This window comes from Streptomyces sp. NPDC093149, assembly GCF_044754145.1.
GTDB lineage: Bacteria > Actinomycetota > Actinomycetes > Streptomycetales > Streptomycetaceae > Streptomyces.
Map to the genome: position 1 here is coordinate 152705 of NZ_JBIVON010000006.1, position 224236 is coordinate 376940.

Annotated in this window: 203 protein-coding genes, 3 tRNA genes and 5 pseudogenes; 96 read left to right on the plus strand and 115 right to left on the minus strand. The window is 70.4% G+C overall.

Annotation, left to right across the window (positions count from 1 at the left end; all coding sequences use genetic code 11):
• Both ACIQCZ_RS19870 and ACIQCZ_RS19875 read right to left on the minus strand, forming a co-directional pair.
• Positions 1-1305, minus strand: a pseudogene (locus tag ACIQCZ_RS19870) (hypothetical protein); the annotation flags it as partial.
• A 5-nt stretch (positions 1306-1310) separates the two neighbouring features.
• Complete coding sequence (locus ACIQCZ_RS19875; protein WP_402283745.1) at positions 1311-2288, minus strand: SMI1/KNR4 family protein; 978 nt, start codon at positions 2286-2288, stop codon at positions 1311-1313.
• A 290-nt stretch (positions 2289-2578) separates the two neighbouring features.
• Between ACIQCZ_RS19875 and ACIQCZ_RS19880 the strand changes: the two genes are divergently transcribed.
• A complete protein-coding gene (locus ACIQCZ_RS19880; protein WP_402283747.1) occupies positions 2579-3103 on the plus strand; it encodes a YwqJ-related putative deaminase in 525 nt (174 codons plus the stop codon).
• 10 nt (positions 3104-3113) lie between these two features.
• Entirely contained in the window at positions 3114-3647 is a 534-nt protein-coding gene (locus tag ACIQCZ_RS19885; RefSeq protein WP_402283749.1) for an SUKH-3 domain-containing protein, read from the plus strand.
• A 38-nt stretch (positions 3648-3685) separates the two neighbouring features.
• On the opposite strand, the gene ACIQCZ_RS19890 is transcribed toward ACIQCZ_RS19885, so the two are convergent.
• Positions 3686-4999, minus strand: a complete 1314-nt coding sequence (locus ACIQCZ_RS19890) for a histidine kinase (protein WP_402283751.1) — start codon at positions 4997-4999, stop codon at positions 3686-3688.
• Positions 5000-5154: 155 nt separating this feature from the next.
• Between ACIQCZ_RS19890 and ACIQCZ_RS19895 the strand changes: the two genes are divergently transcribed.
• The 7 genes from ACIQCZ_RS19895 to ACIQCZ_RS19925 all read left to right on the plus strand — a co-directional run bounded on the left by ACIQCZ_RS19895 (position 5155) and on the right by ACIQCZ_RS19925 (position 11040).
• Entirely contained in the window at positions 5155-6030 is an 876-nt protein-coding gene (locus ACIQCZ_RS19895) for a hypothetical protein (RefSeq protein ID WP_402283753.1), read from the plus strand.
• Positions 6031-6036: 6 nt separating this feature from the next.
• Positions 6037-6107: transfer RNA gene (locus tag ACIQCZ_RS19900), tRNA-Gln, on the plus strand.
• 109 nt (positions 6108-6216) lie between these two features.
• A complete protein-coding gene (gene glmU / locus ACIQCZ_RS19905; RefSeq protein WP_401842291.1) occupies positions 6217-7665 on the plus strand; it encodes a bifunctional UDP-N-acetylglucosamine diphosphorylase/glucosamine-1-phosphate N-acetyltransferase GlmU in 1449 nt (482 codons plus the stop codon).
• Positions 7666-7785: 120 nt separating this feature from the next.
• Positions 7786-8760, plus strand: a complete 975-nt coding sequence (locus ACIQCZ_RS19910) for a ribose-phosphate diphosphokinase (RefSeq protein ID WP_030926792.1) — start codon at positions 7786-7788, stop codon at positions 8758-8760.
• A gap of 182 nt (positions 8761-8942) precedes the next feature.
• Positions 8943-9530, plus strand: a complete 588-nt coding sequence (locus ACIQCZ_RS19915) for a 50S ribosomal protein L25/general stress protein Ctc (protein WP_402283755.1) — start codon at positions 8943-8945, stop codon at positions 9528-9530.
• Between the two features lie 322 nt (positions 9531-9852).
• A complete protein-coding gene (pth, locus tag ACIQCZ_RS19920) occupies positions 9853-10446 on the plus strand; it encodes an aminoacyl-tRNA hydrolase (RefSeq protein WP_351076588.1) in 594 nt (197 codons plus the stop codon).
• A 123-nt stretch (positions 10447-10569) separates the two neighbouring features.
• Positions 10570-11040: a hypothetical protein gene (locus tag ACIQCZ_RS19925; protein ID WP_402283757.1), complete on the plus strand. Its 471-nt coding sequence runs from the start codon at positions 10570-10572 to the stop codon at positions 11038-11040.
• 27 nt (positions 11041-11067) lie between these two features.
• Here ACIQCZ_RS19925 and ppc read toward each other — a convergent pair whose 3' ends face one another.
• Positions 11068-13797, minus strand: coding sequence for a phosphoenolpyruvate carboxylase (gene ppc, locus ACIQCZ_RS19930; RefSeq protein WP_402283758.1), 2730 nt, complete (start codon positions 13795-13797; stop codon positions 11068-11070).
• A gap of 341 nt (positions 13798-14138) precedes the next feature.
• Between ppc and ACIQCZ_RS19935 the strand changes: the two genes are divergently transcribed.
• From ACIQCZ_RS19935 to ACIQCZ_RS19945, 3 genes are all read left to right on the plus strand, one after another.
• Positions 14139-15140 carry an acyl-CoA desaturase gene (locus tag ACIQCZ_RS19935; protein WP_402283759.1) on the plus strand — a complete coding sequence of 334 codons (1002 nt, stop codon included), beginning with the start codon at positions 14139-14141 and terminating at the stop codon, positions 15138-15140.
• Entirely contained in the window at positions 15137-15823 is a 687-nt protein-coding gene (locus tag ACIQCZ_RS19940) for a TetR/AcrR family transcriptional regulator (RefSeq protein WP_402283760.1), read from the plus strand. The genes ACIQCZ_RS19935 and ACIQCZ_RS19940 overlap by 4 nt, the downstream gene beginning before the upstream one ends.
• Before the next feature lie 94 nt (positions 15824-15917).
• Complete coding sequence (locus ACIQCZ_RS19945) at positions 15918-16520, plus strand: Uma2 family endonuclease (RefSeq protein WP_402284171.1); 603 nt, start codon at positions 15918-15920, stop codon at positions 16518-16520.
• 9 nt (positions 16521-16529) lie between these two features.
• Here ACIQCZ_RS19945 and ACIQCZ_RS19950 read toward each other — a convergent pair whose 3' ends face one another.
• On the minus strand, positions 16530-16892 hold the full coding sequence (locus ACIQCZ_RS19950; RefSeq protein ID WP_402283762.1) for a VOC family protein: 363 nt from the start codon (positions 16890-16892) through the stop codon (positions 16530-16532).
• Positions 16892-17689 carry a trans-aconitate 2-methyltransferase gene (locus tag ACIQCZ_RS19955; RefSeq protein WP_402283764.1) on the minus strand — a complete coding sequence of 266 codons (798 nt, stop codon included), beginning with the start codon at positions 17687-17689 and terminating at the stop codon, positions 16892-16894. Before ACIQCZ_RS19955 ends, ACIQCZ_RS19950 begins: the two co-directional genes overlap by 1 nt.
• 87 nt (positions 17690-17776) lie before the next feature.
• Between ACIQCZ_RS19955 and ACIQCZ_RS19960 the strand changes: the two genes are divergently transcribed.
• Positions 17777-18274, plus strand: coding sequence for a MarR family winged helix-turn-helix transcriptional regulator (locus ACIQCZ_RS19960; protein WP_402283765.1), 498 nt, complete (start codon positions 17777-17779; stop codon positions 18272-18274).
• Between the two features lie 92 nt (positions 18275-18366).
• On the opposite strand, the gene ACIQCZ_RS19965 is transcribed toward ACIQCZ_RS19960, so the two are convergent.
• The 9 genes from ACIQCZ_RS19965 to ACIQCZ_RS20005 all read right to left on the minus strand — a co-directional run bounded on the left by ACIQCZ_RS19965 (position 18367) and on the right by ACIQCZ_RS20005 (position 32197).
• A complete protein-coding gene (locus ACIQCZ_RS19965; protein WP_402284172.1) occupies positions 18367-19134 on the minus strand; it encodes a LuxR C-terminal-related transcriptional regulator in 768 nt (255 codons plus the stop codon).
• A 520-nt stretch (positions 19135-19654) separates the two neighbouring features.
• Positions 19655-20821, minus strand: a complete 1167-nt coding sequence (gene galK, locus ACIQCZ_RS19970) for a galactokinase (protein WP_402283767.1) — start codon at positions 20819-20821, stop codon at positions 19655-19657.
• On the minus strand, positions 20818-21798 hold the full coding sequence (gene galE / locus ACIQCZ_RS19975; protein ID WP_402283769.1) for a UDP-glucose 4-epimerase GalE: 981 nt from the start codon (positions 21796-21798) through the stop codon (positions 20818-20820). Before galE ends, galK begins: the two co-directional genes overlap by 4 nt.
• On the minus strand, positions 21795-22838 hold the full coding sequence (gene galT, locus ACIQCZ_RS19980) for a galactose-1-phosphate uridylyltransferase (protein WP_402283771.1): 1044 nt from the start codon (positions 22836-22838) through the stop codon (positions 21795-21797). Before galT ends, galE begins: the two co-directional genes overlap by 4 nt.
• 493 nt (positions 22839-23331) lie before the next feature.
• On the minus strand, positions 23332-24027 hold the full coding sequence (locus tag ACIQCZ_RS19985) for a LuxR C-terminal-related transcriptional regulator (RefSeq protein ID WP_351084749.1): 696 nt from the start codon (positions 24025-24027) through the stop codon (positions 23332-23334).
• A 216-nt stretch (positions 24028-24243) separates the two neighbouring features.
• Positions 24244-26253 carry a PQQ-binding-like beta-propeller repeat protein gene (locus ACIQCZ_RS19990; RefSeq protein ID WP_402283772.1) on the minus strand — a complete coding sequence of 670 codons (2010 nt, stop codon included), beginning with the start codon at positions 26251-26253 and terminating at the stop codon, positions 24244-24246.
• A gap of 130 nt (positions 26254-26383) precedes the next feature.
• On the minus strand, positions 26384-28240 hold the full coding sequence (locus ACIQCZ_RS19995) for a PQQ-binding-like beta-propeller repeat protein (RefSeq protein ID WP_402283774.1): 1857 nt from the start codon (positions 28238-28240) through the stop codon (positions 26384-26386).
• Positions 28241-28489: 249 nt separating this feature from the next.
• Positions 28490-30256: a PQQ-binding-like beta-propeller repeat protein gene (locus ACIQCZ_RS20000; protein WP_402283776.1), complete on the minus strand. Its 1767-nt coding sequence runs from the start codon at positions 30254-30256 to the stop codon at positions 28490-28492.
• Positions 30257-30379: 123 nt separating this feature from the next.
• Positions 30380-32197, minus strand: a complete 1818-nt coding sequence (locus ACIQCZ_RS20005) for an ABC-F family ATP-binding cassette domain-containing protein (RefSeq protein ID WP_402283778.1) — start codon at positions 32195-32197, stop codon at positions 30380-30382.
• A gap of 90 nt (positions 32198-32287) precedes the next feature.
• On the opposite strand from ACIQCZ_RS20005, the gene ACIQCZ_RS20010 reads away from it, so the two are divergent.
• Positions 32288-32425 (plus strand): type II toxin-antitoxin system YoeB family toxin, encoded by a 138-nt coding sequence (locus tag ACIQCZ_RS20010; protein ID WP_402283780.1) that lies wholly within the window; start codon positions 32288-32290, stop codon positions 32423-32425.
• A gap of 17 nt (positions 32426-32442) precedes the next feature.
• On the opposite strand, the gene ACIQCZ_RS20015 is transcribed toward ACIQCZ_RS20010, so the two are convergent.
• From ACIQCZ_RS20015 to rsmI, 6 genes are all read right to left on the minus strand, one after another.
• The gene (locus ACIQCZ_RS20015; RefSeq protein ID WP_402283781.1) at positions 32443-33336 is read right to left on the minus strand and encodes a 4-(cytidine 5'-diphospho)-2-C-methyl-D-erythritol kinase; all 894 of its coding nucleotides are present in this window, start codon (positions 33334-33336) and stop codon (positions 32443-32445) included.
• Entirely contained in the window at positions 33333-34241 is a 909-nt protein-coding gene (gene rsmA, locus ACIQCZ_RS20020) for a 16S rRNA (adenine(1518)-N(6)/adenine(1519)-N(6))-dimethyltransferase RsmA (protein ID WP_402283783.1), read from the minus strand. Before rsmA ends, ACIQCZ_RS20015 begins: the two co-directional genes overlap by 4 nt.
• Positions 34242-34418: 177 nt before the next feature.
• A complete protein-coding gene (locus tag ACIQCZ_RS20025; protein ID WP_402283784.1) occupies positions 34419-34928 on the minus strand; it encodes a ubiquitin-like domain-containing protein in 510 nt (169 codons plus the stop codon).
• A gap of 112 nt (positions 34929-35040) precedes the next feature.
• Entirely contained in the window at positions 35041-35907 is an 867-nt protein-coding gene (locus tag ACIQCZ_RS20030; RefSeq protein WP_391743125.1) for a TatD family hydrolase, read from the minus strand.
• A gap of 105 nt (positions 35908-36012) precedes the next feature.
• The gene (locus tag ACIQCZ_RS20035) at positions 36013-36387 is read right to left on the minus strand and encodes a hypothetical protein (protein WP_376282097.1); all 375 of its coding nucleotides are present in this window, start codon (positions 36385-36387) and stop codon (positions 36013-36015) included.
• 159 nt (positions 36388-36546) lie between these two features.
• Entirely contained in the window at positions 36547-37443 is an 897-nt protein-coding gene (gene rsmI, locus ACIQCZ_RS20040) for a 16S rRNA (cytidine(1402)-2'-O)-methyltransferase (RefSeq protein ID WP_351084728.1), read from the minus strand.
• A 53-nt stretch (positions 37444-37496) separates the two neighbouring features.
• Between rsmI and ACIQCZ_RS20045 the strand changes: the two genes are divergently transcribed.
• Complete coding sequence (locus tag ACIQCZ_RS20045) at positions 37497-39263, plus strand: dolichyl-phosphate-mannose--protein mannosyltransferase (protein WP_402283787.1); 1767 nt, start codon at positions 37497-37499, stop codon at positions 39261-39263.
• Positions 39264-39464: 201 nt separating this feature from the next.
• Entirely contained in the window at positions 39465-39950 is a 486-nt protein-coding gene (locus ACIQCZ_RS20050) for a hypothetical protein (protein ID WP_402283788.1), read from the plus strand.
• Here the strand turns inward: ACIQCZ_RS20050 and ACIQCZ_RS20055 are convergent.
• Positions 39947-41497, minus strand: a complete 1551-nt coding sequence (locus ACIQCZ_RS20055) for an alpha/beta hydrolase (protein WP_402283789.1) — start codon at positions 41495-41497, stop codon at positions 39947-39949. The genes ACIQCZ_RS20050 and ACIQCZ_RS20055 overlap by 4 nt on opposite strands.
• 194 nt (positions 41498-41691) lie before the next feature.
• Positions 41692-42132 (minus strand): hypothetical protein, encoded by a 441-nt coding sequence (locus ACIQCZ_RS20060; protein ID WP_402283790.1) that lies wholly within the window; start codon positions 42130-42132, stop codon positions 41692-41694.
• 403 nt (positions 42133-42535) lie between these two features.
• Between ACIQCZ_RS20060 and ACIQCZ_RS20065 the strand changes: the two genes are divergently transcribed.
• From ACIQCZ_RS20065 to ACIQCZ_RS20085, 5 genes and pseudogenes are all read left to right on the plus strand, one after another.
• Positions 42536-44170: a penicillin-binding transpeptidase domain-containing protein gene (locus ACIQCZ_RS20065; protein ID WP_402283792.1), complete on the plus strand. Its 1635-nt coding sequence runs from the start codon at positions 42536-42538 to the stop codon at positions 44168-44170.
• 1 nt (position 44171) lies between these two features.
• Positions 44172-44366, plus strand: a complete 195-nt coding sequence (locus ACIQCZ_RS20070) for a hypothetical protein (protein ID WP_402283793.1) — start codon at positions 44172-44174, stop codon at positions 44364-44366.
• Positions 44367-44430: 64 nt separating this feature from the next.
• Positions 44431-44928, plus strand: coding sequence for a YbaK/EbsC family protein (locus ACIQCZ_RS20075; protein ID WP_402283794.1), 498 nt, complete (start codon positions 44431-44433; stop codon positions 44926-44928).
• A complete protein-coding gene (locus tag ACIQCZ_RS20080) occupies positions 44925-45776 on the plus strand; it encodes an EamA family transporter (RefSeq protein WP_402283795.1) in 852 nt (283 codons plus the stop codon). Before ACIQCZ_RS20075 ends, ACIQCZ_RS20080 begins: the two co-directional genes overlap by 4 nt.
• Positions 45777-45923: 147 nt before the next feature.
• Positions 45924-45989 (plus strand): annotated as a pseudogene (locus ACIQCZ_RS20085) (DUF397 domain-containing protein); the annotation flags it as partial.
• A gap of 147 nt (positions 45990-46136) precedes the next feature.
• Here ACIQCZ_RS20085 and ACIQCZ_RS20090 read toward each other — a convergent pair.
• Positions 46137-47681 carry an MFS transporter gene (locus tag ACIQCZ_RS20090; protein ID WP_402284174.1) on the minus strand — a complete coding sequence of 515 codons (1545 nt, stop codon included), beginning with the start codon at positions 47679-47681 and terminating at the stop codon, positions 46137-46139.
• Positions 47682-47973: 292 nt separating this feature from the next.
• On the opposite strand from ACIQCZ_RS20090, the gene ACIQCZ_RS20095 reads away from it, so the two are divergent.
• Positions 47974-48966 (plus strand): Lrp/AsnC family transcriptional regulator, encoded by a 993-nt coding sequence (locus ACIQCZ_RS20095; protein WP_402283797.1) that lies wholly within the window; start codon positions 47974-47976, stop codon positions 48964-48966.
• 32 nt (positions 48967-48998) lie between these two features.
• On the opposite strand, the gene ACIQCZ_RS20100 is transcribed toward ACIQCZ_RS20095, so the two are convergent.
• The 5 genes from ACIQCZ_RS20100 to ACIQCZ_RS20120 form a co-directional block, all read right to left on the minus strand.
• A complete protein-coding gene (locus tag ACIQCZ_RS20100) occupies positions 48999-49799 on the minus strand; it encodes an SDR family NAD(P)-dependent oxidoreductase (protein WP_402283799.1) in 801 nt (266 codons plus the stop codon).
• Positions 49796-50959, minus strand: coding sequence for a serine hydrolase domain-containing protein (locus ACIQCZ_RS20105; protein ID WP_402284175.1), 1164 nt, complete (start codon positions 50957-50959; stop codon positions 49796-49798). Before ACIQCZ_RS20105 ends, ACIQCZ_RS20100 begins: the two co-directional genes overlap by 4 nt.
• A gap of 66 nt (positions 50960-51025) precedes the next feature.
• Positions 51026-51796, minus strand: coding sequence for an energy-coupling factor ABC transporter ATP-binding protein (locus ACIQCZ_RS20110; protein ID WP_402283800.1), 771 nt, complete (start codon positions 51794-51796; stop codon positions 51026-51028).
• Positions 51793-52554, minus strand: a complete 762-nt coding sequence (cbiQ, locus tag ACIQCZ_RS20115) for a cobalt ECF transporter T component CbiQ (protein WP_402283801.1) — start codon at positions 52552-52554, stop codon at positions 51793-51795. Before cbiQ ends, ACIQCZ_RS20110 begins: the two co-directional genes overlap by 4 nt.
• Before the next feature lies 1 nt (position 52555).
• A complete protein-coding gene (locus tag ACIQCZ_RS20120) occupies positions 52556-53614 on the minus strand; it encodes an energy-coupling factor ABC transporter permease (protein WP_402283802.1) in 1059 nt (352 codons plus the stop codon).
• A 180-nt stretch (positions 53615-53794) separates the two neighbouring features.
• On the opposite strand from ACIQCZ_RS20120, the gene ACIQCZ_RS20125 reads away from it, so the two are divergent.
• A complete protein-coding gene (locus tag ACIQCZ_RS20125; protein WP_402283803.1) occupies positions 53795-54160 on the plus strand; it encodes an SsgA family sporulation/cell division regulator in 366 nt (121 codons plus the stop codon).
• Between the two features lie 299 nt (positions 54161-54459).
• Here the strand turns inward: ACIQCZ_RS20125 and ACIQCZ_RS20130 are convergent, their stop codons facing one another.
• Both ACIQCZ_RS20130 and ACIQCZ_RS20135 read right to left on the minus strand, forming a co-directional pair.
• A complete protein-coding gene (locus tag ACIQCZ_RS20130; RefSeq protein WP_402283804.1) occupies positions 54460-56670 on the minus strand; it encodes an MMPL family transporter in 2211 nt (736 codons plus the stop codon).
• Positions 56671-56808: 138 nt separating this feature from the next.
• Entirely contained in the window at positions 56809-57381 is a 573-nt protein-coding gene (locus ACIQCZ_RS20135) for a TetR/AcrR family transcriptional regulator (protein WP_402283806.1), read from the minus strand.
• A gap of 165 nt (positions 57382-57546) precedes the next feature.
• Here ACIQCZ_RS20135 and ACIQCZ_RS20140 point away from each other — a divergent pair, with 165 nt between their 5' ends.
• The 4 genes from ACIQCZ_RS20140 to ACIQCZ_RS20155 all read left to right on the plus strand — a co-directional run bounded on the left by ACIQCZ_RS20140 (position 57547) and on the right by ACIQCZ_RS20155 (position 65707).
• Positions 57547-60837 (plus strand): S41 family peptidase, encoded by a 3291-nt coding sequence (locus ACIQCZ_RS20140; protein WP_402283808.1) that lies wholly within the window; start codon positions 57547-57549, stop codon positions 60835-60837.
• Positions 60838-61070: 233 nt separating this feature from the next.
• Positions 61071-62228, plus strand: coding sequence for an NAD(P)/FAD-dependent oxidoreductase (locus tag ACIQCZ_RS20145; protein WP_402284177.1), 1158 nt, complete (start codon positions 61071-61073; stop codon positions 62226-62228).
• Between the two features lie 34 nt (positions 62229-62262).
• Positions 62263-63180 carry an RNA polymerase sigma-70 factor gene (locus tag ACIQCZ_RS20150; protein ID WP_402283810.1) on the plus strand — a complete coding sequence of 306 codons (918 nt, stop codon included), beginning with the start codon at positions 62263-62265 and terminating at the stop codon, positions 63178-63180.
• A 277-nt stretch (positions 63181-63457) separates the two neighbouring features.
• On the plus strand, positions 63458-65707 hold the full coding sequence (locus ACIQCZ_RS20155; protein WP_402283811.1) for a WD40 repeat domain-containing protein: 2250 nt from the start codon (positions 63458-63460) through the stop codon (positions 65705-65707).
• Between the two features lie 36 nt (positions 65708-65743).
• Here the strand turns inward: ACIQCZ_RS20155 and ACIQCZ_RS20160 are convergent, their stop codons facing one another.
• Entirely contained in the window at positions 65744-66187 is a 444-nt protein-coding gene (locus tag ACIQCZ_RS20160; protein ID WP_402283813.1) for an ATP-binding protein, read from the minus strand.
• Positions 66184-66405: a hypothetical protein gene (locus ACIQCZ_RS20165; RefSeq protein WP_402283815.1), complete on the minus strand. Its 222-nt coding sequence runs from the start codon at positions 66403-66405 to the stop codon at positions 66184-66186. Before ACIQCZ_RS20165 ends, ACIQCZ_RS20160 begins: the two co-directional genes overlap by 4 nt.
• Before the next feature lie 117 nt (positions 66406-66522).
• Here ACIQCZ_RS20165 and ACIQCZ_RS20170 point away from each other — a divergent pair, with 117 nt between their 5' ends.
• The 4 genes from ACIQCZ_RS20170 to ACIQCZ_RS20185 all read left to right on the plus strand — a co-directional run bounded on the left by ACIQCZ_RS20170 (position 66523) and on the right by ACIQCZ_RS20185 (position 69559).
• A complete protein-coding gene (locus ACIQCZ_RS20170; protein WP_402283816.1) occupies positions 66523-67401 on the plus strand; it encodes a helix-turn-helix domain-containing protein in 879 nt (292 codons plus the stop codon).
• On the plus strand, positions 67358-67630 hold the full coding sequence (locus ACIQCZ_RS20175; protein WP_402283818.1) for a DUF397 domain-containing protein: 273 nt from the start codon (positions 67358-67360) through the stop codon (positions 67628-67630). The genes ACIQCZ_RS20170 and ACIQCZ_RS20175 overlap by 44 nt, the downstream gene beginning before the upstream one ends.
• Positions 67631-67719: 89 nt before the next feature.
• A complete protein-coding gene (locus ACIQCZ_RS20180) occupies positions 67720-68745 on the plus strand; it encodes a threonine/serine dehydratase (RefSeq protein ID WP_402283819.1) in 1026 nt (341 codons plus the stop codon).
• 166 nt (positions 68746-68911) lie between these two features.
• On the plus strand, positions 68912-69559 hold the full coding sequence (locus ACIQCZ_RS20185) for a hypothetical protein (protein ID WP_402283821.1): 648 nt from the start codon (positions 68912-68914) through the stop codon (positions 69557-69559).
• 272 nt (positions 69560-69831) lie between these two features.
• Here ACIQCZ_RS20185 and ACIQCZ_RS20190 read toward each other — a convergent pair whose 3' ends face one another.
• Positions 69832-70632, minus strand: coding sequence for a hypothetical protein (locus ACIQCZ_RS20190; RefSeq protein WP_402283823.1), 801 nt, complete (start codon positions 70630-70632; stop codon positions 69832-69834).
• Positions 70633-70965: 333 nt separating this feature from the next.
• Between ACIQCZ_RS20190 and ACIQCZ_RS20195 the strand changes: the two genes are divergently transcribed.
• Positions 70966-71640 (plus strand): DUF4232 domain-containing protein, encoded by a 675-nt coding sequence (locus ACIQCZ_RS20195; protein WP_402283825.1) that lies wholly within the window; start codon positions 70966-70968, stop codon positions 71638-71640.
• 98 nt (positions 71641-71738) lie between these two features.
• On the opposite strand, the gene ACIQCZ_RS20200 is transcribed toward ACIQCZ_RS20195, so the two are convergent.
• Positions 71739-72593, minus strand: a complete 855-nt coding sequence (locus ACIQCZ_RS20200; protein ID WP_402283827.1) for a class I SAM-dependent methyltransferase — start codon at positions 72591-72593, stop codon at positions 71739-71741.
• Between the two features lie 62 nt (positions 72594-72655).
• Here ACIQCZ_RS20200 and ACIQCZ_RS20205 point away from each other — a divergent pair, with 62 nt between their 5' ends.
• The 3 genes from ACIQCZ_RS20205 (at position 72656) to ACIQCZ_RS20215 (ending at position 75302) form a co-directional block, all read left to right on the plus strand.
• Positions 72656-73291, plus strand: a complete 636-nt coding sequence (locus ACIQCZ_RS20205; RefSeq protein ID WP_402283829.1) for a TetR/AcrR family transcriptional regulator — start codon at positions 72656-72658, stop codon at positions 73289-73291.
• A gap of 311 nt (positions 73292-73602) precedes the next feature.
• Positions 73603-74496 (plus strand): helix-turn-helix domain-containing protein, encoded by an 894-nt coding sequence (locus tag ACIQCZ_RS20210; protein ID WP_402283831.1) that lies wholly within the window; start codon positions 73603-73605, stop codon positions 74494-74496.
• Positions 74493-75302 carry a helix-turn-helix domain-containing protein gene (locus ACIQCZ_RS20215; RefSeq protein ID WP_402283833.1) on the plus strand — a complete coding sequence of 270 codons (810 nt, stop codon included), beginning with the start codon at positions 74493-74495 and terminating at the stop codon, positions 75300-75302. The genes ACIQCZ_RS20210 and ACIQCZ_RS20215 overlap by 4 nt, the downstream gene beginning before the upstream one ends.
• A gap of 213 nt (positions 75303-75515) precedes the next feature.
• On the opposite strand, the gene ACIQCZ_RS20220 is transcribed toward ACIQCZ_RS20215, so the two are convergent.
• The 5 genes from ACIQCZ_RS20220 to ACIQCZ_RS20240 all read right to left on the minus strand — a co-directional run bounded on the left by ACIQCZ_RS20220 (position 75516) and on the right by ACIQCZ_RS20240 (position 80230).
• Entirely contained in the window at positions 75516-75962 is a 447-nt protein-coding gene (locus tag ACIQCZ_RS20220) for a peptidoglycan-binding domain-containing protein (protein ID WP_402283834.1), read from the minus strand.
• 553 nt (positions 75963-76515) lie between these two features.
• Positions 76516-76764: a hypothetical protein gene (locus ACIQCZ_RS20225; protein WP_402283835.1), complete on the minus strand. Its 249-nt coding sequence runs from the start codon at positions 76762-76764 to the stop codon at positions 76516-76518.
• A gap of 84 nt (positions 76765-76848) precedes the next feature.
• Positions 76849-77742, minus strand: coding sequence for an SDR family oxidoreductase (locus ACIQCZ_RS20230; RefSeq protein WP_376287002.1), 894 nt, complete (start codon positions 77740-77742; stop codon positions 76849-76851).
• Positions 77739-78695 (minus strand): alpha/beta fold hydrolase, encoded by a 957-nt coding sequence (locus ACIQCZ_RS20235; protein WP_402283836.1) that lies wholly within the window; start codon positions 78693-78695, stop codon positions 77739-77741. Before ACIQCZ_RS20235 ends, ACIQCZ_RS20230 begins: the two co-directional genes overlap by 4 nt.
• Entirely contained in the window at positions 78692-80230 is a 1539-nt protein-coding gene (locus ACIQCZ_RS20240) for a flavin-containing monooxygenase (RefSeq protein ID WP_402283838.1), read from the minus strand. Before ACIQCZ_RS20240 ends, ACIQCZ_RS20235 begins: the two co-directional genes overlap by 4 nt.
• A gap of 166 nt (positions 80231-80396) precedes the next feature.
• Between ACIQCZ_RS20240 and ACIQCZ_RS20245 the strand changes: the two genes are divergently transcribed.
• Positions 80397-81047: a MerR family transcriptional regulator gene (locus ACIQCZ_RS20245; protein ID WP_402284178.1), complete on the plus strand. Its 651-nt coding sequence runs from the start codon at positions 80397-80399 to the stop codon at positions 81045-81047.
• Positions 81048-81111: 64 nt separating this feature from the next.
• Here ACIQCZ_RS20245 and ACIQCZ_RS20250 read toward each other — a convergent pair whose 3' ends face one another.
• Positions 81112-81927 carry an exodeoxyribonuclease III gene (locus tag ACIQCZ_RS20250; protein WP_351076067.1) on the minus strand — a complete coding sequence of 272 codons (816 nt, stop codon included), beginning with the start codon at positions 81925-81927 and terminating at the stop codon, positions 81112-81114.
• 50 nt (positions 81928-81977) lie between these two features.
• On the opposite strand from ACIQCZ_RS20250, the gene ACIQCZ_RS20255 reads away from it, so the two are divergent.
• Positions 81978-82457 carry a GNAT family N-acetyltransferase gene (locus ACIQCZ_RS20255; RefSeq protein WP_402283840.1) on the plus strand — a complete coding sequence of 160 codons (480 nt, stop codon included), beginning with the start codon at positions 81978-81980 and terminating at the stop codon, positions 82455-82457.
• Between the two features lie 214 nt (positions 82458-82671).
• Here ACIQCZ_RS20255 and ACIQCZ_RS20260 read toward each other — a convergent pair whose 3' ends face one another.
• Positions 82672-83469: an SAM-dependent methyltransferase gene (locus tag ACIQCZ_RS20260; RefSeq protein WP_402283841.1), complete on the minus strand. Its 798-nt coding sequence runs from the start codon at positions 83467-83469 to the stop codon at positions 82672-82674.
• 186 nt (positions 83470-83655) lie between these two features.
• Positions 83656-84252, minus strand: coding sequence for a helix-turn-helix domain-containing protein (locus tag ACIQCZ_RS20265; RefSeq protein WP_402283843.1), 597 nt, complete (start codon positions 84250-84252; stop codon positions 83656-83658).
• A 120-nt stretch (positions 84253-84372) separates the two neighbouring features.
• On the opposite strand from ACIQCZ_RS20265, the gene ACIQCZ_RS20270 reads away from it, so the two are divergent.
• A complete protein-coding gene (locus tag ACIQCZ_RS20270; RefSeq protein WP_402283845.1) occupies positions 84373-84741 on the plus strand; it encodes a hypothetical protein in 369 nt (122 codons plus the stop codon).
• Between the two features lie 103 nt (positions 84742-84844).
• Here the strand turns inward: ACIQCZ_RS20270 and ACIQCZ_RS20275 are convergent.
• From ACIQCZ_RS20275 to galU, 7 genes are all read right to left on the minus strand, one after another.
• Positions 84845-84918: transfer RNA gene (locus tag ACIQCZ_RS20275), tRNA-Ala, on the minus strand.
• A 97-nt stretch (positions 84919-85015) separates the two neighbouring features.
• On the minus strand, positions 85016-86140 hold the full coding sequence (gene glpR / locus ACIQCZ_RS20280) for a gephyrin-like molybdotransferase receptor GlpR (RefSeq protein WP_402283847.1): 1125 nt from the start codon (positions 86138-86140) through the stop codon (positions 85016-85018).
• A gap of 158 nt (positions 86141-86298) precedes the next feature.
• A complete protein-coding gene (locus ACIQCZ_RS20285; protein ID WP_402283849.1) occupies positions 86299-86910 on the minus strand; it encodes a GNAT family N-acetyltransferase in 612 nt (203 codons plus the stop codon).
• Positions 86911-86927: 17 nt separating this feature from the next.
• A complete protein-coding gene (locus ACIQCZ_RS20290) occupies positions 86928-87428 on the minus strand; it encodes a MogA/MoaB family molybdenum cofactor biosynthesis protein (RefSeq protein ID WP_351076141.1) in 501 nt (166 codons plus the stop codon).
• A gap of 62 nt (positions 87429-87490) precedes the next feature.
• Positions 87491-87991, minus strand: coding sequence for a cyclic pyranopterin monophosphate synthase MoaC (moaC, locus tag ACIQCZ_RS20295; RefSeq protein WP_402283850.1), 501 nt, complete (start codon positions 87989-87991; stop codon positions 87491-87493).
• A 124-nt stretch (positions 87992-88115) separates the two neighbouring features.
• Positions 88116-89453 carry a gephyrin-like molybdotransferase Glp gene (glp, locus tag ACIQCZ_RS20300; RefSeq protein WP_402283852.1) on the minus strand — a complete coding sequence of 446 codons (1338 nt, stop codon included), beginning with the start codon at positions 89451-89453 and terminating at the stop codon, positions 88116-88118.
• Entirely contained in the window at positions 89434-90336 is a 903-nt protein-coding gene (gene galU / locus ACIQCZ_RS20305) for a UTP--glucose-1-phosphate uridylyltransferase GalU (protein WP_402283854.1), read from the minus strand. Before galU ends, glp begins: the two co-directional genes overlap by 20 nt.
• A gap of 106 nt (positions 90337-90442) precedes the next feature.
• Between galU and ACIQCZ_RS20310 the strand changes: the two genes are divergently transcribed.
• Positions 90443-91030: a 5-formyltetrahydrofolate cyclo-ligase gene (locus ACIQCZ_RS20310; protein ID WP_402283855.1), complete on the plus strand. Its 588-nt coding sequence runs from the start codon at positions 90443-90445 to the stop codon at positions 91028-91030.
• On the opposite strand, the gene ACIQCZ_RS20315 is transcribed toward ACIQCZ_RS20310, so the two are convergent.
• Positions 91020-93770 carry a penicillin acylase family protein gene (locus ACIQCZ_RS20315; RefSeq protein WP_402283857.1) on the minus strand — a complete coding sequence of 917 codons (2751 nt, stop codon included), beginning with the start codon at positions 93768-93770 and terminating at the stop codon, positions 91020-91022. The two genes, ACIQCZ_RS20310 and ACIQCZ_RS20315, sit on opposite strands and share 11 nt — an antisense overlap.
• 240 nt (positions 93771-94010) lie before the next feature.
• Here ACIQCZ_RS20315 and ACIQCZ_RS20320 point away from each other — a divergent pair, with 240 nt between their 5' ends.
• The 5 genes from ACIQCZ_RS20320 (at position 94011) to ACIQCZ_RS20340 (ending at position 99782) form a co-directional block, all read left to right on the plus strand.
• Positions 94011-95597, plus strand: a complete 1587-nt coding sequence (locus ACIQCZ_RS20320; protein WP_376215026.1) for a potassium/proton antiporter — start codon at positions 94011-94013, stop codon at positions 95595-95597.
• A 536-nt stretch (positions 95598-96133) separates the two neighbouring features.
• Positions 96134-97417, plus strand: a complete 1284-nt coding sequence (locus ACIQCZ_RS20325) for an MFS transporter (RefSeq protein WP_376286560.1) — start codon at positions 96134-96136, stop codon at positions 97415-97417.
• A 66-nt stretch (positions 97418-97483) separates the two neighbouring features.
• Complete coding sequence (locus ACIQCZ_RS20330) at positions 97484-97834, plus strand: FmdB family zinc ribbon protein (RefSeq protein ID WP_402283858.1); 351 nt, start codon at positions 97484-97486, stop codon at positions 97832-97834.
• An 83-nt stretch (positions 97835-97917) separates the two neighbouring features.
• Positions 97918-98751, plus strand: coding sequence for an S-methyl-5'-thioadenosine phosphorylase (locus ACIQCZ_RS20335; RefSeq protein WP_402283859.1), 834 nt, complete (start codon positions 97918-97920; stop codon positions 98749-98751).
• A 533-nt stretch (positions 98752-99284) separates the two neighbouring features.
• Entirely contained in the window at positions 99285-99782 is a 498-nt protein-coding gene (locus ACIQCZ_RS20340) for a hypothetical protein (protein ID WP_402283861.1), read from the plus strand.
• Positions 99783-99858: 76 nt separating this feature from the next.
• On the opposite strand, the gene ACIQCZ_RS20345 is transcribed toward ACIQCZ_RS20340, so the two are convergent.
• On the minus strand, positions 99859-100068 hold the full coding sequence (locus tag ACIQCZ_RS20345; RefSeq protein ID WP_376286548.1) for a hypothetical protein: 210 nt from the start codon (positions 100066-100068) through the stop codon (positions 99859-99861).
• A gap of 275 nt (positions 100069-100343) precedes the next feature.
• Between ACIQCZ_RS20345 and ACIQCZ_RS20350 the strand changes: the two genes are divergently transcribed.
• From ACIQCZ_RS20350 to ACIQCZ_RS20360, 3 genes are all read left to right on the plus strand, one after another.
• Positions 100344-101507, plus strand: a complete 1164-nt coding sequence (locus ACIQCZ_RS20350) for a low temperature requirement protein A (RefSeq protein ID WP_402283863.1) — start codon at positions 100344-100346, stop codon at positions 101505-101507.
• Positions 101508-101706: 199 nt separating this feature from the next.
• The gene (locus ACIQCZ_RS20355) at positions 101707-102855 is read left to right on the plus strand and encodes a P1 family peptidase (RefSeq protein WP_402283864.1); all 1149 of its coding nucleotides are present in this window, start codon (positions 101707-101709) and stop codon (positions 102853-102855) included.
• Between the two features lie 134 nt (positions 102856-102989).
• The gene (locus tag ACIQCZ_RS20360; protein ID WP_402283866.1) at positions 102990-103760 is read left to right on the plus strand and encodes a DUF6227 family protein; all 771 of its coding nucleotides are present in this window, start codon (positions 102990-102992) and stop codon (positions 103758-103760) included.
• Between the two features lie 106 nt (positions 103761-103866).
• Here the strand turns inward: ACIQCZ_RS20360 and ACIQCZ_RS20365 are convergent, their stop codons facing one another.
• Entirely contained in the window at positions 103867-105453 is a 1587-nt protein-coding gene (locus ACIQCZ_RS20365; RefSeq protein WP_402283868.1) for an MFS transporter, read from the minus strand.
• 93 nt (positions 105454-105546) lie between these two features.
• Between ACIQCZ_RS20365 and ACIQCZ_RS20370 the strand changes: the two genes are divergently transcribed.
• Complete coding sequence (locus ACIQCZ_RS20370; RefSeq protein WP_402283869.1) at positions 105547-106647, plus strand: helix-turn-helix transcriptional regulator; 1101 nt, start codon at positions 105547-105549, stop codon at positions 106645-106647.
• A gap of 86 nt (positions 106648-106733) precedes the next feature.
• Here the strand turns inward: ACIQCZ_RS20370 and ACIQCZ_RS20375 are convergent, their stop codons facing one another.
• Complete coding sequence (locus tag ACIQCZ_RS20375) at positions 106734-107732, minus strand: RNA polymerase sigma factor RpoD/SigA (RefSeq protein WP_376286689.1); 999 nt, start codon at positions 107730-107732, stop codon at positions 106734-106736.
• Positions 107733-107880: 148 nt separating this feature from the next.
• On the opposite strand from ACIQCZ_RS20375, the gene ACIQCZ_RS20380 reads away from it, so the two are divergent.
• Both ACIQCZ_RS20380 and ACIQCZ_RS20385 read left to right on the plus strand, forming a co-directional pair.
• Positions 107881-108420: a GNAT family N-acetyltransferase gene (locus tag ACIQCZ_RS20380; RefSeq protein ID WP_402283871.1), complete on the plus strand. Its 540-nt coding sequence runs from the start codon at positions 107881-107883 to the stop codon at positions 108418-108420.
• 71 nt (positions 108421-108491) lie between these two features.
• Positions 108492-109634 carry a questin oxidase family protein gene (locus ACIQCZ_RS20385; protein ID WP_402283873.1) on the plus strand — a complete coding sequence of 381 codons (1143 nt, stop codon included), beginning with the start codon at positions 108492-108494 and terminating at the stop codon, positions 109632-109634.
• 72 nt (positions 109635-109706) lie between these two features.
• Here ACIQCZ_RS20385 and ACIQCZ_RS20390 read toward each other — a convergent pair whose 3' ends face one another.
• A complete protein-coding gene (locus ACIQCZ_RS20390; protein WP_376286681.1) occupies positions 109707-110489 on the minus strand; it encodes a dioxygenase in 783 nt (260 codons plus the stop codon).
• Between the two features lie 136 nt (positions 110490-110625).
• Between ACIQCZ_RS20390 and ACIQCZ_RS20395 the strand changes: the two genes are divergently transcribed.
• Positions 110626-111138 (plus strand): MarR family winged helix-turn-helix transcriptional regulator, encoded by a 513-nt coding sequence (locus ACIQCZ_RS20395; RefSeq protein ID WP_402283875.1) that lies wholly within the window; start codon positions 110626-110628, stop codon positions 111136-111138.
• A 90-nt stretch (positions 111139-111228) separates the two neighbouring features.
• Here ACIQCZ_RS20395 and ACIQCZ_RS20400 read toward each other — a convergent pair whose 3' ends face one another.
• Both ACIQCZ_RS20400 and ACIQCZ_RS20405 read right to left on the minus strand, forming a co-directional pair.
• On the minus strand, positions 111229-112761 hold the full coding sequence (locus ACIQCZ_RS20400; RefSeq protein WP_376215054.1) for an MFS transporter: 1533 nt from the start codon (positions 112759-112761) through the stop codon (positions 111229-111231).
• Positions 112762-113087: 326 nt separating this feature from the next.
• Positions 113088-113750, minus strand: a complete 663-nt coding sequence (locus tag ACIQCZ_RS20405) for a TetR/AcrR family transcriptional regulator (RefSeq protein ID WP_402283877.1) — start codon at positions 113748-113750, stop codon at positions 113088-113090.
• Between the two features lie 395 nt (positions 113751-114145).
• Here ACIQCZ_RS20405 and ACIQCZ_RS20410 point away from each other — a divergent pair, with 395 nt between their 5' ends.
• Entirely contained in the window at positions 114146-115423 is a 1278-nt protein-coding gene (locus ACIQCZ_RS20410) for a M6 family metalloprotease domain-containing protein (RefSeq protein WP_402283878.1), read from the plus strand.
• A gap of 40 nt (positions 115424-115463) precedes the next feature.
• On the opposite strand, the gene ACIQCZ_RS20415 is transcribed toward ACIQCZ_RS20410, so the two are convergent.
• The 3 genes from ACIQCZ_RS20415 to ACIQCZ_RS20425 all read right to left on the minus strand — a co-directional run bounded on the left by ACIQCZ_RS20415 (position 115464) and on the right by ACIQCZ_RS20425 (position 119632).
• The gene (locus ACIQCZ_RS20415; RefSeq protein ID WP_402284181.1) at positions 115464-117278 is read right to left on the minus strand and encodes a class I adenylate-forming enzyme family protein; all 1815 of its coding nucleotides are present in this window, start codon (positions 117276-117278) and stop codon (positions 115464-115466) included.
• Positions 117279-117473: 195 nt separating this feature from the next.
• Complete coding sequence (locus ACIQCZ_RS20420) at positions 117474-118898, minus strand: sensor histidine kinase (protein ID WP_402283879.1); 1425 nt, start codon at positions 118896-118898, stop codon at positions 117474-117476.
• Positions 118895-119632 (minus strand): response regulator transcription factor, encoded by a 738-nt coding sequence (locus ACIQCZ_RS20425; RefSeq protein WP_402283881.1) that lies wholly within the window; start codon positions 119630-119632, stop codon positions 118895-118897. The genes ACIQCZ_RS20420 and ACIQCZ_RS20425 overlap by 4 nt, the downstream gene beginning before the upstream one ends.
• Positions 119633-119803: 171 nt before the next feature.
• Here ACIQCZ_RS20425 and ACIQCZ_RS20430 point away from each other — a divergent pair, with 171 nt between their 5' ends.
• The 3 genes from ACIQCZ_RS20430 to ACIQCZ_RS20440 are packed head-to-tail and all read left to right on the plus strand — an operon-like array spanning position 119804 to position 122413.
• The gene (locus ACIQCZ_RS20430; RefSeq protein ID WP_402283882.1) at positions 119804-121165 is read left to right on the plus strand and encodes a ferric reductase-like transmembrane domain-containing protein; all 1362 of its coding nucleotides are present in this window, start codon (positions 119804-119806) and stop codon (positions 121163-121165) included.
• An 11-nt stretch (positions 121166-121176) separates the two neighbouring features.
• Entirely contained in the window at positions 121177-121620 is a 444-nt protein-coding gene (locus ACIQCZ_RS20435; RefSeq protein ID WP_402283883.1) for an FMN-binding protein, read from the plus strand.
• The gene (locus ACIQCZ_RS20440; protein ID WP_402283885.1) at positions 121613-122413 is read left to right on the plus strand and encodes an FAD:protein FMN transferase; all 801 of its coding nucleotides are present in this window, start codon (positions 121613-121615) and stop codon (positions 122411-122413) included. Before ACIQCZ_RS20435 ends, ACIQCZ_RS20440 begins: the two co-directional genes overlap by 8 nt.
• Positions 122414-122655: 242 nt before the next feature.
• Here the strand turns inward: ACIQCZ_RS20440 and ACIQCZ_RS20445 are convergent, their stop codons facing one another.
• From ACIQCZ_RS20445 to ACIQCZ_RS20460, 4 genes are all read right to left on the minus strand, one after another.
• Positions 122656-124356, minus strand: coding sequence for an amidase (locus ACIQCZ_RS20445; protein ID WP_402283887.1), 1701 nt, complete (start codon positions 124354-124356; stop codon positions 122656-122658).
• A gap of 203 nt (positions 124357-124559) precedes the next feature.
• Entirely contained in the window at positions 124560-124727 is a 168-nt protein-coding gene (locus ACIQCZ_RS20450; RefSeq protein WP_165484671.1) for a hypothetical protein, read from the minus strand.
• Positions 124728-124882: 155 nt separating this feature from the next.
• Complete coding sequence (locus tag ACIQCZ_RS20455) at positions 124883-125518, minus strand: response regulator transcription factor (protein WP_052859465.1); 636 nt, start codon at positions 125516-125518, stop codon at positions 124883-124885.
• The gene (locus ACIQCZ_RS20460) at positions 125506-126738 is read right to left on the minus strand and encodes a sensor histidine kinase (RefSeq protein WP_402283889.1); all 1233 of its coding nucleotides are present in this window, start codon (positions 126736-126738) and stop codon (positions 125506-125508) included. Before ACIQCZ_RS20460 ends, ACIQCZ_RS20455 begins: the two co-directional genes overlap by 13 nt.
• A 178-nt stretch (positions 126739-126916) precedes the next feature.
• Here ACIQCZ_RS20460 and ACIQCZ_RS20465 point away from each other — a divergent pair, with 178 nt between their 5' ends.
• The 6 genes and pseudogenes from ACIQCZ_RS20465 to ACIQCZ_RS20490 all read left to right on the plus strand — a co-directional run.
• Positions 126917-127639 (plus strand): ABC transporter ATP-binding protein, encoded by a 723-nt coding sequence (locus ACIQCZ_RS20465; protein ID WP_402284183.1) that lies wholly within the window; start codon positions 126917-126919, stop codon positions 127637-127639.
• On the plus strand, positions 127636-130053 hold the full coding sequence (locus tag ACIQCZ_RS20470; protein ID WP_402283891.1) for an FtsX-like permease family protein: 2418 nt from the start codon (positions 127636-127638) through the stop codon (positions 130051-130053). The genes ACIQCZ_RS20465 and ACIQCZ_RS20470 overlap by 4 nt, the downstream gene beginning before the upstream one ends.
• 181 nt (positions 130054-130234) lie before the next feature.
• Positions 130235-131398 (plus strand): serine hydrolase domain-containing protein, encoded by a 1164-nt coding sequence (locus ACIQCZ_RS20475; RefSeq protein WP_402283893.1) that lies wholly within the window; start codon positions 130235-130237, stop codon positions 131396-131398.
• Between the two features lie 394 nt (positions 131399-131792).
• Positions 131793-132905, plus strand: coding sequence for a serine hydrolase domain-containing protein (locus ACIQCZ_RS20480; protein ID WP_402283894.1), 1113 nt, complete (start codon positions 131793-131795; stop codon positions 132903-132905).
• A gap of 262 nt (positions 132906-133167) precedes the next feature.
• The gene (locus ACIQCZ_RS20485) at positions 133168-133290 is read left to right on the plus strand and encodes a hypothetical protein (RefSeq protein WP_402283896.1); all 123 of its coding nucleotides are present in this window, start codon (positions 133168-133170) and stop codon (positions 133288-133290) included.
• Positions 133291-133454: 164 nt separating this feature from the next.
• A pseudogene (locus ACIQCZ_RS20490) lies at positions 133455-134291 on the plus strand (NAD(P)/FAD-dependent oxidoreductase); the annotation flags it as partial.
• A 393-nt stretch (positions 134292-134684) separates the two neighbouring features.
• Here ACIQCZ_RS20490 and ACIQCZ_RS20495 read toward each other — a convergent pair.
• Positions 134685-135248 carry a TetR/AcrR family transcriptional regulator gene (locus ACIQCZ_RS20495; RefSeq protein WP_402283897.1) on the minus strand — a complete coding sequence of 188 codons (564 nt, stop codon included), beginning with the start codon at positions 135246-135248 and terminating at the stop codon, positions 134685-134687.
• A gap of 195 nt (positions 135249-135443) precedes the next feature.
• Between ACIQCZ_RS20495 and ACIQCZ_RS20500 the strand changes: the two genes are divergently transcribed.
• The 4 genes from ACIQCZ_RS20500 (at position 135444) to ACIQCZ_RS20515 (ending at position 138826) form a co-directional block, all read left to right on the plus strand.
• Positions 135444-136493 (plus strand): medium chain dehydrogenase/reductase family protein, encoded by a 1050-nt coding sequence (locus tag ACIQCZ_RS20500; RefSeq protein ID WP_402283898.1) that lies wholly within the window; start codon positions 135444-135446, stop codon positions 136491-136493.
• 508 nt (positions 136494-137001) lie between these two features.
• Positions 137002-137406, plus strand: coding sequence for a nuclear transport factor 2 family protein (locus tag ACIQCZ_RS20505; protein WP_402283900.1), 405 nt, complete (start codon positions 137002-137004; stop codon positions 137404-137406).
• A 128-nt stretch (positions 137407-137534) separates the two neighbouring features.
• On the plus strand, positions 137535-138080 hold the full coding sequence (locus tag ACIQCZ_RS20510) for a nuclear transport factor 2 family protein (protein WP_402283902.1): 546 nt from the start codon (positions 137535-137537) through the stop codon (positions 138078-138080).
• 266 nt (positions 138081-138346) lie between these two features.
• Complete coding sequence (locus ACIQCZ_RS20515) at positions 138347-138826, plus strand: acyl-CoA thioesterase (protein WP_402283903.1); 480 nt, start codon at positions 138347-138349, stop codon at positions 138824-138826.
• A gap of 40 nt (positions 138827-138866) precedes the next feature.
• Here the strand turns inward: ACIQCZ_RS20515 and ACIQCZ_RS20520 are convergent.
• Positions 138867-139385: pseudogene (locus ACIQCZ_RS20520) on the minus strand (transposase).
• Positions 139386-139443: 58 nt separating this feature from the next.
• On the minus strand, positions 139444-139926 hold the full coding sequence (locus ACIQCZ_RS20525; protein WP_402283905.1) for a MarR family winged helix-turn-helix transcriptional regulator: 483 nt from the start codon (positions 139924-139926) through the stop codon (positions 139444-139446).
• Positions 139927-140265: 339 nt separating this feature from the next.
• On the opposite strand from ACIQCZ_RS20525, the gene ACIQCZ_RS20530 reads away from it, so the two are divergent.
• The 3 genes from ACIQCZ_RS20530 (at position 140266) to ACIQCZ_RS20540 (ending at position 142894) form a co-directional block, all read left to right on the plus strand.
• Positions 140266-141039: an SDR family NAD(P)-dependent oxidoreductase gene (locus ACIQCZ_RS20530; protein ID WP_402283907.1), complete on the plus strand. Its 774-nt coding sequence runs from the start codon at positions 140266-140268 to the stop codon at positions 141037-141039.
• 370 nt (positions 141040-141409) lie between these two features.
• Positions 141410-142420 carry an aldo/keto reductase gene (locus ACIQCZ_RS20535; protein ID WP_402283909.1) on the plus strand — a complete coding sequence of 337 codons (1011 nt, stop codon included), beginning with the start codon at positions 141410-141412 and terminating at the stop codon, positions 142418-142420.
• Between the two features lie 51 nt (positions 142421-142471).
• Entirely contained in the window at positions 142472-142894 is a 423-nt protein-coding gene (locus ACIQCZ_RS20540; protein ID WP_402283911.1) for an SRPBCC family protein, read from the plus strand.
• 186 nt (positions 142895-143080) lie between these two features.
• Here ACIQCZ_RS20540 and ACIQCZ_RS20545 read toward each other — a convergent pair whose 3' ends face one another.
• Positions 143081-145471, minus strand: a complete 2391-nt coding sequence (locus ACIQCZ_RS20545) for a transposase (RefSeq protein ID WP_402283912.1) — start codon at positions 145469-145471, stop codon at positions 143081-143083.
• A gap of 289 nt (positions 145472-145760) precedes the next feature.
• Positions 145761-146255 carry a DUF4158 domain-containing protein gene (locus ACIQCZ_RS20550; protein ID WP_402284184.1) on the minus strand — a complete coding sequence of 165 codons (495 nt, stop codon included), beginning with the start codon at positions 146253-146255 and terminating at the stop codon, positions 145761-145763.
• 747 nt (positions 146256-147002) lie between these two features.
• Here ACIQCZ_RS20550 and ACIQCZ_RS20555 point away from each other — a divergent pair.
• A tRNA-Arg gene (locus ACIQCZ_RS20555) sits at positions 147003-147078 on the plus strand.
• A gap of 76 nt (positions 147079-147154) precedes the next feature.
• Here the strand turns inward: ACIQCZ_RS20555 and ACIQCZ_RS20560 are convergent.
• The 11 genes from ACIQCZ_RS20560 to ACIQCZ_RS20610 form a co-directional block, all read right to left on the minus strand.
• Positions 147155-148306: a tyrosine-type recombinase/integrase gene (locus ACIQCZ_RS20560; protein ID WP_402283914.1), complete on the minus strand. Its 1152-nt coding sequence runs from the start codon at positions 148304-148306 to the stop codon at positions 147155-147157.
• Positions 148306-148497 (minus strand): helix-turn-helix domain-containing protein, encoded by a 192-nt coding sequence (locus ACIQCZ_RS20565; protein WP_402283915.1) that lies wholly within the window; start codon positions 148495-148497, stop codon positions 148306-148308. The genes ACIQCZ_RS20560 and ACIQCZ_RS20565 overlap by 1 nt, the downstream gene beginning before the upstream one ends.
• Positions 148494-149873 carry a replication initiator protein RepSA gene (repSA, locus tag ACIQCZ_RS20570; RefSeq protein ID WP_402284185.1) on the minus strand — a complete coding sequence of 460 codons (1380 nt, stop codon included), beginning with the start codon at positions 149871-149873 and terminating at the stop codon, positions 148494-148496. The genes ACIQCZ_RS20565 and repSA overlap by 4 nt, the downstream gene beginning before the upstream one ends.
• A gap of 110 nt (positions 149874-149983) precedes the next feature.
• On the minus strand, positions 149984-150301 hold the full coding sequence (locus tag ACIQCZ_RS20575; protein ID WP_402283917.1) for a SpdD-like protein: 318 nt from the start codon (positions 150299-150301) through the stop codon (positions 149984-149986).
• 23 nt (positions 150302-150324) lie between these two features.
• Complete coding sequence (locus tag ACIQCZ_RS20580; protein WP_266690365.1) at positions 150325-150480, minus strand: hypothetical protein; 156 nt, start codon at positions 150478-150480, stop codon at positions 150325-150327.
• A 13-nt stretch (positions 150481-150493) separates the two neighbouring features.
• Positions 150494-150685 carry a mobile element transfer protein gene (locus ACIQCZ_RS20585; RefSeq protein WP_402283919.1) on the minus strand — a complete coding sequence of 64 codons (192 nt, stop codon included), beginning with the start codon at positions 150683-150685 and terminating at the stop codon, positions 150494-150496.
• 1 nt (position 150686) lies between these two features.
• Complete coding sequence (locus tag ACIQCZ_RS20590; protein WP_402283921.1) at positions 150687-150881, minus strand: hypothetical protein; 195 nt, start codon at positions 150879-150881, stop codon at positions 150687-150689.
• 19 nt (positions 150882-150900) lie between these two features.
• The gene (locus tag ACIQCZ_RS20595) at positions 150901-151566 is read right to left on the minus strand and encodes a DUF2637 domain-containing protein (RefSeq protein ID WP_402283923.1); all 666 of its coding nucleotides are present in this window, start codon (positions 151564-151566) and stop codon (positions 150901-150903) included.
• A gap of 86 nt (positions 151567-151652) precedes the next feature.
• Positions 151653-153008, minus strand: a complete 1356-nt coding sequence (locus ACIQCZ_RS20600; protein WP_402283925.1) for an FtsK/SpoIIIE domain-containing protein — start codon at positions 153006-153008, stop codon at positions 151653-151655.
• 3 nt (positions 153009-153011) lie between these two features.
• Positions 153012-153368 carry a hypothetical protein gene (locus tag ACIQCZ_RS20605; protein WP_352278121.1) on the minus strand — a complete coding sequence of 119 codons (357 nt, stop codon included), beginning with the start codon at positions 153366-153368 and terminating at the stop codon, positions 153012-153014.
• A 139-nt stretch (positions 153369-153507) separates the two neighbouring features.
• Positions 153508-154287: a GntR family transcriptional regulator gene (locus ACIQCZ_RS20610; protein ID WP_402283927.1), complete on the minus strand. Its 780-nt coding sequence runs from the start codon at positions 154285-154287 to the stop codon at positions 153508-153510.
• Positions 154288-154305: 18 nt separating this feature from the next.
• Here ACIQCZ_RS20610 and ACIQCZ_RS20615 point away from each other — a divergent pair, with 18 nt between their 5' ends.
• Positions 154306-154770 carry an NUDIX hydrolase gene (locus ACIQCZ_RS20615; protein ID WP_402284186.1) on the plus strand — a complete coding sequence of 155 codons (465 nt, stop codon included), beginning with the start codon at positions 154306-154308 and terminating at the stop codon, positions 154768-154770.
• A gap of 361 nt (positions 154771-155131) precedes the next feature.
• Here ACIQCZ_RS20615 and ACIQCZ_RS20620 read toward each other — a convergent pair whose 3' ends face one another.
• From ACIQCZ_RS20620 to ACIQCZ_RS20645, 6 genes are all read right to left on the minus strand, one after another.
• Entirely contained in the window at positions 155132-156028 is an 897-nt protein-coding gene (locus ACIQCZ_RS20620) for a DNA adenine methylase (RefSeq protein ID WP_402283929.1), read from the minus strand.
• On the minus strand, positions 156025-157377 hold the full coding sequence (locus tag ACIQCZ_RS20625) for a hypothetical protein (RefSeq protein WP_402283931.1): 1353 nt from the start codon (positions 157375-157377) through the stop codon (positions 156025-156027). Before ACIQCZ_RS20625 ends, ACIQCZ_RS20620 begins: the two co-directional genes overlap by 4 nt.
• Positions 157378-157892: 515 nt before the next feature.
• Positions 157893-158219, minus strand: a complete 327-nt coding sequence (locus ACIQCZ_RS20630) for a hypothetical protein (RefSeq protein ID WP_402283933.1) — start codon at positions 158217-158219, stop codon at positions 157893-157895.
• Positions 158216-158947: a GntR family transcriptional regulator gene (locus tag ACIQCZ_RS20635; RefSeq protein WP_402284188.1), complete on the minus strand. Its 732-nt coding sequence runs from the start codon at positions 158945-158947 to the stop codon at positions 158216-158218. The genes ACIQCZ_RS20630 and ACIQCZ_RS20635 overlap by 4 nt, the downstream gene beginning before the upstream one ends.
• 8 nt (positions 158948-158955) lie before the next feature.
• A complete protein-coding gene (locus ACIQCZ_RS20640; protein WP_124722763.1) occupies positions 158956-159180 on the minus strand; it encodes a hypothetical protein in 225 nt (74 codons plus the stop codon).
• Positions 159181-159709: 529 nt separating this feature from the next.
• Positions 159710-159988, minus strand: a complete 279-nt coding sequence (locus ACIQCZ_RS20645; protein ID WP_124722760.1) for a hypothetical protein — start codon at positions 159986-159988, stop codon at positions 159710-159712.
• A gap of 77 nt (positions 159989-160065) precedes the next feature.
• On the opposite strand from ACIQCZ_RS20645, the gene ACIQCZ_RS20650 reads away from it, so the two are divergent.
• The gene (locus tag ACIQCZ_RS20650; protein ID WP_402283935.1) at positions 160066-160821 is read left to right on the plus strand and encodes a GntR family transcriptional regulator; all 756 of its coding nucleotides are present in this window, start codon (positions 160066-160068) and stop codon (positions 160819-160821) included.
• 150 nt (positions 160822-160971) lie between these two features.
• Positions 160972-161415, plus strand: coding sequence for a hypothetical protein (locus ACIQCZ_RS20655; protein ID WP_402283936.1), 444 nt, complete (start codon positions 160972-160974; stop codon positions 161413-161415).
• A gap of 943 nt (positions 161416-162358) precedes the next feature.
• Here the strand turns inward: ACIQCZ_RS20655 and ACIQCZ_RS20660 are convergent.
• Entirely contained in the window at positions 162359-163138 is a 780-nt protein-coding gene (locus tag ACIQCZ_RS20660) for a calcium-binding protein (protein ID WP_402283937.1), read from the minus strand.
• Positions 163139-163438: 300 nt separating this feature from the next.
• Here ACIQCZ_RS20660 and ACIQCZ_RS20665 point away from each other — a divergent pair, with 300 nt between their 5' ends.
• Positions 163439-164935 (plus strand): immunity 49 family protein, encoded by a 1497-nt coding sequence (locus ACIQCZ_RS20665; protein ID WP_402283938.1) that lies wholly within the window; start codon positions 163439-163441, stop codon positions 164933-164935.
• Between the two features lie 371 nt (positions 164936-165306).
• On the opposite strand, the gene ACIQCZ_RS20670 is transcribed toward ACIQCZ_RS20665, so the two are convergent.
• The 4 genes from ACIQCZ_RS20670 to ACIQCZ_RS20685 all read right to left on the minus strand — a co-directional run bounded on the left by ACIQCZ_RS20670 (position 165307) and on the right by ACIQCZ_RS20685 (position 169369).
• On the minus strand, positions 165307-166425 hold the full coding sequence (locus tag ACIQCZ_RS20670; protein ID WP_402283939.1) for an isocitrate lyase/phosphoenolpyruvate mutase family protein: 1119 nt from the start codon (positions 166423-166425) through the stop codon (positions 165307-165309).
• On the minus strand, positions 166422-167105 hold the full coding sequence (locus ACIQCZ_RS20675; RefSeq protein WP_402283941.1) for a hypothetical protein: 684 nt from the start codon (positions 167103-167105) through the stop codon (positions 166422-166424). Before ACIQCZ_RS20675 ends, ACIQCZ_RS20670 begins: the two co-directional genes overlap by 4 nt.
• 62 nt (positions 167106-167167) lie before the next feature.
• Complete coding sequence (locus ACIQCZ_RS20680; protein WP_376285167.1) at positions 167168-167449, minus strand: hypothetical protein; 282 nt, start codon at positions 167447-167449, stop codon at positions 167168-167170.
• A 102-nt stretch (positions 167450-167551) separates the two neighbouring features.
• Complete coding sequence (locus ACIQCZ_RS20685; RefSeq protein WP_402283943.1) at positions 167552-169369, minus strand: MFS transporter; 1818 nt, start codon at positions 169367-169369, stop codon at positions 167552-167554.
• Between the two features lie 219 nt (positions 169370-169588).
• Here ACIQCZ_RS20685 and ACIQCZ_RS20690 point away from each other — a divergent pair, with 219 nt between their 5' ends.
• Positions 169589-170002: an acetyltransferase gene (locus ACIQCZ_RS20690; protein ID WP_402283944.1), complete on the plus strand. Its 414-nt coding sequence runs from the start codon at positions 169589-169591 to the stop codon at positions 170000-170002.
• An 85-nt stretch (positions 170003-170087) separates the two neighbouring features.
• Here the strand turns inward: ACIQCZ_RS20690 and ACIQCZ_RS20695 are convergent, their stop codons facing one another.
• Positions 170088-172577: a serine hydrolase gene (locus ACIQCZ_RS20695; RefSeq protein WP_402284190.1), complete on the minus strand. Its 2490-nt coding sequence runs from the start codon at positions 172575-172577 to the stop codon at positions 170088-170090.
• 194 nt (positions 172578-172771) lie between these two features.
• On the opposite strand from ACIQCZ_RS20695, the gene ACIQCZ_RS20700 reads away from it, so the two are divergent.
• The 3 genes from ACIQCZ_RS20700 (at position 172772) to ACIQCZ_RS20710 (ending at position 175157) form a co-directional block, all read left to right on the plus strand.
• Positions 172772-173494 (plus strand): GPP34 family phosphoprotein, encoded by a 723-nt coding sequence (locus ACIQCZ_RS20700; RefSeq protein ID WP_402283946.1) that lies wholly within the window; start codon positions 172772-172774, stop codon positions 173492-173494.
• A 330-nt stretch (positions 173495-173824) separates the two neighbouring features.
• Positions 173825-174694 carry a helix-turn-helix domain-containing protein gene (locus ACIQCZ_RS20705; RefSeq protein WP_402283948.1) on the plus strand — a complete coding sequence of 290 codons (870 nt, stop codon included), beginning with the start codon at positions 173825-173827 and terminating at the stop codon, positions 174692-174694.
• A 256-nt stretch (positions 174695-174950) separates the two neighbouring features.
• Positions 174951-175157, plus strand: coding sequence for a DUF397 domain-containing protein (locus ACIQCZ_RS20710; RefSeq protein WP_402283950.1), 207 nt, complete (start codon positions 174951-174953; stop codon positions 175155-175157).
• A 347-nt stretch (positions 175158-175504) separates the two neighbouring features.
• Here the strand turns inward: ACIQCZ_RS20710 and ACIQCZ_RS20715 are convergent, their stop codons facing one another.
• Positions 175505-176344: a hypothetical protein gene (locus tag ACIQCZ_RS20715; RefSeq protein WP_402283952.1), complete on the minus strand. Its 840-nt coding sequence runs from the start codon at positions 176342-176344 to the stop codon at positions 175505-175507.
• Positions 176345-176424: 80 nt separating this feature from the next.
• Here ACIQCZ_RS20715 and ACIQCZ_RS20720 point away from each other — a divergent pair, with 80 nt between their 5' ends.
• The gene (locus ACIQCZ_RS20720; RefSeq protein WP_402283953.1) at positions 176425-177207 is read left to right on the plus strand and encodes an SDR family oxidoreductase; all 783 of its coding nucleotides are present in this window, start codon (positions 176425-176427) and stop codon (positions 177205-177207) included.
• A gap of 362 nt (positions 177208-177569) precedes the next feature.
• Positions 177570-179141 carry a sodium:solute symporter family protein gene (locus ACIQCZ_RS20725; protein WP_402283954.1) on the plus strand — a complete coding sequence of 524 codons (1572 nt, stop codon included), beginning with the start codon at positions 177570-177572 and terminating at the stop codon, positions 179139-179141.
• Between the two features lie 87 nt (positions 179142-179228).
• Here the strand turns inward: ACIQCZ_RS20725 and ACIQCZ_RS20730 are convergent, their stop codons facing one another.
• Entirely contained in the window at positions 179229-180344 is a 1116-nt protein-coding gene (locus ACIQCZ_RS20730) for an ADP-ribosylglycohydrolase family protein (RefSeq protein ID WP_402283955.1), read from the minus strand.
• 255 nt (positions 180345-180599) lie between these two features.
• Here ACIQCZ_RS20730 and ACIQCZ_RS20735 point away from each other — a divergent pair, with 255 nt between their 5' ends.
• Complete coding sequence (locus ACIQCZ_RS20735) at positions 180600-180863, plus strand: hypothetical protein (protein ID WP_402283956.1); 264 nt, start codon at positions 180600-180602, stop codon at positions 180861-180863.
• On the plus strand, positions 180860-181258 hold the full coding sequence (locus ACIQCZ_RS20740) for a hypothetical protein (RefSeq protein ID WP_402283957.1): 399 nt from the start codon (positions 180860-180862) through the stop codon (positions 181256-181258). Before ACIQCZ_RS20735 ends, ACIQCZ_RS20740 begins: the two co-directional genes overlap by 4 nt.
• Positions 181259-181298: 40 nt before the next feature.
• On the opposite strand, the gene ACIQCZ_RS20745 is transcribed toward ACIQCZ_RS20740, so the two are convergent.
• Both ACIQCZ_RS20745 and ACIQCZ_RS20750 read right to left on the minus strand, forming a co-directional pair.
• Positions 181299-181460: a hypothetical protein gene (locus ACIQCZ_RS20745; protein ID WP_402283958.1), complete on the minus strand. Its 162-nt coding sequence runs from the start codon at positions 181458-181460 to the stop codon at positions 181299-181301.
• Positions 181461-181476: 16 nt separating this feature from the next.
• Positions 181477-182268, minus strand: coding sequence for a DUF2785 domain-containing protein (locus ACIQCZ_RS20750; protein WP_402283959.1), 792 nt, complete (start codon positions 182266-182268; stop codon positions 181477-181479).
• A gap of 236 nt (positions 182269-182504) precedes the next feature.
• Here ACIQCZ_RS20750 and ACIQCZ_RS20755 point away from each other — a divergent pair, with 236 nt between their 5' ends.
• Both ACIQCZ_RS20755 and ACIQCZ_RS20760 read left to right on the plus strand, forming a co-directional pair.
• A complete protein-coding gene (locus tag ACIQCZ_RS20755) occupies positions 182505-183161 on the plus strand; it encodes a winged helix-turn-helix domain-containing protein (RefSeq protein WP_402283961.1) in 657 nt (218 codons plus the stop codon).
• Complete coding sequence (locus tag ACIQCZ_RS20760) at positions 183158-184435, plus strand: MFS transporter (RefSeq protein ID WP_402283962.1); 1278 nt, start codon at positions 183158-183160, stop codon at positions 184433-184435. Before ACIQCZ_RS20755 ends, ACIQCZ_RS20760 begins: the two co-directional genes overlap by 4 nt.
• Positions 184436-184669: 234 nt before the next feature.
• On the opposite strand, the gene ACIQCZ_RS20765 is transcribed toward ACIQCZ_RS20760, so the two are convergent.
• Positions 184670-185929, minus strand: coding sequence for an MFS transporter (locus tag ACIQCZ_RS20765; RefSeq protein ID WP_402283963.1), 1260 nt, complete (start codon positions 185927-185929; stop codon positions 184670-184672).
• A 106-nt stretch (positions 185930-186035) separates the two neighbouring features.
• Here ACIQCZ_RS20765 and ACIQCZ_RS20770 point away from each other — a divergent pair, with 106 nt between their 5' ends.
• Positions 186036-186590, plus strand: coding sequence for a MerR family transcriptional regulator (locus ACIQCZ_RS20770; protein ID WP_402283965.1), 555 nt, complete (start codon positions 186036-186038; stop codon positions 186588-186590).
• 64 nt (positions 186591-186654) lie between these two features.
• Here the strand turns inward: ACIQCZ_RS20770 and ACIQCZ_RS20775 are convergent, their stop codons facing one another.
• The 7 genes from ACIQCZ_RS20775 to ACIQCZ_RS20805 form a co-directional block, all read right to left on the minus strand.
• The gene (locus ACIQCZ_RS20775) at positions 186655-187851 is read right to left on the minus strand and encodes a serine hydrolase domain-containing protein (protein WP_402283967.1); all 1197 of its coding nucleotides are present in this window, start codon (positions 187849-187851) and stop codon (positions 186655-186657) included.
• Positions 187852-188093: 242 nt separating this feature from the next.
• Positions 188094-188867, minus strand: a complete 774-nt coding sequence (locus ACIQCZ_RS20780; RefSeq protein WP_402283968.1) for an inositol monophosphatase family protein — start codon at positions 188865-188867, stop codon at positions 188094-188096.
• Positions 188864-189490 carry a 2'-5' RNA ligase family protein gene (locus tag ACIQCZ_RS20785; RefSeq protein ID WP_402283970.1) on the minus strand — a complete coding sequence of 209 codons (627 nt, stop codon included), beginning with the start codon at positions 189488-189490 and terminating at the stop codon, positions 188864-188866. The genes ACIQCZ_RS20780 and ACIQCZ_RS20785 overlap by 4 nt, the downstream gene beginning before the upstream one ends.
• Entirely contained in the window at positions 189487-190344 is an 858-nt protein-coding gene (locus tag ACIQCZ_RS20790) for a carbohydrate kinase family protein (RefSeq protein ID WP_402283971.1), read from the minus strand. Before ACIQCZ_RS20790 ends, ACIQCZ_RS20785 begins: the two co-directional genes overlap by 4 nt.
• Positions 190341-191606: a DUF4145 domain-containing protein gene (locus ACIQCZ_RS20795; RefSeq protein WP_402283973.1), complete on the minus strand. Its 1266-nt coding sequence runs from the start codon at positions 191604-191606 to the stop codon at positions 190341-190343. The genes ACIQCZ_RS20790 and ACIQCZ_RS20795 overlap by 4 nt, the downstream gene beginning before the upstream one ends.
• Positions 191607-191676: 70 nt before the next feature.
• A complete protein-coding gene (locus ACIQCZ_RS20800; protein ID WP_402283975.1) occupies positions 191677-192948 on the minus strand; it encodes a hypothetical protein in 1272 nt (423 codons plus the stop codon).
• Between the two features lie 302 nt (positions 192949-193250).
• Positions 193251-194354: an alkene reductase gene (locus tag ACIQCZ_RS20805; protein WP_402283976.1), complete on the minus strand. Its 1104-nt coding sequence runs from the start codon at positions 194352-194354 to the stop codon at positions 193251-193253.
• A 58-nt stretch (positions 194355-194412) separates the two neighbouring features.
• Here ACIQCZ_RS20805 and ACIQCZ_RS20810 point away from each other — a divergent pair, with 58 nt between their 5' ends.
• The gene (locus tag ACIQCZ_RS20810; RefSeq protein ID WP_402283977.1) at positions 194413-194799 is read left to right on the plus strand and encodes a MerR family transcriptional regulator; all 387 of its coding nucleotides are present in this window, start codon (positions 194413-194415) and stop codon (positions 194797-194799) included.
• A gap of 281 nt (positions 194800-195080) precedes the next feature.
• The gene (locus ACIQCZ_RS20815; RefSeq protein ID WP_402283979.1) at positions 195081-195971 is read left to right on the plus strand and encodes an alpha/beta fold hydrolase; all 891 of its coding nucleotides are present in this window, start codon (positions 195081-195083) and stop codon (positions 195969-195971) included.
• 101 nt (positions 195972-196072) lie between these two features.
• On the opposite strand, the gene ACIQCZ_RS20820 is transcribed toward ACIQCZ_RS20815, so the two are convergent.
• Positions 196073-198655, minus strand: coding sequence for a bifunctional FO biosynthesis protein CofGH (locus ACIQCZ_RS20820; RefSeq protein ID WP_402283981.1), 2583 nt, complete (start codon positions 198653-198655; stop codon positions 196073-196075).
• 191 nt (positions 198656-198846) lie between these two features.
• Between ACIQCZ_RS20820 and ACIQCZ_RS20825 the strand changes: the two genes are divergently transcribed.
• Entirely contained in the window at positions 198847-199170 is a 324-nt protein-coding gene (locus ACIQCZ_RS20825; protein WP_402284191.1) for an RNHCP domain-containing protein, read from the plus strand.
• Between the two features lie 387 nt (positions 199171-199557).
• On the opposite strand, the gene ACIQCZ_RS20830 is transcribed toward ACIQCZ_RS20825, so the two are convergent.
• A complete protein-coding gene (locus tag ACIQCZ_RS20830) occupies positions 199558-199977 on the minus strand; it encodes a hypothetical protein (RefSeq protein WP_402283983.1) in 420 nt (139 codons plus the stop codon).
• 278 nt (positions 199978-200255) lie between these two features.
• Positions 200256-200675, minus strand: a complete 420-nt coding sequence (locus ACIQCZ_RS20835) for an ATP-binding protein (RefSeq protein WP_402283984.1) — start codon at positions 200673-200675, stop codon at positions 200256-200258.
• 134 nt (positions 200676-200809) lie between these two features.
• Between ACIQCZ_RS20835 and ACIQCZ_RS20840 the strand changes: the two genes are divergently transcribed.
• Complete coding sequence (locus tag ACIQCZ_RS20840; protein WP_402283986.1) at positions 200810-201676, plus strand: helix-turn-helix domain-containing protein; 867 nt, start codon at positions 200810-200812, stop codon at positions 201674-201676.
• Positions 201673-201918: a DUF397 domain-containing protein gene (locus ACIQCZ_RS20845; RefSeq protein WP_402283988.1), complete on the plus strand. Its 246-nt coding sequence runs from the start codon at positions 201673-201675 to the stop codon at positions 201916-201918. Before ACIQCZ_RS20840 ends, ACIQCZ_RS20845 begins: the two co-directional genes overlap by 4 nt.
• A 223-nt stretch (positions 201919-202141) precedes the next feature.
• Here ACIQCZ_RS20845 and ACIQCZ_RS20850 read toward each other — a convergent pair whose 3' ends face one another.
• Positions 202142-202996 (minus strand): NmrA/HSCARG family protein, encoded by an 855-nt coding sequence (locus ACIQCZ_RS20850; protein WP_402283990.1) that lies wholly within the window; start codon positions 202994-202996, stop codon positions 202142-202144.
• Positions 202997-203176: 180 nt separating this feature from the next.
• On the opposite strand from ACIQCZ_RS20850, the gene ACIQCZ_RS20855 reads away from it, so the two are divergent.
• Both ACIQCZ_RS20855 and ACIQCZ_RS20860 read left to right on the plus strand, forming a co-directional pair.
• Complete coding sequence (locus tag ACIQCZ_RS20855) at positions 203177-203839, plus strand: HAD family hydrolase (RefSeq protein ID WP_402284192.1); 663 nt, start codon at positions 203177-203179, stop codon at positions 203837-203839.
• A gap of 404 nt (positions 203840-204243) precedes the next feature.
• Positions 204244-207015: a hypothetical protein gene (locus ACIQCZ_RS20860; RefSeq protein ID WP_402283991.1), complete on the plus strand. Its 2772-nt coding sequence runs from the start codon at positions 204244-204246 to the stop codon at positions 207013-207015.
• Between the two features lie 883 nt (positions 207016-207898).
• Here ACIQCZ_RS20860 and ACIQCZ_RS20865 read toward each other — a convergent pair.
• Positions 207899-208090, minus strand: a pseudogene (locus ACIQCZ_RS20865) (glycoside hydrolase Chb); the annotation flags it as partial.
• A 209-nt stretch (positions 208091-208299) separates the two neighbouring features.
• On the opposite strand from ACIQCZ_RS20865, the gene ACIQCZ_RS20870 reads away from it, so the two are divergent.
• Positions 208300-209085 carry a hypothetical protein gene (locus ACIQCZ_RS20870; RefSeq protein ID WP_402283992.1) on the plus strand — a complete coding sequence of 262 codons (786 nt, stop codon included), beginning with the start codon at positions 208300-208302 and terminating at the stop codon, positions 209083-209085.
• Positions 209086-209251: 166 nt separating this feature from the next.
• Here the strand turns inward: ACIQCZ_RS20870 and ACIQCZ_RS20875 are convergent, their stop codons facing one another.
• Together ACIQCZ_RS20875 and ACIQCZ_RS20880 are read right to left on the minus strand one after the other, a co-directional pair.
• The gene (locus ACIQCZ_RS20875; protein WP_402283994.1) at positions 209252-210736 is read right to left on the minus strand and encodes a peptidoglycan D,D-transpeptidase FtsI family protein; all 1485 of its coding nucleotides are present in this window, start codon (positions 210734-210736) and stop codon (positions 209252-209254) included.
• 73 nt (positions 210737-210809) lie between these two features.
• Positions 210810-211655 carry an LLM class F420-dependent oxidoreductase gene (locus tag ACIQCZ_RS20880; protein ID WP_402283995.1) on the minus strand — a complete coding sequence of 282 codons (846 nt, stop codon included), beginning with the start codon at positions 211653-211655 and terminating at the stop codon, positions 210810-210812.
• A 214-nt stretch (positions 211656-211869) separates the two neighbouring features.
• On the opposite strand from ACIQCZ_RS20880, the gene ACIQCZ_RS20885 reads away from it, so the two are divergent.
• The 3 genes from ACIQCZ_RS20885 (at position 211870) to ACIQCZ_RS20895 (ending at position 215100) form a co-directional block, all read left to right on the plus strand.
• On the plus strand, positions 211870-213360 hold the full coding sequence (locus tag ACIQCZ_RS20885) for a CehA/McbA family metallohydrolase (RefSeq protein ID WP_402284194.1): 1491 nt from the start codon (positions 211870-211872) through the stop codon (positions 213358-213360).
• Positions 213361-213751: 391 nt separating this feature from the next.
• Positions 213752-214396 carry a DNA polymerase ligase N-terminal domain-containing protein gene (locus ACIQCZ_RS20890; RefSeq protein WP_402283997.1) on the plus strand — a complete coding sequence of 215 codons (645 nt, stop codon included), beginning with the start codon at positions 213752-213754 and terminating at the stop codon, positions 214394-214396.
• Positions 214387-215100, plus strand: coding sequence for an endonuclease (locus ACIQCZ_RS20895; RefSeq protein WP_402284196.1), 714 nt, complete (start codon positions 214387-214389; stop codon positions 215098-215100). Before ACIQCZ_RS20890 ends, ACIQCZ_RS20895 begins: the two co-directional genes overlap by 10 nt.
• 222 nt (positions 215101-215322) lie before the next feature.
• Here the strand turns inward: ACIQCZ_RS20895 and ACIQCZ_RS20900 are convergent, their stop codons facing one another.
• Positions 215323-218196: a GNAT family N-acetyltransferase gene (locus ACIQCZ_RS20900; protein WP_402283998.1), complete on the minus strand. Its 2874-nt coding sequence runs from the start codon at positions 218194-218196 to the stop codon at positions 215323-215325.
• Between the two features lie 97 nt (positions 218197-218293).
• On the opposite strand from ACIQCZ_RS20900, the gene ACIQCZ_RS20905 reads away from it, so the two are divergent.
• Entirely contained in the window at positions 218294-219028 is a 735-nt protein-coding gene (locus ACIQCZ_RS20905; protein ID WP_402284000.1) for a siderophore-interacting protein, read from the plus strand.
• A gap of 61 nt (positions 219029-219089) precedes the next feature.
• On the opposite strand, the gene ACIQCZ_RS20910 is transcribed toward ACIQCZ_RS20905, so the two are convergent.
• From ACIQCZ_RS20910 to ACIQCZ_RS20920, 3 genes are all read right to left on the minus strand, one after another.
• Positions 219090-220652 (minus strand): APC family permease, encoded by a 1563-nt coding sequence (locus ACIQCZ_RS20910; RefSeq protein WP_402284001.1) that lies wholly within the window; start codon positions 220650-220652, stop codon positions 219090-219092.
• Between the two features lie 320 nt (positions 220653-220972).
• Complete coding sequence (locus ACIQCZ_RS20915; RefSeq protein WP_402284003.1) at positions 220973-222454, minus strand: aldehyde dehydrogenase family protein; 1482 nt, start codon at positions 222452-222454, stop codon at positions 220973-220975.
• Positions 222451-224190, minus strand: coding sequence for an amidohydrolase family protein (locus ACIQCZ_RS20920; RefSeq protein ID WP_402284005.1), 1740 nt, complete (start codon positions 224188-224190; stop codon positions 222451-222453). Before ACIQCZ_RS20920 ends, ACIQCZ_RS20915 begins: the two co-directional genes overlap by 4 nt.
• Positions 224191-224236: the final 46 nt, after the last annotated feature.

The window sequence follows — 224236 nt, forward strand, 5'->3', positions numbered from 1 at the left end:
CGACGGCGGAGACGTCGAACCAGGAGGCACCGGCGGACCGGGCGGACCAGGAGGCTGCGGCGCACCAGGAACACCGGGGACACCAGGCGGGCCGGGCGGCTGCGGCCCACCGGGACCGCCCATGCTCGGATCGGCCAGCATCGTCGCAGCATGATGCACACCCCCACCCGACGGCGGAGACGTCGAACCAGGAGGCACCGGCGGACCGGGCGGACCAGGAGGCTGCGGCGCACCAGGAACACCGGGGACACCAGGCGGGCCGGGGGGCTGCGGCGCACCAGGAACCCCCGGAGGACCAGGAGGCACCGGCGCACCGGGCGGACCTTGCTGGGAGACGAGCCCGCCCGGCAGATACCCACCCGCCGGAGCGCCGGGCGCACCCGGTCCCGAAGGCGGCGGCACCGGAGCACCGGGCCGGGCGCCCGGCACACCGGGCACACCGGGCGGTGGCGGGGTCGTCGAACCGCCCCCGCGCGGACCGCGCGGCGGCACGGCCGCCTTGCTGGTGGTCGCGTCCGCGATGTCACCGGCGCCGGGAGCACCCGGGGCGGGTGCTCCGGGAGCGGAGCCGCCGGCACCCTGCGGTTCCAGGCCGGGAACGATCGCCGTCCTGGGCAGCCGGCTGCCGCCGGACATCAGAGCGGTCGGCGCGTCGGCGGGCACGACCGGCGGCGGGGTCCCGTCGTCGTCGGAGCCCGAGAGCGGCGGCGCGAACACCGTGGCGGGCAGCGGCACCGCACCGTCGTCGGAGCCCGCGTTGGTGTCGGTCCCGGCCCAGGGGGTGGCACCGGTGGGCACGCTCGGCGGGGACGCCGGAACCCCGTCGTTGGCGGTGGGCTCGTACGCGGCAGGGGCGACAGGCGGCTGCGTGGCCGAAGGGGACGGAGCGGCCGGAGCGGGCGCACCCCCACCCCGGTCCGCCCGGTGGTCCGGGATGCCCAGCTTGTCGGCCGCCTCCTGGAGCCACTCCGGGGGACTCAACAGGAAGGACGTCTGATTCAGATCGATGCGCTGCGGCGGCTCCGGAGCGGCCGGTGCCACACCCTGCGCGCCGTACTCCTCCTCGTAGCGCCGGATCACCTCGCCCACCGGCAGCCCCGGCCACAAAGTGGCCTCACCGCTGTCCCGGGCGATCACGAGCCGCTGCCGGCCGCCGTCCGAGACCGGGCCCTCGGCGCGGTCCTCGCCCCACGCCACGAAGCCCAGCTCGAACTCCCGCACCCGCACCTCACGCTGCTGGTACGCGGGCACATCGCCGTTGATCCACTCGTCCGCGCGCTCCTGCGCCTGCGCAAAGGTCACCATCGCGCTCACCCCTCCACCGGGACGGCCCGCGCGAAGCCGCCGTCCACCATCAGGTTCGCCACGGTCTCCAGCTCCGGCGGATTGCCCGCCAGACGCTGCAGGAAGGCATCGAAGTCGCCGCCGCACGGCAGCAGCAGCCGGTCCACCCGCTGCTGCACGTTCCAGCCGTCCTGGTCCCGGGCGTCGTCGTACGCGCAGAACCAGACCGAGCCGACACCGTTGCCCTTCACCTTCACCGCGAGGATGCCGCCCTGGACGAAGGCGACGCCCAGGTAGTCCTTGGTGAGGTGGTCCCGCAGACACTTGTTGACGTACACCAGATCGTTCACGGCGGCCTCCTCGCGCACCGTGAAGAACGGCTGGTCGACCAGGAGACCGAGCTCCGCGTCGAGCGCCGCACCGACCGGGGCCGAACCGCCCGCCGCCTTGAGGAAGGAACGGTAGGCGCCGGGCAGCCGGTAGCCGAGGTCCTCCTCGACGCCCAGGATCTGCTGCTCGCTCACCGCGACGGCGCCCTTGGGCAGCCGGAAGTGCGCGGGCCGGGTCTCCTGCAACGGGCGGGTGCCGCGCTTGTTCTGGTCGACCGCGGTGGTGGCCAGGCCGCCATGGTGCCGGAGCAGCGCCTTGACCTCGACCGGGATCAGTTCCATGCGACGACCACCGGGCGCGTGGTGCCAGGTCCAGCCGTGCGGGGTGGCGACCGCGGGGATCGTGTCCCACAGTTCATGGCCGGACGCCGCCAGCGCCGCGTTGGCCGAGACGTAGTCGGTCAGCCGCAGTTCGTCCACACCGAAACCCTGCGGGGGCTCGGCTATCTCGGCGGTGGCGCGCGCGTACGGCGCGAAATCCGGGCTGCCGTTCTCGTCCATGCGCACACCCCCGGGGTGGCGCGACGCCCGGACCGGGTCCGGGAAATGCACGAGCTGCCCGGCGTAGGCCGCGTTCGGTGGCGCGGCTTGCTGCCCGAGCCGACCTGTCGTCATGGCGGTTGCCCCCTGCTGCGTCCGACTGGTGAGGACCGACCTGCCCAAGCGGCGGTCCGGGCACAGCCTATGCGGTGGCGCAAGAGCGGGTCTCGCCCCCGGTCCAGCCGTCACCAACCGTCACAGCGGCGTGACGGACGAGCGACGCCGCTGCCGCCGAAGGACGACACGGACGTGTGTATCCCCGCCCCAGCTTTCCGACCAGCCGGGACATTTGGCAGGCTGTCACCGCAACTCGGGGGCGTGCACATCGCGCAGCTACCGCTGCGGGCACGGGAGGGAAACGCACCATGCACACTTCACAACCAGTCACATCCGGGGACCCGCGCCTCAGCTGGAGCAGCACCGGGACCAGCCGCGCCCCCCGCCTGCACCACCGCCGCGACGGCATCCTGCCCGCGGTGGCGGCAGCGCTGTCCGTACGCGGCGAGACACTCACCTGCACCGCCGGCAAGGGTGACCAGCCACCCGTACTGCACCCGCTGGTCCAGGACTTCCTCGACACCCTCACCAGCGGCCAGCGCGAACGCTTCACCGGCCGCTGCCCCGAGGCGATACTGCTGTCCCGGCAGCTCACCGCGGCCGACGCCGGCCGTTCCAAGCGGGCCCAGCGCAAACCGCTGACCAACGGCGAGGCCCGCCGCGCCCTGAAGCACTCGCGACTCACCGCACGGCGCATCCGTGAGGACGGCGACCCGATGCACGGCACCTACGCACCACCGTGCCGCTCCTGCGCCGCGATGCTCGCCCATTTCGGCGTACGTCCCGTCGACCTCACGACCACCGGGGCGGCGACCACCGCCGAGAAGGGCTGACCGCGCGCCGATGCACGACCGAACCGACCTACCCCCACAGGCGGGCCCCACGGGCCGCGACCGCCATTCCTCGACCCGCTTCCCCGTCGCCGTCGACGCCGCCCTGCGTGCCGCGGGCTGGCAACCCGGCCGCTGGGACATCCGGCAGGCCGAGGAGTGGGCCGACGCGCTGCGCTCGCACACGTCGCCCGCCGGCCATCAGCACGCGATCTTCCCCGCCGCCGTGGAGGCATGGGCGGAATTCGGCGGACTGCACATCACGGCGTCCGCGCCGGGCCGGCAGATCGCACCGGCCCCGGTGCGCATCGACCCGATGCGCGGACTGCATCTCGCCCGCACGCTCGGCGACCTCGGCCGGGCGCTGGGGACCGAGGTCAGCCCGCTCGGCGAGGAAGGGGACGGACAGGCGGTCCTCGCCATCGACAACGAAGGACGCGTGTACAGCATCGACCACACCGGGGACTGGTACCTCGGCCCGGACATCGACCAGGCACTGGCCACCCTGGTCGGCGGCATCCAGCCGGAACGCCTCGTCTCGAACTGACCGGCCCGAACCTCCGGCCCGCCGACACCTTCCGGCCCTCAGGCCGCCCCCCGGTCCGGCAGCACCGCCGACACCCGGAAACCCCCCGCGTCCGTCGGGCCGGAGACGAAGACACCGCCGAGCCCCAGCACCCGCTCCCGCATACCGACGAGCCCATTGCCCCCGCTCGGCAGCCCCGCGTCTGCCGTGGCCGCGTCCGACGGGCCGTTCTCCACCTGCATCGCGAATTCCGAGCCGCGGTGCGCGAGCCGCACCCACGCCTTCGCGCCCGCCGCGTGCTTGTGCACGTTCGTCAGCGCCTCCTGCACCACCCGGTACGCGGTCTGCTCCACCTCGGGTGCGTACGGGCGTGCCTCGCCGTCCACCGAGAGTTCCACGGTCATGCCGGCCGCCCTGGACTCCCCGACCAGGGTCTCCACCTCGTGCAGCCGGGGCCCGTCCTCCGCCGCCGCGGCAGCCGCGGCGGCAGCCGCCTTCCCGACCGAGGCGAGCGGCACCTGGGCCGACCGGGGCGTCACCGGATCCCCCGCCCGCAACACCCCCAGCATCTCGCGCAGCTCGGTCAGCGCCTGGCGGCCCATGTCGCCGACCAGCGCGGCGTTCCGCACCGCCTTCGCCGGGTCCTTCGGCGCGACGGCCTGGAGCGCGGCGGCATGCACGACCATCAGGCTGACCCGGTGGGCGACCACGTCGTGCATCTCACGGGCGATCCTGGTGCGCTCCTCCGTACGCGCCCATTCGGCCCGCTCCTCGGCACGGTCGGCGAGCAGCGACAGCTCCCGCTCCAACGAGTCCGCCCGCTCCCGCAGGCTCTCCATCAGCCGGCGCCGCGCCCCTATGTAGAGGCCGAACAGCACGGGCGGCGCGGTGAGCCCGAGGGACATGAAGAGGGACATCAGCGGCACGTACCAGTCGCCGGGCCCGAAGTCGGCCTGCTCGGACACGCTCTGCCGCAGCCGTACGTACGTGACGATGAACGTCCCCACGAAGGACATCCCCATCAGCACCGCGGTGATTCTCCGTGGCACCTCCGAGGCGGCCAGCGTGTAGAGGCCGACCAGGCCCATCAGGAAGCCCATGTCAGCGGGCGTGGTCGCGACCGACACCAGCACCACGGCGATCGGCCAGCGCCGCCGCACCACCAGCACGGACCCCGCGAGCAGCCCGAACACCACGCCGATCGGCACCGGCAGCCCGGTGTCCTGGGCGAACTCCACCCCTTCGAGTGCGCATTCCATCGCCGACAGGAGCGCGAGCCCCACGTCCAGGGCGACGCCTCGCCGCCGATCCCACCACCAATAGCCGCGGGTCGTCGTACCCGCGACTTCCCGGTATGCCCCCGTTGCGGTCATGGCGTCCAGCCTACGGGCGGACGCACCTCGTTTTCGGGTGGCCCGGACAGCACGCACGTTTGTCGAACAGAGACGGAACAGCCAGGTATCGCTTGAAATGGTGATTCGAGCAGGCTTTCACACCGGACGTCCGCATTCCGGACGACGCTCGGCGCATGACGGAAATCACGAGCAAGTACTCCGACTTCGAAGGGCTGCGCGAACAGGCCGTCGCACTGCGCCGGGAGGGTCTCAGCCGCCGACAGATCCGCGACCGGCTCCACGTCCACAACAACGACATCCTCAACCGCCTCCTGGAGGGCGAGCCCGCCCCGGAGTGGACGAAGCGCCCGAACGCCAAGGACGACCTGCGGGAGAAGGCGCGGGAGCTGAGGCGTCAGGGCATGACGTACGACCGGATCCAGGTGGAGCTGGGCTGCTCGAAGAGCTCGATCTCACTGTGGGTGCGGGATCTCCCGAGACCCGTCCGCACCCGCACTCCGGCCGAGCAGGCACGGCTCGCCGCACGACTTCGCTGGGAACACGAGATGGCCCTGCGGGACGCCGAGCGGCAGCGGACGAAGGATGCCGCAAAGGACGAGGTCGGCACCATGACGGACCGCGAGCTCTTCCTCGCCGGGGTCGCCCTCTACTGGGCGGAGGGAACGAAGGACAAACCTTACGACCGACGCGAGACGGTCACGTTCGTCAACAGCGACGCCGGCGTGATCCAGGTCTACCTCGCCTGGCTCTCCCTTCTCGGAATCGAGCCGGGGCGTCTGCGTTTTCGGCTGTCGATCCACGAGACGGCCGGCGTGCGGGACGCCGAGCGCTTCTGGGCGGAGCTGATCGGTGTTGACGCCTCGACTTTCCAGAGGGCAACACTCAAGAAACACAACCCGAAAACCGTACGAAAGAACACGGGTGACAGCTACAGAGGCTGCCTGATCGTCAGAGTCTCGCAAGGAGCCGAGCTGTACCGTCGCATCGAGGGTTGGTGGTACGGCATAGTAGGGGCTGCGCAACGAGCCGATCAAGAAAATCGGACATAAGGCCCATCCCGGGTCGTCTAAGGGCAAGACGCCAGATTTTGGTTCTGGTCATGGAGGTTCGAATCCTTCCCCGGGAGCTCCGATCACGGGCCCCGACCTCCGAGGTCGGGGCCCGCACTCATGCCCGCCCACCGACCCCCCGGTATCCTTCGGATGTCCCCCCACCCGAAGCCGAAGGACATACCCGTGAGCGCCAACCGCCCGGCAGCCGTCGTCGTCCTCGCAGCGGGTGAGGGCACCCGCATGAAGTCGAAGACCCCCAAGGTCCTGCACGAGATCTCCGGGCGCTCGCTCGTCGGACATGTCGTCGCCGCCTCCCGAGAACTGGACCCCGAGCACCTCGTCGTGGTCGTCGGCCACGAGAGCGAGCGGGTCACCGCGCATCTCACCGCCGTCGACGACCGGCTGCGGACCGCCCACCAGGCCGAGCAGCGGGGCACCGGGAACGCCGTGCGCGTCGGTCTCGACGAGCTCGGCGGGGCCGTCGAGGGCACCGTGATCGTCGTCTGCGGCGACACCCCGCTGCTCTCCGGCGAGACCCTCACCGCACTCGCCGCCACCCACACGGCGGACTCCAACGCCGTCACCGTGCTGACCGCCGAGGTCCCGGACTCCACCGGCTACGGCCGGATCGTCCGCGACCCGGCCACCGGCGCGGTCACCGAGATCGTCGAGCACAAGGACGCCACCGAGGTCCAGCGCGCGATCCGGGAGATCAACTCCGGGGTCTTCGCCTTCGACGGCCGGCTGCTCGCGGACGCCCTCGGCAAGGTCCGCACCGACAACAGCCAGGGCGAGGAGTACCTCACCGATGTGCTGTCGATCCTGCGCGAGGCCGGACACCGGGTCGGCGCCTCGGTCGCCGGCGACCACCGCGAGATCCTCGGCATCAACAACCGGGTCCAGCTGGCCGAGGCACGACGGCTGCTGAACCAGCGGCTGCTGGAGCGCGCCATGCTGGCCGGTGTGACCGTCGTGGACCCCGCGTCCACGCTGATCGACGCCACCGTCACGTACGAGCGGGACGCGATCGTGCACCCGGGCACCCAGCTGCTCGGCACCACGCATCTCGCCGAGGACGCCGAGGTCGGCCCCAACACCCGGCTCACGGACACCGTCGTGGGCGCGGGCGCGCGTGTGGACAACACGGTCGCGGACCGGGCGGAGATCGGCGAGAGCGCGTCGGTGGGCCCGTACGCCTATCTGCGTCCCGGCACGAAGCTCGGGCCGAAGGCCAAGGCCGGTACGTACGTGGAGATGAAGAACGCCACGGTCGGCGAGGGCACCAAGGTCCCGCACCTGAGCTACGTCGGCGACGCGACGATCGGTGATCACACCAACATCGGTGCCGCCAGCGTCTTCGTGAACTACGACGGCGAGGCCAAGCACCACGCCACGATCGGCTCCCACTGCCGTACCGGAGCGGACAATATGTTTGTGGCGCCTGTCACGGTCGGGGACGGCGTGTACACCGCGGCCGGTTCGGTGATCACCAAGGACGTGCCGTCCGGTTCGCTGGCCGTCGCCCGCGGCCAGCAAAGGAATATCGAGGGTTGGGTGGCCCGCAAGCGTCCGGGAAGTGCCGCCGCGCAGGCCGCTCAGGCCGCCGCTTCGGAGCGCGACGGCGAAAGCTGACCGGAAACAGGTGCGTCGAGCACGGCGTACCGTGATAGATGCTCACCCCATTTCGGCTGGCTCGTCGCACATCGGGACACATGCGCGCGGCGCCAGGAACACGTCTGAGGAGACTGTGCTGTGACCGGGATCAAGACGACCGGCGAGAAGAAACTGATGCTCTTCTCCGGCCGCGCCCACCCCGAGCTGGCCGAGGAGGTTGCGCACCAACTGGGTGTCGGCCTCGTGCCGACGAAGGCCTTCGATTTCGCCAACGGTGAGATCTACGTCCGCTTCCAGGAGTCCGCCCGCGGCGCCGACTGCTTCCTGATCCAGAGCCACACCGCTCCGATCAACAAGTGGATCATGGAGCAGCTCATCATGCTGGACGCGCTGAAGCGCGCTTCGGCCCGTTCCATCACGGTGATCGTGCCGTTCTACGGCTATGCCCGCCAGGACAAGAAGCACCGTGGCCGCGAGCCGATCTCGGCCCGTCTGGTCGCCGATCTGATGAAGACGGCGGGTGCCGACCGCATCCTCACCGTGGACCTGCACACCGACCAGATCCAGGGTTTCTTCGACGGCCCGGTCGACCACCTCTTCGCGCTGCCGATCCTCGCCGACTACGTCGGTGCCAAGGTCGACCGCACGAAGCTGACGATCGTCTCCCCGGACGCCGGTCGTGTGCGTGTCGCCGACCGCTGGTGCGACCGTCTGGACGCCCCGCTGGCGATCGTCCACAAGCGTCGTGACAAGGACGTCGCCAACCAGGTGACCGTCCACGAGGTCGTCGGCAACGTCAAGGGCCGGGTCTGTGTCCTGGTCGACGACATGATCGACACCGGTGGCACGATCTGCGCCGCCGCCGACGCCCTGTTCGCGCACGGTGCCGAGGACGTCATAGTGACGGCCACCCATGGTGTGCTGTCCGGTCCTGCCGCGGACCGTCTGAAGAACTCCAAGGTCAGCGAGTTCGTGTTCACGGACACCCTGCCGACCCCGGGCGAGCTGGAGCTCGACAAGATCACGGTGCTCTCGATCGCCCCGACGATCGCCCGTGCGGTGCGCGAGGTCTTCGAGGACGGTTCGGTCACCAGCCTCTTCGAGGAGCAGTAGGAACGGCGCTGCCGTAGATCCACTTTGGGTGCGGCCTCCCTGCCGGGTAGACTCAGCGAGTTGCTCGGCGAGGGAGGCCGTACTCATGTGTACGGCGGTCCGTTATCGACGCGCTCTTCGTAGCAGGCCTGTCGTGGGCCGGGTGACCGTCCAAGTTTCGTCACCCTACGAGGAGTGCAGTCATGGCTGAGGTCAAGCTCGACGCCCAGATCCGTACCGAGTTCGGCAAGGGCGCCGCCCGTCGCACCCGCCGTGCCAACCTGGTTCCCGCGGTCGTCTACGGCCACGGTGCCGAGCCGGTTCACATCAACCTGCCGGGCCACGACCTGATGATGGCGCTCAAGACCGCCAACGTCCTGATCGGTCTGGAGATCGAGGGCAAGGACGCCCTGGTCATCCCCAAGGCCGTGCAGCGCAACGCGCTCAAGGGCAACATCGAGCACGTCGACCTGCTGACGGTCAAGCGCGGCGAGAAGGTCAACGTCGAGATCGCCGTGCACGTCGAGGGCGACCTGGCCCCGGGCGGCAACCTCCTGGAGTACGTGCAGAACACCCTGCTCGTCGAGGCCGAGGCCACCCACATCCCCGAGTCCGTCACGGTCTCCGTCGCGGGCCTGGACGCCGGTGCGTCCGTCCTCGCCAAGGACATCACGCTGCCCAAGGGTGCCGTGCTGGCCGGTGACGAGGAGGCCATCGTCCTGCAGGTCGTCGCCGCGCAGGCCGAGGAGCCGGCCGCCGAGGCCGCCGAGGGCGAGGGCGCCGAGGCCTGAGAGCCTGTCGGGTGACCTTCGATCGGACAGCGGACGCGGTCTGGTGCGTGCGATTCCAAGGCGCCGGAAGGTCCTCGGATGGGGTCTCCCCTGCTCCTTGAGAGCTTGGGGAAGGAGCTACCAGGGCATTTCGGCAACGCGGGAAGCGTGCGTGCCAGGGCGTGGCCGCCCGGTCAGAGGTCACCCGACAGGCTCTGAGCCTCGTCCGCTCTGCTTCACTGACGGGGCGGCGGTTCCCCCTCGCGGGGCCCGCCGCCCCGTTTCCCTGTTTCCCGGTGACCCGGCCATCCGGAAACCCGTACGCGAAGGAGACCGAGCGCAGATGTCCGACGCCACCGAACCCTGGCTCATCGTGGGCCTCGGCAACCCCGGTCCCGAGTACGCGGCGAACCGGCACAATGTCGGTTTCATGGTCGCCGACCTTCTCGCCGAGCGGATCGGCGGGAAGTTCAAGCGGGCCCAGAAGGCCCAGGCACAGGTCGTGGAGGGCCGTATGGGCCCGCCGGGGCCGGAGAACCGCCGGGTGATCCTGGCCAAGCCGATGTCGTACATGAACCTCTCCGGCGGTCCCGTCACGGCGCTGCGCGACTTCTACAAGGTGCCGACCGATCATGTCGTGGCGATCCATGACGAGCTGGACATCGACTACGGGACGCTCCGGCTGAAGCTGGGCGGCGGGGACAACGGGCACAACGGGCTCAAGTCGATGACCAAGGCGATGGGTGCCGACTACCACCGGATCCGGTTCGGGATCGGCCGGCCGCCGGGCCGGATGCAGGTCGCCGACTTCGTGCTGAAGGACTTCTCGTCCACCGAGCGCAAGGAGCTCGGCTACTTCGTGGACCGGGCCGCGGACTCGGTGGAGTGCCTGCTCGCGGAGGGTCTGGAGCGCGCGCAGAGCGCGTACAACTCCTGATACCCGCGGCGCGCGACCCCGGCGGGGCCCGGCTCGTACAACTGCTGACATTCCCGCCGGTACCCCGGCGATTTTCGGCCACGAGTTGACCGGGCGCGCCGCTCTGCCCAAGGATCGCTCCCCATGAAGCGGAGCTCCTCCCACCGCGCCCTGGCCCTCGCCCGCAACGCCGCCCTGGGCTGTGTCGTCCTGCTGCTGCTCGCCGCGGGCGTGTACTCCTCGTGGGGTTCGGCGCACCACATCGTTCTGGCCAAGGGCCGTGAGCACGGCACGATGACCGTCACGGGCTGTGGCGCCGATGTCTGCACCGGGCCGTTCGCCCCGTCCGGACAGGCCGCCGCGCGTTCCCGGGTGACGATCGACAAGTCCGTCGCGGTACGCAGGGGCGATCGTTTCCCGGTCGTCGTGAAGCCGGGTACGGACGATGTCGTACGTACCGGGACCCCCGGTTTCCTGCACGCCTGGGTGCCGCTGGGCGGTGCGCTGGTGCTGGCCGCCCTGGTCATCGGTGGCGGTCTGCGGATGGCCCGGACCGCGTGGGGCACGGGGATCGCGGGCGCGGCCCTGCTGGTGGCGACGTTCTTCGCCCTGTGAGCAGGGCCGCACCCGCGCCCCGGCGGGTCAGCCGGTGTTGCGCAGCCCCGCGGCGACACCGTTCACGGTGAGCAGCAGGGCCCTGGCGAGCAGCGGGTCCGCTTCCTCGCCGCGTGCCGCCGCCTCGCGCTGACGGGCCAGCAGTGAGACCTGGAGGTAGGAGATCGGGTCCAGGTAGGCGTCCCGGATGGCGAAGGTCTGCTGGAGCACCGGGCTGGTGCTGAGCAGTTCGGAGCCGCCGGTGACCCTCAGTACTTCCTGGACCGTGAGCGCGTGCTCGGCCTCGATGTCGGCGAAGACGTGCTTCAGCCCGTCCGGGACGAGCGTGTCGACGTAGTGGCGGGCGATCCGCAGATCGGTCTTGGCGAGCGTCATCTCGACGTTGGAGATGAAGTTCCGGAAGAAGTGCCACTGCTCGTGCATCTCGTCCAGCACGGTGTCCAGTCCGGCCTCGCGCAGTGCCTTGAGTCCGGAGCCGACGCCGTACCAGCCGGGCACGATCTGCCGCGACTGGGTCCAGCCGAAGACCCATGGGATGGCCCGCAGCCCGTCCAGGCCTGCGCCGGAGTCCGGGCGCCGCGACGGGCGGGACCCGAGGTGCAGCTCGGCGAGCTGGTCGACCGGGGTGGAGGCGAAGAAGTAGGCCGGCAGGTCCGGGTCCTCGACCAGTCGGCGGTACGCGGCGTGCGCGGCGTCGGAGACGGTGTCCATGGCCGCGTCCCAGCGGGCGAGGGCCTCGTCGGACTGCCGGGGCGCGGTGTGCAGCGCGGAGGCCTGGAGGGTGGCCGCGACGGTCAGTTCCAGGTTCTCGCGGGCGAGCGCCGGGATGAGGTACTTGTCGGAGATGACCTCGCCCTGTTCGGTCACCTTGATCTCGCCTTCGAGGGTGCCCCAGGGCTGCGCGAGGATCGCGTCGTGCGAGGGGCCGCCGCCGCGGCCGACGGTGCCGCCGCGGCCGTGGAAGAGCCGCAGTCGTACGCCGTAGCGGTGCGCGACGTCGCGCAGTCGGCGCTGGGCGCGGTGGATCTCCCACTGGGAGGTGGTGATGCCGCCGAACTTGGAGGAGTCGGAGTACCCGAGCATGACCTCCTGGACATCGCCGCGCAGTGAGACGAGTCGGCGGTACGACGGGTCGGCGAGCATCTCGTCGAGGATGACGTCGGCGGCGCGCAGCTCGTCGGTGGTCTCCAGCAGCGGCACGATGCCGATCTTGGCCCAGCCGGCGTGCAGGTCGATCAGTCCGGCCTCGCGGGCCAGGACGGCGGCCGCGAAGACGTCGTCGGCGCCCTGGCACATCGAGATGATGTACGACTCGATGACTTCGGGGCCGAATCGCTCGAAGGCTTCCTTGACGGTGTGGAAGACGCCGAGGGTCTTCTCGCCCGCGGGGTCCAGCGGGGCCGGGGTCGGGGCGAGCGGGCGGCGTGAGCGCAGCTCCTTGGCGAGCAGCTTCTGCCGGTAGTCGCGCGGCATGTCGGCGTAGCGCCAGGATTCCTCGCCGAGCCGGTCGAAGAGCTGGCCGAGGGCGTGGTGGTGGGCGTCCGCGTGCTCGCGCACGTCCATGGTGGCGAGCTGCAGGCCGAACGCGGCGAGCGTGCGGATCGTGCGGTCCATCCGCCCGTCGGCGAACAGTCCGCCGCGGTGCTCGCGCAGCGAGGTCTGGATGAGTTCCAGGTCGGCGAGGAGTTCGGCGGTGCCGAGGTAGTCGCAGCCGGGGCGGTGCGGGGTGCCGCCGGCCAGGCGCTCGCGGGTGTTGACGAGCTTCTGCCGGATGCAGGTGGCCTTGAGGCGGTACGGTTCCTCGGCGTTCAGCCGCTTGTAGCGCGGGCTGATCTCGGGGAGGCGTTCGAGGTCTGCCTGGAGCGAGGTCAGCAGCTCGTCGGTGGCGCCGGTGTAGCGGATGGAGTTGGAGAGCTGGCCGCGCAGGTGGTCGACGAGCTCCAACGCGTCGGTGATGCCGTGTTCGTGCTGGAGGATCAGCACTTCCCGGGTGACGGCGGGCGTCACGTTGGGGTTGCCGTCGCGGTCGCCGCCGATCCAGGTGCCGAAGGTGAGGGGCCGGGTGCCCGCGGGCAGCTCGACGCCGACCCGTTCCAGTTCGGCCGCCAGGTCCTCCAGGACGTCCCCGACGGCGTTGGCGTGCAGTTCGTCGAGGTAGTAGATGGCGTTGCGGGCCTCGTCGGCGGGTTCGGGCCGGACCACGCGCAGCTCGTCGGTCTGCCAGATGAGGTCGATGTTCTCGGCGAGCCGCAGATCCTGGCGGCGCCGGTCGGCGTCGATGACGGGCGTCTCCAGCAGCTCGGCGATACGGCGGAGCTTGTTCAGCACGGAGCGGCGCGCGGCCTCGGTCGGGTGCGCGGTGAAGACGGGCCGTACGTTGAGGTTCTTGACGGTCTCGCGAAGGTGCTCCGGGTCCGCGTCCTTCAGCCGGTCGGCGGTGCGCGCGAGGAGACCGCCCTCGGCGGCGCGGCGGTCACGCATCTCGTGGGCCCGGTGGACCTGCTCGGTGACGTTGGCGAGATGGAAGTAGGTGGAGAAGGCGCGCACGAGCCGTGCGGCGGTCTCCAGGTCGGTGTCGCCGAGGAGTTCGGCCGCGGCCTCGCCGTCGGTGCGGGTCAGGGCGCGGACCCGCTCGACGAGGTCGAGGAGTTCCTGCCCTTCCTGACGTACGAGGGTCTCGCCCAGCAGGTCGCCGAGGCGGCGGATGTCGGCGCGCAGCTCGGGGCTGGCGGCGGGGGTCTGGTCGGCACTGCTCACAGTGTGCGGCTCCTTGCAGTGAATGAGGAGGTGTGTCGCTAAGCGAATCCCAACAAGGGTGGTGGTGGGAGACGGGCGGGCACGGGTGTCTCCCAGGCCGCGGTCGGCAGCGGTGCTGACGCCACCCCGGGAAAGCAGAGTGCGGACCGCGCTGTCCGACCCCACCAGGATAGGTGTCCACGCCATCGGTGGCGCTCGCGCCCCGTTCGGGTTTCCCTTCGGCGGGCGGTCCGTCGCGCTCTCGTGCCACGGGCCTCCGCGCTGCCATACTTACGTAGCCGTAGGTTACGGATGCGTAGCCGGAGCTGTCCGTCGTACTCCTCATCCCCAGGGGACTCCCCATGAACACCAGCCCCTCCGTGATCGACGACGCCCAGCCATCGGCGGCCGACGGTCAGCCCCTTCCCTCCGCGACGCTCGGCGGGGACAACAAACGGTCGATCGAGCAGATCGCCCTTCTGCTGTTCATCGTGGTGCCGTTCGTGGCGCTGGTCGCCGCGGTGCCGCTGGCCTGGGGCCGGGGCGTGAGCTGGCTCGACCTGGGTCTGCTCGTGGCGATGTACTTCATCGGCTGCCACGGCATCACGATCGGCTTCCACCGCTACTTCACCCATGGCTCCTTCAAGGCCAAACGTCCGCTGCGGATCGCGCTCGCCGTCGCGGGTTCGCTGGCCGTGGAGGGGCCGGTGGTGCGCTGGGTGGCCGACCACCGCAAGCACCACCGCTTCTCCGACGCGGAGGGCGACCCGCATTCGCCGTGGCGTTTCGGCGAGACGCTCCCCGCCCTGCTGAAGGGTCTGTGGTGGGCCCACATCGGCTGGATGTTCGACGAGGAGCAGACCCCGCAGCAGAAGTACGCGCCCGATCTGATCAAGGACCCGGCGATCCGCGCCGTCTCCCGTCACTTCCTCACTTTCACGATCGTGTCGCTGGCGCTCCCGCCGCTGGTCGGCGGTCTGGTGACGATGTCGTGGTGGGGCGCGGCGACGGCGTTCTTCTGGGGCTCTCTCGTCCGGGTGGCGCTGCTGCACCACGTCACCTGGTCGATCAATTCCATCTGCCACGCGGTCGGCAAGCGCCCCTTCAAGTCCCGTGACCGGTCCGGCAACGTGTGGTGGCTCGCGGTCCTGTCCTGCGGCGAGTCCTGGCACAACCTGCACCACGCGGATCCGACGAGCGCGCGGCACGGGGTGATGAGGGGGCAGATCGATTCGAGCGCCCGGTTGATCCGCTGGTTCGAGAAGCTGGGCTGGGCCTGGGACGCGCGCTGGCCCGACTCCGCCCGGATCGCGTCCCGCCGTATCGATGCCCGGCGCGACCCCGCACGCGCCGACGCGGCATGATTGACGATGTGGCGACCGACTCCAGTACCAGCAGCGAGAAAAACCGTCCCTCCTCCGCCCGGCGCACCCGCCGGGTGCGGATGACCGGCAAGGAACGCCGCGAGCAACTGCTGGACATCGGCCGCACCCTCTTCGCCGACAAGGGCTTCGAGGGCACCTCGGTCGAGGAGATCGCGTCCCGCGCCGGTGTCTCCAAGCCGGTCGTCTACGAGCACTTCGGCGGCAAGGAGGGTCTGTACGCCGTCGTGGTCGACCGCGAGATGCGCCAGCTCCTCGACATGGTCACCGGCGCCCTGACGGCGGGCCATCCCCGCGAGCTGCTGGAGCAGGCCGCGTTCGCCCTGCTCGACTACATCGAGACGTACACGGACGGCTTCCGCATCCTGGTCCGCGACTCCCCCGTCGCCCAGTCGACGGGCACTTTCGCCTCCCTGATCAGCGACATCGCCACCCAGGTGGAGGACATCCTGGGGCTGGAGTTCAAGGCCCGCGGCTTCGACCCGAAGCTGGCCCCGCTCTACGCCCAGGCACTGGTCGGCATGGTCGCCCTGACCGGTCAGTGGTGGGTCAACGCCCGCAAGCCGAAGAAGTCGGAGGTCGCGGCCCATCTGGTGAACCTGGCCTGGCACGGCCTGGAGAACCTGGAGTCGAAGCCGCGGCTGATAGGACACCGCAAGAGCTGAGCGAGTCCGGTGGGTCACTCATTGTGATGACGTCACGGGAAGACGACCTCTACTGTGGTCGGTAGGACCAAGAATCCCCTCCATGGGAGGAACCATGACCGCCGAGCCGATCACCGCGCACAGCTCCCGCTGGCCGGTGCCGCCCCAGGACGGATACACGGTGGACGACCTGTTCACCTTGCCCGATCTCCCGCCGCACACGGAACTGCTTGACGGGAGCCTGGTTTTCTTGAGTCCGCAGCGGCGTTTCCACGCCAAGATGATCGACCTCCTGATGAACGGCCTGCGCGCCACCATCCCGGGAGGACTGAAGGCCGAGCGTGAGATGACGGTGGTGCTGGACCGGCGCAACGGACCGGAGCCGGACATCTCCGTCGTCCGAGCCGACGCCGTCACCGACCTTGAGCAGACCCGCTTCGAGGCCGCCGACGTCCTCCTCGCCGTCGAGGTGGTCTCCCCCGACTCCGAGGCCCGCGACCGCGACGCCAAGCCGCAGAAGTACGCGGCGGCAGGTATCCCGAACTTCTGGCTGGTCGACATGGCCGGCACCGACCAGCACCCGGTGGTGCGGGTCTATGAGCTCGACCCGCTGTCCAAGGCGTACGCGCTGACCGGGATCCACCACGACCGGCTGAAGACCGGTGTTCCGTTCCCGATCGACATCGACATCACGCTGGACGCGCTCGACCGGCTCTGACTCCTCCGGTCACTTCACCGGTTCCAGGAACTCCAGCCGGTTCCCCACCGGGTCGTGGCTGAAGAAGCGCCGGTGCCCCGGCAGGTCGCCGTCCCACAGCACCTGTGCGCCGTGCGCCTCCAGCCGGGCCGCGAACGCCTCGATGTCCGTGACGCGCAGCCCCGGGTGGGCCTTCCTCGCGGGGCGGAAATCGGGCTCGATGCCCAGATGGAGCTGGACCGGACCGGCCCTGAACCAGCAGCCGCCGCGGGACGCGAGCGCCGGGGGCTTGGCGGTCTCCGTCATGCCGAGGGTGTCCACGTAGTACGTGCGCAGCACGTCCTCCGAGCCTTCCGGGGCGGCCAGTTGGACGTGATCGACAGCGGCGATCATCACTTCTCCTTGCGTGCCACGGCGAAGACGCGGCGGAACGGGAAGACCGTGCCGTGCGGGCGTGCGGGGTAGGCGTCGCGCAGGAGGTCGCGGTATTCGGCGAGGAACGCCTCGCGCGCTTCGGGGTCGTCGGCCAGGGCGGTCAGGACGGGGCGCAGACCGGTGCCCTTCACCCAGTCGAGCACCGGGTCCTCGCCGGGCAGCAGATGCAGATACGTGGTCTCCCAGACGTCCGCCGTGATGCCGGGAGCCGTCAGCGCGTCGAGGTAGGCGGCGGGGGCGAGCACCGCGTCGGCGTGGCGCAGCTCGCCGCCCAGACGGTCGCGCCAGCGCGGGGACCCGGCGAGTTCCCGCATCAGGGCGTGGCTGGGCTGGTCGAAGTTGCCGGGGACCTGGAAGGCGAACGTCCCTCCGGGGGTGATGGCGTCCAGCCACGCGGGGAAGCGGGCGGTGTGGTCCGGGACCCACTGGAGCAGGGCGTTGGAGACGATCAGGTCGTACGGCTCGGCGGGGGTCCAGGTCGCGGCGTCGGCCTCGGCGAAGTCCAGGAGGGGGCCGGCGTGCTCGCGGGCCCGCTCCAGCATCTGCGGGGAGTTGTCGTAGCCGGTGACACGGGCCTGCGGCCAGCGGTCGGTGAGGAGGAGGGTGACGTTTCCCGCTCCGCAGCCGAGGTCGGCGATGCGGGGCGCGGGGGCGGACGGAGGCTCGGCGATACGGGCCAGGAGGTCGCGGAAGGGCCGGGTGCGATGGTCGGCGTGACGCAGGTACTGCTGCGGATCCCAGGTGGGTGAGTTCATGGGAGCAGGATCACGGAGAGATATCTTGATGTCAAGACACTTGAATTCAAGAGACTTCATGTCGACAGACCCTCTACACTGATCCACATGGAGGACGAGGTCGACCGACTGGTCGCTGCATGGCGCCGCGAGCGCCCCGACCTCGACGTGGAACCACTCGAGGTGCTCAGCCGCGTCTCCCGCCTGGCCCGCCATCTGGACCGGGCGCGCCGGATCGCCTTCTCGGAGCACGATCTGGAGCCGTGGGAGTTCGACGTACTGACCTCCCTGCGTCGCGCGGGCGCCCCCTACCAGCTCTCCCCGGGCCAGTTGCTGACCCAGACCCTGGTCACCTCGGGCACCATGACCAACCGTATCGACCGGCTGACCAAGAAGAACCTCGTCGAGCGGCTCCCCGACCCCAGTGACCGCCGCGGCGTGCTCGTCCGGCTCACCGCCGAGGGCCGCGACAAGGCCGACCAGTCGCTGGCCGGCCTGCTCGCCCAGGAACGCGCCATCCTGAGCCGGCTCTCCACCCAGCAGCGCACCGAACTGGCCGGACTGCTCCGCCGGTTGACCGCCCCGTTCGACAACATCCCGGGCTGAGGGCTGTCCCGTAACCCCTTGGCCGGCCAGGGTCCTTCGCTCGGATCACCCCGGCCTGACCGAACACGAGGCCCTCGGGCCCTTCGTCCGGATCAGGGGCGGACGGACCCCAGAAGCACCGGTTCCAGGTCGACCGGGCCGACACCCGCGCGCCGGGCCAGCGCGACCGCGGCCAGGGTGGAGTGCACGCCCAGCTTCCCCAGCACGTTCTGCATGTGTGTGCGCACCGTGTGCGGGGAGAGGAAGAGCCGCTCCGCCACCGCCTTGCGGCCCAGACCCGCCACCATGCAGCGCAGCACCTCGCGCTCGCGCGGGGTCAGCGACTCGACCAGCTGCTCGCTCTCGGTGCGGTGCTTGCGCGCCGCCGTCAGCTCCCGCAGCACGCCCGTGAGCAGGGCCGGGGGCAGATGTGTCTCGTCGCGCAGTACCCCCCGGACGACCGTGAGCAGCCGTTGCAGCGAGCAGTCCTTGGCGACCCAGCCCGAGGCCCCGGCCTGCAGCGCCAGCGCGGCGCGGGCCGGATCGTCCCTCTCGGCGAGCACCACCGTACGCACGGAGGGCCGGCCCGCACGGACCGCGGCGACCAGCGAGATGCCGTCCACCGGACCGTCCTCCCCGCTGCGGGGGGCCGGGACGGGTGCCGGGCGGCCTCTCGTCGAGGCCAGGATGCCCAGTTCGGCGTCGATCAGCATCACGTCGTAGCCGCGCCCCTCGGCGGCGGCCCGTTCCAGACACCGCAGCGCGGCGGGGCCACTGCCGGCCGCCGCCACGTCGACGTCCGGCTCGGCCGCGAGCGCCGCTGCGAGCGACTCGGCGAAAATTCGGTGGTCGTCCACCACGAGAACCCGGATACGAACCACAGGCACCCCCATGCCACCTCTGTTGCTGGGCCACCCCCGGCCCGCCGAAGGGACGGAACGGCGCGGGTACGGCCGCCCGGAGCGAGGAGTTGGACCGCAGCCCCACGGCCGCCGCCGTGTGTGCCGACTGCCACTCGCCCCGGGCGCCGTACCCGGCTGTCTCGTACCCCTGAATCAGCACCGGCCCCCACCGGTGCTGTCCATCAGCGTACGGCCGGACGGCCGGTGTGGAAGGCGATTCGCAGAACTGGCAGGGCCTGCTCCGTCGGGTGTGGTTCGTGTGCCGTCCCGGGACAGGAGTCACCGCCCAGGGTGCCTCAGATCCTGTCGGGTGGCCTCCGACCGGGCGGCCACACCCTGGGACGCACGCTTCCCGCGTCGTCGTCGGTCGCCGACGCTCCTTCCCCGAGCTCTCAGCCGCGTTCGAGCGGGGGAGACCTCATCCGACTCCCGCCCCCGCCTCGAAACCGCACGCACCGGACCACGCCCGCCATCCGGTCCGAGGCCACCCGACAGGCTCTCAGGCGAGGCGCCGGGCACCCGCCGACGGAACGGCGGGGAAGATCCGCGGTGCCGCGTACCCGGCCGAGGCGAACGCCTCCAGGACGGACTTGGCGACCGTGTCCGACTGCGCCTCGTCCACCAGCACGATCGCCGAGCCGCCGAAGCCGCCGCCGGTCATCCGGGCACCGAGCGCCCCGGCCTCGCCCGCGGCCGACACCACCAGGTCCAGCTCCGGGCAGGAGACCCGCAGATCGTCGCGGAGCGAGGCGTGCCCGGCGTCGAGGATCGGACCGGCCGCCCGGACGTCGCCCGCGTCGAGCAGCGCGATGACCCGCTCCACCCGCTCGTTGTCGCTGACCACATGGCGTACGTAGCGCACCACGGACTCGTCCGCACCGGCCTCGGTCAGGGTGTCCAGCGCCGCGCCGAGACCGTCGTACGGCAGCTCGCGCAGTGTGCGCAGGCCGAGCGCGGCGGCCCCCGCCTCGCAGCCGGCCCGCCGCTCCGCGTACGCGCCGTCGCCGAGCTCGTGCTTGACCCGGGTGTCGACGACCAGCAGCCGCAGCCCGTGGGCGGCCAGGTCGAACGGGACCTGGCGCTGGGTGAGGTCGCGGGTGTCGAGGTACAGCGCGTGGCCCTCGGTGCAGCAGGCGGAGGCCATCTGGTCCATGACCCCGCACGGCACGCCGACGAAGGCGTTCTCGGCCCGCTGGCCGATGACCGCCAGCTCCGGTGCGGAGAGCCCCAGTTCGAAGAGGTCGTTCAGGGCGAGCGCGGTGACGACTTCGAGCGCCGCGGAGGAGGAGAGTCCGGCGCCGGTGGGGACGGTGGAGGTCAGCTGGATGTCCGCCCCGGTGACCGGGTGACCGGCCTCGCGCAGCGCCCAGACGACACCGGCCGGGTACGCGGCCCAGCCGTGCCCCTGGTGCGGGGCCAGTTCGTCCACCCGGAGCCGGACGACTCCGCCGGGCACGTCGGCCGAGTGGAGCCGCAGCTCACCGTCGGTGCGGCGGGCGACGGCGGCGCGCGCGGTGTGGGGCAGCGCGAGCGGCATCACGAAGCCGTCGTTGAAGTCGGTGTACTCGCCTATCAGGTTGACGCGACCGGGTGCCGCCCAGACCCCCTCGGGGGCGCTCCCGTACAGCTCGGTGAAGACGGCGGTCGGCTCACTGTTCTCGGTCATGGGGCGGTGGGCTCCTCTCGGCGGGCGAACGTCCAGGCGTCGGAGACGATTCCGGTCAGGTCCGCGCGCGACGGCGCCCAGCCGAGCCGCTCCCTGGCGGTCGTGGCGGAGGCGACCAGCACCGCGGGGTCACCGGCGCGGCGCGGGGCCGCGGTCTCGGGGACGGGGTGGCCGGTGACCTCGCGGACGGTCTCGATGACCTCGCGGACCGAGAAGCCGTTGCCGTTGCCGAGGTTGCAGATCAGGTGCTCGCCGGCGGTGGCGGCGTCCAGGGCCAGCAGATGGGCCTCGGCGAGGTCGGCGACATGGATGTAGTCGCGGACGCAGGTGCCGTCGGGGGTCGGGTAGTCGTCGCCGTAGACGGAGATCGACTCGCGCTGCCCGAGGGCGACCTGGAGGACCAGCGGGACGAGGTGCGACTCGGGGCTGTGCCGCTCCCCGCAACTGCCGTACGCCCCGGCCACGTTGAAGTAGCGCAGCGAGACCGCGGCCAGTCCGTGCGCGGCCGCCTCGCCGGTGATCATGTGGTCGACGGCGAGCTTGGTGGCGCCGTAGGGGTTGGTGGGCGCGGTCGCGTCGGACTCGGTGATGGGGGTGGTGACCGGTTCGCCGTAGGTCGCGGCGGTGGAGGAGAAGACCAGGGTCCGCACGCCGGCGTCCCGCATCGCGGCGAGCAGCGCGACGGAACCGCCGACGTTGTTCACCCAGTACTTCTCCGGGTCCGCCACGGACTCGCCGACCTGTGAGTACGCGGCGAAGTGCAGCACCCCGTCGAAGGAGGCGTCCAGCCACTTCGCCGCGTCCTGGACGCGTCCCTCGATGAACTCGGCCCCGGCCGGGACGCCCTCCCGGAACCCGGTCGAGAGGTCGTCGAGGACGGTGACCGCGTGACCGGCCTCCAGCAGATGCTGGGCGACGACACTGCCGATGTATCCCGCGCCACCCGTGACCAGGTACTTCTTCTGGGGCTTGCTCACTCGCTCGCTACCTCTCGCAGTCGCTGGGCCGCGGCCTCCGGCGGCACATCGTTGATGAACACGTTCATGCCGGATTCGGAACCCGCGAGGAACTTCAGCTTGCCGGAGGTGCGTCGGATGGTGAAAAGCTCCAGATGGAGCCCGAAGTCCTCCCGTCCGGGGACACCGAACGGGGCCTGGTGCCAGGCCGAGATGTACGGGGTCGGCGGCTCGCCGGGGCCGAAGATCCGGTCGAATCGCCTCAAGAGTTCCAGATAGACCTGTGGGAATTCCATGCGCGCCGCCGTGTCGAGCTCGCGCAGGTCGGGGACGCGGCGGCGGGGGTGGAGATGGACCTCGTACGGCCAGTGCGCCGCGTACGGCACGAAGGCGATCCAGTGCTCGCCGTCGATGACGATCCGCGAGCCGTCCTTCTCCTCGCGGGCCACGACGTCGTCGAAGAGGTTGCGGCCGGTCTCGGCGCGGTGGGCCGCCATCGAACGGAACATCAGCTCGGTGCGCGGGGTGACGAAGGGGTATCCGTAGATCTGCCCGTGCGGATGACCGAGCGTGACGCCGATCTCGGCGCCCCGGTTCTCGAAGCAGAACACCTGCTTGATCTGGTCGAGCTCGGCGAGATCGGCGGTGCGGTCGGTCCATGCCTCCAGGACCAGGGCGGCCCGGTCCTCGGTGAGGTCGGCGAACGACGCGTCGTGGTCGGAGGTGAAGCAGACCACCTCGCAGCGGCCGGAGTCACCGGCGAGCGAGGGGAAGCGGTTCTCGAACACGGCGACGTCGTAGTCCGCGTCGGGGATCTCGCTCATCCGGCCGTCCCGCGAGGGGCAGAGCGGGCACTCGTCGGCCGGGGGGTGGTAGATGCGGCCCTGGCGGTGCGAGGCGATGGCGACGCTGTCGCCGAGGAACGGGTCGCGGCGGATCTCCGACGAGGTGGAGACGGCGTCGAGGGGGCGCCGGTCGACGGCATCGCGCACGACGTCGTCACGGCTGTCGTAGTAGAGCAGCTCCCGGCCGTCGGCGAGCGTCGTTACCGTCTTTTTCACCAGGCTCCTCCAAACATAACCAAACACAATGAATCACAAGTCAACAGGTGCGTCAATGAGTCGATCCCGGACGATGCCCCTGCACCCGCCTCCCGGCCCGGCGCCGCACGGCGGAACGGCTTCACCGCGAGTCGGCCTCAGCAGCGAGGCATCCCCTTCCCGCCGACCGGGGCCAGGCCTTCCGCACCACGGAGGGCGAGGGGCCCGGCCTCACCGAACGCCGGCCGGAGATCCGCAACAGGTGGACAGTCCGCACCGTCGGCGGTCCTGGCAGTCGTACTCATAGCGACGGTTGGCGCAGTATCGATCGACCGGACTCATGCTGCGGCCGGCCGTCGACGGGCGACCTGCCGTCGACGACGTGCAGCTCCGCCCTGTGTGTCGTCTCGAACCCGGGCCCGGTCGACGCCTCGCGTCACAACGGGCGTTCGGCTGTGCGCGAGTGGCGTTCAACGACTGCCGGCGGGCCCGGAAACAGGCCCGCGAACGGGGATCACCCGGTGCCGTCGGGCCCCTGTTCGCCGAGCGGCACCGCCCGGTCCAGCAGCCCCGTGCGGGCCGCGAGCGCCGCGGCCTCCAGCCGGGAACCGACGCCCAGCTTCATCAGCACCCGCTGCACATGCGTACGCGCGGTGCTGGACGCGATCCGCATCCCGGCCGCGATCAGCCGGGTGTCCTGGCCCTCGGCGACCCGCACCAGGACCTCGACCTCCCGCGGGGTGAGCAGCCGCAGCAGCCGCTGGCCCTCGTCGTCCGGTGCCGCGGCCGGATTGAGCAGTTCGGCGAAGGCGCCCTGGAGCAGTTGCGGCGCCACCGCGGCCTCTCCGGCACGCGCCTTGGCCATCGCCCGTTCGACGCCCTCCATCCGTTCGTCGTGACGGACGTAGCCCGCCGCGCCCGCCGCGAAGGCCGCCGCGATCCCGCGCGGGCTGGGAACCGGCCCGAGCACCACCACGGCCACCTGCGGGCGCTCCCGCCGGATCCGCACGATCGGGTCGAAGGCGCCGGGTTCGGCGGGGGCCGCGGTGCCGAACAGGCAGACCTCCGGGGCCCTGCTGACCACCAGTTCCGCCGCCCCCGTGGTCGGCGCCGCCGCCGCGAGCACCCGGTGGCCCCGCAGCTTCAGCGCCGAGGCGAGCGCCTCGGCGAGCAGTCGGTGATCATCGACCACCATGAGCCGCACGCCCATCGAGCACACCCCCCGTAGCACCGGAACCAGGCCCCCCGGCCCGTCCTGACCCGGCAAGCTACACGCTTGTTCGACGTTCCGGACCCGTTACCCGGCAGAAGACCCACGGAGTGTCGGATTATGTGCCATTCAGGGCTGTCCGGCAGGCGGAAAACGATCGGCCCTGCCGGTCGGATGATCGACCGGCAGGGCCGGGGTGCGGGTACCGCGCGAGGATCAGCCGGTGCCGAAGGCCACGGCCAGGTAGTCCTTGCCGCTCAAGGAGCTTCCCCTCGTCTTGCTGATCATCGTCTGGGAGATGAACAGCCGGCCGGCGGAGTAGAGCATCTCGGAGTAGTCCGACGAGAAGCTGCTCTCGGCATCGCGGGCGGACGCCTCGCCCGGGTTCTCCATCAACAGGGTCTGCTTGAAGGTGGAGCCGTCGATGGAGACGATCTGGCCGCCCTTGTCGTACGGGGGCGCCTTGTACGCGATGATGTTGCCGCCGTCCATGCGCAGCGGGAACATCGTGTAGCGGTCGCCCGCGTCGGCCCGGTCACTGGTCGGCTTGCCGGTGGTGAGGTCGAAGGAGACGATCTCGTTGGTGTCGCCGTAGTCGCCGCCGCCCTCGTGGTCCTCGGTCGGCACGTAGATGCGGTTGTTGCCGACGGCCACCTTCTGGCAGCTCTCGACCTCCGTGGACTGGCAGCGCGCGGCGTACTTCTCGCCGTCCGCCGCGATCCTGGTGAGCAGCTTCCCGGTGGAGGCGTCGATGGAGAAGAAGTCCGAGATTCCGCTGCCGTCACCGGCGGTGTCGCCGACGTCGGCCGCGACGACCAGCGGCTTGGTGGAGACGATGCTCGCGTAGTCGACACCGGGCGGCATCTTGTACGAGGAGAGCGGGGCACCGTTGGTCGGGTTCAGTGCCTGGACGACCAGCTGCGGGTCGTCGTACGTGCCGCACTTGCGGACGACGGCGAGCGCCTCGCCACCGGCGTAACCCATGTCGTAGCAGCCGTCGGCGGAGACCTTGGGCTTCCAGCGCTCGGCACCGGTGCCGAGGTCGAACGCCACACCGCCCTCGGATCCGGCCGCGGCGACCGTGGTGCCGCTGAGCGTGATCTCGTCGAACCTGACCGCCGCGTCACCGCTGGTGGCGGCGGTCACCGACTTGCTCCACATCATCTTGCCGGTGTTCAGGTCGATCACGCCGACCTGGTTGCACGGCTGGTACTTCTTTTCCTTGGTCGGTTTACCCTCCTCGAAGAGGACGGCCGTCTTGAAGTCCTTGGACATGTGCCGGGAAGCACCGCAGAGCTGGCCCGCCAGCGGGATGGACCACAGCTTGGTGCCCTTGGTCATGTCGTAGCCGACTATCTCGTTCAGGCCCGTCTTCACATACGTCTTGTCGGTGAGCCACGAACCGTCGACCTTGGTGACGTCGGTGACCTTCGGCTTCGGCAGCTGGAAGGTGATCCTGGACTTGGGGTCCGCCGGTGCCTTCTCCGTGCCGCCGCCGCCGGCGGTGCCGCCCTCTCCGCCGTCCTTGCCCTCGGAGGCGCCGCCGGACCGGGACGCCTGGCCCTTCTTGCCGTCGTCACCGCCGCTGGAGGCGAACCAGACGCCCCCGGCGACGATCAGGACCACGGCGACGGAGGCGGCGACGATGATCTGCATGCGGGTGGTGAACTTCTTGCCCCCGTTGCCGTTCCCGTTCTGGAGCGGCGGGTACTGCTGCTGCATCGGAGCGGTCTGATAGCCGTAGCCCTGCTGCGGCGGCTGACCGGGCGGCATGCCCTGCGGGAAGGCGTAGCCCTGCTGCGGCTGGCCGGGCACCGGCGCCTGCGGGTAGCCGTAACCCGGCTGCGGGGGGCCCTGCGGATAGCCGTAGCCCGGCTGCGGGGCCTGCGGGTAGCCGTAACCGGGGCCCGGCTGCTGCGGCGGGCCCGCGGACGGCGGGGTGTTGGCGGGCGGCGGGGTCTGCGGGGCGCCGAATCCGCCCGCGGGCGGGGTGGCCGGCTGCTGGCCGAACGGGCCGGCGGGCGGCTGGGTCTGCGGGGCGCCGAACCCGCCCGGCGGGGGATCCTGCGGGGCGCCGAACCCGCCCGGCGGAGGGTCCTGCGGGGCGCCGAATCCACCCGCTGGGGGGTCCTGCGGGGCGCCGAATCCACCCGGCGGGCGGTCCTGCGGGGCGCCGGACCCGCCCTGGGGCGGCTGCTCGTTGGGCGGCTGGGGCGGCTGCGTCATGGCGTACGTACCTCTGGGGGAAGGGAGTAGGTGGGTCGGGGCCGGCAGCGGTCGGGGGTGTTCCGGCCGCTGCCGGTCGTGAGCCGTCGGGCGCCGAGGGGCGGGCGCCGTCGAAGGCCTGCGTGAGCCGTCACTTGCCGAAGGCCATCATGGTCTTCGTCTCCAGCTCTTCCTGGTCGTTCCGCGCGCTGACCCGTCCGCTCAGGATGAAGGAACGGCCGTCCGCGTAGGCGATCTTGGTGTTGTAGAAGGAGTTCTCGATCTGGGACGTCGACTCGGGGTGCTTCAGCAGCATCTGCACCGTGCCGCCGGTCGGTGCGAGGGTGGCGATCCCGCCGCCCTTGTTGTATCCGGCCTTCACGTAGAGCAGCACGTTGCCGCCCTCCATGCGCAGCGGCTTCACCACGCGCCCGGCCGGGGCGGCGGCCTTCCACTTGGACCGGCCGGTGTTCAGGTCGAACGCCACGACCTTGTTCGTGTCGGTGCTGCCGCCGGAGTCCGGCGCGGTCGACATGTAGAAGGTGTTGGCGTCGGCGGCGACACCGGTGCAATCGTCCAGGGACTTGCCGAAGACGGCGAAGGTGTTACCGCAGTCCGGCGCGAACTTGTCGCCCTTGTCGCTGACGACGCCGGACCGGAACGAGCCGTTCTCCTTGAGCGCGAGGATGCTCCACGACTTGTCCTTCTTCAGCGAGACCACCAGCGGGCTCACCGAGTAGACCCGGTCGATCTCCGATCCGCGCTTGATCCGGTACGTCCACCGAGGCTTCCCCGTGACCGGGTCGATCTCCTGAATCTGGTGCTGGGGATTGTCGACGTCGTCGGTGCGGCACCTGGAGGCGGCGATCAGCTTGGCTCCGCCCGCGAAGGCGAACGGCTGGCAGTCGCCCGGCTGGTTGCCGAACAGTTCCTTGCCGTCGCTGACCCGGAAGCCGTTGGAGTTGCCGGTGCGCCCGACCGCCACGGTGTCACCGCTGATGGTGAGCGAGATGTCCGACATCATGTCCAAGATGCCGTTCTTCTTGATCGACTTCTTCCAGCCGACCGTGCCGGTGTTGAGGTCGATCATCTGGAGGTCCGCGCAGTCCGCCTTGTCGGTGGTGCCGTTCTCGACCCCGATGACGATCTTTCCGTCGGCGGTGGTCTGCGAGGGCGCCGCGCACAGGTCGGCGGGCAGCTTCAGCTTCCACTTCAACTTGCCGTCGGCCACCGAGTAGCCGGCGACGGTGCGGTACATGCCCTTGACGATCGTGTCGCCGACGACCCACGGGCCGTACACGTCCGAGCCGTAGCGCGGCAGGTCGACATCGTTCTTCTGCAGCCAGAGAACCTTCGCCTCGCCCTTCTGGCGACCGGCGTTGAGGTCGTCGTCGGTCTGGCGGCCGTCGCCCTTGCCGTCGCCCTCGTTGACGGACGGTGAGCTGCTCGGCTCGGCGTCGCCGCTCTTCTGCGCGACGGGCTTCTTGTCGTCGCCCCCGTTCGTGGCGAGGAAGACGCCGCCGCCCATCACCAGGAGCGCGGCGGCGGCGGCGCCGATCACCAGCGCGGGCTTGCGCTTGAAGAGGTTGCCACCGCCCGGTCCGCCGGGCCCGCCCGGACCGCCGGGGGCCGGTGCGCCGGGGTACTGCTGCTGCGGGTAGCCGTAACCGGGCTGCGTCGGCTGATCGTACGGGCCGGGCTGCTGACCGTACGGCCCGGGCTGCTGGGAGTAGGGCCCCGGCTGCTGGGCATAGGGACCGGGCTGCTGACCGTACGGGCCGGGCTGCTGGGGGTAGCCGTAACCGGGGGCCTGGCCCGGCGCCTGACCGGGCGTCTGCGGGTGACCGTAACCGGACTGGGCGGGCGGCGGGGTCTGCGGAGCCGGTGGGGTCTGCGGCGCGGGCGGGGTCTGCGGCGGGCCCTGGGGCGGCTGAGGACTTCCCGGTGGCGGCTCCTGAGGTGCGCCGAAGCCTCCCTGCGGCGGTTGCTGGCTGGGCGGCTGGGTCATCAGCACGTCCCCCTTCGTGCGGTCCGGTGCCCGTTCCGGTCTCCCCCGCGATTCCGCAGGGCTCGAAGGGGTCCGCCAAGACCCCCCTGAACTCCACGGAAAGGAGCGAATCGGGCATGGATCCCGCAGTGTTACGACAGTCGAGCGGGGCTTCTTTGTACCACCCGCAACACCCCGCCCACCGGGCCGGTCCATCCCCCGTTCCCAAGGGAGAACCGGCCTGTGATGCCGCCGTTACGCCTCGGACCGTCAGTTGCCGAAGCCCACGATCGACTTCATCGACTTCTCCGCCTCGTCGTCGATCCCGCTGATCCTCGCCTGCACGAGGAAACTGCGCCCGTTCACGTAGGCGACCCGGGAAAGGGAGAAGTCCCTCTCGACCGCGGCGGCCGCCGCCGGGTGCCTCAGCACCATCTGCGGCGTACCGCCCGTGGGCGGGAGGGACGCGATACCACCGCCCTTGTTCTTCTCCGCCGCCACATACATCAACGGCCTGCCGCCCTCCACCCGCATCGGCATCATGGTCTGTCCGGCCGGCGCCGCGGCCTTCCACTTGGTCCGACCGGTGTTCAGGTCGAAGGCCACGACCTTGTTGGTGGGACGGTGAGCCGCCGGGTCGGGCTTCGTCGCCAGGTAGACCGCCCGGTCGTCGGCCGCCACGCCGAGGCAGTTGTCGAGACTCATGCCGTCGGTGAGCAGGTCCTCGTCGCACTCCGTCACGTAGTCCTCGGTGCCACCGACCAGTTGGGAACGGTAGGTGCCGTTCTCGTTGAGCACGACGATGGCCCACTTGTCGTCCTGCTTGAGTGAGACGACCGGTGGGCTCGCCGAGTAGAACTGCGCGACCTGCCAGCCCTTCTTGACCTGGTACGTCCACTGGACCTTGCCGGTGGCCGGATCGATCCGCTGCACCTGCTGTTCCTTGTGGTCGTCGGCCGCCGTCTGACAGCTGGTGGCGGCGATCCCCTCGGGACCGCTCGCGAAGCCGAACGGCTGGCAGTTCCCCGGCAGTTCGCCCCAGAGCACCTTGCCGTCACCGACCCGGAAGGCATCCGTCCTGCTGGTGCGTCCCACGGTCACGGTGTCGCCGTTGATCGCCATCGCGACGTGGGAGAGCGCGTCCCAGGCGCTCTGGCGCCTGTAGGTCTTGTGCCAGCCGGGCTTGCCGGTCGTGAGGTCGACCATCTGGAGCGCGTCGCAGGACGCCTGATCCCCGTTGCCGGACTTGATCCCGAGGACGATCTTGCCGTCGGCGGTGGCCTGCGAGGGTGCCGCGCACAGTTCCGACGGCATGCGAAGGCTCCACTTCTGGCCACCGTCGGTGACCGAGTAACCGGAGAGCGTGTGGAACATGCCCTTGACGATGGTGTCACCGACGATCCAGGGACCGTACACGTCCGAGCCGTTGCGCGGCAGATCGACGCCGCCCTCCTGGAGCCAGAGAACCTTCGCGTCGCCCTTCCGGCGCCCGGCGTTGAGCGCGTCGGCCTCCGCGCGGAGGTCGCGCGGGGACGGACTCGGCTCCCCGGCCTTGCCGTTGCCTCCGTCGCCGGTGGGGCCCGGTCCGGGACCGGTGCTCTCCTTCGCCGTGGGTTTCGGCTCGTCACCGCCGCTCCCGGCGAACCAGATGCCGCCGCCGGCCAGCAGCACCACCGCGAGCACGCCACCGATGACCGCCCCGCGCCGCCGCCGGAAGAACCCTCCGCCGCCGGGCCCCGGCTGCGGCTGCGGGCCGAATCCGGGCTGCGGCTGCGGCGGGTGGCCGTAGGGGCCGGGCTGCGCGGGGGCGTTGTACGGTCCCAGCTGCGCGGGGGCGTTGTACGGACCCGGCTGCGGAACGCCGTACGGCCCCGGCTGTGCGGGCGCGCCGTACGGGCCCGGGGCCTGGCCGGGCGGCGGCGGCGGCGCGGAGCCGTACCCGGGTGGTGACGGGGGCGGCTGAACCGGCGCCGGCGGCGGATCGTACGGAGCCCCGAAGCCCCCCTGCGGCGGTTGCTGGCCGGGCGGCTGGGTCATCAGCACGTCCCCCTTCGTGCGGACCGGTCCGGCATCTGCACCTGCGCCGGGCGAGCGTTCTTTCTATCACCCGCCCCGCAGGCCACACCGGTCACACAGGTCGCACCGAAAGCGCCTCAGCTATCAGGCCTCCTCGGCCAGTTCCAGCCAGCGCATCTCCAACTCGTCGCGTTCGGCGACCAGTTCACGCAGCTCCGCGTCCAGCTTCGCCACCTTCTCGAAGTCCGTGGCGTGCTCCGCGATCTGCGCGTGCAGCGTGGTCTCCCGGGTCGAGATCTTGTCGAGCTGCCGTTCCACCTTCTGGAGTTCCTTCTTCGCCGCACGTGCGGCCTGCGGGGAGACGGCCGCGACCGGCGCGGTCTTCTCCTTGGCCGCGGCGGGTGCGGCGGAGGGGGTCGCCGCCTCCTCCATCCGCTGCCTGCGCTCCAGGTACTCGTCGATCCCGCGCGGCAGCATCCGCAGTGCGCGGTCGCCGAGCAGCGCCATCACCCGGTCCGTGGTCCGCTCGATGAAGAACCGGTCGTGCGAGATCACGATCATCGATCCGGGCCAGCCGTCGAGGAGGTCCTCCAGCTGGGTCAGGGTCTCGATGTCGAGGTCGTTGGTGGGCTCGTCGAGGAAGAGGACGTTCGGCTCGTCCATCAGCAGGCGCAGGATCTGGAGCCTGCGCCGCTCGCCGCCGGAGAGGTCGCCCACCGGGGTCCACTGCTTCTCCTTCGAGAAGCCGAACTGCTCGCAGAGCTGCCCCGCGGTCATCTCCCGGCCCTTGCCCAGGTCGACCCGGTCCCGTACCTGCTGAACCGCTTCCAGCACCCGCAGGTTCGGGTCGAGTTCGTGGACCTCCTGGGAGAGGTAGGCCAGCTTGACCGTCTTGCCGACGACGATGTTCCCGGCGGCGGGCTGCGTCTCGCCCTGGGTACGGGCGGCCTCGGCGAGGGCCCGCAGCAGCGAGGTCTTGCCCGCGCCGTTGACCCCGACCAGACCGATCCGGTCACCGGGGCCGAGCTGCCAGGTGAGATGGGTGAGCAGCGTCTTGGGACCCGCCTGGACGGTCACGTCCTCCAGGTCGAAGACGGTCTTGCCGAGCCGCGCGTTGGCGAACTTCATCAGCTCGCTGGTGTCGCGCGGCGGCGGCACGTCGGCGATCAGTTCGTTGGCCGCCTCGATGCGGTAGCGCGGCTTGGAGGTACGGGCGGGGGCGCCGCGGCGCAGCCAGGCGAGCTCCTTGCGCATCAGGTTCTGCCGCTTGGACTCCTCGGTCGCGGCGATCCGCTCCCGCTCGGCCCGTGCGAAGACGTAGTCGCTGTAACCGCCCTCGTACTCGTGGACCGTGCCGCGCTGGACGTCCCACATGCGCGTGCAGACCTGGTCGAGGAACCAGCGGTCGTGGGTGACGCAGACGAGCGCCGAGCGGCGTGCCCGCAGATGGCCGGCCAGCCAGGAGATGCCCTCGACGTCGAGGTGGTTGGTCGGCTCGTCGAGGACGATCAGGTCCTGCTCGGCGATGAGCAGCTTGGCCAGCGCGATCCGGCGCCGCTCGCCGCCGGACAGTGGCGCGATGACGGTGTCCAGGCCGTGCTCGAAGCCCGGCAGCGCCAGCCCGCCGAAGAGTCCGGTGAGCACGTCACGGATCTTGGCGCTGCCCGCCCACTCGTGGTCGGCGAGGTCGCCGATCACCTCGTGGCGGATGGTCGCCTCCGGGTCCAGCGAGTCGTGCTGCGTCAGCACGCCGAGGCGCAGCCCGCCGCTGTGGGTGACCCGGCCGCTGTCCGCCTCCTCCAGCCTGGCGAGCATCCGGATGAGGGTCGTCTTGCCGTCGCCGTTGCGGCCCACGACACCGATCCGGTCCCCCTCGGACACCCCGAGGGACACACCGTCGAGCAGGGCACGGGTGCCGTACACCTTGCTGACCTGCTCGACATTGATCAGATTGACGGCCATTTCGCTCCTGCTCCCGGGGGATCGATCGGCTTCCCAGGGTACGGGGCGACAGGGACGCGACGTCCGCTCGCCCTTGCCGCCCACGAGGGCATGGGCGGACCGGAGCTCCCGAAGCACGGCTTCCAGGGGTTCCGGTCCCGTCGGATCACCGATGAGCACCGTGTCATCCACGAAGTCGTGGACGAAAAGGTCCGCATCGCTGCCTGCCGCAACCACTACGGCCGGTAGCGGCAGGCATCGTCCTGTCAGAGGACCGTCGCGCCCGGCGCCGGGGACACCGCGGCCCGTGCGTTCCGGCAGGTCCCCGAGGCGATCAGCGCCTCGGCCACCTTCCGTGCCGACTCCTCGTCCGCCACCAGGAACGCGGTGGTCGGCCCGGAGCCCGAGACCAGGGCGGCCAGGGCACCGGCCTCGGTGCCCGCGACGAGGGTGTCGGCCAGCGAGGGGCGCAGCGAGAGCGCGGCGGGCTGGAGGTCGTTGCTCAGGGCGCCCGCGAGCGCGGTGGTGTCTCCGGACCGCAGCGCGTCCAGGAGCGTGGCGGACGCGGCGGGGTCGGGGACGTCCGTACCGGCCGTGAGCCGGTCGAACTCGCCGTAGACGGCCGGGGTGGAGAGCCCGCCGTCGGCGACCGCGAAGACCCAGTGGAAGGTCCCGCCGACGTCGATCGGGGTCAGCCGCTCACCGCGCCCGACCCCGAGGGCCGCACCGCCCACCAGGCTGAACGGGACGTCACTGCCCAGCTCCGCGCAGATGTCGAGCAGCTCCTGCCGCGTGGCGCCGGTGGACCAGAGGGTGTCGCAGGCCAGCAGTGCGGCCGCACCGTCGGCGCTGCCGCCCGCCATGCCGCCCGCGACGGGGATGTCCTTGGCGATGTGGATGTGCACATCGGGTGCGATGCCGTGCCGCCCGGCCAGGGCGATCGCGGCGCGGGCGGCGAGGTTCGTGGCGTCCAGCGGGACCTTCGCGGCGTCCGGGCCGGAGCACGTGACGCGCAGCCCGTCGGCGGGGGTGACGGTGACCTCGTCGTACAGGCCGACGGCGAGGAAGACGTTGGCCAGGTCGTGGAAGCCGTCGGGGCGCGGGGCGCCGACCGCGAGCTGGACGTTGACCTTGGCGGGGACGCGGACGGTGACGCTCACTCGCCACTCCCGGAGGGCTGGTCGTCATCGGTCCCGGCGGTCCCGGCGGGCTTGTTCTCGGCGATGGCGGCGAACTCCTCGACCGTCAGGGACTCACCGCGGGCCTGGGGAGAGATCCCGGCCGCGACCAGGGCCGCCTCGGCGGCGGGGGCGGAGCCCGCCCAGCCGGCCAGGGCCGCCCGCAGGGTCTTGCGGCGCTGGGCGAAGGCCGCGTCGACGACGGCGAAGACCTCGGTCCTGCTCGCGCTCGTCGTGACCGGTTCGGTGCGCCGGACCAGCGACACCAGACCGGAGTCGACGTTCGGGGCGGGCCAGAAGACGTTGCGGCCGATGGACCCGGCCCGCTTGACGTCCGCGTACCAGTTGGCCTTCACCGACGGCACGCCGTAGACCTTGTTGCCCGGCCTGGCGGCCAGCCGGTCCGCGACCTCCGCCTGGACCATGACGAGGGTCCGCTCGATGGACGGGAAGCGCTCCAGCATGGTCAGCAGGACCGGCACGGCGACGTTGTACGGAAGGTTCGCGACGAGCGCGGTCGGCGCCGGGCCCGGCAGCTCCCGGACCAGCATCGCGTCGGAGTGCACCAGGGCGAACCGGTCGGCGCGTCCCGGCATCCGGGCGGCGACCGTGGCCGGCAGCGCGCCCGCCAGCACGTCGTCGATCTCGACGGCGACGACCCGGTCCGCCGCCTCCAGCAGCGCCAGGGTCAGCGAACCGAGCCCCGGGCCGACCTCGACGACGACGTCGTCGGGGCGGACCTCCGCCGTCCGCACGATCCGGCGGACCGTATTGGCGTCGATGACGAAGTTCTGACCGCGTTGCTTGGTCGGGCGTACGCCCAGCTCGGCCGCCAGCTCGCGGATGTCTGCGGGGCCCAGGAGGGCGTCGGGCTCAGTGGTGCTCACCCGGTAAGCCTACGGCCGCGGTGCGGCCGGGGGCTCGCCCCCGTCTCGCGAAAGGCCTCTCGCCCGGCGGGCGGGCCCGGCCGACGCGGCGTTCCGGGGCCTGCCCGCCCGCCGGGCCGCCTGTGCGCCCTCCGCTGCCCGTCCCGGACGACGACTGCCTCCCCGTCCGGACGACGACTACCCGCCCGTCCGGACGACGACCTCGTCACCGTCGGCGAGTGCGCTGCCGGGGGCGGGCGTGACGGCGTCGCGGGCGGCGGGCACGACATCCTGGTCGGCGAGGAGTTCACCGACGTCGGTCGCGAAGGTGTGCAGGGTGCGGGTCCGGCCGTCGATGTCGAGCGTCACCCCCTTGTCGCAGGCCATGAACGCCGCGGTGCCACCGACCAGGAACGCCAGGACGAGGGCCTGGGGGACGAGGCGGCGCAGGTTCTCGGGCCGGAGGGTGGCCTTGCGGTGGTGGGTGGACCGGCGCGCGGCAGCCCGGCGCGCGGCAGCGCGGCCGCCGGTGGCGCGGGGCACCGACGGCCGGGCGGGCACGACGCGCGGGCCGACGAGTGTCGGAGTGTGGAGCACCCGCACGGCGAGCGTCAGCCGTTCATGGAACGGGACGGGTACGGGGGCGGCGGGCGACACCGTACGCCTTCTGCCACGCACCGCGCGGTGGCTGCCCTTCGAACTGCTCATGACGCTCCCGAGGATCCGATCGGCCGGTCGCCGGATGGCGCCCGGGGACGATAGCGGAGCATCGGTCACTCTTCAAAACGGTGCGATCACGCACCGTCATCGACGCATGTCGTCAGTAGTCGAAGGCGCGAGCGGTGTTGTCGAAGACGGCTGACGCCAGGGTGTCCTCGTCCACGCCCTTCACCGCTGCCATGGCGCGCAGTGTGACGGGGATGAGGTAGGGCGCGTTGGGCCGTCCCCGGTACGGGGCGGGGGTCAGGAACGGTGCGTCCGTCTCCACCAGGACCAGCTCCATCGGCGCGACGGCCAGTGCGTCGCGCAGCGGCTGGGCGTTCTTGAAGGTGACATTGCCCGCGAAGGACATGAAGTACCCGGCGTCCGCGCAGATCCGGGCCATGTCGGCGTCGCCGGAGTAGCAGTGGAAGACGGTCCGCTCGGGGGCGCCGGCGTCGGCGAGGACGCGCAGCACGTCCGCGTGCGCCTCGCGGTCGTGGATGACCAGCGCCTTGCCGTGCCGCTTGGCGATCTCGATATGGGCCCGGAAGGACTCCTCCTGCGCGGCCATGCCTTCGGGGCCCGTACGGAAGTGGTCGAGCCCGGTCTCGCCGACACCGCGTACGTGGTCGAGCGCGGCCAGCGCGTCGATCTCCGCGAGTGCCTCGTGCAGCGCCGCTTCTCCGCCCGCCTCCCGCGCCCCCTGCCGCGACCGGCCCTCGGGGTCCCCGTGCACGATGCGCGGTGCCTCGTTGGGGTGCAGGGCGACCGCCGCGTGCACGTTCGCGTGCGCGGCGGCGGTCTCGGCGGCCCACCGCGAACCGGCCACGTCGCAGCCCACCTGGATCACGGTGGTCACATTGACCGCCGCGGCCCTGGCCAGGCCCTCCTCGACGGTCGCGTCCTGCATGTCGAGGTGGGTGTGCGAATCGGCGACCGGTACCCGGAGGGGTTCCGGCAACGGCGGGGCTTCGGTACGGCTCATGAGGACGATCGTACGAGGACCGCGCCGGACACCCCGCCCGCGGTGGGAGCCGGGCACCGCTGCCCGCGGTGGAAGCCGGGCGCCCTGCCTGCGGTGGAAGGCGCCCTACTTGCGGTGGAAGGGGTGCAGCAGGTCGGACAGGTGCCAGTGGTGCCCGGCGCCCACGGCCGCGGCCTCGCCCTCCGGGGCGTCGACGCCCTTGCCCGCCGACCGCTTCGACTGGGGGTCGCGGAGCAGCTTCTGGACGGTCGAGACCCGGCCGGACCGCATGATCCGGACCACGTGCCCGCCGCAGTTCGTGCAGGTCGGCGTGGAGAGGGGTGAGGGCACCCGTTCCCCGTCCGCCTTGTATATGACGAAGCCGTTGTTGGAACCGTCGACGTGGTGCTCTATCTCGAAGGCCTGCTCCCAGCCGTGTCCGCACCTCATGCAGGCGAATGCGTACGCCTCGTGCACCGTGGTCGCTGCGATCTCGCTCATGTCCGCTCCTTCTGTCCGCCGGACGAACACTCCGCAGAGTGCGTCCCCGGTCCAGTGGACTCCCCTGCCGACGGGAGCGCATCGGGCCCTGTCGACTGTTGGAGCGTTTTTGGCCTTCTCGTGGCAGAAAGGTTCGGTGCGCGACTCGCGCTTTGCCTTCTAGGCTCGTCCTTTGCCCTCCGCAGGGCCGTTTCGCGCCGCGTTCTTTGCCGCGACGACCGCGTCGAACACCTCGCGTTTGGGCAGACCCGCGTCGGCGGCGACAGCGGCGATGGCCTCCTTGCGCCGCTCCCCCGCCTCCTCGCGCACCCGCACCCTGCGCACCAGCTCCGCGGCGTCCAGTTCTTCGGGTCCGGAGTCGGCCGCACCCTCGACGACGACGGTGATCTCGCCGCGCACCCCTTCTGCCGCCCAGGCCGCCAGCTCGCCCAGCGGGCCGCGCTTCACTTCCTCGTACGTCTTGGTCAGCTCCCGGCACACCGCCGCCCGGCGTTCGGCTCCGAAGACCTCGGCCATCGCCGCGAGGGTGTCGTCGAGCCGGTGCGGGGCCTCGAAGAAGACCATGGTGCGGCGCTCGTCGGCGACCTCGCGCAGTCTGCCCAGCCTTTCGCCCGCCTTGCGCGGCAGGAAGCCCTCGAAGCAGAAACGGTCGACGGGCAGCGCGGACAGGGCGAGGGCGGTCAGCACCGCGGACGGGCCGGGGACCGCGGTGACCTTGACGCCCTTCTCCACCGCGGCGGCCACGAGCCGGTAGCCGGGGTCGGAGACGGACGGCATCCCGGCGTCCGTGACCAGCAGCACCCGGGCGCCGCCGGTCAGTGCCTCGACGAGTTCGGGCGTCCGGGCCGACTCGTTGCCCTCGAAGTAGGAGACGACCCGTCCCGTGGTGTGGACGCCGAGCGCCTGGGTGAGGCGGCGCAGCCGTCGGGTGTCCTCGGCGGCGACGACATCGGCCGTCTCCAGTTCGGCGGCGAGGCGCGGCGGGGCGTCCGCCACATCGCCGATGGGGGTTCCTGCGAGTACCAGCGTTCCAGTCGTTCCAGTCACATGAGTCATCCTCCCAGCACGGGCGACAGCACTCGCACAGATGCGTTCCCTACGATGGCGCGGTGACGAGTACTGCGCCCGAAGCCCGGCAGGGCGAAGACGCCGGGGAACCGCACGGCGAAGAAGCAGCCTCCTGGCAGCAGCGGCTGCGCCGCTTCGGCCATTCGCCCCGGCCCGGGATCGGGCTGCGTGAACGGCTGGTTCCGCCGTACGCCCGGCCCGGCGCCCAGCTGTGGGCGGTACTCGGGACGTCCCCGCCCCTGGCCGCGCGCCTGGTGCGGTGGTCCGCCTGGGGCGGTCCGCTGCTGGTGGCACTGGTCGCCGGGGTGCTGCGGTTCTGGAACCTGGGCAGTCCGCACGCCCTGATATTCGACGAGACGTACTACGCCAAGGACTCCTGGGCGCTGATCAACCAGGGGTACGAGGGCAACTGGCCCAAGGACATCGACAAGCTGATCCTCGCCGATCCGTCGAAGGTGCACGTCCCGGTGGATCCGGGCTATGTGGTGCACCCGCCGGTCGGCAAGTGGATCATCGGCCTCGGTGAGCAGATCTTCGGCTTCACACCGTTCGGCTGGCGGTTCATGGTGGCGGTGCTCGGCACGCTGTCGGTGCTGATGCTGTGCCGGATCGGGCGGCGCCTGTTCCGCTCGACGTTCCTCGGGTGCCTGGCCGGCACGCTGCTCGCCGTCGACGGTCTGCATTTCGTGATGAGCCGCACCGCGCTGCTCGACCTGGTGCTGATGTTCTTCGTGCTGGCGGCATTCGGCGCGCTGCTGATCGACCGGGACTGGGCGCGCCGCAGGCTCGCCGCCGCACTGCCGGTCGACGAGGAGGGGGTGCTGCGCCCCGATGCCGGGGTCGCGGAGAATCTGCGCCTCGGCCTGCGCCCCTGGCGGCTCACCGCCGGTCTGATGCTGGGGCTGGCCTTCGCCACCAAGTGGAACGGTCTGTACATCCTGGTCGGTTTCGGTCTGATGACGGTGCTGTGGGACGTGGGCGCGCGGCGGACGGCGGGGGCCATCCGTCCGTACACGGCGGTGCTGAAGCGGGATCTGCTGCCGGCGTTCGTCTCGACGGTCCCGGTCGCGATCCTCACGTACCTCGTCTCCTGGACCGGCTGGATCGTCACCGGCAAGGGCTACTACCGCGACTGGGCGCAGACCGAGGGCAGGGGCGGCCACTGGACGTGGCTGCCGGACTGGCTGCGCAGCCTGTGGCACTACGAGTACCAGGTCTACGAATTCCATGTGAATCTGACGTCCGGCCACACGTACCAGTCCAATCCCTGGAGCTGGATCGTGCTCGGCCGGCCCGTCTCGTACTTCTGGGAGGAGCAGCCGGGCTGCGCGGCGTCGGAGACCGGCAAGTGCTCCCGCGAGGTGCTGGCCATCGGGACGCCGCTGCTCTGGTGGGCGGCGTGCTTCGCCCTGGTGTACGTGCTGTGGCGCTGGTTCTTCCGGCGCGACTGGCGGGCGGGGGCCATCGCCTGCGGCGTGGCGGCGGGCTGGCTGCCCTGGTTCCTCTACCAGGAGCGGACGATCTTCCTCTTCTACGCGGTCGTGTTCGTGCCGTTCCTGTGTCTGGCGGTGACGATGATGATCGGCGCCTTGCTCGGTCCGGGGGCGGATACCGGGCCGGTGAGGGAACGCGGCCTGATGTCCGGCGATCCCTCCGGGGAGCGGCGGCGGGCGCTGGGCGCGGTCGCGGCGGGCGTGCTGGTGCTGCTGATCATCTGGAACTTCATCTATTTCTGGCCGATCTACACGGGCACGCCGATTCCCGACGGTTCCTGGCGGGACCGGATGTGGCTGGACACCTGGATCTAGTGCTGTGACCATCGGCGGCCCGCGGACGGCCCACAGACGGCCCGGTGGTCGGCCCAGGGAGCGGCTCTGACACCCGCATGACACCTGACACCGTCACGGGGGCCGTGACACCCAAACCCCTAGGTGGGAGCGGGTGTCACTATCGACAGCGAAGATTGATTCATTGCCGACGAACGAGGTTTGGCTACAAGGCGAGGGTTGATGAGCCGCCGTATATCCCAAGGTGTCCTGGTCGTCGGGTCGATCGGCGTTCTGATCAACATCGTGGACGCGATCGGGACGGGGCGTGTGGAGCCGCACGATGCCTTCGCCGCGCTGGTCGTGCTCGGCGCGGGTGGTGAACTGCTCAAAGAGCGGCGGCCCAGGGCCGCGAAGGCGATGTACGCCGTGGCGTCGGTGCTGCTGGTGATTGCCGGATCCGTCGCGGGGGCCAGGGCGTGGGCCTCGTTCTTCAGGGGCGCGGCCTACGACTGGCTGGACCTCGGACTCGGGGTTCTGGTCGTGCTCTACGTGGCCGTCGGCGCGGGTCAGCTGCTCGCGCACCTGTCCCGCAGGGCATCGAAGAGTGGCCGGGCCGCGCCACTGGTCGAGCTTGTTGATACAGCGTTCGACGGGCATCCGCCGGCGGACGCCCTCTCAGGATCGCAGCCTGACCAACCCGACGAACCAATGCGGTCCCGGCACTAGCCGCCGCAGGTCAGGTCCTTCGCGGGAAGCCGGCCCGTGGTCAGGTACCGCATAACACCGGCGTCCGCACAGGACGGGCCGGCCACCACCACGCCGTGGCCCTCACCGCCGGCCACCGTGACCATCCGCGCACCGTGCAGCGCCCGTCGCATGCCCTGCGCCATGGCCAGCGTCGCCTGCGGGTCCCACTGGTTCTGCACGATCAGCGCGTTGACGTCGTTGCTGACCACGGTGGCCGGCTCGCTTCCCGCCGACTTCCAGAACGCGCACGGCTGAATGTTGGCCCCCAGGTCGCCGGCCAGCGGGTACTCGGCTCGGTCTCGGATCGCGTCCCGGCGGTACTGCTCGGGGTTGCGCGGCCAGCTGCGGCTGTCGCCGCAGAAGACGGCCCACACGGCGGCGGACTGGTTGTCCGCCGGAACGTCCGCACCGAACGCCCCCGCCCCCGCGTCGGCGGACCGTACCGGGGCGGAGCCGGGAACCGCCGAGTTGGCCGACACTGCCGACGCGGTCGGCGTGGCCGGCGCGGGCGGTCCGCCCGCGGCCGCGGCCTTCAACGCGACGATCCACGGGGTGACGGTCGCGACGTGGACGAACGCACCGTACTCGGAACGGATGGCGCCGCCGCTGAGCGCCCCGCCCACCGTCGGGACGGGCGTGCGGTCGGCGCGGGCGATGAGCTCCCCGTACGTCTTCCGGACCTCCGCCGGAGTCGTGCCCAGCCCGTACGTGGCGTTGCGCGCGGCGGCCCACTCGGTCCACCGGGTGAAGGCGAGTTCGGCCCCCGCCGACCATCCCCGGAACATCCCTCGCCACGCGAGCGCCGGATCGAGCGCGCTGTCGAGCACGAACCGGTCCGAGCGCTGGGGGAACATCTGCGTGTAGACGGCGCCCAGGTAGGTGCCGTACGAGTACCCGAAGTAGGAGATCTTCCTCTCCCCCAGTGCTGCCCGGACGACATCCATGTCCCGTGCCGTGTTGCGGGTGGTGATGTGCGGCAGTACGTCCCCCGCCTTGTCCCAGCACTTGTCGGCCACCGACCGGGCCCGGTCCACGTCCTTCGCGAACGTCCTTGCGGTGTAGGGGTGCTGGAAGGTCTGTTCGTCGCCCGTGAGGTCGCAGCCGATCGGCGAGCTCTGCCCGACCCCGCGCGGGTCGAAGCCGATCAGGTCGAACCGCTCTCGTACCTCCGCCGACAGCAGCGGCTCCATCTCCACGGGCATGGTCAGCCCCGGAACGCCCGGGCCCCCGGGATTCATCAGCAGCACGCCGTGCCGCTCCTTCGCACTGCCCGCCTTGACCCGCGATATCGCGAGGTCGATCTTCCGGCCCCCGGGGTCGCTGTAGTCCAGCGGCACCTTGACCTTCGCGCACTCGAACGCCGCCGGCCGGCCCGTATCGCAGCGCTCCCAACGGAGTTTCTGCTGCGCGTACTGCTGGAGCGGATCCCCCGCCGCGAACGCCGTCACGGGGGTGAGCGCTGCCGTCACGGCCGTCACCGCGCCGACCGTCAGCGCGGAAATCGTTCGTCCGCCTCGTAGAGCCATGCCAGTCCTCTGTACAGAATCAGTGTCTCGGATCGCCTCCAGTCTCTGTTCCGCCCCACTCGTGCCTCGTACGGCGCGGGAATGGGCCCGTGATCCGACTCGTGGCGTACGGCGACGCACCGACGTCCTGCTGGAGTCCTGCTCCTTGTCGTTCACCGGTCCGGGTAGGCGGCCGATCGGCCATCTTCCGGCCGTCACGCCGTGGGCGCCCCGGCCCGCGGCGCGGCGATGGCACAGACGGCCGCAGTGCCGACGGCGCGGCCGATCGCTGTGTCGTCGGCGCCCGGGCGGGAGCGGGTGAACACGGTTGCCGCGTTCCGGCATCCGCCGGGGTGGGTGACGACGCCGGCCTTGTTGCGCACCACGCCGACCGGGCCGCCGCTCTTCGCGACCGCCCACACCGGCAGACGGAATCCAACGACAAGGCGGCGTCGATCAGTTGACGCCCCGGCACCGTCCGCACCCACACGCAGACAGCAGGGGCCCGGTGTGATCGGCCCATGCAGTTCGGCCGTGTCGCGGGCGGTGGTACGGGTGGAGCGGCGCGGGTCGAGCGCCCGGCCGGTGGCCACGTTCTTGTCGGCGGCGGGCTCCTCGGGAGCGGCGGTGGCGGGCCGGGCCGGCGCATGGGCCAACTTGGCGCGGCCCCCTGTCTTCCGGGCTTGTCGGATCAGCGCGCGGATCCCCCGACCCCTAGGGGTTAGGGGAGGGATACCCGGCGTCGCGCGTCCAGCATCCGGAAGAGACGGCGGCTGCGATTGCTCGCCCACCCGTACATCGGTGCCCGGCCGCTCCCGTACTTCCGGCCGGGTCACATCCGCACATGCCGTGGGCGGGACCGGATGCGGCCGGACACCTGGCTCCGAGACCGGCACGCCTCGATATGTGCGGCACGCCTGGATTCGACCGGTGCATTCATGCCCCACGTATCGCGTTCCTATAACAACCATCTCGCCTGTCACCACTGTCCCGTAGGGTGCCCAGCAGCATCTCTTTGAACGTGTTCAAGGGGAACTCCTGGGGAGGGGGACTGCAAGGATGCGCAGTGGAGCGAAGGTTGCGATAGTCGGCGGAGTGTTCGCGGTCGTGGTCGGCGGGGTGGGGTACGGCGCGTACAACGTCCTGGACGGGCTGGGCGGCGGGGGCGGTGGCACGGACACCGAGACCACCTCCGCGAAGGTGAGGACGGGGCCGGTCACCGAGGCGGAGATCGACGAGGCGTCGAAGAAGTTCCTCAAGGCCTGGGCGAACGGTGACGCGGCGGTCGCGTCGCAGCTCACCAACAACGCGACCGAGGCCGAACCGGTGCTGACGGACTACCGCGAGAGCGCCCATGTCACCAAGGCCGTGATCACTCCCGGCCCGGCGGTCGGCTCGAAGGTGCCGTACACGGTGAAGGCGACCGTCTCCTTCGAGGGCAGGTCCAAGCCCTGGTCGTACTCCTCCGAACTGACCGTGGTGCGCGGCCTGACCACCGGCAGGCCGCTGGTGGACTGGGCTCCCTCCGTGGTCCATCCGGATCTGACGAAGGGCGCGTCGCTCAAGACGGGCGAGGCGTCCGCGCCGGCGATCGAGGCGGTCGACCACAACGGCAAGGTGCTCACCAAGGAGAAGTACCCCTCCCTGGGGTCCGTCCTGGACACCCTGCGCGAGAAGTACGGCGAGAAGGCCGGCGGCACCGCGGGCATCGAGACCTGGATCGAGAGCCCGGACGCGGGCAGCGCCGACAAGACCCTGCTGACCCTCGCCAAGGGCAGGCCGGGCAAGCTGCAGACCACCCTGGACGCCGACGCCCAGGCGGCGGCCGAGGTGGCCGTGAAGAAGTTCAGCCGGGCCTCGGTGGTCGCGGTCCGCCCGTCCACGGGCGCGATCCGCGCGGTCGCCAACAACCCGGCCACCGGCTTCAACGCGGCGATGCAGGGCACGCAGGCGCCCGGTTCGACGATGAAGATCGTGACGGCGGCGATGCTGATCGAGAAGGGCCTCGCCTCGGCCGACCGGAAGATCGAATGCCCGCCGACCGCGACGTACTACGGCCGCACCTTCAAGAACCTGGACGGCTTCTCCATCCCCGACGGCACGCTGACGACCAGCTTCGCCCGCTCCTGCAACACGGCCTTCATCAAGCTGATCGACGACACGAAGGACGACGCGGCGCTCGCCAAGGAGGCCCGCGACGTCTTCGGAATCGGCCTGAACTGGCAGACCGGCGTGGTCACCTTCGACGGCAAGGTGCCCGAGGAGACCCAGGGCGAGGCGGCCGCCCAGTACATCGGCCAGGGCACCGTCCAGATGAACGCCCTCACCATGGCGTCCATCACCGCCACCGCGAAGAACGGCACCTTCCGCCAGCCGATCCTCGTGGACCGGGACCTCGACGGCCGGCAGATCGCCACCGCCTCCCGGTCACTGTCCCCGTCCGTGTCCCAGCAGCTCACCAACATGATGCGCCAGACCGCGAGCTGGGGGACCGGCAAGGCCGCGATGGCCTCGGTCGGCGGCGACAAGGGCGCCAAGACGGGCTCGGCGGAGGTGGACGGCCAGGCCACGTCCAACAGCTGGTTCACCGGCTTCAGCAACGACCTGGCCGCCGCGGCGGTCGTCCAGTCCGGCGGCCACGGCGGCGACGCGGCGGGCCCGGTGGTGGCGGCGGTACTGCGCGCGGGGCCGTGAGATGACTACTGCCGGGCCCCGGGGGTCGCGCACGTTCGTGCTCGGAATGTGCGCGTCCGTGGGCGGCATCGCGGGTGCGGTCAGGGGCGCGGCGGACGGGATGGGGCTGCTCAAGGTCCTCGGGCTGCTGGCCGTCGGAGTGTTCGGGGTGCTGCTGACCGTCGGCTGCGTGGTGAACTACGCCAGGGAACGGTGACAGCCGTTCCCGTCGGCGTGGAATCGCGTCGCATGCCCCGCGCGGGATTCGCTAGCGTGCGGGCATGAGCACTTCCGATGCCACCGCCGCCGAAGCCCACCCCCGATTCGCCGAGGCCCTGCGGGAGCTGGGGCTCGATGTCGAGGTCCGCCGCTTCCCGGAGGCCACCCGTACCGCCGCCGAGGCCGCCGCCGCGATCGGCTGCGAACTCAGCGAGATCGTCAAGTCCCTGATCTTCGAGGCCGACGGTGTCCCGGTACTGGTGCTGATGGACGGTTCCTCACGCGTCGACGTGGAGCTCGTACGCGGTGAACTGGGCGCCGCCAAGGTCAAGCGGGCCGGGGCCGACCTGGTCCGGGAGACGACCGGGTACGCCATCGGCGGCGTACCGCCCTTCGGGCACCGTACGCGGACCCGGGTGCTGGCCGACCGCGGGCTGCTGGACCACGACGTGGTGTGGGCGGCGGCGGGCACCCCGCACACGGTCTTCCCCCTCGACCCCAAGTCGCTGATCGCGCACGCCGGCGGAACCGTGGTGGATGTGCGCGAGCAGTCGAAGTGACGCCGCTGGTCGCCCTCGCCGTCCTGATCGCCGCGGTCACGCACGCCAGTTGGAACGCGATCGCGCACGCGATCAAGGATCAGCTCCTCTCCTTCACGCTGATCTCCGGGGGCGGGGTGCTGATCGGTGCCCTGGTGGCCTGCTTCGTCCCCCTCCCCGCCGCCGGGGCCTGGCCGTATCTCCTCTTCTCGGCCGCGCTGCACGTGACGTACATGATGCTGCTGATGCGCTCGTTCACCCTGGGCGACTTCGGCCAGATGTATCCGATCGCCCGGGGCACGGCGCCGCTGGTGGTGACGGTGCTCGCCGCCGTCTTCGTCGGCGAGCACCCGGACGGCTGGGCCACGGCAGGCGTCGCGGTGGCCTCGGCGGGGCTGGTCGGGCTCGCCCTCTGGGGCATCCGCGGCTCCGGCAGGCGGCCGGACTGGCCGGCGTTGCTGGCCGCCGTCGCGACCGGCCTGGCCATCGCCGGTTACACCACGGTGGACGGAGTCGGGGTGCGTGCCTCCGGCACCTCGCTCGGCTACATCGCCTGGCTGATGATCCTGGAGGGACTGGCCATCCCGGCCTACGCGCTCTACCGCCACCGGGGCGAACTCGTCACCCGGCTCCGGCCGTTCGCCGCACGCGGGCTGCTGGGGGCGGCGCTCTCGGTGGCCGCGTACGGCCTGGTGCTGTGGGCCCAGACCCGGGCGGCGCTGGCCCCGATCGCGGCGCTCCGGGAGTCGTCGATCATCGTCGGCGCAGCCATAGGAACGCTGTTCTTCAAGGAACGGTTCGGCGCACCGCGCATCGCGGCGGCGGGGCTGATGGTGGTCGGCATCGGGCTGATGCTGCACACGAGTTGAGCACGACGCGCCTGCGGCTCCGCCCCTTGTTCAATCGGGGTGCACGGAGAGGGTGTACGTGAAGTCGGTGCCGGGGGCGACGAGGAACGGGTTGCCGCCCTTGATCCTCCAGGTGGCGCTTTCGACATAGGGGAGCGTGGCGACTGCGTGGAGGTTGCCGCCGGCCTCGCCGCCCCGCACGGCATCGTCCCCGTCCGCGACTCCAAGAACCCGGGCGGCCCCGTGCTGCACGCCTCCCCCGTCTCCTTCGCCGCCTTCGTGGCGGGCGTCAAGGACGGGGAGTTCGGCGCCGTCCGACCTGGATCCACCCACACCGCCCCGCCGTGCCACGCACGGCGGGGCGGCCGTGTGTCCGGCGGCTCAGCTCGCCGGGACCGGCGCCAGGCGGGTCGGCAGTTCCTCGGCCTCGGCGGCCGGGGCTGCCGGGGCCGTCGGCCCGGCGGCCGGGCGCAGGAGCACGGCGCAGGCGAGGGCGGCCAGCAGGGCGAGCGAGGCCGAGACGGTCAGGCACAGCCGCATGCCGTCGAGGAAGGAGTCGCCCAGGGCGGTCAGGGCCGGTCCGGTGGCGGCGTCCAGGTCGAGCCCGGCCACGGCGCCGAGTCCCTGCTCGCGGGCGGTGTCGAGGACGCGGGCACCGGCCTCGGCGGGCACCCCCGCGTCGGCGAGGCGGCCGGGCAGTGCGTCGAGGGCCCGGGTGGTCAGCAGGGCGCCGAGCACGGCGGGGCCGAGGGCGCCACCGACCTGGCGGAAGGCGTTGTTCCCGGCGGCGGCCATCCCGGCCAGGTGGTACGGGACGGAGGACACCGCGGAGGCGGTCATCGGGGTGAGCACGGCGCCCATACCGAGGCCCAGCAAGGCCAGCCGCCAGACGATCGAGCCGTAGGAGGTGTGGGCGTCGACGCCGGTCAGCGAGAGCATCGCGCCCGCCGCGACAACCAGGCCCGTGGTGATCAGGACCCGGGCGGAGACCCGGTGCATCAGGCGTCCGATGGGCGCGCCGACGACGAGGGCCACCCCGGACACCGTCACCATCCGCAGCGCCGCCTCGATCGTGGTCAGGTGCTGGACCATGCCGAAGTAGAGACTCAGCACGAAGAAGAAGCCGATCAGCCCGAGGAAGCTGATCATGGCGACCAGGGCGGTGGCGGTGAAGGCCGGGCTGCGGAACAGTGCCAGGTCGAGCATCGGGCTCGCGCTGCGGCGCTCCACGGCGACGAACACGGCCGCGGATACCGTGCCGAGCACCAGGGCCGTCACCACGGCGGGCTCGCCGAAGCCGTCCGCGCCGCCCTCGATCACGCCGTAGACGACCGCGGTGACCGCGACGGCCGCACTGATCTGTCCGGGCCAGTCGAGCCGGCGGCCGTGCGGGGCGCGCGAGTCGGGCAGCAGGAACGCCGCGACGACCAGCACGATCAGGGAGACCGGTATGGGCAGGAGGAAGATCCAGCGCCACGCGACGTGCTCCAGCAGCGCACCCGCGATCAGCGGGCCCACGGCGAGCGAGGCCATCAGGGACATGGCCCACAGGCCGATGAACCTGCCCCGTTCCCGGTGGTCGGGGACCGCGTGGCTGATCAGGGCCAGCGTCGTGGGCAGCAGCGCCGCCGCCCCCAGCCCGGAGACGGCCTGCCCGGCCCACAGGGCCTGCACCGAGTCCGAGGACAGCGAGATCGCCGCGCCCAGCGCACAGAAGGCCATGCCCGCCTGGAAGACCCGCTTGCGGCCGTGGACGTCGCCCCACACCCCGGTGGTCAGGATCAGCGCGGCCATCGGCAGCACGAAGGCGTCCGAGACCCAGGACAGCTGGGACGTGGAGGCGCCCAGGGCCCGCTGGACGGCCGGCAGGCTCACCGACACGGTGGTCACGGGGAGGTAGGCGACGAAGACGCCCAGGCAGGCCATGACGAGCGTGACGCCCCGCCCTGATCTGTCCTGTGTCGTTGCGGAATTCACGAAGAGGTTCCTTCTGCTGCGGGGGTGGGTGCCGCACGGGCACCGGCTGCGATGTGAGCACCGCCGTCCGGCGTGCGCCCGCTCCCGGGTGCACCGGCGTACCACCGCGTTCCGCGCGGTCCGCCGGATCACCCGCAAAGCCGTCGACCAGCTTCGCCCCGACCGTCGACGAATCCCCAAACGATCCCGGCGAACGTCATGGAACCTCCGGACGGAGGGCCGCCTGTGTGATCATTCATCCATGCCTGACGATCTGGACCGCAAAATCATCCATGGGCTGAACTGCTCGCCGCGGGTCTCCTTCCGCCGCCTCAGCGAGGTCGTCGGGGTGTCCGAGCAGACCGTGGCGCGCCGCTACGGCGCCCTGCGCCGCGGCGGCGTCGTCCGCGTCGTCGGGCTGAGCAGCCCCGCCGCCCACGGCCGGTCCGAGTGGATCGCGCGGCTGCGCTGCCGCCCGGACGCCGTGGGGCCGCTCGCGGATTCCCTGGCCCGCAGGCCGGAGGTCGCGTACACGAGCATCGCGTCGGGCGGTTCGGAGATCATCTGCATCATCCGTTCGCCCGCCGGGACCGCCGGCGACGACGTGCTGCTGCGGCGGCTTCCCCGGGCGGCCTCGGTCCTCGACCTGAACGTCGATCTCCTCGTCCACGCCTTCGGTTCCCCGGACACGGCCGGCTGGACCGGGCGGGAGGGCTCGCTCACCGACGAGCAGGTGCGGCTGCTGACCGCGGAGCGCCCCGTCCCCGCCGGGCCCCCGCTCACCCCGACCGAGGAGGACCGCCCGCTCCTCGAAGCTCTGGCGGAGGACGGCCGCGCCTCCCACACCCGGCTCGCGGAGGCCACCGGCTGGTCCAAGCCGCGGGTGGCCCGTCGGCTGGAGGCCCTCGAAGCGACCGGCTCGCTGGTCTACGACATCGACGCCGTGCCCGAACGCCTCGGCTACGAGCTCAACGCCACCCTCTGGCTCCGGGTCGACCTGCCCCGGCTCCAGGAGATCGGCGAGGAGCTCAGCGGGCACGACGAGTGCGCCTTCGCCGCGGCCATCAGCGGCAAGCACAACATCATGGCCGTGGTCATCTGCAAGGACACCCCGGACTTCTACCGCTACCTCAGCGGCCGCTTCGCCCGTACCGAGGGCATCAGGGGCTACGAGATCAGTGTGCGCGTGCGCCGTCTCAAGCAGGCCGCCTCCCTCATCCTCAACGGGCGGCTCGTCCACCCCGCGCTCGCCTGACCCGGGCGCGGGGCGGACCGGGCCCGTATCGGTCAGGCCCCCGAAACCGCCTGGCGGAAGCCGTAGTTCGCGGCGGTGAGCCCGCCGTCCACCCGTAGCGTCGTCCCCGTGATCCAGGCCGCGTCGCGCGAGGCGAGGAAGGCGACGGCGGACGCGATGTCGTCCGGCTCGCCGACCCGGCCGAGCGGGTAGAGGCCGCTCACCCGGGACAGTTCGGCGTCACGGCCCGCCCAGGCGTCCGTGCGGATCGTGCCGGGCGCGACCATGTTGACGCGTACGCCGCGCGGTCCCGCGTGACCCGCGAGAGTACGGGTCAGGCTGCCCAGGCCGGCCTTGGCGGCGCTGTAGCCGTGGTTGCCGAAGTCCTGTTCGCCGTTGACCGAGCCGATGTTGACGATCGCGCCCCGGCCGGAGGCGACCAGGTGCGGCAGGGCGGCGCGGGCGCAGCGGTAGGGGCCGGTGAGCGTGATGTCCAGGTCGCGCTGCCACGCCTCGTCGGGCTCGTCCTCGAAGAGCGGTGCGTCGGCGGCGCAGGCGTACGCGTTGTTGACCAGGACGTCGAGGGAGCCGAAGGCGGCGACGGCGTGGGCCACCGCGGCCTCGACCGCGGCCCGGTCGCCCACGTCGCAGGGCAGCGACTCGGCCGTCGCGCCCGTCTCGCGTATCGCCGCGGCGGTGCGTCCGGCGCGGTCGCCGTCCAGGTCGGTGACCAGGACGCGCGCGCCCTCCGAGGCCAGTCGGCGGGCCGTGGCGGCGCCGATGCCCTGGCCCGCTCCGGTGATGAGAACGCCGTATCCGTCGAACCGTGAACCCGCAGGGTGAGGAGGAGTCATAGCGCCGACCGTACTGCCCTGACCAGGGCCTGGGCACGGGGATCGGCGGTAACTCCCTTCTGCAGACCGTTCGTCACGTAGCCCAGGGCGATGCCGGACTCGGAATCGGCGAAGCCGAGCGAGCCGCCCCGGCCGGGGTGGCCGAAGGAGCCGGGGGCCAGCAGCGGGGCCGCCGGGCCGTGCAGCATGTAGCCGAGGCCGAAACGGGTGTTCACGACCAGGACCCGGTCCGGGCCCGCCGATTCCTCGGTGCGGGCGAGGGTGAGCGTGGCGGGGGCGAACAGGCGGTGGCCGTCGACCGGGCCGATCATCGCCGCGTAGCAGCGGGCCAGGGCCCGGGCGGTGGCGATGCCGTTGGAGGCGGGGAGTTCGGCCGTCCGGTAGGCGGGGTCGTTCTCGTCGGGCAGGGGGTCGATGGCCCCGAAGGCGCGGCGGGTGAGGGATTCCGGGTCGCGGTACGCGTCGACGACGGACCGCTTGGGGCGTACCCGCAGGGCGCCGCCGTTGCCCGCGGCGGCCGGGGGTTCGACGGGCCCGATGCGGCCCACCCGGTGCGCCTCGTCGGCCGGGAGGCCGAACCAGAAGTCCAGGCCGAGCGGGCGGGCGATCTCCTCGGCGATCCAGCGGCCCACGGTGCGGCCGGTGACCCGGCGTACCAGTTCGCCGATCAGCCAGCTGTAGGTCTGGGCGTGGTAGCCGTGGTCGGTGCCCGGTTCCCACTGGGGGCGCTGGGCCGCGACGGCCTGCGGACCGGAGATCCCGTCGGCCGCCTCGAAGGGCGTCAGCGGGCGGTCGAGGGCGGGGATTCCGGCCCGGTGGGCGAGGAGGTGGCGGACGAGCACGCGTTCCTTGCCGGCAGCCTTGAACTCCGGCCAGTACGTGCCGACCGGGGCGTCCAGATCGACCTGGCCGCGCTGATGCAGCAGCAGCGGTACGGCGGCGGCTATGCCCTTGCCCGCCGAGCGGACGATCTGCACGGTGTCGACGGCCCAGGGTTCGGCTCCGTCGACGTCTCTCGTGCCGGCCCACAGATCGACGACCTTGCGGCCGTCCCGGTAGACCGCGACGGCCGCTCCCCGTTCGCCGCGCTGCTCGAAGTTACGGACGAAGGCGTCCCTGACCGGTTCGAATCCGGCCGCCACCGTGCCCCGTACGTCCACGCCTGCTCCTGCGCTCCCGCTCATCCCCCCATGGTGCATCCCCTCGCAGGTCGAACGCGGGGCGGGTCACCCCGTGTTCACCGTCACGGAACGCGGGTCGAACCCGAAGGGCAGCTCCAGACGGTGGGTGCGCATCAGTTCCTCGTCGCAGAGCAGGTCCTGGGTGCGGTCGTCGGCGGCGATGACGCCCTCGCTCAGGACGACCGCGCGCGGGCAGAGCTCCAGGGCGTACGGCAGGTCGTGCGTGACCATGAGCACGGTGACGTCCAGGGAGCGCAGGATGTCGGCGAGCTCGCGGCGCGAGGCCGGGTCCAGGTTGGAGGACGGTTCGTCCAGGACGAGGATCTCCGGCCGCATGGCGAGGACGGTGGCGACGGCGACGCGGCGGCGCTGGCCGAAGGAGAGGTGGTGCGGCGGGCGGTCCGCGTACTCCTCCATGCCGACCTGCCGCAGCGCGTCGGTGACGCGTTCCTCCAGTTCGGCGCCGCGCAGTCCGGAGGCGGCGGGCCCGAAGGCGACGTCCTCGCGGACGGTGGGCATGAAGAGCTGGTCGTCGGGATCCTGGAAGACGATGCCGACGCGGCGGCGGATCTCGGCGAGGTTGCGCTTGTCCACCGGGAGACCGGCGACGTGGACGGTGCCCGCGCCGGCGTCGAGGATGCCGTTGAGATGGAGGACGAGGGTGGTCTTGCCGGCTCCGTTCGGGCCGAGCAGGGCGACGCGTTCGCCTCGGGCGACCGTCAGGTTCACCCCGAAGAGCGCCTGATGGCCGTCGGGGTAGGCGTAGGCGAGTCCGCTGACTTCCAGGGACGGTGCGGGGGCGGTGGGCGTGCTCATACGGTCCATCCCAACAGACAGATGACGAGGGCGAGGACGGGGAGTGCCGCGGCGTGCGCCCACTGGGTCCGGGAGGCCGTCACCTCGTCGATCACCGGCATGGAACCCGCGTAGCCGCGGCTGACCATCGCGAGGTGGACGCGTTCGCCGCGCTCGTACGACCTGATGAAGAGCGCGCCGGCCGATTTGGCGAGCACACCCCACTGCCGTATCCCGCGCGCCTCGAAGCCGCGGGAGCGGCGGGCGATCGACATCCGGCGCATCTCGTCGGTGATCACATCGCCGTACCGGATCATGAAGGACGCGATCTGGACGAGCAGCGACGGCAGCCTGAGCCTTTGGAGGCCGAGCAGCAACGAGCGCAGTTCGGTGGTGGAGGCGAGGAGTACGGAGGCGGCGACGCCGAGGGTGCCCTTGGCGAGGACGTTCCAGGCGCCCCAGAGGCCGGGGACGCTGATGGAGAGACCGAGGACATGGGTCTGCTCGCCGGGCACCACGAACGGCATGAGCAGCGCGAATGCCACGAACGGCACCTCGATGAGCAGCCGCTTGAGCAGGAAGAGCGCGGGGATGCGGGCCAGCGCGGTGACGGCGCCGATCAGCACCGCGTACAGCGCGAACGCCCACATCGCCTCGCGCGGTGTCGAGACGACGACCACGACGAAGAGGAAGGCGGCGGCGAGCTTGCAGTGCGGGGGCAGGTCGTGGACCGGCGAGTGCCCGTGCCGGTAGAGCCTGTGCGCGTGTCCGGCGCCCATGTCAGACGGTTTCCCCGGTGCGCGGCGTTGCGACGGTCGCCTCCGTGGCGCGGCGGCGACGGAGCGCGTAGAAGACTCCGCTGCCGACCACGATCGTGGCACCGACGCCGATCACTCCGGCGAGACCGCCGGAGACGCGGGTGTTCTCGATGTCCTTGACGCCGTAGTCGGCGAGCGGGGAGTCCTTGGCCGCGTGTTCCTCGGTCTTCCTGTCGATGCCCTGGTCCGCGGCGACCTTCTCCAGGCCGTCGGGGCTGGCGGAGGCGTAGAAGGAGACGAAGCCCGCCAGGACGACGGCGGTGATCAGACCGGTGACCAGGACGCCCCTGGTGGAGCGGGCGGCGACGGGGGCGACGGGCTGCCGGGCGGGGGCGTCGACGAGTTCGCCCTCGACCCGGAGCTTGAGCGGGGCGGTGAGTCCGCGGGCGCCGTGGACCAGGTCGGGGCGTACGGCGATGACGGCACCGACGGTCAGCGCGGTGATCACGGCCTCGCCGATGCCGATCAGGACATGGACCCCGACCATCGCGGTGAAGACCTTGCCGATCGGGATGTCGGTGGTGCCGCCGATCCAGTAGATCAGCGTGAAGACGCCGGCCGCGGCCGGTACGGAGACCAGGGCGGCGACGAAGGACGCGACCGTCACGGAGCGCCGGGTGCGCGGCAGCACGCCGACCAGCCCGCGGAAGAGGGCGTAGGCGACGACAGTGGTCGTGATGCCCATGTCGAGCACGTTCACACCGAGCGCGGTGAGGCCGCCGTCGGCGAACAGGACGCCCTGCATGAGCAGGACGACGGATATGCAGAGCACCCCGGTGTACGGCCCGACCAGGATGGCGGCGAGCGCCCCGCCCAGCAGATGCCCGCTGGTGCCCGCCGCGACCGGGAAGTTCAGCATCTGCACGGCGAAGATGAACGCGGCGACGAGACCGGCGAGCGGCGCGGTGCGCTCGTCCAGTTCCCGCCGGGCGCCCCGCAGACTGACGGCGACCGCACCCGCGGCGACGACCCCGGCGGCGGCGGAGACGGGCGCGTTGATGAATCCGTCGGGTACATGCATGGAGGGGCTCCGCTTCCTGCGATGCCGCGTTGCTGCGGGCGGTGTCGTGAACCGCTCAATGATAGGGCCTTGTTGCAAACGCTTCGCAAGAGCGGGTACGTCACAGCTGGCCTCGCCGCGCCGTTCGTGGAAAATATGCGACATTGGATGGCGAAGGTGGACAAAAGGAGGAGTCGGCCCATGCCCCCTGTGATCCATGAGCAGGCCGAAGCCTGGCTCGTCAATGACACCCCCGACCTCCCAGCGGTGCCGGTCGACCTGCTGTACGACGCCGACGAGGACCCGCGCACCGTCCATGTCGCCTTCCCCGGCGGCATCGACTGGTCGTTCAGCCGCGATCTGCTGGAGCGCGGTCTGCTCTCGCCCGCCGAACGCGGCGGGATCCGGGTGTGGCCGTGCGGACGGACCCAGCTGGTCGTGGAGATCCGCTCGAAGGAGGGCGTGGAGGTGGTGCAGTTCGACAACGCGCCGCTGATCCGGTTCCTGCACCGTACGCACGACGAGAACGTCGACGACGAGGGAGTCGGCACCCACGCACCGGCGTGACCCGGAGCGGACGCGACGCGCACCTGACGTTCCCACACCCACACACACCCACACCCACACACGCACACGCATGACAGAAGCCCCCGTGCCGCTCGCACGGGGGCTTCCGTCATTGCCCCGGTCCCCCGTCCCCACAGGCAACCGGCGCGTCCGGGGCCGCGCTCCGCTCAAACGCGGACCCCGGAGGCTCTACGGGCCGGCCCCGGACCCCGAAGGCTCCGCGCCCCGGCCGCGGCGTCCCGGACCGCACGTCCGGGACGCCGGACCCGCCATCCGATCCGAGGTCACCCGGCAGGCTCTCAGACGAGGGCCGGCTCACGCTCGCCCTCGGCGTCGGGCTTCTCGCCGAGCTGCTCGCGCAGCCCCTCGCCCTCCACGTCCACGTTCGGCAGGAGCCGGTCCAGCCAGCGCGGCAGCCACCAGGCGCGCCTGCCGAGCAGGGCGAGGACCGCGGGCACGATCGCCATCCGGACCACGAACGCGTCGAAGAAGACGGCGATGGCGAGCGAGAAGCCGATCATCTTGATCATCTGCTCGCTGGAGCCGATGAAGCCGGCGAAGACCGCCATCATGATCACGGCCGCGGCCGTGACGACCCGGGCGCCGTGCTTGAAGCCGGTGACGATCGCCTGGCCGGGCTTCTCGCCGTGGACGTACGCCTCGCGCATCCGGGTCACGAGGAAGACCTCGTAGTCCATCGCCAGACCGAACACCACACCGACCATGAAGATCGGCATCATGGACATGATCGGGCCGGTCTGCTCGACACCGAAGAGCGAGCCGAGCCAGCCCCACTGGAAGACCGCGACGACCGCGCCCAGCGCCGCCACGACCGAGAGCAGGAAGCCGAGGGCCGCCTTCAGCGGCACCAGCACCGACCGGAAGACGAGCATCAGCAGCAGGAACGCCAGGCCGACGACGAGCGCCAGATACGGCAGCAGCGCGTCGTTCATCTTCTGCGAGAAGTCGATGTTCATCGCCGTGGAACCGGTGACCAGGACCTCGGCGCCGGTGTCGGACTTGATGTCCTTGCCCGCGTCACGGATGGCGTGGACCACGTTCTCGGTCTCGGTGGAGCTCGGCCGGTCCTTCGGGACGACGGTGATCATCGCGGTGTCGCCGGCCTTGTTGAACTGGGCCGGGGTGACGGCGACGACGCCCCGCATGCCGGAGATCTCGTCGGAGACCTGCTTGGCGGCGGTCTTGCCGTCGGAGCTGTGCGCGGTGTCGACGACCACCATCAGCGGCCCGTTGAACCCGGGGCCGAAGCCGTCGGAGAGCAGGTCGTAGGCGCGCCGCTGGGTGGTGCTGGTGGGCTGGGAGCCGTCGTCGGGCAGGCCCATCTCCAGGGACGCGGCCGGTACGGCGATCGCGCCGAGGCCGAGGACGCCGACCAGCAGCACCCACACCGGCCTGCGCAGCACGAACCGCGCCCAGCGGGTGCCCATGTTCGGCTTCGCCTCGGGCCGGTTCTCGGCCTCGGCGGCCTTGCGCGCCTTGCGTCCCATGACCCGCTTGCCCGCGAAGCCCATCATGGCCGGGACCAGGGTGAGCGCGATGAGGACGGCGATCGCGACCGTGCCGGCCGCGGCGAAGCCCATCTTCGAGAGCATCGGGATGTTGACGACGGCGAGGCCGACCAGCGCGATGACGACGGTGAGACCGGCGAAGACGACCGCGGAACCGGCCGTGCCGACGGCCCGCCCGGCAGCTTCCTCGCGCTCCCGGCCCTCGGCCAGTTCGGCGCGGTAGCGGGAGACGATGAACAGCGCGTAGTCGATGCCGACCGCGAGGCCGATCATCATCGCGAGGGTGGAGGTGGTGGAGCCCAGGTCGAGCACGTTCGCGAGCGCCGTGATCGTCGAGACCCCGATGCCGACCCCGATCAGGGCGGTGAGCAGCGGCAGTCCGGCGGCGACCAGCGAGCCGAAGGTGATGACCAGCACCACCGCGGCGATCGCGACACCGATGATCTCGGTGACCCCGGTCTCCGGCATCGCCTGGAGCGCGTCACCGCCGATCTCCACGGTCATGCCGCTCTTCTGCGCCGCGTGGCCCGCGTCCTCCAGGGCGCTGCGCGTCCCGTCGGTCAGCTCCATGGAGTTGACCTTGTAGGACACGGAGACGTACGCCGTGGATCCGTCCTTGCTGACGGCGTTCCCGGTGTACGGATCGGTGACCGAGGCGATCTGGTCCGAGCCGGACCTCAGCTCGCCGGCGATCTTGTTCACCTCGGCCTTGTTCGCCGGGTCCGTCATCTTCTGGCCGTCGGGCGCCTTGAAGACGACACGCGCGGTCGCGCCGTCGGCACTACCGCCGGGGAAGCGCTGTTCCAGCAGGTCGAAGGCCCTCTGCGCCTCCGTACCCGGGATGGAGAAGGAGCTGGAGGTGGCGGTGGACGCGGAGGCCGCGCCGAATCCGGCGAGGGCCAGCAGTGCCACCCAGATCAGGGCGACATAGCGGCGGCGCCGGAAGGCGAGCCGTCCGAGTTTGTAGAGGAATGTGGCCACGGAGGCGTACTCCCGGTCAGGTCGTGTGAGTGGAAATGGGCGTGAGGAACCAGCCCGACGACGAGAGCGGCGTGTCAGGTAGGGCTTGGGGAGAGGGCCGCGCGAAGGGGACGGATCGCGCGAAGGGGACGGGAGGGGTCAGACTCCGAGAGCGGGGAGAATCACGGAGTCGACGTAGTCGGTGAGGAACGCCTGGTCGACGGGGCGGTCCTCGACCAGATGCCGGGCGGTGAAGGCGCCGACCAGCATGTGCGGTACGTATTTCAGCGCCGGATGGTCCGGACGCAGTTCACCCCGGTCCACGGCTCGGCGCAGCAGCGTGTCGAGGCCGGTCATCTCCGGCTCGATCAGCAGTTCGCGCAGGGCCTGGAGCAGATCGGGATTGTCGTGGACGGCATGGCTCAGACCCCGCATCAGCGCGGAGTTCTTCTCCATCTGGCAGTCGTCGCTGCGACTCAGCACGGCGTGGAAGTCACCGCGCAGCGATCCGGTGTCGATCTCCGCGAGGGACACCGGCTTGTTGTGCCGCAGGGCCTTGACGACCAGCTCGGGCTTGCTCCCCCACTGGCGGTAGAGGGTGGCCTTGCTGGCATGGGTACGGGCGGCGACGGCGTCCATGGTCAGGGCGTCGTAGCCGACCTCGCGGAGCAGGTCGAGCACGGCGGCGTACAGCTCGCCCTCACGCTCGGGCGTGAGCCGGGTGCGTGCCATGTGCCGACCTCTCGTTCCCGCTTCTCGGTCTCGTACATCAGTCAATCGAACGAAACTGTTTCGTACACATCGACGGTACCCCGCCCGCCCAGCGAAACGAAATCGTTTCGCTTGTGTTCCGCACCACAAGTTGCCGGGGCCCACGCACGCGGAAAGCATTGAAGGGTGAGTGACGACGTCGCGTATCTCCGTTTCCCGCACATCCACGACGATCTGCTCTGCTTCGCGGCCGAGGACGACCTCTGGGTCGCCCCCCTCGCCCCGGAGGGGCAGCGGCCCGACCGTGCCTGGCGGGTGACCGTCGACCGGACCAGGGTCAGCCATCCCCGGTTCTCGCCCGACGGGACCAGGATCGCCTACACGACCTGGCGCAGCCTCGACCCCGAGATCCATCTCGCGCCGGTCGAGGGCGGCCCGGCGCGCCGGCTCACCTACTGGGGATCCACGGACGCCCGGGTCTGCGGCTGGACCCCCGACCCCGGGGACGCCTCGCAGATCCTCGCCGTGTCCTCGCACAACCAGCCGTTCGCGCACATCTCCTGGGCCTACACCGTCCCCACCGACGGCAGCCCCGGCGGCAAGCTGCCCTGGGGGCCCGTCTCCGACATCGCCGTCGCCGACATCGACGGCGAGCGGCGCACCCTGCTGCTGACCGGCAAACCGCCGCACGAACCGGCCTCCTGGAAGCGGTACCGGGGCGGCGCCATGGGCCGGCTGTGGCTGCACGGCAAGCGGCTGCTCCCGGACATCGGCGGACACCTCGACTCGCCCATGTTCGTCGGCGGCCGGATCGCGTTCCTCTCCGACCACGAGGGCGTCGGCAACCTGTACTCCTGCCGGCCCGACGGCAGCGATCTGCGCCGCCACACGGACCACGACGCCTTCTACGCCCGGCACGCCTCCAGCGACGGCCACCGGGTCGTCTACCAGTGCGCGGGCGACGTATGGCTGGTGGACGACCTGGCGTCGCCCGACGCGGTGCCGCGCAAGCTGGAGGTACGGCTCGGCGGTCCGCGCGCCGGACGGCGTACGTACCAGGTGCCGGCCGCCACCAACGTCGACTCGCTGTCCGTGGACGAGACGGGCCGGGCCAGCGCCGTCTGCGTACGCGGCAGCCTGTACTGGCTCACCCACCGCGACGGCCCCGCCCGGACGATCGCCGACACCCCGGGGGTCCGGGTCCGGCTGCCCGAGATGCTCGGCAGCGGCGGCCAGGTCGCCTACGTCACGGACGCGGAGGGCGAGGACGCCATCGAGATCGCGTACCTGCCGCGCGCCAGCGGCGACCGCGAGCCGCGCCGACTGGCCTCCGGACAGGTCGGCAGGGTCCAGGAACTGATCGCCGACCCGGACGGCGAACGCCTCGCCGTCGCCACGAACGACGGACGGCTGCTGCTCCTGGACACCGACGAGGAGACATCCACGGGCGAGCCCGTGGAACTGATCCGCTCCATCAACGGCCCCGTCCGTGACATGGCGTTCTCCCCGGACGGCGCCTGGCTGACCTGGTCCCACCCCGGGATCGGCCGGTCGCTGCGCCAGATCAAACTGGCCCGCATCCTCGGGACGGGATCGCCGGTGATCGTCGACGTCACCAACGGCCGCTTCGAGGACGAGAATCCCGTCTTCACCGGTGACGGCCGCTACCTCGCCTTCCTCTCCTGGCGGGGTTTCGACCCGGTGTACGACGTGCACACCGGGGACCTCTCCTTTCCGCTGGGCTGCCGCCCCTACCTGGTGCCGCTCTCCTCTGCGACCCCCTCCCCGTTCGCCCTGTCCCCGGAGGGGCGCCCGGCGGCAGGCGGTCTCGACCCTGCCGACGACGTCGTCGAAGCCGTCACGGGCGAGGGGCCGTCCACGGTCACGGTGGAGTTCGAGGGGCTGGAGAACCGCGTGACGCCGTTCCCGGTCTCCGCGTCGAAGTACTCGGCCCTGCATCCGGTGAGCGGCGGCGGACTCGTCTGGCTGCGCTGGCCGATCTCGGGCGCGCTCGGCGAGACGTTCGCCAACCCGGCGGACATGTCGGGCCGCCCCACGCTCGAACACTTCAACATCTCCAAGGCCAGGAAGACCGAACTCGTCGGACATCTGGACTCGTTCGCGGTCAGCGGCGACGCGACCCGGCTGGTCGTGGTGGACGAGGGCGAGCTGCGCGCCGTCCCCGCCACCGAGATCGCCGACAGCGACACGACGGTCTACATCGACCTGCGCCGCATCCTGCACGACGTCGACCCCGCGGCGGAGTGGCGGCAGGCCTACGCGGAGGCCGGCCGCATCATCCGCGCGTACTTCTGGGAACCGGACATGTGCGGCATCGACTGGGACGGTGTGCTCGACCAGTACCGCCCGCTGGTCGAACGGGTCGCCTCCCCCGACGAGTTCGCCGACCTGATGCGCGAGGTCCTGGGCGAACTGGGCACCTCGCACGCGTACGTGGCACCGGCCCGCCGCAACGAGGGCCCTCCGCACTACCAGCGCGCGATCGGGCTGCTCGGCGCGAACCTGGTGTGCCGGGACGGCGACTGGACGATCCGGCGCATCCTGCCCGGCGACTCCTCCGACTCCAAGGCCCGTTCCCCGCTGGCCGGTACGGGCATCCGGGAGGGCGCGGTCCTCACCCATGTCGACGGCCGCCCGGTCGACCCGGTGACCGGCCCGTACCCGCTGCTCGCCGCGGCGGGCGGCACCACGGTCGAACTCACCTTCCGGCCCGCCGACGGCGCAGGCCCCTCGCGCCGGGTCGCGATCGTCCCGCTGGTCGACGAACGCCCCCTGCGGTACCAGGACTGGGTGGCCAAACGCCGTGAGGTCGTACGGGAGCTGAGCGGCGGCAAGTGCGGGTATCTGCACATCCCCGACATGGGCGGCTCGGGCTGGGCCCAGTTCAACCGGGACCTGCGCATGGAGGTCTCCCGCCCGGCCCTGATCGTCGACGTGCGCGGCAACGCGGGCGGTCACATCAGCGAGTTGGTGGTGGAGAAGCTCACCCGCACGATCCTGGGCTGGGACCTGACCCGCAACGCCCAGCCGGTCAGTTACGCCTCCAACGCACCCCGTGGCCCGGTGGTCGCCCTGGCCGACGAGGCGACGTCCTCCGACGGCGACATGATCACCGCCGTGTTCCGGCTGCTGAAGCTCGGCCCGGTGGTGGGCCAGCGGACATGGGGCGGCGTGGTCGGCATGACCGGGCGGCACCGGCTGGGCGACGGCACGGTGATCACCGTGCCGATGAACGCGGCCTGGTTCGACACGTACGGCTGGTCGATCGAGAACTACGGCGTCGAACCGGACCTGGAGGCGCTGCGCACCCCGCTCGACTGGGCCGAGGGAAGGTACGCGGTACTGGACGACGGGGTGCGGGTGGCGCTGGACCTGCTCGCCGCGCATCCGGCGGCGACCCCGCCGACGTACGACGACGTCCCGGACCGGCGGCGTCCGCCCCTGCCGCCGCGGTAGGAGAACCGCCCGCGGCGGGGAAGGACGAAGCGGCCACCCCGCGCCGACCCGCGCTCCCGCTCCCGTTCCTGTCCCCGCGCCCGTCCCCGCTTCCGCACCCGTCTCCGTCCCCGCTCCCGCTCCCGCTCCCGCTCCCGCGCGAGTGATCTGGCTCACGCCGTGTCACAGTGAACCTCCGTCCGGTGTCTTGATGCCGAAACCGGGCAACGGACGGAGACACCATGAACAAGAACATGGACAAGAACACCGACGTGGTCGTGATCGGCGGAGGTTACGCGGGCGTCACCGCGGCCAATCGCCTGGCACAAGGCGACAACGTGTCCGTGACGCTGATCAACCCGCGCCCCGACTTCGTCGAACGCATCCGCCTCCACCAACTGGTCGGCGGCACCCATGACGCGGTCGTCGACTACGGGGAAGTCCTGGCCGAGAACATCCGGCTGATGGTCGACAGCGTGGCGACGATCGACGCGGCCGGGCGCAGCGTGGCACTGACGACCGGCGGCACGGTCGGCTACGACTACCTGATCTACGCGGTGGGCAGCGGCAGCGCCGAACCGGACGTGCCCGGCGCGGCGGAGTTCGCCCACCCGATCGCCACTCTGGAAGAGGCGCGGCGGCTGCGGCCGGTCGTCGACGCCGCGCCCGCGTCGGCCCCGGTGACCGTGGTCGGCTCCGGTCCGACCGGCATCGAGACCGCCGCCGAACTGGCGGAGGAGGGCCGCGCCGTGACCCTGGTCTGCGGCCAGGTGCTCGGCCCGTATCTGCACCCCCGGGGCCGGCGCTCGGTCGCCCGGACCCTCGCCGAACTCGGTGTGACCGTGCTCCAAGGCCCCGGCGCGAGGGTGGCGGCCGTGACCCGCGATGCCGTACGGCTCGACGACGGCCGCGAACTCCCCAGCCGGGTCACCGTCTGGGCCACCGGATTCGGCGTTCCGGACCTGGCCGCCCGCAGCGGGCTGAGCACCGACGCCGTGGGCCGTCTGCTCACGGACGAGACGTTGACGAGCGTGGACGACGCGCGCATCGTCGCGGCCGGGGACGCGGCGGCACCGGCGGACGCACCGTTCCGGATGAGCTGCCAGGCCGCGGGCCAGCTGGGCATACGCGCCGCCCGCACGGTGCTCAGCCGGATCGCGGGCGAGCGGCCCGCGCCCCTCAACCTGCGGTTCGCCGGCCAGTGCATCAGCCTGGGCCGTCGCACCGGGATCTTCCAGTTCGCCTCCCTGGACGACCACGCGAACCCGTTCTACCTGGCCGGCCGCCCCGGTGCGAAGCTCAAGGAGTTCGTCTGCAAGTACACCGTCAAGCAGTTGGCGAACGAGGCACGCAAGAGCGCTCCGCGGCCCGAACGCGACAAGGCACCGGCCACCGTCGGGCGGGCGGCCTGAGAGCCGGTGGCAGAGAGCTGAAGAGAGGCGAGACGTGAACGACGACCACGACGACCGCGACGACCACGCCACCGACCCGGCGACCGAGGCTTTCGTCGCCCACCGCAACCTGCTCTTCACCGTCGCCTACGAGATGCTCGGATCGGCGGCCGACGCGGAGGACGTCCTCCAGGAGACCTGGCTGCGGTGGGTCGGGGTCGCCCCGGGGCAGGTACGCGACCAGCGCGCGTACCTGGTCCGGATCACCACCCGCCAGTCGCTCAACCGCCTGCGCGCGCTGTCACGCCGCAAGGAGACGTACGTCGGCCCCTGGCTTCCCGAACCGGTGCTCACCGCGCCGGACGTGGCCGAGGACGTCGAGCTCGCCGAGAGCGTGTCGATGGCCCTGATGCTCGTCCTCGAAACCCTGTCGCCGACGGAACGCGCCGTCTTCGTGCTGCACGAGGTCTTCGACGTCGACTACGACGAGATCGCCGCCGCCGTCGACAAGAGTCCCGCGGCCGTCCGCCAGATCGCGCACCGCGCCCGCCGTCACGTCGACGCCCGCCGCCCCCGTGCGGCGGTCTCGGCGAGCGCGACCCGGGCGGCACTGGAGTCGTTCCGGCGCGCGCTCGAAACCGGGGACCTGCAGGGCCTCCTCGACGTGCTCGCCCCCGAGGTTGTCCTGATGAGTGACGGCGGCGGCGTCAAGCAGGCCGCGCGGCGGCCGGTCATCGGCGCCGACAAGGTGGCCCGCTTCATCGTCCATGGCTCGGGCAAGGCCACAGGCGTACTCACCGTCGGCCCCGCCGTGGTCAACGGCAGCCCCGCACTCGTGATGCGCCTGGACGGCGAGATCGACGGCGTCCTGGCACCCCGGGTCGAGAACGCCCGCATCACCGGCCTCTACTACGTCCGCAACCCGGCGAAGCTGACCCGCATCCGGTCCGAGACCCTGCTCACCCTGCGGTGAACACCCTTCGTCGGCCCGCCCCTCACCCGCACGGGCCCGAGGGGCGGACCGGCGCCGCTCGGTGATCCGGGCCGTCCTCTGCCGCGTGAGGAGCATCACAAGAACCTGTGAGGCGAACTGTTGTACGAACCCTTCGGATGCGGCGAAACTTCCTGGCGCGGGCGCCCGCCGGGCCGATGTCTCCGCGCCCGCTTCCCGCAATTCCCGGCAGGAGTCGCGGTGTTGAGTTCGTACGACCGCTCGGGCGACGAGCGGATGGAGATGGGAGTGTTCACCGTTGAACGGGACTGAGCGGTTCGCCGCTGTGCTGGCCGAGGCTGCGGAGGTGGACGCCCGGCTGTCGGACCCGGCGTTCCTCGTACGGGGGGCTCCGGAAGACGTCCACGCGCTGCTGGACCAGGCGGTGAGCCCTGCGGCGCGGCTGGCCGCGGCGGTGTACCGACTGTCGGACCAGGACCCCCGCCGTGACGCGAGCCCGCACAGGCGACGCGACCTGCTGGCCCTGGCCGCGGCACGGTTCGGCGACCGGGAGCTGTCCCGACGGATCTCCGACGTGCCGGTCGCGGGAGGTCCCGACGTCCGTTGGGTGGTGGACTGGGCCACCGGTTCCGGCGGCCGACTGCACCGGGCCGACCGGTCGCTGCACACGTTGACCGGCCACACCGGCGAGGTGGCGGCGGTGGCGGCGACGGTGCTGGGAGGCCGGGCCGTCGCCGTCACCGGGAGCGCCGACGGGACGGTACGGATCTGGGACCTCGCCACCCGTCGGCAGGTCGGCGCACCGCTCACCGGACACAGGTCCGGCGTCACAGCTGTGGCCGTCTGCCTCGTGGACGGCCGCGCCGTTGCCGTGACCGGTGGCCAGGACAGGACGGTTCAGGTGTGGGACCTGGCTGACGGCCGTCGCGTCGGTGAGCCCCTCACCGGCCACAGCGGCGCGGTGTGCGCCGTGGCCACCGCGATGGTGGACGGCCGCCCGGTAGCCGTGAGCGGCGACCGGGACGGCGTGGTGCGGGTCTGGGACCTTGCCGCGCGTGCGCTGCTGGGGGAGCCCCTCACCGGATCCCAGGGGGCCGTGACCGGTGTCGCCACCGCGGTGGTGGAGGGCCGGACCGTCGCCGTCACCACGGGCTGGGACGAGAAGGAGCGGGCCGTACAGGTGTGGGACCTGGCCGCTCGACGGCCGGTCGGTCCGCTGGACACGGGCGAGGACCGGGAGGCGCGTGCGGTGGCGACCGCCGTGGTGGAGGGCCGCCCGATCGCCCTCACCGCAGGCTCCGACGGGAAACTGCGCCGGTGGGATCTCGCCTCGCGGAAACCGATGAAGAAGGCCCGCACGGGGCCCCAGCAGCAGAGCGTCAGCGTGATCGCCACCACACTGGTCGAGGGCCGGACGGCCGTCGTCACTGCCGGCTGGCTCGACGAGTGCGACCCCTCCCCCACCCTGGAGGTGTGGGACCCCGCCACCGGGGAGGTACTGGATGATCTGGGCCACGGTGCGGATTCCACGATCCTTGCCGTGGCCACCACGGAGGTGGACGGTCGGCCGGTCGTCCTCGTCACCTTCGAGGACATGACGGTCGAGGTGGTGGGGCTGGGCCCCGGCGATCTGTCGGGTTCACCCGTCGCGGGCCACCGCCGGCCGGTGAGGGCAGCGGCGACGGCAGTGGCCGAAGGGCGTCCGATGGCCGTCACCAGCGGCGACGACGGTGCGGTACGGGCGTGGGACCTGGACACAGGTGCAGTCGTGAGCACCGGCCGCGTCCTGGCCGAGCACACCCGGCCGATGAAGGCCCTGGCGACCGCGGAGCTGGACGGGCGCACCGTCGCCCTCACGGCCTGCGACACACTGGTCCACCTGTGGGACACCGCCACCGGTCGCCAGGTGGGCGCTCTCCAGGGTCACACCCTGCCGGTCACGGCGGTGGCCGTCACCACGTTGGAGAAGCGGCCCGTCGCCGTGACATGCGGATGGGACAAGGCCGTTCGCCTGTGGGACCTGACGACACAGCAACCGCTCGGCGAACCTCTCACCGGGCACACCGGCTGGGTGTGGGCAGTGGCGACCACGGTGGTCGACGACCGCCCCCTCGCCGTCACCACCGGCAAGGACGAGACGGTACGGATCTGGGACCTCGCCGCCGGGGAGCCCGTCGGCGAGCCGCTGGCCGGAGGCGACTGGGGCCTGTCCGTGGCGGCGGCCGTGGTCGGGGACCGCCCGGTGGCGGTCACCGGCTGCCACGACGGCACGGTGCGGATGTGGGACCTCGCCGCGCGCCGGCTCGACGGCCTGCTCACCGGACATACCGGTCCGGTCAGGGCCGTGGCTGTCACCGCATTCGAGGGCCGTCCGGTCGCCGTCACCGGCGGCGACGACGCCACGGTCCGGTTCTGGGACCTGCCGGCCGGCCGGCAGATGGGCCCGGAGCTGCTGTTCCCCTCGGAAGTGCGTGCCGTGACGGTGACACCGAGCGGTGGACTGGTGGTGGGCTTCGGCCAGGAGGTCGCGGCCCTGGCACGTCGCTGACCGGGGCACGTACCGCCTGCGGACGGGGGCCCGGCTCTACGCGGTCGGCCCCGCTCCCCCGGAACCGGCGGTGACCGGCTCGTCCACCGCCCGGTCCCACCCCGCGGGCGTCGGCAGCTCGCACCAGACCGTCTTGCCCCGCACCCCTCGGTCCACCCCCCACCGCAGCGCCAACGCGTCCACGAGCGCCAGCCCCCGCCCCGACTCGTCACCGCCCGCCGCGCTCCGCATCGCCGGCCAGGCACACGGTTCGGGATCGCTCAGCCCGACGCGGACACGACCGGTGCACGTGCCGCTGACCCGGAGCGTGACCGGCGTTCCCTCGCCGAGATGCACGATCACATTGGTCAGCAACTCACTGACGCAGAGCAGCAGATCGGGCGAGTCCGCACCCCCGCACCGCTCCCGCAGGATGTGCCGCACCTCCGGTACGGCCTTCGGCACCGCGAGCAGGTCCACCGCGATCGGCAGCGGGCTCATCCACCGGCCGCCGTACGCAGCGCCTCGGCCAGCCGACGCGCGGTGGCCGCATTGCAGTTGCCGAGCGCGACCAGCGGCGTCCGGGGCGCCCACCAGGCGAGCGTCAACGGGTCGACACCCAGCGAGGGCAGGGTGATGCCGTGCGCCGTGAGCGCGGCGCGGAGCGCGTCGATGGCCGGGCCGATGTCGTGGTCGGGGATGACCTGTGAGTCGTCCATGAGGGGCCGTCCACCTTTCGTTGCACACTGTGACGAACCCCTCACACGCTGCCGCACGGAGCTCTACCTTGAAAGGGTTTCCCGCTCCACAACGCACAGCGCGAAAGGTGGTCAAGAGTGGCTACGCGCAAGGAGATCGACGGCTCGGCGGGCGTCCCGCAGTTCTACGGCAAGGAGCTTCGCTTCAAACGGGAGGAAGCGGGCCTGACCCTGGAGAAGCTGGTGGACGGCAGCTTCTACGGCATCACGTACCTGAGCGAGATCGAGCACGGCCATCGCCGGATGCCGGTGGATCTGGCACAGCATGTGGACAGGGTGCTGGGGACGGACGGGTTCTTCCAGCGGCGGTGCGAGGACGTGAGAAAGGCCCGGCGCAAGGGGCACGCGGAGTACTTCGAGCGCGTGCTGGAGGCGGAGAAGCACGCCGAGTCCATCGAGGAGTGGTCACCGTCTGTCTTTCCCGGCCTGCTACAGACAGAGCCGTACGCACGGGCCGTGATCTGCGCCGAGCGGCTGCCGGAACTCCCGGAGGAAACCGACGAGAAGGTCAACGCACGGTTGGAACGGGCGCAGCTCTTCGAAGCCAGTCATCGAACACCGCAGTATTGGGTCGTCCTGAACGAGTCCCTGCTGCGCCTGCCGATCCTGCCATCGCAGCAGATGGCCGAGCAGCTCGATCACATCGCCGCGCTCACCAAGCGGGGCCGGATCTTTACGCAGATCCTTCCGTGGAACACGGGAGCACACGCCCTGATGCTGGGCAACGCCATGGTGCTGGACTTCGCGGACGCGCCTCCACTGGTCTACACGGAGGGCCAGCACCATGGAAATACCGTCGACGATCCGAGCCTCGTGAAGCAGTATCGAAGGTCGTACGATCTCCTGAGGGCCGCCGCCTCGCCGCCGGAGGCATCCCTCGCCATGATCGAAAAAGCGGCAGAGGACTATCGAAATGGTGCGCAACCAATTCGACTTGAACGCCGCCACCTGGCGTAAGAGCAGCCACAGCAACTCCTCCGGCGGCGACTGCCTCGAAGTCGCCGAGGGGTTCGCCACCTGGCGCAAGAGCAGCCACAGCAACAGCAGCGGCGGCAACTGCCTCGAAGTCGCCGACGGTCACCCCGGCGTCGTCCCCGTCCGCGACTCCAAGCGCCCCGAAGGACCGGCCCTCGTCATCCCCGCGTCCGCCTGGACCCCGTTCGTCGAGGCCGTCAAGGCATCCTGAACGCGCATCGTTCCGGGTCCGGAGGCCCGAACCGTTCCACCGGCCGGCTCGTCACCGGCCTCGATCCTCTCCCGGCAGGAGCAAACGACGTGCACCAGCTCACGTACGACGACATCAAGGCCGCCACCGACCGAATCGCCGGGCACGTCCGCCCGGTCACCGTCGCCCCCGTCGACCCGGGAACGATCCGCACAGCTCAGGGCGGCCACCTCGGCGCCCGGTCCGACTGCGAGGTCTGGTTCGCGCTGGAGTTCATGCAGCACACCGGCTCCTTCAAGGCGCGCGGCGCGCAGAACTTCATCCAGGCCCACCGCGAAGCCGGCACCCTGCCGGACGCGGGCCTGACCATCGCCTCCGGCGGCAACGCCGGGCTCGCCTGCGCGTGGGCGGCCCGGCAGCAGGGCGTGCGCGCCACGGTGTTCCTGCCGACCGTCGCCCCGGCGGTGAAGGTGGCCCGGCTGCGCGACCTCGGGGCGGACGTGCGCGTGGTCGGCGCGGAGTACGCCGAAGCCCTGGAAGCATGTGGGGACTTCGCTGCCTCGTCCGGGGCGCTCGCCGCCCACGCGTACGACCACCCGCTGATCGCCGCCGGGGCCGGCACCCTGCTGGAAGAGATCCACGCCCGGATCCCCGGTCTGGACACCGTGGTGGTCTCGGTCGGCGGGGGCGGCCTGTTCGCCGGTGTCGCCACCGCCGCTCAGCATCACGGAATCCGTACGGTCGCCGTCGAGCCGGAGAACTGCCGGGCCCTGAACGCCGCCATTGAGGCCGGTCGCCCGGTCGACGTCCCCGTCGACTCGGTCGCCGTCGACGCCCTCGGCGCCCGCCGCGCCACCGCCCTGGCCCTGCACGCCGCCCGCCGGGACGACGTCCGCTCCGTCCTGGTGCCGGACGGCGAAATCGTCCGCGCCCGCCAGGCCTTGTGGGACGACCGCCGCGTCGCCGTCGAGCACGCCGCCGCCACCGCACTGGCCGCGCTCACCGCTCCGGACCCTGCGAACGGGCCGACGGCACCGAGCCGCGGCTACCGGCCGCACGAGGGCGAGCGAGTCGCCGTGGTGCTGTGCGGGGCGAACACCGACCCGAGCGACCTGGTGCGCCCGGCCGGGAACTGATGTCCGGTGGCCGGCCCGGCCATGACGGCGGCCCCGCAGGTCAGGGGCTGACCGAGGTCGTCACCGCGGGCGGCCGGTCCATCGCTGTGTCGGTCGGTGGCAGAGCCACGACCACCGGAACCCGCTACGAGTATCAATGTCAGAGGTCGTCCCTACACTCCGGCTCATGGGACTTTCGATATCAGTCGGGCTCCTCTACGACCAGGCGCGCAATGACGCCGAGGGGCTCGACCATCACCGCCGTTCGTTCGCCCGCCTCGGCCGGGCGCTCATGACGGAGGGAATCAGCTGGCACGAGCCGGAGATCACCGATCCGGCCCGTGCCCATACCTTCTCCGGCGGGTTCCCCTACGGGTACCTGACCCAGCTGCGCCGCATCCTGGTGCTCACGAACCTCGGCGAGCCCATCACGCCGGCCCCGGCGGTCAGCGAGCGCCAGTACGACCGCGATCTTGAGAAGATCCGGGACGAGATGTCGATGTTCGCCTCCCATCTGCTCTGTCACTCCGACAGTGACGGTTACTACGTGCCGGTCGACTTCGACGATCCGCTCTTCCTCCCCGCCGAGGCGGAGGTCGAGGGCGCCGGCATGGTCGGATCGAGTCAGCGCCTGCTGGCTGAACTCTCGGGCATCGCACCTTCGATCGGCATCAGCCTCGACGACAAGGGCGTTCCCTCCGGCGCGGAGGGGACCGAACCGGCTGTGGGTCCCGCAACCGACGGACCGTTCGAGACAGAGCGTTTCGCCTGGTACGCGCTCTACCAGGCATGCCGGGCGAGCATCGCCGGCGGCCACGCCATCGTGTTCCACTGACGCCCCGTCACCATTGTTCATCCACGGGCGGTGTTGGGGGCGGGAGCGGCGCCGCTCCGGATCGTGATCGGCCCCCGTCACAAAGCCGAATCCGGCAGATCGACCAGCTCACAACCCGATACGCGCCCTGGCCCGCGGGCAGTGGTGTTGTGCGCCGGGCGAGACGGCCCGGCCGACCGGGCATCGGTCAGGGCTGTCCCACCCGGCGCTCCAGCAGCCGGGCGTGCCGACCCGGGGCTACCGGGACGGCACGGCCGGGATGAAGGAGACCGTCACTTGACGTCGACGTAGTCGCCGGCCGCGGTCGCGCCGCCGGTCGTGTCCGTCTCACCGAAGGTCCAGCGCCAGTAGCCGTCGACGGAGGCGGTGACCGTGGTCTTCAGGGAGCCGGTCGAGCTCGCCTTCACGATCTTGACCGTGTTGTACGTGCTGGTACCGGCCTTGCGGAACTGGAGCTTGGCCGCCTTGCCACCGAAGCCGGTGTAACTGTGCTTCACCCAGTCCGCGCGGGTGATCTTGCCGGTGACGGTGAGCTTGCCGCCCTTGGCGACGGGCTCGGGCGAGGCGTCGACGGTGACCTTCGCCGCACGCTTGACCCGCACGGTGGGCGAGAGAGGCAGGAACTCCTCGCTCTTGAGCCCGCCCTTCGAGTTCCAGATGCGCACCCAGACGGCGCTCTTCCAGGTCGTGGCGTCGTTGTTCGAGTCGAGGGTGTATCGCGGGTCGATGTACAGGTGCCCCTCGCAGTCGGCGGCCACGGAGCCGTCCTGACAGGCGGTGAGCCCCATGTAGATGGCCCCGCGCTCCGAGGCCTTGGCGGGGGTGGTGTCGTGGTAGAGGAACAGGGAGGTGTTCACGTCGGACTGCTTGAGGCCGGACGGCCACGACACGTGGTACGTGAATGTGGGGGTGACCTCTGCGGACGTACCCACGATGATGGACTTGCCCTTGTTCAGGACCAGGTTCGACACCTTGACGCCGGTGTCCGCCGCCTGCGCGGACGGCGCGGTGAATGCCCCCAGAGCGAGCGTTCCCGCGACCACGACCGCGAAGCCGGATCTGCCTGCGCGCATGCGCAACCTCTTGTTGGTGAGGGACCGGTATGAGTCCGGTAAAGGAAGAATGGATCGCCGCAGATTAACAGCCCCCGAACGGGGTCCGGTTCGAGAGGGCCGGGCTCGAACCGCGGGCCCGACAGCCTCGTGACGAGCGGAGCCGAGACGGATGACCTGCTCGGGGTCGAGCCCGGGTTTTCCACTTCGTGATCATGTCACCGGTCTGCGACAGCGTTGTCCTGAGACGAAGACGCCGGGCCCTTTCGCCCCGCAGCCCCCTCATAGTGGTCGAGCAAGCAGCGAGAAGCCGGAACCACTTCGGCCTCGAACAATGATCACCAAGGGGATTTCATGTCCGGCAACCGTCGCAAGGCCTTCCTCGTCTCCGCAGCCGTCGTGGGCGGCGCCCTGCTGATGACGGCGTGCCAGGACACGGACACGACCACCGACACCGGCGCCGCGCAGGGCTCTTCGTCCGCCGCTTCGACCGCCCCGTCCGCCTCGTCGGCCGCGGGCAGCGGTCAGGGCACGGACAAGGGCTCCGACGCGACGACGGGCAAGGGAAACGGAACCAAGGACGGGGCCGGTTCCGGCGCCGACACCGGAAACGGCAAGCGCGAGCCGGTCGGGCAGGTCTGCGGCGCCAACGACATCTCCTGGAGCACCAAGTCCGAGACCCAGGGCGGTGGATACATCCTGGTGATCGCGAAGGCGAAGTCGGGTATCACCTGTGTCCTGCCGGCCGCGCTGCCGACCGTGGCGTTCGGTTCCGACGGCACCCAGGCGGGTCCTGCGGAGCAGTCCGTGGGCCCGCAGATCACGCTGAGCGGGAGCACCACCGCCTACGCCGGGGTGAACCCGAAGACCGCCGGCGGAAACGGCGGCAAGGAACTGGACAGCATCATCGTCGCCGTCGGTGACAACGACCCCGACCCGGTTTCCCTCCAGGTCGGCACCATTACGGTCGACGACCCGATCGTCACCAACTGGCACACCTCCCCGGCGGACGCCGTTCCCTTCGACTGAGCGGCCCCGCAGCGGCGGACGGCCGTCTGCGGGGCGCGCGGAGCCGCCTTCGGCGCTCCGGCGTCAGGCCCCCTGCTGATCACATCTGGAACAATGCGTCACTTGCTCGACGGGACGCGCTCACGAGTCGCTGTGACGATCCAGACCGCACCGGGGATGCAGACACCGTCCGCGGTCTCGAACTCCGCGAGCGCGTCGCGCACTTCGGCGCGGACACGGGTGATGGTTCCCGGGTCGACATCGCGCAGGTTGTGGCGGGTCGGGCCCATGGAGAAGAGGAAGTCGACGGCTTCGTCCGCGTGGGCGCCGAAGGTCATGGGCGCCTCGACCGGAGCCACCTCGATGTCGGCGAACCCGCCGGCGGCGAGCACTTGTCGGAAGCGCGCGGGGTCGAGGAGCGACCCCATACCCCTGGAAGCGGGGGATGCCTCGCGCAGGAACGGTGAGAGCGCGGCGGTCGCACGGGCGTAAGCGCTGTCCGGGCCCGCGGGCTGCGGGCCGAGGAACGCGAGCCGGCCGGTCGGCACGAGCGCACGTCCGAGATGGGTGAAGGCTGCGATGTGGTCGGCGAAGAACATGACACCACCACGGCTGATGAGGACATCGAACCCGCGGTCGGCGAACGGATGCACCTGTGCGTCGCCCTGCTCGAAGGTGACGTTGTCAAGGCCTTCCGCGGCTGCGTCACGGCGGGCGCGTTCCAGCATCGGCGCGGACAGGTCGATTCCCACGACGCGCCCGTTGTACGCCCGTTGCCCCGCAAGGCGCGTCGTCTGGCCGGTGCCGCAGCCGACGTCGAGGACCCGGTCCTGGGCCTCGATGCCCGCGGCGGCGAACAGGGGCGCGTCGAACGCGCCCATCATCCCGTTGTAGCGCTCGGGGTGCTCGGCCCAGTGGATGCCCTCCCAGTCGTTCCATGCCTCTGCCTGCTGCCGGTTGGCGATGGTGCGCACGGCACATCCTCCCCTGACTAGAGTCGACCTCTAGAGTTCAACTCTAGATATAGACTCCAGTCATGCGCGAGGGCAAGGGGAAGCAGGGCAACAAGGCCCAGGAAACGCGGCGACGGATCATCGAGGCAGCCGGCGCGCTCTTCGTCGAGCAGGGCTACGGGGCGACCAAGCTGCAGGAGATCGCCGACCGGGCAGGCGTGGCGGTGCAGACGATCTACTTCGTCTTTCGGAACAAGTCCTCGCTGCTCAAGGAACTTGTCGACGTCGCGATCGCGGGCGACGACGAACCCGTGCCGACGATGGATCGGCCCTGGTTCGCGAAGGTCATGACCGCGCCTGCCGCCGAGTCCGCACTGGCCGCATTGGTCGCCGGCACCCGCGGAACACTCGAACGCGTCGCGGCCATCGACGAGATGGTCCGCGCCGCGACAGCGACCAACCCGGAGATCCGGGAATTGTGGCCGGATCAGTCGGACCCGCGGTACACAGTGATCTCTACTGCCGCGAAGTCCCTGACGGAGAAGCCGGGCGCCCGCCCCGACATCCCCGCCGACGAGGCGGCGGACATCACCTACGCCGTCCTCAGCCCGGAGCTCTTCCTGCTCCTCACCCGCGACCGCGCGTGGCCACCGGCCAAGTGGGAGCAATGGGCGTACCGCACCCTCAGCTCTCAACTGTTGGTCACCAACGGGCTCTGATCAACTCGCCCCTTGAGGGCAGCATGGTCCGCAGTCGGTCGGCGCCGGACCCCCGCCCCCCTTCGCGCGGGCCGACGGCAGCAGACCTGACCCGGGTTCGGCAACGACTCCGATGCGCCAACTTTCGTACGGCCGCAGCCGGGGCCGACCCGGGCCGGTGTGGGACGTTCCACGCCCTGACCTGCTGAGGCGCGTCGTTGTGGGGTGCGACCACAGAACGGGGACCGTGGCCGACACGCCACGCCTTCTCCTGCCCGGCCACGATGCCGCACTATTTATGGCAACTGCCCGAATGCATCGGGGGAATTCGCATGCCGCGATGGAAAGAGCTGCCCGCAGAGACATCCAACAGTGAACGCCAACTGCTCGTCCAGTTGCGCAGGTTGAAGGATCACAGCGATCTGAGCCTGGCCGCCCTCGCGAGCCGGACCAGTTACAGCCGTTCCTCGTGGGAGCGGTACCTGAACGGGAAGAAGCCCGTGCCGCGCAAGGCCGTCGAGGAGCTGGCCCGGGTCTGCGGCACGGAGCCGACGCGGCTCATCGTGCTGTACGACGTCGCCGAACGGGCCCGCGCCAAGGCGCCCGTACCCGGGCGGGCGGACGAACCGTCGTCACCCACGAGGCCCGCGCAGCCCTCCTCGCCTGCTCAGGACCAGGAGCAGGGACAGGAACAGGGGCGGGAGCAGACTCCGGACCAGGACCAGGACCAGGACCAGGACCAGGAGTCGGCGTCGGCGTCGGCGTCGGCCTCGACCTCGGCCTCGGCGTCGGTACGACCAGGCCGCACGGTGCCGCTGGGGTGGACGCTCGCCGCCGTGGCCCTGGCCGTCGCCGTGGCCTTCGGGGCCGGGGTGCTGACGGCACGGGGCTGGGACGACGAAGCCCCGGCGGAGAAGACCGGTCCCGTGGCGGTCGGAGCGGGGTATCTGCGCGGCCAGACCTACAAGTGCGCGGTACGGCGGCAGGACGGTGAGCTGCGGGCGGGGCACAGTGACACCCGCGAGATGCTCCTCGACATCAACAGCACCGGTTTCGACGTGGTGGAGGCCCAGTGCCTGCTGCGTGAGCAGGGTTTCAGCCCCGGCGTCTTCGACGGACTGTACGACGAGCGGACCAAGGGTGCCGCCAAGAAATTCCAGCAGGCGCACCACCTGGTCGTCGACGGCATCATCGGCCCGGACACCTGGAGGGAGCTGCGCAGATGACGGCCTCCACCGCGGGCGGTCAACTGGCGGAGGAACTCCGGGGCATCAGGGAACGGTCGGGTCTGAGCCTGGCCGCGCTGGCGGCCCGTACCCCGTACAGCAAGTCGTCCTGGGAGCGGTACCTGAACGGGAAGAAGCCCGCACCGCGCCAGGCGGTCGAGGCGCTGTGCGCGCTCACCGGGACGCCACCCGGCAGGCTGCTGGCGTTCTGGGAGCTGGCGGACGCGGAATGGAGCGGCCGGGCACGGCCCGTGTCCGCGCCGAGGGAGCCGGAGACGCCGGACCGCCCCGCTCCCTCCCCCGTCCCGCCCGCCGCCGCTGCCCGCGCGGGCGTGCGGTGGTGGGCGGTCGCCGCGGCCGTCGCCGGGGTGGTGGCGGCCTGCCTGGCCGTACTCGCGTTCACCGGCGGGAGCCCGGACGAGCAGGCGCGCACCGGCACGGAGCCGCCCGTACGCAACGTCGGCTGCAGGGGCGACAGTTGCGAGGGCAAGAGCCCCGTGGCCATGGGCTGCGGCGCGGCCGGGATGATCACCACCCTGGCCACTCACACCGCCTCCGGCGGACGGCGCCTGGAACTCCGCCATGCCGAGCTCTGCCACGCCGTGTGGGTCCGGGCCACCGGCCTGGTGCCGGGCGACCGGGTCGAGCTGTCGTTGCCGGCCGGGCGCACGCAGTCGGTCACGGCCGAAGGAAGTCTCGACGCCGGGCGGTATCTGGCGACCCCGATGGCCTCCGGCGACAACCGGACCAGCACCAGGATCTGCCTGGACGTTCCGGGCAGACGCCGCGAGTGCTTCACCGGCTGAACCCGGACCACCGGCATGCGCGTCGGCGTGCGGGCGCTCGGTTCGGTGGGGGCTGCGGCCCCTGCTCGCCCCGGACGCGGTCGCCCTCGGACCGACGGCATCCGGAGGACGACGGGCCGAGGGCGTCCCGCGCCGCCGCGCGGACCGTACGCACCGGAGGTGGTGCAGCCTGCCCTCCGGTGCGTACGACGGGTCCACCGCGACGGGCTCGGCTCAGAGCGAGTCGCAGGACCGCGCGAACGCGGCCTTGGTCGCCGATCCGGCGATTCCATCGATCTTGCCCTTGTAGCCCCAGTACTTCTTGAGGAAGCGCTGCAGCGCCTTCACCGTGCCGCTCCCGACCTGCCCGTCGATCTTGCCGGTGTAGCCCCAGGAGCTCTTGAGCCAGCGCTGCATCGCCTTCCAGCTGTCGGTGCCGAGCTGCCCGTCGATCTTGCCCTTGTAGCCCCAGTTGGCCTTCAGCTGGCGCTGGAGCTTCTTGGCCTGCGTCGCGTTGAGGCCGAGGTTGACCACCGCGAGCGGGGCGACGGCCTCGGAACTCACTGCCGGCTTCGTGGTCTGCCCGGACGCCGCGAAGCTGGTACCCGCAGCCGCCACGCCTCCGCCGGCGATCGCAAGGGCGGTGGTGACACCGACGAACGTCCTCGTCAAGGTTCGCATTCTCTTTGCCTTCCCCCTAGTTGGATCCGACCGCGTCGGCCGGTTCGCCAACAAGACTGCGGGGCGGGGAGCGAGAGCTGCCAGAAGTACCGGAGAAGTGACGCACTCAGGGGACGTCCCACGCGCTGACCTGCCAGGACGCCGTCCGCGGTGACGTTGTGGCGGGACGGTGGGACGCGGGGCGGCGGGACGGCGGGACGGCGAGACGGGGGGATGTCGGGAAGGCGGGACGACAGGAAGGCGGGAAGGCGGGAAGGCGGGACGGCGGGACGCCGGGAAGGCGGGACGGCGTACCCGCCGAGTGCGGATGCCCGACCCGTCCCGCGGGCAGCGGCGGGCGGGCCGCCGTCGTGCCGCGCGCCGTCGTGCCGCGCGCCGTCGTGCCGCGCGGCGAACACCGACCCGAGCGGCCTGGCGCACCGGGCCGGGAGCCGGCCTACGGCCGTCGCCCGGGGGCGGTCCCCCGAAAGCCCTGATCCATGCCACACGCAAGGGGCGCGCCCGGTATCCGGGCGCGCCCCTCACTCAGACAACGCGCAGCGTCGCGAAGGCGTCAGCGGTCGAAGCGCTCGCGGGCGTCGTCCGTCCCCTGCTGGGCCCTCTCGCGGCCCTGCTGGGCCCGGTCGCGGCCCTGCTGGGCGCGGTCACGGCCCTGCTGCGACGTCTTCGAGGTCCGGCCGGACGGGTCCTGCATCCGCTCCCGGCCCGTGCCCGTGCCCGTGCCCTTGCCCTCGTTCGCCTTGTGCTTCGCCTGGTCGGCGAGCTCCTGCGCCTTGTCCTTGAACTGGTCTGCGATACCCATGCTGTTCACTCCTAGTGGTGCGTGGGGGACGGTCCGTAAGGACCTCGACCAGAGTTACACGCCCCGGCATGCATCGCATTTCGATCACTTACGCTGCGTGCGCACCGCCCGTGCGTCCTGGTCAGCGGCCCCTCCGGCACCGACGAGCGCCTTGCTCACACCCTCCAGCCGCGACCCGAACCGTTGCATCTCGCGCTGGCCGACGACCCCGATCACCGACGGGAGGTAGCCCCGTACGGACTGCATCCCGCGCAGCCACCACTGTGCGTACACATGCGCGGAGCGCCGTTCGATGCCGGCCACGATCCGGTCGACCGCCGGTCCCAGCGGGTACGTACGGTTCGACGGCCAGGGCAGCCGCTGCCGCAGCTCCCGCATCACGTCGTCCTGGTCGGCGCCCCGCACCATGTCCGTGTCGGTCCAGGACAGGTATCCGACCCCGACCTTCACCCCCCGGTAGCCGACCTCGGCCCGCAGGCTGTGTGCGAACGCCTCCACGCCGGACTTGGACGCGCAGTAAGCGGTCATCATCGGCGCCGGTGTCATCGCCGCGAGCGAGGCGATCTGCAGGAAGTACCCACGGCTCTCCATGAGCACCGGCAGGAACGCCCGCCCCGTCACCGCGCCACCGATCAGATTGACCTCGATGACCCGCCGCCACGCCTCCGGGTCCGAGTCGAGGAACGGTCCGCCCGCCGCGACCCCGGCGTTGGCGACGACGACGTCGACCTTCCCGAACCGCTCCTTGACCTCTTCGGCGACGCGCGCCATCGCCGCGTGGTCGGTGACGTCCGCGAACCAGTGGTCGCTCTCCGAGTGAAGCCGCTCGGAGACCTTCTTCAGCTCGTCCGGCTCCAGGCCGACCAGTGCGAGCCTGGCGCCGCGCGCCGAGAGCTTGCGGGCCAGCAGTTCGCCCACACCACGCGCCGCGCCCGTGACGACGACGACCTGTCCTTCCAGAATCCGCCTGTCGCTCATGCGACATCCTCCCTCTCGGCCGTACCGTCCACACCGTCCGCGCCGACCTCACCCACCGGGAGGTACGCGGCGACGAGTTCCCGGAGCTTCGCCGTGACCGCCTCCGGCGCCTCCACCGGTGTCATGTGGCCCATGCCCGCCAGTTCGGTGAGCCCCAGGCAGTCGGGCAGCGCCGCCGCGATGGCACGGGCGTGCACGGGCGGCGTCAGCCGGTCCTCCGTACCCGCGATCACCGCCGTGGGCACCCGCAACTCCCTCACCCCCGCGTCGAGATCGAGCTCCGCGAGGACATGCCCCCAGGCGACCCTGGCCGCCCGCGGGCACGCATGCACGATCCGGGCACAGGTCTCGACCCGGTCGGGGGCCGAACCCGCCCCCATCGTGCCGTACTTGAGTATCCGCCTGGAGACCGGTGTGACCGGTCCGAGCGGGGCGCGCGACCCGAGGAGCGCGCGGGTCATCCTGGTCCGGACGGCGCCGGCCCGCAACGGCACCACCCGTGACTCGGCTGTCAGCCGCGAACTGCCGGTGCTGCACAGCAGTACGGCCGCCGCGTGCTCGCGCAGTCCGGCCCGCCGCGCGGCGGCCATCATCGTCATGCCGCCCATGGAGTGCCCGGCGAGCACGGCCTTCTCACCCGGTCCGAGCGTGGCGGCCAGCACCGCTTCGAGGTCGTCGGCGAGGGCGTCCGTGCTGTACCCCTCGCGGCCCGGAGCGGGCGAACGGCCGTGGCCCCGCTGGTCGTAGACGACGACCCGGTGGTCCACCGCCAGGTCCCGGACCTGCGCGGCCCAGAAGCGGGTGCTGCAGGTCCAGCCGTGCGACAGGACCACCGCGGGGGCGCCTTCCCGCCCGTGCACCTCGACATGGATGCGCGCGCCGTCGGCGGAGAGGGCGGTCAGTTCGCGCACGGGGGTGGGCGGAGCGTCGTCCCGCCGCAGCAGCCGGCTCATCGCACGACCTCCTCGGCGACGGCCTTCACCGTGGCGGGCTCCCCGGGCGCGGCGGCCTTCTTCGGGGTCCTGACGACCTCGTACTCCGTGAGGTCGACCTGCCGGGTCACCTTGCGGAGCTCGGTGGTGGTGCCCGGCCAGACCGTGGTGTTGCGCCCGTTGGCGTCCAGGTACCAGCTGTCACAGCCGCCGACGTTCCACACCGTGCGCTTCATCCGCTCCTGGACGCGCCGGTTCCAGGCCCCGACCGCCGAGGGGCGCGCGTCGAGTGCGACGCGACCGCCCAGGACGTTCAACTGGCGCAGGTAGTCGGCCATGTAGTTCAGCTGGGACTCGATCACGAGGATCATCGAGGAGTTCCCTAGTCCCGTGTTGGGGCCGATGATCGTCATCCAGTTGGGGAAGCCGGACACGCTCGCGCCGCGCAGCGCCTGCATGCCGTCCTTCCAGGACTCGGCGAGCGTGATGCCTTCCGCGCCCACCACCCGCTCGGCGATGGGCATGTCGGTCACATGGAAGCCGGTGCCGAAGATGATCGCGTCGACTTCGGTCTCCGTGCCGTCGGCGGCGACGACCGTGGAGCCGCGCACCTCGGCCAGGCCGGAGGCGACCACATCGACATTGGGCCGGGCGAGCGCCGGGTAGTAGGTGCTGGAGAGCAGGATGCGTTTGCAGCCGATGCGGTAGGAAGGGGTCAACTTGGCCCGCAGCGCAGGGTCCTTGATGGACCGCGCCATGTTGGACTTGGCTATCGACTCGATCACGCCCAGCTCGTTGGGGCGCTTGGTGAAGGCGCTGACCTGCAGCTCCCTGATGCCCCAGAGCAGTCCGCGGCGCGCGGTGCCGGTGAAGGGGAGCGTGCGGTGCAGCCAGCGCTCGGCGCCGCTGATCCTCCGGTCCATGCGCGGCATGACCCAGGGCGGGGTGCGCTGGAAGAGCGTCAGCCTGCCTGCCTTCGGCTGGATCGCGGGCACGATCTGGATGGCGGAGGCGCCGGTGCCTATCATCGCGACGCGCTTGCCGGTCAGGTCGTAGTCGTGGTCCCAGCGGGCCGAGTGGAAGACCTTGCCGGGGAAGCTGTCGAGTCCGGGGATGTCGGGCGTCTTCGGGTCGGAGAGCGGCCCGGTCGCGGAGACGACCACATCGGCGGTGAAGGTGGCCCCGTTGCCGGTCTCGATGACCCAGTGGAGCGCGTCGCGGTCCCAGCTCATCAGCAGCACTTCATGGCCCAGCCTGAGGTGCGGACGCAGCCCGAAGGTGTCCGCCACGTGCTCCAGGTAGGCGCGGATGTGCTCCTGCCCGGAGAAGGTGCGCGGCCACTCGGGGTTGGGGGCGAACGAGAACGAATAGAGGTGGGACGGCACGTCGCAGGCGCAGCCCGGATAGCTGTTGTCGCGCCAGGTGCCGCCGACGGAGCCGGCCCGTTCCAGGACGACGAAGTCCGTTATGCCTTCGCGGCGCAGCCGGACCGCGGCCCCGAGGCCCCCGAATCCGGATCCGATCACCGCCACTCGTACGTGCTCGTGCTGGGCCATGCTGCCCCTCCCGCGGTACGTCACACGACTCTGCCAGCAATCACTGGCATTGTTGGGAGAGTAGACGAGCTCCGTACCGATGGGTAGGGGGCGACAAGGGAAAGTTACCGGCGGTACAACATAGGGTGCGGGTGTGGCTGACGGACGCGAGCACCGTGAATACCGGATGGAGGAGCTGGCCAGGGAGGCCGGCATCCCCGTGCGGACCGTGCGCTTCTACCGGGAGCGCGGGCTGATCTCGCCGCCTCGCCGCGAGGGGCGCATCGCCTGGTACGACGACCACCACCTGGCGCGGCTGCGCACCATCGCGGGCCTGCTGGAACGCGGCCACACGCTCACCGGCATCGCCGATCTCGCCCGCACCTTCGAGAGCGGTCGCGATGTCGCCGAAGTACTGGGCCTGGGCGAGCCGACCGAGGAGACCCCGGTCCGCCTCACCCCCGAACAGCTCGCGGACTACTTCGAGGGCGAGGTCACCCCGGAGAATCTGGCCGCCGCGCTCGACCTCGGCTACCTGGCCGCCGACGGCGACGAGATCGTCCACATCAGCCGCCGCCTGCTGGAGGTGTCGGCGGAGCTGGTCCGGGAGGGGATACCGCTCGCCACGGTGCTCTCGGCCGGCCGCCAGGTCCGCGAGCACGCGGACGCGCTCGCCGAGCTGTTCGTCGGCATTCTCCGGGCGCACGGCGACGAGGCCGAGCCGCCGCAGCTGCGTCCCCTGGCCCGCGCGGTGGTGGACGCCGAGCTCTCCATGGCGCTGGACCGGCGTCTGCGCCGCGAGGACCCGGACCCCCCGTCGCGGGAACGCGCGTCCTGACCCGAGCCCCCGGGCCTCCCGCCCCCGTCGACTCCCCCGGGCCCCGGCCCGCGCCCCCGCGGGTCTACAGCTCGTAGACCACCGTCACCGGCGCATGGTCGCTCCACCGCTCACCGTGCGTCGCGGCCCGCTCGACCCAGCCCTTCACCGCACGGGCGGCCAGCCCCGGCGTCGCCACCTGGTAGTCGATCCGCCAGCCCGTGTCGTTGTCGAAGGCCCGCCCCCGGTAGGACCACCACGAGTACGGCCCCTCCTCCTCCGGACGCAACGCCCGTACGACATCGACGTACTCGGCCTCGTCGAAGACCCGGGTCAGCCACTCCCGCTCCTCGGGGAGGAAGCCGGAGCTCTTCTTGTTGGCCTTCCAGTTCTTCAGGTCGGCCTCCCGGTGGGCGATGTTCCAGTCGCCGCAGACCACCACCTCGCGGCCATCGGCCGCCGCGCGCTTCCTGAGGCCCTGCAGGTACGGGAGGAACGCGGCCATGAAACGTTCCTTCTCCTCCTGCTTCTCCGTGCCGACCTCGCCGGACGGCAGATACAGGCTCGCGACCGTGACACCGGGCAGATCGACCTCGACGTACCGCCCGCTCGCGTCGAACTCCTCGCTCCCGGCGTCCCCGAAGCCACCGAACCCGATCTGCACACGCTCGGGCGCACGCCGCGTGTACAGGGAGACACCCGCCCGCCCCTTGGCGGCGGCCGGTGCGTGCACGGTGTGCCAGCCCTCCGGTTCACGCACCTCGGCGGGCAGTTGCTGCGGCTCGGCCCGCACCTCCTGCAGGCAGATCACATCGGCTTCGGTCCCGGCCAGCCACTCGACGAAGCCCTTCTTGGCGGCGGCGCGGAGCCCGTTTACATTGACGGAGGTCACAGTGAGCATTACGGCACGATACCGGCACCAATGCACCGCATACCTGTACCATGTTTCGCATGATTATCCACCCTCGGCCCTTCGATCACGCCGATGCCGTCAAACTCAACGACCAGGTGCAGCTCGAATACGCCGAGCGGTACGGCGACGAGGGCGATGTCACACCGCTCGCCCCGTCGATGTTCGACCCGCCGAACGGCCTGTACCTCCTCGCCTACGACGCGCAGGGACGCCCGGTCGCCACCGGTGGCTGGCGCTCCCAGGAACGCAACGCCGAGGGATACTCCGACGGCGACGCCGAGATCAAGCGGATGTTCGTGATCCCCGAGGGCCGCGGCAACGGGCTGGCGCGCCGCATCCTGGCCGCGCTGGAGGCCGACGCACGGGCGGCCGGCCGGACCCGCATGGTGCTGGAGACCGGGGACAAGCAGCCCGAGGCCATCGCGCTGTACAGGTCCAGCGGCTACACCCCGTGCGAGAAGTTCGGCCACTACCGCACCTACGAGAGCAGCATCTGCTTCGCGAAGCCGCTGCGCTGACGGGCCCCGGCACCCGTCGGCCCTCGGCGAGCAGCGTCCGGGCGAAGGAGGACCAGCCGTCCACGGTCGGCACCGGGCGCCGGCCCCGGACGGAAAAGGCGGCACGACGCTCCACCGCCCGTCGGGGGCGTCGACCGCGCCGCCCCGAACTCATCGGCCCCGGGCGTCACACCCGGGCTCGGCGCACCCGCCCCGAACTCATCGGCCCCGGGCGTCACACCCGGGCTCGGCGCACCCGCCCGACGCCCACGTAGAAACCGCTGCGCTCGACGAGGGGCGCAGGCCCCTCCCGGTACCACTGGGTGGCGTACACCAGCCCGGGTTCGACGAGGTCCAGGCCCTCGAAGAAGGGCTCGACCTCGCTCCGGGTCCGCATCCGCAGCGGGATCGCCCCCTTCCTGTACGCGGTCTCGGTCTCCTGCCGCAGCTCCGGATGCTGATCGGCCGTGCCGTGCGAGAGCACCAGGAAGCTGCCTTCGGGCAGTGCGTCGACCAAAGTGCGGGCGATGCCGTACGGGTCCTGGTCGTCGGGCAGGAAGTGCATGAGCGCGATGAGGGACAGCGCGATGGGCCGGCTGAAGTCCAGCAGCTCACGGGCGCGTTCGAGGATGGCCTGCGGCTCCCGCACATCCGCGTGGAGGTAGTCGGTGGCCCCCTCCGCGCTGCTGATCAGCAGCGCTTCCGCGTGCCGCAGAACGATCGGGTCGTTGTCCGCGTAGACGATCCGGGCGGCCGGGGTGATGGCCTGGACGACCTGATGCAGATTGGGTGCCGTGGGGATGCCGGTGCCGATGTCGAGGAACTGGTCGATCCCGCCCCGCGCCAGCCATGCGGAGGCCCGGTGCATGAAGGCCCGGTTCCGCGCCGCGTTGCCCCGCGCCTCCTCGGGCAGCGTCTCCCCCACCCGCTGGTCGACCGGATAGTTGTCCTTGCCGCCCAGGAGCCAGTCGTAGACGCGCGCGGGGTGGGGTTTGCTGGTGTCGATCTGGACCTTGGGTGTTCCGGCCGTCACAGGACGCTCCTCCGTACGGGACATCACGAACAGCTGAGCAGCCGGTCCGTCACGGGAACACCCCCGACAGGACCCACGGAAGCAGCCGAGCACCACCAGCGTAGACCGCCCCACCGACACGTCCCCGCGCCGGGCACCGAGCAACCACGCCTGAACACACAGCGGTTCGGCGCGACTCCCCTGCCGTCACGCCCCGTCGGCCGGGGGCAGCGCGTCTCGCCCGTCATCGGGCAGCACCACCAGGCGAACGGCCATCTGGCGCGAGCCCGGCGGGTGTTCACCGGGCGCGCTCGCGTACTTGTGCAGCAGCGCCTGGTACTCCTCGGCGAACGAGGCGACCTGTTCCTTCGTCATCCGCAGCCCGGCCCGGTAGATCTGGTTCCAGCCCGCCGAGGCGTCGTACCCGGCGTACGCCCGCACGACCAGATTCAGATCATGGGTCATCTTGAGCGCGCCGATCTTCACGGCGGCCTCGCGTTCGTCCGCCGTCATCTCCAGGCCGGGCGGCGTGAAGATGTTGGTCATGAGCGACTTCCACCAGCGCTCCCGCCCGGTGGAACGCTCCTCGATCTCCGCGATCAGCTTGAGGTCGGCGAGCTTGCGCAGGTGATAGCTGGTGGTACCGGTGGACTCACCGAGGGCCTTGGCGACGCCGGTGGAGTTCGCTTCGCCGTGTTCGCCGAGATAGCTCAGGATGTCGCGGCGCACCGGATTGGACAGCGCCTTGTAGAACGCCTTGAGGTCCGGGCCGGTGAGCACTCTCGTCTCGGGACGCTCGACCATGCTCGCCAGCATAGTGCAGAGATTCTCTGCAATCATTGCAGAGAATGTTTGCAGAGAATCTCTGCACTCGCTACGTTGGTCCGGGAGGCGCCATCGGGCGCCGGGGATCGCGGGGGCGAGATGCGAAGAGACCTGACCCGAAGGCTGTCGCCGGGAGCCGGGGCCATCACCGGGACGACCGTCGGGGCCGCAGCGGGAGCGACCCGGGCGGCATCCGCACCCGATTCCCTGGACGCCCGACTGCGGGACGAGATCGACGACCAGGTCGCAGAGGCCTTCGATGCCTACCTGTCCGACCGCCTGGCCGAACCCGGGCCGCTGCGCGCGTCCCTGACCGCGGGGCGCGGCGCCCGGGTGGTGCTGGGCACGGTCGCACTCGGCGCCCTCGCAACAGCGCTCGCGCCGCCCGGCGTTGCCGCCGTCTGCGGGATCTGGGGCGCGATCGCCGTGATCGACGTCACCTGGCTGTGGGCCGCCCGCCGTCACTGACGGTCCGTGAGGCCCCTTCCCCGCACGGACCCGTGCGGAAGGAAGTCCCGGAACGACGAGATCCCGCCCGATCTTTCGATCGGGCGGGATCTCGTGTGTGCGGTGGACCTGTGGGGATTTGAACCCCAGACCCCCTCGATGCGAACGAGGTGCGCTACCAGACTGCGCCACAGGCCCTTGCAACGAGTGAAACTCTAGCACCCTCACAGGGGTGCTCGGAAATCCGGTCCTTGCTGGTCAGCCGAGTCGGTGTCGCAGCGGGGCCCGAAGGCACTCACTCGTTGGCGGCACGGGGACGTTCCCCGTCCTCGTACTGGTCGAACAGCGGGGTCCGGCCACGGTCGCGGGTGCGCCGGGACTGGTTGGTCCGCTGGCGCGGCGCCGGGTCGACGGGGGGCGCCACGGGGTGCGAGGTGCCCGTCTGGGTGGGCTCGGCGGCGCTGGAGCGGGCCGCGCTCCAGGTCTCCGGGTTGCCCACCTCGACGCCGCCCGTGACGCGCGGGGCGACCGGGGCGGTGACGTACGTCGGCAGCGGGACCGGGACCGGCTCCCAGCTGTCGCCCTGGACCCGGCCGCGTTCGCGCTGCTGGTCGACCCATTCCGCGTGGTCCGTCTGCTCGACCAGGGCGCGGCGGCCGGCCTCCTGCGGGGAGACCGCGGGGGCGGGCTCGGGCTCGGGGTGGCGCGCTTCGGGCTCCTCGTCGGCCTCGGCGGGGGCCGCCGCGGCCGGCTGGTGCCTGCGGGGACGGTTCTCGCGCAGATGCTGCGCCGCCACCTCGGCCCGCCGCCGGTCCATGGTGAAGGCGAACCGGCGTCGCTCCTGCGAGCGCAGATGCACGATGTACGTGCTCAGCAGCACCGCCGGCACCGCGGGCGCCCAGAGGAAGCCGAGACCGCCCACCGCCGCGACGACCGCGCCGAGGGTGAAGGCGAGAAAGAGGACGACAGTGGTGCGCCGCCGGCGCGCGAGAACCTGGAGGCGCTGGGCGCGCCGGACACGCTCGGCGTCCGCCGCACCGGCACGCGGGCGCGCGCGCCGCGAAGGGCCGGGCCCGGAGCGCTCCCGGTCCGAGTGCTCGGGCGGGTGCGCCGGATCGTGCATCCGGGCTTCGGTGTGCGCCGGAGGCGCGGCGAAGGCCCGGACGTCCACGGAATCCAATCGATCCGTGACGACGTCCGGGTCGACGTCGGGCTCCGCCTCCTCGGCGATGCGTCCCCGCAACTCCTTGGCGTACCGGCGCTCCATGGCCGCCCGTCCGGACAGCAGCCGGATGGCGGTGCTGAAGCGTTCCGTCGGGCGGGCTTCATTGAGCTCGTCCTGCCTGCGGAGCCACATCGGCACCAAGTAGGCGGCCCAGGCCCCGACGATGACTGCGTAGATGAGGCCGCTGCTGCTCACGTCTCACACCGTAGAGGGGTTTGCACGGGGGCATCCGCCAATTGGCCCGGTGTGTCGCACGATCCGGCTGATTTCAAGGACTTTTTTTGTGATTGTTCAGATCGCCCGTGCGTGTTTGCGCGTTCGTTTGCGGCCATATGCCGACCAATATCGAACACTTATTTGATTTCCCGTGGAGTTCCGGGTCGTGCCTGGTGCCAGCGCCGCAGCAGCCCGTCGGGCACTTCCTCCGCGGTGAGCGCGTAGATGAGATGGTCCCGCCAGGCGCCGTCGATGTGGAGATAGCGCGGGCGCAGGCCCTCCTCACGGAATCCCAGTTTCTCGACGACCCGTCTGCTGGGCCTGTTCTCCGGCCGAATGCATACCTCGATGCGGTGCAGTCCGACCCTGGCGAAACAGTGGTCGACGGCGAGGGCGACCGCGGTCGGCATCACCCCGCGGCCCGCCACCTCCTGGTCGACCCAGTAGCCGATGTGGCCCGAGCACATCGAGCCCCAGGTGATCCCGGCGACCGTCAGCTGGCCGACCAGTCGGCCCTCGTACTCGATGGCGAAGGGCAGCATCCGGCCCGCATGGGCCTCGGAGCGCAGATGACGGACCATCTGACGATAGGTGGGGCGCTGGGCCACCGGACCGCCCGGGGCGGGCGGCGGCACGGTCGCCTCCCAGGGGCGCAGCCATTCACGGTTGCGCCGGTTGACCTCGCGCCACATGCGCTGGTCGCGCAGTTTCACCGGACGAAGAGTGACCTCGCCGTCGTTGAGGACCACCGGCCAGGTCGGGACGTTCAGCTCGGGCTCCCGGGTCGGGGGTGATCGCCGCCGCGCAACTGGTCGACGGCGTGCACAAGAAGACGTGCGAGGACGGCGAGGCCGTCGCGCACCCCGCCGGTGGAGCCCGGCAGGTTCACGATGAGCGTGCCGCCGGCGACGCCCGCGAGGCCTCGGGAGAGCGCGGCGGTGGGCACCTTGTCGCGGCCCTCGGCACGGATCGCCTCGGGGATGCCGGGGATCTCGTGGTCGAGGACGCGGCGGGTGACGTCGGGAGTGCGATCGGTGGGCGAGATGCCCGTGCCGCCGGTGGTGACGATGACGTCGTACCCGGCGGCAACCCCTTCGCGCAGCGCCTGTTCGACCGGGTCGCCGTCGGGCACGACCCGCGGCCCGTCGACGGTGAAGCCGAGCTGCGTGAGCGCCTCGGAGATCAGAGGGCCGCCCTTGTCCGCGTAGACCCCGGCAAAGGCCCGGTTCGACGCGGTGACGACGAGGGCGGCGTACGGGGCGGTCAGCGCGCCACCGAGCGGAGGCCCGGCGGGTCGCCCCTCACCGGACTGCCCGCTTCCGGGCGCCGTCACGCGTCCGCTCCGTCCGGTGCGGTGCGCCGGTAGTCGCCGGACTTGCCGCCCGACTTCGCCTCGACCCGTACGTCCGTGATGACCGCGGACTTGTCGACCGCCTTGATCATGTCGATCACGGTGAGCGCGGCGACCGAGACCGCCGTCAGGGCCTCCATCTCGACGCCGGTGCGGTCCGTGGTCTTCACCGTGGCCAGGATCTCCACCGCGTCGTCGGCGACGCCCAGGTCGACCTCGACGCCGGAGACGGCGAGCGGGTGGCAGAGCGGGATCAGGTCGGGGGTGCGCTTGGCCGCCATGATCCCGGCGATGCGCGCGGTGGCGAGGGCGTCGCCCTTCGGGACTCCCTCACCGCGGAGCAGCTCGACGACGCGGGGCGAGACGAGGACCCGGCCGCTGGCTCGGGCCACCCGCGCGGTGACGTCCTTCTCCGAGACGTCGACCATGCGGGCCGCGCCCGCCTCGTCGATGTGCGTCAGCCTGTTCTGCGTACTCAACTCACTCCGCCTCGCGGTAGGGCGCCGGTTGCCCGCTCGGCCCGCACCGGGGTGCGGCCCCGGGGCCCCGGGGGTGTCCCCGGGAAGGCACAGCGGCAGATACCGTACCGCCACCGCCCGGGGATCAGCGGAGCAGGATCACCTCGGTGTCCGTGCCGGGCTCGGCACAGGTGACGTCCTCGGGCAGCACGATCAGCGCGTCGGCCCGGGCGAGAGCCGCGATCAGATGCGATCCGGAACCGCCGACAGGGGTGACGGTGCCGGCCTCCGCGTCGTACGTGCCCCGCAGGAACTGCCGTCGGCCGGCCGGTGAGGACAGCGCCTTGTCGGTGTTCAGCGCGGCCCTGGCGGTGGGGCGGTTCACGTCCTGAAGCCCCATCAGGGTGCGGATCGCGGGCCGTACGAACAGCTCGAAGGAGACGTAACTGGAGACGGGATTGCCCGGCAGCGCCAGCAGTGGTGTGTGTTCGGGGCCGATCGAGCCGAAGCCCTGCGGCTTGCCCGGCTGCATGGCGAGCTTGCGGAAATCGATGCCGCTGCCGGGCTCGTCCTCGTCGCCCACCGACGACAGGGCTTCCTTGACGACGTCGTACGCCCCGACGCTGACCCCACCGGTGGTGACGACGATGTCGGCGCGGATCAACTGGTCCTCGATCGTGGCGCGGAGCGTATCCGCGTCGTCCGTGACGGCACCGACGCGGTAGGCGATCGCTCCGGCGTCCCGGGCGGCGGCCGTCAGGGCGAAGCTGTTGGAGTCGTAGATCTGGCCGCCGGCCAGCTCCTCGCCCGGCTGCACCAGTTCGCTGCCGGTGGAGATGACGACGACGCGCGGCCGGGGCCGCACCTTCACCGTGGAGCGGCCAATCGCGGCGAGCAGCCCAATCTGCGGGGGTCCGATCACCGATCCGGCGCTCAGGGCCAGATCGCCCGGCTTGACGTCGCTGCCGCGCGCCCTGACATGGGCACCGGCCTCGACGGGGCGGTGGACGCGGACCTCGCCGCCCGCGCCCTCGGGGGCGTCGCGGTGGGCACGCATGGTGTCGGCGGGGCCGCCGCCCGTACCGCCGTCGGTCCACTCGACCGGGATCACGGCCTCGGCACCGGCCGGCAGCGGGGCGCCGGTCATGATGCGGGCGGCCTCGCCCGGTTGGAGGCTCCGGTCGCCGGGCAGCCCGCCACTGCCCGCCGCGATGTCACCGATGACGGTGAGCACGGCGGGGAACTCCTCGTCGGCGCCCTCGACATCGGCGACACGGACCGCGTACCCGTCCATCGAGCTGTTGTCGAAGGGCGGCAGGGCGATCTCCACGACCACGTCCTCGACGAGGACGCAGCCCTGGGCGTCGTGCAGTTGCAGCTCGATGGGTTCGAGCGGTCGCACCGCGCCGAGAATGTCTTCCAGGTGCTCGTCCACCGACCAGATCGTGCTGCTGCTCAAAGTGCTACATCTCCTCGGTGACATAACTGCGGAGCCAGGCCCTGAAGTCCGGGCCCAGGTCTTCACGTTCGCACGCGAGTCTGACAATGGCACGGAGGTAGTCGCTCCGGTCGCCGGTGTCATAACGGCGCCCCTTGAAGACGACACCGTGCACGGGGCCGCCGATCTTCTCGTCCTCGGCGAGGAGCTGCAGGGCGTCGGTGAGCTGGATCTCGCCGCCGCGGCCGGGCTCGGTCTTGCGCAGTATGTCGAAGACGGCGGGGTCCAGGACATAGCGGCCGATGACGGCGAGGTTGCTGGGCGCCTCGGCCCTGTCGGGCTTCTCGACCAGGCCGGTGACGCGCACGACATCGCCCTCGGCGGTGGGCTCGAAGGCCGCGCAGCCGTACATGTGGATCTGCCCGGGATCGACCTCCATCAGCGCGACGACGCTGCCGCCCTCGCGCTCCTGGATCTCGACCATGCGGGCCAGCAGGGGGTCGCGCGGATCGATCAGGTCGTCGCCGAGGAGGACCGCGAACGGCTGGTCGCCCACGTGCGGTGCGGCACACAGCACGGCGTGGCCGAGGCCGCGCGGATCGCCCTGTCGGACGTAGTGCATGGTGGCCAGGTCGCTCGACTCCTGGACCTTCTGGAGCCGTTCGGCATCTCCCTTGCGGGTGAGCGCGGACTCCAGCTCGTAATTGCGGTCGAAGTGGTCCTCGAGGGGGCGCTTGTTGCGACCGGTGATCATCAGTACGTCGGAGAGACCGGCGGCCACCGCTTCCTCGACAACGTACTGGATCGCCGGCTTGTCGACGACAGGCAGCATCTCCTTCGGAGTGGCTTTGGTGGCCGGCAGGAAGCGGGTACCGAGCCCCGCAGCCGGAATGACAGCCTTGCTGATCCTGGTGTGCGACTGAGTCATGCGAGGAACGATATCCGGTGCGTATGGGCGGAAGGTGAGGTTCCGGTTAATTTTGTACACCTATACGCACATACGAGAGATTCAAGGGTGCCCATTGAACACCGACATGTCCCAAAAGGCGCTCCTCAGGCGTGAACTGCTCGCCGTACGGCGCCTTCTCAGCAGGGAAGACGTGGAAAACGCCGGGGTGGTTCTGTCCCGGGTCGCATTGGGTCTCCCGGAATTGTCCGGGGCCCGCACCGTCGCCGCGTACGTCTCGGTGGGGAGCGAGCCGGGCACGCGCGCCCTGCTGGACGCGCTCCGCGCGCGCGGCGTGCGGGTGCTGCTGCCGGTGCTCCTCCCGGACAACGACCTGGACTGGGCACCGTACGAAGGAGCCGCTCGTCTGGCCCCGGCCGGCCGCGGGCTGCTGGAGCCGGACGGGGAACGGCTCGGCCCGGACGCGGTTCTGGAGGCCGACGTGGTCCTGCTGCCGGGCCTCGCGGTGGACGCGCGCGGAATGCGGCTCGGCCGTGGCGGCGGCAGCTACGACCGGGTGCTGGCCCGGCTCGCCGCGGCGGGGGCGCATCCCGCGCTGATCGTCCTGCTGTACGAGAACGAGGTGGTCGCGCGGGTCCCTGAGGAACCGCACGACCACCCCGTCGACGCGGTGGTGACTCCGGCCATGACCCGCCGGACGGGCCCTACGGCTTGAGGGTCAGGGTGTCGGTCGTCGACTTCGTGACGGCGTTCGTCCCGAAGGACCAGTCGAGCAGTTCGCCCTTGACCCACTTGTCGGTCTGATCGGTGTAGTGCGCCGCGAACGCGTGCCCCGAGGCGCCGGTGAGGTTGATCCAGCGGGACTTGTCCCAGTCCCCCACGTTGACCACCATCCGCATCGACGGAACCCAGACGACGTCGTAGCCGCCGGCCGCGTTCCAGCCGGTGGCGTTCACCGCGGCCTCGCCGCCGCCGATGTTCCACGGGCCGCGGTTGAGGACACGCTGGAGCAGACCGGGGCCCTCGGTGCCGAGGGTCTGGTTCTTCAGGGTCAGCTGGTGCAGCCGGCCCCAGCTCCAGGTGGTGATGTCCTTGCCGAGCTTCGCGGTCAGCTCCCAGCGGGCGTCCGTCATGGCGCGGGCGAAGAGCTGGTCGCGGTTCTCGGTCGCCGTGTCCCGACCGCTCCTCGGCGACTTCCACCAGTCGCTGTTCGGGTCGTCCATCAGGTTGGCGACCACCTGGTACCAGCGGTCACCGCCGTCCGGCTGAGCCGTGTCCGCGTCGCGCCGGCCGCACTCGCGCACCAGCTTGCCCTGCTCGTCGACCGGGCCCGAGCTGTCGGCGCGGGGCACGTTGAGGCACTCGCCCTTGACCCGCATCTCCTTGGGCAGCTTGTTGCCGAAGGCCAGCTTGAGGATGTTGCGCCAGACCGCGTTGAAGTACGCGGCCGCGGCCGAGTCGGACTCCTGGGTGTAGTCCCAGCCCTCCAGGAGCTTCTGTGCCTCACGGACGCTCTTGTCCGAGATGTTGATCTTCATCAGCTCGGGCACCAGCAGCGCGGCGATCTCGCTGGTGTTGTCCATCTGCATCTTCTGCATGTCTTCGGTCGAGATCTTCCCGCCGCCCTTGATCTTCGACTGGATGAGGTCGTTGATCCGCTGGCTGCGGGTGCCATAACCCCAGTCCTTGGTGAGCAGGTGGGGATACTTCTCGTCGATGACGGGCTGGTTGGCGGTGACGATGTAGCCGCGCTTCGGGTTGTACTCGTAGGGCAGCTCGTAGAACGGGACCGGATCCTTCTTCCAGCCGTACTCCGAGGACCAGCCGGGGCTGGGCATCGTGCCGTCGCCCTGGAGGCGGACCGGGATCTTGCCGGGGGCCTGGTAGCCGATGTTGTTCTTGGTGTCGGCGTAGATCAGGTTCTGCGAGGGAACCTCGAAGTGCTCGGCCGCCGCTCGGAAGCTCTTGAAGTCCTTGGCCCGGTTGAGCTCGAAGACGGCGTCCATGGACTTGCCGGGGTCCAGCGCGGTCCACTTCAGCGCGACCGCGTACCCGTCGGCCCGGTCCGGAGCCGAGTTGCCGACGGGGGCCTTCTGCCCGACCGTCTCCAGTTCGCTGCTGCGATCGGAGACCAGCGGACCGTTGTTGGTCTCGCGGACGGTGATCGTCCGGCTCTTGCCCCCCGCGACCTTGATGGTCTCCTCGCGGGTGGTGAACGGCTTGATCTTGCCGTCGTACAGGTAGCCGTCGCCGGAGACCTTCTCCAGGAAGAGGTCCGTGACATCCGCGCCGAGGTTGGTGAAGCCCCATGCGATGTCCTGGTTGTGACCGATGATCACACCGGGCATCCCCGAGAAGGTGTAGCCCGCGGTGTCGTACTGGCACTTCGCCGAGATCTCGCGGCAGTGCAGCCCCATCTGGTACCAGAGCGAGGGCAGCTGGGGCGCCAGGTGCGGGTCGTTGGCGAGCAGCGGCTTTCCGGTCGTCGTGTACTGGCCGGAAACCACCCAGGAGTTGGAGCCGATGCCGTTGCCGTTCGGGCCGAGCAGCGCCGGGATCTGGTCGAGGGTGTCGGAGAGCGAGGCGAGCTGGGTGTTCACGCCTTCGGTGGCGCCCTGCACGGTGTCCGAGCCGAGGCCGGACGACGACGGCGTCGCGGCCGGGTCGAACTTCCCGGTGACCGAGGAGATCGCGCCCCCCTCGACGATCGGCTTGTGCTTCTTGTACGGGTAGGGCGGGTAGAGGTCCTCGATCTTCTTCGCGTCGAGCCTGCTGGTCATCAGCGAGCGGTCGATCTCGTCCTGCATGTTGCCGCGCAGGTCCCAGGCCATGGCCTTGAGCCAGGCGACCGAGTCGACCGGGGTCCACTCGTCCGGCTTGTAGTCGTTGGTGAGGCCGAGGGCGGCGTACTCGACGGAGATGTCCTTGCCGTCGCGCCCCTTGAGGTAGGCGTTCACGCCGTCCGCGTACGCCTGGAGGTTCTTCTTGGTGTCCGCGGACAGGACGTTGTCGTACTCCTCCTGAGCGACCTTGCGCCAGCCGAGCGTGCGCAGGAAGGAGTCCGTGTCGACCTGCCCGGAGCCGAACATCTCGGAGAGCCGGCCCGCCGTCATGTGACGGCGGACGTCCATCTCCCAGAAGCGGTCCTGCGCCTGCACGAAGCCCTGGGCGCGGAAGAGGTCGGCATCGGTGTCCGCGTACAGCTGCGGAATGCCGTAGCTGTCGCGTTTGACGTCGACGTTGCCGTCCAGGCCGTCGATCTTGATCGACCCGGTCGTCTGCGGGTACGAGGCCCGCACGGTTGATACGGACCAGAACGCGCCGTAACCGATACCCGCGACAAGCGCCAGCACCAGGACGATCACGATCAGGCGGGCACGTCGCCCCTTCTTCCTGCCGGTCTTCCCACCGGTGGAACCGGTGGTGCCGGAAGAGGCGGTTGTGTTGGCGGGCATCGCTGTCCTTCGAGGGGCAGGTGGTCCTGGGAGTGCAGGAGCAACCATAGGCGCAGCGCCGACGCGGCTCTGACGCGGCATCGACATGGTTCGAATTCCGAAGTGGTCGTACGAACGATCGAACGCGTCAAGAAAGCGTTAAAGATTAGGTAAGGTAACGAAGTACCGGCCGCCAACGGCCGATGCCGAGACTCGATTCGGCAGGCGTACGCAGGGAAGGAACGGCCACTGACTGTCCACGTGCTCAACGAACTCCTGCTCGTCTGCTCACTCGTCCTGCTCGTCGCGGTGGCGGCAGTGCGCATCTCGTCCCGCAGCGGGCTCCCCAGCCTGCTCCTGTATCTCGGCATCGGGATCGTCATGGGGCAGGACGGCCTCTTCGACGTCAAGTTCAACAATGCCGAACTGACCCAGGTGATCGGCTATGCCGCACTGGTCGTGATCCTCGCCGAGGGTGGCCTGGGCACGAAGTGGAAAGAGATCAAACCCGCGCTGCCGGCCGCCGCGGTGCTCTCGATCGCCGGCGTCGCGGTGAGCGTCGGTGTCACCGCGGCCGGGGCGCACTACCTGGTCGGCCTGGACTGGCGCCAGTCGCTGATCATCGGCGCGGTCGTCTCGTCGACGGACGCCGCCGCGGTCTTCTCCGTGCTGCGCAAGGTGCCACTGCCCGCCAGGGTCACGGGTGTGCTGGAGGCCGAGTCCGGCTTCAACGACGCCCCCGTGGTGATCCTGGTGGTGGCTTTCTCGACCAGGGGACCGGTGGACAGCTGGTACATACTGGTCGGCGAGATAGCCCTGGAACTCGCGATCGGTGCGGCCATGGGTCTCGCCGTCGGCTGGCTCGGTTCGTTCGGGCTGCGTCACGTGGCGCTGCCCGCGTCCGGCCTGTACCCGATCGCGGTGATGGCCATCGCGGTGTCCGCGTACGCCGCGGGCGCCCTCGTCCACGGCAGCGGCTTCCTCGCCGTCTACCTGGCCGCGATGATCCTCGGCAACGCCAAGCTGCCGCACTGGCCCGCCACCCGTGGCTTCGCCGACGGGCTCGGCTGGCTGGCCCAGATCGGCATGTTCGTGCTGCTCGGTCTCCTCGTCACCCCGCACGATCTGTACGACGACTTCTGGCCCGCGGTCATCGTCGGGCTGGTGCTGACCGTGGTGGCACGTCCGCTGGAGGTCTTCATCTCGCTGGCGCCGTTCCGGCTGCCCTGGCAGGAGAAGGCGTTCATGTCCTGGGCGGGGCTGCGCGGCGCCGTACCCATCATCCTGGCCACCATCCCGATGGTGTCCGGGGTCGAGGGCTCCACCCGGATCTTCAACATCGTCTTCGTGCTCGTCGTCGTCTACACCCTCATCCAGGGCCCGACCCTGCCCTGGATGGCGAAGGCCCTGAAGATCGCCGACGATCCGGCCGAGGCCACCGACCTGGGCATCGAGTCGGCCCCGCTGGAGCGGCTGCGCGGCCATCTGCTGTCGGTGGCGATCCCCGGCAGGTCGAAGATGCACGGCGTGGAGGTCGGGGAGCTGCGGCTGCCCGCCGGGGCCGCGGTCACCCTGGTCGTACGGGACGGGAAGAGCTTCGTGCCGGCGCCGTCGACCGTGCTCCGGCGCGGTGACGAACTGCTCGTGGTCACCACCGACCCGGTGCGCGACTCGGCGGAGGAACGGCTGCGCGCGGTCGGCGAGGGCGGCAAGCTCGCGGGCTGGCTGGGCACCACCGGCAGTGGCGGCGAGAGCCTCGCCGGGGCCGATGTGGCCCATGACGTGGCGCACGCGCTGAAGTCCGTGAAGAAGATGGGGAAGGCGGACGGGTCGAAAGCCCGTCACTGACGTCGTCGAGGCCGTCGAGGCGGCCCCGCGGCCCCAGCGCTCCCGGTGGCCCCCGGCCGCCGAAGCCGCTGGGTCCGTCGGGGCTGCCGGGGCTGCCGGGGCCGCTGGAGTGGCTGGGACGGCTGGGACGGCTGGGACGGAAGAGGCTGTGCGTTTCCATCCGAGGCGCGTTTCTGCCCGAGGCGCGTCTCTGTCCGAGGCGCGTTTCTATCCGAGGCCGGGACGGGGCCCCTGCGCACAATCAGAGGCCCGCAAGGTTATCTGCCTGTATCATGAAGGCCATCTGTTCGGCCCCTGACAGGGGTCGAACGGCCTGATCGGCCAACCCGATCGACCAACCTGAACGACCAACTCTGCCTGACGCAGAGCTGGCGCGACCGTATGGCGGTCGTGGCGTCCTCCGCCTCTGCTGAGCGCCCGGCATCTACCGCAGTCCCGCGCGAAGAGGACAGCTCTCGGCAGCACCCGTACGAGCCCGCACCACCCGTGCCGGCAGGGCGGGAGCTCGGCCACCAGGCGGCAGAAAGGCATGGACCGTGGCGTCCACGGTCTCCGACCGCCCCGGATACGGGCAGTTGCTGCGCACCCCTGGTGCGTGGACGTTTCTCCTGCCGGGCTTCGCCGCACGGCAGCCCTTCGCGATGCTGACGATCGGCATCGTGCTCCTGGTCCAGCACACCACCGGCTCGTACGGCAGCGCGGGCTCCGTCGCCGCCGTGACCGGTGTCTCCATGGCCTTGTTCGCACCGCAGACCGGAAAGCTCGCCGACCGTTTCGGCCAGCGCGCCGTACTGCTGCCCGGTGTCCTGGTGCACGCGGTGTCCGTATCGGTGCTGACGGCGCTGGCGCTGGCGGACGCGCCTCTGTGGGCCCTGTTCGTGGCGGCCGTACCGACCGGTGCGTCCGTTCCGCAGATCGGGCCGATGGTCCGGGCCCGCTGGGCGGCCGTGCTGGGCGCGGCACCGGGCCGCGAGGCCTCCCCGCTGATGCCGACCGCGGCCGCCTTCGAGTCGGTGACGGACGAGTTCACCTTCGTCATCGGCCCGGTGCTCGCCACCGCGCTGTGCACCGGGGTGCACCCGGCGGCCGGCCTGATCACAGAGGCCGGCCTCACCCTGGTCGGCGGCCTGCTCTTCGCCGCGCAGCGCCGCACCCAGCCCGCGGTGCGCAACGCCGCGTCCGGCACCTCCCGGCGGCATGCGTCCGCGCTGTCCGTACCGGGTGTCCGGGTGCTCGCGGTGACGTTCCTGGGGATCGGCGCGGTCTTCGGCGGCATGCAGGTCTCACTGACCGCCTTCGCCGAGGAGGTCGGCCGGCCCGGTGCGAACGGCCTGCTGTACGGGGTCTTCGCGGCCGGCAACATGCTGGCCGGGATCGCCTGCGGCGCCATCGCCTGGAAGAGCGGGCCGCGACGGCGGCTGATCGTCGGGTACACGGCGCTGACCCTGACCGCGTCCGGGCTGTGGGCGGTGCACTCCATGCCCCTGCTGGCCGGGCTCGGACTGCTGGTCGGGCTCTCCATCGCCCCGGCCCTGATCAGCGGCTACACGCTGGTCGAGGGGCTGGTGCCGGAGTCCGCCCGGACCGAGGCGTTCACCTGGCTGACGGGCTCGGTCGCCCTGGGCCAGGCGGGTGCGGTGACGATCGCCGGACGACTCGCCGACGCCCATGGCGCGAGCACCGGTTTCGTGGTGCCGCTGGTGGGGACCGTACTGGCGCTGGCCACGCTCCTGGCACTGCGTTCGAGGCTCGTGCCCGCCGCCTCGCCGCGGACCGTGGCACGTGGTGTCGGTCACCGGGAGCCGGTCACGGTGGACTGATCCCGCGGAATACGTCAGTATGGAGCGTCGTTAGCACTCATTGAGTGAGAGTGCCAGGAGGAGCAAGTGCCGACCTATCAGTACCAGTGCACCGAATGCGGCGAGGGCCTCGAGGCGGTGCAGAAGTTCACCGATGATGCCCTGACCGTGTGCCCGAGCTGCGAAGGACGCCTGAAGAAGGTGTTCTCGGCGGTCGGCATCGTCTTCAAGGGCTCCGGTTTCTACCGGAACGACAGCCGTGGCTCCTCGTCGAGCAGCACGCCGGCGTCGTCCTCGGCGAAGGCATCCGGCTCCGACTCATCGTCGTCGTCGACCGGGTCCGACGCGAAGTCGCCCGCTTCCTCCTCGGTCTCCGCGTCTTCTTCGTCGTCCTCGACGTCCTCGTCGTCCTCGACGAGTGGTACGTCGGCTGCCTGAGCCGCACCGCAACGTTCCCCGGGGACCCCGCCGATCCGTTCGGCGGGGTCCCCGGCGTTTCCCCGCGCCGCTAGTGTGATCGCATGGTGAACGCAGAGATCGGTGTCATCGGCGGCTCGGGCCTGTACTCCTTCCTGGAGGACGTCACGGAGGTGCGTGTGGACACCCCGTACGGCCCGCCGAGCGACTCCCTCTTCCTCGGCGAGGTGGGCGGCCGACGCGTCGCCTTCCTGCCCCGCCACGGGCGCGGCCACCATCTGCCGCCGCACCGCATCAACTACCGGGCCAACATGTGGGCACTGCGCTCCGTCGGTGTGCGTCAGGTGCTCGGCCCGTGCGCGGTGGGCGGTCTGCGTCCGGAATACGGGCCCGGCACGCTGCTCGTGCCCGACCAGATGGTGGACCGCACCAAGGCCAGGACGCAGACGTACTACGACGGGGAGACCCGGGCCGACGGAGCGGAGCCGAACGTCCTGCATCTGGGCTTCGCCGATCCCTACTGCCCCGAGGGGCGCCGGGCCGCGCTGGCGGCGGCACGCGCGAAGCACTGGGAGCCGGTGGACGGCGGAACGCTGGTGGTCGTCGAGGGCCCGCGCTTCTCGACCCGGGCGGAATCGCGCTGGCATGCGGCGATGGGCTGGTCGGTGGTCGGGATGACCGGGCATCCGGAGGCGATCCTCGCCCGCGAACTGAGCCTCTGCTACACGACGATGACGTTGGTGACGGACCTGGACGCGGGGGCGGAGGCCGGAGAAGGCGTCTCCCACGGAGAAGTGCTGAAGGTGTTCGCGGCCAATGTGGACCGGCTGCGCGCGGTGCTCTTCGACGTGGTGGCCGCGCTGCCGGCGGTGGCCGACCGCGATTGCCCGTGCTCCCACGCGCTGGACGGACTGACCACGGGGATCGAGCTTCCTTAGCGGGGTGGCGGGGACGGCCGTGGGAGGCGGTTGCGGGTGGCTGGTAGCGGGTAGCGGGTAGCGGGTGACCGTTGTGACGTGAGTGGGTGAGGGCGTTGTCCACAACGCCGGGGACATCCACAGGCTTCAGCGGGAAACTCGCGGACGGTGGATCGTGAGCGGTGTTCGCCCGAATCTCCTCACGGCAGGTGGTGTTGGCCATGTCTCTGTCGTCTCAATCACCCCCGTTTCCTCAATCACCCCCGTTGTCTCAGTCGCCTCAGTCGTTCCCGCCGCCCCTGCCGTCTCAGTCGTTCCCGCCATCCCTGCCGTCTCAGCCCTGCCCACCGTCCCCACCGCCTCAGCCCTGCCCGCCGCCCCCGCCGTCTCAGGCGTTCCCGGCGCCTCAGCCCTCTCAGCCGTTCTCACCGTTCGCGCCGTTCTCATCGCCCCCGTCGCGCGCGTCCGCGCGCCCTGAACGTCCCGTTGCGAGTGCCGGGGCGGTACGGCCGACGGCTCCAGGACCACCGGCATCGACTCCCCCGCCGTGTGGTGTGCCCGTGTTCGAGCCATTGCGGGTACGCGGAGGCGGTGGGCACCGACTGCGGCGTGCACTGTGGCGACAGCGCCGCGTCCTGGCCGCCGGGCTGGCCCTGACGGCTGCCGCACTCGCGGCGACGGGGCTGGGCGGTGGTGGCGCGGGCGGGGACACCGCGCAGGGGGCACGGATGAGGGAGGGCGCTACGGCAGGGACGGCTCCGGAGCCGGGGCGGGGGCCCGCTCCCCTCGTGTCCGCGCCGGTCCGGATCGCGGATGCCGCGACAGTGCGGCTGTTACGACCGGGAGACCGGGTCGACGTGATCGCTGCCGAGCCGACCGGCACCGATGTCCGGGTGCTGGCGAAGGGCGCGCGGGTGGCCGATGTCCCACAGCCCGCGGCCGAAGGTCCTGCGGAAGGCGGAGCGCTGGTTGTGCTGTCGGTTCCCCGGACCGTGGCCACGTCGCTGGCCGGTGCGGGTATTTCGACCAGGCTGGCGGTGACTCTGTGCTGACGCGCGCTGATGGGCGATCAAACGATTGCACTGCTGAACCAGCGGCGGCGCCGCCGTACCACCACGGAGCGAGGGCTCACATGTGGTGGGGCGGCTTCTCGTCGAGGAAGCGCGCCAGATCGGCGGCGCTGCCACCGGCCGGGGCCCGCTCGCCCCACCCTCGGTCCGTATCGTCCGCGGACTGCTGGTCCAGCGGATCGTCGAAGATCAGCGCCGGTTTCGGTTTCGGCTGTACCGGCTGGGTGGGCTTCGAATCGCGCGGGCCGGGGGCGGGGGCGGTGCTCATACATCCAGAGTACGGCGGCGGTCAGCGGTCCTTCGGGTCGAGCGACTACAGCCCGAGGGCCACGAGGAACGACTGTTCTGCGGCTCAGCGGGGTGAGCCCGTTCGCCCGTCCGGCCCGTAGCCTGTCGCCGGGCCGGGCACAGCCGCACCGGCCTGCGGTTTCCCCGAGGACCTCGGGTCCCCGTCCGCTCATGAACACCTGCACGAGAATCCACTGACCGGCGTCCGGGACACGTCACCCGAGCGCCGCCGACCCATCTGGTGTGCTGATGCCCATGTCCATGCCCAGAATGACTGCCCGCAGCCGCACCGAGAAGCATCGTGCGTCGACCCCGCTGGAGCTCTTCTTCGACCTCTGCTTCGTCGTCGCCGTGGCGCAGGCGGGCGGACGGCTGCTGCACGCCGTCGCCGAGGGACACGCCGTCACCGGAATCGTCAGCTACGCGGCCGTCTTCTTCGCGATCTGGTGGGCCTGGGTCAACTTCACCTGGTTCGCCTCGGCTTACGACACCGACGACCCGCTGTACCGCGTGGTCACCCTTGTCCAGATCACCGGGGTGCTCATCTTCGCCGCCGGCGTGCCGCGCGCCTTCGACGCGGGCGACTGGACGGTCGGTGTGGCCGGCTATGTCGTGATGCGGCTCGCGCTGACCAGCCAGTGGCTGCGCGCCGCGTACTGCACCCAGGGCTCCGAGCGGCGTGTCGCGCTACGGTACGCCGTCGGTATCACCGTGGTGCAGCTGGGCTGGATCGGCATGCTGTTGCTGACCGGCAACTCGGGCGGGGCGCGTGCGGCCGTCTTCGTCGTGCTGGTGCTCGCGGAGATGTCCGTTCCGGCTCTGGCCGAGCGCGACCGCGCGACGAGCTGGCATCCGCGCCACATCGGCGAGCGCTACGGCCTGTTCACGATCATCGTGCTGGGCGAGACGGTCGCGGCGGCCACCGTCGCGGTCCAGCAGGCGGTGGACGAGCACGACGCGTTCCGCGAGTTGCTGCCGATCGCCGCGGGTGGGCTGCTGATCGTCTTCTCGGCGTGGTGGATCTATTTCGCCGTGCCGATCCACGACTACCTCCGCGGCAGGAGGGAAGCGTTCATCTGGGGATACGGACACTTCCTGATCTTCGGCTCGGCGGCGGCGATCGGCGCGGGCATCGAGGTCGCCGTGGAACAGGCCGTGGGCAACGCCCATGTCTCGAACGCCGTGGCGGCCGCCGCGGTGACCGTGCCCTCCGCGCTCTTCCTGCTGACGGTGTGGGCGCTGCACGCCCGCCACTTCAAGCGCGATCTCGCGGAGCAGTTGCCCCTCCCCGTGGCCGCGCTGGCGATCGTGGCCTGTACGTTCGCCGGGGAGTGGGCGGTGTTCGCGGCCGGCCTGGTGGCGGCGGCGACCGTGGCCGTGAGCGTGGCCCTGTCCCGGCGGCCGGACGCGACGGAGTGAGGGCGCGGGCAGGGCAGGGGCGGTGAGCGGGCCGTGAGCGACAGTCATGAGTGGCATGAGTACCGAGCGGCACGGCCGACGACGGCGGTGGCGCGAGTGAGGGCACAGATGCCGGGCGGCGAGTCGCGGGCGCCGCACGGCGCGAGTGGTGAATCCAGTTCCCGGTAGTGCTGAATCCAGATTCCAGTGAGGAGCACGCGTGACGGAAGAACCGCAGGAACCGACGACCCCCTTTCCGTCGTCCGTCGCCGCCGGACCGCTCGACGCGCTGACCGATGTCGCCGGACTGCGTGTCGGCCACGCACAGGTGGCGGGCGCGGGCGCGTTGAGCGGCACCACGGTGGTCCTGGCGCCCGAGGGCGGTGCGATCGCGGCCGTGGACGTACGCGGCGGCGGCCCCGGCACCCGGGAGACGGACGCGCTCGATCCGCGCAATCTGGTGCAGCGCGTCGACGCCGTCGTCCTGACGGGCGGCAGCGCGTACGGACTGGACGCGGCGTCGGGCGTGATGGCCTGGCTGGAGGAACAGGGGCGCGGGGTGCGGGTCGGGCCCGATCCGGCGCAGGTGGTGCCGGTGGTTCCGGCCGCGTGCATCTTCGACCTGGGGCGGGGCGGTGACTGGCGGGCCCGCCCCGACGCGTCGACCGGTCGCGCGGCGGTGGAGGACGCGGCGGGCACGGAGTCGGGGGCCCCGGTCGCCGAGGGGGCGGTCGGCGCCGGTACGGGCGCGGTCGCCGGGCAGTTGAAGGGTGGGGTGGGCACGGCGAGCATGCGGCTGGAGTCCGGGATCACGGTGGGCGCGCTCGTCGTGGTGAACGCGGCAGGTTCGGTGGTCGATCCGCATACGGGAGTGCTGTACGGGGAGTACGGCGCCGCCGAACCACCGGTGCACCCCGCGCCCGAGGTCCACCGTGCGGCACAGCGACGCCTGGCCGAGGCGCGGGCGACGGGGGTCCGGCCTCCGCTCAACACCACGCTCGCGGTCGTCGCCACGGACGCGGATCTCACCCGGGCCCAGGCGCAGAAGCTCGCGGGCACGGCGCACGACGGGCTGGCGCGCACCGTCCGCCCCGTACATCTGCTGACCGACGGGGACACCGTCTTCGCACTGGCCACCGGCGCCCGGCAGCTGGATCCGCGGAACCCGATCGCGCTCAACGACCTGCTGGCGGCAGGCGCGGACGTCCTGACCCGCGCCATCGTGAAGGCCGTCCGGGCAGCTCGGAGCGTCGACGGCCGCCCCGGCGGGGTCGACTGTCCCTCGTACAGCGATCTCTACGACAGCCACCGGCGCCCGGCACAGCCCGCGCCGCGCGAACGCCCGGCATCCGACTCGCCTCCCGAGTAAGGAAGTTCGGACGAACCGACAGGAACCATCTGCGTGCGACATACGTTTTTCTGAACCCCGGTCACGATGTCGGAGCCAGGGACTACGTTAAGCACGCACCAAGTAACACGCGGCGACGGCCTGGAGACAGCACCTTGAGCGATCCGTACGAGACAACCGAGCAGCACCTCGAGCGACTCCTGCGACGGGCACTCAACTCTTTCGACCTGCCCGACAGCACGGTCGAGAGACTCGGTACCGCACTCGCCCACAGCAGTTCCCTGCACTCCTCGCACCACAGTTCCGTGCTCCACCGAGAGACCTACCGGCACACCTATCTGCTGTCCGACGGCACCCCTCTCACCCTCTGGGAGCTGGTGCACGGCGGTTCGCGGGGCACGACGGACCCGCGGTCCCGGACGGCGCCCGACCTCCGCCACCACGAGCTGTACGACGACGAGGCCGATGTCCATGTCGCCGCCGCCCGGCTGGCCGGTGGCTTCGGTGAGGCCCCGATGTTCGGGGACGACGGACCGCAGGCCGATCTGGAGGTGCTCACCGTCCTGATGGCGGCGCCCCCGGTCCCGCTGCCCCGGATGTACGCCCCGGACAACTCCGCCGACCACGCCCGCCGAGTCCTGCGCCGCGCGGAGAACAGTGACGGCCCCGGCGAGGAGACCGCCCGCCTGCTGCGCGCCGCGTTCGCCCACCACATCACCCAGGTCTTCGGACGGCAGTGCCGGGTGGACGGGCGGGACGCCGGTTTCACCCTGTACGAGCACGCCTTCCTGCTCCTCGACGGCAGCGAGACGAGCCTGTGGGAGGTCGAGCACACGGCCACGCCGGACGGCCGCCACATGTGCGAGGTGTACGGCGACGAGGACTCCGCGCGCGGCGCCATGGAGAGCCGTGCACACATCTGCTGACCGGAGCCCGGCACCACAGGCACACATGAGAGGTGCCCGTACTCCCCCGGGGGAGTACGGGCACCTCTCGCCTTCAGGACACCGGTACCGTCACGGCGTCATGACCTCACGGCGTCAGCGCGGGCTCCTTGCCGAACTCGGCCCCGGCTCCGGCGCCGGCTCCGCTCACGGACTTCACGGAGACGCTCTCCTCTCCCACGGCCCCGTCGCCGCCCTCCACCTGCTGCCGCGGCCGGGCCGGCAGCGCGAACATCACCAGGAAGATCACCGCGAGCACCCCGGCCACGTACCACAGCGAGTGCTGGAACGCCTCCGCGAACGCCGGGCCCACCTGCTGGGGCGCCAGCCGGTCCCCGATGGAGCCGAAGAATACGACCGAGACCAGTCCGAGCCCGAGCGCGTTGCCCATCTGCTGGACGGTGTTGATCAGCCCGGAGGCCGAACCGGAGTGCTCCTTCGGCACCTCGGACAGCACCATGTCCGTCAGCGGAGCCACGATCAGGCCCATGCCGACACCCATGACCACCAGCGGCAGTGCCATCTGCCAGGAGGCGATGCCCATGCCGTACCGGTCCGACTCCCAGATGTAGAGCAGCAGGCCGGTGATCATCAGCAGGGCACCCGACTGGAGGACCTTGCGGCCGAAGCGGGGCACCAGCTTCTGTACGGAGATCCCGGCGGCGAACGAGACGGCGATCGAGAACGGGATACCCGTCGTGCCGGCCTTCAGCGCGCTCCAGCCGAGTCCCATCTGCATGTACAGCGTCCAGACCAGGAAGAAGATGCCGAGGCCGAGACCGAAGGTCAGCTGCACGGCGATGCCCGCCGCGAAGCTCTTGACCCGGAACAGCGACAGCTCGACCAGCGGTGAACCGTCCTTGCGCGCCTTGCCCCGCTCGAACACCACCAGGACGAGGAACACCAGGAGGCTGCAGACCATCGACACATGGCCCCACAGCGGCCAGCCCAGCTCGCGGCCACGGGTGAGCGGGTAGATCAGCATCAGCAGTCCCAGCGTCACCAGGGCGACACCGATCAGATCGAGCCGGAGCGCCTTCGGGGCCTTGGACTCGGTGATGAACTTCCGTCCCAGGATCAGCCCCGCTATGCCGACCGGCAGGTTGATCAGGAAGATGGGCCGCCATTCGAGACCGGCGATGTTCCACTCGGTGAGCAGCGCGCCCAGCAGCGGTCCCAGGACGGCGCCGAGGCCGACGATCGCCCCGAAGAGGCCGAAGACCTTGCCGCGCTCGTGTGCCGGGAAGGTGGCGTGCACGATCGACAGCACCTGGGGAACCATGAGCGCGGCGGTGCCGCCCTGGAGGATGCGGGAGGCGACCAGCATCTCCGGGTTCGCGGCGAAGCCGCAGAGCGCGGAGGCCAGCGTGAAGCCGCCGATACCGATGAGGAACAGTCGCTTGCGGCCGTAGATGTCGCCCAGCCGGCCGCCGGTGATCAGCCCGGCCGCGAAGGCCAGGGCGTATCCGGCGGTGATCCACTGGATCGAGCTGAACGAGGCGCCGGTGTCCTGCTGAATGCTCGGGACGGCGATGTTGACGATCGTGACGTCGACCAGGTCCATGAAGGCCGCGGTCATCACGATGGCGAGCGCGAACCAGCGTCGCCGGTCCGACGGGTCCGAGGACACCGTGGGCCCGGATGCCGTGGACGGCAGAGATGTGGAAGAAGTCATGGGAAGAAACTAAGCAGCCATTAGGACAGGTCATGACCCAATGGGCTGGGCATCCTGGTGAGATGACCGACACTCCGGCACGAGGCTGAGCCCATGACCGACACTCCGGCACGACTGCTGAACCTGCTTTCGCTCCTCCAGACGCCCCGCGAATGGCCGGGCAGCGAGCTCGCCGAACGGCTCGACGTCAGCCCGCGCACGATCCGGCGCGACATCGACCGGCTCCGCGAGCTCGGCTATCCGGTCGAGGCCTCGCGCGGATCGGTCGGCGGCTACCGCCTGGTCGCGGGCACGGCCATGCCTCCGCTGCTCCTCGACGACGAGGAGGCGGTGGCCATCGCGGTGGGCCTGCGGGCCGGTGCCGGGCATGCCATCGAGGGGGTCGACGAGGCGTCCGTACGGGCTCTGGCGAAGCTGGAGCAGGTGCTGCCCTCGCGGCTGCGGCACCGGGTCTCGACCCTGCAGAACGCGACGATGCCGCTGACCCGTGGCGACGGCTCGACCATCGACCCGCACACGCTCACGGTGATGGCGGCGGCGGTCACCGGGCGGGAGCGGCTGCGGTTCGCCTACCGCGCGGGGGACGGTGCCGAGACGAAGCGGCAGGCCGAGCCCTATCGGCTGGTGAGCACCGGGTGGCGCTGGTATCTCGTCGCATACGACCTGGGGCGCGAGGACTGGCGTACGTTCCGGGTCGACCGGGTCAGCGAGCCGTTCGCGACCGGAGCCCGGTTCACCCCGCGCGAGCTGCCCACGGGGGACGCGGCGAAGTTCCTCGCCGGCTCCATCGCCCGGCGACAGCCCGAGCTGGCCGTCGACGTGAGTTTCGCGGCCCCGGCGGACTTCGTGTCCGCGCGCCTCCCGGCCTCGATCGGCCCACTGGAGCGGACCGGCGAGAACAGCTGCCGGCTGCGGGCGGTGCTGTCGGACTCAGTGGAATGGGTGGCGGTCCGGCTCGCGCTGGTGGACTGCGAGTTCACCGCGCACGAGCCACCGCAGCTGGTGGAGTACCTGAGTGATCTGGGCGCCCGGCTGACCCGCGCGGCAGCGACGCACCGACCCGCGGACCCACCGGCCGCGCGCCCGAGCGCCGGGGCCGCGAAGACACCGGCCGACCAGTCCGCAGGCACCGGGGCCGCGGGCACCAAGGGTGCGGCCACCGGCACCGGAGGCGCCACGGGCACAAAAGGATGAGCCCCGGCGCCAGGGGGGGGTGGGCGCCGGGACTCAGCTCAGGGGTCACACGAAGCGACCTATTTCGGAGGTTACTGGACTCGGGCTCACGCCGCAGCGTCAAAACCCGTGTCGTGCGCCATTCGCTTCAGTTCGAGCAGCGCGTGCTTCTCGATCTGGCGGATCCGCTCACGGGTCAGCCCGTGCTGCTTGCCGACCTCGGTGAGGGTCCGCTCGCGGCCGTCCTCGATGCCGTACCGCATACGGATGATCGACGCGGTGCGGTTGTCGAGCTTGCCGATCAGGTCCTCCAGTTCCTCGCTGCGCAGCAGCGTCATCACCGACTGCTCGGGCGACACCGCGGAGGTGTCCTCCAGCAGATCACCGAACTGTGTCTCGCCCTCGTCGTCCACGGACATGTTGAGACTGACCGGGTCACGGGCCCAGTCCAGGACATCGCCCACACGCTCCGGCGTGGAGTCCAGCTCTGCGGCTATCTCCGTGTGCTCCGGCTCGCGCCCGTGCTCACGGTTGAACTCGCGCTGCACCCGGCGGATCCGGCCGAGCTCCTCCACCAGGTGGACGGGGAGCCGGATCGTACGGGACTGGTCCGCTATGGAACGGGTGATGGCCTGGCGGATCCACCACGTCGCGTACGTGGAGAACTTGAAGCCCTTGGCGTAGTCGAACTTCTCGACCGCACGCACCAGGCCCGCGTTGCCCTCCTGGATCAGGTCGAGCAGGGGCAGCCCGGCCCGCGGGTAGCGGCGGGCGACGGCAACGACGAGCCGGAGGTTGGAACGGATGAATATGTCCTTGGCGCGCTCGCCCTCGGCGACCAGCGCCTCCAGCTCCGCGCGTGATGCTCCACCGGCTTCGCTCTCCACCACACCGTCGAGAATCTGACGCGCGTACACACCCGCCTCGACGGTTTGCGACAGCTCGACCTCCTTTGCGGCATCGAGCAGCGGCGTACGCGCGATCTCGTCCAGGTACATGCCGACCAGGTCGCGATCGGCGATCTCTCCGCCCGCTGCGCGAACACTGCTTGCCCGGCTGGTCCCACCGGTGGCGGACGAACGACGGGCGACGGCACGGGTTGCCATGCGTGCTCCCTTGCTGAGTAGGTCGCGACACCCTCTCGGGTGCCCTGCATCCGATGGAAACAACGACTGGAATCCGGACAGAATTCCCACGCCTGGCATTCACTTTCGCGATCATGCAGTACCCTGTGCCGCCGCGAGAGGGGTGCGCATGCCGAACATCCAGGCAGAAGTGCAGGTCAGACCGGGCATCGAAGGCGATTTGGTGGCCCTCACGGACATCTACAACCATTACGTACGTGAGACCGCGCTCACATTCGATACGGCTCCCTTTACACCCGAACAGCGGCTGCCGTGGCTTCGTTCCCATCCTGAAGACGGCCCGCACCGTCTTCAGGTTGCTCAGGCTGTCCGCATCGTCGGCCCCGCTTCGGTCCTGGGGTACGCCACCAGCAGCGCTTTCCGTCCCAAGGCGGCGTACGCGACCTCGGTCGAGGTGAGCGTGTACTGCGCCCCGTGGGCCACCGGCCGCGGCATCGGCACGCTCCTCTACTCGTCCCTGTTCGAGGCGCTCGCCGGCGAGGACGTGCATCGCGCGTACGCGGGCATCACGCAGCCCAACGACGCCTCGGCCCGGCTGCACGAGCGTTTCGGTTTCCGCCATGTCGGTACGTACGCCGAGGTGGGCCGGAAGTTCGGAACCTACTGGGACGTGGCCTGGTACGAGAAGCGGATGGGGCCCGGGTCCTAGGTCGCGCACGGTCCCGGACCGGGACCACAGCCCGATACGCGCCACGGACGCCACGCCTAGCGTCCTCCCCTATGGATGAGACGACGAGCACGGACGGCACAGCGGGCGGCCGGGACGACGCGGCGGGCGTCGGGGGCGGCACAGCGGGCGGCCGGGACGACGCGGCGGGCGTCGGAGGCGACGCGGCGGCCGGCGGGACCGCCGAGGACACCACGGGCACGCTCGACGAGGCGCTGGAACGCCTCCACACCGCGGGCCCTGAACGGAACGGCTGGCTGAGCAATCACGGTCCGATGGCCGTCGAGGCACTGGTCCGGCACGGTCAGGCGCCGGTCGTCCACCGCTGGCTCGACTACTACAGCGACAAGCTGGAGGACATGCCGGACACCGCGTCCCGGGTCACCGCGCAGAACTGGCGCGAGGCCCTGGGAGACCCGCGCCGGATCGCGGACTGGACGCTGTACTTCGAGCGGGAGACGGCCGAGCGCCCTTGGCGGGACGTCCTGGCCGAGTGGTGGCCGCGGCTGCTGCCCGGCATCGCGGCGGGCGCCACCCACCCCGTGATCCGGGTCGGCCACTCCGTACGCACCCTGCTCGCGGGCGAGGCGAGCGCGCCCCGGATCATCGAGCTCGCCCATGGCCTCGGCTACTGGGCCGCCCGCCACCAGCCGCTGCCCGCGCCGACTCCGCTGACCCCCGCGCCGAGCGCAGGGGCCGCACTGGACGCCGTGCCGCCGGTACCGGAGCAGAGCGGCGGCATCCGGGACCGGCTGGCGCAGCTCACCGCGTTCCCGGTGTGGCCGCCGCGCTTCACCGACGACCCGGACGAGGCCCGGACCCGGCTGGAGGAGCTGGTGCGGGCCGCGACGCATCGATATGCCACCCACGGGCACGGCGAGCCGGTCATGCTGGTGCATGCCGCGACCGCGCCCAACGCCGTGCTGCGCACTCTGCCCGCACTCCCCCGCGCACTGTGGGCTCCGAGCCTGCGGGCCGCCTGGGCGGCGAGCGCCGCCGTCACCGCCGCGTACGGCCCGGCCGAGCCCACCCCGTACGCGCCCACGACCGCTTCCGCCGAGGAGCTCTTCGCGCGGGCGGCGGCGCACGGGGACGACCACACCATCAAGTTCACCGACACCGCGCTGGACGTCGGCGACCCCACGGCTCTGGCCGCCGCGCTCCGCTCGATCGAACTGAACCCGCCGACCCTGTGACGGATCCTCCGAGGTCCCTCACCGGCCTCGGCGCCCCCGTTCCCCTCGGCCCCCTCAGCACTGTCGGCACTATCAGCCGAACTGCACCGACCGCTTCGCCAGCCCCATCCAGAACCCGTCGATGACGCTGCGGCCCAGGCCCAGCTCGCTCTCCGACGCGCCGAGTGTCACGAAGAGCGGCGCGAAGTGCTCGGTGCGCGGGTGGGCCAGCCGCCCGGCCGGGGACTTGTGCTCGAAGTCCAGCAGGGCGTCGATGTCCTGCGCCTGAAGCGCCCGCTGCCCCCAGTCGTCGAACTCCGCCGACCAGCCGGGGACGCCGCCGCCCGCGTGCCGCAGGGCGGCCAGGTTGTGGGTGAAGAAGCCGCTGCCGACGATCAGGACGCCCTCGTCGCGCAGCGGTGCGAGCCTGCGCCCGATGTCCATCAGCTTCTGCGGGTCCAGCGTCGGCATGGAGATCTGGAGTACGGGGATGTCGGCATCCGGGAACATCTCCACCAGCGGGACGTACGCCCCGTGGTCGAGCCCGCGGTCCGGGATGTCCTGGACCGGCGTGCCGGCGCCACGCAGCAGCTTGCGCACGTTCTCCGCCAGTTCCGGGGCACCCGGGGCGGCGTACTGCACTCGGTAGTAGTGCTCGGGGAAGCCCCAGAAGTCGTAGACGAGCGGGACGGTCTCCGTCGCACCGAGGGCGAGCGGGGCCTCCTCCCAGTGCGCGGAGACCATCAGGATCGCGCGGGGGCGGGGCAGCCCGGCGGACCAGGCGGCCAGTTCGCCGGGCCAGACCGGGTCGTCGGCCAGCGGCGGTGCGCCGTGGGAGAGGTAGAGGGCGGGCATGCGCTCCGCGGTGACAGTCATGGCACTCCCCATCCGCTGCTGATCGAGGTAAGTCTTCTGGTGGTCTCTTTGAGAAGGAAGGATTCTTTAATCTTCAAGCTCCCACCTTCCGAGACCTTAGCTCTATCTAGTTAAACTTTCAAGAAAAGGTCGTACAGTGGAGTACATGACCACGGCATCCCCCGGCGAGCCCCGCTGGCTCTCCGACGAAGAGCAGCGTGTCTGGCGTGCGTATCTCCACGCCACCACGCTCATGGAGGACCACCTCGACCGCCAGTTGCAGCGTGACGCGGGGATGCCGCACATCTACTACGGACTGCTCGTCCAGCTCTCCCAGGCGCCCCGCCGCCGGAAGCGGATGACCGAGCTGGCCAAGGACGCCAAGATCACCCGCTCCCGGCTCTCGCACGCCGTCGCACGGCTGGAGAAGAGCGGCTGGGTGCGCCGCGAGGACTGCCCGTCCGACAAGCGGGGCCAGAACGCGGTCCTCACCGACGACGGCTACGAGATGCTCCGCCGGTCCGCTCCGGGCCATGTCAGCGCCGTGCGCCAGGCGATGTTCGACCGGCTCACACCCGAGCAGGTGCGCTCGCTCGGCGAGATCATGCAGGTCGTCGCCACCGGGCTGCAGCCGGAGGGCACGGACGCGGATCTGCCCTGGCTGCGCTGAGCCACTGACCGGGACACGGCTCTGCCCCGGTTCCGTCGAGCGGAACCGGGGCAGAGCCGCGTTCACCTCACTTCACGCCGCAGGACGACGTCAGTGGGCGACGACCGGGACCTTGAACTCGTCCTCGACACCGTCGACGTCACCCGAACCGGAGCCTCCGCTCGCCGTGGTCGCGGTGGGGCGCCCGGCGTTGATGAAGGTCACCGCGATCGCGGAGGCCACCACCAGGATGCCGACGGCCCACCAGATGGCACCGGTGAAGCCGTGCACCATCGACTGGAGCTTCAGCAGCTCGGGGTCGCGGGCGCCGAGCGCGGCGTGCGAAGTGGCGTACGCCGTCGCAGCCGATGCGGCGATGGTGTTCAGCAGCGCCGTACCGATCGCGCCGCCCACCTGCTGCGAGGTGTTGACCATCGCGGACGCGACGCCCGAGTCCCTCGGCTCGACACCGTGCGTGGCCAGCGACATGGCCGGCATGAACGCCGTACCCATGCCGAGCCCCAGCAGGAGCTGCGCGGGCAGGATCACCGTGGTGTACGAGGAGCCGACCTCAAGCCGCGTCAGCAGCAGCATGCCGACGGCGGCGGCCAGGAAGCCGGGGCCCATGAGCTTGCGCGCCGGGACGCGGGTCATCAGCCGGGCACCGATCTGCGTCGAACCGGTGATCATGCCCGCGATCATCGGGAGGAAGGCGAAGCCCGTCCTGATCGGCGAGTACCCCTTCACGACCTGCAGGTAGTACGTCAGGAAGAGGAACAGACCGAACATCGCGATGACGGCCAGACCCAGTGAGAGGTAGACGCCGCCGCGGTTGCGGTCCAGCACCACGCGCAGCGGCAGCAGCGGCGACTTGACCCGGGACTCGGTCAGGACGAACGCCAGGAGCAGCGCACCGGCCGCGACGAACATGCCGATGGTCAGCGCGTCCGACCAGCCGGCGGACTCGGCACGGGTGAAGCCGTACACCAGCGAGACCAGACCCAGTGCGGACAGGACGACGCCCGGGATGTCGAGCGGCGAGCGGTTGCGGCTGCCGGCCGGCTCGCGGATCACGAAGTACGCGCCCGCGGCCGCGACGACCGCGAACGGGATGTTGACGAAGAACGTCCAGCGCCAGTTCAGCGCCTGGGTCAGGAATCCGCCGAGGATCAGGCCGACGGCGCCACCGCCACCGGCGATCGCACCGTAGATGCCGAACGCCTTGGCGCGCTCCTTGGCATCGGTGAACATCACGGCGAGCAGCGACAGCGCCGCCGGGGCGAGCAGCGCGCCGAAGACGCCCTGGAGGGCCCGGGAGCCGAAGAGCATGCCCTGGTTCTGGGCCGCGCCACCGAGCGCGGAGGCCAGCGCGAAGCCGATCAGACCGACGACGAACGTCCGCTTGCGGCCCCAGAGGTCGGCGATCCTGCCTCCGAAGAGCAGCAGCCCGCCGAAGGCGAGCGCGTAGGCCGTGATGACCCACTGCTTGTTGGCATCGGATATGCCCAGGGCCGTCTGGGCGTGCGGCAGCGCGATGTTCACGATCGTGGCATCGAGCACGACCATCAGTTGCGCGAGGGCGATGAACGCCAGCGCTTTCCAGCGACTGGGGTCCGGGAGTCGGATATCAGCTGTTTTTGACATGGAGGTATCCACCTAAGGACGCGCGTGGGCGCGCGAGATCGTGAACCGAGAGGTCGGCGAACGGGCAGTCGGTAAGGGACGGCCGGCGAGAACGGCCGCCGGAGAAGGCCGGGCGGGACGGGTCGGGCGCCGTCGGTGGGGCGTGACGGATCGGCCCCGTCGGGTCGGACGGCATGAGGGTCGGGTGCGACCGCTCGGGCATGACAGGTCGTTGCGGGTCGAGCGGTGGAAGGAAGACGTGGTCGAGGTGCGGTGAAAGGGGAAGGCGTGGTCACAGTGCGGCGGTCGCGCCGCCGGGCACCCGGTTCAGGGGCCCGGTGCGGGCCTCATGGCCGGCGCCGCAGATCCTCCAAGGTCGCCGCCGTCCCGGGCAGCCGGGACCGGGCCGGAGCCTCCAGTCCGTCCAGGAACAGCTGTAGATGACGGTGGGTGAACCGGTCGATGTCCGGGCAGCCGGTGCCTGGCAGCGGACGGGTGAGCTGGGAGAGGGCGACCAGTACGTCACCGACCGCGATGTCGGTGCGCAGGCGCCCGGCGGACATGGCGCGCGCCACGAGCCCTTCGACGGCCTCTTCGAGGCGCCGACGCTCGGCGAGCAGTTCGGGATGGTCCTTGTCGAAGCCGCCGGACAGCATCGGGCACAGGGCCCCGATCCGTTCGTCGGCCGCCGCGTGCACGAAGCGGCAGAGCGCGGCGAAGGGATCGGCCTCCTCGGCCGCCGCCTCCTCGGCGCGGTCGGTGGTGCGGGAGGTGACCGCGAGCACGACCTCGTGCGTCAGCGCGGCCCGGTCGGGGAAGTTCCGGTAGAGCGTGGCGTTGCCGACGCCGGCGCGGCGGGCGACCTCGTCGAGCGGCACGTCCGGCCCGAACTCGACGAACATCTCGCGCGCGGCCGTCACGATCCGCTCCCGGTTGCGCAGCGCGTCCGCCCGCGGACGGTGCGTCCGGGGCTGCGCCGTTCCGGTGGCGGTGCGAGTGGCGGTGTCCACGACGACTGTCCCTGCCTTCCGAATCCTGGGGTTGCCGGCGCCACGGTCTTCGCGGTTCCGGTCTTCGGTTCTGGTCTCTTCGGCCTCGGCCCTGCTTCGGCCTCGGTCTCGATCCTGCTTCGGTCCTGGTCCTGCTCTTGCTCCTGTTGTTTCCATCCTCGCAGCACCCCCTTCCCACAACCGGGGAATGCCTCCCCGTTTCGCGGGGACACGAGTTCAAACGGGGAAACGGTCCCCGGTTATTTCCCCACCACGATGTGACCTGAGGCACACCTCGAAACAGGGAAAACCAACCGTTCGGCGCACCCGGCGAGCGGCGCCGCACCACCCGTCACAGGCTGATCGGCAGAGCGCAGTCAGAACCGGCCGGCTGCCGCGGACCCCGAGGCGCCTGTATGCAGAAGACCCGCCACCGGATACGCAAGCACCGCAGCCCGATCGCGCTCGCCTCGGCCACGACCTTGGTCATCGCGGCACTGGCCTCGGCCAGCAGCGCGCTTCCGACGCCGGGCCGGGCCTCGGCCGGGCCGGTGGCGAACCCCCGGGCGGCGGGCACAGCCGCGTGCCGAATAGCGACGACCATGGGCGTACAGATGTCGGAGGGCATGCCGACGGCGGCGAACTACGCCCGCTCCACAGGCAGGATCCACGCACTCAACCTGATGATCGACTTCCCCGACGCACCGGGCGCCGAACCGGCGATGGACCGGTTCGGCGAATTCTTCCCGCAGACCATCAACTGGTTCCGGACCGCTTCGTACGGACGGCTCACCTACATCCCCGACACGCCCGTGAAGACCTGGCTGCGGATGCCGCTCCCGTTCTCCGAGTACGGGATAGAACGCGGATCCTCGTACGAGCCGGGCTACCGCCAGCTCGTCCAGGACATCGTCGCCGCCGCGAAGTCGAAGGTCGATTTCAGTACGTACGACCTGGTCAACATCCTGGTCACACCGAACGCCGGGCCCCCCGCCCTGGACACCGTCCTGTCCGTGACCTTCTCCGGCAACGACGAGGCCCCGGACGCGGACGGCGTCCCGCTCGCCAACACGTCGTTCATCTACAGCCGCCAGGACGACGGCTCGGGCTCGTTCAAGCAGAACGGATACCGCGTCCTGCCGCACGAGAACGGCCATGTCTTCGGTCTCCCCGACCTCTACACCGTGGAGGGCGGCGGCGCAGTCGGGCACTGGGACATCATGTCGGAGGACTGGGGTGCCAACAACGACCTGCTCGGCTGGCACAAGTGGAAGCTCGGCTGGCTGGACAACAAACAGGTCAGCTGCGCCGCCCGGTCCGGCACCAGCGACCACGTCCTCGAACCGCTGGCCACCCGGGGCGGCATCAAGCTGGCCTTCGTACCGTTGAGCAGCCGGTCCGGCTACGCCGTGGAGGTACGGACCCGGGCGGGCAACGACCAGGCGGTCTGCCGGCCCGGCGTGCTGATCTACAAGGTGCACTCGGACGTCGACACCGGTCAGGGGCCGGTGTCCGTCGCGGACAGCACCAAGGGCAGCGGCGGCTGCACCCAGCTGCCCAATGTGCACCCTGAACTCTCCGACGCCCCCTACCAGCCCGGCCAGACCTTCACCGACCGGTCGAGCGGCATACGCATATCCGTGGTCGACAAGGACGACAAGGGGAACTACCGCGTCCGGATCACTCGCCCCTGACCGCCCGAGCCCTCGGCCCGACCGCCCCGCTCGGCCGCGGTCACGCCCGGCCGCCCTCTCCATCCGGATCCGTGGCCGGTTCTTCCCCGTCGGCCCGCCGCACCTCCGCCTCGACGGGCCCGCGCAACTCCCGCTTGAGGATCTTCCCGGTCGGATTGCGGGGCAGCGGTTCCCTGCGTACCAGCACATGGGCCGGAACCTTGAACGCGGCCAGGCTCCGGCCGACGTGCGCCCTGAGGTCCTCGGGAGTGACGGTGGCACCGGCCCGGAGCCGGACGACGGCGGCGACCTCCTCCCCCAGGACCGGATGCGCGACCCCCAGCACCGCCGCGTCCTCGACGTCCGGGTGGTCGTGGAGCACCCCCTCGACCTCGACGCAGTACACGTTCTCCCCGCCGCGGATCACCATGTCCTTGATCCGGTCGACGACATCGACCCGCCCCCCGCGCACCACCGCGAGATCACCGGTGCGGAACCAGCCGTCGGTGAACGCCCGAGCGGTCGCCGCCTCGTCCCGCCAGTAGCCGCGGACCAGGGACTGGCCGCGCAGCCACAGCTCACCGACCTCGCCGTCGGGCAGCGCCGCGCCCGTGGGGCCCGTGATCCGCACCTCGGTGGCGGGGGTCGGACGGCCGACGCTGCCCGGGTGGAGCCGGTACTCGGCGCCGAAGTTCGCCAGGACCCCTCCGCTGGTCTCGGTGAGGCCGTAGCCGTTGCGGGGCTCGATCCGGTCGCCGTGGCGGGCGGTCAGCCGCGCGACCAGATCGGGCGGGGCGGCGGCCCCGCCGGTGTTCAGCATCTGCAGACTCTCCAGACCGTCGCCCGCCCGCTCGGCCGCCGCGAGGAGCTGGAGCGCGGTCGTCGGGACTCCGGCGTAGTGCGTGACGCCGTGTGCGCGGATCAGCCGCAGCGCCTCCTCGGCATCCCACTTCCGCATCAGGACGATCGTGCCGCCCGCCGCCATCGCCGCGTAGAAGCCGGTGAACGCGGCGACGTGGAAGAACGGGAACGTCAGCAGCGACACCGGGGCGGGCCCCTGCCCCGGGACGATCCCGCGCCCGAGCGCGGAGGCGGCGGCGTGGTAGCGGGGGTTGAGCACGGCCCCCACCTGGGCGAGATGGGTGGCGACGGCGCCCTTGGGCCGGCCGGTGGTGCCGGAGGTGTAGATGATCGTCGCGTCGTCCTCCGGCCGGATCTCGACCTCGGGGGGCGCGGCGAGCGGATCGGGCGCGGGCAGGTCCTCGTACCGCTCGACGCCGTCCGGGACCGCCCCCTCCGCGTGGAAGACGACCACGCGCGCCCCGTTCCTCGCCGCCCAGCCGGCGACCCTCGGCAGCCGCTCGCCGTCCACCAGGAGCACCCGCGGCTCACAGTCGTCCAGCGCGTACGCGAACTCGTCCTCGGTCCACCAGGCGTTGAGCGGGACGGCCACCAGCCCGGCCAGTTGCGCGGCCCAGAAGGCGATCTGCCACTCCGGGTGGTTGCGCATCGCGACGACGGCCCGGTCTCCCCGGCGCAGCCCGTACGTCCCGGTCAGCCGGCACGCCAGCGCGGACGCGGCGGCGAAGAACTCGGCGTACGAGTAACCGCGCTCCGCCGAGATCAGGAACGGCCGGTCCCCGTAGGCCCAGGTGGTCTCCACGAACTCACGGAGTGTGCGTGGCCCGTCCGCGTACACGAGGGCTCCGGCGTGCGCCCCGTCCTGCGCCCGCACCACGGCGAACGGGGCTCCCGGAGCGGTGAGCGCGGCTTCGACACGGGCCGCGGCGTCCGCGGCGGCGGTTTCGTCGGCAGCGGCGGCCGGGGGGCGGGCCTGCGGGACCGATGCGGCGGGAATCGGGTCGATGTGCGGCACGAACGACCTCTCCAAGCGCTTGCTCAGTACCTTCGCGACGGTATGCCCGCGCCCACCCGTCGTCAAGGGAACCGCCCGGCCCGCGCCCGCAGCGGCGCTCGGAGCTGCCGAATGCCGAAGGTGGTCACGCACAGTCCACGGGCGACCTGCGCGGCATCCGTGGCCGCACAGACACTGTGACCGGGCCCGGCGGGGTCAGGCGGGAAGCGTCAGGCGGAAGGCCGTGCGCCCCGGGCCGCTGGTGACGGTGACGGCTCCACCGTGGGCGGTGATGACGGCATGGACGATGGCGAGGCCGAGACCGGTGCTTCCTGTGCTGCGGGAGCGGGCGTGGTCGGCGCGTACGAAGCGTCCGAAGACCTCGGGCTGGAGCTCGGAGGGAATCCCTGGTCCGTCGTCGCTCACGCACACGGCGACGCCGGTCCGGTCGGCGGTGAGGGCGACGGTCACTTCCGTGCCGGGCGGGGTGTGGGTACGGGCATTGGCCAGGAGGTTCCCGATGGCCTGCTGGAGCCGGTGGGCGTCGCCGGTGACGGTGACCGGTTCTCCGGGGAGGTCGAGGAGCCAGCGGTGGCCGGGGCTCGCGGCGCGTGCGTCCTGTGTCGCGTTCAGGATCAGCAGGGTCAGATCGACCGGCTCGTGTTCGAGGGGACGTCCGGCGTCCAGACGGGCGAGGAGAAGCAGGTCGTCGACGAGGCGCGTCATGCGCTGCGACTCCCCGTCGATGCGCTCCAGGGCGTGGCGTACCTCGCCGGGAACGGGGCCGTGGTGGCGCAGGGCGAGCTCGGCGTGGCCCCGGATGTTGGCGACGGGCGTGCGCAGTTCGTGGCTGGCGTCGGCGGCGAAGTGCCGGAGCCGCTCCTCACTGGCCTGGCGCTGGGTGAGTGCGCCCTCGACATGACCGAGCATGTGGTTGAGGGCGCTGCCGACCTGACCGACCTCGGTACGGGGGTCGGTGTCGGGAAGCGGTCCGGGCATGGCGACCTCCCCACTGGCCAGGGGCAGCCCTGCCACCTCCGCGGCACGGGCGGTGACCCGCTGGAGGGGGCGCAGGGAGATCCGCACCCACAAGGCCCCGGCGACGCCGGTGACCACGAGGGCGGCGCCGAACAGCACGGCTTCGACCGCTTCGAGGCGGTGAACGGTCTCTTCCACCGGGTGCAGGGGCAGGCCGGTGATCAGGGTGTCCTGGTCGTCACCCCGGACAGCCGTGACGCGGTACGTCCCCAGAGCGGCGAGGCGGACGCTGTGTCCGTGCGCGTCGGCGGGGACCCCCACCAAGGCGTGACGGTCGCGGGAGGTGAGGAGAAGGGGGCGGTCGGTGGCGTCGTGCACGACGGCTGCCTGGGTGACAGTGCCGTTCAGGAGGCGGGCACCGAAGGTCGACTCCGCCTGGCCCCGGGTGTCGGGGCCGTTGTCGGCGTCGGGCCTGGCCTCGTGCTCCAGGCTGGCGGCGAACCGGCCGCCGGAGGCGGACAGCTGCTCGTCCAGGCGCCCCATCAGGAAGCCCCGCAGTGCGAGGGCGGTGGTGATGCCGACGGCGAGGCAGGCGAGGGCGAGCAGCGCGACGAGTCCGGCGGTGAGCTGGCCACGCAGGGTGCGGGGCAGCGGGCGTCTCATCGGGATTCCGGCTTGAGGACGTAGCCGACACCACGCACCGTGTGGATCAACGGGGTGCGTCCGGCGTCGATCTTCTTGCGCAGGTAGCTGATGTAGAGCTCGACGATGTGGGCCCGGCCGCCGAAGTCGTAGGCCCAGACCCGGTCGAGTATCTGGTCCTTGGACAGCACCCGGCGCGGGTTGCGCATGAGGAACCGCAGAAGTTCGAACTCGGTCCGGGACAGCTCGACGGTGACCCCGCCGCGCCTGACCTCCCTGGCTTCCTCGTCCATGGCGAGATCACCGACGGTGAGCCAGTTCGTGCCGGCGGATTCCGCCGTCAGGCCGGCCCGCCGGAGCAGCCCGCGCAGCCGGGCCAGGACTTCCTCCAGGCTGTAGGGCTTGGTGACGTAGTCGTCGCCGCCGGCGCTGATGCCGACGATGCGGTCCTCCACCGCGTCCCGGGCGGTCAGGAACAGCACGCACACGCCGGGTGCGTCGCGTCTCAGCGCGCGCAGGACCTGCAGACCGTCGAGGTCCGGCAGCATCCAGTCCAGGACCACCGCGTCGGGCCGGAAGTCACGGGCGGTCGCGAGCGCGGTCGCGCCGTCGGCAGCGGTGCGGACCTGCCAGCCCTCCCCGGCCATGACCCCGGCCAGGACATCGGTGACGTCGGGTTCGTCGTCGACGACGAGAACCCTCACCGGTTCTCCGTCGGGGCGGTGCAGAGGCGATGTCGTACGCGGCTCGTCCATGGTTCCTTCAGCATCCCCCGGCGCGGGCCACGGCAGGTCGGACCGTGTCTCTGAGTTTCCTCTGAATCGGCTCCGGGAGTCGTCGGCGGGTCGCTTTCAGAAGATACACAGAAGTTGAACCGGGAGGCTGGCCGTCCGTCGCCGGAACGAGTCCTGTCCGGAGGAGCCCCCATGACCACCACGTTCACCACCACATACGCGAGCCGCGGGACGCGCCACCGGCGCCCGCGCCGCAGCGCCGTGCGCTTCCTGGCACCGTCGGCGATCTGGGCCGGTGCCACGGGAGTGCTGGCCCTGTGGTGGATCGACACGACGTCGGTGGTCGGCCCGGCGGGCTGGCTCACCGGCGCCGGGCGCATCACGGGGCTGCTGGCCGGTTACGCCTGCGCGGTGCTGCTGGCCCTGATGGCCCGCGTGCCACTCCTGGACCACACCATCGGCACGGACCGCCTCGCGCGCTGGCACGCCCTGGGCGGTCGCTGCACCGTCTCGCTGGCCCTCGCCCACACCCTGCTGATCATCTGGGGCTACTCACTGACCTCCCACACGGACGTGCTCGGCCAGACCTCCGTGCTCGTCCTGCACTACCCCGACCTCCTCAAGGGCACGGCGGGCTTCCTGCTGCTCGTGGCCACCGGAGTCCTCTCGGCCCGCGCGGCCCGCCGGAGGATGAGTTATGAGACCTGGCACTACCTGCACTTCGCCACCTACCTGGCGGTCTTCCTCGCATTCGGCCACCAGCTCTCCAACGGCGCGGACTTCGTCGGCAACCGCCTCGCCCAAGTGGCCTGGTACACGCTGTATCTCGGCGTTGCCGCGCTGGTCGCCTGGTACCGGTTCGCCGTCCCCGTCCGGCGCGGGCTGCGTCACCGCCTGCGCGTCGCGGCCGTCCAACCCGAGGCACCGGGCGTGGTCTCCGTCCACCTCACCGGCGAGCACCTGGACGAGCTGGGGGGTGAGCCGGGGCAGTTCCTGCGCTGGCGCTTCCTGGCCCGCGGGCTGTGGTGGACCGCGAACCCCTACTCCCTCTCCGCCCCCGCCCACCCGCGCCACCTGCGCATCACGGTGAAGACCGCGGGCGGCCACAGCGCCGCGCTCGCCCACCTCGCGCCCGGCACCCGGGTGTGGGCCGAGGGACCCTACGGCGGCCTCACGGCGAACCGCCGCACCGCTCCCAAGGTCCTGCTCCTGGCCGGCGGCGTCGGCATCACCCCCCTGCGCACGCTCTTCGAGACACTGCCGGGGCAGGTCACCCTCGTCCACCGCGCCCGCCGCCCCGAAGACCTCGCCCTGCGCGGTGAGATCGACGCGATAGCCGCCCGCCGACGGGCCGCCGTGCACTACGTCGTCGACGAACCGGCCGAGTACTCGTCACCTCTCACCGCCCAGGGACTGAGTGCCCTGGTGCCCGATCTCGCCGCGCACGACGTCTACCTGTGCGGTCCGCCCGGCATGACACGGGCCGCGATCCGGGCCCTGCGCGATGCCGGTGTCCCGGCACGGCGCATCCACCACGAGTCGTTCGCGTTCTGAGGAGAACCGTCATGCGCCGAGCCGTCCTGGCAACCACCGGGATCAGCGCCCTCGTCATCGCGCTGCTCGCCCTCAAACCCCACCAGCGCCCCGCCCTCGCGGGAGTGACCCCCCGATCCCCCGCGGCCTCCTCGTCCCCGCCCACCTCCGCCGGCACGGCGTCGGGCGCGTCCACGGGGACGGGCACGTTCACCGGGGATCCCATCGACACCCCGTACGGAACCGTGCAGGTCGCCGCCACCCTCGCCAAGGGAAGGATCACCGCCGTCAAGGTGCTCCGGGCCCCGGACCAGAACGGCCGCGACCAGCAGATCGCCTCCTACGCCCTGCCACGCCTCACCCAGGAGGCGATCGGCGCCCAGAGCGCACACATCGATGCCGTCACCGGCGCCAGCTACACCAGCCAGGGCTACATCCAGTCCCTGCAGAGCGCCCTGGACCAGGCCCATGCCTGACACCGCACACGGGCTGCGCCACGTCGAGCACGTGATGGGCACGGTCTTCACCTTCGACATCCGGGACGAGCCCACCCCTGCCGTCCACCACGCCCTCGCCGAAGCCGTACGCCAACTCCACCGGGTCGATGCCGTGTTCTCCACCTACCGCCCCGACAGCCACATCAGCCGACTCGACCGCGGTGAGATCCGCCTCGGCGACTGCCCGCCCGAGGTCCACGAGGTGCTGTCCCTCTGCGCGCGGGCCGCCCACGTCACGGACGGATGGTTCAGCATCGTCCCGGCCGGTGTTCTCGACCCCTCGGGCCTCGTCAAGGGCTGGGCCACCGAAGCCGCCTCCCGGCTGCTCCACGAAGCCGGCGCGCACCACAGCTGCGTCAACGGCGGAGGCGACCTCCAACTCCGCGGCCCGGCAACCCCCGGCGCCCCCTGGCGCATCGGCATCGCCCACCCCCTGCGGCCCGGCGAACTGCTCACCGTCATCACCGCCGACCACGACCTGGCCGTCGCCACCTCGGGCACCGCCGAACGCGGCGCCCACATCCTCGACCCGCACAGCGGCACACCCGCCACCGCGTTCGCCTCCCTCACCGTCGTCGGCCCCCGGCTGACCATGACCGACGCCTACGCCACCGCCGCGTTCGCCATGGGCGAGGACGCGCGGGAGTGGCTGGAGGCACTGGACGGCTACGAGGCACTCGCCGCCCTGCCCGACGGCCGGACGTGGCAGACCTCAGGATTCGGTCGATACGGCTCACGAAGCGCAATGCGATCCGCATCCTGCCCGCCGTGAACGGGAGCCCCTCGGCACCTGAATCCGCGGATCCCCGCCCCCGGCCCGCCGCACCTCACCCACTGACGGCACCCCAGCTCACACCCCACAGGCGCGCACGGCACAAACCCGAGGTACCGACCTCACCCGTGCGATCGCAAGACGGCCGGAAGTCCTTGTGGCGGAGCTGCCAGGACTTTTGGCCAACGCCGCGAGCGTGCGTGCCGGGCGGCACGACGGGGCAAAGCTTGCCGGTCACGGCACTAGGACCGGCCGGGCAGGGTGGGGAGGTAGGTGGGCGCCTTGCGGACCGGGGCGGCCCTCTCGAAGGCGTACGCGTAGCTGAGCAGGTTCGCGTCGCTGTAGCGCGTTCCGAGGAAAGAGACACCCAGCGGCAGCTTGTCCCGTGCGTAGCCGGCGGGCACGGTGATGTGGGGGTAGCCGGCCACCGAGGAGTTGCGGGTGGAACTTTCGAAGGGGGTGGGGTCGAGCGCTTCGACGGCAGGAGCGGGGATGCCGGTCGGGGTGACGATGGCATCGAGCCGGTGCTCGGCGAGAACGCCGTCGATGGCCTGACGGGCCTGACGGGTCGCGGCGCTGCGGTGCTCACGGTAGACCGGGGCGTTGACATCTCCGTCGGTCTTGTCGGCCATCTCGAAGAGTTCCTGGCCGAACTTCGGCATCTCGACGGTGGAGTTCCGCTTGTTGAACGCGATGAGTTCGGTGAGGTTCTTGGGGTGGGGGCCTGGGGTGGCGGCCAGGTAGGCGTTGAGGTCGTGCTTGAACTCGGTCAGCACGGCGGGAAGCATGTCCTTCTGCATCATGTCTTTGGAGTCGGCCACGTCCGCGCCCTCGACGACGATTGCGCCGAGCGCTCGGAGCCGCTGGACAGCCACGTCGAAGGCACGGTCCACGTCCGGGTCGATGCCAATGTGTCCCTTGCGCCACACGCCGATGCGCTTGCCGCGCAGGGCGTTTGGGTCGAGCACCTCGCGGTAGTCGGAGGGGAGGGCAGTGTCGGCGTCGGAGGTAGCCGTGTCGGCGGTGTCCGATCCATGGATGGCCCAGAGCGCCAGGGCGGCGTCCGTCGTGTTGCGGGCGATCGGGCCGGCGGTGTCGTGGCGGCTGGTGATAGGGATCATGCCGCTGCGGCTGACCACGCCGAGGGTGGGCTTGATGCCGACGGTGGAGGTGACGCTCGCGGGACACACGATGGAGCCGTCGGTCTCGGAGCCGATGGTCACAGCGGCCAGGGCGGCTGCGGCGGCGACTGCGGAGCCGCTGGACGATCCGCAGGGGCTCCGGTCGAGTACGTAAGGGTTACGGGTCTGGCCGCCGGTGGCACTCCATCCGGCCGTCTGCTCGGGGGACCTGAAGTTGGCCCATTCCGACATGTTGGCCTTGCCCAGGATCACCGCACCCGCGTCGCGCAGTTTCTTTACCAGGAAGGCGTCCTGTGCCGGCTTGGAGTGCAACAGGGCCGTGGAGCCGGCGGTGGTGGGCTGGCGGTCCGCGGTGTCGATGTTGTCCTTGATGAGAACGGGGATGCCTTCCAGTGGCCCCCGCACTTCACCGGTGCGGCGCAGCTCGTCACTCTTGCGTGCAAGGTCCAGTGCGTCTGGGTTCACGGTGACGACAGCATTGAGGCGGGGGTTGAGGCGATGGATCCGGTCCAGGTATGCCTGGGTCAGTCCTTTGGACGTCAGCCGCTTGCCCTTCATCTCCTCCTGAAGTTCCAGGATCGTGGCGCGGTCCAGCCGCTCGTCCAATCGTCCGTCGCGCTTCCCGTCGTACTTCGGAGCGTACGGGGCTGCTTTGCCGGTCGAGGTCGCGGAAGCGGCCGGTCGCGGTCCGTCGTCCGGTGCGCAGGCCGCCAGGGGAACGAGCAGGCAGGCTGCCGATACCGCGATCAGCGCGTGCCGTCGCGTGGTTCGAGTGAGTGAGCGCATCAGTTGCTTCTCCATGGAGGCGAGGGAAGGAAGGCCCTGTGTCCGTACAAAAGAGCCTATGAACGGCGTCCGTTCGGAACGACAGGGACGGCTCCCCGTTCGGGAGGGGTGCGGACTACACCTCCTGAGGGGGTGTCCGTTTTCCGCATCACACATGAGGAGGGGGTGTCCGGCTCGCTGCCGGACACCCCCTCCTCATGTGCTCTCGCCGCTACGGGTCACTTCTTGCCGCTGGTCAGCCACAGTCCCAGCGCCGATCCGACGAAGACGACGCCGGTGCCGACTCCGGCCAGGACCCTCATGGTGCCGGTGTAGTGGGCGAAGGTGCTGACGTAGACCGCCGCCACCGTGGAGACGAAGAGCAGCAGCCAGAGCACGGGCTTCATCAGGGGTTCCTCCTGTTGTGCGCCCCCGGCGGCCCGGTGGGCGGCAGGGGCGGGATCTCTTACGTCGTCCACCTTCTCCCCGTGCCCCAGGTCGGCACATCGGACCGTTCCCCCGAACCGGAGGTGTAGCCCGCTACACCCGTGCGGTACGCAGGTCAGGCGTTCAGGTAGGCGAGCACCGCGAGGACCCGGCGGTGGCCGCTGTCGCTCGGCGGCAGGTTCAGCTTGGCGAGGATGCTGCCGATGTGCTTGCTGACGGAACGTTCGGTGATGAACAGGGTCGTGGCGATCGTGGGATTGTCCAGGCCCTGCGCCATCAGCCCGAGAACCTCCCGTTCCCGGGGGGACAGAGCGTCGAGCGGGTCCCGGCGGCTCATCAGCTGGGAGACGACCTCGGGGTCCAGTGCCGTTCCGCCCGCGGCGACGCGCTCCAGCGCGTCCTGGAATTCCTCGATGTGCCCCACACGGTCCTTGAGCAGGTAGCCGATTCCCGAGGCGCCCTGTCCGAGCAGTTCGGCGGCGTAGCTCTCCTCGACGTACTGGGAGAGCACCAGGAGCGGCTGGCCGGGAATGATCTTCCGGGCCTCGATGGCGGCTCGCAGCCCCTCGTCGCGGAAGCCGGGCGGCAGCCGGACGTCCAGGACGGCCACGTCCGGCCGGTGTTCGAGCAGGGTGGGGACAATCTCGGGCCCGCTTCCCACGACGGCCACGATCTCGTGCCCGACATCCTCCAGGAGCAGAATCAGGCCCTCGCGGAGAAGGACGTTGTCCTCCGCGATCACGATCCGCACGGCAGCACCACCTCAATCGTCGTTCCGGAACCGACAGGGCTGTCGATTCTCGTCGTACCGTCCAGGGCGGCGACCCGTCGGCGTATCCCGGCGAGTCCGCTGCCGGAGGCGGAGCCGGGTGCGGCCCCGCCGCACCCGTCGTCCCGCACGACGACGCGCAGCGTGGGGCCGTCGTACCGGAGCGACACCTGGGCATGGCTCGCGTCGCTGTGCCGGGCGATGTTGGTCAGCGCCTCGGCGACCACGAAGTAGGCGGCTGCCTCGACGGCGGCCGGGGGGCGGTGGTCGGTCTCGGGCAGATCCAGGGTGGTGGGGATCGGCCGGCCTGCGGCCAGGGAGCGGATGGCTCCGTTCAGTCCCCGGTCGGAAAGGATCGGCGGGTGGATACCGCGGATGACGGTGCGCAGCTGGACAAGTGCTTCGTCCACGGTGGTCCTGGCGTCGAGCATCATTCTCCTGGAACTCTGCGGGTCCTTGTCGAACCGGCGCTCGGCCAGGGCCAGGCGCATGGCCACCGCCACCAGTTGCGCCTGGGTGCCGTCGTGGAGGTCGCGTTCGATCCGTCGGAGTTCCGCCTCGTGGGCCTGGAGGGCGCCCGCGCGCGAGGCGGTCAGTTCCTCGATCCGCCGGCCGGCGCCGGTCCACGTGCCGAGCATGATCTCTGCGATCCACGTCTCCAGCTTCACCGCGGCGGGGGCCAGCCACAAGAAGAGGGCGGCGAAGAGCCAGGCACACACCGCGGACAGGACGATCGCCTGCATCCAGGTGGTGAGGGGGGCCGCAAGGAGGGTGAGGGTTCCGCCGGGAACGGTCCACCACCACAGCGGGATGGAGATCGTCAGCAGCAGACTGAGCAGCACTCCCAGGACGAGGACGGGAAGGACGAGCCCCACGACGCCGTGAACCAGCATCCACGCCGTGTCCTTGCGGGTGCCCGGGAACCGCAGCAGTTGCAGCGTCCGCTGGTAGGCGTTGCCTTCGGGCGTCGGATAGGGCCGGCGCACGGGGCGGCCGAGAACGCGTTCGGCGCGTCGGCGTTCGGCATCGGTCAAGGCGCGCAACGGCCGCACCGCCCACGGCAGGACCGGGGCGAAGATCAGCGAGAAGCAGACGAGAGGCAACAGAACGTAACCGGCCAGCGAAGGCAGAGCGGTGGTGAGCCCACCCAGCAGATACCTCGCGGATCGCAGGCTGTGGAGTGCCCTTGCCTTCAGGTCCATGGGTCAAGACGGTACTTCACGGGTGTTCCCCTGTCATAAGTGCGCGCTACACCTGGCAGGTGGAGCCCGCTACACCTGCGGTTCGGGAGAGGGACCGCTGCCGTCCGCTCGGCTCGCGCGATTACGTTCGGTACCCGTTCTGACCGATCGAGGAACCGAAGGACCCACCATGCAACCGATGACGACCCGGGCCACGCCGTTCGCCGTGTCCCTGGAGGAGGTCTCCCAGTCCTATGGCGAGGTGACCGCGCTGGACGGGGTCAGCTGGGGGTTCCGCAAGGGCAGTCTCACCGCGATCATGGGTCCGTCCGGATCGGGCAAGAGCACCTTCCTGCACTGCGCCTCCGGCCTCGACCGGCCCAGCAGTGGAACGGTACGGCTCGGTGATCTGGACATGGGAGGGCTCAGCGAGACGGAGCTGACCCGACTGCGCCGCGAACGGATCGGGTTCGTCTTCCAGGGCTACAACCTCATGCCCTCGATGGACGTCGAGCGCAACATCACCCTCCCTCTGTCCCTCGGCGGCCGCCAGGCGGACAGGCGCTGGCTGGACGAAGTCGTCCACCGCGTGGGGATGGCCGGCCACCTGGACCGGCTCCCCGCACGTCTGTCCGGCGGCCAGCAGCAGCGTGTGGCGGTCGCCCGAGCGCTCGTCACCCGCCCGGAGATCGTCTTCGCCGACGAGCCGACGGCCGCGCTGGATCCGAGGTCGGCCGAGCACGTCCTGAAGCTGCTGCGTGACGCGGTCGACGAGATGGGGCAGACGGTCGTGCTGGTCACCCACGACCCGGTGGCCGCTGCCTGGGCCGACAATGTCGTCTTCCTGAGCGAGGGCAGGATCGTCGACGAGCTCACGACTCCCTCCGCCGCAACCGTCCTGGCCCGCTGGGGGACGCTGTGAGGCGCGGGATCGCCGCCGGAGTGGCGGTGGCACTGTTGTGCGCGGCTGCGTTGACGGGCGCGTTCGGGGTCCTGCTGGAGTCCGCACTACGGGCGCACGGATCGGCCGACCGCTATGAGCACGCCGTGGCCGTCGTCGCCGCGAGCCAGCGCGTCGAGGTCGTCAAGGACGACCAGACCGATGTCAGGCCGCTGGTGGAACGGGCCCGGGTACCGGTATCGGTGGCGGACCGGGTACGCACGGCACCGGGGGTCACCGAGGTGGTCGCGGACGTCTCTTTGCCGGTGGTCACCGCGGACGGGGCCGTGCGGACCGGCCGCGGCTGGGACGCGACCGTGCTCACCGGGGTCGAACTGCGTGCCGGCCGGGCCCCGCAGGCGGAACACGAAGTCGCGGTGGACTCCGGCAGCGGCAGGGCCGTCGGGGACACCGTCCGTCTCCAGGTCGGCGGCAAGGCGCCGGAACCCTACCGCGTCAGCGGCCTGGTGGCCGACGGGTCCGGCGCAGGCCGCGATGTCTGGTTCGGCCAGCACACGGCACAGGTCCTCAGCGGCCGTCCCGAGCGCGCGGACGCGCTGGTCGTGCTCGGCACGAAGGAGACGTCCGCCCAGACGCTGCGGGCAGCCGCCCCCGGTCTCGTCGTCGCGACCGGCGCGGGCCGTGGCGACGTCGAGAACCCGGAGGTGGCGGCGGCACGACTCGACCTGATCGGCGTCTGCGCGTCGATCGGCGGAGTCGCCCTCCTGGTGGTGCTGCTGATCGTGACCGGTCTCCTGGACACGTCCGTACGGGACCGGACCCGCGAACTCGCCGTCCTGCGCGCCATCGGTGCCACCCCCCGGCAGGTCCGCCGGGTGATCGTCCGCGAGACGCTCAAGGTCGCGGTACCGGCGTCGCTCCTGGGCGGTCTGCTGTCGCTCGGGCTCGGCACCCTGCTGCACCGCTTCATGGCCGAGCAGGGGGTCCTGCCCCAGGCGCTGGGGCTCGCTCTGGGACCGTTTCCCGTCGTCGGTGCCCTGGCGCTCACGGTGCTCACCGCGGTCGGCTCCGCCTGGCTCGCGGCACGACGCGTATCCCGGATCCGGCCGGCCCAGGCCGTGAGCGAGACCTCCGCCGAACCGACTCGGCTACCGCGCTGGCGCGTGATCACCGGCCTGGTGCTCCTGGTCGTCGGTCTCGCTTCGGCCGCCACCGCGTTCGCGTTCGGCGGTCAGGTGGCGACCGCGGCCATGGGCGGACTCGTACTCTCCCTCATCTGGGCGGCGGCCCTCCTGGGTCCCTCGATCGCCCGAGGGGGAATCGTCGTCCTCAGCCCTGTCATGCGCCTCCTGTTCCCGGTCCCGGGCCGGCTCGCCACCGACACGGCCACCGCCGCGGCCGTGCGACTCGCGTCGGTCATCACGCCGATCGCGCTCGCGCTCTCCTTCGGCGCCAGCCAGCTGTTCGTGCAGACCACCGCGGTCAACGCCACCCGGACGCAGGCAGCCGCGGGGCTGCACGCGGACCAGGTGCTCGTCTCGAACGGGCCGGGCGTGCCCCGGGCCATGTACCGGGCGGTGGAAAGGACGGCCGGACCGGGGACCGTGACCGCGGTGAAACGCACCACTGTGGTGATGTCGGTCGCGGCCCAGCTCCAGTCCCTGCCCACCCAAGGCGTGAAGGGCGCACTGTCCAATCTGGACCCGGGCGTGAAGGCGGGCTCGCTGAAGGCTCTGCGCGGCAAGAACACGGTCGCGCTCAGTTCGAACGTGGCCAGCGCGGCCAAGGTCGGTTCGACCGTGTCTCTCTGGCTCGGGGACGGCACCGTGATCCGCCCCGAGGTGGTGGCCGTCTACGACCGGGGACAGGGCTTCGGGGACGTCCTGCTGCCTCACGACATGGTCGCCGCCCACGTCACCGACGCGGGCCACGACGACTACCTCCTGGTGAAGGGAGCGGCCGACCTGCGACCGGTGCTCGACCGATTCCCCGGGACCCGTGCCACGTCCGCCGGACAGTACAGTGCGGCCCTCACCGAGAAAGCCCGCCAACAGGGCCTGCCCGGACTGCTCGCAGTCGCGGCGATCTCCCTGTTCACCCTGATCGGCGTGGTGACCACGCTGGCCGTCGCCACCGCGTCCCGCCGTCGTGAACTGGCGCTGCTCCGGCTCATCGGCGCGACCCGCGGCCAGGTTCTGGCGATGCTGCGGCTGGAGACCTGCCTCGTACTCGGCACGGGGGCCGCCGTCGGCTCCCTGGTCGCGGCGGTGACGCTGCTGACCTTCGGCGGCGCGGTGACCGGTCTGTCCGCGCTGTCGGTGTCGCCCTCGGTCTGCGCGGCCGTACTCGGCACGGTGTTCCTGTCGGGCACGGCGGCCGTCATGCTGCCCGCCCGCCGGCTGCTGCGCCGCCGCAGGTCACCTCGAATCACGTAGCGGAACCAGATCCCGCCTCACCCATGACTCCCCGCCCTCGGGCGGGGGCACGGGAGGAGGGCCGTTCCTTCATGCGCCGCGACCATCACAGGCCCAGGCCGAGCCACCGGCAGGCCCGTCGCACCACGACCACCTCTCACCGACCCACTGATGTTGTTCCCCTACCGACAGGAGTTGTTCCATGCACGCACGTGTATCGCCGAGGTTCCGTCCCACTCTTTCGCGAGGCGGCCGGCGTAAGACCTTGCTCGCCGTGACCGTGCTCACCGGGGCCGTCATGACCACCGGTGCACTGTTCCCGTCCGCGGCCTCCGCCGCCAAGCCGGACCCCGTTCAGAAAAGCCTGAACACCTTGGTGGTCGACGACCAGATACCCTCCGCGTCGGCGAGCGTCGCGGACCGCAAGGGCCGGACGCATCACTACACCGCAGGTGTCGGCGACCTCAGGACCGGCGCGAAGGTACCCAAGGACGGGCAGGTACGGGCGGCCAGCAACACCAAGGCCTTCACGGCCGTGGTCGCGCTGCAGCTGGTCGCCGAGAAGAAGCTCGCCCTGGACGCCCCCGTCGACACCTACCTGCCCGGCCTGCTGCGCGGCGAAGGCATCGACGGACGCCACATCACCATCCGCCAACTCCTCCAGCACACCAGCGGCCTGCCCGAATACCTGGACAAGCGCGCGGTCCTCGAGGATCCGCAGAGGTACTACGAGCCACGCGAGCTCCTCGACAGCGCACTCGCGCAGAAGGCCCACTTCTCCCCGGGCGCGAAGTGGGAGTACAACAACACGAACTACCTGGTCGCGGGCCTGATCATCCAGAAGGTCACCGGCCGCCCGCTGGGCGAGGAGATCAACCGGCGCATCGTCGACCGCATCGGACTGCGCCACACCTACTTCCCCACCCCCGGAGACGTGACCATCCGCGAGCCCCACGCCAAGGGCTACCACCGGGACACAGCCGACTCGCCCTGGCGCGATGTCACCGAACTCGACCCGTCCTGGGGCTGGGCCGCGGGTGCGGTGATCACCACCAACAGCGACCTCAATCGCTTCTACACCGCACTCCTCGGCGGCAAACTCCTGCCCCCGGCCCAGCTCGCCCAGATGCGCACCACCGTCCCCGCAGGCGCCCCGGGTGTCCGTTATGGACTGGGCCTGACCAGCACGCCGCTGCCGTGCGGCGGCGTCTACTGGGGCCACGGCGGAACCATTCCGGGATACGCCACCTTGGGAGGCGTCACGGAGGACGGCCGTGCGGTCAACATCGCACTGACCGCCATGCCGGGCGACAGCGCCACCGAACAGCACGCACAGGCCGCCGTCGAAACGACCCTGTGCCGCTGAAAGCCTCACTGATCCAACCGAAAAGCCGCCACTCCCGCACCGCGGCCGCAGACGCCCGATGAGGGCGGGTCAGGCCGGTGGGCGGGCCCCTGCCGCCATCGGCGCTTGACGGTATCGGTCGCCGCTCCCGCTCGCGGGAACGGCGACCGATACCCCGGCGGGCCCGTGCTCACGAACGTCGCCAGGCCACCGGAGCGACGGGCCGTCCGGCATGGCCCCACATCCTGCAAGAGCCCGTATCCGGTCCCGGAGTCGGAATCCGCCACCGTCACCGGGGCGCGCACCGACTCGCTCTTCGCTTGCTCTTCACTGTCACGACAGGAGTTGTTCCATGCACGCACGTGTATCGCCGAGGTTTCGTCCCACTCCTTCGCGGGGTGGCCGGCGTAAGGCCTTGCTGGCCGTGACCGTGCTCACCGGGGCCGTCATGACCACCGGTGCGCTGTTCCCGTCCGCGGCCTCCGCCGCCAGGCCGGACACCGTTCAAAGCAGCCTGAACGCCTTGGTGGCCGACGACCGGATGCCCGCTGCGCTGGCGAGCGTCGTGGACCGCGAGGGCCGGATGCGTAACTACACCGCGGGTGTCGGCGACCTCAAGACCGGGGCGAAGGTACCCAAGGACGGGCAGGTGCGCGCGGGCAGCAACACCAAGGCCTTCACGGCCGTGGTCGCACTGCAGCTGGTCGCCGAGAAGAAACTCGCCCTGGACGCCCCAGTCGACACCTACCTGCCCGGCCTGCTGCGCGGTGAGGGGATCGACGGACGCCACATCACCATCCGCCAACTCCTCCAGCACACCAGCGGCCTGCCCGAATACATGGAGTCCCCCGTCTTCGCGGACTTCCCCGCCGTCCGGTACCGGTACTTCGAGCCACGCGACCTGCTTGACGGCGCACTCGCACAGAAGGCCCACTTCTCCCCGGGCGCGAAGTGGGAGTACAGCAACACGAACTACCTGGTCGCAGGCCTGATCATCCAGAAGGTCACCGGCCGCCCCATAGGCGAGGAGATCAACCGGCGCATCGTCGACCGCATCGGACTGCGCCACACCTACTTCCCCACCCCCGGAGAGACGACCATCCACGAACCCCACCCCAAGGGCTACGAACAGGAAGTGGCCGACGGACCTCTGATCGACTACACCACCATGGACATGTCCATGGGGTGGGCTGCGGGTGCTCTGGTTTCCACCAACAGCGACCTCAACCGCTTCTACACCGCCCTCCTCGACGGCAAACTCCTGCCCCCGGCCCAGCTCGCCCAGATGCGCACCACCGTCCCCGCAGAGGCACGCGGCCCCGGCGTCCGCTACGGACTGGGCCTGACCAGCACGCCGCTGTCATGCGGCGGCGTCTACTGGGGTCACGGCGGAACCGCCCTGGGATACCGGACACGAGGAGGCGTCACAGAGGACGGACGTGCCGCCGGCATCGCGGTAACCACCGCCCCGACGGGTGCAGCCTCCCAGCGGGTGGAGGCCGCCGTCGACACGGCGCTGTGCCGCTGATCCAGGCAGAGACAGACGGGATGACGGCCCGCGGGGTCGCCGACGGGCCGGGACGGAACAGGCCGCCGCCGCAACCAGGTCCTCGGCCAGGGCGAAAAGCGGGTCCGCGCTGCACTGTCCGGACGTTCCTTGATCGCGCTCCTGATCGCCCTGTACCGGTCAAGGAATCCGCATCCGAGGGAGACGGCGACCAGGAACTGGCCACCGTTCTCTACAACCGCGTCAAGGAAGCCTGACCGGACTGTCCGCGGCAGGCCAGCCAGTGACCATCACCCTCGACGACCGCGTCACGCCCGATGGCAGCGCACCGACTGACGAACCCGACGTGCCCGAAACCCCGACCGAACCTGACGAAGAGGCCGAAGGCGAGGACAAGAAGGAGTAACTGCGAAGGCGGTCTCCACCGGCAACTCCTACTGACCAACGCTCCATGCCTCCGCACCTGAGGGACGCCCGGGCAAACCGGGCGCCCCTTGGCGAAACCCGGCCCATGGGCTCCGGGAAGCAGCAAGCAAGCCGTCGCGGCATCCCGTTCGCGCCCATACTCCCGTTCGCGCGGGCGAGCCGCGCAACGCGCCGTCCGCGCACATGCACGGATACCTGAGCCGGGACGGCATGTCCCCGGCGGAGTTCCTGGCCGTGGGCCGGGAGGAGATCGCCCGCTACGGGGTAAAGCTGGTCCGGGGCCGGGTGGTGGACGCGAGCCGGGACGACGGCGGCTTCACCGTCGTCCTCGCGGACGGGAGCACCGTACGGGCCCGGCAGCTGGTGGTCGCCGCCGGGCTGCGCGACGAACTGCCGCTGCTGCCGGGGCCGGCCGAGCGGTTCGGCCGGGATGTGCTGCGCTGCCCGTACTGCCACGGCTGGGAGGCGCGCGACCTCCCGACCGGGGTGCTGGCGACGTCCGCGCTGAGCGTCCACCAAGCGCTGATGATCACCCAGTGGTCAAAGGACGTACTGCTGTTCCTGCACCACGTGCGGGAGGCGGAGCTGACGGACCAGGACCTGCGGCGACTTGCCGCCGCCGGGGTCGAGACGGTGCCCGGCGAGGTCGCGGAGCTCGTCGTCACCGGCGACCAGCTCACCGGCGTACGCCTGGCGGACGGCACGGTGCACGACCGCGCGGTGCTGTACGCCGCGCCACGTACCGTGCCGGAGAACCACCTGCTCGTCCGACTGGGCGCCGAGCTGCGCGAGACGCCCTTCGGCGCCTACCCGGTGACCGACGAGCGGGGCCTGACGAGCGTGCCCGGCCTGTGGACGGCGGGCAACGCGAGCGGCCCCACCGAACAGGTGGTGAACGCGGCGAGCCGGGGGTACCGGGCGGGCGCGGCGATCAACGGGGAGCTGCTGTTGTCCGACCCGGACGCAGCGATTCAGGGGTAGTGCGGCGGTCGTTGGGGGGTGCGGGTTGCTCGCGCGGTTCACCGCCGTGGGGCTTCCCGCCGCGGCCGGGTGCGGCGCCGTCCTGGTTGCTCGCGCAGTTCCCCGCGCCCCTTTCAGGGGCCCCCGCCGACGCCACGCGCGGCGCCCCGCCATCGGGCCTCCCGCCCCAGCCGAGCGCGCGGCACCACCCGGCCGCTCCGTGCAGGTGTCGGGACCGGCATACCGGTGCACCCTGAGCTTGACGTACTTCCTGGCGAACACCGGCATCTCGCTGCTGGGCACCCACTTCCCCTAGCCGATCTTCGGCGCGGTCCGAATGAACGGCGGACGCTTCCGTCTGCATGCGGAGCTGGGCACGGGGATGGCGCCCGCTGGGTCCTGATCGCCCCGCAGCTACGCGTCGTTGAGGTGGGCGAGCGTGGTGATGAGGCGTTCGGCGATGTCCGCCGGCCACGGGAAGGCGACGGTCGCCAGCCGCTGGTGGGCGAGCCCGTGCAGGCCGAGCCACAGGGCAATGGCGTCGGCGGCCGGGTCGCTGCTGGTTGCGCAGCCCGCGCGGACGCAGTCGTCGAGAGCGTCGGCGAGCAGTGTCAGGCTTTCCCCGCCCAAGGAGGAAACGTCGCCTTCGGTCACTGAGCTGCTGCCCAGGTCGGGCATCCAGACCCCGCCGAACATCGTGCGGTAACGGCCGGGGTGCTGGTTGGCGAAGTCCAGGTAGGCGTTGCAAATGGCGAACAGCCGTTCTCTGGCGTCACTGCCCGCGGCGTCCATTGCGCTGCGCAGCTCGGCATCGAGCATGGCGAAGGCCTGTTGCACCACGGCCAGCATGATGCTCGGCTGGTCGGGGAAGTGGCGGTAGATCGAGGGAGCGGCCACTCCTGCTCGGCGTGCGATGGATCGCAGGGTGACGCTGCTTTGGTCGCCGCCCTCTTCGAGCAGCTCGGTTGCCGCGGCCATGATGTCCTCGCGCAGGCGGCCCCCCTCCCCGCGGGGGTTACGAGTGCGGGCGGGCCTCGGTGAGGCGGGTGTGGGCATGTCTTCTCCCAGGTCGTCGTCTTACGCAGAAAAACTTACAGCCGTTCACCTTGCACGCTCAAGACTTACATGCGTAAGCTTACGTATGTCAGGGAAGTTCCGCACCAGGAGCCCATCGTGCTTGTCAGCCCCTTCACCACCACTGCCACCGAGATCGTCCTGCCTGGGAAGGTCGAGCCGAGCGGCCTCGAAGTCCGGGTCCGGGAACTTCCTGCCCCGGCCGAGGGGAAGGTTGTCCTGCGGATGGACGCGACGGGCGTGTCCTTCGCCGAGCAGCAGATGCGCCGCGGCAAGTACTACGACCAGCCGCCCTTCCCCTTCGTCCCTGGATATGACGTGGTCGGCACGGTGACCGCCGCCGGCTCTCAGGCCGATGCCGCCCTGATCGGGCGGTGTTTCGCCGCGGTCACCAAGGTCGGAGGCTGGGCCAGTCATCTGCTGGTCGACGCCGCGGACCTCGTGCCCGTGCCGGACGAAGTGGACGCCGTCTCCGCGGAGACTGTGGTGGTCAACGGGATCACTGCCTGGCAGATGCTGCACCGGATCGCCAAGGTACGCAGCGGCGCGACGATCGTGGTCCTGGGTGCGAACGGCGGCGTCGGTTCCACCCTCGTGCAACTCGCCCGGCACGCGGGCATCAAAGTGATCGGCACGGCGTCGGCCCGTCACCACCAGCTCGTACGCGATCTGGGCGCCATCCCGGTCGACTACCGCGACCCGGACATGTATCAGCGCATCCGCGAGATCGCTCCCGACGGCGTCGACGCGGTGTTCGACCACGTCGGCGGGCCCGGCCTGAAGGAGTCGTGGGGGCTGCTGCGCCGGGGCGGGACCTTGGTGTCCTACGGCACAGCGGCCACGAAGAACGAGGACGGCAACTCCCAACTGCCGGTGTTGCAGTCGGTCGCCCAGCTGGCCTTGTGGAACTACCTGCCCAACGGCAAGAGCGCGCACTTCTACAATTTCTGGGCCGGCAAGCGACGCCTTGAAGCCTTCCGCAGTCGGCTGCGCGAGGACCTCACCCAGGTACTGAGGCTGCTGGCCGACGGGGCGCTCACTCCGCAGATCGCCGCCCAGTTCCCGCTGGCCGAGGCAAGCGCGGCGCTGGCGCTTGCCGAATCCCGCACGATCGCCGGCAAGGTCGTCATCGCCTCCGATCCGAGCTAGTGCTGCGACCGGAAAGGTTCACCGGCTCGCGACGCCCGGCACGGCACCTCGCCGCGTTGTCGCATCACCCGAGTACGCCCCGTACGAGGGCGATCCTCCGCCTTGCGATGCACCGCACCGGACGCCGCGAGCTTCCCGGCAAACCTTTCCGGCCACAGCACCAGCGGCCGCCGAGCCCGCCCCGGATTCGCCCCCTCACCGCGTTCAGCCCTGACACCTGACGCCTGACCCGCACCCTCGACCACGCCACAAGGCACGAGCCGATCACGAACCCGTGCGGATCGTCCCGGCCGTTCATTGTGTCCCGAGAACTCGCCCCGCAATGGTCCGTTCCGTGTGGCCTCCCCACCCATTGCCCAGGGCTCCGACACCGCTGGGGCACGCCGCCCGAGTTCCCACTTGCCCAGGCCGCACCGGCGCTACAGACCTGGAACCCGGAACCGTCACCGGCAATGTCGTCCTGACCCCCTGAACCCCTGTCACCAAACACCTGTTGAAAGGCGCTGCCATGAACCTCGACCAGATCGTCGCTGCCTGGACCGCCGCATGGAACGGCACCGACCCGGCCGCCCTGGGCGCCCTGTTCACCCCGAACGCCACCTACATCGACCAGGGAATCGGCGTCACCATGGTCGGTCGCGAGCAGATCTCCGGCTGGAAAGCCCGCACCGACGCCGGGATCGAGGACGTGCGGGTCACCGTGAACCACGCCTCGCACTGTGGTGATCGCATCACCATCGAGGGCGTCTACGCCGGCCACATCAAAGGTGCGCCCACCTCGTTCGCCGTCCCGCTGGCCACACTGCTCGACCTGGAGAACGGTGAGATCGCCAGGGACCAGGACTTCTACAACCTGAACGCGGTTTTCACCCAGTCCGGTCTGCCCGCCGACTGGACCCCGGCCACCTCCTGACACCCGGCAATCCGATTCGGCACACTCCGCAACTGCCGCTCCTGCCCCGGACAGCCCGAGCGCCGCCCCGACCGGCGCCACCGGCCACGAACCATCAAACGCCCTGATCAGAAAAGGAACACCACACCATGAAGAAGCTGTCGCTGCGCACCCGCGTCCTGACCGGTGTCGCCGTCGCCGTCGTCGGCGCGGGGACCTTCGGCGCGATGTCCGCCAACGCCTCCAGCCCGGCCGCCACCACAGTGCAGGCCGCACACCAGCCTGCCAAGCACCTGCCCAGCACTGTCAAGGCCTGGAGCGCCGCTTGGAGCGGCTCCGACCCTGCCGCGCTCGGCAAGCTGTTCACCGCCAACGGCACGTACACCGATCAGGCGATCGGGGCCACCATGACCGGCCCGAAGCAGATCGCCGGCTGGAAGGCGCGCACCGACGCGACGATGGACAACGTCCGCGTGACGGTGAAGGACGCGTGGAGCGAGGGCGGGCACCACATCACGATCCGGGGCGTGTACTCCGGGCACATCAAGGGCGCGCCGAAGCCCTTCGCGGTGCCGAGCGTCACCCTGCTGGACACCGATGGCCGCCGGATCACCTCCAACCAGGACTTCTACAACCTCGCCGATGTCCTGGCCCAGTCGGGACTGCCCGCCGACTGGACCCCCTCCGCCGGCTGAATCCGGCACTACTCACAACAGCTACCGAGGAACTGGTGAGCGCGGCCACCGAACACCGCGCCGGTGGCTTTGTGTACTTTCCCTCGCCGAAACCGCCGATGAACAGCGGACGGCCCGTGCCCGGTGGGCCCAGGAAGTCGTGCCCGCTGTACGCGCGGCGGTTGGTTCCCCTTGACCGGGGCGGTCACCGAGACTCGGTGACCGCCCCCCGGACCCGCCCTTCGGCGGATCCGGGACGCAGCGACCAAGAGATAGTGGAGGAACGTATGTCCAAGGATTTCAAGAAGTCCTTCGAGGTGCGCTGGGACGATGTCGATCTCAACGGCCATCTGCGCAACACGAGGTACTTGGAGTACACGAGCACGGCACGCCTGAGCTACTTGGCGGAGGCGGGATGGGACGTTCGCGCGTTGCAGAAGGAGGGCTTCACCATCGTCATGCTCGGCGAGGAGGTCACGTATCTGCGTGAGGTCTTCTTCACCGAGCGGGTCAGCGTGTCGTGCGAGGTCGTGGGGTTGAGCGCCGACGGTTCGCGGTGGCGCATCCAGCACTCCATATCCCGGGAGAACGGTGAAGAAGCCGCAGTCGTACGCGCGCTAGGCGCGTGGATCGACATTCGTGCCCGGAAAATCACGGCACCGCCACCTGGAATCCGAGCCGCTCTCGAGGCCGCTCGATCGGACGACTTCGAGGTGATCGGCGCACAGCCCCGACGCACCGTTGACGCCAACGCGCAGGATTACTGAGGTTGAACTTGTGATGTCGCTTTCGGTCAGGGGCTGATCGTCAGTCCTGTCCTGTCTCGGTGAGGCAGCCGTCTATGAGGTGGCCGCGGTACTGGATGTGGCGTAGACCGCGTCGGATGCGTCGCATGAGGTGTTCCGGCGTGGTGAAGGCGACATTGGAAAGCCAGCCACGTCGCAGCAGTGACCAGATGCCCTCGACGGGGTTGAGGTCGGACGCGCAGGGCGGCAGGTAGTAGATGGTCAGCCAGTCCCGGCTCGCAGCGAACTCCCGCAGCCCGGCGGCCTTGTGAACGTTGAGATTGTCCCAGATGAGCACGATCGGGCCGCCGAGCTGCTGGTGGGCGGCGGTCAGCAGGTCCCGGTAGTCGCGCCAGGAGAAACTCTTGCGCCCGTCGCGTCGGCCGTCGTTCCTGCGCGGCCGTCAGATCGGCCGGGACCGGTGGCCGGGCTTGTAACAGGTCAGAGCGGCGATGGAGATCCGTCTGCGGGACCGGCCACGGACCCGTACCACCGGGGTCCGGCCGCGCTGCGACCAGGTATTCTCCTGCGGCAGCGTCATGGCCAGCGGCCCGCATCTCTTTCTTCCTCCTCCGAGGAGGCAGGGCAAACGCTTCTTCTCACCGTGCCGCAAGGGGGTCGGGGTGCCGAGGCGCTGGGTTCGCCTCGACTGCCGTGACCAGGGGGGCCAGTTCGGGGTTCCTCGCGGCTTCGTCGAGCGCCTCCCTGAGGGCGGTGTCGCTGGTCGGCAGGGCCTCTTGCAGGAGCTTCAGGCCCGCGTCGCTGACGTCGGTGTAGATGCCGCGGCAGTCGGTCGGGCACAGGTAGCGGGAGAGCAGGCCGCGGTCCTCCGGGCGGGCGACGAGGCGGGTGGTGGCGCTCTGGCTGAGCACCACCGCGTCGGCGACCTGCTTCATCTGCAGGTGCCCGCCCTCGCCGTCGTGCTGGCGGCTGAGGACGTCGAGCAGCGAGTACTCCCGCACGCTCAGGCCGTGCCCGGCCTGCAGGGCGCGCTCGATGTGCGCCTCGATCCGGCCGGCCAGGAGGTAGAGGGCCGCCCATCCATTGGCGAGGGCGGTCAGTGCGGGGTCTGTGGTGGTCATGGGTCCGGGTCGGTCTCCTTCCAGATGCGGCCGAAGTCCAAGATATGCCCTTCTTGAAAATATCGGCTAGAGCTGTTATTCGGCGTGCGCAAACATAGGAGATCGGTCCGGAGCCGAGTGGAGTACCGGCGAGGTGCGGGCTCCGCCGACCTGCCGAAGAATCGTTTTACGCCTGGTTCCTCGTCACGGCCGCCTCCACCGCTCCAGGCGACTTCCACTCACCACGGATCGGCCCCGGTCGCCCCCCAGGTCCGGACGGGCGCCGGTGCGGCGCGGGCGCGAATCGGACACGGCCCGCCACCGATGGGCCGCCGCCACTTCTGGAGAGGTGTTCACCCGATGCGGATCGATCTCAGTGGACGTACCGCTCTGGTCACCGGTTCGACGGCAGGTATCGGCGAGGCGGCCGCGCAGGCCCTGGCCTCCGCCGGGGCCGATGTCGTGGTCAACGGCCGCAACGCCGACCGTGTCGCCGAGACGGCGGAGCGGGTCGGCGGGCGCGGTGTCGCGGCCGATGTCGGGACGGCCGGGGGGACGGCCGAGCTGATCCGGCAGTTGCCCGATGTCGACATCCTGGTCAACAGCACCGGCATCTTCGAGACCAGGCCGGTGTTCGAGATCCCTGACGCGGACTGGCTGCGCCTCTTCGAGGTCAATGTGCTCTCCGGTGTGCGGCTGGCGCGCCACTACGCACCGAGGATGGCCGGGCGGGGGTGGGGCCGCGTGATTTTCGTCAGCAGTGAGGCGGGTGTGCAGACGCCGACGGACATGACCCACTACGGGATGACCAAGACGGCGCAGCTGGCCGTGTCCCGCGGCATGGCCCAGGAGCTCGCCGGTACCGGGGTCACGGTGAACTGTGTGCTGCCGGGGCCGACGATGAGTGACGGCGTGCTGGCCATGTTCGACGAGCTCTATCCCGGACTCGACCCCGATGAGCAGGAGCGGCGCTATCTGGCCGAGAACCGGGCGGCCGGCTCCCTGCTCAAGCGCCTGATCCGTCCCCACGAGGTGGCCGCCATGGTCACGTACGTGGCATCGGAGCAGGCCTCGGCGACCACGGGCAGGGCGCTCGGTGTCGACGGCGGCCTCGTCCCCACGATCCTCCCCTGAGGCGGGCGCCCGGCATGGGGCCGAGACGGTCACCGCACAGGCGCCTTCGGCTTGCGGGCCCGTCCGTACCGCAGCGGGGCTGGAAGCGACCCACTCAATGGCCCCACGTGCCCGCTGCACTCGCATCGGCCGGATCGCCTGGCTGGACCCTCTTGCATTGCACCGCGTCTGCAACTATTGTCTATGCACATAAGGCGCTCGTGCATTAATTGCCGCGGCGTCCCGACCCTGACAGAGGACCGCCGTGCATCCAGTGCCACGGCCCCGTCGGCAGGGCGGCCCCCACAGAGGCACCCGATCCCTCCCGTGTCTCCCCCCTCCCGTGTCAGGGACGCCCCGGCACGGAGACACCGATCGAAAAGGCACCATCATGACCCTCAAGAACATCCTTCCCGGCCGTCTCGGCTTCGGCACCGCCCCGCTCGGCAACATGTTCCGCGCGATCCCCGACGAGGAGGCCCGCGCCACCGTCGAGGCCGCCTGGGACCAGGGAATCCGCTACTACGACACCGCCCCCTTCTACGGCGCCGGTCTCTCCGAGCAGCGCCTGGGTCAGGTCCTCTCCACCAAGCCCCGCGACGAGTTCGTCCTGTCGACCAAGGTCGGCCGGGTCATCCTGGACGAGCTGGAGGAGGGCGCCCGTGACCTCGGCGAGAAGGGCGGCATCTTCGAGCACGGGAACCCCAACAAGATCGTCCACGAGTGGACCGCCGAGGCCACCGAGCGCTCCATCGAGGGCAGCCTCAGGCGCCTCGGCGTCGACCGCCTCGACATCATCTGGGTCCACGACATCGCCCAGGACTTCCACGGTGACCTGTGGGTGCAGAAGTTCGAGGAGGCCCGCACCGGAGCCTTCCGCGTGCTGTCCCGCCTGCGTGACGAGGGCGTCATCAAGGCCTGGGGCCTGGGCGTCAACAAGACCGAGCCCATCGAGATGACCCTCGCGCTCGACGAGCCGCAGCCCGACGGCTTCCTGCTCGCCGGCCGCTACACCCTCCTCGACCACGAGCACGCCCTGCAGCGACTGCTGCCCATGGCCCAGGAGCAGAACGTCGGCATGGTCGTCGGCGGCCCCTACAGCTCCGGCATCCTCGCCGGCGGCGCCCACTTCGAGTACCAGCAGGCCCCGCCGGAGATCATCACGAAGGTCAACCGCCTCAAGGAGCTCACCGCCAAGCACGGCATCTCCATCAAGGCCGCCGCGCTGCAGTTCTCCCTGGCCCACCCGGTGGCCGACGCCGTCGTCCCCGGTGCCACCAAGCCCAGCCGCATCGCCGAGGACATCGCCGCCCTCAACGAGAAGATCCCGGTCGCGTTCTGGCACGACCTGCGCGCCGCGCGCCTGGTCAGCCCCGCCGCCCCCCTCCCCAACGGCGCCTGACCCCACCCACCCCGAACCCCTCACCCAGCACCAGAATCCAGGAGAAAGACCATGGCCTCCACTTCCGTCAGCCGCATAGTGCCCGCCTCCCCCGAGAAGGTGTGGAGCCTCATCGGCGGCTTCGACGCCCTGCCCGACTGGCTCCCCTACATCCCCGAGAGCGTCGCTGTCGAGGGTGGCCGGGTGCGCCGGCTGAAGAACCTCGAGGGCGAAGTGATCATCGAGCGCCTCGTGGCCTTCAACGAGACCGAGCGCCACTACAGCTACGCCATCCTCCAGGCCCCGTTCCCGGTGGACGACGGGTACGTTTCCACCATCCGCGTCCACACCGTCCCCGGCCGTGACGACGTCGCCGAGGTCCAGTGGTCCGGCCGCTTCTACCCCAAGGGCGCCACCGAGCAGGAAGTCGTCGACCTGTTCACCGGCATCTACGCCGACGGCCTCGACGCCCTCCACAAGACCCTCTCCGCCTGACACTCCAGGGTCACCCACCGCGCGGCCCGGGTACGCACCCCGCGTACCCGGGCCGCGGTGCGTCCAGGGCGTGGAGTCGTTCCTGTGCCGGGCCGTCCGGGACTGTCGATGCGGCAGGCAAGGCGGGAGGTACAGCCCAAGCGCCCCGTCCAGCAGGCATGACAACGCCCCCGCCCAGGGTGGGGATCAGGCGGCCGCGGTGAAGCCGACGGCGGCCGGGTCCTGCTCACGCAGCGGGGTGACGTCGACGTCCAGCTTCGTCTCGTACGCCTCGGGCTGGATGCCGAGCTTGTATATGGAGTACTCGCCGAACCGGTTGATGTGCTCGGTCAGGTACGGCGAGATGTGGGCCAGGTCCTCCGGGGCGATCTCCCAGCCCTCCTCCAGCAGCCGGCGGACGATCTCCGCGATGTCCAGGGCGTTGTGGAAGATCACCGCGTTTGTGAGCAGCGCGTTGAACTTCATCGCCTTCTCCTGCTCGACGGGGTCGTTGTCGGCGATGACGCCGCGGTTGCCGAAGCCGAGCCACTGGGAGAACCGGTTGAACGACTCAACCTTGTTCGTCGCCGCGGTCACCCGCCGCCGCAGCGGGGCGTCCGAGAGAAAACGCAGCAGCTGCACGGTGCGGATCACACGGCCGACCTCGCGGAACGCGGTGTAGGTGGCGTTCTTCCGCGACCCCGAACGCAGCCGCTTCAGCAGCGTCGACGAGGAGATCGCCCCCTCGCGGACGGAGATGGCCACCCGCATCAGGTGCCGGAACTGCGACTCGATCAAGTCCCAGTCGATTGTGTTCTTGCCCGGCTCCCCGAACAGTACGTCGATGTGCACGTACTCGGTGGTCTTGCTGGGCCGGTAGGAGGTCAGGCCCTTCCAGTTCCTGATTCTGGTCCAGTTCCTGATTCTGAGCATCAGGTCGAAGCCCAGCAGGTGCGCGAGCGCGAGCACAGGCTGGGACTGGCCATGCGTATCGGCGTGCACGGTGGTCGGCTTGACCTCGGAGGTGTTCTTGAGCAGGCCCTCGATGATGTAGACGGCCTCCCACACCCCGCATGGGATGAAGTGCGTGAACAGCGCGATGTAGGTGTCCGAGATGTGGTGGTAGGCAATCCCGCCCGGCTTGCCGTAACGCACGCTCGTCTCGGCGAGCAGGTTGTCCAGGTAGATGTCCATGTGCGTGCCGTCGGCCGCCACCGCGGTGCCGTCGCCCCACGCCTGCGAGATGTCCAGCCGCGCGTGCGCGTTGACCAGGTCGGCGATCGCCTCGTTCAGCAACACGATCGAGAAGTGCCGGTTCGCCACGTACGACAGCTCGTGCCCGCTCACCCCGGGGGTGTGGCGGGCGGCCTCGTACGGGCCCATGTTGGTGCCCTTCACGAAGGTCGTGATGACGTAGCGGCCGAACGGATCACCCAGCTTCGGCTCGTTGCCCGAGGCCGGGCCGAAGCGGCGCCACCACTCCACCCAGTACGCGGTCCTCGACACAATCCCGATCAGCGTGCGCTCCGGCATCCGGGATTTGATCTCCTGCTCCAGCCGCTTCGCCGAGGGCGCCAGCCCCTCCGAGCGGTGCGGCTTCAGCGACGGGATGCCCGTCTCCGGGTCGATGACCAGGCCCTCGTTGTCCGGGTACCCGGCGTCCGCCGCCGCGACGGCGGACCGCAGCTTGTCCTCCAACTGCCGGCGGAAGAACCGCGCGTCGAACCCGTCGGTCTCGCCGGCCTCGCACAGCCCGACCTCCACCAGGTAGTCGGCCAGCGCCTCCTGGACGGCCTCCCACTCCAGCAACTGCTGGGACCAGTCGGCGTACTCCTCCGAGCCGAGATCCGCGACGTCGCCGCAGCGCAGTTCCTCAGCGAGGTAGGTGAAGACCATCGCCTCGAAGTGCTTGCGGACGAACTGCCCGGTGCGGGTCCTGTCGAGCACCACCTTGCGCCAGTTCTGGGTGGCGAAGGAGATGTCCACCTCCCGGCCCGACTCGTCGAAGGCGGCGATGTACTCGCCACGCGCTGACTGGTGGTGCTGGGCGTGCGCGAGCGCGTCCAACACCCGCCTGTCCTCCGAGGTCGCGGTGAACTGAAGCTTCTCGGCCAGATCGAACATCACCGCCCGGTCCCGGCCGATCTGCCCGTACAACAGCGGCTCCCACAGGTTGCCGTGGTGGGCGGAGACCTTCTCGATCTGCTCGTACTGCCTGGCGAACCCGCCGAAAGCCTCCACCGTCTTCGCCACTGTGGCCAGGCCCCCGGCCTGCACCAGCAGGGCCTTGAGGAAGGCGAGCAGGGCCGGGGTGACCTTCCCGTTCAGTCGCCGGACCACCTCGTCGGCCGACGCCTCCTCGTCCAGTCCCTCAAGGGCGGCCCTGGTCTCGGCGGTCATCTCCGCAGCCTTCACGAGCGCCGCCTGGGCCGGGCCGTCGGTGTCGATGTCCTTGAGCACGACGCGGTAGTTCCCGATCAGGGCCTCGGTGATCTCCCGCTCGGCCAGCCGGATCTCCTCCAGCTCCGTCTTGGCCTTCTTGATCTTCGTGGCGACGCGCTTGCAGAACATCGTCGCCAGGTCGTCACGGACCCGCATCCTCGCCTTGTGCACCAGGCACGCGATCAACGCGAGACGCTTGATCGGCCTGTAGTCCCGAAGCGCCTGGCGCGTCCCCCGCGTCGGCCTCCCCGGCGAAGTCGCTGATCTTCCGTGCGGCGACGCCGTCCATCCACACCGCCCTGTCGCCGAGGCCGTCCAGCCACTCCATGCGCCGGGTCAGGTTCTTGAAGTGCGACCAGCTCGGCCCCTTGGCAGGCTTCTTCAGCCGGTTGAACAGCGTCGTGCCGTCTGCGTCGCGCTCCTCCAGCAGCCCCAGCAGCTCCGATCATTGAAGGGGGCTCATGCGGTGGTGGACGCCCGCGCAGATCGAGGCGTTCACCTCGGTGCGGATCTTCGAGGCCATCTTGTCGAAGGTGGAGAACCCCGGCAGCTCCAGCCCGGCCTCCACGACCTTCTCCAGCGCGATGTCGATCAGGTCCGCCGGCCGGTTCTTCGCCGCGGCCTCCTCGCGGATCGCCTGCTCCGCGACCCGCCGGGCCTCCGCCTGGTCGTACGCCACGCCGACCCGCATGCGGACCAGGCCCCGGTGGTACTTCGCGGTCCGGGCCTCCCGGTGCACCGGCAGCGTGCCCTCCGGCAGCTCCACCGTACGGCGGACGAACTCCACCACCTGCTCCGGCACATCCTCCAGCGCCGGGAAACACCCCATACGCTGATACGACTTCAGCATCAGCAGCAGGGCCAGCAGATGCTTGTCGCTGTCCGTGGCCCCGGCCGCCCAGTCCAGCTCATCGCGAGTCGGCGAGAAGAACAGATACAGCTCATGCGGTGATCAGCCGCTTGAACCGCGGATACGCGGTCCGCTCGATCGAGGTCACAACCCACCCCAGCCCCCAAGATGATGGTCAACATCACCACCAACGACGCTGAGCCGAACGGGTGACGGGCTGGGCGCCAGGGCCTCAGGATCAACCCATTGCCCCTTTCACGCGTATCTGGGTCACACCCCTAGTCACCACCTCATGGGCACCTCGCAGGGTCTCGGAGCACTGCAGCGCTGGCCAGGCCGACACAGACCCCCGCGCTTGAAGCCACCCCACTACCGCGCATCTGACCTAATAGCCCGGCGCAGGACCACTGCTGGATACACGCCAGAAGCACCGTTCGATCAACCACCACGCCCGACGACTCCCGCTCCTCACAAAGATGCCCGCAGACTCGTCAGGGCCTCTCAAGATCACACCCACATCCCCTCAAGGGCACACGCACGGAACGGAACGGAAATTTCGCCTTCCCCACCACACTCAGCCACCCCTCGGCCATCAACCTCGGCACACGTAAGCAGCAGGTCAGAGACATGCAGCATCCGCTTTCACCGAGCTACCCCGATACGGAAGCCCCTCACCGGCACGGATCCGCTACGCTGTCCCTGGTCGGTCGTCGGTACGTCCCACTGTCTGCCCGAGCAAGATCGCAGAGAGCATCGCACCCCGTCTGACCAGTGGGCTTGTACGCCTCGCCGGAGATCCACTCGCTGGGTTTTCCCCAAGGTTTTCTACAAGCCCCCGCCTTCGTAGCTCAGGGGATAGAGCACCGCTCTCCTAAAGCGGGTGTCGCAGGTTCGAATCCTGCCGGGGGCACCAGGTCAAAGGCCCACCACTTCCGGATTTTCGGAGGTGGTGGGCCTTTGACATCCACTTCTGACATCAACGAGGGCGATCACTGACGGCCGGGACGCCTTCGCAGCAGCCGGTCCATGTGGCTCATGGCCTCCCGCTGCGTGTCCTGCACGACGTGCGTGTACACGTCCATGGTGATGCTGATCTGAGAGTGCCCGAGGATCTCCATCACGACGCGGGGCGCAACTCCGGCCGCCGTGAGGAGGGTGGCGGTGCCGTGCCGGGCGTCGTGCAGCCGGATCACCCGGAGGCCGGCGGACTCGGCGACGCGGGTGAAGGAGCGGTAGACGTTCCGCGGCTCGACCTGGCGGCCGGTGCGGGTGGTGAAGACGTAGCCGGACTCCTGCCACCGCTCCCCCGCCTTGGCGCGAGCAGTTGCCTGCCGCATCCGGTGCCAGCGCAGGGGCGCGATGCAGAGGGCGGGCAGCGGGACGACCCGGCGACGGCGGCTCTTGGGATCGTCGTCGTAGAGGACGCCCCGACGGCGCTGGGTCTGCTGGCGGACGTGGAGGACGCGGTTGTCCAGGTCGAGGTCCGACCAGCGGAGGCCGACGATCTCACCCCGGCGGAGACCCATAGCGATGGCGAGCACGAAGGCCGCGTACAGCGGGTCCTTGCGGGAGGCCGCAAGGAAGTCGAGCGTCTCATCGAGGGTCCAGGGCTTCAGTTCGCGGTTGTCGGTGCGGGGCGGCTCGACGAGCTTGGCGACGTTGCGCGTGATCAGTTCCTCCCGGCAGGCGGAGGACAGCGCCGACCTCAGGACGCGGTGAGACTCCTTGGCGGTCGCCGCAGTGGTCTCCTTCTCCAAGCGGACGAGGAAGCGGCGTACGTCGGCGACGCCGAGCGATTCGAGCCGCTTGGCGCCGATCAACGGCACCAGGTACAGCCGGACATGCGACTCGTACTTGTCGTACGTACTGAGCTTCCGTCGAGGCTTGATGACGTGGTCCAGCCAGTACGGCAGCCACTCGGAGAGCTTGGCCGAGCGGGTGGGGACGGGCACGCCCTGGTCGACCTTGTCGAGCAGTTCCCGGCGCTTGGTGTCGCACTCGGCCCAGGTCTTGCCGTAGGCGAACTTGCGGGCGCGGGTGCCGTCCGGCTGAAGGACGTAGACCGCGCACTGGTAACGGCCGTCCTTGCGCTTGGTGATGGTGCCGGCGCCGTTGGGATTGCGCTTGCGCGGACCGGCCATCAGGCAGCCTCCTCGATCTGGCCGAGGACGAAGTCACGAACGGCGACATCGGGGATACGACGAGCCCCATCGATCTTGATCGAGACGAGACGGCGCGAGCGGATCAGGTCGTAGACCTTCGAGCGTCCGATCTTGAGACGCGCCATGACTTCCGGCACGGTCAGCAGTTCGGCGGTGACGGCGGTGTTCATGCTGCGGCTCCTTCCAGGGCGAGTTGGTCTTGCAGTGCTTCGCGTGCCGTCTCGCGGTTGAGCTGGATGTCTCGGGCGATTGAGGCGGCGAGGGCGGATTCACCGGGGGTGTGGCCGTGGCCGGCGTACTGCCAGTCGGTGAGGACGAGGACGGTGTCCGGTTCGCGGTTGTCCAGGCCCAGGGCGGCGGCCTCTTGGGTGGCGCGGTAGTCGGCGCGTGCCTGGCGGAGGGCGCCGAGGGTGGTGGAGTAGCGGCGGGACTTGGAGGAGAAGTGGCCGCGGAAGCCGAGCATGTGTGCCCAGGCCCAGAGGCGCCGTTCCGGGTAGAGGCTGTCCAGGTCGCGGCATGCGGTGATCAGGCGGCGGGTGTGGTCCGGGACCTGGTGGCGGTTGAGCTCGGCGAGTTCCCCGATGCGGCGGTCGAGGGTGCCGGTGTTCTCGGCTGCCTTGGTGGAGTACTTGGCGACGTAGGAGGCAACGGCCTGTTCGGTGATGTCGGAGCCGTCACCGAAGGCCTTCACCGGGCGGACGTCGAGCTGTGTTCCCCAGCGAAAGGACCGGGCCGGTTGGTCCCCGGCGGACGGGACGGAGACGGACGTGTAGGAGTGCGCCGCGGCTGCATGGATCGCATCGGCGAGCAGGTCGACCGTTGCCCAGGCGGGTGGCGGCGTTCCGGGCCCCTCTGGGCCGTCGAGCCGGATCACCGCGTGGAAGTGCAGGGCGCCACGCTTCTGGAACTCGGCGACCTTGCCGTAGGAGACGCGGACGCGGTCGGCGAGTTCTCGGCGGGTGAGGCCGACGCGGGCAGCGAGTTCGCGGCGCAGGCGTGTGGTGAAGCGCTGCCAGAGCTGTCCGGCGTGGTTGTTGAACAGGACGGCGCCCGCGTAGTCGTACGTGGCGGGGTCGAGGGCGGTGCCCAGTTCCGATGCGTCCGGGGCATGTTGGGTGCCGCAGCGGCAGGCGCCGTGGTCGGGACGGTTGTGGACCGGGCCGAAGGAGGGGGCGGTGAGGGTGGCGAAGACGCGGGGGTGGTCCCTGACGGTGGTGGGGACGTCGCGGCGGTCGTCACCGGCCAGGCCCGCGCGGATGAGGTGGTAGGTGTCGCCCGCGTAGGTCCAGGCGCAGGAGGGGCAGCGAGAGGCGCGCCGGTTGCCGCAGGCGAGGCGGAGGCGGCGGCCGGGCTCGTCGGCGGTGGTGTAGTGATGCAGGGTCTCGCCGGTGGTCTTGTCCTTGTGGAGGGTCCAGCCGGTCAGGTGGATGGGGTCGGAGCAGCCGCCGGTACGGCGGATCTGGTCCTCCCAGCGCGTGTAGTCAGGAGCCGAGGCCACCCGCAGGAGGTCACCGAGGGTGGTCGGGTCGAGCAGCGGGGCAGGCACGGGCGAGGCGCGGTGCGCCATGCTGGGTGCTTCCTTCCGGTTGTGAGATCGGACAGGGACGGCTCCCGGGCGGCGGATGCTTGGCGGTATCGAGGCCGCCCGGGGGCCGGTCAGCGTCGCTTGGCGTCGGCGTTGATGAGGGAGCGGATCACCAGGGCGCAGACGGCGACCGAGGCGCCGGTGATGGCGACCGCGAGGAGCATGGAGACCAGGACGGCACCGACGACCAGGACCACGGCCGTCCCGCTGCCGGCGAGGGCCAGGGCGGTGCCGGGGGTGAGCTGCACCGTGGGCCGGGACGGCGTCGCAGCGACCGGAGCAGGATGCGGAACCTGCGCACTCGAAACGACGGTGGTCGGCTCCACGACCACGGGCGGCATGACGTGGCCGGTGGGCGTGGGATTGGTCGGGATCTTCGGGCGGAGCATCGGTGTTCTCCCTTCGGGTCGTGTTACTTGACGAAGCCGTTGACGACAGGAGCAAGCACGCTGTCGGCGAGGAGGAAGCCGCCGAGGAGGAGCACGGCGATGAGCCACCAGGGCGGGCGGATGAGCTTGACGCCGAGGTAGCCGACGGTGAGCAGTGCGAGCCAGAGCGGAACGTCCATCGGGGTCGGCCTCCTAGCTGACGCGGCAGCGGTGGGTGCGGGCGGCGAGCTGTGCGGCGGACTGGTTGGAGTAGTCGGCGGACCAGCCGCACCGGTCGTTGGTGCACACGGCTGCGTGTTTGGTCTGGCCGCGGCGGTCGCGGTGGGTGCCGATCTGTACGGGGCCGATCCGCATCACGGAGTGGAAGAAGTCGCCGGCGGGCATGTCAGTCGGTCTCCTCTCGGGTTGCGGTCGGGGCGGGGAAGGTGGCGCGGATGCCGGCGGCGGATGCCGGGTCGGTGGTGCGCTGGGCGGCTTCCTCGGCGAGCAGGTGAGCGAGGTAGGGCCGGTTGGCGGCGGTCATCTCGCGGGCACCGTCGAGGTAGTCGGCAGCGGTCAGATCGGCCGGGTCACGGGTCACGGCTTGTCTCCTTTCTGTGTCACGTGAGTTGGGTGGCGATGGCGTCGGCGAGATGGGGCGGGACGCCGAGGCGGGCGCGGAGGGTGTCGGTGTCGATCCGGGCGCCGGTGCGGGCGTGGTGGTCGTCGGCGACCTTGCGGGCGTGGGCGACCAGCGCGGCCGGGACCGGCATGGCTGTGGGCAGGGCCGGGGTTTCCTCGGGATCCGGGGCGGCGCCGGGTTCGGGTACCCGGCTCGACTCCGCGGCGACGGCGTCGTGATCCGTCTCGGGCGCAGGGTCCGGAGCCGGGGTGGAAGGTACTGGCGGAGCCGGGGAGCGGTCCGCGGGTGAGTGGGCGAGGAGGGTGCCGCCCATGAAGGCCAGGGCGGGCCAGGCGGCGACGAGGATGCGCAGCCAGGCCGGGACGTCGTTCAGGTCGAGCAGTCCGGCGGTGGCGACGTTGGCGCCGAGGGAGGCGACCAGGGCAATGAGGAACCAGCACCAGGCCAGCCGGGACGGCCCATCGGCACGCAGCCGACGCCAGGCGGCGACCAGGAGCAGGTCCACGGAGACCGGATAGGCCCAGGCCTTCCAGCCGGTCTGTCCGGCAGCGGCGGCAAGGTCGTGCAAGTGGGCGAAGGACAGTGCCCCGGCGATGACGGCCTGAACGAGTACGGCGTCGATGCGGAGAGCGGCGCGGGCCATCACGGCTCCTTCCTGTGATCAGGCATGGCGGGGGGTAGGGAACCGGCGCGAAGGGCGGTCGCGCCGACCGTGGGAGGGGTGGTGGGTCAGGCGGTGGCGGGGGCTGTCTTGGACAGCGGCACGCAAGCCGAGTGCAGCGGGGCGACCGCGGGCCGGAAGGGCGCGAGGGCGGGCAGCTCGGGGGTGCGGTCGGCGTGCTTGTTGCAGACGTTCACGGCCTGGCGCAGCGAGGTGTGCGGGGCGCGGATGCGGTGCCAGCCGCCGGTGGAGTCTCCGGTGATGGCGATGCCACGCGTCTCGGCAGGAATCTGGATGGCAGCGAGTACAGCGTCCGGCGCAATGTCGCCGAAGGCCATGTTCGCGGATGTCTCGTCGTTGACACGGTGCGCGGTGCGGCCGGTGAGCTGGGCGCGGAGCATCGTGATGCCCTTGCCGAGCTCGGAGCCGAAGCGCTGCCCGCAGATCTCCAGGTAGACGCCGGCCGCGCGGCCGAGTTGGGCGAGGCGGACCAGGGCGGTGATGATCCGGTCCCGCCGCTTCTCTTCCTCCTTGCTGGCGAAGAGGGCGAGTTCGGCGACCTCGTCGACCAGGACGACGACCGGAACCGGCCGTAGATCCTCGGACAGGTCCCAGATGTCGGCGGCGATCTCCGCGTCCGGCACGGCGACGCTGACCCGCTGCTCGGTGCGGATGAGCTGATACACGTCCTGCATGTGGGACACCAGCGCCTCCAGCAACTCCAATGCGGTGTCGGGGTTGTCGGCGAGCGCGGAGAACCGGCGTGCCAGCGGGAACAGCTCGACCCCTTGCTTGCAGTCGATGCCGACCAACGCGACGTGGTGCGGGGCGAGCCCGGCGACGAGGTTGCGCTGATAGACGGACTTGCCTGACTCCGTGGCGCCGAGGGTCAGGCCGTGCGGGACAGCACGATAGTCCCGGTAATGAACCGAGCCGTCCTCCCGCAGCGCGACCGGGATGCGCATCGGCCGGGTGTCGGTCTTGGCCGGCATCTGCACCCGCTTGAGTACGTCGTAGCCGGTCATCCGGATCTCGACCACACCCGAGCGCAGCTCACGGGAAGTCACGCCGTACATCCCGAAGGAGTGGCGCAACCGGTCCGAGGCGGCAGCGATGTCGAAGGCGTCCTGTCCCGGGCGGAGTTTGAGTCTGAGGACCAGGCCGGTGTGGGTGGGCCGCAGCCGCAGGATGCGTGGTGCGCGGGATTCCGGCGCTGGTCGGTTGGCTATCCGGGCCAGCATCAGCCGCCAGCGCGAAGGCGGGACCGTCAGCCCGCAAGCCTCCATGACGGAGGCGTAGCGGACCAGGACGCGCACGACAGCGAGGGTGACCCCGAAGGTCAGCCAGTACCAGGCGGGACGCCGCCACCGCAGGAGACCTGCAGCGGCGACGACCACCAGTAGTAAGACCGTCGGCCACGTCATGGCTCAGGCCGCCTTCGAGGCCGTGCCCATGGTGGCCAGCGAGGTGACGGCGACGGCACGGAAGGCAATGCCGTGCCGCTTCTGGCCGTTGAACTCGTTCTCCCACGGCCGGGCGATCAGCCCCGTGAGGGCGGCTGGCGTGCCCATGGTCAGGTCGCCGGAGATGCCGGTCTCCGGGACGGTGATGGACAGGATCTCGACTTCGTCGTTGGCCGCGAACATCACGTCCACGGTCATCAGCTGCGCGCCGGTCTCGGCGTCGGTGGCGATCTCGCCGGTACGGCGGTCCTTCACCTTCGGCTGCGGGGTCTTGGCGACCATCACGGTCGCGGCGGAGGTGTCGACGGGGATCTGACGCACAGCGGATCACTCCTCTATAGATGCTGAACTCCGTCACTCATGTATATGAGTGGCATGAAGAAGAGTGCATCACTCCTGTACATGAGTCAACCCGCCGCGGCATCAAAGTCACGACGGGTTGCAGGGAGTTGAGCGAGCGTCAGTCGTCGGCAGGGATCCGGTACTCGAAAACGAACTGGTCAGCAGCCATGAGCGTGTCGCAGACCTCAACCACGAGGCCGGTCGTCGTACGGGCCTCCCGGATGAGGTGAACCACCGGCGCACCCGGACTGAGCGCCAGCTCGGTGGCTTCCGCCTTGGAGGCCGGCCGGGCTTGCAGCGTCTCGACGAACTCAGCGAACTCATGCCCGTGGTCTTCGAGTCGGGCATAGATGCCACCGCCGCCAGGGTTCTCGGCGAACAGCTCTGGGATCTCCTTCACCACGTCCCACGGGAGATACGAGGAGGCGGTCTCGACCGGGGTGCCGTTGCGGAAGTAGAGGCGCCGCCGGGCTAGCACTTGAGTGCCGGCGGGAACGCCCAGTCGCTGGGCTGCATCCGCGGGGGCCTCCATAGGCCCGATGTAGAGGACGCTCACCTTGGCAGTGGCGCCGGACTGCGCGGACTCCGCGAGGTACGCGGCCTTGCCACCCTGACGGAGCGAGCGCCGAAAGCGGTCGGAGGAACGGTGCCGCACCGGCGGCCGGTCCTTCACGATCGAGCCCTTGCCGTGCCGGGTCTCGACGAGCCCGCTAGCCCGCACCTCGACCATGGCCTTACGGATCGTGCCGCCGGACACGCCATAGCGCTCCACCAGCTCAGACTCACTCGGCACCATGTCGCCAGGCTTGAGCACACCAGCCCTGATCTGCCGCACGATCTCGTCCGCGATCTGCACGTACCGAGGCCCGGACCTGCCCCCCTCTACCGCAGTTCCCATAGTCCTTCCATGCCTCCTATGCTCCTGTACATGAGTCAACCACAGGAAGCAACGTCGCCGCCCCTGCACTCCGTATCCGTAGCCGGGGTAGTGGTGCGCGAGGACGGGCGCCTCCTGGCGATCCGCCGAGCCGACAACGGCACATGGGAACTCCCCGGCGGCGTACTCGAACTCAACGAGACCCCGGAGGCCGGCGTAGCCCGCGAAGTCTGGGAAGAAACAGGCATCCACGTCGAGGTCGACGAACTCACCGGCGTCTACAAGAACACGACCCGAGGCATCGTCGCCCTGGTCTTCCGCTGCAAGCCCTCCGGCGGAACCGAGCGCACCTCAAGCGAGTCGACAGCCGTCTCCTGGCTCACACCCGAAGAAGTCAGCGAGCGCATGTCCGAGGTCTACGCGATCCGGCTCCTGGACGCCTTGGACGGCAACGGCCCCCACGTACGAAGCCACGACGGCAAACATCTCACCCCAGCGGGATAAGACTTTCCCTACTTCATCAAGGGCGCTTCCGCCGCCGGGGCGGCGTCGCGCGCCCGTCGCCCCGGGCCTGCGCTCCTGTCTCCGCCCCGCTCCCGCCCGGACCGTCGGCCGCGCGCCTACGGCTCGGGCAGATGGTGGGAGAAACTCGCAGTGGCTGGGGCGGTCGACTCCACGGCTTTACCCACCTCCCCGGTTCGGGTCCCGCGTCGAGCAAGACCAGGGGGCCACTCGACCACATTGCGGTCAGGCCCAAAGCCTGCCCGAGTTGCCAACCAGCGTACGGCCCCCTGATCATGCTCGACCCCAAACCGGGCAGGCCACCGGCCAAAGCCGCTCCGCCGACCTCGGAGCGCAACTGCTGCTAGACGAGGGCTTTCTTCCGAGAGGAAGTCATCCACCGAAAATTGTCCTCCCCAATAATTCCCGCGTACCGCGGCACAGTCAGCCCGTTGCCAAAGATCGCATACTCGACGCCTGTGCGCTGTATTTGAGCTGTATGCAGTATGTCAAACTCTGCACACCTGAATCCCCTGTAGAGATCGTCGGTAATGCGCTTGTCCGCGTCATAGGTGAGAAACCACTGAAGACTAGTTGCACGAAGAACCTTAGCCAGCTCTTCGTGATCTTCACGTGCCAATGAATCCAGATAAAGACGGTCACCCTGAACCAAATAGGGCGGATCCACATAGAGAAGAACGTCGGAGCCGTGGGGCTCAATATCCCTGATGAAATCGCGCGCATCTTGCTGCGAGAGGGACACCTTGTCTCCGAACTGACCGAGGTATCGAATCCGGGCAGCCAGCGACGCTCTGTTAAAGCGAGCATCGATCTTCCAATTGCCCGCCTGATCTAGGCCCCCGATTGGCCTGGCCCGCAGGATGCCAGATCGATTGCACCTATTAAGGAAGAAGGTAGAGAACCCAAGGGTTAGATCGTCGAACCCTTGCGGGTTTCTATACACCTCGGAGTGCTTATACCACGCCGCAACGCTAATTTCCTCTTTCTCTACCATTCGAGAAAGTTCCTCAGGACGCCGAAAAACACAGCGCCAGAAGGCTGAAATTCCTTGATCTAGGTCGTTGATATAGATTCGCTCAACTTCACCGTCCACAAGCAGACGCAAAGCAGCACCCGCGCCCCCCGCAAATGGCTCAGCGTACGAACGGGGACGCGGGCGCTGTCGCGCCATCAACTGTGTAATATAAGGCGCCAGTCGCGCCTTGCCGCCTGGATAGCGAAGCGGGCTGATGTATCTCATCGGCGCTTCTTCTCCAAGAGCTCATCCGCGAGGATCAGGAGAGGTCCATACGCCATGCTCAACTTCCTAACGTCCGATGAGAGTGGATTACTCTCCCACGTATGCACAAAGGAGTGCAGCGTCTTCAAGACCAAAGCGCCCTCATCCTGCTGCGAAAACCGCCAAGCATTCGCGAGATCTGGGTTGTCCTTGTTCGGGTCCACCTGGGTAAGTACAGCCCCGATCCTACCCTTGAGAGTGTCCTGGTTCCGCCGCCATCTCAGTTTCTCAGCAACCTCGGTGGCCACAATGTCCACCACCGCCCGAACCATGATCGCGGCTACGTTGGGCATCTCGTCTATCTTCAGCTGCTTAGCCTCTTCTAGGACTTCGGATGTCCTGAGACTCACATGCCGGAGCACAACGCCCCGAAACAACTTTTTGTCGAAATCGGCCCGCCGCCGTTTCGCCGGCTTCGCGTCCGGGATGCTGTCGTCCAAATCCCCTTGCGAAGAGGTGGATGGATCATCCGCCGCCCCATTTTTGGAGTACACCTGAGGGATTTCGAGCCTATCGGCGAGCCGCGGAAGGTCGTCTTCAACCTGCTGAAGATAGTCTTTCCTCTGCTCCTTGCTCTTGATCTGATCAACCGTCACTGACCCAGCAAGGTCGGAGAACAGCCGAGCCAGGAAAGGCTTCATTTTTTCGAGACTGTAACCCCTGAGGATCACGTCACCTTCGAATGTAAGCCCGAGCCGGTTCCTGACATAGGGGTCAGCAAGCATCCGCCCGAGATTGGTGATCCGGCTATTACGTACCGCGTGGGCATCCTTCACGAGGTTCGGATCATCAGCAAACCACTTGGAGACGGCCTCAATAAACAGAAGCGCTTTCCCCGTCGGCGTGGACCGGCCACTGAACCGGCTCTTTTCCGCGGAACTCCAGGGCACAATTCCGACGCCCTTCCCCCCAGCATCGTGCCGAAGCATGATCCAGTGTTCCGCCTGCGTCCTGCTCTCGGCAATTACGCACCCCACCCTTCTCGGGATATCATTATTGCGCGCGATCGCGGCGAACTGCTTCTGGAGTTTCTCCGTGGGCGCGAGGCTAGGGTTACCGAGGAGCTTGAGCGCGGCTACCCGCCGGTTACCCTCCACTACTATGTTTCGATCACCTTCGATGACCACGATAGGGAGCTCGGCGGGGTTTATACCGTGCTGGGCGATGTCCTTCGCCAGTCGATAGAGCTTCTCCGGGTTATGCCCGAGAAGGGCCGCGATTGATTCTTCCAAACTCGCAGTCTTCTTCTCGTGCCGCGGGTTCGATTCGTCTAGCACGAGAGAGTTCACGTGCATGCTTGCCTGCTTCATGGCACTCATGGTCCTTGCCAGCCCCCCGGCCCGCATCCAATTTTTTCAGATCTAGATCATACGTATAGGAAAAGACTCTTGCCTAGAGAGGCGAAAACTGGCCATTGGCTGAATCTCGGAGCGTTGGCGTACCTCTCTTAACGCCCCGAACAGTTAGAGAACGAGCAGGTCAAGTCCGTGATCAGCAGTCCGGCGGACAGCCTGCAGCTACATCAGCGACGGCCGGCGCCATCACTCCCCACTAGCACAAAAGTTCTAACGCATCAGCCATGACCACGCGTCACGTCTCTCTCGGTGCAACCGAGCTGGGCCCTGGCGCCACGCTGTAGCAGACCTGGAGCGCCACCCTGCCGTCCGCGGCCTATTCGCGGCCTGAGGGAGTCACAGCGCCTACCGCCAGTGGCCCGAACTGCCAAAACGTATGAGTCGTATGGGGCCTCTGGAGCCGTGTCCGCCAAATAGGAGAGGCCCCAGACTAGGGCTGGGGCCTCTCTGTTGCCTTGCATGGTCTTTCGCTACCTGAAGTGCCCGGGCAGTCCCACGTGAACGGGGTGGCCTGGGCGCGAGAGGCGGTGACCACGGCTTGTTGCTACGCGGACCACGTCTTGTAGGGCGCCGGTCAGGTCCGTTGCCAGCAGGCGAAGTTCGTCCGTGTCCGTCTCGGCGTCGGCGAGTACTTCGAGTGCGTGGTCCAAGAACTCGGCGCCCAAGCGGAGCTGTATCGCTTCGGTGTCGTCGGCCAGGCGGGACAGGTAGCCGCCAGCGTCGTCAGTGCTCAGGAAGCAGGGCTTGCCGTCGGGGCCGGGCCACGGGAGGAGTCGCAGTTCATTCGGTGCTGTCATCCTTGAGTCTGCCTCTCGTCGGTCACGCGGTGGGTAGTGAAGACGGCGTCTACGCGATCCCCCGGGAACGCCAGGAGCGTGACTTCGGTGACTCGGCCGGTGGAGTCGGTGGCGATGCGGGTGATGGAAAGGACGGCCGATGCCGGGCCAAGGCGAAGGGTCGATGCTTCGTCCGGTGTCGGGGGGCGTGCGCACACGGCCTCTCGGAGAGCAGCCGGCGGCGGAGTGAGTGCGGCGAATCTTGTGACTGCGTCTCGGCACGTGGAGCTGTCTTCGAGCACTCCGGCCGGGGCCAGGTCGCGAGGCATGTAGATGCGAGCCAGACCGCACGGAGACTCCCCTTCATGGCTGATGCAGGTGATCTCCACGATGGGGCTGCCCAGAGGCACCTTCAGCAGGGTCATAAGGTGCGCTTGGGCCTGAACGATGTTGCTGCGGACGGTGACACGCGATGCCGGCTCGGCGGCAGTCCGCGGGTCCAGGGTGCCCCAGCCACCGACATACAGGATCTTGCGGTGAGGACCGCGGACGAAGTTGCCTTTGCCATGAACTTTCTCCACGAGGCCTTCGCCCTGGAGCGCGGCGAGGGCTCTCCGCAGGGTCACCGTGCTGACCTTGTACTGGTCGGCAAGGTCGGCCTCGGACGGAAGGCGTTCGCTGGGCCGAATACGGCCGGTGGTGATCTGCTGACGAAGGTCGTCGGCAATGTCGTGGTGGCGTGAGCGCATGGAGCCGGTCACCGCCTTCTCAGCATGCGCATGGCGACGAGCCGGGTACGCGCGTGCATGGTCAGCAGCTCGCCCGACTCGAAGAGCAATTGCTTCGCTCCCTGGGGAAGCTGAATGAGGTCTCCCACCCGGCAGGCCTGGCCGCCAAGTTGAATAACATCGCCGCGCCGAACGGTGGCCGCGGTGATCTCGATGCTGGAGACCAGCACGCCGCCAGGGGCCCAAGCGCTCACCGCGTCGCCTCCAGGGGCATGGACGGGCCGGGAGACGGGTGGCACGGGCAGTCACACGCTTCGCAGATCACCGGGAGGTCGTCCGATACCAAGGCCGGGGAGGATTCCGTGCAGGAGGCGTGTGTGCCGATCCTGCAATCGGTTGAGCGATAGGAGACGGCTGAGGTATCTGAGACGTGTAGTTGTCGACGAGGTGGCATCAGTGGCCTCCCGCGAGGAACGCCCAAGCGTCCGGCGGCAGGTGAGAAGCAGTGACCATCGAGCCTGTCCGAACACGCCTTTCTGACGCCAGCACGTATGGGCGGACGAGCGCGACGTCTTCCCCCCTGAGCAAGGTTCGGTGGGGCGCCACGTCGGCAGTTGCCCAGCCCAGGAAGGGAGTCGGCACGCCAACGGATTCATGGGAGGCGAGCGGGGACGCCGGAGGGAAGGAGGGTGTTAACGCACGGCGGTGCCTGCCTCTTGAGGAGTACCGCGCCCTGGTGAGGAAGAAGGCGTGGCGGATACGGTTGAGCACGCTGTTCAGCTCCTATCGCTGATAGCTCGGTCCCCCGACATCGCCCGTCGTGGGGACCGCTTTGCGTACGACCGCCCATAAGGTGCGGCCGTTCAAGCTGGTGTCGAGGAGACCGAATCGATCGGCCTCAGCCACCGCGTCCAGGACCTCCCGCCATGACTCGGCGGAGAGCGCATCGGGCACCTCCGCTTCCACCGACGTGTGCCGGGGGTGTTCCTCCGTTCGCGCGGGCAGCCCGAGGGCGGACAGCCGGGCAGCGATGACCACCGCGCTAACTCCCGAAGCGGGCACAGGCAGCCTCCGTCACCAGCAATCACTTTCAGTGAAGCTAGTTAACTAGACTAGAGCTAGTGGACTAGATTTTCCATATGCCTGAGCAGCCGCCCTATCTCCGCATCGCCGACGAACTCCGGCGGCGGATCGTTGAGCACGTGTGGGAGCCGGGAGACCGCCTGCCTTCCCGGTCTCAGATCGGCCAGGAGTGCGGCGTGGGCGAGAACGTGGTCCGCCGGGCACAGGAACTGCTGATCTCCCAAGGCGTCCTGGAGGGTCGCGCCGGTTCTGGCACCTATGTCGCCGAGCCCCGACAGCGGGTGCGGGTGGTGCGGTCGTCGGCGCGCGAGCAGCCGACCGGGTCGCCCTTCCGGGCCGACATGAAGGCCGTGGGCAGACAAGGGGATTGGGAGAGCCGGACGGACGCCAAAGTGCCGGCCCCCGCCGACATCGCGACGCGACTCGGCATCACCGAGGGCGAATTGTGCGTGCGCACTGCGTACGAATTCCTGGCGGACGGTAGGCCGGTGCAGCTGTCGACGAGCTGGGAGCCATACGACCTCACCGCCGGCACTCTCGTCGTCCTCCCCGAAGGAGGCCCCCACGCGGGAACAGGCGTAGTGAACCGGATGGCAGCGATCGGCATCAAGGTCAGCCATGCCGTGGAGCAGCCAGAGCCGAGGCTAGCGACTGCCGAGGAGGCGTCGTTGCTCGGTGTCCAGAAGGCGGCGCTCGTCACGCACATCCAGCGGACGTATTACAGCGTCGACGGTCGGCCCGTGGAGACGGCGGACATCGTGGTGCCCGCGGCTCACTGCGAGATCGTCTACGAGATCCCCATCAATCGGTAGCGCGTACTGTCACCTGCCCAACATCGACTGGTCGCCCCTCTCCCAGTCGGATCGATTCGGTATCAGTGACTTCGCGGACTAAACCCTCTACGTGCCACACCGGTCCCGGAGGTCCGTAGAGTGTGGTCGTCATCACATGAGGGAGGGCGCATGTTTGGCTTGTCGGGGCAGAGGCTGCAACAGGGCTTCGCCAAACTGGGGAACCTCACGGGCCGCACAGCGGACGAGATCATCGCTTCGGTTGGTGCGCCAATCAGCCAGAGCATGACAGGACCGGGGCAAACCCTGCTTCAGTGGCAAAGCGGCAGCTACCACATCGGAGTCCTCTTCGAACTGGGCCAGTTCGCAGGCATCATGAGCGAAGACTCTGGGCTGTTACCTGGCGGACGGGCACTAGCTCAGGGCTTTGCGAACCTCGGCAACCTGGCCGGCCGGAGCAAAGACGAGATCGTCGCTGCGGTCGGCCCCTACTCCAGCTTCAGCGTGGCGGGGCCCGATCAGGTGCTACTGCAGTGGCAGAGCGACGTCTACCACATCGCGCTGCTCTTCGAAGGCGACGTGTGTGTCGGGATCACGCACGAGTTCGCGATCTAGCCTCTCTTCCTCGGGAATGCCCTTGATGCCGTCCTTGGGTGGTCCGGTCGGGATGACATCCAACACTGACATCAACGACGTCGGACGGCGACACACAACAGCACCCCTGGGCGGCCGCCGGACCAGCCAACTACAGCGTCACGGGCGGGCGTAGACCGAACTCCTAAAGCGGGTGTCGCAGGTTCGAATCCTGCCGGGGGCACGGCACTAAGGGCCGGTTCAGGGGACTAATCCCTCTGAACTGGCCCTTAGCCTTGATCGCGGCCGTGCCACACCACCGACAAACCTTCCGGCTGAGCAATCCGGGGTGCAGATGCCCTCGACGGATCCTCGGCCCACAAGGACGCATCTCCGTCACTTGTCCGCTCGGTAGAGCTCTATGTCCTTGTTGACGAACAGGTGCACGTATCCGCACCGCCAGCAGATCAGGCCCGTGGCGCTCTCGTCAGCCCAGGCCAACTTCAGGAACTCCATCCCAGTGCTGTTGAGCAGAACACTCCGTTCTCGGAACAGGTCACCCTGGCAGACCAGGCACTCGAGCCAGACATCCCCCAGTGCTGCACGTACCGGCTTCGCCATCGAGTGATCGCCCCCGTCCTTGCCGTGTGGAGAGAACGAGACTACGTGGCAGCGCTGGCCGCTCACAGCCCGCATCAGCGCAAGCTGTGAACGAGCCTTCGATTCCCGTGAGATTGAACAGGGCCCTCGGCTGGGCAGGGCTGCCCCTGTCCGCCTTCCTTCTTGCGATCGGCACCAGGGACTACCGCGATGGAGCGTCCCTGGGCGGGCACAGATCACCGTCATACCGGCAGGTGCGCCGTCCCGGTGAGGACGGCGCACCTGCCGGGTATCCCCGGGACTCGGCCAGGCGCGGTGCGTCGGCCGCCTGTGGTCGAACCGGGGTCCTCCCGCGTGAGATCTCAGGGAAGCTCTCGGTACGTGGCTATCGGACGTCGACGAAGTCGCCGGTCGCGTTGACCGCCGGAGTCGTCGCCGTGCCCGCGAAGCTGTAGCGGAAGTAGCCGTCGGTGGAGGCGGTGACGGTCGTCTTGAGGTTGCCCGTCGAGTTGGACTTGATCGTCTTCACCGTGCTGTAGGTGTTGCTTCCCTTCTTGCGGAACTGCAGCTTCACCGACTGGTTCGCGTAGCCGTGGTACTTGTTGGTCTCCCAGTTGGCCCGGGAGAGCTTGCCGGTGACCGTGATGGTCTTGCCCTTCTTCACCGGCTCCGGCGAGGCGTTGACCGTCAGCTTCGAGTAGCGCTGCACCTTGAACGTGGTGGCCGCGTCCCGGTGGATGTAGTCGTAGTCGTTGGCGGAGACCAGTGTGCCGAGTTTCCAGGTGGCCGCCGCACTGTTGTTGACGAAGCCGGTCGACGCCTGCGGGTCGAACGTCAGCGTGCCCGTGCAGGTCGACGTGGTGGCGCTCGCCTTGACGCAGGTGATCTCGTCGTCCCAGACCTGCGCGAAGTTCGGCTTCGGGCCGGCGGCGCTGATGTACGTGGTCTTGGCGATGCCCGAATCGTCCGACGCGGTCACGGAGACCTTGGCGGACACCACGTTGGTGGTACCGACCACGACCGGCTTGCCGCCGTTGATGACGACCTTGTCGATCGTGATGTTGCCGCTGCCGCCGTCCTCCGCCTGGGCGGCGGTGGCGCCGATCGCGGTGGCGACCAGCGCGACGCCGGTGCCGAGCAGGGTAAGCCGCATGGTTGTGCGCATGAATGTCCCCCCACGAGACTTTGATTGACCAGAGGGAGCGTACGACGTCGGCCGACCGTCCACCACGCTGTTAGGGGGCAGCTGTCGGTGAAGGCCGGCACCAGCCGGGCGGGCCGACGCCGAGACGCTCGCGGTCGAGCGCTTCCCTTCTGCCCCGGGCAACGTCGTCCGAAGCGGCCCGAGCGGTGTGGCCGGCCACGTCAAATGCCCTGCCTTAGAGTCTACTTGGGTCCTTTGGTCCGACTGGCCCGGCCGGGGCCGCGTCATCCGCTGGCACACCGCTTTCGTAGAGTCGGGGCAATGAACCCGGACCACACTCCCGACACCGACGAGCTGCTGCGCGGTACGTACGCCCGGCTGCTGCCCGCCGACTCGATCACCCCCGAGATCGCCGGGTCCCTGCGCTACGCACGCCTCGTGGCCGACGGCCTCGTCTTCGCGTATGCCCTCGACCGGCCCACCGACGTACGGATCCTCACCGACCCGGACGTGGAGCGCGTCGGCCTGGAGGAGCTGGGGCAGGCGGCGTACGGGAACCTGATGCGCGTACCCGTCACACACGAGGAGATCCCCCTCGAAGGAACGATCCTGCACTCCTTCTACGGCGACTCGCACTTCGTAGGCAGCAAAGCCCTGTTCCTGTCCGCCGCGGTCCAGCAGGTCACCGGCGAGTCGCTTCCGCACTCCGGTGCCCTCGTCGTCATGCCGAGCCGCCACAACCTGGTGTACCACCCGATCGCCGACGGCACGGTGGTCGACGCCGTCAACAGGCTCGCCGCCTACGCGCTGGGGGCCTTCGAGGACGGGCCGGGCGCGCTGTCCCCGCGGGTCTACTGGTGGTACCGCGGCGGCCTGAAGTCGCTCACGGTCATCGACGAGGACACCCGAACCTTCTCCATCCAGCCGCCGCCACGACTGCTCAGCCTGATGAAGGGCCTGGTCCGCCTCGACCGCGCCGGACGACTCGCCACCCGTACCGCCGACGAGGCAGCAGCCCCCGGCCTCGCCGAACTCGCCCGCGCCACAGCCGAGTCGATAGCAGGTCTCTCCCAGGCCCCGACCGCCGACCTGGGAAGTGCTTTCGACACCGCCGTCGCCCACGCCCATGCCCGCTGTGCCACCGACCCCAGGGCGGCGCACATCGATACGTGGAATGCCTGGGCCACCGCCGTACAGCTCGGCTCCGCCCTCTTCACCGGTGCGCAACCGCAGGACTGCCGACTGAGCGAGGACCTGGTCCGGCAGCTGCCGGCCACGCCCGCGGCTCCGCCCGCGGACGCCCGCGCCTGGCTCGACGCCCTCTACTTGGCGATCGTGTGCCGGGAGGGGGAGCGCGTCCGCAGACTGTGCCAGGTGCCGCTGGAGACGCTGCGGCAGGACGACTCCGTCGACGAGTACGTGTTGTGCTGGGTCGACACCCTGCAGACCTACTTCTCCGAACGCGACTCCATGGACGCGGTCGTGGAGAAGCTGGTCGCCACCATGAAGGCGTCCGGGCCCGACGTGAGTCACGCGCCGATGGAGTTCGTGAACGGGATCGACTACCAGCCGATCTCGCTCTTCCACCGCCTCATCGCACGGGACCACGACATCTTCGCCAAGACACTCGCCGAAGCCCTCGCGGAACACGGTTCCCACTGGGGCGGGTCGGCGGCACCGCGCGCCCGAGTGGCCCTGGGGCCATTGGCGATCGCGAGCCTCGCTTTCGACCACGGGTTCCCCATCGCTCCGGACCAGCCACACCTGCCCCTGTTCCTGCTGAACCGCGAACGGATCGAGGAGATCCCCAGCCCCTGACCCTGCCCCCGGTCCTGATCCTCATCCTCATCCTGACCCCGGCCCCAGCCCCAGTCCCGGTCCCGGTCCGGCGGCGGCCGAAAGCCGCATCGGCGCCCGCCGGGCTCGCAGCACACATGACGTGCGCGCCGCCGCAGGCTTCCGGCGGACGGGACGGGAGCCGGGGTGAGTGGTGGGGACGGAAGGCGCGTGATGCCGTGGCTTCGAGGAACCGGCAGGATCCGCCCATGCGTCGTCGCCGGAGCAGCGTTGCGCGACCACATCAAGGAGGCAGGGTATGGAACCGGACCCCTCGATAGGGGAGTTGCTGGTCACATTTCTCTTCGTGGGGATCATCGCCATTGTGACGATGTCGTTGATCGTGTTCCCCATCATCGGGGTCGGGATCTGGACTGTGGCGCGGGTGCGCCGCAGACGCAGCGGCAGCCGCCAGTGACCGGACCGGCCAGTGCCTGCACCTGCGCATACGTGGGTCCTCCCCCGGCCACCGGCCGCCCCGCCCGGATGTCCTCCGCCGCGTCCAGCGCCGCCCCGAGCGCCGTCCGGAACAGCAGCGAGCCGAGGCTCACCCGGCGCACACCGAGATCACCGAGTTGGCGGACGGTGGGACCGGAGGGCGTGTAGAGAATGTTGAGAGGGGTTTCGAGCCGCTTCACCAGGGTGGCGATCTCCGAGGGATCGGTCAGCCCTGGTACGAACACACCGTCCGCGCCCGCCTGTTCGTACGCCTGGAGTCGAGACGTCGTCGCGGCCTTCTCCCTGCCGCCCGACCAGTACGTGTCCGTACGGGCGTTGACGAAAAGGTGCGGTACGGCGGCCTTCACCGCAGCGATCTTCGCCGCGTGGAGCGCCACCGGAGCGAGGGTGCCGTCGCTGCGGCCGTCCTCCAGATTGATGCCGACCGCCCCGGCATCCGCCAGTTCACGGGCCAGTCGGGCCACCTCGTCGGGGTCGTCGCCGAACCCGGACTCGGCGTCCACGGAGAGCAGATAAGGCCCCGTCCCGAGCCGCCGGGCCAGCAGCAGCGTCTCCGCCCGGGTCGCTCCCGCACCGTCCGGCAGGCCCGCCGAGGCGGCCACTGCGAGGCTGGTCGTGGCGACGGCCGGAAAGCCCTGCGCGGCAAGGGCGGACGCCGAGGCACGGTCCCAGGCGTTGGGAATCAGGAACGGCGGACCGGACGAACGGTGCAGCGCGGCAAACGCGGCGGCGGCGGTCGCCATGGGCAGCGCGGCTCCGCCGGGCGCGTTGTCCGACGCCACGGCTTCGGTGTCCGACGCCACGGCTTCGGTGCGCGACGTCATGGCTTCGGTGTCCAGCGTCATGGCTTCGACGTCCGGCGTCATGGCTTCGACGTCCGGCGTCATGACTTCGGCGTCCGGCGTCACGGCTTCGTTGTCCGGCGTCATCGCTTCGGCGTCCGGCGTCACGGCTTCGTTGTCCGACGTCATCGCTTCGGCGTCCGGCGTCACGGCTTCGTTGTCCGGCGTCATGGCTTCGATGTCCGATCCGGGTGGGAAGCGGGTGTACCGGCCGCCGACAAGTCCCCCACGGAGTCCGCGTAGTACGCCGATCCCTCCAGATGGAAGGCGAGTTGGCGGAACGTCCACCCCTTTCCCGGCGACCGGTCGAGCTGGTCGGGTGTCAGGGCGTCCAGACGGTTCGCCCAGATCCTGGCCAGACGGACGAGCCTGCTGCGCGCCTCGTCGAGGTCGGCCTCGGTGAACGGCGCGAGGTCCGACTCGGTCGTGGTGGCCGAGGCATGCCAGTGGTCCGGCTGCGTCTCCTCACCCGCGAGCCTGGCCTCCATCTCCGCGAGATGGTCGACCATGTGGTCGGCGACACGGCGGATCGCCTTGTGCGGGGTGTAGATCCGGTCGTCGGCGGGGGTGGGGCGACCGTCCCATCCGGTCCAGGTCCCGGCGAGGCCCAGGACGTGGTCGACCATGGCCGTCAGGATCCGCGCGGGGTCGCGGTCGTCGGTCACCGGGGCTTCGTCGAGGGCATCGGGGGCATCCTGCGTGACCAGGCCGGACGCGTCGGGTGCGTGCGATGCGTCGGACGCGTGCGATGCGTCGGACGTGCGCGATGCGTCGGGCTCGTACAGCGCTTCGAGTGCGCCGGGTGCGTCGAGTACGTCAGGTGTGTCGGGTGCGTGCTTCATGTCCGTCATGCCTCGACGCTAGATCCGTAAGGCTTCGGTGCCCGCCGAACCGTTATCGGCGCTCCCCGGGTTCAGGACGACGTGACGTCCCTCGACCGAGGGCGCCGGCCCGGCGAGGCGCAGTTCGGGCACCAGTAGCCCTCCTGCTGGATGAATATCCATCCGAGCTCCCCGATGTACGGGGAGGCGACGGTCGCACTGTGCAGCACATGGCCGAACAGGTCGGCCTCGATGTCCGGCGGCGGCTCCGCGACCACCAGGTCGAACACGGCCCGTGTCCGGCAGCCCCGGCGGTCGCACGCGAGGTAGAACCGCACAGGGCCGGGCGGCTCTCCGTCCGTGGTCAGGCTCATACGTCAACTATGGCCGCGGAGGCGGTCCCGCGATGCCGATTCCGGATCATCGAGCCACCGGCCCGGGATGTCACCCTCGACCGGGCGACTCCGGGACCGGGTTCAGCGCAGTTCCTCCGGACACGGTGTGCCGGGTGACAGCTGGTAGGGCGCGGCGAGCCGGTACACGCCCGGCCGCGGCGCGAGCAGCTCCGTCCACTCGTCGCCGTCCGCGTCCTCCTCGACCTTGATCAGGCAGCCGTTGGTGTTGAGATACGTCCGGGGGCTGTTCTCGTCCTCGCGCTGCTTGGACGCCTCGGTCTCCTGGGGCCGCTCCACGCTCTTGCCCTTCTCGTCCACCAGGGCGAGCCAGCGCGAGTACGGGATGCGGATCAGGATCCGGCCGGGTTTCTTCACATGGATGGTCAGTTCACCGGCACCGGCCCGGTCCACGGTGGCCGGCGGGTCTGCCAGCGGTACCGGGCTGTCGACCTCGAAGAGCCGCCAGTTGGCGTCCGACCAGATCGGCTTCAGATACGGCAGCCCCTCGTCGACCAGCTCCGCCTCCTGCACGGCGCCGGTGGAGTCCGGGGTTCCCTTGGGCAGCACCACGTAGTGCACGGCCCAGCGGTCGAGCCACTCGCGGTATTCGGCGCTGTTCAGGGTGTCGTCGTAGAAGAGCGGATTGCGTTCCATGTCCGCCTGCCGGTTCCAGCCACGGGCCAGATTGACGTACGGCGCGAGCGCGGACGCCTCCCGGTGGCTGCTGGCGGGCACGACCTCGACCCTGCCGCGTTCCGCGCCGACCTTCTGGAGCTCATTGACCAGGGGGGCCAGCTCACGCGTCCAGGAAGCGGCGGGAGCGGTCCGGACGATGTCGTCGACGCTCTTGAGGCCGATCCAGAAGTTCATCCCGACGAACGCCAGGACCAGTGCGTACCAGCGCCGGGAGCGAGGCTTCGCGTACGGCAGCGCGGCAAGCAGCACCACACCGGCGAACAGCATCGCCAGCCGGGTGACGTTCGAGCCGATCTGTGAGTCGATCACATAGGTCAGAAGCGTCCCGACCCCGTACACCGCGGCGGCGGTGCGGACCGTCTTCCAGTCGCGCGGTACGAGGACGAAGACGAGGGCCGCGAAGAGGAACGGCAGCGACAGGGTCGCGAGCGACATCGGCTGCGTGCCGGAGAACGGGAACAGCCACGCGGAGAGCGCCACGACCACGACCGGCGCCAGGCCCAGCGCGTACGCCCCGGGGCGTCGTTTGTTCAGGAAGAGCGCGGCGGCGACCACGCCGAGAAACAGTCCGGCCACGGGGCTGCTCGCCGTCGCCAGCCCGGCGAGCGGGGCGGCGACGGCCGCCTTCGCCCACCGCTTGTACCGCCAGCGGTGCGGCCAGCAGAACACCGCGGCGACCGCCCCCACCGCGAACATCATGCCGAGCCCGAACGTCACCCGCCCGGACAGCGCGTTGCACAGGTATGCGAACACGCCGGCGAACGAGCAGGCGAGCGGGTTGCGTACGGCCCGGACCCGGACCAGGATCAGCGCCGTCAGCGCCGCCGAAACGGTCCCGGCGATCATCATCGTCGTCCGCACGCCGAGCACGGACATCAGATACGGCGACACGACGCTGTACGAGACGGGGTGCATGCCGCCGTACCAGGCGAGGTTGTACGCCGTACCGGGATGCCGGCCGACGAACTCCGCCCAGGCGTCCTGGGCCGCGAGGTCACCACCGCTGTTCGCGAAGAAGAAGAACCAGAGCAGGTGGGCGACCGCGGCGACCACGGTCGTCAGCAGGACCGGATGGCGGTGGCACCGCTGCGCGAATGCGGCCGCGGGACCGCCGCCATCCGGCGCGGACGGCCGCGCGGAGCCCTGTTCGGGGTCCACGAGGCCCGTGCTGTGCTTCGCCCGTCGCGGCTCAGCAGTGGTCACTGCGACTCTCCCCGTCCTTGCCCGGACACGTGGTCGGAACCGACGGTGTACCGCGCGGGCCTCATGTGCCGGAAGACGCGTCCCGGGATCCACGCGTTGCTTCCGGGACGCTAGCACGCACCGCATCACTGGCCGAAAGGGGTCGTACGGAACGGGTCATTCCAAAGCGGGCTGCCACAATCGCCCAAGATCTTTTATTCACACGATCAGGGAGTTCCCATGCGCAGATGGCAAGCACGCACCGCAACGCTCGCGGCCTCGGTGGGCGTGATGGCCCTCGGCACCATGGCCGCCCCCGCTCAGGCCGCCGCCGCCGATCCGGTGGGCCTCTGCGGTTCGGGATATTCGGTCATCGACTCACACAAGTTCCAGTCCGTCTCGGGCAGCGTCTATCTGCTCTACAGCGCCAGTGCCGGCAAGAACTGCGTGGTCACGATCCGCAACACGGCCGGAAAGGCCGCCTACATGGAGGCAGGGCTCCAGGTGCAGAACGGCGCGACCCAGTACGACAGCGGCTCCTTCACCGCGTACGCCGGGCCGGTGCGTCTGGCCGCGGGCGGCAAGTGTGTGAAGTGGGGAGGCATGCTCGGCAGTGACGAGTCGTGGACGAGCGGGTGGAGCCACTGCGGCTGACCGGTACGCCGCCGGAACGAACCGGGCCACGCAGCGCCTGTCGCGCTGCGTGGCCCAGGTGTGTTCCGGACGCCTGTCTGCTCGATCAGCTGATTCGCGCCACTTTCTGGCCGAAGCCAGGAGCCTTCAGATCCTGCTGGAGCGCCACCGGGGCGCTGACCTTTCCGGTTCCCGTGCCCACGGTCACCTCGCCCACCTCGGTCCCCGCCGAGGCGTCGTGCGGGATCTTCTTGCCGTTGTCCGACACGGACAGTTCGACCTTGAGGCCGGGCCAGCCCTTCGCCTTCAGGTCGCGGGTCGCGACCACCGGGGTCCGGCCACCGAGACCGTCGTCCACGTACCCGACGACGTCGCCCTTCTTCACGACCCGGGCCGAGGTGACGGCCTTCTGCGCGCCCTTGATCAGCTTGAGGCTGTTGTTCAGCGACATCACGAGGCTGTCGTACGGCTGGCCGGTGCCTGCCTGCTGCCCCATGACGGCGCCGTAGATCCAGAGCTTCTTCCCGTCCACGACGGTGTTCGCGGACCAGAGCAGGTTCCCGCCGGCCGGGGTGGACGAGCCGGTCTTGATGCCGCTGACCCCCGGCTCCAGCAGGATGGTGTTGTTGTTGTAGATCACCTGGTCGATGCCCGGGATCTTTATCTGCGGAGTGTCGACGATCTCCCGGAACACGTCGTTCTGCATGACCGCCCTGGCCAGCTTGAGCTGGTCCTCGGCGGTGGAGACGGTGGTCTTCTGCAGGCCGCTGGGGTCCGTGTACGTGGTGTTCGTCATCCCGAGGTCCTTGGCGGCGGCGTTCATCTTCGCGACGAACTCCTTCTCGGACGGCGAGTCCCAACGGGCGAAGAGCCGCGCCGCGTTGTTCCCGGAGGGGATCATCAGCAGCTGGAGCAGCTGCTTCTGGGTGAACTGCTGCCCCTTCGTGATCGGTGCCGTCGACTCGTCCTCACGCTTGGACTCGTCCTCCGCCTGCTGATCGACCGTGATCTTCTCGCCCTCCTCCTTGCCGGTGAGGGGGTGTTCCTTGAGGACCACGTACGCCGTCATGACCTTGGCGACGCTGGCGATCGGCGCGGGCTTCTGCGCGCCCGCGCTGCCCATCGAACCGACACCGTCCACGCTCACCGCCGACTGCCCCTGCGACGGCCAGGAAAGGTTCAGGCCCTCCCCCTTGAAGGCGTAGGCCGGATCCACCGACAGCCCCAGCTCGGGGTCCGGGAGCGGGCGCACCATCTGCACGATCGCAAAGATGATCAGCAGAAGCAGGACCAGCGGGGTCCAGATCTTGACCCGGCGCACGGCGGTGCGGACCGGTGTCTCGGGCGGCGGAGGCGTGTTCGTCAGCTCGGCGAGCAGGTCGAGCGGCGGCTTGGGCGGCATCGGCTGCTGCGTGGTCCGCTCGGCGGTGGAGAGCGCGGGAGCGGGAGCAGTCGCGGCGGAGGGAGCCGCCGGTGCCTCGGGCTTGCGAGGTGCGGGCGCCGGCGCCGGCCGCACCTCGTCGCCGCGCAGGGGTACGAACTTGCTGGTCCGCTCGGCGGCGGACTCGGGCTTCGACTCCGCGTCCGGCTTCGACGCGGGCCGATTGATCTTCAGCGCGGTCGTCGGCTGGTCGACCTTGGCCGCGGCGGGCGCCCTGAAGACGGCGGTCGGCTGATCGCCGCCGCGCTTGCCCTCGGAGGTGTCGTTCTTGTCCTCACGGTCAGTGTCGTCGGCGTCGTCCTTCGCCTTGGCGGTGTCCTTCGCCCCGGCGGTGTCCTTCGCCCCGGCGGTGTCCTTCGCCTCGTCCGCGCGCTTGGCGTCGTCCGCGCGCTCGGTCTTCGCCGCGTCGCCCGCGCCCTGCGCCTTGTCGGCGTCGCCCGCGTCGGCCGTGACCTCGGCGCCGTCGACTTCTTCGGCGTCTTCGGTGTCCGAGGCCTTCTCGCGTGACTCGGTGCCCCGGGCCTCGTCGGAGGCATCGTCGCCCGCCGCGGCCGCATCGGCGTCCGCGTCCGGCTCGGCCGCGCGCTCGGACGTGGCGCCCTTCGCCTCGTCGGCGTCCTTCGAGGCCTCGCCGTCCTCGTCGCCGTCCTTCGACACCCAGGCGGCGACCGCCGCGCGCAGCCGCGCGTCGCCCGCCTCGGGCTCGGCGGCAGCGGCAGGCTCGGCAGCGTCGGTGTCCTCCGCGCCCTCCGCGTCCACTGCGCTCTCGGCGGGCTCAGGGGCCTCAGACGCCTTCTCCGGGCCCTGAGCGGCCTTCACCGCCCCCTCGGCGCCCGCAGCGGCTCCGGAGCCGTCAAGGTCGCCGGAGGCCTCGTCGTCGGAGGTCTCCCGAGCGGCCGGACTCCCGTCGCGCTCCGCGTCCTCGTCGTCCCCGGACGGCCGCGTACGGAAGACGGCCGTCGCCGTGTCCGCCTTGCCACCGTCGCCGTCGCTGGACGAACCCGTACGGAAAACCGCTGTCGCCGTGTCCGTCCCGCCGCGGGCCTCCGCCTCGGCGGGCGGTTCACGGAAGACGGCAAGCCGCGGATCGCTCTCGCTGCGAGCCGTCCCCGACGACTTCTGCTGCTTCGACTTGTCGGGGGACTCGCCCGCCACCGATGCCTCCTCCATGCGGCACGGGGACATCCCCGCGCTGTCCGAACCATCTACCAGTGTCCCGTGTGAACCACCGGCCCAGCTGCTAGACGAGAACGACATACCTACTGGTTCCCATACAAAGCACCCAGGCACTCTCGACAGACCAATGTGAGAGGGGTCACCCTGTCATTCATCCACGCGGGGAGGCATGGATGGGCAGGAGCCGCAGAACAATTCCGGAGGAGCTTCTGCTGCTCGCTCTGGACCCGACCACGGGTACCACAGCGCAGCCGCAGTCGCTCGACCTCGGCCTCGCCGGAGCTCAGCTAGTGGAGCTGGCTCTGGCAGGACGGATAGCCCCTGACGGGGATCGTATCGCCGTGGTGATGCCACGGCCGACAGGAGATCCGACTCTGGACTCCGCACTGGAACTGCTGCGCCGACGCGGCAGCCCGGTCCGGGCGGTCCACTGGATTGGCGGGCCCCGGCTGGGGCTGCGTCAGATCTACCTCGCTCATCTGGAGCGATGCGGCATGGTGCATGCCGTGGCGGGCCAGATGTGCGGAGTTCTGCCGACAACTCGCTACCAGGCGACGGACACGGCGATCAGCCGGGACATCAGAGCCAGGCTGGACAGTGCGATCCGCACCGGCGTACCGCCGGACCCGCGGACCGCGGCGCTCGCCGCGCTGGCCCACGCGGTCGGACTCGGCAAGCACCTGTACCCCGGGAACGAGGGGCGTTCATCGCGCTCCAGGCTCCGGGACCTGATCAGGCACGACCCGATGGGCGGACTCGTGGCGCACGCCGTGATGGACGTTCAGAACGGGGCGGTCGCACAGCCACGCCGCAACCAGGCGGCCGCAATGCCGTTGCAACCGCAAGTACAGTCGCAGTCACGTCGCAGCACCATGGCGCACACCGCGGCCCACTAGGGCATGTCGTTCGGATCGGGCCGGAGCCAGGCATGATCCGAACGAGGGGCCCCACGGCCGCGCCCGGCGCCGCTCGCACCGCAGCACACCGCACGGCAGCGCAGGGCACCACACGGCACGGCCGTATCAACGGCACGGACGCACCAATCGAATACCGCCGCACCGTCGTCCCCAAGACCCGGTTCGGGAGCCGCACCAAGCGCGGGGCAGCCGGAATCACGGCTGCCCCGTGCGCTTGCGTGTATCCATTTCCCAGCGCGGCCGGGGGCAGGGGTGGCAATCTGCTCAGCAGTAGATACGCACAGCTACATAGCCGGAGGTGCCGTTTCCGTGCCGTCCAATGTCAATCCCACCGTCAGGCGACGCCGGTTGGGCCAGGAATTGCGTCGACTCCGCGAACTCAAAGGTATGACAGCCGAGGAGGTGGCGGAGCGGCTGCTGGTGTCGCAGTCGAAGATCAGCCGCCTGGAGAACGGCCGCCGTTCCATCAGCCAGCGCGACGTACGCGATCTCTGCGGGGTGTACGAGGTCGAGGACCACCGGATCGTCGACTCGCTCATGCAGATGGCCAAGGACTCGCGCCAGCAGGGCTGGTGGCACGCTTTCGGTGACATCCCGTACAGCGTCTACATCGGTCTGGAGACGGACGCCGAGTCGCTGCGGGTGTACGAACCCCAGGTGGTGCCGGGCCTGCTGCAGACGCGGAGTTACGCCGAGGCGCTGATCAACGGCGCCTTGCCGGAGGCCCCGCCGAGCGAGATCGACAAGCGCGTCAAGGTACGGGCCCGCCGCCAGGACCGGATCACCGACCCGGAGCATCCGCTGCGGCTGTGGGCGGTGATCGACGAGTCCGCGCTGCACCGGCTCGTCGGCGGCAGGCAGGTGATGATCGAGCAGTTGGAGCAACTGGTCGAGCTGTCGCACCTGCCGCATGTCACCGTGCAGGTCCTGCCGTTCGACATGGGCGCGCACCCCGGCATCAACGGGCAGTACGCCGTCCTGGAATTCCCGGACGCCGCGGACTCCAGCGTCGTCTATATCGAGGGCGTCACCAGCGACCTCTACCTGGAGAAATCCAATGACGTGCAGCGGTACAGCGTCATGTACGAGCACCTGCGGGCCCAGGCGCTGAACGTGGAGCAGACGCGGCACTTCATCAGTGACATCGCGAAGAAGTACGCCGGCGGCTCCGGTGCGTGAAACCCGGCGCGTCGGTGCGTAAAACCGGACAACCCAATGGTCCGGTATGCGGGAAATGAAGTGATGCAGCGGGAAGGACGGCGGCAAGGTACACCGCCGTCCACCCGCAGGGGAAGACCTCGCTTGTATATACCATCCGGTCGAGTGAACAGCCCCTTCACTCAAGAGACTTGGCGAGTAGCGTCGATCACGCCAAATGGAGCACTGACGGAAAGCTGTCGGTGTCCTTCACACGACTCTCTGAACCGGAGTGAACATGGCCATTCGTCAGGGTGCTACGGACAAGTGGACGAAGTCCTCGTATTCCGGGGGCAACGGCGCCTGCGTCGAAGTCAAGTCCCCTCTTGCCCGGGCAATCGCCGTACGCGACTCGAAGGCCCCCGAGGGTCCTTCGATCACGTTCGTCCCCGCCGCATGGAACGCCTTCGTGCGTGACGTCGGCAAGGGCGCCATCGACGCCTGACCGCCGCTTTCCATCGTTCGTATCGCAGCATCGGTTCCGGTGTCGCGTGCAGCCCTCTCGGCTGGTCCGCCGTCCTGGCCGAGGGTGCTCGATGCCTGCCCCGGGGAATTCCCGCCCCGGGGCACGCTTGTACTGGCATACGCGTCGCCGGACACCGGGGCACATCGGCGGAAACGGCAACGGCTGCCCCGGAAAGCGTCATCCCGGGAAGGGTCGGCCGAGGAATGTCCGGCGGAGCCGACAGGGAATGCCCTGCGGGGAATGCGGTGAATGCGGGGTTTACCTTGCGGGGAATGTCCTGCGGGAAATCTCCGGCCGGGAACCACCCGGCCGGAGTGAGCGGGTGTTCAGCGCAGTCGATCGACATGGAGATCGGTCCCCGGCACCGTCGGGATGAACGGTGCCACCAGCTCCACCCGCCCCAGGCCTGATTCCGCGACCATCGTGTCGAGCCCGGTGAAGTGCCCGGCCCAGCAGTCCCGCGGGTCCTCCTGAAGGAACCACAGCAGGGTCAGCCGGGTGCCGACGCCCTCGACCTGTTTCACATAGGTCATCCGGTCGCCCGGCAGCGGCGTGGGACGGAAGACGGTCACCATCGCCGCCGGGGAGCCGCTCAGCCGCTTCGGCAGATGCCGCGAGCGCAGCCACTCCAGCAACTCGGCCCGCCGCTGGGCGCCTTCTGTGTCGATCACCTGAAGGACCAGTCCGCGGTAGGGGTGGTCGAGCGCGTGGAAGTCCCGGGGCCCCGCGGCGCCGTCCCGGTAGACCGTCGCCTCGTGGTCCTGGAACGACGTGAACACATGGGTGCGGTCCTGGTAGACCCGGCCGTCCCGGTTCAGCCGCTTGTTGATTCCGACGGTCCACTTCATGTGGTCGTCGTAGCGCCCCTCCGTCACCCAGTACGTCGACAGATAGCAGCCGGCGCCGACCGGCTCGGCCACCGCGGACTTCTCCGGGTAGCGCAGTTCCCGCAGCTCCCGGGTGGCGACCCAGCGGCGTCCCGCGAACATCCAGGGCATCGCCATGGCGCCCGCGTAGTAGTGGTCGTCCTCGTACCACCGGTTGTACGCGTACTCATGACCCGGGTGCGGTTCGACCATGGTGATCAGCGCATGGCCGGGATGGACTCCGTACGGTCCCAGCGCCGCCAGTTCGGCGTAGGTGTCGCTCCGCGTCTCGTCGCTCATGCCGTTCCCCTTCCGTACTCCGCAGCGACGTCCTACTCTGACGCTCCGTCAGAAGAACTGCCAGAGCCGGGAGGCCACCGATGCTGCTCGCGGGGAAGACCGTCATCGTGTCCGGCGTGGGCGCCGGGCTCGGACACCAGGTCGCGGCGACGGTCGTGCGGGAGGGCGGCAACGCGGTGCTCGGGGCGCGCACCCCGGCGAATCTCGCCAAGTCGGCCGCGGAGGTCGATCCGGACGGACTGCGCACCGCCCATCTGGCCACCGACATCACGGACGAGGCGCAGTGCGAGGCGCTCGCCGCGCTGGCGCTGGAACGGTTCGGGCGGATCGACGCGGTGGTCCATGTCGCCGCCTGGGACAGCTACTTCGGCGGGATCGAGGACGCCGACTTCACCACCTGGCAGTCCGTCGTCGACGTCAATCTGCTCGGCACGCTGCGGATGACGCGCGCCTGCCTGCCCGGCCTCAAGGAGCGGGGCGGGGCCGTGGTCGTCATCGGCACGCAGTCCTCGGTGGCCGCCCCGTCCCAGGTGCGACAGGCGGCGTACGCGGCCTCGAAGGGTGCGCTCACTTCGGCGATGTACTCCATGGCGCGGGAGTTCGGCCCGCACCGGATCCGCGTGAACACGGTGCTGCCCGGCTGGATGTGGGGTCCGCCGGTGCAGGCGTACGTACAGTTCACCGCACACACCGAGGGCGTACCCGAGGCCGAGGTGCTCGGCAGGCTCACCGAACGCATGGCGCTTCCGGACCTCGCCACGGACGGCGATGTCGCCGAGGCCGTCGCATTCCTGGCCTCGGACCGGGCGCGGGCGATCACCGGACAGTCCCTGCTGGTCAACGCGGGCGAGCTGATGCGGTAGGGGCGGTTCGCACAACCGGCTCGCAGGGCCAGTTCTCCTCCTTCTCGGCCGCACGGGACCCGCATCCCGTGCGGTCTTTCTGTGCTCCACGGTCCTTCTGACGCTCCGCACAGCCTGACGAAGTGCCCGCTCATCGTGTGGCCGCCGTCACGTCGGCGACAACGCCCACGCGAGTCAAGAACAAGTAAAAACGTTCGCCTTGCTGATCCATGTTCACATCCCTGACCGCGAGAACCTTGACCGGGATGCCGCGCAGGCGGTTCAATCCCCGAAGTCCCCGCTCCCGCACGGGGACACCGCTGAGCGGCGCCTCACTGACGAAGTGCGCACCCGTTCACAAGGCGGACCCCGGGAGGGGACACATGAACAGTCTCGACTGGGTCGTGCTCATCGGCTACTTCGGCGTGATGATCGCGATCGGACTCTGGTCCCACAGGCGTGTGGACAATGTCGGCGACTTCTTCACGGCCGGCGGCAAGATGCCGTGGTGGCTGTCCGGCATCTCGCACCACATGTCCGGCTACAGCGCGGTGATGTTCACCGGTTACGCCGGAATCGCTTATCAGTACGGCGTCACCTCCTTCGTGACCTGGTCGCTTCCGATCGCCATCGGCATCGGCATCGGCGCCCAGCTCTTCGCGCCCCGGCTCAACCGGCTGCGTTCACGACTGCACGTCGCCTCCCCGCTCGAATACCTGAAGAACCGCTACAACATCCCGACCCAGCAGGCACTCGCCTGGTCGGGTCTGCTGCTGAAGATCGTGGACGTCGGTGCCAAGTGGGCGGCCATCGCCACCCTCCTCTCCGTCTTCACGGGGATCTCGATCACCCAGGGCATCTTCATCACCGGCTGCATCACCGCCGTCTACTGCACGGTCGGCGGTCTGTGGGCCGACGCGCTCACAGAACTGGGGCAGTTCGTCATCCAGCTCTTCGCCGGGGTCGCGATGCTCGTCACCGCCATGGCCGAGCTCGACGGTGTCAGCACCCTGTGGACCGTCTGGGACAAGCTGCCCGAGGGCCACACCGACCCGACGGCCGGCCCGTACACCGTGACCTTCCTGCTGGCGTACCTCTTCATCAAGACCTTCGAGTACAACGGCGGCATGTGGAACCAGGCCCAGCGCTACATGGCCACGGAGTCCGCCGCCGCGGCGAAGCGTTCGGCCCGGCTCTCGGCCGTGCTGTGGCTGGTCTGGCCCACCGTCCTGTTCTTCCCGATGTGGTGCGCCCCGTTGCTGGTCCACGCGCAGAAGCCGGACGCCTCCGACAGCTACGCCCTGATGACCGAGCAGTTGCTGCCGCACGGGCTGCTGGGCCTGGTCGTCGTCGGCTTCTTCTCGCACACGATGGCCATGTGCTCCTCGGACGCCAACGCGATCTCCGCGGTCTTCACCCGCGACATCGCGCCCATCCTGTCCAAGACGGCGCGCGGTTGGGGCAGCCGGGCCGGGCTGCTGGCGGCGCGGCTGTCCACGCTCGGCTTCCTCGCCCTGTCGATGGCGCTGGCCACCCAGATCAACTCACCGACGTTCAAGGACATCATCTCCGTCGTCATCAAGTGGGTCGCCGGTCTGATGGGCCCGATCGCGATCCCGTTCATGCTCGGTCTGCTGCGCGGCTTCCGCAGGTCCGGACCGACGGCGGCGCTCACCAGCTGGGCGGCGGGCCTGCTGGCGTTCTACTTCACCAACTACGACCTCGACGGTTCGGCGAAGACGGACGTCGCGCTGCAGTACCAGGTGGCGCTGCCGCTGGCGATCTCGCTGGTCCTCTACATCGTGATCGGCCTCGTCAAGCCGGAGGACACCCCGGAGCGCGACGCCGTCATCGAGAAGATCAACTCGGACGGTGACGGCGCGGGGGCCGGAGCGACGGTTCCGGCGCAGGCCGGTTCCGGGGACGCGGCGGTCACGGAGGGCGTGAAGGACTGACGCCCGCCGTCCGTACGGGAAGGCGACGGGGGCGGGGTACGGCCGCGGCGGCGTCCGCGCCCCGCCCGTCCCCCGTGGTCCGGGGTCTCAGCCGCGCGGATACCGGGTCAGCCAGCCGGGTGCGGCGGCCGACGGGCTGTGCAGGGCGGGCCCCTGGGTCATCTCCATCGCGAAGTCGTCGGCGAGTTCCAGGACGGTGGCCCGGCCCTCCAGTTCGGCAAGCCAGGCCGGCGGCAGCGCGGTCTCGCCGTGCAGCGCGCCGAGCAGCGCTCCGCACAGGGATCCGGTGGCCGCGGAGGGCCCCCCGTGGTTCACGGCCAGCCGCAGCCCGTGCCGCACGTCCTCGCCCACCAACGCGCAGTACAGGGCGACGGAGAGGACCTCCTCGGCGGCGTCCGTGGCACCCAGCGACTCGATCAGGGCCGGTCCCGGAATGCCCTGCCGTACGGTGCCGAGGGCCCGCTTCAGCGCCTCGGTGACCGGTTCGTGCCCCGGGCGCTCGGCGAGCAGGGCCAGCGCGTGCTGGACGGAACCGTCCAGGGTCTCGCCCCGGGCCAGCCCGTGCACCATCACGGCGAGGGCGCCCGCGGAGAGCAGCGCGGTGGGGTGGCCGTGGGTCTGCGCGGCGCACTCGACGGCCAGTTGGAGGACGAGCTGGGGCTCCCAGCCGACGAGCAGACCGAATGGAGCGGACCGGGTGAGGGCGGCCGCGTCCCGCGCGGCAGGGTTCTTGGGCTGGTCGAGGGTGCCCATGGTGGTGTCGCCGAGACCGGTCAGGCACTCGCGGGTGGGGGCGCGGCGGGCGTAGAGCCACTCCTGCAGGGCGAGCCAGCCGTTGTCCTTGCGCCGCTCGTCGGGCCCCCAGTCGCGCTGTGTGGCCGCCCACCGCAGATGGGCCCGGTGCACATCGGTGGGCGGATGCCAGGCGCCGGTGTCGCGGCGGACCTGGGCGCGGATCAGCCCGTCCACGGTGAACAGGGTGAGCTGCGTGACGGCGGTCACGACGCCGCGCCCACCGTGCGCGGGTACGAAGTCGGTGACCCCGTCGACGCCGTGGGCCGCCCGGATCTCTTCGAGCGTGAGCCCGTCGACACCCGCTCCGAGCGCGTCGCCGATGGCCCCGCCGAGCAGAGCCCCACGTACCCGGCTGCGGAAGTCCTGCTGCTCGGCACGGCCCCAGACCGTTGTGGTCCCTGTGCTCACCGTGCCCCTCCCCCGTCCGCGCAGGCCGTCGGCGTAAGCCATCACGCAAGCCGTCCGCGTAGAACCGCGCAGCCTTGACGCGCAGCACTGTAATCGAACCGGAACGGTCGATTGTGGGCCTGAACAGAATGTACGGAGTAGATCCTGCGATCACTTTTGGACAGCATTCTCCGGGGATTTCCGTGTCCCCGAACAGCAGTCACCCGTGGTCTGTAGTGGCCCTGTAGTGAATCTATGGCTACTACGACCATTCAGGTGCCTAAAGAGACGCGCGACCACCTCGCCCGGCTGGCCAAGGAACGCGGGCTGAGCCTGGGCCAGCTCGTCGATCAGCTGGCCGCCCAACAGCCGACGGCGGCCCAGATCGCCGAGCGTGTCGCCACTACCCGCAAAGTGCTGCGCGACCGCATGGGCTGCACCCTGACCGATGAGGAGTTCGACCACGGGCCGGACGTCCTGGCCAACGTGTACGCGATGGCAGCCGAGAAGATGCACGCCCGACGGAACACCGCCGCGTGATCATCCTCGACACGAGCGCGGTGTCGGCACTTGTGCAGGGACATCGCGCCCTGCATCACCTCGCCGGCGATGTCGCCGCCACACCCGGCGACCGGCTGCACATCCCCGCCCTCTGCCTCATGCAGGCCGAGGCGGATGACGAGGGGCTCGCGCGCGGTGTGCTCGCCCTCCCCGGCATCCTGGTCGATCCGCTCGACCGGACCGCGGCGGCCACGGTCGGTGGGATGGTCCGGGACGGGTGGGGAGGCGCCGATGTCTGTCACGCGCTGTACGTCGCGACTCCGCACCAGGAAAGCGGCGGCATGTCGATCATCCTGACCGGCCACCAGGGCGACTATCCCCCCGGCATCCTCACGGTCGACATCAATTCACCCGGCATGCTCGGCTTTCACTGAGCCTCGGCTCCGGTTCCGGTCCACCGCCATCCGCGCGTCCTCAGCCGTTGGCCGCGACCTCGCGGAGGGCTTCGTCGGTGACGGGGCCACTCCGGTCGGCGGTCCCGCCATCGGTGGCGCAGGGCTCGTCCCGAATGCGTGCACCCCGGCTCTCCGCGACCCGGAGTACTTCGCGCAGCAACTCGACGGCCCTGGTGAGCACGGACCTGAACCGTCGGTCAGCGTCTGACGATCCGGTCGAGGACGGTGGCGATGGCGGACTTGACCGCGTCGCGGTGGCGAAGGGGTTCCGCGGGCAGTTCGCTGGTGGGGCGCACGCCCCGGTCGGCGAGGATGTAGAGCAGGCGCAGGGTGCGCAGGCAGTTGCTGATGTGGGCGGGTACCGGGGTGCTGATGCGGTCGGCCCCGAAGCGGTCGGCGATCGGATCCAGCCAGCCGACGGCGTCGTGTTCGCTCAGGTCGGCGCGGGTGAGGACCCGGGCGATCCCCCGGGCCAGACGGTCGTCCTCCATCTGGTCGTAGACGTGGTCGGTGGGCGCCGTCAGCCGCGCGGCGGCGAGATCCAGCATCCGCACCGGCGCCACCTCGGGGTGGCGGCCGAAGCCGGCGAGCAGGTCCGCGCCGTGCGCCACCGCGTGAAGCCAGCCGAGCGTCTCGTCGTGACCGCGCAGATCCTGCTCCGCCGGGTACCAGCGCTCGAACGCGTCCACCCAGTCGGCCTCGAAGTCCCCCGCGGCCACCAGCATGTCGAGCACGAGGGGCGCGAAGGTACGGGCCTCGACCCGCGGGTCGGTGAACCGGGCGGCCATCTCGTCCCCCAGCTCCAGCCGCCGGGACGTCCCGATCGCCCCGCGGGCTATCCAGGTCGCGAGGACGGTGTAGGGCGCGCCGTCCCGGACCAGTGGATCGGGATCCGCCAGGGCACGGGACAGCTCGCCGACGAGGTCGTCCATGGGCCGGTCGGCGGGCACGGCACAGTCGGCGGCCTCGATGCTCTTCCAGTCGGTCATGACGGGCAGATTAGGTCCTTGCCGTTGCCGCACGCCTGCGAATTATGTCCAGGTATCCGCCTCGACCCGTCAACTGCCCGACCGGGCCCGGCAGTTCTGGCGCCCGCATCACTCCGTCCACCCGCCGAAGCCGGACAGGGTGATGCGCACCGGCGCGATCCAGCGCGCGACCGCCTTCCACGGACGTTGGTAAAGAAACCTTGGCAAAGGAATCTTTCTAAAGATATCTTTAGATGGTGAGTGGAGACCAAGCCGATCAGGCACATGAAGCACGCGGAGCGCGTGAGCCCCACGAGCAGCGCACCGGCGTGCCGGATACGCCGGTGCGGGAGACCGTGCTCAGCGACCCCCGCGCATTGCGCGCGTATGCGCACCCCACGCGGATGCGGCTCGTGGGAATGCTGCGCCGGGAGGGGCCCTCCACGGCCACCAGGGCCGCCGAGCTGATCGGCGAGTCCGTGGCCAGCTGCTCCTACCACCTGCGCATGCTCGCCAAGTACGGGCTGGTCGAGCAGGCCGGCGGCGGGCAGGGCCGGGAGAAGCCGTGGCGGGCCGTCGCTTCGTACACGTCGTGGCCGGCGCACTCCGACGATGCGGCCGTGGACGAGGCGTCGGTGGCGCTGAGCACGACGGTGGCCGAGCTGTACTTCGAACGCATGACGCGCGCCATGGAACAGCGTCATCGGCTGCCGCGCGAGTGGCGGGAGGCGGAGGAGTTCGGCGACCAGCAGCTGTATCTGACCGCCGGCGAACTGGTCGAGCTGCGCGAGCGGATCAGAGAACTGTTGAGGGCGTACGACGGGCGCAACGACGATCCGGCGCTGCGGCCCGAGGGCGCGCGCATCGTGGAGTTCCTGCGGATCGCCCACGTGGCTCCCGAGGACGCGCCGTGAAGGGGCCTCAGGCGCTGATACCCGCGCTGCTGCGGGACCGGGCGTTCAGGCGGTACTGGACGGGGCAGGCGGTTTCACTCGCGGGGGACCAGATATCGCTGATCGCCATCCCGCTCGCCGCCGTGCTCGTCCTGGGGGCGGACGCGGCGGAGATGGGCTGGCTGAAGGCCGTCGAGCTGCTGCCCGCACTGCTGTTCAACCTTCCGGCGGGGGCCTGGGCCGACCGGTGCGGGCGGCGCAGGGACGTCATGATCGCCACCGATCTGGCACGAGCCGTGCTGCTGGTCTCGCTCCCGGTGGCGTACGCGCTGGACGCCCTCACGCTCTGGCAGCTGTACGGCGTGGCCTTCGGGATCGGTGCGCTGACGGTGCTGTTCGAGGTCTGCAACGCGACACTGTTCGTGGCGCTGGTGCCGACCGAGCGGTTCGTGGAGGGCAACTCCCTGGTCAACGGCAGCCGCTCGATGGCCTGGCTCGCGGGTCCCGGTGCGGGCGGCGTGCTCGTGCAGATCCTGACCGCGCCCGTGGCCCTGCTCGCGGACGCACTCACGTACGTCGTCTCGGCCGGGCAGCTCGCGCGCATCCGGCCCGTGCAGCCGCCGCCCGTCGAACGGGCCAAGGGACACTTCACGGCGGGGATGCGCTGGGTGTTCCGGGAGCCCTCGATGCGCGCGATGTTCATGGCGTCGGGCAACGTGCAGTTCTTCAACTACATCTTCCACACCCTCTTCGTCCTTTACGCGACACGTCAACTGGGCCTCAGCGCGGGCATGTTCGGAGCCGTGCTCAGTGTCGCTGCGGTGGGTGGGCTGATCGGGGCCGCGGTCAGCGGGGCGGTCGTCCGGAGGGTCGGCGTCGGGCCGTCCATCGTCGCGGGGTTCGCCCTCTTCACCGTGCCGCTGATGCTGGTGCCGCTCGCGGGCGGGGCAACGCCGGTGGTGCTCGGGACGCTCTTCGTCGCCGAGTTCGTCTCCTGCGTCGGCGTGATGCTCGTCGACATCGCGGCCGGTTCGCTCCAGATGGCGCTCATACCCGACGCGCTGCGCTCTCGCGTGACGGGCGCCTACCGGACTCTGAACCATGGCTTCCGGCCCCTCGGAGCCCTGGCGGGCGGAGCGCTGGGGGAGATGGCCGGGCTGCGGACCGCGCTGTGGGTGGGCACGGCCGGCGCGGTGCTGAGCGTGGTGTGGATCCTGTGCTCCCCGGTGGCGGGGATCCGAAAGCTGCCCACTCGCAGCGCCGCGTCAGGCAACGATTGCCCTGCTGCGACGTGACGCGCCGCATGGGTCCCACAGGGGGCCGGTACGGGGGCGGACCTCTTCCGGGCGACGCCGCCCCCCGTTTGCCGGTCGGCCTGACGGCCTGGTGCACGTTGTGACCGGTGTCGACTTCAGCGAGACGACGTGATCACGCAAAGGCCCGCCCCACTGTCCGAAGAACGGTGAAGCCCGTGGTCAACGGGCCGTCCACGGGCGGAGGTCGAACGCCGAGCCCGGACGCCGGGCGTCTCACCTCGTCGCGGTCTGCCTGTCGTGACCGGCGTGCAGGCTTGCCAGGAGGCTCAGTGCGAGTACGGCGACGGCGGTGACGAGGGGTACGGTCCACGCCCCCGTCACCGTGTGGAGCAGCGACGCGGTCGCCGGGCCCGTGGCGGCGAGGAGGTAGCCGCCGGTCTGCGCGACCGCGGACAGGGCCGCCACATGGTCGTGGTCCTTGCCTCGCTTGACGTAGAGCACCCCGGCCAGCGCCTGGCCGCCGCCGAGACCGGCCCCGAGCACCAGCGCCCAGACGGCGGGGGCGGACGCGGGTGCGGTCAGCAGGCCCGTGTAACCCGCCGCGCAGATCAGGATGACCGCCACGATGTGCGGACGCTGATCACCGCGCGCGGCCGCCAGCACCGGGACCGTGAAGCCGCCGACGGCGACTCCGACGATGAACAGCGACTGCATGCTGCCGGCCGTCGCCCCGGAGACACCCGCGTCGACGAGGATCGCGGGCAGCCAGGCGAGCGTGGTGTAGAAGAGCAGCGTCTGGAAGCCGAAGAAGGCGACCAGGCTCCAGGCCAGCGGCGTGCGCAGGACGCCGCCGGCCCGTCCCCGTTCCCCTGCCTCGGCCCTCCTGGCCTCCGTCGGCTGCTGTGTCTTTTGTGCCGGACCGGCGGATCCCCGCAGTTGCGGTGCGACGCCGATCGCCGCGAGCGCCGCCGGGATCACCGCGAGGCCCATCGCGGTCTCCCACGAATGTCCGCTCGCCTGCCACACCGGCACCATCAGCGCCGCGATCAACGCCGACCCGGCGCCCATGGACAGGGCGTAGACGCCCATCATGACGCCGACCCGCCGGTGGGCGAAGCGGCTGCGGACGAACACCGGTATCAGCACGTTCACGACCGCCGTGGCCATGCTGACGATCACCGTGCCGACGAACAGGCCGGGCAGTCCCAGCATGCGGACGACCGCCCCGGCGAGCAGCACGGCACTGGCCGCGAACAGGCCGCGTTCCTCCCCGAACCGGCGCCGGACCAGGGAGGCGAGCGGCGCGAACGCGCCCATGCAGAGCGGCGGCAGCAGACCGAGCAGCGTGACGGCCCCGGTCCCGAAGCCTGCCACGGGCGCGAGCGGGCCGAGCTGCCCGAACGCCACGCGGGTGTTCAGGCTGAGGAGGACGAAGCCGGTCACCAGGACCACGGCCGAGGACGTCCCCCCGGACGGCGGACCCTGGGCGGGCGAAGAGGACCGGGCGGTGCGGCTGGGCGCGGGAACGGACACGGGAACCTTCCTGTGGTCGGCTGCCCCGCCAGCTTTCACGCTCAAGTAAACTTGAGCGCAAGCGTGCGGGGGCCGCAGCAGACCGGGGAACCCGGCGGAGGTGCCCATGAAGGACCTGTACTCGATCAGCGAGGTCGCCGACGCGTTCGGGCTCACGGTCCCGGCGCTCCGGTTCTACGAGGAGCGCGGGCTCGTCCGGCACAGCGTGCGCCGGGGGCGCGTCCGCTACTACACCCGCGAGGATCTCGCCCGGCTCGCCTACGCGCAGCTCTGGCACGACGACGGCATGCTGACCCTCGCGGAGACGAGCGCGATCGTCGACAGCGAGAAGGTCGAGGACCGCCTCGGGCTCATCGCCGCGCAGCGGGACGCGATGCGTCGGCGCATCGAGAAGCTCGACCGTGCCGTGGCGGTCCTGAACCACATGCTCGGCTGCCGCACCGACGACGCTCTGGCCTGCCCGATGACCGGCGACTACATCCGGGGCCGGGTCGAAGCCGCGCTGAGCGGCACGCCACACATCACGGACTTCTTCCCGCCCGACGAGCGGGGCGACCTGAACAAGCCGGGCGAGCCGCACGAACGAGCCGGGCGAGCCGCACGAGTCGAGCGAGCCGGACGAGTACCGGGGAGCCCGCCCGGAAGGATCGACAGTCCTTAGGCGGCTTCCCGGCCGGGCCGGCGCACCGGCGACTTCCGGCGCGCGGACCGGCCCGTCCCGCGGTTCAGCGGCACAGAGCGGTGTCCACTGTCTTCTCCACCCGCCGCGCGGCTGCCTCGTCGGTCGGCACGGCGGTCACCGCGACACTGGCGGCGCGTCCGTCGTCGGTGGCACCTCCCCGGGTCTCGTATCCAGGAATGTCGCCGCCATGGCCCCAGTACACACCGCCGCACGACAGCGGCCTGCTCGCCAGACCCAACCCGTAGCGGACGCCTTCGCCGAGGTCGTCGGCGGGGACGGTGGTGCGTATCTCGGCGAGCTGGGCCGCCGGGAGGAGGCGGCCCCCGAGGAGCGCGGTGTGGAACCGGTTGAGGTCGGTGTTGGTGGAGACCATGGCGCCTGCCGCCCAGCCCCAGGAGGGGTCCATTTCCGTGTAGTCGCGCAGCGGCCCGTCCGCCGAATCCCTGAGGTAGCCCTTGGGGTGGGGCTCGTGGACGGTCATGTCGCCGGGGGCGGGGAAGTACGTGTGACGCAGTCCGGCGCGGTCGATGACGCGCCGGGTGATCTCCTCGCCCACGGGACGGCCCGTGACCTTCTGGACGATCAGGCCGGCCACCACGTAGTTCGTGTTGCTGTACTCCCATTTCGCGCCCGGGGAGAAGTCGGCCTTCTGTTTGAGGGCGATGTCGAGAAGCTCGCGGGGTTCGGAGTAGCGGTGCTGAAGGGCGGTGATGTCCAGCTCGTCGGTGTACTCGGGAAGTCCGCTGGTGTGCTGGAGCAGTTGACGGACGGTGATGCGGCGTCCGTCTGTCCCGTCCCCGCGTACGAGACCCGGCAGATAGGTGTCGATCGCGGTGTCGAGGCCGACCTTCCCCTCGCCGACCAGCTGCAGCATGACCACGGCAGTGAACATCTTGGTGTTGCTGCCGATCCGTACCTGCCCGTCCCTGGGCACCTTCGAGCCGGTGGCCAGATCGCCGACCCCTGCGGTGTAGGAACGGGTGCGGCCCTCACGGCCGTCACGGCCGTCGCGGTCCTTGACGCTCGCCAGCGCGGCGGGCAGGCCGTCGCTGCGCACCAGCGCGCTCAGGCTCTGCTGGACGGTGTCCGGCCTGGTCGCTGTCGCTGCGGATGCCGGCGGCACCAGCGCACCCACTGTCATGACGCCGGCGGTCACCGCAACCGCGACCGACACGGCCCTGCGCCGAACCCTCTGCTTCCCGGCGCGGGAACGTAACTTCTGCCATGTCTGCTCGTGCACGAAACAACTCCTGCGGAATCGAGGGGAACCGGCTGTGTGCACGGCCCAGCATCTCCGGATGCGACCGCCCGAAGTGATCCCGCTACCCGCCCATTTCCGGGTGGGGGTACCCCCACCCGGGCGCGCTCGTCCGGGTCGGCTGCCGCCTTGCATGCGGACCTCCACCGCGCCGACGTCCCACGCCTGCGCGGTTCGGACGTCACCGCCTGTCGTGACCGGCAGGATGACCGCTGCGGAACTTTTCAGACCACGCCGGACTCCCAGACGGCGATCAGGTCGTGGGCGAGTGGTGGAGCACCCGCAACCAGAACCGGTGAATCCGGGGTGAACTCCCGCCCTGCCGCTCCCAGCACCGCTCCGCCACGCTCCCGAACCAGGGCAGTGCCGGCCGCCACATCCCATGGCTTGGGACGCAGGCATACACAGGCGTCCAGCCATCCCTCGGTCACTCCGACCAGATCGAGACTCATCGCGCCCTGCACCCTGATGCGGTACGCCTCGTCGTACAGGCGGCCGATGAGCCGTGCGATCTCTGGAATCCCGTGGCCCGTCCCCGTCAGCCCGACGACTGCCTGGGAGAGGGCCTCGGCGCGGGTCGGCAGGTGCGTTGTCCTTGCAGCCGCCGCCCCAGTGCTCCAACGCCGCCGGAGGGCCGGCGCATGGACTACGCCCAGCAGTGGCGAGCCCTCCTCCATGTAGGCGAGCGAAAGGGCGTATCCCGGTGACCCGCGGGTGAAGTTCATCGTGCCGTCGATGGGATCCAGCAGCCAGCATCGGACCGGCAGTGGCCCCTCAGCGGCCGACTCCTCTCCAATGACCGGAATGCCGGGCGTACGATCCTCCAAAACCTCCGTGACCCGGCGCTCGACCTCAACGTCGGCAGCTGTGACCTCCTCGCCGGATGGTTTGAACCGCACGTGCGTCCATTGGTCTCCCGCCCCTTCTCCGGCCAGCCACCCCACCCCCACATCCACAGCCGCCTCAGCGGCACGGTGCAGGACGTGCCGCTGGTTCACTCGGAGGCCAGCGGCAACTCGGCGACCTTCTCCGCATGGGCGCCGTGTTCACCCATTACATAGAAGCTGAGCCGGTCGAAGGTCCACTCCTCGGGGACGTGAATGCGCTCGGGTGCCGTCCGAACCAGTTCCAGAGCTGTGTCCTCTTCTGTCCGGCCCAACGTGATGTGGGGTGCGTAGGCGTCACCGGTATAGCGGTACCCGTACTGTGCGAAGCTCGCACGCTCGGCCTCCGTGAACCTCGACGTGTCCTTCGAAGTGTCGAAAGCATCACGGTCGAGGTGGGGTGCCAGACGGTCCACCACCGTTTCCTGCAGCTTCTGCAGAAGCACCGGCCGTTCGACGGACATGAACAGCCAGCCGATCGGCTGGTGAACGATGCCGACGGACGCAAGGGAGAGTTCGTTGGGCAGGCTCACCGACTCGCTGATCCTCGCCAGCTCCCTCTCCGGTTCGAGGACATCGACGAAAGGCCCCTGGAATACCGTCAGATGAGGAAGATTGCCCACCTCGCTCAGTGGAGGCCGCAGGGGACTTTCGCCTCCCAGGCTCTTCTGCAGCTGGATCGCCGAGCGTGTGTGGTCCGCACGCGGAAGCAGCGCGACACCAAGCCACCTGGTCATGGATGAGCTCCTATCTTCGTGATCACATGCAACGCCGCGTCGAGCCCTCTGCGCAGGCATGCCGACGGCGGCTCACCAAGCAGCCGTCCTGCGATGACTCCCGCGTTGAAGGCGTCACCGCCTCCGGTCCGGTCCACCGGCTCCACAGCCGTGGTCGGCTCGTGGACCACTGCGCCGGATGGGCCGGCCCACAGCGCGCCGCCGGCTCCGAGTGTCAGAATCACATCTCCCGCCAGCTGTTGCGCGTACCACCGCGCAGTGGCGGCGGCGTCGCCCGAGCGGGCATCAGGCAGACGACCCGCCTCGTCGGCATTCATCAGATTCAGCCCGGGACCTTGCGCGAGCGTGCTCATGTCCCGGCCGTTCCACTCGACCGAGACGGAACGGCCGACTCGGCGCGCCAGGCCCACGACACTGCCCAACGCCGACGTGGGTTCCCCGACGACATGCACATGGTCCACGTTTCGCACGTCGGCCTCAGTGACCGCCCTGTACGCCAGCTCACGGTCCGCCCCCGGGAAGGTCATCATCCGTTTACCTGCGCCGGACGAGATCACGATCGCCATGCTGGTCCTCGTGGCTGTGTCCACACGTATCGACCCTGTGTCCACACCCCCGGCTCGGAGATCGTCCAGACACAACCTGCCGAGAGCGTCGTCTCCCACTGCCGAGACGAGCCGGACCTCACAGCCCTGCCGTGCGAGCCCCAGAGCGGTATTGGCCGCGGACCCTCCGGGTAGCGCCGCGCACTCGTTGCCTCGGACCTTCTCATGCTCTTCGGGAAACTTCTCCGCTTGGACGATGATGTCGAAGTTGATTCCCCCCAGGACGAGAACGCGCTTGGCGGCGGTCACGGATCCCCCAAGCGATAGCTCTCGAACAGGACATGGCGTACCAGCCGTTCACGGCTGGCCGGGCTGCTCTGGAGAGGGAACGAGGCATGGGCGACCAAATCGTCCACGACGGTCTCGAAGCGGCCCTGGTCGGCACCCATGTCATGGAACCGGCGCATCAGCTCTCGGTACAGGTCGTTCGGTCGCATACCAATCGCGGAGAGCCAGGCCCGGCCGGCGATGAGGACATTGGCCGCGGCGGAACGTAAACGTGCCTGCGTCGTGGACGGCAGCACCTCGGAGTTGAGCAGTTCGAAATAATCGTCCTCGTCTCGGGCGTGCATGCGAAGATTCTGTCCGCCGACAGCCAGTACATCCCGGTTCAGATGGAAGAGTTCAAGACCCAGATGGTGCGGCACGTCGAGAATCCGAACACCCATCTCGCGGAGGCCGGCCTCGTCGGTGGAAAAGGCTGTGAGGACGTTCGCGAACATGTCGCTGTGCTTCGGTACGGCGATTTCCGCGCCGGCCGGATCTGCCAGGAATTCCTCGGCCGTCGCCCCACCCCAGCGGCCGCCCCGTGCGGCGAGGAGATAAAAGTTCCGGCCGCCCATCGAGTGACCGACACGGCCGATGGGAACCACTCGGGCCTTCAGGTCCTCCTCGTCCTCCATCATTCTGCGCAGCCGCTGTTCGTTGTAGATGGCGAGGTCCAGCCGCCCCTGCGCCACATCGCGGACTAGTTGGTCCGACCAGGGCAGCTGTATGGGCACGACCCGGTGGTTGCGCCTTGCCATCACTTCTTCGAAGCCACAGCCCAGCAGCAGGGCCTTCACGACGATCAGGGTCGAATCGGCCAGGCGCGTCGTCCCTGCGGAGGGCTGCACGGCGGCCAGTGCCTCACGCCCTTCGTTCTCCGCGAACGACGAAACGGTGCGTCCGTACCAAACAGCCAGCTGTGTCAGGGCGTTGAGGCAAGGCTGCACGTCCTCCGCGGAGATCTCCTCACCCGACGTGTCATGGGCGTGGCTGCCGTAGTTGCCGTAGTTCTGAATGGTGCGGATGGCCAGAACCATTTTCTGCGGCAGGAGCCCCTTGGTGGTGAGCACCGTGAGCAGGGATTCGAGCGTCGGCTTGGAACCGACTGCCTCCTGCATGGCAATGTCCAAAAGAATCGACTCCGCCGCTCGTCGTGCCGTGCTGAGAAACACCTCTGGATCTGATTCGGCGTATCTCAGCGCCTTTTTGTAAAGTCGGAGCGACTCGCCCTCGTTGACCGTCACGTCGACCGTGTCCTGTTCGGCAGCTCGTACTGATGCTAACAATCCGGCTTCTCTACAGCTCAGTTGTCCGTCATTCTCCAGGCGTCGGACCGCCGCGCAGTGAGGCGAGCACCAGACGCCCGTACCGAGTGGCGAAGGCAGCCGCCGTCGCGACGAGAGCGACGCCCAGGGCGACCAGGAGATGGCCGGGATCATCGTCACCGAGCACCTGGAGAATGCTCAATGCGGTACCGAGCGGCAGACCGAGAATGGCGAGCACGCCAAGAGCTCCGGCGATCTGCTGCCCGTCCTGAGTCTGCACGAGCCGGGAGTAGTCGGCGGCTTCCGCAAGGATCTCCTCGAACCTGGTGGGCAGTCGGTACTGAGCGTGGTAGGCGAGGAGCAGCTCATTGGCCGGGCCGTGCGCCGTGAGGTGCTGACGCCAGTAGGTGCTGCGGAAGCCTGCGATGTTCCGCTCCAGAGCGGTGACCCGGCGTGCGAGCCCGGGACCGTCGAAGACTCCTGAGAGTTCGTCGGTCAGTTCGTCGATGTGGTCCCGTTGAACGATGCCCAGGAGCAGAGCGTCCAGATAGACGGAGCGCACGTGAAGAGCTGCGAAGTCATAGAAATCGCCGTCGCCTCGATCCGGTCGGTGGCCGAGGAAGGCGGCCCCGTGCCGCAGGACGAGGGCACTCCAGTCCGCTGAGATCCGGACCGCGTGCTCGGTCTGGGTCGGCAACTGCTCCGGGGCCGTGGGGAAGTCCGCCTCGTTGGACCGGGACGCGAGGGCCCAGAGCCAACGGTCCGCTGCGGACGGCAGGACTCCGCCAGAGCGCAGTGCCGGCGTTTCGGTGCTCCCCGGGGTCAGGAACGCAACGGTATAGGGGTGCGCCGTGGCAAAGGGTGAGTCCGCCGTGACTGGTGAGGCGATACCGGAGAGCAGGGTGTCGGGAGCAAGAGGCCCGGTGAGCGGATCGGATCCTGCTCCGGCTCGGTGCCCGAGCGCCCTCAGTACATCCAGCAGCGCTGCTGAGCGCACGGTGAAGTGCAGGACGGCCAGGGCATGCCGGGGGTGTACGGCGGTCGGCGTGTGCAGGATCTCCATGCCGTGGAGGTGCAGGGATTCGTGAGTGACATCGACGAACCGGTGCCAGCGGCGCGGCCGTTCGGGCGTTCCGTACAAGGCACGTCCGGCGGCATGCGCGAAGTATGTCTGCCGTGTGGCCACGTCCGTACGGTGCCCGCCGACTTCGAAGGGGAGGGGGCCTTCGGTCCACGACCCCGGATCGGCGGGAAGGCGGATCGGAACGATGAGGCTGATCGACTGCCGTACACCGATTGCGGAACCGATTTCGGTGGTCATGCACGCCCCGCCCCAGTAGGGCGGTCCCCGCACGTACCGTGCCCCCGGTGTTCGCGCACCGACACCCCCGTCTTCAGCTTTCGCAGTACGACGTCGAGCAAGATTACCCGGATCCGCATCCCATCGGGCAGGAACTTTTCCGGCCTGCAACCGCAGCAATGCCTCTCCGGGTTCAGGAGAGCGCAGGGCAACAACCACCGGCACGGCAAGGAAGGCGAACGCCTTCGACGGTCGGCCTGACCCCGCTGTCGGCCGTCCCCCGATCAGCCCCGGCCCGTCTCACCCCGCCCGCCCGCATGCCCTCACGCGTCGGCGGGCAGGGACGGGTAGTCCGTGTAGCCCGTCGGCCCGCCCACGTACATCAGGTACGCGTCCCTGACCTGGTTCATCGGGGCGCCGGTGCGCATGCGGCGGATCAGGTCGGGGTTGGCGAGGAAGGGGCGGCCCAGGGCGATCAGGTCGGCCCCGGCGGCCAGCAGCCGCTCGCCCTGGGCGAGGCCTCCGTCGTCGGGGATGCGGTCCTGGGGCAGCACCGGGTTGGCGATCAGTGTGCCCGGCCAGTCCTTCCGGATCCGCTGGTGGACGGGGTTCTCCGGATCGGCGTGCACGATGTGCAGATAGGCGAGACCGCTGTCGGCCAAGGCCGTGACGAGCGCGGGGTAGATCTCCGCGGTGTCGCCCTCGTCGATGCCGTTGACCGTGTTCCCCGGCGAGACGCGCAGCCCCACTCGCTCGGGGCCGATCGCCTCCGCGACGGCCTCGGCCACCTCGACGACGAAGCGGATGCGGTTGGTCACGGAGCCTCCGTAGCCGTCGGTGCGCCGGTTGGTCCCGCGGGCCAGGAACTGGTGGAGCAGGTGCCCGTTGGCGCCGTGCACCTCGACCCCTTCGAAGCCCGCCTCGATCGCGTTGCGGGCGGCCGCGGCGAAGTCCGCCGCCGTCGACCGGATGTCCTCGGCGGTCATCTCCCGGGGGACGACCGCGGGGCGGCGCCCGTCCGGGGTGTGGATCGTCTCGGGCAGCGCGATCGCCGAGGGGGCGACGGGCAGCAGACCGCTGGTGTCCGGGTGGCCGACGCGCCCGCCGTGCTGAAGCTGGAGGAACATCCGGCCGCCCTCCGCCCGGACCGCCTCGGTGACCCGGCGCCACCCCTCGACATGGGCGGCGCCGTGGATCGCCGTGATGTTCGGGTACGTCTGCCCCTCGGCGTTCGGCGTGGACGCCTCGGCGATGATCAGCGCCGCCGAGGCGCGCTCGGCGTAGTACGTGGCCATGAGCGGGGTCGGCACTCCGTCGGCGGTAGCACGATTGCGGGTCAGCGGTGCCATCACGAGACGGTGGGGAAGGGTGAGGGGGCCGAGTCCGACGGATTCGAAGAGGCTGCGGGAAACCGCTGTGTTCGTCATGCCGGAACGGTAAGAATTGACATTGGTGTCAGGTTCAAGCCCGGAGGCGAGGAATCCCATGCGGATCGGCGAGCTGGCCCGGCGCACGGGCGTGAGCGAGCGCTCCCTGCGCTACTACGAGACCCAGGGACTGCTGACCGCCGACCGTACACCGGGCGGCCACCGCGACTACCCGGACTGGGCGGTCGACCGGGTGATCCGCATCCAGGAGTTCTACGCGGCCGGGCTGTGCAGCTCGAAGATCGCCGAGTTGCTGCCGTGCGTGCGGGATTCGGACGGCGGCCCGTCGGCCATCGCCACTCCGCGTCTGGTCGGCGACCTCACCGTGGAGCGCGACCGCATCGACCGGAAAATCAGCGAGCTGCTGCGCTCCCGGGACGTACTGGACGACGTGATCGCCACGGCGGAGGGCCGTGACACGGGGGCGGACGGGGCCGGCCGCTGACGAGGCGGAAGGCGCCGCCCACCGGCCCGGCCCACGCTGGCGGGCCGGTACGCCTCGCGGCCCCGGCGGGCCCATGCCCTCGTCCCTCGCGGGGGAGGCCGGTCGCCCCGGCGCGGACGCCGAGGTGCGGGCCCGGGGTCCCGCACCTACGGTGACCAGAAAGGGCCCGCCCGGTCGCCGGGCGGTCGGATGTCCCTTCGCGCCACAGCGCCGCCCCGCCCCCGCCCGCCCCGCCCCACCGCGCCGCGTCGGCAGAACGCCTCCTCAGCCTTGGAGACCCCGTGAATTCCTGTGCTCCGGCCACCGTCCACCATCGCACGGTACGGATCGACGGACTCGACGTCTTCTACCGGGAGGCGGGCGACCCGGCGGCACCGACCGTCGTCCTGCTCCATGGCATGCCCACCAGCTCCTTCATGTTCCGCAACCTGATCCCGCTCCTGTCGGACCGCTATCACGTCGTGGCTCCCGACATGATCGGCTTCGGGTTCTCGTCGACACCGGCTCCCGACGCCTTCGACTACACCTTCGACTCCCTGGCCGAGACGGAGCACCGGCTCCTCGACGAGCTGGGCATCGGGACGTTCTCCCTGTACGTCCAGGACTACGGCGCCCCCATGGGCTGGCGGCTCGCCCTGCGCGACCCCGACCGGATCACCGCGATCGTCAGCCAGAACGGAAACGCCTACGAGGAGGGCTTCGTCCCTTCCTTCTGGGATCCGCTGTGGACGTACGCTCGTAACCCGGACGACGAGTCGCTGGCCGAGCCGCTGCGCCGCAGCCTGGACCTCGACATGATCCGCTGGCAGTACCTCCACGGGGTGGCGGACCCCGAGACGGTCAGCCCCGACACCTGGCACCACGACCACGCGATGGTGAACCGTCCGGGCAACCCCGAGATCCAGCTCAGGCTCTACGCCGACTACCCCTCCAACGCACGTCAGTATCCAGCGGTGCAGGAGTACTTCCGCACCAGCCAGGTGCCCCTGCTCGCCGTCTGGGGGCGCAACGACGAGATCTTCGGCCCGGCCGGCGCGGAGGCGTTCCGCCGCGACCTGCCGGCGGCCCGGGTGCATCTCCTGTCCGGCGGCCACTTCCTGCTGGAGAGCCGGCTGCACACCGTGGCCGACCTGATGCGCGGCTTCCTCGCCGGAGTCACCGAACCCGCCTGAGGACACCGGGCCCGGCCGAGGACACCGGGCCTGCTCTCCGCCCCGGCTGCCGCCGCACCCGTCGCCGCGGGGACGGCAGGGCCCGCGGCGACGGCACACGGTCAGTCGGGCAGCACCGGCAGCAGCTCCGGCAGGTGCCCGTCGGACGCGGCGGCTGCCGCGACGCGCTCCTCGGGGACCTCCCCGTACAGCGTCGTACGCGGCTTCGCCGGGCGGCCCGCGAGTTCGGCGATGGCGATCAGGTCCTGGACGGAGCGGTACGAGCCGTAACCGGAGCCCGCCATACGGGAGATGGTCTCCTCCATCAGCGTGCCGCCCAGGTCGTTGGCGCCCGAGCGCAGCATCTCGGCCGCGCCCTCCGTGCCGAGCTTCACCCAGCTGGTCTGGATGTTGGTGATGTGCGGGTGGAGCAGCAGCCGGGCCATGGCGGTGACGGCCCGGTTGTCGCGGTCGGTCGGGCCGGGTCGGGCGATGCCGGCCAGATAGACCGGGGCGTTGGTGTGGATGAACGGGAGGGTGACGAACTCCGTGAAGCCGCCCGTCTCCTGCTGGAGGTCCGCCAGCGTCCGCAGGTGGCCGAGCCAGTGGCGGGGCTGGTCGACATGGCCGTACATCATCGTCGACGAGGAGCGCAGGCCCACCTCGTGGGCGGTGCGGATGACCTCCAGCCAGGTCGCCGTCGGCAGCTTGCCCTTGGTGAGGACCCAGCGGACCTCGTCGTCCAGGATCTCGGCCGCCGTGCCGGGGATCGAGCCGAGCCCGGCCTCCTTCGCGGCGATCAGCCAGTCGCGGACGGACATCCCGGTGCGGGTCGCCCCGTTGACGACCTCCATGGGTGAGAAGGCGTGCACGTGGATGCCGGGGACGCGTTCCTTCACCGCCCGCGCGATGTCGAAGTACGCGGTGCCGGGCAGGTCCGGGTGGATGCCGCCCTGCATGCAGACCTCGACCGCGCCGACGTCCCACGCCTGGGCGGCGCGGTCGGCGACCTGGTCCAGGGAGAGGGTGTACGCGTCGGCGTCGGTGCGCCGCTGGGCGAAGGCGCAGAAGCGGCAGCCGGTGTAGCAGACGTTGGTGAAGTTGATGTTCCTGGTGACGATGTAGGTGACGTCGTCACCGACCACGTCGCGGCGCAGGGCGTCCGCGATCCGGCACAGCTCGTCGAGCGCCGGTCCGTCCGCGTGGAGCAGGGCGAGCGCCTGGTCGTCGGTGAGTCTCGTCGGGTCGTCGGCGGCCCGGCTCAGCGCCTGGCGCACATCGGCGTCGATGCGGGAGGGGACCATGCCGGGGGCGGCGGCCTCGCGCAGCGCCTCCCAGTCCCCGTACACCTCGTCGAAGTCCTCGCGGCGGTCGCCGGTACGGCCCTGGGTGTCGATCGTGCGGTGCAGATCGGTGCGGCCGACGGCGCCGAATTCCTCGTCGGGCTCCTGCCAGGGCAGGCCGGCGGGGATCGCCCCCTCCTTCGCGAGGCCCGTCTCCGGGTCTGCGAGGGCGCGGACGTGCGGGAGCAGGCGGGGATCGAGCCAGGGCTCGCCGCGCCGGACGAACTCCGGGTAGATGGTGAGGCGTTCACGGAGCGTGAAGCCCGACTCGGCGGTCTTCGCGGCGAGTTCGTCGATGTGCGGCCAGGGCCGTTCGGGGTTGACGTGGTCGGGGGTGAGCGGGGAGATGCCGCCCCAGTCGTCGATGCCCGCGCCGATGAGCAGCGCGTACTCGGCGTCGACGAGGTTCGGCGGGGCCTGGATGCGGGCGGACGGGCCGAGGACGTGCCGGGCGACGGCGATGGCCGCGGCGAGCTCCTCCAGTTCGGCGTCCGGCATGCCGCGCATCGCCGTGTCCGGCTTGGCGCGGAAGTTCTGGACGATGACTTCCTGGATGCCGTGGTAGGCGCGGGCGGTCCTGCGGAGCTCGAAGAGGGAGTCGGCGCGTTCCTCGTAGGACTCGCCGATCCCGATCAGGATGCCGGTCGTGAACGGGACGTTGGAGCGGCCCGCGTCCTCCAGCACGCGCAGACGTACGGCGGGTTCCTTGTCCGGGGAGCCGTGGTGCGGGCCGCCCGGTTCCGACCACAGGCGGGTGGCGGTGGTCTCCAGCATCATGCCCATGGACGGGGCGACGGGCTTGAGGCGCTGGAGGTCGGTCCAGGTCAGCACGCCCGGGTTGAGGTGCGGAAGGAGACCGGTCTCCTCCAGGACCCGGATCGCCATGGCGCGTACGTACGCGAGGGTGTCGTCGTACCCCTCGGCCTCCAGCCACTCCCGCGCCTCGGGCCAGCGGTCCTCGGGCCGGTCGCCGAGCGTGAACAGGGCTTCCTTGCAGCCCAGGGCCGCACCCCGGCGGGCGATGTCGAGCACCTCGTCGGGCGAGAGGAACATGCCGTGGCCCTCGCGGCGGAGCTTGCCGGGGACGGTGACGAAGGTGCAGTAGTGGCACTTGTCGCGGCAGAGCCGGGTCAGCGGGATGAAGACCTTGCGGGAGTACGTGATGACGCCCGGCCGGCCCGCGGCTTCGAGACCGGCGTCGCGCACCCGGGCGGCCGAGGCCGCGAGATCCGTCAGGTCGTCACCTCGCGCCTGGAGCAGCACGGCGGCCTCGGTCACATCGAGAGCGACACCGTCGCGGGCCCGCTTGAGGGCCCGCCGCATGGAGTTGGTGGTCGGACGTCCGTGCTGAGGATCGGTCATGGAGCGAGCATACGAGCGGGGCGTACGCCCCGGACCAGGGACTCCGCCGAGCGGAACGTCCCGGCCCGGCCGGGGCGCGCAGCCGTACGGGACAGCCCTTACGGCCGGTCCTCGCTGAGCGACAGGTTCAGCCGCTCGCTCGCCGGCACAACCGTCCGACCAAGTCCTCCGCCAACGGCGCCAGCGCCTGTCTGAGGACCGACACCTTCACCTGTCTGTGGTGCGGGCTGACCGTCGCCACGCTCGCGCCCGACGGCAGCCGCCGCAACCACTGCCCCAGCTGCCTGCACTCGCAGCACTGCCTCGACCACGTGGAGGGCGGTCCGTCCGACTGCGGGGCACGCATGACCCCGATCTCGATCGCGGTGCTCCGCACCGGCGACTGGATGCTGACCTGCGGTGAGCTGAGCGCCAACCGCATCGCGGGGGACGACAACGCCCTCGCCCTGATGCGGATGGCGGTGCGCCCGCTGTCGGACACCGCCGTCCCCGTAAGAGCGTTGCTCGCACTCTGACAAGGGGGCGCCCGGTCACCGCCGTGATGACGACGGCGACCGGGTGCCAGCATCGCAGCAAACCGACGCCGCCGGGTCGCTTCGTCGATCACGCGGCCGAGGCTACCGGTGCCGTCGCCGATCAGGCTGTGGCGAGGCGGTGGTGACGGACGAGGGCGGCCGGTCGCCCGACGAAGGCGAGGAAGTGCTCAGGCCTGCATGCGTCGCGGCGGTACGGGCTGCGGCATCCCGCCGGCCCGGCGTCGAAGCCGCGCGGCGCGGGTGTGGTCGAGAACGAACGTGACATGTGGAGGGGGTGGTGTCACGTTGTGCGGACAGGGTGGTGCCTGACTGGATGGATGAGTCCAAGGAACCCGGGAGGGCCGCAACAAGGTCGACCGTCCCTGCTCAGTTCAGGCGCCGCCGGTAGTAGGAGATCGTGACGACCATGAGCAGTGGCCCCCACAGCAGCAGTGGTGCGTAACAGGCGTCCATCACGACGAGCGCCGGCCCGGTCGGGGCTCCCTGCGCTCCTCCGAAGCCGCCCGCCCGGGGGATCGTCAGCAGCATCACAACGGCCGCGCCGAGCAACGCCGGAATCACCGCCGCCAGCGGCGCGACACGCTTCCCTCCGATCAGCGGGATCCAGCCCGGCACCACCTCGCCCCAGGGCTTGACCAGCCCGAGTGTGAGCAACGTAAGCCCTTCGGTACCCAAGCTCATCGCGATGCACATGGCGCTGAACCAGCCGGGGATGTCCAGTCCCGTGGTGTCGAATCCCACCGGTACGCCGACCCCCATCGCGATCCGCCAGATCCCGGACGGCACGGCAGTGAGTGCCGCAATGTGCGCGACTCGGACCACCCATCGGGCAGGGGGCCGACTCTCGGAGACGGCAGCGGCTGCAGGTATCCCAAACGTGACCACGGCTCCATGCTGTCTCGCGACCCACCCCGCCAAATCATGCGCAAGGACCAACTCGACTCCGCCTCGCGAGGGACGGAGACCTTCGGATCCGACCGGACAGCCGCCGACACCCGACTGCCGAGATCGTAGAAGCCCAGGTCACCATCATCGTGATTCGCCTCGGCCGCATCGGCTGACCGTCACGAGGTCGTGGCCAACTCGGCCCAGACCGTCTTGCCCACGCCCCGGTCCTTCACGCCCCACGACATCGCCAGCGCCCCGACCAGATGCAATCCGTACCCCGATTCCGCACCGGGCCGGGGCGGTTGCGGCTCCGGCTCCCGCTCGCCCCGCGCGTCCGACACCTCGACACGGAGCGTGCCCGCGAGGACGACGAGCCTCAGTTCGAAGTCCCGCCCCGCCACAAGCCCGTGCAGCACCGCGTTGGCCGCCAGCTCGGACACGATCACGGCGGCATCGTCCGAGAGCTCGCTGCCGTACGGCACACCCCACTCGTCGAGTTGATGCACAGCGAGCCGACGGGCGAGCCGCGCGCCGCGACGAGTGGCGCTGAAGCGTTGGACGAACTCGGCGCCCACAAGGGTGATTTCGGCGTTCATGTGACTCAGCGTGTCCGGTTCCTCGTACGCTGACCAGGAATGACACCTCGACGCCGAGTAGCTGTACGGGCACGCCTGGTCGGCTGTACGGGGCGTCGGCCGTGACCGGGCGGACAGAGAGCGGTGCGGGGCAGATGGCGAACGCGGAACGCGAGGAAAGGCCGGAACGGCCGACCGAATCGGACGGCACGGCGCACCTCTTCAGGGCGCTGGGCAAACAGATCAAGGTGTTGCGCGAACGCGCCGGCCTCAGCCAGAGGGATCTGGGAACGGCGACCCACTGCGGCGAAGACCTGATCTCCGCGATGGAGCGGGGCGTACGGACACCCCAGCCGGACTTCCTGGGCCGCGCGGACCAGGTGCTGGACGCGGGCGGCGTGCTGCGAGCGGCGGTCGACGAGGTACGGGAGGCGTTGTCACGGACACGGACACGGCACCCGGACTGGTTCCGGGACTATGCGCGGGTGGAGGCGGATGCGGTCGCGCTGCACATCTACAGCACGCAGGCCGTGCCAGGCCTTCTCCAAACAGAGGACTACGCACGTGCAGTCTTTACGCAGCGACGACCACTACTGGACGAGCAGACGATCGAGAAGCGGGTGGCTGACCGAATGGACCGCCAACGGATCTTCGACCGCTGGCCCGCGCCAACATTCAGCTTTGTGCTGGAGGAAGCCGTCCTGGAACGTCCGATCGGCGGACAACTCGTTCACAGACAGCAGTTGCAGAGGCTCTTGAGTGCCGGCCGCATGCGAACTGTGGAACTTCAGGTCATGACAACCGACCGGGAGGAACACCCCAGCCTGGATGCCTCGTTCACGCTTCTCACTCCCAAGGGCCGCCAGGAAGCGGCGTACACGGAGACGTACGGTCATGCGCGGCTGATCACTGCCCCAGAGGAAGTCCGGGTGTTCAGCGAGCGTTATGGGATCATCCGCTCGCGGGCTCTCACCCCCACGGAGTCCCTGACGCTGATCGAGAAGATGCTGGGAGAGCGATGAACACCGGGCAACTCCACTGGTTCAAGAGCAGCTACAGCAGCGGCGAGGGCGGCGAGTGCATCGAGGTCGCCTACGACTGGTGCAAGTCCAGTTACAGCGACGGCGAAGGCGGCAACTGCGTCGAGGTCGCGACCTGCCCCACCACCGTCCACATCCGCGACTCCAAGGTCACCCAGGGCCCCCACCTCGACGTCGCCCCCGCCACCTGGTCGGCGTTCGTCGCGTACGCGCAGCTGGGGTAGTCCGCGTGATGACATCACCCGGCCCCCCTTCGTGGCCGGCGTACGCGCAGCAGGGCCGAGCCCCCACCGGCACTGCACCGGATCAGGGCACCCCCGACTCGGTGCAGTACGACACGGCCGACCGCGACTCGCCTTCCGCTCCCCCGGCCCCGGCCTCCCTGTCGCGGCTGCTGGGGCGACGCGCACCGAGGGGGCTGAGGTGCTCTGCGTGAGCACCTGCGGGTCACGGGCGGGGTGTCGGCCAGTTCTGGGCGTCCGCCCACGCCCCGTACGAAGTCCAGGGGACGTCGGGGAACTGTGCCCGCAACGCCTCCAGGTCCACCTGGTAGCCGGTGTCCGTCAGGAATCTGTACATGGCGAACATGTCGGGGTTGATGGTGCGCAGGTCCTCCAGCGGCGTCCGCCGGAACGCGACCGTGCCCCCGGCGGCCCGGCCGATCTCCTCGGCCATCCGGACCGGTGTGGGATCGTCGCCCGCCACCTCGATCCGCTGCCCGGTCCAGCGGTCCGGATCGGCGACGACCGCGGCCACCACACAGCCCAGGTCCTGCCGAGCCACCTGCTGGAGCGGGGTGTCGCCGGGGAGCGGCATGGTGAGGAGGCCGGCGGCGACCTCGTCCATGGCTCCCAGCGCGTTGTCGTAGAAGTAGGTCGGTGCCACCACCGTCGCCGGGAGCCCGGAGTCGGCGAGCAGTTCCTCGGTCCTGGCCTTGGTCTCGAAGTGCGGGACCCCGGTGTCCCGGTCCGCACTGGCGACGGAGGCCAGCACCAGATGCGGCAGTGCGGCGTCCGCAGCTGCCCGGACGATCGCCGCGCCCTGGGCCACCTCCGCGTCCAGACCGTCCTGGAACGGGGTGGTGACGGCGAACGCGGCCGTCGTGCCCCGGAACGCCTCGGCGAGCGAGGCCGCGTCGAACAGGTCCCCGGGGACCACCTCCGCTCCGGCCACCGCCAGCGCCTTGGCCCGTCCGCTGCCGGGATCGCGCACCACGGCGCGCACCCCGCGCCCGGCCTCCAGCAGGGCGCGGGCCACCGCGCCGCCCTGGCCTCCGGTCGCTCCGAGTACCGCGATGGGCATGGGTCCTCCTTGATCGAGTGGCATGGGTCCATGCTGACCAGCGGTGGCCCGAAATGCCAGCAGGAACCCCCGGATGCCGCACGACCGACGGACCGCACCTCCCCGCCCCGCCCTGCTCGCCCCGTCCTCCTCGCGCCCTCGCCCGGCCGTCGGCGTCCCTATCCTGTCCGGATGACCACGATGGCTGGGCCTCCCCTTGAACTCGTCATATTCGACTGCGACGGTGTGCTCGTCGACAGCGAGAAGATCGCCGTGCGCGTCCAGGTCCAAGTGGGCGCCGAGCTGGGGTGGGCGCTGACGGCGGACGAGGTCGTCGAGAAGTTCGTGGGCCGGTCGAACGTATCCATCGGTGAGCTGGTCGACGCCCGCCTGCCGGGCCGGTCCACGGCCTGGCAGCAGCGCTTCGAGCAACTCCACCGCGATGCCGTGGAGACCGAACTCGTCGCGGTCGACGGCATCCACGAGGCGCTGGCCGCTCTCACGCTCCCCACTTGCGTGGCGTCCAGCGGCAGCCACGAGAAGATGCGACACACCCTGGGCCACACCGGTCTCCACGCGCACTTCGAGGGACGCATCTTCAGCGCCACCGAGGTCGCCCGCGGGAAGCCCGCCCCCGATCTCTTTCTCCACGCGGCCCGGCGGATGGGTGTCGACCCCGCCGCCTGTGTGGTCGTCGAAGACAGCAAGTACGGCGTCCAGGCCGCCCGTTCAGCCGGTATGCGAGCGTTCGGCTTCGCGGGCGGGCTGACCCCGGCGCACTGGCTGGAGGGCCCGGACACCGTGGTCTTCGACGACATGCGCAAGCTGCCGGCGCTGCTGTCCGGACTCTGCCCCTCGCTCTGACCTGCGGCGGCACGTGAGAGGGCCGGGCGCCCCACCTCGGGTTCCAGGCGAATGAGTCCGATGTTCTTGCCGGCCGCGACCGTTCGGCACGAAGGACGGCAGGGCGACGACTACGGAAGCCGGTGCAGCTCCCAAGAGCTGGGGGATTCGCGTCGGAGCGGGGAGGTCACGGTTCCCCGCACGGACGTCGGACCGCCGCTCCGGGCCAGGATCCCTCGATCAGCGGACCGGCCCCATGACTCCCGTCCGGCTCTTGTTCTCCTCCTGTTTGGCGCCTGTCAGATTCCTGTCAGATTTCCCCATGCCGACAACCGGTGACGGCTCGTCATCCTCTCCCTGGTGCGAGGGGTGCTCCTGGGATTCCTGGGGCGCTGAAGCACGAGCAATGACGAGGAGACACCATCGTGAGACAGGTCTCACGCGCGCTGACGGCTGCCTTGGCGGCCGTGGCCCTGGCGGCGGCTGCGCCAGGGCCGGCGCACGCGCAGCCGGCCGCCGATTCCATACCCGGCGCGCCACCGGGTGCCTCCGGGGAGCGGCTGCCGGAGGGGTGGCGCGTCGAGGGCGGGGAGCTGATCTGGAGTTCGCCCGAGCCCGTGGGCATGGGCGGCGCCCTGGTCGAGTTCCGCTCGGGGGAGCGGACCCTCGGCGTCCCGAAGCCCTCCCCCGACCAACGCACCTTCCGGCTCCGCCTCGGCGGGGCGAGGGTCGGACCGGTGAGCGAACTCCAGGTGGTCGCCGGTTCGCGGCGGCTGGATGCCGCGGGGGCCGACCGGGCGCCCGGTAAGCGACGCTCGTCGGCCGCGGCGGCGCCCCAGGACCCGTTCCCCGCCAACCCGGTCGACCCCGGTGTCGCCGGTAAGTACCGCACCACCAGCGGTGAGTACGTCCTGAAGTCGGTGAGGCTGCCGGGCTACGCCGAGCCCGTGGAGATGCGCGCCACGGTCGTCGGCCCGACGGACGCGCCGGGGAAGCGACCTCTGGCGCTCTTCCTCCACGGCCGCAGCGCCACCTGCTACGAGCCCGGCGAGAACAGCGCGGGCATGGAGTGGCCGTGCAAGCCGGGCAACAAGGAGATCCCGAGCTACCGCGGCTTTCTGCACGACCAGAAGCTCCTGGCATCCCAGGGCTATGTGACGGTCTCCATCTCCGCGAACGGTGTCAACGCGCAGGACGGCCGCGCGGCCGACTTCGGGGCGCAGGCCCGTTCGTCCCTGGTGCGCCGGCACCTCGCCCGCTGGGCGGAGTGGGGCGCGAACCCCGCGAAGGCCCCCAAGGCCGTGCGCGCGACGGAGCCCGTGGACCTCTCCAAGGTGCTCCTGGTCGGCCACTCCCGGGGCGGCGAGGGCGTCAACCGGGCGGCCCTCGACAGCGTCTCCCCGCCGCCGCCCGCCGAGGACGGCTACCGGGGGCCGGTGGGCTGGCGGATCCGCGGCACCGTCCTGATCGGCTCCACCCTCTTCGGCCAGAACCCCACACCCGATGTGCCGTCCATGGCCCTCCTGCCGGGCTGTGACGGCGATGTGAGCGACCTCCAGGGCCAGATCTACGTCGACGGCACCCGGGGCATCGGCCGGGGCACGGCGCTGCACAGCGCGGTGTACATGGTCGGCGCCAACCACAACTTCTTCAACACGGAGTGGACGCCCGGCCAGGCCGAGGCTCCGGCCTTCGACGACTTCTGGGACGACGAGAACAATCCGGACCCGGTCTGCTCGGCACAGGCCGAGACCCGGCTGACCGCCAAGCAGCAGCAGACGGCGGGCGCCACCTACATCGCCGCCGCCGCGCGGCTCTTCCTCGCGGGTGACGACCGGGTCCGCCCGCTGCTCGACGGCTCCGACCGGCGCGCGCCCTCGGCCGGCCCCGCCCGGGTGCTGACCCACGCCGTCGGCGGCAACCGCACCCCGGCGATCCGGCCCGACGACCCGCTCTCGGTGACGAACGGGCGCGTGTGCCGGCAGATCACGACGAGCGCCGGCCGGGCCTGCAGGCCGGATTCCGAACCCGGTAGGTCGCCGCACTTCGCGTCCTGGGCGGAAACCACCAGTGAGCCGGGCCGCAACGCGGTCACGGCGCGCTGGACCGAGCCGGGCACCCCGGTCCGGCTGACGCCGAAGCGCGCCTTCTCGCTGGCGGGCTCCGACGCGCTCACCCTGCGGGTGATGGTGCCGCCGAACACCCGGGGCACCCGGCTCGACGTCGCCCTCACCGACACCTCCGGCAAGCGGGTGAGGCTCGGTCAGGTCACCGTCGACGGCCTTCCCGGCTCCGACTCGACGGCCGCGTACTGGGCGCGTGAGGTCCGCGTCCCGCTGAAGGCCGCCGCCGGCGCCGGTGTCGACCTGAAGCGGGCGCAGTCGCTGGAGCTCACCCCGCGCAGCAGCTCCGGCGAGCTCTGGCTGATGGACGCCTGGGGCTGGCGCCCCGGCACTCCGGCGGTACGCCCCGTCGAGCTCTCACGTGTCGACATCGGCAGGCTGACGGTCAAGGAGGGCGATTCCGGCACCCGCACCTACCGCGTGCCCGTCCACGTCACCGGCAAGGGCACCGGCGTGATCAAGCTCGCCGTCCGCGACCCGGAGACCCACGAGTCCACCGTCCGCACCGTGACGGTGAAGGCCGGTGGCTCCGTGGACGTGCCGATCACGGTCAAGGGCAACTCCCGCTTCAACTACGACCTCAACCACGAGGTCGCGGCCAAGGCCGTGCGCGGCACGGCGGTCGGCGGCGCCTTCGGGGGCGTGCTCGTCGAGAACGACGACCCCATGCCCACGGTCAGCGTGAGCCCGGTCGCCGACTCGGTCACCGAGGGCCAGAAGCTCACCTGGAAGGTGGAGCTCTCCGAGCCCGCCGACGTCAACATCGAGACGCGGTTCGACCTCCTGCCGGTGCACGAGGGCACGGAGCTGTCCACGAAGGACGTCGACGAGGAGTGGCTCTCCCTTCTCGGCGTGTCCGCCGACCCGGAGCGGCCCCTGTCCGCGGACAGTCCCTCCCTCTGGGTGTCCGTCCCCAAGGGCCGGACCAGCACCGAAGTGTCCGTGCCCACGGTCACCGACGCGCTGACCGAGCCGGAGGAGTCCCTGCGGATGCAGGTGTACATCCTCAAGGAGAACGAGTGGCTGGAGGGCCCCCTCCTCACGGGGAAGGTCACGGACGCGCGCCGGAGCTGACGCCCGGAATCCATGTCCCGCGCTGACGGTGCCTGAGCGCACCACCCGGACGATGGCACCGGCCCCCGCCAAGGGGACCGGTGCCATCGGCGCGAGGGGGCCACGCAGGGGCCACGCAGGGGCCACGGAAACCCGCTTCCCCCCGCGACGGCCTCGCGATCACGACGCGTGAAGCGTTCCGAGCTTCTGTGCGGCGGGACCCTGCGCCCCCTCAAGGAGCAGGGCGGGCGAACCGGCTACTCCGCGAAACGCCAGGTGATGTCGATCATCTCCTGGTCGAGGGGGGCGAGTGCCTGGAATACGGCGGGTGTCAGATCGAGGCCGTACCTTCCCGAAGTCGGGCTCGCGTCAAGGACCGTCGCGGTTACGGACTTCCCGTTGTGCGTGACTACGACCTTCCTTCCGCACTGAGGAGGCGGGAATCCGGATCCGAACATGCTGGGGTCGAGCGCGACGACGAAATCGCCGTTTGTGATTGCTCGGCCGCATGCCCCCGGCCCCCCGTTGGAGTCGAAGAAAGTCGCCGTTCCGCTGTAGCTCTGCGGCGGCTGTTGCGGTGACTTGCCCTGCTCCGGGGGCGGTGTCGTCGTCTGACCCGGCTCCGGGGGCGGTGCCGTTGGGCTGCTCTGCTCCGGGGGCGGCGTTGTGGTGCTGCCCGGCCCCGGAGGTGGTGTCGTTGTGCTGCCCGGTTCCGGGGTGAGAGTGGAACCGGGCAACTCGGTCAGGGTGGGGGCGGGTTCCTCCGGTTGCTCCGAAGCGCTCGCACTGACGCCGCGCTGACGTTCGACACAGGCCGAGAACGCCGGGCACCCGTACGCGCAAGGGCCGGGCGCCGCACCGTCTGGTGCGGGGTCGCCCGGCCCTTGTGTTCGGCTCGACTGCGTCAGCGGGCGACCGCCTTGGTCGCCTTGCTGGTCGCGGTACCACTGGCGTGGCCGGTGCGGCGGGCGGTCACCTTCACGGTGATCTTCTTGCCGCGCCGGGCGGACTTGAGCGTCAGCGAGGACTTGGTCGCGCCGGAGATCGCCTTGCCGTTCGCGTACCACTGGTAGCCGTACGAGGTCGGGGCGGGCGCCCGGAGAAGCGCCCCGCCACCGGCCGCGAACGGCAGGCCACCGGAACGACGAGCGACTCGCCTCACACGCCGCCGACATGCGCACAACATCGGTCCGCCTGCCGGAGATCCGACCGAGGCCGTCCCGGAATCCCTACACACAGGGCGGATCCGGGGATCGCTACCCTGTTCTCCCGCTGTCACGAGGCAGGGGAGAACAGGGGTGGGACATGCGCAGAAGAATCGCTGCGGCATGCGTGGTCGGGGCGGTGGCCACGGGGATCGCGGTGGCTCCGGCCGCTCACGCGGAGGGGCGGGGTGACATCCGGGTCACCAAGACCGTTGTGAACGGCGGCAGCAACGTGATCGTCGGGGTCAAGAACATCAAGCTGTTCCCGATCACCATGACGATCAAGGACAACTCGGGGGTGAAGGGGGTCACCGATGTGTCCGCGTTCAACACGACCAACGCCCACGGACCGGTCGACCACCTCGGCACGACGTGCAGGAAGGTCAGCGCGACAACGTCCGTGTGCACGGCAACGATGCAGATCGACCCGGCATGGATCGACTCGTACGGAAGCGGCAACGAGGGCTGGGACGCCAACTCGGTCGCGGGGAACTGGCAGGTCAACGCCACGGTCCAGGCAAATGACCGCGACTACTGGATCTCCGACCGCATCGCCTTGTTCAAGGTGAAGCGCGCCGCGACCCTGACCACGGACGCCACGCCCGAGCCGGTCAGGAAGGGCGGCACCCTGACCGTCACCGGGAAGCTGTCGCGGGCCAACTGGACGGACCTCAAATACCACGCGTTCACCCGACAGGTGGTGAAGCTGCAGTACAAGACGCCCGGCGGCGCCTACCACACCGTGAAGACGGCGACGACGGACAGCAAGGGCCATCTGCGCACGACGGTGAAGGCCACCGCCTCGGGCAGCTGGCGCTGGGCGTTCCTCGGTACGACCACGACCATGAAGGTCGTCTCCACCGGCGATGCCGTCACGGTGAAGTGATCTCGCGGCGGGCCGGGAACGGCCCGCCGACGGGGCGCGGTCCCGCGCGGACCGGCCGCTTCCGCCCCGGGGCGTCGTCCGTGGGTGCAGGGAGGCGGCGGGCCGGTGCACGCCGCCACCGTCGGCGAGGCGCGACGAGCGCCCCCGTCGGGGCGTGCGGTGCGGGCTACTCCCCCAGCACGGCCCGCATCACGTTCTTCGCGATCGGAGCGCCGAGGCGTCCGCCCGAGATGTCCTGGCGCGAGATGTCCATGTCCGTCGGGTCGATGAACACCGCGACCGCCACCGACCGGCCGTCGGCCTTCTTTCCGTACGAGACGAACCAGCCGTACGGCACCTCGTCCTTCACGTTCACGCCGCGCTGCGCCGTACCGGTCTTGCCGCCGACCGTGACGCCGTCGATCAGGGCCCGCTGGGCGCTGCCCTCCTTGGCGGTGAACTCCATCATTTCCTGGACCTTCTTCGCCGTCTCCTCCGACACGGCCTGACTCTTGAGCTTCGGCTCGTTCCTCTCCAGGACCGACAGGTCCGGACCGCGCAGCTCCTCGACGATGTACGGCTGCATCAGCTTGCCGTCGTTGGCGAGGGCGGCCGTCACCATGGCCATCTGCATCGGCGTGCTGGTGAGACTGCCCTGGCCCATACCGGTCAGCGCCGTTCCGGGCTTGTCCAGTTCCTTCGGGTAGAGGCTCCTGGTGGCGAGCATGTCTCCGAACTCGTCCGAGTACACATCGGAGTTGAAGCCGAAGTTCTCCGCCGTCTCGCGCATCTTGGCGGCACCGACCTTGGACGCCGCGTCGAGGAAGACGTTGTTGCAGGAGTACTGCATCGCGGTCTTCATGGACGCATTGGCGCACACCGCGTCACCGGCCTCGCTGCTGATCTTGTTCGTGGAGAGCGGCAGGGGGTACGGGGAGACGGCGTCGGACGCCGCGTCGACGTCGGTGACCACGCCGTTCTCCAGGGCCGCGGCCGCCGTGAGGATCTTGAACGTCGAGCCGGGCGGGAAGGTCTCGCGCAGCGGGCGGTTCGCGAGCGGCTTGCGCTTGTCCTTGACGAGGGCCTGGAAGCGGTCGCCCTCCTTGAACGAGTTCCCGGCGAAGACGGTGGGGTCGTACGAGGGAGTGGAGACGAGGGCCAGGACCTTTCCCGTACGCGGGTCCAGAGCGACCACCGCGCCGCGTGCGCCGAGAGCGGTCAGCCCCTGGTAGCCGGCCTTCTGCGCCTTCGGGTCGATCGTGGTGATCACGTCGCCGCCGCGCCGCTGCTCGCCGGTGAGGATGTCCTTGGCGTGCCGGAACGCGAACCGGTCGTCCTGGCCGCTGAGGATGGTGTCGTACGTCTTCTCCAGCAGGGACATGCCCTGCGCCTGGGAGGCGTAGCCGGTGACCGGGGCGTACATCGGGCCCTGCCGGAAGGTCCGCCGGTACTTGAAGTCGGTGCCGTCGACCGCCTTGGAGCCGGTGATCGCCCGGCTGCCCACGATGATGTCGCCGCGCGGGGTGGCGAACTGGGTGATCTTCACCCGGCGGTTGTGCTCGTCGGTGGCCAGTGACTCGCTGCGGATGTGCTGGAGCCAGTTCGCCCGCAGCAGCAGGGCCAGCACCAGCAGTCCGCAGAAGATGGCCACGTGTCGCACCGGCCTGTTCATCGTGCTCCCGTCCCCGGTCCCGATCGATCTCTGAATGGGGAAGATGCACGTACCGGGCCGACGGTTGCACTGCTCACAGATGTTCCGCGTAGCCGTCCAGTGTGCGCAGCACCTCCGCTTCCCCCGCCGGGGGCAGTTGGAGTACGACTTCCTCGATACCCAGCTCCGCGTAGTGCGCCAGCTTGCCCGGGCTCGGGAGTACCGCGTACGGCACCACCTGGAGTTGCTTCGGGTCCCGGCCGGCCGCCTCCCACACCTCGCGCAGCCTCGGTACGGACTCCGTCAGGCCGCGTCCGCCGATCGGGAGCCAGCCGTCCGCGTACTGCGCGATGTGCGTGAACAGCCTCGGGCCCGCCGCGCCGCCGATCAGGGTGCGGGGGCCGTTCACCGGGCCGCGTGGCTCCTGGACCGGCTTCGGGTACGCGTGGCTGGCGCTCACCGAGCCGAACTCGCCCTCGTACGCGGTCGGTTCGGCCGACCACAGGGCGCGCATCAGGGCCATCCGGTCGCGGGTGAGGTCACGGCGCGTCGACCAGTCCACCCCGTGGTCCGCGGCTTCCTCGACGTTCCAGCCGTAGCCGAGGCCCAGCGTGAACCGGCCGCCGGAGAGATGGTCGAGGGTGGCGATCCGCTTCGCCAGGTCGATCGGATCGTGCTGGGCGACGAGCGTGATGCCGGTGCCGAGGGCGAGGTGCTCGGTGACCGCGGCAACCTGCGCGAGAGCGACGAAGGGGTCGAGGGTGCGGCCGTATTCGGGCGGGAGCTCGCCACCGGCCGGGTAGGGGGTGTCCCTGCTCACCGGGATATGGGTGTGCTCGGGCAGATAGAGCCCGGCGAAACCGCGCTGCTCGAGCTCGCGGGCGAGCCGCAGCGGCGTGATCGTCTCATCGGTGAGGAAGATCGTTGTGGCGATCCGCATACGAGGACACCTCCGTCGTGGTCCGGTGACGGCCCCAACGTATGCCGTGCGGTGCGGAAAGCCGAGTGCCGCGGAGCACGGGCCCCGTTCGTGCCTCCCGGCGTTCTTCCGGAGTTCACGGCTTCCCGCCAGGGTCGAGTACGTCATCCTCGCCACCACGACACCCCGGGGAGTCACCCGTATGTCCTCATCGCAATCCGCCCACGGCCGTCCGATGGCCAGGCGCGGCCTTCTCGTCGGGACGGCGGCCACCGCTCTAACGTTGGGCACCGTGAGCTTCGCCGACGCCGCGACCGGCAACGACGCCCCCGACCGGACCGTGACCGTGCGCGGCACCCTGCCGACCGGGTCGCCCGACTACGTGTATCTGCCGGTCGAAGTGCCGGGCGGGGTACGGGAGATCGCCGTCTCGTACACGTACGAGAGGACGCCCGTCCCGGCCGGGACGCAGGGCAACGCCCTCGACATCGGCATCTTCGACGAACGCGGCACGGAGCTGGGCGGGCGCGGGTTCCGGGGCTGGTCCGGCGGGGCCCGCAGCAGCTTCTTCATCCGGGCCGACGAGGCGACGCCCGGCTACATCGCGGGGCCGGTGCGGGCCGGGACCTGGCACATCGCCCTCGGGCCGTACACCGTCGCCCCGGATGGGCTCCCGTACGAGGTGACGATCACCCTGCGCTTCGGTCCCACCGGGTCCACGCCGAAGCCCGTGTACCCGCCGGAACGGGCGAAGGGGCGCGGGCGCGCCTGGTACCGCGGGGACTGTCATCTCCACTCCGTCCACTCGGACGGGAAGCGCACCCCGGCCGAGATCGCCGCCGCCGCTCGCGCGGCCGGGCTCGACTTCATCAACAGCAGCGAGCACAACACGTACTCCGCGCACGGCGCGTGGGGCGGGCTGTGGGGCGACGATCTGCTCGTCCTCACGGGCGAGGAGATCACCACCCGCAACGGGCATGTGATCGCGCTCGGCACCGACCCGGGCACATTCGTCGACTGGCGCTACCGGGCCCGCGACAACCGGTTCGGGCACTACGCGAAGACCGTGCGGCGGGCCGGTGGCCTGGTCGTGCCCGCGCATCCGCACGCCACCTGCATCGGCTGCCACTGGAAGTTCGGCTTCGGTGAGGCGGACGCGGTGGAGGTGTGGAACGGGGCCTACACCCCGGAGGACGAGATCGCCCTGGCCGAGTGGGACAACTCCCTGGTCGCCGCCGTCCGTTCGTCGAAGCCGTGGGTTCCGGCGATGGGCAACAGCGACGCGCACCGGGAGCCGGACAGGGTGGGACTGCCGCAGACCGTCGTCCTCGCCGACGAGCTGTCGCGCGGGGCGATCACGGCCGGGATCCGGGCCGGGCGCTCGTACATCGCCGAGTCGTCCGCCGTCACCCTGTCATTCGACGCCTCGAGCGGACACGGACTGCACGCCGGGATCGGCGAGCGGCTGCGGGTGGACGGCGACGACACCCCGGTCACCGTGCGGCTGGAGGTGACCGGGGCGCCCGGGTGCACCGCGCACTTCGTCACCGACCAGGGCACGCTGTTCACGGCCGTGCTGCCGGAGTCGGGGGCGGGGGCGGTCCAGTGGCGTACGACGCCGGCCTACGCCGCCTATGTGCGGGCCGAGGTCCGGCACCCGGCGACGGTACCGGGGCTGCCGGGGGCGCCGGCGGCGCTCACCAATCCGGTGTTCCTGGAAGGTTAGGTTCCTTCGTTCGGACCGGCGCGGCACGATCCGAACGAAGGACCCTGAGGGCTCTCCCGTGATCCCTGGTGGATCGCCGCGCGGCGTCGGATGCGGCGCATCGAAAGACGGAGGGACGTCCGCATACCGGATGCAGGCGGATGTTCCGACAGCGCGGCGAGGTGCCGTAACTGCCGTCGTGTGCCCGCCGGGGGTACGGGACTGTGGGGCGCGTCCTGCGCCGTCTCTGCCGCGCCACAGATGATCTCGATATCAAGATACTTGATGTCGACATACAAGCGGTCCTTGCTGCCGACGCGCCCTCGTCCCCGTGCGTCCCTGTGCGCTTCGCGGCCGGGGGCGTCACAGTGGAAGAGGGGCACCGGGCGGGGCTGCCGGAGGAGGTGTCCGCATGGATGTGACCGGCGGGAACGACGACCGGCTCCGGGACTATCGCGGCAAACGGCACTTCGACGTGACCGCGGAGCCACGCGGCGACGGCGGGGGGACGGGCGCGGCGCCCTGCTTCGTCGTACAGATCCATCAGGCGCGCCGCATGCACTTCGATTTCCGGCTGGAGGTCGGCGGCGTGCTGAAGTCCTGGGCGGTGCCGCGCGGACCTTCGGAGAATCCCCGCGAACGGCGGCTGGCCGTCCCCACGGAGGACCATCCGCTGGAGTACCGGACGTTCGAGGGCGTCATCGCCAAGGGCGAGTACGGCAGCGGCACGGTGATCGTGTGGGACCAGGGCACCTACCGTCCGCTCAGCCACGACCGCCGGGGCAGACCGGTGCCGTTCGAACAGTCGCTGGAGGACGGGCACGCGACCTTCTGGCTCGACGGAACCAAGCTGCACGGCGAGTTCGCGCTCACGCGCTTCAAGGGGCGCGACGAGAGCGGCGCGCCGGGCGGCGAGATATGGCTGCTGATCAAGGCCAAGGACAAACGCGCCACCCATGACGGGCCGGGCACACCCGACCCGTACCGGGCACGGTCGGCCCGGACGGGGCGCACGCTCCAGCAGGTCGCGGCCGAGGAAGGGGGCGGATCCCGGTGACCGCCCGCAGCACCGTGGAGGTTCTGCTCAGCCGTTACGGCACCACGTACGCCGCCGAGGCCGGCATCCGGCTGCGGAACACCCCGCAGCCCCTGTACCAACTCCTGGTGCTCAGCGATCTGTTGAGCGCACGCATCCGGGCGTCCGTGGCAGTGGCCGCGGCCCGCGCACTCTTCGCCCACGGCCTGCGCTCCCCGGACCGGATGATCGCGGCGACGTGGCAGGAGCGCGTCGACGCTCTGGGCGAGGGCGGCTACCGGCGTTACGACGAACGGACCGCCACGCAGCTCAGCGACGGGGCGGAGCTGCTGCTGTTCGAGTACGGAGGCGATCTGAGGCGGCTGCGCAGGGAGGCGGACGGCGACCTGGACGTGCTGCGCGGCGGGCTGCGCAGGACCCCGGGCATGGGCCCGGCCGGTGCGGACATCTTCGTGCGCGAGGTACAGGCGGTGTGGCCGGAGACCGCGCCGTTCCTGGACGGAAAGGCACTACAGGGCGCCGAGAAGCTCGGGCTGCCCGCCTCACCGGCGAAGCTCGCACGGCTCGCGGAGCAGGCCGGGGAAGCCGGACAGGACGAACCGGCCGGACGGGACGAGCAGGCCGAACCGGCCGACGGTCACGGGCCCGCCGTGCTCGCGGCCGCTCTGGTGCGCGCGGCACTGGACCAGCACGTCGTGGACGACGTCAGAGAACGGGCCGCCTGAGAGCCTGCCGGGTGGCCTCGGACCGGATGGTGAACGCGGTCCGGTGCGTGCGGTTCTGAAGCGGAGGAGGGAGTCGGACGGGGCCCCTGCTCGAACGCGGCTGAGAGCGGGAAGGAGCATCGGCGACCGACGACAACGCGGGAAGCGTGCGTGCCGGACCGCGCCCGCCCGGTCGGAGGTCGCCCGACAGGCTCTGAGGCCGGCCCGTCCGTACCCGGCCCTCTACGCCCCCACGGCAGTCACCCCCGCGTCGGCCGCCCGGCTCAGGAATGCCAGCCGGGCCCGCTTCTCCGGCTTGTCGATCTCCGGGCCGAGTTCGAAGCCCGCCCGGACCAGCCGCGCGAGGGCCTTCTCGTTGCGGGCGTCCGGCTCCACCACGATCCGCAGGTGCGCCGGGTCGCTGAAGACGTAGCCGATGAGCACCGAGAGCAGTGCGGCCGTGAAGCCGCGTTCGGTGGTGTCGCCGGGGCCGATCAGAAGGTGGACACCGAAGTCCCCGGGGCGGACGTCGTAGCAGTCGGCCAGCGGGTCGGCGGCCGGTTGGTACGTCTGGAAGAGGGCGACCGGGACGCCGTCGCGCAGGGCCAGATGGGCGTGGTGCGTGGTGAGCGAGTCCAGGAACTCATAGGTCTCCAGGACCTCTTCACGGCTCGCGTCGCCCATGCCCCAGAACCTGGCGCGCTCCTCGGTGACCCAGCCGTGGATCAGATCGAGGTCCGCGGCGGGGTCCACGGGGACGAGGCGGACGGCCCCGAAGCCGGGGACCTCCTGCTCGTGGACGGGGGTGCGCACGGCGGGGTCGGCGGTCATCCTTGTTCTCTTCTCCGTTCGGTGCAGCTTGTTCCAGTCGGTGACCACGGGCGCGAGCTCGCCCCGTACCCACAGCGGCAGTTGGTCACGGTGGTGGGCGTCGCCGCGGATCCCGGACGCCCCGAACGGGACCACCCACAGGCTGTCCTCGCGCCGGGCGAGGTCCCAGACGTAGCGGGCGGCAGGTCCCCGGGCGAAACGGTCGGTGATGCCGGGAACGCTGGAGGTGGAGAGCACGCAGTCGTGGTCACCGGCGAGGCCCGGCCAGACCTCCTCGGCGCCCGGGAGCGCCTGCCAGGGGGCCGCGCGGTGCGCCTCGCCCCAGGCGCGCGGCGAGGTGCCCGCCGCGCACCGGGCCGCCACCGCCTCGGCCGCCGCCGCGACGGCCGACTGCCGGTCGGCGGGCGGCAGCGGGCCGTGTGTCAGCAGGGTCTCCAGGGCGTACGCGATTCTCGGCACCGCCGCCAGCCAGGGGCGGAACATCACCGGGTACGCGGGTGAGCGGGCCGGGTCGGCGGAGCCGGTGACGGCGGCCAGGGCGGGGTGGCCGGCCAGCCGGTGGACGAGATCGGCACGCACGGCCGCGTAGAGCGTGGCGTCCGTGCTGTCGGCCTCCATGTGACGGTCCCAGCGCAGCAGCCGGTCCCGCAGCCGGGCGGCCCCGGGGCTGAGCCCCGTCGCCCCTGCCAGCAGTTCCAGCAACGGGCGGGCGGAGGCGAGACGGGTGTCGGTGTGGATGTCCGTCATGCCCTTGGCGGACCAGTGGTCGGACCGGCCGAGCAGTTCCCGGATGCGCGCCGCCCGGTGCGGGGGCGCGAACTCGACACCGAGCGGGGCGGCGAGACCGCGCGCGTTGGCCATCACCTCCGCCTCCTCGATCTCGGCACGCGGCATCGGCGCATGGCGGCCACGCCAGGCGTACGCGGGGTCGTGCGCCGGTACGACGCGCAGCCGGTTCTCGTGCGGGCGCAGCGGAACGTGACCGGCGACCCGGTGCAGGGTGGCGCCGCCGGTGTCGGCGGCGAGGACGACGTTGACCGGCTCCGCCCAGAGGTCCAGGGCGGTGTCCAGATCGGCGACGGTACGGGCCCGGAGCAGGGCGGGCAGCGCCTCGAAGCCCAGCTCGTGCGTGACGCGGGGCGGATAGCGGAGGCTGATGCCGTCAGCCTCACCGCTCACCTCACCATCCGGCCCGGCATCCGTCCCGGCGCCCGCTCCGCCATCCGTTCCGCTGTCCAGGACACGGTCCGGCCCGCCGTCCGGTCCGCCGTCCGTCCCGCCATCCGTCCCGCCGCCCGGCCCGCCGCCCGGCCCGCCGTCCGGGACACGGTCCGGCCCGCCGTCCGGGACACGGTCCGGGCCGCGGTCCACGCCACCGATGATCACCGGCCCGCGTTCGGTCTCGATGATCTCGACCACGACCGGATCCGCGCCCGCCACCTCGATCGTCTCGGTGTGGACGGCGGCCGGTTCCCAGCCTCCGGGGCCCAGCGCCTCGACCCCGCCCGCCGCCGTACGCCGCAACCGCTCCCGGTACAGGTCCTGGTAGTCGGCCATCGCGTTGGTGATCGCCCAGGCGACGCCGCCCGTGTGCCCGAAGTGCGCGATGCCGGGCACGCCGGGGACGGCGAGGCCCACCACGTCGAACTCGGGGCAGGCCAGGCGGATCTGCTGATAGACGCCCGGGTCCTCGATGAAGCGGTGCGGGTCGCCCGCGACGAGCGGTGACCCGGTGGCGGTGCGGTCGCCCGTCAGCAGCCAGCCGTTGGAACCGGCGGCGCCGGGGCCGTCGGTGGCGAAGAGCCCGATCGCCTCCGCGCCGAGCCGGCGGGCGACCTCCTCGCGCCAGAGCTTGGCGGGGAAGCCCGCGAACAGGATGTGGGTGGAGAGCCAGACGCCCAGCGGGGTCCAGGGCTCCCATCGCCCCGGAACGGTCCCGGCGGCCGCGAACTCCGGTGCGGCGGCGGCTCCTTCGGCCAGGCCCTCGTTGACGCCCTCGACATACGCGACGACCCACTCGGCGGTGCGCGGCGCGACACGCTCCAGCCGGTCGAAGCAGCGCCGCGCGGTGTCGGCCAGCCGGGCCCGACGGGCGAACCGGTCCCAGTCCACGGCGTCCGCGCCGAGGAACGCGGCGGTGGTGCCGCACACCCGGTGCCGTTCGACCTCGATCTGCCAGGCGCGGTCCCGGGCCGCGTTGCGGCCCTGGGTACGGGCGAGTTCGAGGACGTCGTCCGCCCGCAGATGAGGTATGCCCCAGTCGTCCCGGTAGACGTCTCCACGCATGCCGCATCCCGCCCCTTGCTCGATCGCCGTATTCCCGACCCCCTGAAATTTAGGTTAGCCTAACCTAAATAATTCTTCGGAGCGGGGAGGGGCGGCTGTGGGACATGGCTGGGAGGGCGTCGTCCTCAAGCTGATGCGGGGACGGGACTTCACGTTCACCGTGACCGGGACCGAACGGGTCACCGAGGACTTCCACCGGGTGCACCTCACCGACGGCGGGCTGCTCGCCGCGACCGGCGGCGCGCACCCGACGATGTGGGTCAGGATCTGGTTCGAGCACAACGGCGGCAGACCGCACCAGCGCGCCTACACCCTGGTCGACCCGGACCCGGCCGCCGGCACGTTCAGCCTGGAGTTCGCCCTGCACAACGGCGCCGCGAGCGACTGGGCCCGACGGGCCGAACCGGGCGACACGATCGAGGCGACCCTCCAGGGCACCGGCTTCGGCCTGCCCGAACCGGCGCCCGCCCGGCTCTTCGTGATCGGCGACCCGGCCTCGCTGCCCGCGATCAACTCCCTGCTGGACGCCGTCCCACGGACCCCGGCCACCCTCTGGTTCGAGACGACGCACGCCTCGGACGAGAAGCTTCCGTTCCGTCTGGACCCGGCCCACCACACCCTGCACCGGGTACCGCGCCGCGACGGGGGCGCCGGTCTGGTCGCCGAGGTGAAGTCCGCACTCCCCGGCCTGCTGGGCGCCGACCCGTCCGACGCGTACGTCTGGATCGCCTGCGACACGGCGACGACCAGGACCCTCGCCGCGTACGTGCGCAAGGACCTGGCCGTCGCCAAGGAGCGGGTGAACGCCCTGGGTTACTGGCGCGCGGGCTGAACGGGCTCCGGCCCCGGAGCCGCTTCGCCCTGAGCGACACGCACCCGAGGGCGTTCACCCCTCAGTCCGCCACCACCAGCGCCGGGGTCTCCTTCGTCAGCACCTCACCGCGGAAGAACGCCGGGCTGCGGCGCTGCATCACCAGCATCAGCACCACCCCGAGCAGCAGCAGCCCGACACCGATCACGAAGACCGAGCCGACCCCGAAGACGGACGAACCGGAGCCGTACGCCGGGTTCCACATGTCGTAGAGGGTCTTGCCGAAGACCGCGGCGAGCAGGATGCCGCCGAGGACCGGGAAGAGGCCCTTGAAGACCAGGTCGCGGACCGAGCGGGTCAGTTCGGCACGGAAGAACCAGGCGCAGGCGAAGGCCGTCAGCGCGTAGTAGAAGCAGATCATGAGGCCGAGCGCGTAGATCGTGTCGACCAGCACGTGCTCACTGACCAGGGTCATGACCGTGTAGAAGACACCGGTCGCCACGCCCGCCGTGACGGTGGCCCTCCCCGGCGTCTTGAAGCGCGGGTGGACGCGGGCGTACGAGGCGGGCAGGGCCTCGTACGTGGACATCGCCAGGACCGTGCGGGCCACCGGGATGAAGGTGGTCTGCAGGCTGGCGGCGGCGGAGGCCAGGACGGCGACGAAGAGCAGGACGCCGAGGCCGGGGCCCATGATCGGGCCTGCGAGTGCGGCGAAGACGTTGTCGGAGGTGTCCCGGTTGGCGAGGCCCAGGCCCGAGCCGCCGGAGCCGACGGCCATCTGGGCGGCGACACCGGTCGCCAGATAGGAGCCGACGAGCACGACCATCGCGATGAGGGCGGCGCGTCCGGGGGTCTTCTCGCTGCCGATGGTCTCCTCGTTGGCGGTCAGACAGGTGTCCCACCCCCAGAACATGAAGATGGACAGCGACAGGCCCGCCGTGAACGTCGCGAACGACTTCACCGCGAACGGGTTCAGCCAGGACCAGGAGAAGTGCAGCGACGAGGCGAACTCCCCGCTGTGCGCCTTCTGCACGGCCATCACCACGAACAGCGCGAGGACGACCAGCTGAAGGCCCACCAGGGCGTACTGGATGCCCTTGGTGGCCGTCATCCCCCGATAGCTGATCGCCGTGGCGACCGCGATCAGGATCAGACAGGTGAGGATGTGGACGGGCTTGTTGTGGTCCAGGGCGGCGATCGAGCCGCTGCCCGAGATCTCGCCCGCCAGGAGCCAGAAGTACGAGGTGGCGACACCCGCCAGGTTCGACAGCACGATGATCGTCGCGATGACCAGGCCCCAGCCGCACATCCAGCCGACGCGCGGGCCGAACGCCTTCACCGTCCAGGTGAAGGACGTGCCGCAGTCCGGCACGGCCTTGTTGAGTTCGCGGTACGCGAATGCGACGAGCAGCATCGGCAGGAAGCCGGCCAGGAAGACGGCGGGCATCTGCAGGCCGACCTCACCCGCGGTGGAACCGAGGGTGGAGGTGAGGCAGTAGACGGGGGCGACGGTGGAGATGCCGATGACGGCGCTGCCCATCAGGCCGACGGAGTTCCCGCCGAGGCCCTTGCCGCGTACACCGTCGGCCGGGGCGGCGTCCCGTACCGGGTCTCCGGCCTGCGGCCGCACGTCCAGCTGTGTCATGTAGAGGACGGTATGCGCTGCGATATCCACATTCGGAGTCCGAGGCTCCGCCAACTCACCCTTAACATTCAAGAAACATGACGGTCACACAGGATTGAATTGAAGGCTGTTTTCAATAACCTCCTTCCAATGTGAGGCCGACACCCGATCGCAACACCGTACGGGAATCGCAGCACTGTCCGTTTTGTGGTGATTCAAAATTTTCCCGCGGGTGTTCGCTCAGCGGACACCCGCGGGGTGCGCCGCCTCAGAGCCTGTCGGGTGACCTCCGACCGGGCGGCCACGCCCCGCCATCCGGTCCGAGGTCACCCGACAGGCTCTCAGCCCGGCCAGACGATCGCCTGGAGTTCGCTGTACGCGTGCAGGGCGTACGAACCGACGTCGCGCCCGACACCGCTCTTCTTGAACCCGCCGAACGGGGCCTCCATGTTCCGCCCGATGGTGTTCACACCGACCCCGCCGGCCCGCAGCCGCCGGGCCACCCGGAAGGCCCGTGCCACGTCCGAGGACCAGACGTAGTCGATCAGCCCGTAGTCGCTGTCGTTGGCGAGTGCGATGCCCTCCTCCTCGTCGTCGAAGGGGACCACCACGACGACCGGGCCGAAGATCTCCTCCCGGACGACGCGCATGTCGTTGGTGCAGTCGGCGAGGAGGGTGGGCGCGACGTAGAAGCCCCGGTCGAGACCGGCCGGACGTTCGCCGCCGGTGACGACTCTCGCCCCCTCCTTCCGGCCGAGTTCGACGTACGACTCGACACGGTCGCGGTGGGCGGCGGAGATGACCGGCCCGACGACCGTGCCCCGGGCCGTCGGGTCCCCGACCTTCAGATGCGCCGCGTACGCGGTGAGCTTCTCGATCAGGGCGTCATGGGCTGCGCGCTGCACGAGGACGCGGGTCGGGGCCGTACAGATCTGGCCGCTGTAGAAGGAGAACGTGGTGCCGATGCCCGCCGCCGCGGAGTCGAGGTCCGCGTCGTCGAGAACGACGGCGGCCCCCTTGCCGCCCAGCTCCATCAGCTGCCGCTTCATGGAACGCCCGCACACCTCGGCGATGCGCTGCCCGACGGCCGTGGAGCCGGTGAAGCTGACCATGTCGACGTCCGGTGAGCCGACGGCGGCCTCGCCCGCCTCGGGACCCGATCCGGTGACGACGTTGACCACGCCCGGCGGAACGCCCGCCTCTTCGAGCGCCTCGGCCATCCGGTAGACGGAGAGCGGGTCCTGCGGCGCGGGCTTCACGACGACCGTGTTGCCCATGGCCAGGGCCGGAGCGACCTTGCCGGCCGGGTTGGCCCACGGGTTGTTGTACGAGGTGACGCAGGTGACGACGCCGACCGGCTGGCGTACGGCCAGTGCCCCGAAGACACCGGCCCGCCCCATCGGACCGGCCTCGTTGATCTGCGGTGCGACGGCTTCCTCGACCGGCTCCAGGGCCCCCCTGGCGTACCGGCGGAAGCGGGCGGCGCCGACGGCGACCTGCATGCCCCTGGCCGTACCCGTGGTGGCGCCGCTCTCCGCCTGGGCGAGTGCGGCGTTGCCTGCGAGGTCGCGCTGTATCAGGTCGGCGGCCCGGTCGAGGACGGCGGCCCGCTCCTCGGGACGGGTGCGCGACCAGTCGGCGAAGGCCTCACGGGCCGCGGACGCCGCCGCGTGCACCTGTTCGCGGCTCGCCTCGGGGGCGAGGCCGACGACCTCCTCCGTGGCCGGGTTGATCACCTCGTAGTGGCCGTGGTCGGGTTCGGTCCACCGCCCGCCGATGAACAGACGCTGCTTCCTGTCGCGTGCCGGGCTTCCGTCGCTCATACGGTGCTCACCGTCCGGGTGTCGCGGCCGGAGCGCAGCACCGTGCCGGGGACCGCGCCGGTCACCTTGTCGTCGCGCAGGGTCTCCACACCGTTGACCCGGACCGACACGATGCCGATGGCCCTGGAGTCGAGGCGGGGGCTGTCGCCGGGCAGGTCGTGCACGAGGGTGGCGGGCCCGGCGTCGATGCGCTCGGGGTCGAAGAGGACGAGGTCGGCGTGGAAGCCCTCCTCGATCCGGCCGCGGTCGCGGAGCCCGAAGAGACGGGCGGGATCGTCGGTGAGCATCCGGACGGCCTGTTCGAGGGGGACGAGTTTGCGTCGGCGCAGGCAGTCGCCGAGGAAACGGGTGGTGTACGGGGCGCCGCACATCCGGTCCAGGTGCGCGCCCGCGTCGGAGCCGCCGAGCATGACGTCCTCGTGCGCCCAGGTGCGGCGGCGCAGCTCCCAGGAGTCGGGGTCGTTGTCGGTGGGCATGGGCCACAGCACCGTGCGCAGGTCGTCGGCGGCGCAGATCTCGACGAGGCAGTGGAAGGGGTCCTGTCCGCGTTCGGTGGCGATGTCGCCCACGACACGGCCGCTGAGCCCTTCGTTGGCCGCGGTGTAGGTGTCCCCGATGACGTACCGGCCGAAGTCGGCGAGGCGGCGGAAGACACCGGCCTCCTTGCTGTCGGCGCGGCGGAGCATCTCGGCGCGGGTGGCCGCGTCGCGCAGCCGCTCGATGCGTTCGGGTACGGGGAGGGCGAGGATGTCGCCCCAGCCGGGGATCAGGTTGAGGGCGCAGAAGGTGCCCAGCGACATGTTCATGGGCGTGAGGATCGGCATGGTGAGCGCGACGATCCGCCCGCCGGCCCGGCGGGCGCGTTCGCTCGGTACGAGCTGGCGCGGCACGCGTTCGGGCACGGCGGCGTCGATGGTGAGGACGTTCCAGTTCAGCGGGCGTCCGGCGGTGGCGGTCATGTCGACGAGGAGCTCGATCTCCTCGTCGGAGAACTGGTCGAGGCAGCCCGCGACGATCGCTTCGAGCTGGGTGCCCTCGTGTTCGCCGACGGCGCGGGAGAGCGCGAGGAGTTCCTCGGGGAGCGCGTGCCGGGAGGCGACCGGTCGTCCGTCCCCGTCGGAGTGGGTGGCGGACTGGGTGGTGGACAGTCCCCAGGCCCCGGCGTCCATCGCGTCGTGGAGGAGGGCGAGCATCGCGTCGAGCTGCTCGGGGGTGGGCTGTCCGCCGATCGCGTCGGCGCCCATGACGTGTCTGCGCAGGGCGCAGTGGCCGACCATGAACCCGGCGTTGACGGCGATCCGCCCTTCGAGCGCGTCGAGGTACTCGCGGAAGCTGGACCAGCTCCAGTCGACGCCCTCCTCCAGGGCCTTGAGGGCCATGCCCTCCACCCGCGCCATCATGCGGCGGGTGTAGTCGGCGTCGCCGGGGCGTCCGGGATGGAGCGGGGCGAGGGTGAATCCGCAGTTGCCCCCGGCGACGGTGGTGACACCGTGGTTCATGGACGGGGTGGCGTACGGGTCCCAGAAGAGCTGGGCGTCGTAGTGGGTGTGCGGGTCGACGAAGCCGGGCGCGAGGACCAGGCCGGTGGCGTCCTCGGTGGTGACGGCCTCCTCGGTGAGCGTGCCCGGTTCGGCGATGACGGCGATGCGGCCGTCGCGCAGGCCGACGTCGGCGGGGTACGAGGGTCCGCCTGTGCCGTCCACGACGGTCGCGCCGCGGATGAGGTGGTCGAGCATGACGGGTGTTCCCTTCCGTGTTCTGCCCCGCGAGTACGTGTTTCCC

Excerpts from the sequence above, each read along its gene's own strand:
- ACIQCZ_RS20410 (WP_402283878.1), top strand. The coding sequence starts at position 114,146 with ATGCAGAAGACCCGCCACCGGATACGCAAGCACCGCAGCCCGATCGCG.
- ACIQCZ_RS20135 (WP_402283806.1), bottom strand. The coding sequence starts at position 57,381 with ATGGCACGCACCCGGCTCACGCCCGAGCGTGAGGGCGAGCTGTACGCC.
- ACIQCZ_RS20185 (WP_402283821.1), top strand. The coding sequence starts at position 68,912 with ATGGGACTTTCGATATCAGTCGGGCTCCTCTACGACCAGGCGCGCAAT.
- ACIQCZ_RS20385 (WP_402283873.1), top strand. The coding sequence starts at position 108,492 with ATGGATGAGACGACGAGCACGGACGGCACAGCGGGCGGCCGGGACGAC.
- ACIQCZ_RS20885 (WP_402284194.1), top strand. The coding sequence starts at position 211,870 with ATGGCCAGGCGCGGCCTTCTCGTCGGGACGGCGGCCACCGCTCTAACG.
- ACIQCZ_RS20215 (WP_402283833.1), top strand. The coding sequence starts at position 74,493 with ATGACGGCCTCCACCGCGGGCGGTCAACTGGCGGAGGAACTCCGGGGC.
- ACIQCZ_RS19935 (WP_402283759.1), top strand. The coding sequence starts at position 14,139 with ATGAACACCAGCCCCTCCGTGATCGACGACGCCCAGCCATCGGCGGCC.
- ACIQCZ_RS20850 (WP_402283990.1), bottom strand. The coding sequence starts at position 202,996 with ATGCCCATCGCGGTACTCGGAGCGACCGGAGGCCAGGGCGGCGCGGTG.
- ACIQCZ_RS20690 (WP_402283944.1), top strand. The coding sequence starts at position 169,589 with ATGCGCAGATGGCAAGCACGCACCGCAACGCTCGCGGCCTCGGTGGGC.
- ACIQCZ_RS20435 (WP_402283883.1), top strand. The coding sequence starts at position 121,177 with ATGCGCCGAGCCGTCCTGGCAACCACCGGGATCAGCGCCCTCGTCATC.
- ACIQCZ_RS20665 (WP_402283938.1), top strand. The coding sequence starts at position 163,439 with ATGAACCCGGACCACACTCCCGACACCGACGAGCTGCTGCGCGGTACG.
- ACIQCZ_RS19890 (WP_402283751.1), bottom strand. The coding sequence starts at position 4,999 with ATGACCGCAACGGGGGCATACCGGGAAGTCGCGGGTACGACGACCCGC.
- ACIQCZ_RS20670 (WP_402283939.1), bottom strand. The coding sequence starts at position 166,425 with ATGACGCCGGACAACGAAGCCGTGACGCCGGACGCCGAAGCGATGACG.
- ACIQCZ_RS20420 (WP_402283879.1), bottom strand. The coding sequence starts at position 118,898 with ATGAGACGCCCGCTGCCCCGCACCCTGCGTGGCCAGCTCACCGCCGGA.
- ACIQCZ_RS20565 (WP_402283915.1), bottom strand. The coding sequence starts at position 148,497 with ATGAACACCGCCGTCACCGCCGAACTGCTGACCGTGCCGGAAGTCATG.
- ACIQCZ_RS20900 (WP_402283998.1), bottom strand. The coding sequence starts at position 218,196 with ATGCGTGGAGACGTCTACCGGGACGACTGGGGCATACCTCATCTGCGG.
- ACIQCZ_RS20680 (WP_376285167.1), bottom strand. The coding sequence starts at position 167,449 with ATGAGCCTGACCACGGACGGAGAGCCGCCCGGCCCTGTGCGGTTCTAC.
- ACIQCZ_RS20255 (WP_402283840.1), top strand. The coding sequence starts at position 81,978 with ATGATTATCCACCCTCGGCCCTTCGATCACGCCGATGCCGTCAAACTC.
- ACIQCZ_RS20475 (WP_402283893.1), top strand. The coding sequence starts at position 130,235 with ATGCACGCACGTGTATCGCCGAGGTTCCGTCCCACTCTTTCGCGAGGC.
- ACIQCZ_RS20535 (WP_402283909.1), top strand. The coding sequence starts at position 141,410 with ATGACCCTCAAGAACATCCTTCCCGGCCGTCTCGGCTTCGGCACCGCC.
- ACIQCZ_RS19955 (WP_402283764.1), bottom strand. The coding sequence starts at position 17,689 with ATGAACTCACCCACCTGGGATCCGCAGCAGTACCTGCGTCACGCCGAC.
- ACIQCZ_RS20710 (WP_402283950.1), top strand. The coding sequence starts at position 174,951 with ATGGCCATTCGTCAGGGTGCTACGGACAAGTGGACGAAGTCCTCGTAT.
- ACIQCZ_RS20095 (WP_402283797.1), top strand. The coding sequence starts at position 47,974 with ATGCCTGACGATCTGGACCGCAAAATCATCCATGGGCTGAACTGCTCG.
- ACIQCZ_RS20265 (WP_402283843.1), bottom strand. The coding sequence starts at position 84,252 with ATGGTCGAGCGTCCCGAGACGAGAGTGCTCACCGGCCCGGACCTCAAG.
- ACIQCZ_RS20715 (WP_402283952.1), bottom strand. The coding sequence starts at position 176,344 with ATGAGCGACGAGACGCGGAGCGACACCTACGCCGAACTGGCGGCGCTG.
- ACIQCZ_RS20250 (WP_351076067.1), bottom strand. The coding sequence starts at position 81,927 with ATGCTCACTGTGACCTCCGTCAATGTAAACGGGCTCCGCGCCGCCGCC.
- ACIQCZ_RS20350 (WP_402283863.1), top strand. The coding sequence starts at position 100,344 with ATGTCCATGCCCAGAATGACTGCCCGCAGCCGCACCGAGAAGCATCGT.
- galU (WP_402283854.1), bottom strand. The coding sequence starts at position 90,336 with ATGACTCAGTCGCACACCAGGATCAGCAAGGCTGTCATTCCGGCTGCG.
- ACIQCZ_RS20230 (WP_376287002.1), bottom strand. The coding sequence starts at position 77,742 with ATGAGCGACAGGCGGATTCTGGAAGGACAGGTCGTCGTCGTCACGGGC.
- ACIQCZ_RS19985 (WP_351084749.1), bottom strand. The coding sequence starts at position 24,027 with ATGGGCGTGCGGCTCATGGTGGTCGATGATCACCGACTGCTCGCCGAG.
- ACIQCZ_RS20910 (WP_402284001.1), bottom strand. The coding sequence starts at position 220,652 with ATGACACAGCTGGACGTGCGGCCGCAGGCCGGAGACCCGGTACGGGAC.
- ACIQCZ_RS20515 (WP_402283903.1), top strand. The coding sequence starts at position 138,347 with ATGTCCAAGGATTTCAAGAAGTCCTTCGAGGTGCGCTGGGACGATGTC.
- ACIQCZ_RS20220 (WP_402283834.1), bottom strand. The coding sequence starts at position 75,962 with ATGCGAACCTTGACGAGGACGTTCGTCGGTGTCACCACCGCCCTTGCG.
- ACIQCZ_RS20660 (WP_402283937.1), bottom strand. The coding sequence starts at position 163,138 with ATGCGCACAACCATGCGGCTTACCCTGCTCGGCACCGGCGTCGCGCTG.
- ACIQCZ_RS19880 (WP_402283747.1), top strand. The coding sequence starts at position 2,579 with ATGCACACTTCACAACCAGTCACATCCGGGGACCCGCGCCTCAGCTGG.
- ACIQCZ_RS20620 (WP_402283929.1), bottom strand. The coding sequence starts at position 156,028 with ATGAGATACATCAGCCCGCTTCGCTATCCAGGCGGCAAGGCGCGACTG.
- ACIQCZ_RS20125 (WP_402283803.1), top strand. The coding sequence starts at position 53,795 with ATGCCCCCTGTGATCCATGAGCAGGCCGAAGCCTGGCTCGTCAATGAC.
- pth (WP_351076588.1), top strand. The coding sequence starts at position 9,853 with ATGTCCGACGCCACCGAACCCTGGCTCATCGTGGGCCTCGGCAACCCC.
- ACIQCZ_RS20580 (WP_266690365.1), bottom strand. The coding sequence starts at position 150,480 with ATGGACGTTCCGCTCTGGCTCGCACTGCTCACCGTCGGCTACCTCGGC.
- ACIQCZ_RS20540 (WP_402283911.1), top strand. The coding sequence starts at position 142,472 with ATGGCCTCCACTTCCGTCAGCCGCATAGTGCCCGCCTCCCCCGAGAAG.
- ACIQCZ_RS20090 (WP_402284174.1), bottom strand. The coding sequence starts at position 47,681 with ATGGCCTGCCTGGGCGTCTTCGTCGCCTACCTCCCCGTGACCACCGTG.
- ACIQCZ_RS20190 (WP_402283823.1), bottom strand. The coding sequence starts at position 70,632 with ATGCGCGCAGGCAGATCCGGCTTCGCGGTCGTGGTCGCGGGAACGCTC.
- ACIQCZ_RS19990 (WP_402283772.1), bottom strand. The coding sequence starts at position 26,253 with ATGACGCAGCCGCCCCAGCCGCCCAACGAGCAGCCGCCCCAGGGCGGG.
- galK (WP_402283767.1), bottom strand. The coding sequence starts at position 20,821 with ATGACCGAGAACAGTGAGCCGACCGCCGTCTTCACCGAGCTGTACGGG.
- ACIQCZ_RS20820 (WP_402283981.1), bottom strand. The coding sequence starts at position 198,655 with ATGACCGATCCTCAGCACGGACGTCCGACCACCAACTCCATGCGGCGG.
- ACIQCZ_RS20510 (WP_402283902.1), top strand. The coding sequence starts at position 137,535 with ATGAAGAAGCTGTCGCTGCGCACCCGCGTCCTGACCGGTGTCGCCGTC.
- ACIQCZ_RS20835 (WP_402283984.1), bottom strand. The coding sequence starts at position 200,675 with ATGAACGCCGAAATCACCCTTGTGGGCGCCGAGTTCGTCCAACGCTTC.
- ACIQCZ_RS20050 (WP_402283788.1), top strand. The coding sequence starts at position 39,465 with ATGAGCCGCCGTATATCCCAAGGTGTCCTGGTCGTCGGGTCGATCGGC.
- ACIQCZ_RS20380 (WP_402283871.1), top strand. The coding sequence starts at position 107,881 with ATGCCGAACATCCAGGCAGAAGTGCAGGTCAGACCGGGCATCGAAGGC.
- ACIQCZ_RS20635 (WP_402284188.1), bottom strand. The coding sequence starts at position 158,947 with ATGCGCTCACGCCACCACGACATTGCCGACGACCTTCGTCAGCAGATC.
- ACIQCZ_RS20450 (WP_165484671.1), bottom strand. The coding sequence starts at position 124,727 with ATGAAGCCCGTGCTCTGGCTGCTGCTCTTCGTCTCCACGGTGGCGGCG.
- ACIQCZ_RS19915 (WP_402283755.1), top strand. The coding sequence starts at position 8,943 with ATGGCTGAGGTCAAGCTCGACGCCCAGATCCGTACCGAGTTCGGCAAG.
- ACIQCZ_RS20915 (WP_402284003.1), bottom strand. The coding sequence starts at position 222,454 with ATGAGCGACGGAAGCCCGGCACGCGACAGGAAGCAGCGTCTGTTCATC.
- ACIQCZ_RS20205 (WP_402283829.1), top strand. The coding sequence starts at position 72,656 with ATGCGCGAGGGCAAGGGGAAGCAGGGCAACAAGGCCCAGGAAACGCGG.
- ACIQCZ_RS20120 (WP_402283802.1), bottom strand. The coding sequence starts at position 53,614 with ATGCATGTACCCGACGGATTCATCAACGCGCCCGTCTCCGCCGCCGCC.
- ACIQCZ_RS20175 (WP_402283818.1), top strand. The coding sequence starts at position 67,358 with ATGGTGCGCAACCAATTCGACTTGAACGCCGCCACCTGGCGTAAGAGC.
- ACIQCZ_RS19925 (WP_402283757.1), top strand. The coding sequence starts at position 10,570 with ATGAAGCGGAGCTCCTCCCACCGCGCCCTGGCCCTCGCCCGCAACGCC.
- ACIQCZ_RS20010 (WP_402283780.1), top strand. The coding sequence starts at position 32,288 with ATGGGCGGACCGGAGCTCCCGAAGCACGGCTTCCAGGGGTTCCGGTCC.
- ACIQCZ_RS20005 (WP_402283778.1), bottom strand. The coding sequence starts at position 32,197 with ATGGCCGTCAATCTGATCAATGTCGAGCAGGTCAGCAAGGTGTACGGC.
- ACIQCZ_RS20365 (WP_402283868.1), bottom strand. The coding sequence starts at position 105,453 with ATGACTTCTTCCACATCTCTGCCGTCCACGGCATCCGGGCCCACGGTG.
- ACIQCZ_RS20235 (WP_402283836.1), bottom strand. The coding sequence starts at position 78,695 with ATGAGCCGGCTGCTGCGGCGGGACGACGCTCCGCCCACCCCCGTGCGC.
- ACIQCZ_RS20840 (WP_402283986.1), top strand. The coding sequence starts at position 200,810 with ATGGCGAACGCGGAACGCGAGGAAAGGCCGGAACGGCCGACCGAATCG.
- ACIQCZ_RS20585 (WP_402283919.1), bottom strand. The coding sequence starts at position 150,685 with ATGCCCGCCGGCGACTTCTTCCACTCCGTGATGCGGATCGGCCCCGTA.
- ACIQCZ_RS20465 (WP_402284183.1), top strand. The coding sequence starts at position 126,917 with ATGACGACCCGGGCCACGCCGTTCGCCGTGTCCCTGGAGGAGGTCTCC.
- ACIQCZ_RS20210 (WP_402283831.1), top strand. The coding sequence starts at position 73,603 with ATGCCGCGATGGAAAGAGCTGCCCGCAGAGACATCCAACAGTGAACGC.
- ACIQCZ_RS20725 (WP_402283954.1), top strand. The coding sequence starts at position 177,570 with ATGAACAGTCTCGACTGGGTCGTGCTCATCGGCTACTTCGGCGTGATG.
- ACIQCZ_RS20375 (WP_376286689.1), bottom strand. The coding sequence starts at position 107,732 with ATGGCAACCCGTGCCGTCGCCCGTCGTTCGTCCGCCACCGGTGGGACC.
- ACIQCZ_RS20700 (WP_402283946.1), top strand. The coding sequence starts at position 172,772 with ATGGGCAGGAGCCGCAGAACAATTCCGGAGGAGCTTCTGCTGCTCGCT.
- ACIQCZ_RS20890 (WP_402283997.1), top strand. The coding sequence starts at position 213,752 with ATGGATGTGACCGGCGGGAACGACGACCGGCTCCGGGACTATCGCGGC.
- ACIQCZ_RS20770 (WP_402283965.1), top strand. The coding sequence starts at position 186,036 with ATGAAGGACCTGTACTCGATCAGCGAGGTCGCCGACGCGTTCGGGCTC.
- ACIQCZ_RS20545 (WP_402283912.1), bottom strand. The coding sequence starts at position 145,471 with ATGCGGGTCCGTGACGACCTGGCGACGATGTTCTGCAAGCGCGTCGCC.
- ACIQCZ_RS20855 (WP_402284192.1), top strand. The coding sequence starts at position 203,177 with ATGGCTGGGCCTCCCCTTGAACTCGTCATATTCGACTGCGACGGTGTG.
- ACIQCZ_RS20065 (WP_402283792.1), top strand. The coding sequence starts at position 42,536 with ATGCGCAGTGGAGCGAAGGTTGCGATAGTCGGCGGAGTGTTCGCGGTC.
- ACIQCZ_RS20750 (WP_402283959.1), bottom strand. The coding sequence starts at position 182,268 with ATGACCGACTGGAAGAGCATCGAGGCCGCCGACTGTGCCGTGCCCGCC.
- ACIQCZ_RS20145 (WP_402284177.1), top strand. The coding sequence starts at position 61,071 with ATGGACAAGAACACCGACGTGGTCGTGATCGGCGGAGGTTACGCGGGC.
- ACIQCZ_RS20310 (WP_402283855.1), top strand. The coding sequence starts at position 90,443 with ATGTCCCAAAAGGCGCTCCTCAGGCGTGAACTGCTCGCCGTACGGCGC.
- ACIQCZ_RS20165 (WP_402283815.1), bottom strand. The coding sequence starts at position 66,405 with ATGGACGACTCACAGGTCATCCCCGACCACGACATCGGCCCGGCCATC.
- cbiQ (WP_402283801.1), bottom strand. The coding sequence starts at position 52,554 with ATGGGCGCCGGACACGCGCACAGGCTCTACCGGCACGGGCACTCGCCG.
- ACIQCZ_RS19950 (WP_402283762.1), bottom strand. The coding sequence starts at position 16,892 with ATGATCGCCGCTGTCGATCACGTCCAACTGGCCGCCCCGGAAGGCTCG.
- ACIQCZ_RS20505 (WP_402283900.1), top strand. The coding sequence starts at position 137,002 with ATGAACCTCGACCAGATCGTCGCTGCCTGGACCGCCGCATGGAACGGC.
- ACIQCZ_RS20390 (WP_376286681.1), bottom strand. The coding sequence starts at position 110,489 with ATGACTGTCACCGCGGAGCGCATGCCCGCCCTCTACCTCTCCCACGGC.
- ACIQCZ_RS20345 (WP_376286548.1), bottom strand. The coding sequence starts at position 100,068 with ATGAGCACCGCCCCCGCCCCCGGCCCGCGCGATTCGAAGCCCACCCAG.
- rsmI (WP_351084728.1), bottom strand. The coding sequence starts at position 37,443 with ATGACTCATGTGACTGGAACGACTGGAACGCTGGTACTCGCAGGAACC.
- ACIQCZ_RS20000 (WP_402283776.1), bottom strand. The coding sequence starts at position 30,256 with ATGACCCAGCCGCCCGGCCAGCAACCGCCGCAGGGGGGCTTCGGGGCT.
- ACIQCZ_RS20800 (WP_402283975.1), bottom strand. The coding sequence starts at position 192,948 with ATGACCACCGAAATCGGTTCCGCAATCGGTGTACGGCAGTCGATCAGC.
- ACIQCZ_RS20245 (WP_402284178.1), top strand. The coding sequence starts at position 80,397 with ATGGAGGAGCTGGCCAGGGAGGCCGGCATCCCCGTGCGGACCGTGCGC.
- ACIQCZ_RS20100 (WP_402283799.1), bottom strand. The coding sequence starts at position 49,799 with ATGACTCCTCCTCACCCTGCGGGTTCACGGTTCGACGGATACGGCGTT.
- ACIQCZ_RS20875 (WP_402283994.1), bottom strand. The coding sequence starts at position 210,736 with ATGAACAGGCCGGTGCGACACGTGGCCATCTTCTGCGGACTGCTGGTG.
- ACIQCZ_RS20075 (WP_402283794.1), top strand. The coding sequence starts at position 44,431 with ATGAGCACTTCCGATGCCACCGCCGCCGAAGCCCACCCCCGATTCGCC.
- ACIQCZ_RS20195 (WP_402283825.1), top strand. The coding sequence starts at position 70,966 with ATGTCCGGCAACCGTCGCAAGGCCTTCCTCGTCTCCGCAGCCGTCGTG.
- ACIQCZ_RS20035 (WP_376282097.1), bottom strand. The coding sequence starts at position 36,387 with ATGAGCGAGATCGCAGCGACCACGGTGCACGAGGCGTACGCATTCGCC.
- ACIQCZ_RS20370 (WP_402283869.1), top strand. The coding sequence starts at position 105,547 with ATGACCGACACTCCGGCACGACTGCTGAACCTGCTTTCGCTCCTCCAG.
- ACIQCZ_RS20880 (WP_402283995.1), bottom strand. The coding sequence starts at position 211,655 with ATGCGGATCGCCACAACGATCTTCCTCACCGATGAGACGATCACGCCG.
- ACIQCZ_RS20270 (WP_402283845.1), top strand. The coding sequence starts at position 84,373 with ATGCGAAGAGACCTGACCCGAAGGCTGTCGCCGGGAGCCGGGGCCATC.
- ACIQCZ_RS19895 (WP_402283753.1), top strand. The coding sequence starts at position 5,155 with ATGACGGAAATCACGAGCAAGTACTCCGACTTCGAAGGGCTGCGCGAA.
- ACIQCZ_RS19940 (WP_402283760.1), top strand. The coding sequence starts at position 15,137 with ATGATTGACGATGTGGCGACCGACTCCAGTACCAGCAGCGAGAAAAAC.
- ACIQCZ_RS20810 (WP_402283977.1), top strand. The coding sequence starts at position 194,413 with ATGCGGATCGGCGAGCTGGCCCGGCGCACGGGCGTGAGCGAGCGCTCC.
- ACIQCZ_RS20225 (WP_402283835.1), bottom strand. The coding sequence starts at position 76,764 with ATGGGTATCGCAGACCAGTTCAAGGACAAGGCGCAGGAGCTCGCCGAC.
- ACIQCZ_RS20845 (WP_402283988.1), top strand. The coding sequence starts at position 201,673 with ATGAACACCGGGCAACTCCACTGGTTCAAGAGCAGCTACAGCAGCGGC.
- ACIQCZ_RS20425 (WP_402283881.1), bottom strand. The coding sequence starts at position 119,632 with ATGGACGAGCCGCGTACGACATCGCCTCTGCACCGCCCCGACGGAGAA.
- ACIQCZ_RS20655 (WP_402283936.1), top strand. The coding sequence starts at position 160,972 with ATGTTTGGCTTGTCGGGGCAGAGGCTGCAACAGGGCTTCGCCAAACTG.
- ACIQCZ_RS20110 (WP_402283800.1), bottom strand. The coding sequence starts at position 51,796 with ATGAGCACGCCCACCGCCCCCGCACCGTCCCTGGAAGTCAGCGGACTC.
- ACIQCZ_RS20025 (WP_402283784.1), bottom strand. The coding sequence starts at position 34,928 with ATGAGCAGTTCGAAGGGCAGCCACCGCGCGGTGCGTGGCAGAAGGCGT.
- ACIQCZ_RS19885 (WP_402283749.1), top strand. The coding sequence starts at position 3,114 with ATGCACGACCGAACCGACCTACCCCCACAGGCGGGCCCCACGGGCCGC.
- ACIQCZ_RS19875 (WP_402283745.1), bottom strand. The coding sequence starts at position 2,288 with ATGACGACAGGTCGGCTCGGGCAGCAAGCCGCGCCACCGAACGCGGCC.
- ACIQCZ_RS20335 (WP_402283859.1), top strand. The coding sequence starts at position 97,918 with ATGGTGAACGCAGAGATCGGTGTCATCGGCGGCTCGGGCCTGTACTCC.
- ACIQCZ_RS20460 (WP_402283889.1), bottom strand. The coding sequence starts at position 126,738 with ATGGACCTGAAGGCAAGGGCACTCCACAGCCTGCGATCCGCGAGGTAT.
- ACIQCZ_RS20495 (WP_402283897.1), bottom strand. The coding sequence starts at position 135,248 with ATGGCCGCGGCAACCGAGCTGCTCGAAGAGGGCGGCGACCAAAGCAGC.
- ACIQCZ_RS20625 (WP_402283931.1), bottom strand. The coding sequence starts at position 157,377 with ATGAAGCAGGCAAGCATGCACGTGAACTCTCTCGTGCTAGACGAATCG.
- ACIQCZ_RS20720 (WP_402283953.1), top strand. The coding sequence starts at position 176,425 with ATGCTGCTCGCGGGGAAGACCGTCATCGTGTCCGGCGTGGGCGCCGGG.
- ACIQCZ_RS20525 (WP_402283905.1), bottom strand. The coding sequence starts at position 139,926 with ATGACCACCACAGACCCCGCACTGACCGCCCTCGCCAATGGATGGGCG.
- ACIQCZ_RS20805 (WP_402283976.1), bottom strand. The coding sequence starts at position 194,354 with ATGACGAACACAGCGGTTTCCCGCAGCCTCTTCGAATCCGTCGGACTC.
- ACIQCZ_RS20440 (WP_402283885.1), top strand. The coding sequence starts at position 121,613 with ATGCCTGACACCGCACACGGGCTGCGCCACGTCGAGCACGTGATGGGC.
- ACIQCZ_RS20030 (WP_391743125.1), bottom strand. The coding sequence starts at position 35,907 with ATGAGCCGTACCGAAGCCCCGCCGTTGCCGGAACCCCTCCGGGTACCG.
- ACIQCZ_RS20630 (WP_402283933.1), bottom strand. The coding sequence starts at position 158,219 with ATGACAGCACCGAATGAACTGCGACTCCTCCCGTGGCCCGGCCCCGAC.
- ACIQCZ_RS20870 (WP_402283992.1), top strand. The coding sequence starts at position 208,300 with ATGCGCAGAAGAATCGCTGCGGCATGCGTGGTCGGGGCGGTGGCCACG.
- ACIQCZ_RS20400 (WP_376215054.1), bottom strand. The coding sequence starts at position 112,761 with ATGTCAAAAACAGCTGATATCCGACTCCCGGACCCCAGTCGCTGGAAA.
- ACIQCZ_RS20785 (WP_402283970.1), bottom strand. The coding sequence starts at position 189,490 with ATGACCAGGTGGCTTGGTGTCGCGCTGCTTCCGCGTGCGGACCACACA.
- ACIQCZ_RS20240 (WP_402283838.1), bottom strand. The coding sequence starts at position 80,230 with ATGGCCCAGCACGAGCACGTACGAGTGGCGGTGATCGGATCCGGATTC.
- ACIQCZ_RS20920 (WP_402284005.1), bottom strand. The coding sequence starts at position 224,190 with ATGCTCGACCACCTCATCCGCGGCGCGACCGTCGTGGACGGCACAGGC.
- ACIQCZ_RS20610 (WP_402283927.1), bottom strand. The coding sequence starts at position 154,287 with ATGGGAACTGCGGTAGAGGGGGGCAGGTCCGGGCCTCGGTACGTGCAG.
- ACIQCZ_RS20070 (WP_402283793.1), top strand. The coding sequence starts at position 44,172 with ATGACTACTGCCGGGCCCCGGGGGTCGCGCACGTTCGTGCTCGGAATG.
- ACIQCZ_RS20675 (WP_402283941.1), bottom strand. The coding sequence starts at position 167,105 with ATGACGGACATGAAGCACGCACCCGACACACCTGACGTACTCGACGCA.
- ACIQCZ_RS20160 (WP_402283813.1), bottom strand. The coding sequence starts at position 66,187 with ATGAGCCCGCTGCCGATCGCGGTGGACCTGCTCGCGGTGCCGAAGGCC.
- ACIQCZ_RS20315 (WP_402283857.1), bottom strand. The coding sequence starts at position 93,770 with ATGCCCGCCAACACAACCGCCTCTTCCGGCACCACCGGTTCCACCGGT.
- ACIQCZ_RS20055 (WP_402283789.1), bottom strand. The coding sequence starts at position 41,497 with ATGGCTCTACGAGGCGGACGAACGATTTCCGCGCTGACGGTCGGCGCG.
- ACIQCZ_RS20430 (WP_402283882.1), top strand. The coding sequence starts at position 119,804 with ATGACCACCACGTTCACCACCACATACGCGAGCCGCGGGACGCGCCAC.
- ACIQCZ_RS20615 (WP_402284186.1), top strand. The coding sequence starts at position 154,306 with ATGCTCCTGTACATGAGTCAACCACAGGAAGCAACGTCGCCGCCCCTG.
- ACIQCZ_RS20595 (WP_402283923.1), bottom strand. The coding sequence starts at position 151,566 with ATGGCCCGCGCCGCTCTCCGCATCGACGCCGTACTCGTTCAGGCCGTC.
- ACIQCZ_RS19945 (WP_402284171.1), top strand. The coding sequence starts at position 15,918 with ATGACCGCCGAGCCGATCACCGCGCACAGCTCCCGCTGGCCGGTGCCG.
- glp (WP_402283852.1), bottom strand. The coding sequence starts at position 89,453 with ATGTCACCGAGGAGATGTAGCACTTTGAGCAGCAGCACGATCTGGTCG.
- ACIQCZ_RS20575 (WP_402283917.1), bottom strand. The coding sequence starts at position 150,301 with ATGCTCCGCCCGAAGATCCCGACCAATCCCACGCCCACCGGCCACGTC.
- ACIQCZ_RS20445 (WP_402283887.1), bottom strand. The coding sequence starts at position 124,356 with ATGGAGAAGCAACTGATGCGCTCACTCACTCGAACCACGCGACGGCAC.
- ACIQCZ_RS20530 (WP_402283907.1), top strand. The coding sequence starts at position 140,266 with ATGCGGATCGATCTCAGTGGACGTACCGCTCTGGTCACCGGTTCGACG.
- ACIQCZ_RS20560 (WP_402283914.1), bottom strand. The coding sequence starts at position 148,306 with ATGGCCGGTCCGCGCAAGCGCAATCCCAACGGCGCCGGCACCATCACC.
- ACIQCZ_RS19960 (WP_402283765.1), top strand. The coding sequence starts at position 17,777 with ATGGAGGACGAGGTCGACCGACTGGTCGCTGCATGGCGCCGCGAGCGC.
- ACIQCZ_RS20600 (WP_402283925.1), bottom strand. The coding sequence starts at position 153,008 with ATGACGTGGCCGACGGTCTTACTACTGGTGGTCGTCGCCGCTGCAGGT.
- ACIQCZ_RS20650 (WP_402283935.1), top strand. The coding sequence starts at position 160,066 with ATGCCTGAGCAGCCGCCCTATCTCCGCATCGCCGACGAACTCCGGCGG.
- ACIQCZ_RS19995 (WP_402283774.1), bottom strand. The coding sequence starts at position 28,240 with ATGACCCAGCCGCCCAGCCAGCAACCGCCGCAGGGAGGCTTCGGCGCA.